This is a genomic window from Clostridium beijerinckii, from assembly GCA_003129525.1.
GTDB lineage: Bacteria > Bacillota > Clostridia > Clostridiales > Clostridiaceae > Clostridium > Clostridium beijerinckii_D.
On record CP029329.1, the window covers coordinates 3,989,044 to 4,219,729 of the forward strand.

Below are 230,686 nucleotides of genomic sequence, written 5' to 3' on the forward strand. Positions count from 1 at the left end.
TATAACATCATGTGGAATCCCCTCTCTTTTCTATCATGCTTTTAAAGAATCGTTCTGTATCCTTGTCCACAAAATACACATCCTATTTGGTCTATTCCTTTAGGATCTATAACACATGTAAATAATTTGTATAACTGCAAATACTTAAAACACTACTTTCATTATATTACACATAATGTCTCTAAACAACAAAATAGCTATAAAATGTAATTAACTTTACATTTTATAGCTATTTTGTTGTTTATTCAAAAGATTCTATTTTACTTCTTCAATAATTAATTACTGTTTCTAACCTTCAATTTCAGCAATTTCTTTTATTTCTTTTAAAACCCCAAAAATTTCTTTTATATCTTTAGAATACAATTCTTTTGCAATATTTTCTATATTATCCGGAAGTATACATTCTTTAAATTTAGGGAACAAAACAAACTCTAGGTTATCTTTATTACTAATATATTCGATATGTCTGCCAGCAAAAAAGATTGATTCTGCTATATCATAATCAAAAAGTTCACAAATTTTATCCCAGTTATTGCATTTTTCAAAATACTCTTTTTTCCTATATTGTATTACTTCTTTACAAAGTTCAACTTCTATATATTGTGCTTTTCCATTTTCTACTGCCACTATTATGTTTGAAACATTTTTTTCCTTACCATGTAAAAATGCATCTTCTAAATAGGATGATATATTATTTAACTTTCTAAATTTATCTTCCTTATTATTAAATTTTATAATTTTTTCAAAATAATTCTCCTCGTTATTTGTAGTTTTCCAGAAGTATTCATTATCTAGTTTTATCATTCTTATAACTTCATCAAAAGTATCATCTAACTCAATATTTTTTATTAAATCTTTTCTATATTTATGTACTTTTTCTTTGATTTTTTCATTATTTGTCTTTTTAAATTCTCTATATTGATCTTCTAAATTATTTTCTTCATTTTCATTAGATTTTTCATCATTTTTATAATAATCAATAGCTAAACTTAGGCTATCATACTCAAAATATTCGTCATCATAAAATATTGAAAAAATTTCACCATTTTCATTTACTACTGGAACAGCATTTCCAACTTTCGTTCCTTGTTTTTCAGCTTCTTCCATAAAAAAATCCTTTAAATATAAATCTAAACATATTGTTATTTGATTTAATAGCGGATTATCATATCGTGAATCAAATTCATCTCTATCATATTTATATAAATTTATATATGTATTTATCTTTTTCAAATAATTATATGCTTCATTATATATTTTTCTGCATTCGTTGTAATTTTTTAATAAATTATAGTTTATATCCTGTAAAAACTTCAATTTATCTGACGATAAGAAATTTATAAACTTTAATTTATTTTGTTCGTTTTGAATATTTAATGATGTTATAATCTTAACTCTTTCTGTATTAGATAAGAGTTCTTGAAATGATTCATTGTTTATATCTTTGAAAATACTATCTAAATCCTTATATAATTGGTCTTCTATACTGATGTTGTTTTTTTCTATATTATTCATCCAATATCTACATGTAATTTTCCTAAATAAAACTTGTAAATCATAATATAACAAAATTGCTTTTTCTTTTTTCTCGTCTTCTTTTTCTCTTCGTTCTGCTTCCTTTTCTTCTTTTTTTTGGTACATTCCTAATAACAAAGTACCTGTCATAGTTAGTACTACGCCAGCAATAGCACCTAATAATGATGAAACATATCCACCAATAGAGCTATCAACATCTTGAATTGTTAATCCATATAAACTCAAAATCGATTTCCCACATATGAAGATAAATACTGTTCCTGCCAATATTCCTATAAATACTATCCTTAGTATAAGAAAATTATTTTGTTTTTTATTTATATTATTCATTCTTTTTCCCTCAATTCTATTAAATAGAAAATATTTAATCCTTTTTATTTATAAGTTATGATCTTTAATCTTCAATCCTACTCTTAAAAAATCTTTCAGTATCCTTGTCCATAAAATATACATAACAACCTTTAATTCCTCTACTTAAAAGAACCCTATAAATATTTTTAAGTGACTTCATAAACTCTTCATCAGAAGATTTCTTAAGCATAGGATCATATGAATTATCTTTATTTACTTGCCATCCTTCATCATATAAAAGGTCATTGCCAAAAATGACACCAACATAATCAAATTCAAATCCCTGAACTGTATAAACACAACCTATTTGGTCTATTCCTTTAGAATCCGTAGCCCATAATTCTGGTTTAGGAATATCAAAATTCTGTTTTACTTTATAGTTGCCTTTATCGCTAGGATTCCAAGGTCTTTCATAGTCATCAATCTTAACATCGTTAGCTAACGTACCATCTTTATTTCCTTCTTCATTCCATGGCCAACAGAATCCTGCCATCATTCTTGATTTATATCCCTCTTCAGCTTTTTTTCTAATTAAATTATCAATTTCTTCTGGAGATGAGCATATTTTAAAATCAAATCCTTCTTCATTGGATTTCCATAGTATATTAGCTGTCTTTTCAATATCTAAAGTATTATCAATCCAATTAATAAAGCCATCCATTCCACCACACCTAAACTGAGCTTCTAGGTTTGTTTCCCAAATAGTAAGATCACATTTATTATCATTCTTATATTTACTAGCAAAATGTCGTATATACTGTGAAGTTCCTATTTCATTTGCTCTTATATGCTGATTATTATCTATGAAAAATACACTTACTTTGGATGCTCTAATCAATTGTTCTATCTGATATAACCCACTTCTACCATCTCTATCCCCTCGTATTCTATGAGATTCATCACATATTAAAATATCCATTGAGTCTTCTTCCAAATCATTGTACTGATTGAAATATTTAAAATAATATTCTCCATTTGTGCCTTTTAACATTGCTCTTAAATTTTTAGTAAACCACTTAGAACCTGTTGCATAATTAACCTTACGTTTATTCCTTAAAAAATAAGCTAAAATATTAATTGCAATTACTGATTTTCCTGTACCTGGCCCACCATTTATTATTAACACTTTTTTTCCTGGCTTACTTGATTCAGCTGCAGCTATTATTGTATTAAATGCAAGTTTTTGTTCATCTAAAAGTACATACTCTGAGTTTCCTTTTATAATGCTTACTACAGAATCATTTAACCTCTTATTAGTCTCAAATTTAAGAGTAGCTATCTTTTCCAAAATTTCTTTACTAACTCCATATGATACTTTTTCTCTTATGAAATCTTTAATATTTTCCTTATCAGCTTGTACGAATATAGGATATTTAAATATAATTTTATTAAATTTTGAATCTACAAGTGAATCATTTTCTTCAATAATATAATTATGTAAATAAACACATGCACTCAAATTAAGCTTACTTTCATTTTCATTAAATGCATCAGTAGCATTCTTCAAATAATCAATATAATTTCCAACTTGAACAGACGGATGCAATAATAATTTTTTCTTTCCTTCAAGCATAGTTACAACAGCATCCTCTAAATTAGACTTATCACAGGTTTGCCATTGCTTTAATTCAATTACAACTGCTTCTGAAACATTTTCTTTATTGATTCCAATAACCATGCAATCAAGCCTTTTAGAACTTAAAGGTAATTGATACTCTAAAAATACTCCTTGCTTAACTAATCCAACCTCATCAAATACTTCTGAAATTTCTTTAAGAGAATTCTCCCAGGATCTTATCTCCGCATCCTCTGGCTCTCTTCTAAATTTATCAACGAATTCATTTATTAGCTTGTCTACTGCAATCTTTCTACCACTACTTATATCAATATTTTTATTGTCTTCACTAAAAGATTTAGCTGTTCCTTTATATAAAATCATATATTTTCCTCTTCTTCTCTAAAAATACTTAAAATACTATTTTTATTATACCAAATATAATGATTATATTACAAATTTATGCAAAGAAAAACTAGTGATCTTTCAATTAATCACTAGTCTTTATATCTTCAACTCATATTTTCATTTATGACACATAGTACTATCTTTATTAACTTAATTCTTTAATTTCCAAAACTCTTCATCCGTTAACAAATACCTATATAAAATTTTCTTCTCATCTTCAGTAGCAAATTGATTTTCTACTGCAAATTTTAATTTTTCTATATTCATATTATTTTTATTTTTTAATATTATATCTAAATATTTTTCATTTTTGAATATGTTTTCCCACCTATAATCATTTATATCTATTTGGGAATAATCAAAATTATTAGGTTCAAAAATAAATTTTAAATATATTGAGTATTCTTTATATTTTTCTAAAAACGACACATCTTCTACCTTTCCAATAATATGCAATATTATACAATTTTCTATTGCGCCTTCTAAATGATCTGGAAATGTTCTCATATTATGTCCATTTCCTCTTTTCTCTATTTCATTTTCAATTATATTAATATACTTTTGTATTATTCTTTCATCCAAACTTAATATATTATCATTGATTAACCAAAATAAATTATTATAATTTACATAATCAAAATCATATGATATAAGCATAGAATAGTATTTTTCTTTTTGCACATCACTTAAGTTTTTTCTAATCATAAATAACATTTCAAATTTTTCTTGAATAGCTATCTCGCTTAGAAAAATGTTATCTATTTTTTCATATACATTATCTTTTTTATATTTACACAATAAATTTATTATCTTTTCTAATTGATTTATTGCCCTTCTGCCTTTTGCTTCTTTAATCAAATCATAATCTAATAAATTTACAAGTATTTGATTGAATTCTAGTATATTATCATTAATAAATTCTTTGCATATTAACAATACTGAATCTAAAATATTTACAACTAAACCGTTAAATTCACCTAAACATTGCTCTATTAATCGAGATAATTCTTGTACAATTGTTCTCTTTTCTTCAATATTTAACAATAGTTTGCTTAACACTAAAACAAAGCAGTGTAGTTGATCATACATAAATCTATTTTTAAATGTTATCATACTACTACAGTAATTCTTAAATTTTATCAATATTTGTTTATTATTAATATCTTTTGATAATTTCAATTCTTTTACTTTATATATATTAAGCCAATTGTTTAACTCTTTGGATTGTACATATTTAATAAGCATATCTAAATCAAATTCATTTATTTCATATTCTTCTAATTTTGTTCCTGTCCCAAAGTACATGTTTGTTTTTTGGTTTTTGCTAGGTGTATAGGTACATAATATAGCTTTCAAATAGTATTTAAAATACTCTTTAGGATTAGAAAAATAATCTAACGTCAAATTATTAAGTTTAAAATAAAAATAATAATCATATGCAAAACCTTGTAATTCCAGTAGATTTACTAATGCGTTTCCCCAAAATGTACTACCATCTATATTTAAATATCTACTTTCATGCTTTTCGAATAAACTTTTTTGACTTAGTAAATTTTCTTCTATTCCTAAAATAATTTTTTTCATAAACTTATAAGCTTTTTGTTCCTTATCTGAAAGTTGATTAATAATCCCTTGAATCTTTTTCCAATCTTTATCTGTCTCTTCATATTTCTTTTTTTTATAAGCTATGTTATTAAAAGTATAAACTATTAAATCATGTATGCTTCTATTATGTAATAGTTTATTTTTCATTTGAATTAACATATCTTTATAATCATTTGTTCTTTCTATTTCATCTGGCTTTATTAAATAGTAGTAGTACATTTTCAATTTATCATCTCTGAGTATTGACATTTTCTTTAAAATATCATTATAATCATTATTTAAATATAGTAGAAATAATTCTTCATTTATATCGTATTCTTCATCGATTGTTATCTCAACTTGATCTAGCTTATCGCTTGTACTACAGTAAATATACCAAATACCCGTTCGTCTTAATATTTCTTTTATTTCAAGCGCTTTTGTTCCATTAGATTCTACTATTTTTTTTATTTCATTGTATTCACTTTCATCAAAAAATTCCATCATATATCCGTTTAATTTTGTTCCTTTAAATGAATGCACTGACGTTAATTCTTCATATGATATTCTTTTAAATTCATTAAATACACTAAATTGATCTAATAATATGTCAACTAGTGGCTCAACTAAAAAATCATTTGTTGAATCTAAAATATAATCTAAACAAGAATAAACTTCTTTCCCATAATAATCTAAGTTAATATCCTTATTTTTATCTTTTATCTCTTTGGGCAACTCATATGTATTAATAACATAAACATTATTTGCTTCCAAATAAGATTCAATATATTTTTCTGTTGGTTTATTATCTATTTGAATAATATAATTTTTAGGTCTTTCTTCAAATACATTATTTTCTTTAGCTAAATAATCAATCCATCCCAAAATCAATTTTAAATTATAGTCATTAAGAGAATATCCTACAAATAAAAATGTATGATCAATAAGCAATGACTTGATTTTTGTTTCTATAAGTACATGGGTATGAGAATATGAAATATAATCTTGTTCCTTCAATACTATACTATCTAAATCATTTATATCCCCATGCATTTTTATAATATAATGATTATTACTTTGCTTTAACAAGTCTTCATCTTTATATACACACTTATATAATCTAGTATTAGGATTATTGCAATTTTCTATCAACGTATCATAGTTTGTCGTTATTATATGATCTGGTAGTAATTCTAAAATTATATTGTTAATTTCATTTGATTCTGCATCTATTCCTAAAGTATCTTTGATAATACTTTTATATTTTGTGTGATTTTCGGATTTATCAATATCATAATAATATTGTGGAATTTTCAAAAACTCATCTTGAGAAAAATTGTACTTTTCAGAACATTCATTGCTACACTTTATCTCATTTTTAAAATTACACTTATCACATTTATAATATTTTAATTCATCTGCAAAAACATTAATTAATCCACCCCACGTTGGTATATTAGAATTTTTAGATACACCTGCTCCAACAAAAATTACCAATCGATTATTTTCTTTTGCTTGTCTTATATCTTTTATTTTTTTCTTTAATTCCATTTTATACTTTTCCTTTACTCGAAATCTTCAAATAACTTTATTATTACAAATTTTAATCTATAGCATTTTCCTCAAGTGATATTCCAAATATCATATCTATTAGTCATAAAACTTGTAATTCTACTGTTAAATTTTTTTTACAAACTCACATATATAAATGTTAATGACATATTGGATTCCAAGATATTCTGCAATATACTTCACTAGCTTTAAATTCACTAACAATATGCAAAGTTATATTTTCCTCCGAATATATTTCTTTAACCACTTCAATATGTGGGTGATGAAATTTATTTCTAAATCCTGCAGATATTATATATTCAATTTTTTTATACTCTAAAAATTCTTTATTAAAATTATGTTTAGATCCGTGATGTGGTAACTGTATTATCCCTAACTTGTCCCAATATTTTTCATATTTATATTTCAATCTTTCAAATTTTTTACCACTTGCATCATAATCTCCTAAATATAAACATCCCAAATTATTATTATACTTGTCATATTTAAAACATACACCCATAAGTCCACACTTTACATTGTTACATGCTTCTAATTTATATTTTGTTTCATAACTTTTGCTAATTAATCCAGAATATATTACCATAGAATTAGTATTTAAATCACCTTTAATAGAATTGTAAGCCTTCATGATTTTATCTTTATTATTTCTCCAAGTAATTTCAAAATCATTTATTGTTGTAATTTCTATCTTTTCTCTATTTATCTCATCTTGTAATTGCTTAGCTCTTACATTTTCTTGAAAATTATAAGGTATAAATACCCAACCACCTGCATTTTCAAATGTAATTTTAGTTCCTGATTCTATTTCGCCATATATTGTTTCTATATCAATACTTTGATCTCTATGACTACTATTAACTGAATCTTGTTTCACATATATAATCTCAGTTTTTCCAAGAACTACTTCTGGATTTTTAATTAAATTTCTATTGAAATCATATTGTCCTTCTTTTTTTTCCTCATCTTTTTCTTCTTTACAATATGAATCTAGTAACATTAAAACCTTTTGCTCTTCCGTTAGCAATGGTAAAAATATTCTTTCAATGTTACAGTAATCTAATAAATGTTCTATTGCATTTACATGATCATCATGAAAATGAGAGATAAATATTGCATTAATTTTCTCATTTTCATCAAATCTATCATTAATTTTTTGGCTTATAACCTCCATATTAGTATCTGATCCGCAATCAAATATCATGTTGAAATTATTAAATTTTTCTGTATAAAATCCACCTTGCCCTATAGAATTAAAAGTACGTTTCATATATTCCATATTTGCACCTCTTTCAATTTACAATATTATCCTTACAAGTTGTATACTATCACCTATTGGTTTGTTCTTCAACAAAAATAACCATAAATAATTATTTATGGTTAAAATATTTGTGTTTATATATTTTTTCTTTGTTATTCCACCCTGCTCTTAAAAAATCTCTCCGTATCCCTATCCTCAAAATAAACATAGCACCCCTTCATCCCTCTAGATAAAAGTACTCGATAAGTATTCTTAAGTAACTCAACAAGCTTTTCCTTAGATCTTTTTACAACAGTATCTTCACAATGTTCCTTATTTCCAATCCACTTCTGCAAATCTAAATCATAAGTCAAATCTTTACCTACAATTACTCCCACATAATCAAATTCAAATCCTTGTGCTGTATAAATACATCCAATTTGATTTATTCCATTTTCATCATGTGCCCACTTTGGCGCCTTTGGTATATTGGTATTTATATTTCTTATATCTGGATGAGCATTCCAAGGTCTTTTAAAATCACCTATTACCACATCATTTTTTAAAGTACCATCTTCATTAGGTTCTTTTGACCATGGCCAACAAAATCCTGCAACTATTCTTGCGGAATAGCCTTCTTTTGATTTTTCTTTTATCATGTTTTCAAGTTCTAATGGTGACTTTGCTATTTTAAAATCAAATTTATCTTCATTACAATTCCAAATAATATTTGCTGTAGGTCTAACACCCAAAGTATTATCAATCCAATTTACAAACCCATCTGAACCATCACATCTAAATTGTGCTTTTAGCTCATATTCATATATTTCGCAGCCTTTTTCCAAAGCTTTTTCTTTTATATACTCTGTAGATCCTATTTCATCAGGTCTTACTACTTGCCTGTCATCTATAAAAAATACACTTACTTTTGCTGTCCTAATTAACTCTTCTATCTGCTCTAAGTCAGATTTTATTTCCTTTTTAGTAAATCTACTATTACTTGTCTTACGAATTCTATGAGCTTCATCACATATTAAGACATCTAACATATTTTCACTTGCTACCATATAACTATTAAAATACTTAAATTCAGAAGATCCTTTGCTTCCTATTACTGTTCTTAAAGTTTCAGTAAATGCCCTAGATCCTGTAGCATATTGTGTAACATAACCTTCCTTTAATAAATCAGCCATTAAATTTATTGCAACTACTGACTTTCCTGTACCTGGACCACCTTTAATTATCAATACTTTCTTTTTATCATTCTTGCAAGATTCTTCAGCGGTTGCAAGTACTTTATCATATACTATTTGTTGTTCATCTAATAAAATATATTTAGGAGTACCTTTTATTATATTAGATACATGATTCATAAGCTTTTTCGTAGGTTTGTATTTACCATTCTCCACCTTTTTAAGTATTTCTACGCCTTTACCATTACCTACTTTATCAGCAATATATTTTCCTAATTTTTCTTTATCATCATTGCTAAACATTGGATAGTTATTAATTATAGAATTAAACTTTTCATTTAATATTGCATCTTCAGTCTGATATTTATAATTATGCAAATAGGAGCACGCACTTAAAATAATTTTATCCTCTTCACCACTATTAAAAGCAGTATGAGTATCTCCTAAATACCTCATATATTGACCTACTTGTGCTGATGGATGAAGTACATCTTTTTTAACTCCACCAATCCAAGTCACAACTTCATTCTTACCATTTGATTTATCACATTTACTCCATTGTTTTAATTCTATAATTACAGCTTCATCTATATTAACTTTGCTCTTACCAGTTACCATACAATCTAATCTTTTTGATGTTAATGGTAACTGATATTCAAGTAAAACTCCATTGTCCTTAAGTCCAATTTCACTAAATATATCAGATAATTCCTTCAAGGAATTCTTCCAAGATAAGACTTCATTTTCAGAAGGAACATGTCTAAACTTACTAAAAAAGCCTAACTTAAGTTTTTCGGCAATATGGTTTCTATTATTATCTAATATAAACTGCTCTGCAGTGCCTGAATATAATCTCATACTAATCCTCCGAATACTTTTTATTAGACCCTTTAAATTTTTCTACATTATACTTTTTATTATTCTTTTCAATTTTCTTCTTTAATACTTCTGATAAATCTATATTATTCATTTGAGCAAATCTTAGCAAGAAGAAAAATATATCTGCAGTTTCATCCTCTATATCTTCTCTTTTCTTAATATTATCAAATATTTCTTTCATATCCTCTTCATTCTTAAATCTAAACAATGATAATAATTCATTTGCCTCTGTAGATATTCCAATAGCTAAATCCTTTGGATTATGAAATTGCTCCCAATCTCTATCATCACAAAATTTCTTAACCAGTTCCATTGACTCACTAATATTGATTTTGTTGTCCATATATTACACCTTCTTTTTTCTTTAAATCTAAATATTAACATCATCATTATTTATTAAAATAATACCGCAACGTCTTAGTACTACTCATTCCACTACCTGTATCTTTTATTATTTCAAATGGATATTTATATATTTTTAACATTGCATTACACACTGATGGAACCCTATTCTTTAATCCCATTATTTTATGAATTTCACCTGAAGAAACATCTAGATACAATTTTTCATTTTCTTTTGATTCATCTAATATTTTCAATATACATTCTGTTATATCATTTTTTAAATTCATCGTTTTTTCAGTTTTGCTATTTTTGCTATTTTTGCAATATACATTCTTATGGTTAATACTGTATGATTCACAAAATTGTATAATTTTTTCTATTTGTTCTATTGAATACTGTTCTTTGTTCTCTAAAATATATCCTATCTGCCAGAAATACATATCAATAAGCTTCATAGCTGGATAGTATACTCTATCATTAATAAATAATTCTCTACATGAAGTAAATTCATCTACAAATTCATTATAAAATTTCACTAACGTTTTTAATGACTCCTCACATAAATTTGTATTTTTTAAACCATGTGCTTTAATTCCACTAACAAAATATCTGTCATATGCAGGCATTATTCCATACACACCTAATAATATTTTTGAGCATAATGTATCCGTTACAGATACTCTTTTTCTTTCACCATTAACCTCATAAATGTTATTTTCATAAGAACTTATCGTATCTTCAATCATTTCATCAATACCATCAAAATCATCAAGTTTAATTATTTTATTTTCTCCGTTGCAAAAATACTTTTTATATTTATTATTTTTCACCACATTATTTATAAAATATCTATGTATCCTATAATCCTTTTGAAGCAGAAATGAAGATCCTCTCATCATACCCCAACTTGCTAAATAAAAGCCTAGATGTAAACATGCATAATCAAAATTCTCATCATTTTCAATGTTTTCTTCATGGTTGCCAAAGAAATTATAACAATGTTCCCATGATTTATACCTATGATTATGATCATTTTTAGTAAATTTATGATATTCCTTTAACATTTCCGTTACCATTTTCATCACCCACATATCTTATTTCTTAATTCTATAAATTCTATCTTTCAAATAACTAGAAAGACCTTTATCTGTGCAATATACATAACAACCTTTCATTCCTCTAGTAATTAATGTTCTATATGTATTTCTAATTATTTCATCTGCAATTTCCGCAGCTATCTTTGGTTCTTTTTTATGCATCCCCTTAATTCCACTTAATGATTTATCTGTGGATGCTCTTCTAGTAAAATCAGTAATTAACCTTTCATCTTGGAATCTTAAATCATCACCAATTATTACTCCGACATAATCAAATTCTAACCCTTGACATGTATGTATACAACCACTTTCACTTACTGAACTTTCATCAATTGCCCATGTTGAACTATTACTAAAATTCCATTTCATTTTAAAATTATGTTCTGGAATATCTATATCATACTCTGCAGCATCTTTTCCACCTTTTTTAGTAATCCAATTCCAACAATATCCTGAAATTATTCTGGCTTTATTTCTTTCCTTATTTTTTTCTTCTATTAATTCTGCCATTTCATTCGGATCATCTACTATTCTAAAATCATAATCAAAGTCATATCCATCAAAATTTGCAGTACTCCTAATTTCAAGAACATCATCAATCCAAGCTAAATATCCATCAGATCCACTACACCTAAACTGAGATTCTAGTTTAAGTTCTGTTACTTTAGCACCCTTTTCTTCTGCAAATTTTATAATATCTGCTTTATTTCCTATATCACTAGTAGTAACCTTTTGATACTCATCAATAAAGAATACTGAAACTTTAGATGAATTAATAATTTCCTTCATTTGATTTTCACCTTTATTTTTAAACATTCCAGATTTCTCATTTAATCTATGAGCTTCATCAACAATTAACACATCAAACTCATCCACTTCAGATTCTGTATAAACACCAGAACCTTTAAATAAATTTTCTATATCTTTTTTCTTGTACTTTCCTTTAAGTTTCTGATGATAAACTTGTCTTGGTGCTGCATTTTTAGTTACATACTGACAAACATATTCATATCCGCTTAGCTTAACTAATAGATTTATAGCTAGTACAGATTTACCAGTACCAGGACCTCCTTCAACAATAAATACATGATGTTTTCCATTTTCTACATCTCTTTTACTGTTTTTAAGAATTGTTTCATAAACTACCTTTTGATCATCAATCATCTTAAATTCTTGATTTCCATCAAGCATCATAGCTAGAGCATCCTGAAGAGATTTTGATGGTCTTATCTTACCTTGTTCTATTTTATAAAGACCTTCTTTATTATCAGCTTTCTTTATGTACTTAGTTATAAATTTTCTAAGGTCTCCAATTTCCCCCTTACCAAAAACAGGTGCTTTTGAAGTATATTCATCGTATATTTCATCAATGATTGGATCATTTTTTTCAAGCTTACTGTAATTATGTAAATATGCACATGGATGCAGAAGTAAATTATTTTTTTCAACAGCATCATTATAATCTTCAATTAGGCTTGCATATGACCATGCTTGATAAGATGGATGTGTAGTTTCCCTAATAGATCCACCAAGAAAAGTCATAACTAATCCATCCTTATCCTTTACTGCCTCAGCTTCTTGCCATTGCTTTAATTCAAAAATAATAATATTATTTCTATCATCGGCATCAAGACCAGTTAACATAAAATCAACTCTTCTTGAAGTTGCAGGAATCTTATACTCAATAGCAACTCCACAATTATTAGGAATTGCATCTGTATTTAGAACTTTATACATATATTGCAAAGAATTATTCCATGAATCCATTTCATGCTGAGAAGTCCTTTTCCCCATCATTTTTATAAAATTATCATTAATGCATGTAACTATAGTGTCCTCAGTTACATGTTCCATAAATTCATCCTTAGTAGCTTCATAAATAATCATTTAGTTAACCCCTTAATACAAATTTATACTTACAATACTGTAAATACCTATTTCTATTATACTCTATATAAAATAAATATTTCTATAATAAAAACTCCTTATTTTAAAAGGAGGATTACTCATTATATTTAGTTCACTTATAATTTCCATACAAACAGCTCCTATATTACAGTTTAAACGGTAACTACATTATCTTTGAGTCTTTCCAGAAGCTTATAATAAGATAATATATGTTAAAGTAATACTCAAGGGGTTTAAACTAAGACCTTGACTATTACTTTAACATACATTGAATAGCCACTAGGCTTCTATATCTAATACTATGAATACAGTATTCCAATAAACTAAATATAATAGTTGGAATGTACTTTTATTTGCATATAACTTAGTAATTCCTATAGATTTTAATTTCTAATTGAAATACTGTACTATCTCATACTTAATAATCATTTAATGATATAATTAACTAATCCAAGCCCCACTTCCACCAACAGTAAACCCATCAGGAGTAACACAATCACAATACATCCACCCATGTTCATCAAAAGCATAACACCCACTATCAATCCAAACCCACAAAGGCTTGTCCTTACGCCCCCTCACCATCTTACAGCTTCCATCTAAGTAATACCAATATCCATCACTTTCATCATAATACCAAGCAGACTCTAAAGCATATCCTCTACTATCAAATATATACCACTCTCTATCAATCTCCTTCCACCCATTCTGTGAAGTATAATAATATCTATTAGTAGTATCAGTGCACCACCACCATCCGATTTCATTCCTGTTCCACCCCAATTTCCAAACACTATCACTAGAACTCTCAGCTCCAACTAACCCATTAACAATAGCCCTTGCAATTACCTCAGCATTATAAACAGATGCATCAGAGCTATCTGCAAATAAACATTCAACCAAAATTGCTGACATAACAGTTCTATTAAGAACAATAAGATTTCGTGTCTTTACCCCTCTATTAGTCAAATTCAGAGCATTAGCTATAGACATACTTACCTTAGTAGCATATTGATTAGCCACCTCAGATTTTCCAGTAACACAAACTTCTGGCCCATTACCTCCCCCTGCATTAATATGAATCTCCACATATAATTCAACCTCTGTTGTCTTTGCAATTTCATTAGCTTGATTAGCTCTAATATAGCAATCTTCAAACTCATAACTATTGCTCTCATCCACCCTCAACAAATTAACAACATGCCCTTTTCCCTTTAAATATTCTGCAACCAAAGCTGTAATTTCACTTGTACAATTACTTTCATCAAGCCTTGCAACAACACCACAACCAATATTTCCACTAGCAGTATGACCTACTGCTATAACAAAATTACTCATTTATACACCTCCCTTTAAAATTTCTTATTTTCTCATATGAGATATATGTAATTCGAACATATATACTATATATAGAGATAATTTTTATTTCCCACTAAACTATTAATTGTTAATTGTTAATTGAAAAAAAGGGGGTTTGTATGAATTTTGAATATATTGAATACTTAGTTACTAATTGCAAAAATGGTGATAAATTATCAAAAGAAAAACTAGCAGAGGAATTTAGACCTTTAATATTTAACATATCTAAAAGAACTTTTATTGATAGATATGAAATAAATGATATTCAACATGAATGTTATCAAACTCTTTTTAAATGTGTTTCCTTATACAACTTAGAAAAACATAGATTTGTTGCTTATGCTACTAATGCTATTAAAAATAATATCAATGATCTTATGAAAAGAATTAAAACTAGAAGCTCTACTGAAGGAAACAATGCATTAAGTCTACATGCTGATGTTGAAAAAGATTTGCCCTCTCAGGATATTGGCCTTGAAGATTTATTTTGTGATCAGTGTGATTATGAGGATTTAAGAGCTGCTCTTAATAATTTAAATAAAGAGGAAAAAGAGCTTATTGATTTTATATTTTATAAAAATAATACAGTTCAAAATTATGCTTACTATAAAAATATGTGCTACTCTACTGCTAATCTTAAAAAGAAAGTTACTTTGAAGAAGATCTTAAATTATATAAATATACATTATAATGAAATCGAATACTCAAAAAAAATCCAAGGCTGATGCATTGGATTTTTTTATGTTGTATCTACTTTTATGTCTTCATAAAAAATAATATACTACATACTTAATCTATTACTTTCAAAATATTATAGAAACCTTGTATATTATAATTACTTATTGACAATAATTTTAATGAAAACATGATAACTCATATTAAAAAGAGATAGCTTTGATTATCCCCCCATGCTATCTCTTTTTGTTATGTCAAATATAATTCTTTTTCCATACCCAAGAAAGGCACTACTATCTTTGAGTATCCTCTTAATCTAAAATGGTCATCTAATCAACTCTAAAAGTACTAATAACATTTGTAGTCTCTTCTATATATACCTCCCGAACTTCATCAATCAAATCACAAATACATTTAAGACTACATCCCTCACAATATTTTATAATTCCCTCTGATAATAAAGAGCATCCCATCTTATCATCTAAAGTAGAATTTCTAATTGCCAGAGCTATCTGTTTCTTATCAAACCATTCACGCTTTTCTGAAGTCATCTGAATTTCATTTTTAACCATTTACAACACTCTCCAAAATTTATTTACAGCTCAAAAATTTTTCACTGCTACTATGGATATATGTTTTAATCTCAAAAATCACATTAAAATAACTAAACTTTTTATCGCTATAACCTCTTAACCCGCATTTTTGGCGCATATTCTTCACCATATATATGGTAAACCATATTTATGGTAGTATTCTTCTCCATATATATTGTACAGAATATATATTCTTCTCCATATTTATTGTTCACCATATTAGAATATATCCTTTTTAATCATATATCCTAAGTAATAATACTAAATAAGGAGATATATTTATGTCTAAGAAAAAAACACCACCAGAACCCAAAAATGATTTTGCACCTAAAGAAGACCTTGATATATGTGGCTTCAGTGATAATCCAATTATATCTGGAGAATGTGTTGCATATTTCTCATTTAATGATAATTCAGCAAATGAAATTGATGAATCAACTACTACTTCACAACTAAATCCCATTACTACATCTAAATCAGATTCTAATAAAACTATAGATTTTAATAATTCTAATAATAATAGTATTTTTGATATTAATAATTCAACTGATAAGATTTTAGATAACATTAACTCCAATACTCTGACCAAATCAATTCCTCAAATAAAAGCTCCCTCTAATAATGAACCCACCTTACCAGATAATAGAAAAGCAGCAATCGTCAACGGATGTGCACCTCCTATTGCTGGAGAATATTTAGATGTTAAAAGAACCTATATGCTCCGAAGTTCTACTGTTAGAAAACTAAATGAGCTTAAGAGCATTAACCATGATTTAAATACTTATGTAAGCACAATAGTTGATTTAGCTATAGCTCATTACTATGATCACATAGTTAATGATGGTGGTACTAAATAATTAATCTTTTAATAATTATTTATCCTTTAACATGAAATAATTTGCTCCTTCACATATATCCAATGTAGGAGGTGATGAATTATGGAGGTAAATGCATTAATTAATCTGATAATAGATAATGGATTTCCAATAGCTGTTGCTGCATATTTGCTTATTCGCTTAGAGAAACAAATTAATACGCTATCTGGTTCAATTAACAAACTAAATACCATAATATCAACAAAGCTTGGAGTTGTTATAGATAATGACGTATCTGGTGATAATTCTCATAAAGTGGCATGAAGAAAGGCAATAAACATTTCGATTAATAAAATGTTTATTGCCTTTAACATTAGTTATAGGTAGTCACTAAAATTCGCTAATTTTAATATAGCTTTTCAATTAATATTTATGTTAAATTTATAACGTTTTTGTTTTTAACTTTTCTATTAATTCTGTGAAATTGCTAGGATAATATGAAGTACAAAAACGCTTAAAATCTGTATATTCAGTGTCATTATTGCTATTTATGGCCCAAGTAACTCTTTCAAAATAACCTTGTTCCCTATCTTCTTCATTATTTCGAATTTCAGCAAATTGAAAAAGTAAAATCACATCCTCATCATCAGAATCATAATTAATAAATGTTTTACTTGCATACTTCCAAATATATTTGCCTCCATTATCTTTTCTATTATCCCATTCAGCATAATTTTCTATTTTGTTGCTTTTATATGCTTCTATCATATTAAATATCCAAACAACCCTCTTACCAAAATGGTTATAAAAGCGGTTTCGTTCATAAAATTCATCACTTGAGATTGGACTATTTTGAAATTCAATTGCATAACCATAGCATAAAACATCGGTTCTACGAATTGTCTTTTTACTGTGTTCAGCAAAAATGTAATCATTATCGGTATCTAGTTTCAAGACAACTTCTCTATTTCTTAATGGAAATTTCTTTTGCCAGTTTCTATGCCATTCAGACATATCATTATCATAATCATCACAGTCACATTTGCTTTTGTGTGCAAAATGTTGAATCCTAACATTACCCCTTTTGACAATAAGTTCTTCATGGCATGAGGGACAAAAATATTTGTTAGATTTATGTTGTACTGCAATATCAATATCTATTAAATCATTGTTACTATCAAATGCAGAAAACATTTATTTCATCACTTCCTTTGTTAAATTTCTAAATATTACAACTCTTACAAAACGCCATCTCACTTCCTTATATATACATATTATTATATTATAACTATATTTATTTACAAGTTTTTATATACCAATATACATATTATTATTTAGCAAATTGGAATCTTAAATGGAAAATATTAATATACTTCAATATTTATAATCTACGTATATATAACATCATAAAATAAGGTTCTATTCTTCGCAGATATTGTATTCACTTGAAGCAATTAATATCTTTAGATTAAATTCGCTACACTCATGATTAATGTTTTATCATTCTGTTTTTTTAGATACTCAAAATTATCTTCTAAACTCCAAGTTTGGAAAGAGTCAATCCGTAATACTAATTCCGCTGTTGCTCCATCAGCATTACATTGACACTTTCCTTGTGGATGTTCCTGGTGTAGTTAGATCCTTAAAGCAAGCTTAAAGGATAAGATTAATGTTTTGTTATACCTAAGGATAGGAATTACAAGCTATCCCCAAATATTGTTCTAATTATAAAAATTGAGGTTTAGATAGCTTGTACTTCCCTTTGTTCTGTGTTTGCCTGCGGCAGCAAGGAAAAGGTCTATTAATAAATTTCCAGTAATTACAACATTTATTCTTTAAAAATATATATACTAAATTATAACTCGCTTCGCTCAGACAAATGAAATAACAGGCTGGCGCCTGTTATAATTTTATATAAGGGCACGAAGCGTGCCATTTTGTGGCTTCGCCACATATTATCCTTGGTCTTCATATTTCTTACGTATGTAAATTTCAAATATCTTACGTAATGTATTATCTATATAACTAGAAACCTACTCTATAACTTTCTAACAATTTCAATAATGCTTTTAACTATATTACTATATATCTAGGTTTACTACTGTTATAGTAGTTACTATTCTTATAGCTGTATACGCATTTTTTAAAGGACAAACTCTTTTTAATAAGGATTTGGGCACCTGGATCCATCACCCAAAAAAGGGGACAGGTTATTACCTGTGACTCCTAAACCTCTAAAAGTCTCCTCCAGAGTCGGAGCCATTTACAGGCTAAGGATTCACTAGGATTAAACTAGTCCTTTGTTTGGGTCCCGATGGGGTGTGGTCGGGTGGGACAGGTTTACTAGTCTATTTTAAAGTGCTGAATGATGGTGACTTTAAAAATAAGACAGGTTAACTCGTCCCACCCTCCCCATAACCGATAATTTATAGAAGCTAAAGCTTATTTAAGTGCATCATTAGTAGTTAGTACATCCAATGTGCAATACAAAATTTTATAGAAGCACAAGGCTTATTAAAGGACTTCATTAACAGTTAATATATCAAGGGCTGGCTTATCAGCGGTCGGTAAGGGGGTGGGGGGCTTGGACTTGCAATCAAGATTGCAGGTCCATCTTGGACAAGTTTGCCTGCTAGATCCACTTTTCCAATGGCGTGTTCTCCGACCAAAAAATCCAATAACTAAAAATAATTAAATTGAATTTTAAAAGGAAATTATTTTTAGCCATACGATTTTCCCTGCTCCGCCCACACTCATCTCCAAAGTAGACAGGCAGAAAAACTAGTCCAAGAACGCCCCCTACGCCCCCTTTTTCCTATACATCACTAACGATTATATAATGTACATTCGATGAAGCTAATCCACCTTAGACCTATAAATTGCATGATATCATATTGACAATCTCAGAAAGCGAAGAAAAATTTTATTTCATAAATTTTTTCTAACACTTTCTGAGGCCAATATGATGTGTAATTTAAAAAAGGTCTAAGGTGGACAGGCTTCTAGTTTATCATTGCAGTTAGGGATTAAAAAATCAAAAAAAAAATTATCCTGACGATAATCTTAATGTAGTAGCTATATTGTAGTTTTGGTAGTAGTGCTGGGTTTCGGCTTGGGGCTTGTCCCATTTACAATTGCATATGATCTTATGCATATTGCATCTGTTGGTAGCTTGTCCACCTTTTCTTCTAAGGGATCTCTCCCCATAATTTAATTATTACTAATTGCAATATTTAAGTTATCATCAATAAAATAATCAAAACTTAAATCTCTTCCAAAGCTCTTAAAATCAAAATATCTTTCTAATGTTTCTCTGCTCAAATCACTTACATCACCGTAAATTTCATTAATATATGAATATGCTAAATTACTACATTCATCAACTGTTGTATCTTTTTCTAAATTGATTATTATTCGCTCTTCTTTTTTCTCTATAGCTTCCTCCAGTGAACAATTTTCATTTTTCATTAAACACTGGCAAATTTTTAAATCCCCTTCACTTAAACTTTCTAAAGTTTCAGCAATTTCGTTAAGCTCTTTTAATGATGAATATTCATTGATTTCAATTCCCTCTATACTTTCCCAATCAGTAAAGAAATATTCTTCATATATTACCCCATCAATACCTATTTCCTTTAGTACCTTTTCAATTTCTTCATCACTTGCAGGTAATTCAAGCCACTTTCCTATTATATAGCCTTCGTTATATTTCCCTAAATTAGTTATGTATAAATTAATCATGTTTCCTGCTCCTTATTCTTTATTTTTGGGGACTTTCGCCCCCTATGTATTTAAAATGGCAATTCATTTTCTCCAACGCACTTTAACACGTTTTCATGTTCATCCTGAAATTGTTCATTCATTTCTTCTTCCCAATCTACAAAAGAACTATCACTTCTCATTTTTGCTACAGCTTTCCATGATTTATAATCATAATTTGAAATACTGAAAATTCCTTTTCTTCCTACATTCTTAGTAAAACTTAATCTTAAACCATATAAACTATGTGGTTCTCCATTATATTCAATAACTATTGAACCATCTTTGAGCCTATAAGCTGTTTCTGAAAATCTAAAGTCCTCAAGCTCTGTTAAATATTGATATTCTGCAATTAATGTTTTTGATTGATACTTTCCTTTATTCATTTTGTACAACCTCCCGTTTTATACCCTCCCCGCCTATTTATATTATGCCCATTACTTGAAATTTCATACATTTTTATGTACAAAAAAAGTACCTTTTTCAGATACTTTAAACATGATTTTTATTCTCCAACACATATTTTCATATATGCTCTTATTGCTTTACTTACATCCTTTCCATTTCTATGACAATATGCTTCGAACTTCTCATATAATGCTACTTCACAGTCTAAATGAACTTGCTTAGTTGGTGGTTTTATAATTTTAGTTTTGTGTTTATCTGACATATTTTACTCACTCCTATCAATCAAATATTCTGCCCAACAATAGAAATTCTATACATTCTAACATATAAAAAATTATACATTTTAGTACAAGCACTTTAGAATATTCGTTCTCATTTTAGGGAATAATAATAGTATAAAAATATTAAGAAAGGACTTAAAAACATGAGATATTTTTCATTTTCAACATGGCTAAAAACTAAAGAAACCTTTAATTCATTTACCGCTTATAAAAACTGGTTGTCCATATTATCCAAAGAAGAGGCTGAAAAAACTAACATATATTATCATGAAAAATACGAATATTTTTTAAAATACTTACAAACTGAATGGGATTAAGGGCTTCCCCTTTTCCCCTTCTTCTTAATGTCCAATTGAAAAAATAATATATTCATTAAAATTAAGAAAGGATTTGAATTCTATGACCTTTACAACATGGCTTAAAAGAAATGAAGGTTTCATTTCAAGAGCACAATATGATTCCCTTTTAAATAACTTACCTTATGAAGCACAAAGAAAAGTTACTATTTATTATAAAGAGAAATATAGATATTTTCTTGATACAGAGCCCAAACAAACTGAGATTGAATTTGAATAACCAGAGGCAATTTACTCTCCAGTTTTTATATAAAAACATAACAAAAAGAATGACTTACTAGGGGAAATAAGTCATTCTAAATATGGGTAAATAATATTTAATTAATTCTATACTCCATATATTACACTATATATATGTCATTATTATGACAATTAAATACTTTATCTGAACTTAAAATTAGAACTATTTATTAAACATAAACGAAATTTAATTTTACAATTTCTAACAATCCAAACTATGATTATCCACATCATATGAATTTAACTACTAAAATTATGGGACAAGCCCCTGGTATGTTTTGGGCAAAAAATTTCACCTCACAATTTTATTTATTAGTCAAGGCCGCGAATGCGAGCGCAGCGTGCCTTTACTCATAAATAAAATTATGATACACTTGTGCCCCCAAAACATCCCCTATAAATCAAAACATTAACTTCTATTCATAGATGCTAATCCTTTTTTATAAGTAAATCAACGATATTTTTTGACCCTTATTCTAATTTTGTCTGAGCAAAGCGAGTTATATTTATTCCTTGCTGCCAGTCCGGCAACAACAATCGTGATGATTAATATATTACGATGATATTATTTATACAGAGATATAAATTTTTTACGATGAAACTAACATTTCAAAAGGTGCCGGTCTTGTACTGGCTTCGTCTGCCTGTCACATTATGGAGCTCAGCAGGATTGGAGCGACTGGCTGTCTTTTAGTAAAAAATAATTTCCCTAAATATCTTTTTTATTATTTTTTGCTATATGACAGACAGAGCGGAAAGACTGCGAGCGGAATAATGGGACTAGCAGGCAAGCCTGTACAAGATGGAATTGCCCTCATCTTTCCAATAAAATTTATTAACAGATTGATGAGGGCATGTCCAAGGCACCCCTCCCTTGTCAGTTCATCTGACTAATATATCTAATACAGTAAGAGAGCCTGTACATTTAGAGAAATAACGTTTAACGAAGTGTCCTAGCTGAAATATAAAAACAAAATATTATTTATTCATAAACTTTATGAACATAAAAAAAACAAATATCAGAATAAAATCTAATTATTTTAGCCTGGACATTCTCGTTAGAACGAGTTATTTCTCGAAGTGTACTAGCTGTCTAGGGGCGTTCTTGTGTAAGCTTCTCCGCCTGTCCCAATCGCAGATGGGACTAGCAGGCAAGTTTATACAAGATGTACCTGCAATCTTGATTGCAAGTACAAGCCCCAGACCACAACCGACCGCGGAAACGCCAGCACACATTACAATTTAAGCAGCCATTAAAGATTTATCACCAAACTAAACCGAAGTGAATACAATGCACTCCATCGGGACCCAAAAAAGGACTAGTCTAATGCATAGAGATTCTTAGTGAATAAAAGGCTCCGACTCTGGAGGAGACTTTTAGGCGCTTAGAAGCTCTAGCTGTATGACCTGTCCCCTTTTTTGGGTGATGGATCAAGTGCCCAAATATCCATCTACAATAAAAGCCTGTCCTTTAAAAAATGCGTATACAGGAATAATAATATATTAACCATTTATATAGATATAACATTAGTATTAATTTTAGTTTTAGTTTTAGTTTTATAAAAGTATAATTATGATCCCCAAATATATATTATTGATAATAAAGCATAGTTTTTTTGTGCCCATTATACTAAGTGTTGGTCACAAACATAAAAGTGGCGCAGCCACAAAAGAGCACGCAGTGCTCTTAAATAAATTAATTCCTTTCTGCCGAAGGCAACAACAATAAAAGATATTAATTAGTTCAAGGCTGATATAATTCATGCGTAGAATAAAACTTGTTTAAAGATAATATATATAACGTACTATATATATTTCCTTGAAGTATATTAATATCTTCCTTATTGATGAGAGAAACATTAATCTTGGGCTTTAAGGCGCAGACTTTAAGCCTATCACCACAGTTGGAAATTTTATAGAAGAAAGTATCAATGTAATGCCAAGGAGCAAAGCGGATTGGTATTACATTGACTCTTTCTGGACTTGGAGTTTAGAAGATAAGTGTGCATATCCACTATGAAGAGGGAAATATTAATCCTGAGCGTAGCGAATTTAATTGTAATATGAAAACTAAATAAAGATAATAAAACTTTTTTATATAGAGATAATTAACAGGATAAATTTTATATCACTAGGTATTTAATTTTAGTTTTCCTATTACTTCCTTTTGGATGAGAGAAACATTAATCATGGGCTTTAAGACGCAGACTTTAAGCCTATCACCACATTTGGAAACTTTATAGAAGAAAGTATCAATGTAATACCGAGGAGCAAAGCGGATTGGTATTGCACATTGATTCTTTCTGGAGTTTGAATTTAGGAGTAAATTCAGGATATCCACTAATTGATGATAGAATCATTAACTTTTTAAAAATATATCTTTATATACACTTTCAAATAGATTACGCAATAAAAGATCACAGTATTTAATCATGGTATGAATAATGTGATTTTCTAATTCATCACTAATTAGTAGACTGTTTAAGATAAATATAACACCTATATTTAATTAACAAATTGGAATTTGTTGGTTTATTCAAGTTATTATGCTATATCTCACTGAAGATGTGCTTTTTATTTTTTCTTTGGTTTAAATAAAGCACTGTAAGCTTTAGCATCTAGGTCATTAATCAGCCATCCATATTTCTTTATAAAATCTAGCTTTTCTGCTATTGTTTCAAGTAGTTGCACCGACTCTTTTCCTGGAATTTGTATATTTTCCTTGTTATCAAAAAATTTACTATCTGCCCCGAATCGGAGAATTTGTGGTATCCCATCCTTTATGATTTTACGTAAAGTTACTTTTGCATAGTCTCCTGTTACAAAATCATCTCCTACTATACCGTCCAACAAACCTTTGTTTAATTTTTCAAGGACAATTTTCTTTAATTCATCTTCCATATCAACATCTACCTTTCTCAAATTATAATTTATCTTTTAGTGTGTGAGCATAAGCGAGTTTAAAATTAAGGTAATGGGCAATCTGAATAAGGATATAATATCAGTTTGTGATATACCTAGATAACATACATTTATATAAATTAGCTAGGTCCTTTAATTTTAGCTTATCTATTACTTCCTTAACTTACAATATCATCTATATTCATTTAAACACTAATATTTTCACTTTAAACTTTCAATACAATTTGCTTTTATATTCCCACTGTGGCATTGCTCATTTATTTTTTAATAATGTTTCATTGGTTTTACTAATGGAACTTTTAAATTTCTCTAATTCTTGGCATTTTATAGAACTACAAATCTTATCCAATGGAGTTCCTATCTCACGATATATAGTTTCACTATTAATATTTAATGCTAAAAGGTATTTTTTTATCTCTTCAATTGCTGCAACATTAATTTTAATTTCATCTACAAGTTTTTCACCTTCTATTGTTGTATTATTCCATCTATAATTTAATGGACCAACTGCTCCATGCAACGTAAACCTACCAGATTGTCTACATATTCTATGTGAAAAATCTTTTTTACTATATATAGCTATAGGTACATGATTTGCTGCAGAGTTATTCAAATCATTAGTCAACTTATCAAATAAATTGCTTGAATCATTATCAATACATAGTGGGTCTGTAATACGACTACCATCATTATAACCAATACATGACCACTCATTACAAAAACCTGGTTTCATAATATATATAACAGGAAATTCACCATCATTGTGAGTATCACCATCTAATGCAAAAAATAAAGCTACTAATGGATCTGTTGTCCAATCTAAAATAGGTGTCAATAAACCATAATGTTGTGCAATAAACATTAGCTGAAAATCATTTAATCCTGAAATATCAAATAACTTATTTTTTATAATTTCATTTTTTAATTTTAGAAATTCGCTTTTAAAATCAACAAATTTATATTTCAATATTGTCATCTGATCTTTACCATTAGTAATCATTTTTGCAGTTCTATATAAATTAGGTTTTAATTCCCACTCATCTGACCAATGTCCCCTATACCAAATTTCTCCACCACTTTTTTCATAAAAATCCTTTATAAATTTTAAATATTCTTCAATACTATTTATTTCTATCATACAGCCCCCCCTCCATAAATTATAATTTATCGTAGTACATCATGGTATTGTCAATTTACAATGACATTTATTATTATTTAAATTTATCTATAAAAGCAACTTATTGTTATGAATATCCATTAAGTTTTTAGATCAACCGATATCAGAATAGTTTTGAATTAAAGCAACTCGCCAAACATTATTCTTAAATAAAACTTGTTTCATTAATCAAATGATTACCACAACTTTTACCTCATTACAAAATCATGAAAGCGTCTCAAAGCATTAATCACTGCATTATGCGATATTTTCCCTAGATTCTCTTTTTCACCACCAATATCATATTGATATAAAACTTTTTGTATCTTATCAGGCAACTGTTCCCAAGTCATGTTTTCCCATTCACAAACCCTATCAATTCTTTTGATATAATCATAAACGGTGCTAGGTTTACCACTTGGAGTTGTTTGCTTATACCCTTTACTTACTAAATATTCTTCAAATTGTTTCTTCATATCAATCATCTTTATCCTTTCTAATGCTCTAATTAAATTTTATTAAACTAGTTATATCATACATCACACTCTTCACCAGCATTTATTTAGACCAAATTTCGTCAGAGTTAATAATACATCTATAGTCATATTATTATCTATAATACTCAACTTTAAATTGGAATTTGTCGCTTTCTTAATCATTCAAATTCTTTTATTTTTCCTCATGTTCTTTTGCAACAGCATATAATTTAGCTGCGGTCAGTTTACTTAATTCCGGATTATTGACTAATACCCTTACGGCATGTTTATTGATAAACAAATCAGATGTCTTATAGTCATAACCTTTCTCAAGAAGTAAATATTGTTCCAATTCTCTACATGGAGCATTTATGAATTTCTCATTCTTAAATATATTTAATCCTTCTTCTTCGTTAATGTTACAATACTTTTTTAGTAAACGAATAATTTCTTTTCCGTCTATTTTTGCTTCATATAACGCAGCTACTATTGTTTTTTTCTCCCTAAGTTCTATCTGCCGTTCTTCTAATAAGCTATGATACATTTTCTTCTCCTCCAGTCTACAAATTACTATTTATCTTTCAGTTAATAATAACATATTATGTAAATATAACACTATTGAATTTTCATAGAACATCTTTTTTATTAATTACTTCATCAAATCTACATCGGTTGCAGATCTACATCCGAATTTAGAATTGCGCAGAAAAAATACCGTAAATTCAATTCAACTTCTGAATAGTACGATACTTACATCTGTTATTTATTTGATTGTACATAATATTAAAAATTATAAAGCAAGGTTTCTTTGCATTACTTCGTCTACTTTTAATTTAAATTCTTCATCTATCGTAAGTTCAAAATTTTTATTAGTTTTTAATAATGTATTCACTTTAAATTGAAGTGTATTTGGTAATACCCAACTATAACTCTTAATTTTAGACCATTTATAAAAATCACCAGATTTATATATTCCATTTTCTCTTATTTCTGAACTTCTCAATGACCTTATGATATTAGTGATTGAAAATTCTATCCAAAATATATTTCCTGAAATATTATTAATAGCACTATCTTTATCATAGTGAGTGTAATGTCTTATATTAAACCAGAGTATCATACACCATATTATTAATAACACCATATATAAAATAGTTAGACCTCTTTTTTCTTTTACTTTTATAATAAATTTCCCATGATGGTATACTGTATATAAATCATTTAGCAGCAAACATGTTCCAATAATAATTAGTATTGTATAAAAAATTGTAAATAAAGAAAACTGATTCAAGCAATTCGCCTCCTTTTAAATTAAGACATATTAGTCTGTTATCATGTGCCAATTATACCACAAACTTCAAGTATTACATTGTTAAATTTTCAAAGAACAATTTTTAATTTACTGCATCAAATCTACAGATTGTAAACCTGAGCGAGAAAGCACAAAACTCATGCCATACTCAAACTTTTAGCATAAGTTTTTTAATTGTTATTATTTTTTAATGCCTCAGCTTCGTAATCAATACTACTCTATTATGTAACAATAAAAATTCATAAATCTTATTTTACTAAATAATCAACTATAAGTTTGTCTAATTCTTCACTAACTTTCTGAATTTCTTTCGGGTCTAAATTTTCTTCTATTTTATTGTGTAGTAATTCTCTTGCTATCTCAATTTTTATCTCAAGTTCTTTTCCATGATCTAATTTGTTTCTCATAATTTCATCCCCATAATAATAATTTTTAAATAAAAAGACCAATTAAAACTAATAATTAACAAATTAATTAGCTTAAATTGGTCGGTTGCACTGCTAGCTCTAGATTCCTAAAGTGCCCACGTAAAAGAATCTTTCATAGCTTCCAAAGTTTATTTGTTTAATAGTATAAGAAGACTGTTATTCATTAACTCTTGCAAAACATTCTTTGCATTTCATCTTTTTAATTAGCCTCCTTAAAATTCACCACTATTTGTTAATGTATTTGATAATAAATTATCCCATAACAATTAAACCATATGGCACATTACAAGTAATTCATTATTCAAATGGTTATTTCTTATATTAATTTTCTTACTTTACTTTTTAAACATAATTATGAAATAAATACTCAATATTCTAAATAGTGTATATATATTGTATCGAATATTTGTTCGGTGGTCAACCATTATTTGGGTAACATTTTAATTCATAAAATATACACATTGGGTTCCTTCTTAAAAATTATCAAAATCTTTTTGACTTGCTATCCTCACTTTTTTATTGCTTGGCTTATTCATTTCTATGTATTCTTCAATGAAATCAAGGCACATTCCAATGGTCATGTCCTCTAAATCTTCCCTATATAAATCACATTTTCTGCATAACAAAATGAATGATTCAGTAGTTATTACCTTATCATTCACTTCATCAGTACTTTCTATTTTTTTTTACTTTTAATACTTGCAGCAATAAGGTCTTGAACTTGTGGGATGATTTCGAACAAAGGGAACTCATCAAATCCATCCAACCAAGTAATTGGCTCTGGAATATCCTTATTAGCTGTTTTAGCCAAAGTCCAAATGATATTATAAAATATTTCAAAATCTGCATTTTCTAATACTTCATAATTAGACTTTTCCTCTTTGAAAGCACTTAATTTATTTAATTTAATTATTTCTACGAAGTAATCTTTCCCAAATTGAGCCTTAAATCTTAGTGGTGTTGCAGCTGTTGATTTAAATCTAATTTCTTTTTCATCTATAATAATTGTCTTTTCCATCTACATCACCCCTTAAACTGCTTTTTCATAGACTTTTGAATACCATGCATCGTAAATTGCTAAAGGAGTTCCTGTAGTAGTTTTTGTTTTAACTGCTAAATCAGTAGCTCTTGGTGAAGCTATGAATGCTAATTCATTCTCATTTGGTTCAGTTTTATCTGATTTTGTACTTGAACCAACTTTAGATCTTGATGCAGTACAGTTATATAAAACAAATCTTGTTGCTTTTATATCTCCTTCAAATTGAAACATAATTGCAAATGGCTTACCCACTAGATTTGCTTTTTCAGTTAACACTAAATCTATTGAGTCTTTTTCTTCACCTAATGCACTAATTGCAAATTCTTCTGGAATGTTTGCAATAGATAGTGTTCCATCGTAACCTTGATTATTGCTCGCTGAATAATAAAGTATATTATCAGCATAAAATTCAGTCATGTCTCCCCTAGGATCAAGCGACAAAGTAATCGCCCCTTGAATTGGTTTTGGTGTACCATATGTAATTACCCCATCAACAACTGTAAAAGGAGCATAATGTACATTCGTTAATCCAAAATTAACTTTATTTTCTGACATATTAAATCACCCTCATTTCATATACTTTTTGAAATATGTTCTCTGATTCAATGAAAGTTTCACTTGTTTGATAAGTTATTTCATGTGAATCCAATATATCTTCAAGCTTTGCTTCTGCTTGTAAATCTTTTTTATTTGTATACAATTCAATTTGAATATTATTTATTTTCTTATATACCTTATTATCTGCATACATATTTGATGAATAAGTAAATATGTAAGTTATATATGGTGGCTCTGGCATTGGGTTATTCTCTCTTACATTGAAATGAGAATACACAACTGGATACCCTGTTGTTTTTAAAATAGTAACTAATTCAGATAATGTCATCCTTTGACCACCTTCTCAACCCCATTTATAAAATCTTCAATTGCCTTTTCTTCGGCTGGTCGAATGTGGACTTTTGCTCCAACCCTACCTCCGCCAACTTTTAAATGTCCATGCTCCAATAAATGAGTTAATTGATAATCTGTTTTATTATGGATTACTTGAGCGGTTCCAACTTTACTAACCCGCCATCCTTTAGCATATCCGCCTGTATCTTTAGGACTAGAGTCTTTTAAAATCTTAACAACATTCTTTGCAGTTTCTAATTTTGTAGCTTCCAATCCTTCAGTTATTTCATTAGTGTAAGTTGATATTGCTGCAGCTATTTCTTTATATAAATCTTTCACTTCAGCCAATTTAAATCACCTTCTCACAAGTCAATTCTATTTTTTCAAAATCATTTGAATAAGTGCAGATTATTTTATACTTTTTACCCTCAAACTCAATAAGTTGTTCCCCACTATATTCAAATTTATTAATGTTAAAAATTACTTCTGGTTTTAATTCATGAGCAACCGCATTATAAAATTCAGTTCTTCCTATAGATTTTAAACCACAATAAATTACAGTTTTTATTTCAGTTGGAGTCTGATTTCCTATTTCATCTTCAGTATAAGTTTGCTGGATTAATGTTAATTCATAATCATAGGTCATATGGTGCTACCTCCAACATGAATAATTAAATTATGTAATCTAAATTGTAAATGCCTCGGCATACCAGCATTGTCTTTGTTTTGATAGCACCATGCAACATAGTCTACAACAAAAAGAAGATGATAATCGTTAACCCCATTAAGGATTAATCCTTTCTCATCTTCTAATTCTTTGATTACACCTTTTATAATTGCTGTTAGATATCCATCCCTTATGGTGGACTTGATACCCAATACTTCTTTTACCAATTGGAGGACTGTTGCTATATCCACTCTATACCTCCCTTATTATTTTTTTAAGCTAAATTGTTGATATGTGCATACTAAAAACAGGTAGTCCAACTTTAATTGAATTAGACTACCTGTTAATACACCAATTACGAACATCATGCATCATCTAGTTACATTAAATATCAACCTCATCAAAAAAATGTAACAACAATCATCTATGCTGCTACATTTTAAATCACTTAAATATTTTCTTTATAATTCATATTGTTAATCTCTATTTGCGCTAGCTCTTTAATAAGTATTCTCTGCTTTTTTGCATATCTTATTATTCCTATAATATAAAATACAATTACCACCAAAGTTATAATAGATCCACCCAATAAAATTAAAGCTAAATTATATAAATTATTTGATATACCCATTTCTCTATTCCTCCTATAATCTTTTATTCTAATGCTTGCCTTATTTATAGATATTTAATCATAGTTTTAATAAATAATTTTATTCTGTTCCAACTCTAATCACAATTTTTTTTGAAATATTTATGTGATAATTCACGACCACACATATATCCTCTATGAAAACAAAATGAAAGGATGTGAAACAAATGGCTGTAACTAAAGTTATAAATTCAACTACTCTTAGTATTGAAGTTCAAAAAGGGATTGATAAAGCGGGCGATCCAATTTTTTCCAAGAAAAATTTCTCAAATGTCAGAAATGATATTGTTGAACAAAATGCCTATGATGTAGCAGAAGCTATCAAAGCTGTCTTAGCTGCAAGCACTAGAGATACTTCACTTATTGTAACTTCAAACTTAGAAAATGCTTAATCAATTGATCATTGATCATTGAAAATTGTATAGAAAGGTGGTGAATTAAATGGAATATGTATTATCAATGACCTTTTTAACTGAATATGGTGAGAAGTCAACTTTAAGCATAAATGGTGTTAAATCTACTATTACACAAGTAGAAGCCAATGCTTTAATGGATACTATAATAGCAAAAAATATTTTCTTACCAGCTGCAGGTGCTCTTGTTTCAAAAAGTACTGCTCAATTGACTGAAAGAAAAGTCACTAAGTATGAAGTAGCTTAGTACTAAATTTGGAAGATAGAAGCTTGTCCTACAAAGGATGAGCTTCTATTTTTATGGATTTATCCTCAAAATCTGTTAATTTATTACTCTCTAATTTTTCTGCCTATGAAATCTATACCTTTTTGAAACACCATTGTTTTTATATTTATCTTTGTTTGTCCATTAGATACTGTATACTTTTGCTCTAATACTCGAAAATAACCACTGTCTACATACTGTTGATAAGGAATATTATTTCTATCAAATACTTTTTTATCTCTTAACAATGAAAATAATTTATTTCTTCCAACACCTTTAATTCCAAGAACTTTTGCTACATGTCCCATTTCGATACTATCTTTTGAACCTGCAACATCATCGTAAAACTGCGCTTTTGGTTCTAGTAATTTCACTTTTTTTTCAGCTTCTAACCTTGCTTTTCTCTCTTCTTTTAACTTTGTAGCTGCAGCAATAAGTAAATCAGGATTATCTAATAATTCATCTGTTGCATACATTCCTGTTTTTCGTATACAAGGTAATACCTCATCAAAAATCCATGCTTCAAACTTTTCTGCCCCTGGTAATTCAGATTTTGCCGCTAATCTATAAATATCACCTTCTGGAATGACACTCATTTCTATATTTTGAATAGCATCAGTTCCATCTTTCCTCTTTCCAGTAACTACCCCCACGTCGTGTTTCACGACACCCTTGCAATGTCTTAAAATTGCATCTCTTGGATTAACATAACCTAAGCATTTTGCAACATCTTTCCCAATGGCATAATCTTTATTATTAATTTTTACCCATCTTATTTCTCCAAATCTGTCATCTTTAAAAATTCGTAAACCATCCATTTGTTTATTTCTTTTTTACAAATTTTATATATTTTTTTGGTAATGAATTATCAGTGCTCAATTATTCACTATTTATCATTTATAATTCAAATTCCATGAATATGCCTTATCTATTTTTTATTGTCGTTGTGCAAAATATATACACATTCGCTACTATTGTTTATCATCTAAAATGTGATATTTCCTATCTTTGTATATACTCAGTCTTGAAATAAATTCTTCTTTATCAGTTGTTATTACAATAGTATCTGTATTTATTTGTTCTTCAAATATATCTTCTGATCCATTTATAACTACACTGAAATCTCCTTTTAGCATATCTATAACTCTTTTGGTAATTTCTTTTTTCTCTTTATATCTAATGTCTTCAATATTTTTATTTTTAGGGAATTCAATAACTCTCATAAGTTCCAGTTGTTCTCCCTTCACTTATCTACCTCCTCTTGTTTTATAAGTTTTTTTCTAAGCTGTCCTGATTCTAAACTCATTTTCACTATACCCCTAACATTCAAATTTTTATTAATTATATACTCGCCCTCTTATTCTTCTATCAAACCTTTTTTACATTTAGTGCAAACAATCATCTCTTTAAATTCAATAATGCTCTCATCACTACCACAAAATATGCATCCTCTAGTATATTTTCTTAATAATATTCCATTATTATCTTTGACTATTTCTAAAGCATCGCCTTCATTAATAGACATTACCTTTCTTATTTCTTTTGGTATTACAATTCTCCCAAGTGGATCAACTTTTCTTACTATCCCTGATTCTTTCATATTCTCAAACTCCTTCTAAATTATTTCTAAATGAACTTGTTTTAGTCTAAATTTATTGTGTAGCGAATTCATTTTAATCTATAATTATTGTTCATATCTTTCTCAATCTCAACCACATAATCCTTGCACATCTCATATATTCTGGACCCTACCCCTTCATCAAAAGCTAACAATCTATCAATAGAAAATTCACTGCTAACTATTATTGGCAGAAAGTTTAAGTACCTGTAATTAATGATCTCAAACATAATATTTATGTCGCTCTCGTTAATTTTACCTTTGAAGAGGTCATCAATAAGCAGGACCTCGCATAATTGATAATTTGAAATCATCTTGGAGTAATATTCAGTATCTAGCATATTTTGCTTTATCTTTGTAATTACATCCCTATAAGGCATATAGACAACTCTAGTTTTCTTTTGCAAAAAGTTTATTGCAAGAGCAACTGACAAATGGGTTTTCCCACTGCCAACTTGTCCGCAAAATAAAATACTGTTTCGTCTACCGCCTCTAACATCATCAAAATCCTGATAATAAGCTATAGCAGTATCTTTAGATCTTTCTGCTGCTGCATTCCATACTTCAAAATTAGAAAACTTATGTTTACACATTTCTGTATTAATTCCACATGACTTCCAATCATTTTTAATCTTTTCAATTTTCCTACATTCACAAGTTATAGCCAGAGGTTGCATATGCTCTTGCCGTTTTAAAATCCACCCTGTATCGTCGCATTTATCACACTTATATGAGGTTTTGTTCTGCCCCTTTTCGTTCATCTTCTGTAAGGTTTCGTGGTTTCTTTGGCTTGAATCCTGTAAATTCATTTTTATCTGCTGAGTTATTCTTTCCAGTGCTTCTAACCCCATTTTTATTCTCATCCCTTTCACTTGGATATCCTTCTCTTCTCCAGTTTTTAAGTATGCCATTAATGTATCTCATATCAGTTTGGTTTACTTCTAAAGCCTTATTTATAGCCATCTTAACTGAATCTGCACCATGCATATCAATAGCTAATCTCAATGCACCATAATTAATTCCACCAATTGCACCTGTAATTTTTTCATAATAAGTCATAATTTCTATAGCTTTGGAACTTATATCATCATCTGCTATAGCTATTGGCTTTTCTTTAATGTTTTTATTCTTAGCAAGACTTGATTCTTTTACCCCTTGAGAGAGACCTGACTCTTTTACCTCAACATCATGAGTTGATCCCTTATTATTTATATCACCAGTTTTATTATTACTCTCTATCTCTCTCTTATTCTTCTTCTTATTCTCTATCTCTTTCTTATTCTGTTCCGTTACTGTAACGTTACTTTGATTTTGTGTAACGCTAAAATAATCTTCTGTAACATTACAAGAATTTTTTGCAATTCCACTATTACTACTATTACTATTAGTGTTACTTATAAAATCTTCCATAGTATTTTCAGTATCATTTCCATCCTCTTCAATATTAGTTTTTGAATTTACTTCAGAATTGTCTAAAGGAACTATATTTTCACTATCTTTAGCTTTAACATTTGAATTTTCACCTTGATCTTCTTGAACTTTAACATCATAATTATTTTGTTTTTCCTCTTGGTGATTATCTCCAGTAGTTTTCTCAATTTGTTTTTTCTTCTCTCTATGATTTTCAGCTCTTTTCCTATTTTGAGCCCTAACCCTCTCCATGCCTTCAATGTTTTGATGCTTGTCCCAATTTATAATTTTAATTATATTGTTAGGAGCTATTTCAATCATTTCAAAATCAGATAAAGTTTTTAGTGCAAGTTTAATAGACTCTACAGGTCTATTAAATATTGTAGCTAGCATTTCATCAGTATATGGAATATTTTCACTTAAAAATATAAATCCATCAGAATTAGTTTTACCAGCTTGTACAAGTAATCTTATCCAAATGTAATGATTAGTATCTCTTTCTGGCATAGCATCCATTAATTTCATCTTTTCATCATCAGGCATACCAGTAGCTAATTTAATCCATTTAATATATGCCACTATTTTTTACCCTCCCCTAAACAAAATAATCTAAATCTTTCTAAACCCTTCCATGATGGTATTATCATCATGGAATTACAAACATCTATATAGCATTTGAAGACTATGAAATTCATTTATAAGTCCTCTCTTTCAAAAGGTTTAGAACGTTAATCTAATTCATCTAAACTTAATGGTTTCTTTGGCTCAACATTCTTTTCAATATAGTTATTCCAAAATTCCTCTTCCACTTTAACTATTTTTGAAATCAAGTTTTCATCCCTCATAACTTCTCTAATAATAAAATTTTCACCATTAATAAGAATTGCTATATAGCACTTATCTGCTTTTTTTACCTTCATATCATGTTGAGCTTGCATCACAAACTTTTTAGAAAATTCTACACTAAATATATCATTCTCATCAATTCCATTGATTAATTTACAGTCCAAAATCGAATTTTCACCAATAATCTTACGATTAACATTGGAAGCCATAAATTCATAATCCTTATCAATTGAATTTATATTATTCTTTCTTATTTTCTTTCTAGTCCTAATCATAAATTCTCTTGAAACAACTTCTTCTAAAGTATTTATCCAATATCTAGCTTCAACAGCTCTTTGAGAATTTTCTACAACCTTTGTCTTTTCTTCAAAAACATTTGTAATGCTCCTATACTTATCAAGCCCAAGAATTGCTCCAATATCTATACCTTCAATTTTATCTTTTCTTTTAAAAAGAGATTCCAATTTACCCAATCTATCAATTCCTCCCTATAAAAATATCTATTAAAATAAAGTTTACTTTAAACAAAAAACATTTTTAACTTTTTTACGTCATACTTGTTCCATGCATTTATCTTATATCAAGTTCTTAGTTAATTAATCATTTTATGAAGAGAAACATTAACTTTAATAGATCCGATTAAAACACGTTAACTGATTTTTAATTGTAACTTTAGATTAATTATCTTCTTAACTCATGATGAGTTTTTGAAATATTCTCAAGCCATTGATGAAATAATCCTCTATCCACCATTACCTTTTTTCCTATTTTAAAAAATGGAAAATTACCATTTTGCTTTGATATTTCTTCTTGTAATGTATTAAGTCCTATTCCAGACAAATAAGAACATTCCTTAAGAGAATAAGTAAGTTTCACTTCTGTAATTTCCTTTTCTTCTATATCTTTTTTTCTTAACTCAACTAAAATCTCTTTTAATATTTCTTCCATAGCTTGTCCCTCCGTATGCAAATATATTTTAATTATTAATATAAAAAATAATTAAATCTTATAAATTATTTTTTACTTTATAAGTAACCTACTTAACAAAAAAAATTTCTATTGGATTCTCAATTTCTAAAATTCTTATCATTTTATCTATTTCATCAGACCCGAATACACCTTTACTAAGTTTATTACTTAATGTTTTTGGAGATATCCCCAATTCTTTTGCCAATTTATCTTGAGTGTACCCCTTTGCTCTTATCTTCCCTTTTAATTCATTAACTAATATCACCTGATCACATCCTTATTGCTTATTAAGTAATATAATAACTTTAATGTATATTACTGTCAATACTCTTCAAGTAACTTTATTCCATTTTTTAGGAATAATTTGTTGCATATATGGAAACAAATGTTATAATATAATTAATTTCTAATATAAAAATAAGAGGATGATAAATATGGATTTTAAAGAAAATCTTAAAAATAGGCGTTTAGAATTAAATCTCACATTAGATGATGTTTCAAAAAAATTATCAATTAGTAAACCAACACTTCAAAGATATGAAAGTGGTGTGATTTCAAATGTACCTTCTGATAAAATTGAAAGACTTGCAGAAATATTAGAAACAACTCCTGCGATTTTAATGGGATGGCAAGAAAAAAAACTAGAGATAACACAATCATTAACAAAGGCACAACAATCTTTATTGGATAAATATAACACCTTAGATTATGTAGGTAAACACACAGTCGATACAGTATTACAAATGGAATTTAATAGATGCAATTAATGTATTTATTGTTTACGATTACTAATAAACATTCAAAAAATTGAAGATACTATATATAAATTTAAATTTGCTTATCTCTTATAAAAATATTTAAATTAGTATTCTTTACTAATTTAGATTTTTATATATTCTTTTAAGGATTCAACAATCTTTAAGTTTTAAAAGAATATGCGATTATCAAATATAAAATTGTAAACTAAAGATTTGGAAGTGATTTTATGGCTGTAAAAACCAATTGTAATAAAAATGGAACATCTTACTTTAGATCTACTGCGTCAGTAGGTAGAGATAGTAATGGTAAATTAATAAGAAAAGAATTCTACGGAAAGAGTAAATCAGAAGCTGAGTCTATGAGAGATGAGTATTTGTTAGGAATTAAAAGTGGTTTAAATATAGATACTAGAAATATTCTACTTGGAAAGTTAATGCATACCTGGCTCTTTGAAACTGTTAGAGTTTCTGATAGAATTAAGCCTACCACTTTTGAAAAATATGAATGTATATATAGGTTATATGTAAAAGATAGTGATATATATTCAATAAAAATAGTTGAACTAAAAGCACTTCAAATACAAAGATACTACAATAAATTATCTGAAAAAGGTAAAAGTAAAAATCAAATTGAAAATCTAAATAAACTACTAAAACAATTTTTAAACTATGCTGTTGATGAAGGTTACCTTACTAAAAATCCTTGTATTGGTAAGAAAATAGTTATACCTGGAGAGAAAAAATCTAAAGAAGAGGTTCAACATTTTAGTGATGAAGAACTACATATTTTAATATCCAATTTAGATAATAATGTCTATAGAGAATTAATTTTAATAGCTATAGGTACTGGTCTTAGACGTGGAGAATTATTGGCATTAACCTGGGAAGATATAGACTTAAAAAATTACAGTATAAGAGTCAACAAATCTTTATCAAAAGTTTATATAATTGCAGCTGATGGCTCTAAAGAAAGAAAACAAATAATACAAGTTCCAAAAACAAAAGGTTCCATAAGAGAAGTATCTTTTCCACTCAACTTAACATCAGCATTCAATGATTTAAAATTAAAACAAAAGAGATACAAATTAAAATGTGGATTATCTTATGAAAATTCAGATTATATATTCACAACATCAAGTGGTTCCCTAATTGATGTAACAAACCTCTCCCACGCTTGGGAAAACATACTCAAGCAAGCTGGACTACCACATAAAAAATTCCATTCATTAAGACATACATTTGCAACTAAATTATTTGAAAATGAAGTTCCGTTAAAAACAGTATCTGAACTTCTTGGCCATAGCTCTATAGATATAACTGCTAATACTTATACTCATGTTATTCCTAAGGAGAAGAGTAATGCTGTTGAAAAATTGAATTATATTTTTAATTGAAATTTATGTCTTTCGACTGTGCATTAAATTTTTCGAAGACCTACCCATGAAATTTATAGTATATGAGACAACCTACCAATAAAAAATAAACTGTCCAAAATAGAAATTAAAATTCTATTTTGAGACAGTTTATTTTGCTTTCAAGTATTCATTTTGCAATATATAAAATTTCCAATATTAAAATGGTTCTAATGATTCTTCAACCGAAGCAACTTTTTTAAAAGGAGTAAACTCTCGCTACACTTTGAAGATTTGTACTTCCTATCATTCCTAATTGCAAATCACATTTTCTATTAACTCTGAATATGAATATTTTATAAATTGATCATATAAGTTAATATTATCTTTTTTTAATTCCATATAAATTCACCTCGTTTATAATTCTATCTTTAATGAAATCATAACCTAAAACCATTGTGTTTTAAACTAAACAAATAAATTTTAATAAACTTTGAATTTAATGTGTTCTTACTTGTATATAACTACTTTATGATATGAAAGCTTATATAACGTGCTTAGTATCTCCATTAAATTTTCCCACACTTTTCCCACACAAGTTCTAAATAAAAATAAATCACCATAATTAACCATATTGCTAAACCGTCTATTTATCTAGCCTAATGGGTACTTATAATGATTTATAACTGATTATAATTTCTATTTTACCCAATCAGGAGTTCGATTCTCCTAGGGGTCACCATTTAAGTAAACATCAGCATTTAGGTATCTAAATGGTTGGTGTTTTTCTTGTTTTCCTGACTAAGTTTTTTATTAGTATTTTTTATACATAACTAAATCTACCAATTCTAATACAATCCTTGATTCCATAATATAACAATCCATTTCTTAATTGTATTTTATTTTTTATTACTTTCCAACTTCCATTTTCTAGAAAATTGAATAGCCTTCTCTTTCATCTCATTAAATAAAATGGACACTAATTGTTCCCCATCAACAATGCTTCGACCTTCATCTATAATAAATAAGTCTTAATTCTTAATATGTAATTACCTTATATATATTCATCAAATAGTTCTAAACGCTAGATTAAAACTCTATCTAAAATGGCATTTGCAATAACTGCATCTTTCAAATGTACAATCATATTATTTATATAATAATCATACTATCTATTAAGTGTTACTATTTGCAGATAGGAGGTATAACCTTGACATTTTTAGATAATCTATCCCCTGAAGACTTGCTAGTCTTAACAAATGCAATCACTATCTCACTTTCAAAAGACAAAACTGCTGATGAATTAAACGTTCTTGGAAACTTTATTGTAGGTATAGGCTGTTTAATGTTAACCGTTGCCTCCCAGCAACAATATTTATCTTCAATACAACAGCAGCAACAAGCTAATAAATCTAACTCCACACCAACAACTGAAGACGATCCTATAATGGGGTAATAAATTTTATACTCTATTTTAGATTATGCTAATTAGGTACTATACATATTTTCTGCAGTTTGGCTAAAATTAGAATTACGTAGAAGAAAATACCGAAAATTCGTTTTTATGAATAATACGGTATCTCAATTTTTACATATTAATTTTTCAATTTCATATATTTTAAATCCTTCATCATGTAGTTTTTTTTAATGTTGATATTTTATTTTCCAATCGTACCTTTTATTGAATCAATTTCAGATATTAAATCATTTATTTGTAATTCTAACTTTCTAATCTTCTTATTTTGATTTTTAATAATTTTATCATTATAATCAGAATTTGAAGTTTTTTCGTAATCTTCGTTAGAATCCTTATTATTACTTGTAGTACTATTTTGAGACGTATTAGAATTAGTTGAACAAAATGGATTATTTACATTATAATACATAGGATTATAATAACGTCCTGGTCCGCCTTGAAAATACTGTTGTTGTGTATTATATGTCAAAATCACTTGTCCGACTAGTTCAAGCCAATTTCCCAATGCATTTTGGACATTAAAAGGTATATTTCCAGCAATTATGTTTCCAAGTATTTCTCCTACTGTAACAAATAATTCAGGACTTAAAGATTGAAATCCATTTGGTATATCATTACATCCCATATTATTAAAGTTATTCGTTGAATAGCTGTTTGATTCTCCTGAGCTATCATTGTTTTCATTAGTATATCCACACGCTCTTGCCATGTCTTCAAAACTATTCCATCCACTAAATTTCAATATTCCCTCACAATTATATAATTATTTCTATTTATTTTATTATTTTCTTTAAACAAATATTACTTTTAAAATTATTAATTTGCTCCCTTTCTGTCATTATTAAATGCTAAATTATTGCATAAAAAAGAACCCTATTTCTAGAGTTCTGAAATTTACTGAGTAACATCTGCATATATTTTTATTATATATATTTTTTTGCGTTCTACTTTTAATATTCTAACTAAACTATTTTCCCATATATATTCAACAGCTTTATTAAAATCTTCTGCACTCAAATTTACATCATTACTAGATAATATTACTATTGATTTTCTACAAGATTGTATTATTGGTGATACCTTTATTTTTTCTAATATCACATTTACGTTATTATCCATATTTTTCACTCCTCTTATCTAATTAATTATATAAAAATTGACTTATTTTATTCCTTTAATAGTATTATTTAGAAAAATATTCTCATTTAAATCTCTCTACAATCGTATTTCAGGATATTAGGAAAAATTTCTTAGTATATATACCTTAATATTGTCATGAATAAAAAATATCAAATGTTTAATCCCAAGTATGAATATACTATATAAAGCTATTCATATACTTAAGTAAAATCATTATATTTAAGGAGTTAAATGGATACTAGACAATTAACATTCTATCATTTGTTATATGGAAAGATAAAAGCAAGTCATAAGTTCTATGCCAAGAAAATTTTATATGTACTCTACCCAGATAAGTCATTAAATCAACTCGATATACTTTCAAAGTTTTCTAATAAACATTCGAAGATAGTAAAATCATCTATAAAGGATCTTGAAGAGTGCAATTTGATTATGAATGCTAGCACATCAAAATCACCACGAAGCGAAAAACAATATATACTTACTAAACATGGCAAGCAAATCATTGAAGAAGATAGCAATCTATAATAATACTGAATATTTCCCCATGAAAAATGCACCTCCAAATATTAAATATGATTATCTCATATGTCTAACATTTGGGGTGCACTTCATTTTGGATTATTCCGCAAATAGAATACAATAAAAGCTAGGAAATTTAATCCTAGCTTTTAAATATTTATACCTTAATCATATATTTTTTGTATGTTTTATCAAATATATGAAGTGTTTAAATTTATACTTTCTCTTAATATTTCTTTTTTAAATATGCAACTAAACTTTACTAATGTTTATTTTAATTATTCAATTTCTGTATTCCTGTTATAGTTAAAATACTTTCTTCCCCAATACAATGCTACATTTACTAATCCTATCATTACAGGTACCTCAATTAATGGTCCTATTACTGCTGCAAAGGCTACCTTTGACTCAATTCCAAATACTGCTACTGCAACAGCTATTGCTAGTTCAAAGTTATTACTAGCAGCTGTAAATGATAATGTGGTAGTTTTGTGGTAGTCTATACCAGATTTATAACTGATATAAAACGATATAGAAAACATTACTATAAAGTAAATTATAAGAGGTATTGCTACCTTAACAACATCTAAAGGGAGTTCTACAATATACTTCCCCTTAAACATAAACATTACTATGATTGTAAATAACAATGCTATTAAAGCTAATGGACTGATTTTAGGAATAAACTTTTTTGTATACCATTCTGTTCCCATTTTAGGTTCTAATATAAGTCTAGTAAGCATTCCAAGTAAAAAAGGAATACCTAAGTAAATTGCAACCGACGTTGCTACTTCCCCCATGGAAATATGAACTTCAAACCCTGTAAGTCCAAATACAGGTGGCAATACTGTAATAAAAATATAAGCAAATACAGAATAGAAGACTACTTGAAATATAGAATTAAATGCTACGAGTGCCGCTGCATATTCGCTATCTCCATCTGCTAAGCTGTTCCAAAGAATTACCATAGCGATACATCTAGCAAGTCCTATAAGAATAAGTCCAGTCATTAATTCCGAGTCAGATTTTAAAAATACAAATGCTAATATAAACATTAGAACTGGTCCAATAATCCAGTTTTGTACTAATGATAATCCTAGAACTTTAGGATTTTTAAATACTTTTCCAAGTTCCTTATAATTTACTTTAGCTAATGGTGGATACATCATTACTATAAGACCAATTGCTATTGGTATTGATGTTGTACCTACAGATAGTGTTGATAATGTTACTGAGAGTGATGGCACCCCCCATCCAAGTAATATTCCTAGTGCCATTGCAACAAATATCCAAAGAGTTAAATATCTATCTAAGAATGATAGTCTTGATGATTTATTACTCAATATAATCCCCTCTTTCCATTTTTATCTTTTACATATAACAATTAATAATATAACTTCTACTTAATAAAATTCATAATTTGTAAAGTTAATTGTTTGCAATTCCCAATAATTTATTTGCTTCCCTTATAAAACTTGTGTCCACCTGAAAGGTTATACACCTTTTTGTATCCATGATTTATAAATATATTTTGAGCTGCATTGCCTGTAACACCTTTATTACAATAAGTTATTACTACTGCATCTTTATCTAAAGTTTCCATAACATCTCTTAGGTTTTTATGAGGTATATTTACTGCATTATCTATATGCGCTTCATCATATTGTTTAGTAACTCTTGCATCTACTATTTGAACTTTTTCATCGTTTTCTACAAGTTTCTTAAGTTCTTTTGCTGTTATTATAGGTCTATTATTATTTAATGCATTATTTAATATCATTCCTGTATAATGAACGGGATCTTTAGTAGTTGAAAATGGTGGTGCATATGCAAGATCTAAATGAAATAATTCATCTACCTTAGCTCCATAAGTTATTAAAGTAGCAAACACATCTATTCTTTTATCTACGCCTTCATAACCTATGATTTGGACTCCTAATATTTTTTCTGTATTTTTATCTGCAATGGCCTTTATAACCATTTCTTTACCATGAAAATATGATGGTTTATCTGGTTTTATATTGTGACATATTTGAATGTCATAGCCTTCTTCTATTGCTTCTTTTTCTGAAAGTCCAGTACTTGCAATAGTCATATCAAATAACTTAAATATTCCTGTGCTTAGATTTCCTCTATATTCAATATTTCCACCTGATATATTATCACCAGCAATTCTACCAGTTTTATTAGCAGTAGAACCAAGTGGTCTGTACACTGGTTTTCCTGTTATAGTTGAAAAAGTTTCTATACAATCACCACAAGCATAAATATCAGTTATGTTAGTTTGCATTTTATTAGTAACTTTAATAGCTTTAGTTACACCAATTTCTATTCCTGCTTCTCTTGCTAGCTCTATATTGGGTCTAACTCCTGTTGCCATAATTACCATATCGCTTTTAAGCACAGTCTTATCATTTAAAATAACATTTTTATCATCTATTTTTGTAATGGTTGAATTCTTAAATATATTTATTTTCTTTTTTATAAGTGCATTTTCTAAAAACTTAGCCATATCCTCATCAAGATTAGGTGTTATTTTATTTTGCATTTCAACTATAGTTACATTTACTCCATCACCCATTAAATTTTCTAACATTTCAAATCCAATAAATCCTGTACCAACAATTACTGCATTTTTAGGTTTTTTATTATCTATGAAATTTCTTATATTTCTTGCACTTTGAACATTTCTTAAGAAGAATACATTTTTGTTATCTATACCTTCTATTGGTGGTATAAATGGTGAAGCTCCAGTAGCTATAACTAACTTATCATATTTATCTTTAAAAACTTCATTTGTATTAAGATTTTTCACTTCTAATTCTTTTGAATCTGGATTTATATTTAATACTTCATATCCTGCATATACATCGATATTATATTTTTTCTTGAAAAATGCAGGATTTCTAGGAGTTAGTTCACCAATGTCTTCTATCTCTTTACCTATATAATAAGGTAATCCACAGCCTGAATAAGATATATCTCTGTCTTTTTCATAAATTATAATTTCTGCATTATCATCATTTCTTCTTGCCTTTGCAGCTGCTGAAGTCCCTGCTGCCACTGCTCCTATAACTATTAATCTCATTTTTTACCTCCAGATGTATATTTAACATTTGTATAATTAATATCACTACTAATAAATTTAGCGTTAATAATTAGTAGTGATATTAAGTTTTTAACTAATCTATTAATTCTGTAAGTTTGTCTCCTGTAACTTCATCAGCTTTCCATTCAACAACTGCAAAGTTTCCATTTGAAATTTCATTGACCTTATTAATCCATTGAATTTCATTTCTTGCTTTTGCCTTTAAAATGTCATTAGTTGTATTAGTTGCATAAAGGCTCGAATTTATAACCCACCATTTACTATGAATCTTTGCTCTGTCTAAATCCTTTTGAAGTCTCATAGCTTCATAAACTGGAGTTGTTTCAGCTAAAGTTACTATAATAACCTCTGTTTCTTTTTCATTTCTTAATGTAGGTAATAACTTTATAACTGATTCAGGTATATCTCCTTGTGATCTAGAAATTTCTTTATTATAGCTTTCAGTTGAATCTAAAAGTAATAAAGTATGACCTGTAGGAGCTGTATCTATTACTACCACTTCATTTTCTGATTTTTCAACGATTTCTGCAAAAGCTCTAAACACAGCTATTTCTTGAGTACAAGGTGATCTTAAATCTTCTTCAATATATTCAATATCTTCATCAGTCATATTATTTTCTCTTGCCTTACCTAATACTTCTTGCCTATATTTTTCAAGTTCTTCTTTTTCATCAATATTACTTAATGAAATTCCATAGCTTTCGTCCAATACAAATTTTAAGTGACCAGCTGGATCAGTAGTTGTTAAATGAACCTTCTTACCTTTTTTAGATAAACCTAATGCTATTGCCGCCGCTATAGTTGTTTTACCAACTCCACCTTTACCCATAGTAAATATAACTTTTTTATTACTATTATAAAGATCTTCTATAACATTTTTTAGCTTTGGTACTGAAGTCATGTTTAAAGTATCGTTACTAACTTTAATATGGTTTTCTTTTAGTAAAGCTCTTACATTCTCAAGTCCTGTTATATTATAAGGTCTTAAAGGAATTTCAAAGGTTTCAATATTTTTAAGTTCAGCTGGAATATTTTCTAAAGCTTTTTGTTGCTTTTCATAAATAGCAGTTGATAGCTCATCATCATGATTTTGAAGTACACCATTTACAACTAGTATTTGATTTTTTACTCCTATTTCTTGGAGTTCACTTGAAGCTCTTTCTGCTTCTTTTAGTGGAGAAATCTCAGGGCGTGATACAAGTACAAGTATAGTCTTATCTTTATCCGCTAAAGTATTTACTGCATTTTTATAGATTTCTTTTTTATCTTCAAGACCGGCAAGTTGACCAAGACATGATGCTCCATGAGTACTTTCATCAATAAAATTACTCCAAGCAGAAGGTAGCTGTAACATTCTTAAAGTATGACCTGTTGGTGCTGTATCAAAGATGATGTGATCATATTCATGAAACACCTTTTCATCAGTTATCATTGATGAAAATTCATTAAATGCTGCAATTTCTACAGTACATGACCCTGACAATTGTTCTTCCATATTCTTTAATACTGCGTCTGGCAATTTTCCTCTATATGGCCCAATAACACTTTCTCTATATTCAGCTGCTGCAGCTTCTGGTTCAAAATTTGCAACTACTAAATTTGGAACTTCCTTTATTTGAACTCCCTTGTTATTTAATTCAGTACCAAATACATCTTGAAGATTTGAAGCTGGATCTGTACTTACAAGCATAATCTTCTTTCCTTCATCAGCTAGACTCAGCGCAACTGCACATGCTGTTGAAGTCTTACCAACTCCACCTTTTCCAGTAAAAAATAAATACTTAGTTAAGTTCAGTTCTTGTATATCAAATGCTTTAAACATAATTTGCCTTCCCTTCTACTTAAAAATAATTACTTTCTCCTATAAATCAAAATTATCTTCTAACAACATCCACCTTTACATCCACAGCCATTATTAGATTTCTTTATATTCGATTTATTTATATTAGTCTTTTTTATATTAACTGCTAAATAGCTTGCTGGTATTTCTAACAAACTACAAAACTCTTCATTAGTTGGATATTTACCTTCTTTAACTACAATTCCATCTACCATAGTTACAGGTAATGTATTTACTCCTTTAGTATTTAATATTGCATTTATTTCTTTATTATCTATAAACGCTTGAGGATTACTTGTAAGATTATATCTTTCAACTAATATACCCTTATTCTTTAATGTGTTTAGAACAGTTGAAACTCTTAATAATTCCTTATTTACAGATGGACCACAAACACCAGTTGAACAGCACATAGCTGGATCAAATATTATCATTTTTTTCATTTTAAATTCACTCCTTCTGATATCTCGTTTAGCATAGATTAAATACACACTACTCACATACGTTCGTATGTGTAAGCGATTCACACAAAATACAAGATTTTGGTTCTCTGCTTAAACGGATTGTTTTTATTTACAAATACATTTTGTTTTATCCTTGCAAATACATTCTTCAGTTTCTGTTACAATATTCATTAAAAATAAACTTAACTTATTACAATTGTTAACATTCAAATAATAATAACTCCAAAGTCCTTCCTTTCTAGCCTCTACAAGTCCAGACTCAATTAATACTTTCATATGATGTGAAAGTGTTGGTTGCGTAAAATCAAAATGATTTAAAATATCACATGCACACTTTTCGCCACAAGATAATATATCAATTATTTTTAGTCTACTTGCATCAGATAATGCTTTAAATATTTTTGCATTTTCTTCATAATTCATCTTCATTCAGAACCTCTCTATATAGATATTCATCTATTTATAATATAGAACAATACCTATATATTGTCAATATTATTGTTGTTTTAAAAGAGTTTTTATCATCACTATATACATATATATCTATTTATATACTCATTTTATGCAAAAATTTAATTATTGCCACAAAATAGTATTATGAAAATATTCTAATGACTATACATCGTTTCAAAATTTTCCAAACAAAAAACAAACCCCAAATAACTAAGTCGTTTGCTTTTATATTATTTGTATGTTAAATCTTTAGATAGCTCTTTTTTACGATAAATACTTTTTTAATTTCTTCTGCAATAATTGTTAATTTAGCCATCCAAATATTATTTGCATTGAATTTGTCAACTTATAAAGTTATGGCACTGACCTCTTTATGAGGTAAATACTACCGATTTACTATGAAATGATTGAAATTAGTCGTAAAAAGTGTTATGCTATCAACATTGAAAGAAAACAGAATATCATTACTATATAGTCTTCCCAATTGCAAAATTGCGATTGGGAAGATTATATATTGAAGAGCTTATTTTTATAGGCTCTTTTCAAATGATTAAAAGAGAGGTAATAATATGATAAAAATTGATAACTTATCCTACTCATTTCCGCAAAAAGACCTATATAATAATATTTCTTTTACTTTAGAAAATGATCAACATTGTGCTTTTATAGGAACAAGTGGTAGTGGAAAAAGTACACTTATAGATATAATTATGGATCCAGAAAAATATATGTTCGATGGTAAATTAGAGATGGATCCAAGTTGTAGAATTGGATATGTAAGTCAGTTCTCACAACTAGACAAAACAAAGGAAACTACAGTTTTCGAATATATAGGGGAAGAATTTATTAAGCTGCAAAATGAAATAACATCTATTTGTGCTGAAATGGAAACTTCTTCAGATATTGATACTTTACTAGAAAAGTACCAACAAGCTTTAGATTCACTTGATGCAATTGGTGGTGATGATTTCGAAAGCATCCTTAACAAGAAACTAAATCTTGCAAACTTAGATAACCTTAAAGATCTTATGGTATCTGAACTTAGTGGTGGACAATTCAAGCTTATTCAAGTAATTAAGGAAATGCTTAATAGTCCAGACTTAATGATTATGGATGAACCAGATGTATTTTTAGACTTTGAAAATCTTAATTCTCTTAAAAATCTAATTAATTCTCACAAGGGAATATTGTTAGTTATTACCCACAACAGATATCTGTTGAATCATTGTTTTAATAAAATTATTCATCTTGAGAACATGGAGCTTCAAGAATTTGATGGAAGATATATTGATTATAACTTCACATTACTTCAAACTAAAATTGAGTTGCAAGAACTTGCTATTGCTGATGATGATGAAATTGAGAGAAACGAACGCATAATCAAGAGACTAAGAGATAGAGCAGAAGTTTCAGGTGAAACTGCTGCTGGAAGATATCTAAAAGGTAAAATGAAATTTCTAGAAAGGTTAGAAGCTCGTAGAATAAAAACACCTTTTGTTGAAATTAAGCAGCCTTATATCCGTTTAACTACTATTAATGCTATAGAAGAAAAAATAGCATTAAAAGTTAATGATTACAGTGCTGGGTTTGATGAGATACTTTTAGAAAATGTTAACTTTGAGATTAAATCTAATGATAAAGTAGCTATTATTGGGTTAAACGGTACTGGAAAAACAACCTTGCTCAAAGATATCTTTAAAAATAATCATCCTGCTATTGAAATAGATCCTGACATTGAAGTAGCTTATTTATCACAAATTCAAGGCGAGATATTAAATGAGTCTAATACAATACTTGAAGAATTCCTAGATGCAGGATTTAAAACTTATGAAGAGGTTGAATCCTACATTTCAAACTATGATTTTGATGAAGAATTAATTAACCAAAAGATTGAATCTCTATCTGGTGGAGAGAAAAATATACTTCAATTAATCAAAATTTCTGCAAGCAAAGCAAATATGCTGCTTCTTGATGAACCAACAAGTCATTTAGATACATATTCACAAATGGCCCTTGAAAAAGCCATAGAAAAATATAACGGTGCAATTTTAATGGTATCACATGATTACTATTCTATAATAAATTGTGTAGATTATGTTTTACTTATTGAAGATAAAACAATCAGAAAAATGAACATGAAAAAATTTAAAAAGATGATTTATGCCAAATACTTTGATAAAGACTATTTACAAATTGAACAAAAGAAAATGGAATTGGAAATGAAAATAGCCATATGTCTCAGAAATACTGATTTTGAACGTGCAAAAACTTTATCTGAAGAGTTAGAATCGCTGATTAAGTTATTTTAAATCTTAGCAAGCACCACAGAGGTCCAGTGATTGCTAGCTAAAAGTACTAATTTATAGTTATTTGTTATTTTAATATCCTTTTTAGGTATGGTTAACAGGTAGAATTATAATAATCCTCACACAAAAACAGTGTGAATTTCAATTAAACGAAATTCACACTGTTTTTTTAAAGCTTGTCTTTATTTTGGTGGCATTATAGTTGCTACACCTTTAAGTACTTCAATACCATTTTGATTTTTGCATATGGTATTTAGTTTTATTCTATTCTTTTCATCAAACTTCTCAATTACCTCTACCTCAGCTTTAATTGTATCTCCTATCCTTACTGGAGCCATAAATTTGAGCTCTTGTCCAAGATAAATAGAATCTGCTCCTGGCAATTGCATACCTATTACTGCAGAAACTAAACCAGCTGTTAACATACCGTGAGCAATTCTGCCCTGAAACATTGTTTTTTCTGCTTCAACTTGATTTATATGCGCTGGATTCAGATCTCCTGTTATACCAGCATATAAATACACATCTGTTTCTGTAATAGTTTTTTGAAAGGATGCTTTATCACCAATATTTATTTCCTTTATAGTTAAGCCCTTCATTAGTAATTCCTCCTTATTTACGCTATATCTAATTTTACTAACAATATTTACATTTTGTTTTATATTTTAATTAAACGAAGTGTAAAATACTTTGTAATGCTATGAGTATAAAAACTGTTCCTGTTTTAATACAAGTAATCACGAAAATATCCTTATATGATTGTTTATGAGTTAATCCTGCAATTCCGAGTAATGTAATAACCGCACCATTGTGAGGTAATGTGTCCATTCCACCTGATGCCATTGCAGCAACACGATGAAGCAATTGTGTATCTACACCAGCACTATTTGCCCAAGCTAAATACTGCTTACCAAATGTGTCGAGTGCTATACTCATTCCACCGGATGCAGAACCTGTAACTCCAGAAAGAACGTTCACTGAAACTGCTTCCGAAAGTAGTGGACTACCATTTGGATTAATATTTGTTAAAGCGTGAGCTATAGATTGAAATCCTGGTAGAGTTTTTATAACATTACCAAAACCTACTTCTGATGCTGTATTCATAACAGCTAAGAGTGATCCAATAGCACCAGCATTAATTGCTGTTGCCATGTTACCTTTCATACGCCTTGGATTAATAGCAACGGCAAGAACAATACCAAATACAAGTGCAATCATAAGCGCCCAGTTATTCATTGAACCAACAACACCTGCTTCAGGAATGTTGTAAGGCGCTTTAGTAACCCATGATGTAATATCCCATTTAGGGAATATTACTTTTTGTAAAACTAAAGTTACTGCAAGTACAGATGCTAGTGGTAATACTGATATAAATGGATTTGGTAAACTATTGTCTTCAACAATTACAGGTTCTTGAGTATGATTTGTTCCATACCCTTCTCCCTTTGCTTGAGCTTTACGTTTACACCATTCTAAGTACGATACACCACAAACTAAAACAATAATAGCGCCTAGTGTTCCAAATACTGGAGCAGCATAAAGGTCTGTGTTAAAAAATTTCATTGGTATAGAATTTTGAATCTGAGGTGTTCCTGGAAGTGCATCCATAGTAAATGTAAAAGCACCTACAGCGATAGTCGCTGGAACAAGTCTTTTTGGTATATCTGCTTCTTTAAATATTGAAGCTGCAAATGGGTAAACAGCAAATGCTACAACAAAAAGGCTAACTCCACCATAAGTTAAGATAGAAGCTGCTAAAATTACAGATAACATAGCACGTTTTTTACCTAACTTTTCTACTATGTATTTTGCAATAGATTTTGCTGCACCAGATTGCTCCATAACCTTACCAAATACAGCACCTAGCAAGAAGAATGGAAAGTAAACTTTTACATAGTTGCCTAAGTTAGGTAGAAATATTTCTGTATACGTTGGCATAATTGCCATTCCAGAAAATATTGCTGCGGCTATTGCAAATATAGGTGCGAAAATAATAACTGAGAACCCCTTATAAGCCATAAACATTAAAAGTGCTAAACTTATTAAAATTCCTACAACTGCCATATATAAAACCTCCGTTATTTTATTATTTTTATTTTAAACTATTTATCCGTCTCTTCTTTTTATTTATATTTGTATATTACTTTAAGTTCATAGGCTTATCCTCAAAAATTCTTTCGTCCATTATCTTCAAATTACCTGAGATTATTGGTTTGAAATTCATTTGATCAAGAATATCCTCTTGTAAATCTACTCCTGGCGCGATTTCTTCCAAGATTATTCCATCACTTAACAGTCTAAAAACTGCTCTTTCAGTTATATAAAGTACTGGTTGATTAACGTCTCTCGCGTAATCTCCACTGAATGTAATCTGTTCAACAGTCTTAATAAATTTCTTTGATTCCCCCTCATTTTCTATTACTAACTTACCATCAGTGACACTAATTTTAAGTCCTCCTGCTGTAAAGGTTCCGCAGAATACTACCTTCTTTGCATTTTGAGTAATATTTATAAAACCTCCGCAACCTGCTATTTTAGGACCAAATTTACTTACGTTTATATTACCTGTTTCGTCGCATTGAGCAAGTCCTAAAAATGCTATATCTAATCCACCTCCATCATAAAAATCAAATTGGGAAGATTGATCTATAATGCTCTCTGGATTTATGGCAGCTCCAAAACTTAAGCCTCCTGCCGGAATTCCACCAATCGGACCAGACTCAATAGTTAACATAATGGTATCTCCTATGCCTTCTTCATTTGCTACCATTGAAATTCCTTCTGGCATACCTATGCCTAGATTGGTTACTGCATTTGGTATAAGCTCCATTGCACAGCGCCTTGCTATTATTTTTCGTTCATCCATAGGTAAACATTTAATAGAATTTATTGGCATTCTAATTTGTCCGCTAAAAGCCGGGTTAAATTGTTCAGAGTATGTCTGCATGTGATCTTCATTATTTGCTACAACTATTGCATCTACAAGTATTCCAGGAATTTTTACTAGCCTTGGATCTAACGTTCCTTTTGATACTATCTTTTCAACCTGAAGAATAACTTTTCCACCGGAGTTTTTTGCCGCCTGTGCCATAGCAAGTCCATCAAGAGTTGCAGCCTCCTTCTGAAGAGTTGCATTTCCATCTTCATCTGCATAGGTAGCTCTAAGTATAGATACATTTATAGGAAAAGCTTTGTAGTAAAGATACTCCATACCGTCAATTTCAATTACTTTTACAATATCTTCAGTAGTACATTTATTTAATCTTCCTCCTTCAACTCTTGGGTCTACAAAGGTTTTTAAACCAACACGAGTAATAGTCCCTGGTTTACCAGCTGCAATATCCCTATAAAGGCTTGATATTACTCCTTGTGGAAGATTATAAGCTCTTATCTTATTTTCAATTGCTAGCTTTTGAATCTTAGGTGCTAATCCCCAATGTCCTCCTATTACATTTGAAATAAGACCTTCCTGACCTAAATGGTTTAACCCTTTTTCTTTTCCATCTCCTTGCCCAGCTGCATAAACAAGATTTAAGTTGTTAGGTCTACCCTGCTTAAGGTAAGTTTCTTTAAGTTTCTTAGATATTCCCTCAGGATGTCCAACTCCTACAAATCCACCAAATGCTACAGTGTCTCCGTTTTCGATTAACGAGATTGCTTGTTCAACGGACATTATCTTGTTCATATTTTGTCCTCCTTTTTATATTTTTACATACTCCATTAAGCAAGAGCGTAATATTTATTTATGAGTTCGTTTACACTTATTTATATAAGCAATAACCATGCCAAAGTTTTGACCAGAAAATTAACGTAAAACCACGTTTTTTTCTCTCTTCATTTATGAAAAAATTCTTAATCGCAAGAACTTCTGTACGTTTTAGCGCACACTTTTTAAGTAAACATTTACATATTGTATGTATTTCCGTACAGTAAACTAAGTAAAAAAAAATAGTTGTTCGCAATTGCGAACAACTATATATGTATTTTATACTTTTCTATTTTTTCATATAAACTAGTACGTCCTATATCAAGAATTTTTGCTGCTTTTGTTTTGTTTCCACCTGAAGCTCTGATAGCAAGAATAATAGCATTTTTTTCACTCTCTTCAAGAATATCTTTAAGCCTTTTAGGAATAATTGAAGCTTTTTTACCAGTGATTTCTTTTGGTAAATCATCAGCATCAATGATTTCACTATCTTCCATAATATTAATGGCCCGTTCTAAAATATTCTCTAGTTCCCTTACGTTACCTTTCCATTCATAGGTTTTAAGATAATATTCAGCCTCCTTTGAGATTCCTGTAACTTTCTTCTCCAAATCAACTGAAAGCTTTTTAATTAAATGATTAGAAATAAGTATTATATCATTCCCCCTTTCTCTTAAAGGAGGAATTTCAATTGTTACAACATTAAGCCTATAATATAAATCTTCACGGAATTTACCTTCCGAGACCATTTTTTCAAGATTCCTGTTAGTTGCAGCAATTATTCTTATATTAATCTTTTTGCTGGCTACACTACCGACCTTTTCAACTTCCCTTTCTTGAATAACTCTTAAGAGTTTCACCTGCATATGAAGAGGCATGTCTCCAATTTCATCTAAAAATATTGTGCCCTCATTTGCGATTTCAAATTTTCCCATCTTCCCCTCTTTTTTCGCACCTGTAAAAGCTCCTGCTTCATAACCAAACAATTCTGACTCGAGTAAATCGCTTGGAATTGCTGCACAATTAATTTTAACAAAAGGTCCTTCATGGCGGTTACTTTCAGAATGTATAGCATGAGCAAATATTTCCTTACCCGTACCACTTTCCCCTAAAATAAGTACATTAGAGCTGGTATGAGCAGCCTTTTCAACTATAGCTTTAGCCAAAACAATCGAATCACTTTCACCTATAATATTTTTAAGAGAATACTTAGCTGTATTGAATTCTCTAAGCTTTGATTTGTAAGTTGCCAATTCCTTTTCTATAATACTTATTCTTTTGTAAAGACTGTTTAGTTCTTTTAAATTCCTAAATAGTACCTTTCCTACTACCCCAATAATCTCACCATTTTTAATTATTGGTATTCTTGATGCTATCATATAGCTTCCCTTAATCTTATGAAGCTCCGCCACTTCTTCTCTACCTGTTTCAAGTACTATTGGCATTCTGGTATTCTCGATGACTTCAGTTACGTGCTTGCCAATGGCATCCTTCCTGGCTATTCCCAAAAATTCCGTATACGCCTTGCTAATCATGGTAATTATTCCTTGCTTATCAATTATAACCATTCCATCATAAGCAGTTTCAATTACAGTGTTTAATATTTCACTGCTATTTCTCTCTTTATCAAGTTTATGAATCAACTCACCATGGTTTGTTACATTGCTGAAAATTAAAATTGATCCTGCTACACCTTTATCATCGTGAAAAGGTATGATACTTAATATTAAATTTAAATTATTAATTATTATAGGCTTTTTAAGCTCTTCTTTTTTAGTGGATAAAAAGCAAGATAATTTAGAATTATGTATTAATTCATTAACATCCTTGCCCAAGCTATCTTTGCTATCTATTCTAAAAAGAATACTTGCAGCTTTATTAACAAAAGATATCTTATTATTACAATCAACTGTGATTATTTCATTAAATACATTATTTAATATTATTTTGAATTCATTAAAATAGCTTGAAAATAATGCTCCCTTGTCCATGTAGTAGTACCTTCTTTCTCTTAAGTTTTATGCTTTTAAAAAGTTTGCTAAAAATATAAAATAATTATATACCAGTATTATTAACTTGGTAACTTTGTTACACATACTTTTCTATAAAGCAGCGCTGAAATACCTATCACTACAAAAGTAATTATTCCTGTAATTAAATTTCTATCTATTCCTGACAGGAATATTAAAATTCCAATAGGTATAATACCAAATAGCATTCCACCTAAAATTCCAATCATAGATGACATGCTTTGCTTGATTACAGTTACTTCAGATTCCCATGTGAAATTCGGTATTTTAAGGTTAATAAACATTCCCCATACAGAAGTAAAACACACATAAGCAAGTGGTGTGACAAATATCCATACAGTTGACATAATGTCTGTTTTCAAACAAATACTTATAAATAGAGAACTTAGTAGAGATACAGGAAATAGAATACTTACGTTGACTGCCATTTTACTTATATATATATATGCAGCATCTAGTGGCACAGATTGTAGTATCCATAAGTTCTTCCCTTCTAGAGAAAGTGACACCGAAGTTGTACATGTCATTGCTAACATTCCAGAAATCACAAAAGGCATAAAGTTAATAATCATAGATTTCATATTTGATATTCCCATAAGCTGTTCTATTTTATCTATTCCTAGAATAAAGCATGCAATGGAACCTACTAGCAAAAGCACTGCTCCCATCCCTACATTGAGTACATATAGATAAGATGAGAAGAATCTTTTCATTTCTTTTCGATACAATGCCTTAAATGGAGATGATGCTTTTAAACTTTGTAATTTATAATCAGACTTAGTTTGATGTGTTATAAGCCCAGTATTTATAGCTTTATATTTGATAGACACAAGTTTTACAAATATATAGTACCACACAACTGAAATTACCAAAAAAGCATGAAATGCAACTATGTCATACTGGTAAACTGCTTTATCTATTATGCCTACCAATGGATATATCTGATTCATTTGTTTAGATAACATTGTACCTAACGATGTTAATTGATTAATATCTATTTGATTGGCGTTAATCGTTCCTGCATTCATGCCTATACCCATAATAACAATTACCAGGGAAAATGATAATACAATACTCACCATATTTGTATATTTAAATCTAGATGAAATTGCACTAATAACTGATCCAATAACTGCTGCTATTGTCATTGGCACGAGTGGTATTATAAATATAGCAATAATCCACATTCCATAAAATATAATTTGTGGATTGGTCCATAGACAATAGGCAATACCCATTGGAAGCATAATAACAATTGAAATAAGTGCATTCATTCCATACATCAATAAAAATCGGCTTGTGATAACTGTAGTTATTTTAACTGGAAGTGCCATAAGCATATCGTAATCTTTGAAGGCAAATAATATTCCACTAGCTTTAAATACAGTGAAGAATATGATGAGCAAACTTGTGATGGTAAAGGCATATGCTGGAATAATCCTAGCCAATCCTATTTTCCCAAACCCATATCCAATACCAAAGGAATATACAGCCAACATAATCATAATCATAGTCATTGCTCCAGTGACTATGACAACTCCATTTTTCTTCTTTTTATCCTTATCATATTTCAAGGTGTTTAGTCCTGATTGGTTCAACAACTGCGCCTTTAAAAGAATCCAAGTGCTATTTTTCATTTTCTGCTACCTCCATAAACAGTGATTCCAAAGACTGATTTTTTATCAAAGTTTCTGTGTCTCCTTTTTCAATAAGCTTACCCTCTTTAATAATAGCAATTTTACTACAAAGTTTCTCTGCAACATCGAGTACATGAGTAGAGAAGAAAATAGCACTTCCTTCTTTGCACATTTCATGCATAATATTCTTCAACGTTAAAGATGCTTTCGGATCCAATCCTACAAATGGTTCATCAAGCAAGAATAGTTTTGGTTTATGAATTAAAGCAGAAATCAGAGCTACTTTCTGTTTCATTCCGTGAGAATAAGAAGAAATCAAATCTCCTAGTGCACTAGTAATCTCAAATAATTCCCCATATTTTCCGATGCGTTCTTCTCTCTCTTCTTTTCCAACTTCAAAAATATCCCCGATAAAATTCAAGTATTGAATGCCTGTTAGATGCTCATACAAATCAGGATTATCTGGTATATATGCGATTACTTTTTTACAATCTATTGGAGATTTTTGAACAGAATGTCCATCAACAAAAATTTGCCCTTCTTCAAAATCGAGTATCCCTGCAATAGCTTTTATCATTGTACTCTTTCCAGCTCCATTGTGCCCGATAAATCCATAAATATCTCCAGATGAGACTGTAAGATTAAAATTATCTACAGCTTTTTTCCCACCTTTGTATACCTTTGAAAAGTTTTTAATTTCTAATATAGCCATTATCATTTCACCCCTAATTTAAAAATACTCTACGTATTGTAATCATTAACATCGAATTCATTGTTTTTATAATAATATTTACGATCTTCTTCTGTAATCTCACGAATAACCTTACATGGATTTCCTACTGCTACAACATTATCTGGAATATCTTTGGTAACTATACTTCCTGCTCCAACAACAACATTATTTCCAATATGAACTCCAGGATTTACAACAACATTTCCACCAAGCCAAACATTATCTCCTATTGTTATACCAATGCCATATTCATATCCAGAATTTCGTGAATCAGGATGTATTGGATGTCCTGCTGTATACAGAGAAACATTTGGTGCAAATTGCACATTTTCACCTATGATTACCTTTCCAACATCTAATATTGTACAATTATAATTAGCGAAAAAGTTATTGCCCGCCTCAATATTTTTACCATAATCACAGTGAAATGGCTGCTCTATAAAAACTTTATCACCAGTTTTTCCTAATATGTCTTTAATCAACTCTTCCATTTTATTTTTTTCATCTGGACGAAGTAAATTATAATTGTATATTTTTAATTTATTTTCTATTCTTTCTTCGTTGAGTCCATCTAACCAAGCTTTATATGGTAACCCTGATAACATTCTTTCTTTTTGATTCATCTCTCTAATCCCCTTTTCTTGAAAATATTAATACTTGACGTTAATATAAAACTGCTTAGCACCTTAACATCTAAAGTGTATTTGCTATTAGTTTCATCTTTCAAATTGCTTTCTTATATTATTATAATATTACATAATATCCGATAATAATATAAGAACAAGCTATATTTTTATACCAGAAATATATACCGAAGCAACTGTTGATTTATATTTTGAAGCATGTTTTATTCAACTGTAATTGATAATTAGTCATTTTATCATTATAATATTGTTCCATAATACTATTAATATACTTGGTAAGAAATAAAAGTATTATGAAACAAAAAAAATACCGTTATTCTTTTGAATAGTCGGTACTCTAACTAATTAGTATTTTAAATTATTTATTATACTTTCTTAATACTCTATAGATATCTTTTCATTCTCACTTCGTACAAATGTACTACACTTATTGCACTGATAACTATTTGTTATAATTTTAAATCTTTCACCATTATCATCTTTTTCTTCCTTTTCTGTCGTAGTTACTGTGCTACTTGTCAACTGATGACATTTAGGGCAATATTCATTAATAATATAATTCACATCCTCTTAATAATATATTTAATACTATTATAGCATGTTTTATAGATACAGTATTACAAATTGAATATAATAGATGTAATTAATCTATATATTATTTGAATTTGCTGATAAATAATCAAAAATTTCAATATACCCTAAAGTCATAGGTCACAGTTTAAATTCTACTTCTCTCCTAATATGTCCTCAATTATGTTTTTTAAATTTTTACTTTCTTCAAAATCTGGATCTAAGACTAGAGATTTTTCTGTATACTCAAGTGTTCTATCCCATTGTTGTAAATTGTAATAGCAAAGTGCAATTTCATAATTGGTTTCAGGGCACTCACCATAAAATTCTAATGAAGATTCAAAAAATCTTAGAGCATCATTATCGTGGCCAAGATAACCTAATATTGAACCAAAATGATATCCCAAATCTCCCTCTTCACCAATAGGAAAATAATATTCCCAAACTTTATTGATAACATCAATCAGTTCATCTTTGGGGAAGTTTTCTTCTGTTTCTATTCTTTCAAGTAATATGTTATAACATTCAAGAAGGGTTCTTGCATCCCAAACTGTAAACCTTATGAAGGTCAAAAGTTCTTTCGTAGTTAAAGACTTACTCAGTGGCATAATTGCTTTCTTTATAATATAGAAATCATCTGGTCCTATGGTTTCAATAACCTCATTATAAGCCATTGAAGTCTCTACAAAGTCATTATTATTTTTACTTAATAAAAACAGAGATACATTTACATTTTCGTGTTCATATATGCTATGTATGGCTTTTCCACCAAGCCCTTTAAAATATAACTCCATAGCATGGAAGTTGACTGTCATAGAAATACATCCATGTTTTGATAAAAATGGGTGATAGTTTTTAAACATAGATTCTTCATTTTTATAACCCTTATCAGCGGATATTAGGATTATGTCATCATTGAATAACTTTCTCAATCTGGAAATACACCTTAAGCCAATAATAGGCATGTAAAACGCTGTATCCTCTAAAGAATTTTTATAGTGTAGAAGAACATCATTAAAATTCTTATCTTCGTAATAATCATTTCCATCAATTTTTTTATCTGTATAATAATAATCCAAACCTGCTAAAATTGATTTATCCTCTGGATCAACCTCATCCTTTGGCTCAGTTACTGTAATAAGACCTTCAAAAAGTTCTCCGCCTTTAACATAAAAAGTATCTTGAGGAAGACTGTCAAAGGTATAATTGGCAAATAAAATCAAAGGATTTTTCAGTTTACCACTTGATAAAACTTCACCACTATGTCTTAACCTAACCTCATCATCTTTAGAAATGTCAAAGGTTGCACAGTCAAGCACTCCAGATTCAAAATAAGGCTTTAAAAAACTGTGGTTTTGCCAATATTCAATATTCCTTTCGGCAAAATCTGTTACTATGTATTTAAATTTTAGACCTTTTAGTGAAGAATTTTCAATTAGATGTAAAAATCTTTTTAGAAAAGTATAGGTAAATCGCCCTACTCCTGCTGCAAGCTCCATTATGTAGATGACTGTATCTTTATCTATATCCTCCCTTGCAACATAATCTCGTAGGTATCCAAAGACAGTTTTAGCATATTGGTTTGCAATATAAGGATTTGTTGTTATATATTGAGGTACAATTCCTTTAATCCACGCCTCTGGCCCCTGATTTGAAAAGAACTCTGTTTGTAATTCCCATAACATCGACTGTGATAATGGCTTTTCAGCCTCAACTATAACTCCAGGATTCTCCTTTTCTTTTGACTTAGTAACCCTAGTAATATTATATTTCTTATTCTTTTCCGACAAAATAATTCCTCCCTAAATATAAAGTGAAACTTTTCAGTTGGAGTTTTATACTCCAACTGAATTTAGTTGAACTGATCCAGGAGCGTGCAGCCGTTACCTCTGACTTGAATAAGAAGGAGTCTTACGGATGCTAGCTATCGGATAAAAATCAATTTCAGCAAAAATATTCTCAATAAAATGATTATACTATTGTCATTGAATTATGTATAGGTAGTTAAAATGCTAGAGTAGAACTTTAATCAACTACAGTCATCAAGTTTTTCTTAATTACTTTTTTCTATTTCCAACTCTCTACTTAAATAATATCCGAAAATTTATCTTGGTCAAAACCTAGAAGAAAGTCTGTAGTAACATTATAATATTACAAATCAATGTGAATTCCTCGGTTTTATAGAAAATGAGCTGTCACAAAACTAACTATGTTAGTTTTGCAACAGCCCTTTCATTTTATAATTCTTTAATTCGTATTTTACTTCATATTCCTAGTTTGAAAATTCTTGTGTTCCCATAATTTTACCATTTCCTTGAACAACTCCTATACCAACCTTAGTATATGAAGAGTTCATCATGTTTGCTCTATGACCTGATGAATTCCACCATTGGGTAAATAATTCATTTGCATCATAAGTATTATATGCTATATTTTCCCCAGCTGTAGTATATTTGTACCCTACTGCTTGTAACCAATCTGTATATTTAGTTCCTTGTGGAGTTGCATGATCAAAGTAGTTATATTGAATCATATGGTCACTCTTATATCTTGCTACTTGTACCAAAGTGTTATCCATAGTTAACGGCTTTAAACCTGATTCTACTCTTTTTGCGTTCATTAATTCAAGAATTTTATTTTCAGCGGTAGCTTGTACATTAATAGAATATGTTGTTGGTAATTTAGGTAATCCCTGTACATCCACTGTAGTTACATTTGAAGAAGTAGTAGTGTTTCCTGCACTTGTACTAGTAGTTGTTCCTGTATTAGTTGTGCTTCCTGTGCTTGTACTAGTAGTAGTTCCTATATTAGTTGTACTTCCCGTGCTTGTACTAGTAGTCGTTCCTGTATTGGTTGTTCCTTTATTAATATTTGAATTACTTACTGTAGAATTTTTATTATTATCTTTTACTACTTTATTGTTTGAATCAAATACTTTATCAACTACTGGAACTTTAGTTCCTACTACTTGTCCATTTGAAGAGCATGTATATGTTTTATTATTTACACTAACCTTTCCTGTCTCCATTACACCAGCTGTGTTTAGACAATAAGTTTTACCATTAACTTTAATAACCCCTGTTTGTATTGCTCCTGTGTTATCGCAGTAATACCATTTGCCATTGTCTTGAATCCAACCTGCCTTTAATGTTCCATTTGTGATTAAATTGTAATAATTGTTATCTATTGACTTAGTAGTTGCTGCAGATACTCCTAACGGTGTTAAACTAGTCATTGTTGTTGCTACAACAACCGCCATCACTATCTTTTTTAAAAAAGCCTTCTTCATTAGTTTTTCTCCTTTGTTTGTTTTATTTGGTTCCTTGATATCTTATATATTAATTTTTCGAAATCGTTTTTAGTGTTATTGTTTTCAAGGAAGTCCATGTATATATACTAACACGTTTTCGACATTATTCAACATCATAATCAGTGCCGTAATTCCCTCAAAAGATATTAACTGCAATAAGCTTAACTATGCTCTCGTTTCTTCCCTTATACTCTCTAATATCCTTCTAGCCCTTGCAACGCAAAGGGTATACCCCTCTTTTTTATTTTTTATTTTTATATATTTATATTTAAAATATATAAAAAGTAATAGCTTATTTTTACAAAAATACAACTTCGAAGATATGTTTTTGTAATAATATTCTTCAAAAATAATTTTGTCACTACTTACGCCTATATAAAAAGACATTCCTTGTTATACTGTTTTTTCTTTCTATTTGCTTCTATCGACTCTTTCAAAAGCGATGCATTTATAGGTATTTATTATGTTATAATACATGTATTACTATTTTACATTGGAGGACAGACATGATAGGGACATTACTTTTAAACAGATATGAATTATTAGAAAAAATTGGTGAAGGTGGCATGGGAATTGTTTATAAAGCAAGATGCACTTTATTAAATAGATTTGTAGCTGTAAAAATATTAAAATCAGAGTTAAATGATTGTGAAGATTTTATTACTAGATTTAAAAGAGAAGCTAATTCTATTGCAAGCTTGTCACATCCAAACATAGTTAATGTTTATGATGTTGGTTCCGAGAACAGTATTAATTTTATAGTTATGGAATACATTAATGGAAAAACATTAAAGCAAATTATACAAAAAAATGTTAGACTTAGCCCTTTCAAGGCTTTAGATATAGCTTTTCAAATAGCTAAAGCACTTGAGTGTGCTCATAAAAATAATATAATTCATCGAGATATAAAACCAGATAATATTTTGATTACAGAAGATAATATAGTTAAATTAACAGATTTCGGAATCGCTAAAGTAACAGATTCAATAACCATAACCAATCCTAATAACATTGTAGGTTCTGTACATTATTTTTCTCCAGAGCAAGCTAAAGGAAAGTTTGTGGATTGTAGAACAGACATATACTCCTTAGGCATTGTTATGTATCAAATGGTGACTGGACAAGTCCCTTATAATGCAGAAATTCCTATTTCTGTAGCTGTAATGCATATTCAAGAACCTGTTATTCCACCCAAAGAAGTTATTGAAGGTATACCTGAAAATATTAATACAGTAATTTTAAAGGCATTAGAGAAAGAACCTATTAATAGATTTCAAACTGCTAAGGAACTTGCTGATATATTAAATGCAATCAAAGAGAATTCTGATTTAGAAGTGAACTTTAATAATGGGTCAATGGATGCTACAGTTCTAATGGACCTAGATACAACAATTCTAACGGATCCAACTACTGTATTGTCTGATGCAAAAATTGATTCCACAGTTCTTATGACTCAAGTCATGAGTCCAGAAACGTCAATAATAGAAAAAGATAAAAAAAGACTATCAAGAAATAATGGTACTAGTAAAAATAAAAAGATAATACTAACTGCTGGATTAATTATTTTAACTATAATTATTTGTATTTTAGGAAAATATCTTTCTAAAGAACCTTCTACAGATACAAAAGCAGCAACTACAGAAACTGTTGTTCCAGAAATGAGTGTAAACTTACCAGAAGATGAAAAAAAACTTGTGCCTTCACTTATTGGAAACTCCCAAGATATTGCTGAGAGCAGTATAATTAATAATGGATTTTTGCTTGGCAATATCACAAAGGAATATAGTGAGGTTGTCCCTAAGGGCTTAATTATTAGTCAATCGCCTGCAAGTAATACCTACTATGAAAAAAATAAGAAAATCGACTTAGTTATAAGTGAAGGACAAAAGATAACTCAAGTTGTACCACAAATAAGCGAAAACAAAAAAATTAATGAAAAGGCTAATGATAAAGCTAATGAAAAGGCTAATGAAAAATCTAATAATAAAGAAAAAAAGGTGAAAAACAATAAATAATCCAATAGGAAAAAGTTGTGACATTTATAATAGATTGTTTATGAGTGTTACCGCATCACCTTTTTCAATGGTATAAACTAATTTGTTATTGCTTCTAAGGTTTAATTAGTATGTTCCCATCTATACAATTAATATTGTTAATATATATGTTGCAAAAAATAATCTACATCAATTAGGTAACAGTATCTTAATTTGCTTAAAAATAAAAACTACAACTTATATATAATTATTTTCTAACAAAAATAAAGGATACAGGATTAACTCCTATATCCTAAAAATCACCTTTTAAAAAAACAATTTCTAAGCTTTTTTAACATTTCCTATCTTCTGGAACATTTGAAGGCGCTTGAATTAGAGTAGTGAAAAAATAATCGTGATCATGATTATTTTCATCTGCAACATCTGTTGTGCCTTTTAGTAAATGAATGTGTTTTCCATCGGGAAGATAAAGAGCTGGACCAGTAGTATCACAAATCTTATGAAAATGATCATCAAAAGTATCTGTAAACACGGCTATATTATGAACATGAGATTTACCCCGAACAATTGGAGGACCAGTCACACCGGCAATACGATGATTGTGTTCTACGCCTTCACAATCTTCTTCATAGTCTGTACTTGATAAAAATTCATGATTATGATTTATTACTCTATAAGAATTTTCTCTACATTGATTATTTTCATTAGAATGACGACAATGGTTATTATTATTGTATCCCATTGAAATTTCCTCCTCAGTTATTTAAGATACTATATAATATGTTAATTTACATTTTTGTGTTAATGAGAAAAAAATATACAAACATATACCGACTAACTAACTAAAATACACATTTCATAGACATAAAAATATTAAATATTTCTTAATCCAATCATATTTCAAAATGCCTTGGATAAACCTTTTATTTAGCTATCTAATTCATTAATATGAAATAATAGATTCAATATAAGGCACAATGAAAAAAATCTAGCAACTTTATTAGAGCTGCTAGATTTAATTCCTATATCATTAAATAAATTTGCTTAACCTGTCTTTTAGATTTACTTCCTTTTCAATTAGCCAGCCTTCTTCTTCACAGGTATTTCCCCACTGAACTATATCACTTATTTCATCCTTAGTTAACTGAACAGATATTTTATCAATAACTTCTAAATCTTCCTCGTAAAATCCATTATGCATTTTTAAAGCACTGGTTTCTCCTTTTAACCCCAAAGAATATACAGGTGTTCCTTTTCCATCTTTATGATGTGCCACAACATACAATCTTACTCCATCATTCTTTTTATCAGCTTTTACATCATTATGTTTTATTTCAACTAAAGTTCCCATTGGTATATTATACTTTTCCAAAAATCCCACTTCCTCTCTATATATGAATTCTACATAAAAATTCAATTCCCTTTATTTTCAGAAGATTCTTAACATTAGTATTGCTTTAGACTAGAAACTCTATACATTTTTACTAAAAATTTTACTTCAAAACATAAGATAGCCATCACCTTTACATAAAAGTGATGGCTATTTCATGTTAAATTATATTTGATTTACATTAAAAATTGCTTGAGTAGATCCATTAGGATTAAATATATGTTCTACTCTAGGTAATGAAATTCCTAAAGTTTCACGAAGTACGTCTTCTACTGTTTCTACTGCTATAATAGTTAATTGACTCTTAACCTCTTCTGGTACATCTTTTAAGTCAATTACATTATCCTTTGGAATTAATATCTTTGTTATTCCAGCTCTTTGAGCTCCGATTAACTTTTCTTTAAGACCTCCTATTGGAAGTACTGCTCCTCTTAAAGTAATTTCCCCTGTCATTGCAAGCTTTGAATCTACTTTTATACCAGTAACTAAAGATGCAAGGGCTGTGAATAATGTAATTCCAGCTGAAGGACCATCTTTAGGAACAGATCCTGATGGAACGTGAATATGAAGATCTCTTTCTTTAAAGTTTACAGCATTCATTGGTAGTCTTGACTTCAATAAGCTTAAAGAAATCTTTGCAGATTCTTTCATAACATCTCCCAATTGACCAGTTAAGGTAACTTGTCCATTTCCTAACATGTCTGTAGCTTCAATGAAAAGTATCTCTCCGCCTACTGCTGTCCACGCTAGTCCTGTTACTACTCCTGGTGGATTGTCACTTTGTGCCTTATCATGACTTGAAACTTTTCTTCCAAGCAAATCATCTAATTCACTAGCAGTAACTTTAAATGGTAATTCTACCTTATTAGATACAATCTTTTCTGAAGTAATTCTTGCAAGAGTAGCTAATTGCTTTTTAAGTCCTCTTACACCAGCTTCTAGAGTATATTCACTAATAACTTTTTCTAAAGCTTCATCTTCTATAACTAATTGTTCCTTATTAAGTCCATGTTCCTCAAGAGTTCCTGGTATTAAGTGATTTTTACCAATATGGAATTTTTCATTCATAGTGTAACTAGATATTTGAATTATTTCCATTCTATCTAATAGAGGTCTTGGAATACTATCTAATGAGTTAGCTGTCGCTATAAAGAATACTTCTGATAAATCATAAGGTAAACCTAAATAGTGATCAGTAAAAGTATTATTTTGTTCAGGATCTAGTACCTCGAGTAATGCACTAGCTGGATCTCCATTATAGCCTGTCATTAGTTTATCTACTTCATCTAAAACCATAACTGGATTTATTTCTCCTGCCTTCTTAATGCTTTGAATAATTCTTCCTGGCATTGCACCCACATAAGTTCTTCTATGTCCTCTAATTTCAGCTTCATCACGTACACCACCTAAACTTAAGCGTATATACTTTCTATCAAGGGCTTCAGCAATACTCTTACCTAAGCTTGTCTTTCCTGTTCCTGGAGGTCCAACTAATAATAAAATAGAACCCTTTTTATCCTTTTTAAGCTGCATAACTGCTAAATGTTGTATTATTCTATCTTTCACTTTTTCAAGTCCATAATGTTGTTCATCTAATACACGTCTTGCTTCCCCTAAATTAATCATTTTAGGTTCAGCCTTTTTCCAAGGAAGCTTCACTAATAGGTCTAGATAGTTACGTATAACATTATAGTCTGAACTATTTGGACTTTGACTTTCTAATTTTTCTAATTCTTCTAAAGCAGCCTCTTTTATTTCATCTGGCATTTGAGCCTCTTCAATCTTATTCAAATAATCCTTGTCTTTTTTAGAGCCTTCACTTTTTCCTTCATTTAATTCACTTTGAATTGCCTTTAATTGTTCTCTAAGTACCGACTCTCTATAACTTTTACTAGCTTTTTCAGTTAGTTTTTCTGTCATCTCAAATTGTAACTTTAGAGTTTCCTTTTGCCTTAATAGGTAATCCATAAACTTAAGGCTTCTCTCTTTTAAAGATTGAGTTTCTATTAAATCATACTTTTCTTGGTTTGAAAGTGGCATAAATTGAGTAAGATAACCAATGAGTTTATTTAAATCCTTTTGTTCTTCTATAATCTTCATGAATTGATCTGATCCTGTGAAATTTTCACTAACATCGCGAGTAACTTTCTTCACATACTCTAGCATTTCTTCTTGGCTCTTTTCTGTAAGATCAATAATATCTGATGCAATCTCAAATTCTGCACTAATATAATTATTTTCAATACTAAGTGATTTAATTTCTACCCTATCAATCGCTTTAATTTTTATTTGATATCCTTTTTCTGTTTTTTCAATTCCATCTACATGAAATGAAACTCCAATTTTATAAAAATCATCTTCCCTTAATAGACTTTGGTTAAAATTTTGCTTTAAAGGTAATGCAATATTAATTTCATGCTCCTCAGCTAAATTTTTAAGCTCTTCCTCACTAATCCTATTTAGCTTTAGGGTGTAAATCATTCCCGGTAATAAAGCTAGATCTGATACTGGAATTACCATACCTTCGTTGTTTTTCTTATCTATATTCATCATTATAATCATCCTTTCTTCAACTGTATTCATAAGTGAACGTTCATTTAACCATTTGTTAAATATTAGCGAGATACTTTCGTGATTATTTCTTCACAAAATACTCTCGCTTTAATACTCTCGCTTTAATACTCTCGCTTTAACTTTCTATCAAAGCGTCCTGTATAATCCTAATCATTTCTTTAAGTAATTCAACTTGCTCTACTTCTCCAATACACTGATTAATAGCAATGTATTTTACTGGAGAAAAAATTATTGCTATCAAATTATCATTTCGAAAATCCTTAAACACTTTCTTTTCTTTCATTTCATCTAACAAATTATTTAAGTTTTTTATACCCTTACGTTCTGAGCATCCACTAGCTAGAGCTGGGCAACTTGAAAACTGCTCTACAAAATGGAAAATTTCACCATTCTTTTTAATGTATGTATAATATTCTCTAACGATTATTTCAATAAGTTGCTTACCATCAATCACATTATTAACTTTATTAAGTAAATAATCAAAGACTTCTTCAGAATACTCAATATATATATCATGAAGCATTGCTTCTTTATTATCATAATAAATATAAACAGTAGCTGGGGAAACCCCTGCCTCTTTAGCTATTTTGGAAATAGAAGTACCCTGAAAACCTTCTTTAAGTATTAACTTAATAACTGCATCTTTTATACTTTTTTCTTTTTCATCATCTTTTCTTCTCATTTGAACACCTCTATTATATTTCTATAATAAACGAACATTCTTTTATTGTCAAGAGTATTAGACACATGAAAGAAAATAACAAGTCCAAAATGCCATAAAAAGTTTTTATATGCAGCACAGCTGCTCTTTTCTAAGTGTATATTTTTCATCAGGCAAGGAAGCGGATTGTGCTCATAGCGAGCCTATTAGTGCAATCTGCTGACGAAGGATGATGGAAAATAGACTAGCAGATGGACTTGTTATTTTTTTGATTGTGCCTTAACTTATGAAATTTTCACGAACCTCTTCTAAGTTAACAGTATTCAATGAATCCGTAACTTGAATTCCAACTACAGCCACATTGTCTTTAACAATTACATATGTTCCACTTTCATTTATCTTAAATTCTACATCTACAATACCCTTTTTACCTGTAAAGGTATTTACTATTTCCTCAGTTTCTGCATTGAAGATAGTAAAACTTCCATCAGCATTATCAAATGAATTAAGATCTATTGAAAGTTTTGTTTTTATTCCTTTTTCCAGTACTACTACAAGTGGGTCAAACTCATAACCAATTCCTTTTAAATTTTGACTTTGAGTATCGCCAATAATATTAGCTTTTTTAACTAATCTATCAGTAGAAACTTTGCTTAAATCATCACCATATATACTTGGCGTTTGTGGCACACTACTTGCAGCTCCACCTGTACAGCAACTCATTCCACTGCTTGGCGTTGGAATTGATGGATCTGCTTTAGATGTATCTACAGAATCAAGATTATCTGTAACTTTGATTACGCCTCTTATCATTCCCATCCAACAACTAAAGTTTATGTCTTTATCTCCAGGTGTAAATTCTATTACATTTTCACCAGACTTTAGAGTTTTTTGTATATTCAAAGATGGTACTACCACTGCATTATTGCAGGAATTAATCTGACTTCCTGTAATTATCCACTTTACAGGTATACCTTTTTGAACATAAAAAGCATTCGGAGTATAACCATTATTATCTGCAGTCATTCTTATTACTTGAACTCCATTTTCCATGGTTGGTTTAGCTGCATTAGATGTCGCAGCTTGAGCTTCACTACCTGAAAGACTTTGTGTTAACGTACTAACACTTGGCACTCCAACTCCAGCAAGGGCAAGCCCCCTATTTCCCATTATTATTCCAAGTATTATTACTAAAAATCCACTAAATTTCAAAAGTTGTTTTGTATAACCTTTGCTTAAAAAACCTGATATTGCTCCAAATACTAGCATTAAAGGAACTGTTCCTAAAGAAAATATAAACATTGATAAAGCTCCAGCTGCTGCACTACCAGTACCTAGTGCATAAAGTTGCATTGTTTGCAAAGGACCACAAGGCATTAATCCATTTAACATTCCAACCAAAAATGGTGCCTTAGGTTTGTTTTTTACTTTGCATGAAGACCATGGCAATTTAATGTTAAATTTTCTAAACGCAGAAAATCCAGCCATATTTAGTCCCATTATTACCATAAATAATCCTGCAAATATTTGAAGCCCTGCTTTCACATTAAGTGATAGTGATAGTACAGAACCTAAAGCACCTACTATACCACCAATAATTGTATAAGAAGTTACTCTTCCAGCATTATATAAAATTGCAGGCATTAAAGTCTTAAATTTGTTCTGATTTTCAATCACAATACTGTCTTTAGATAAACTTTGTGTAAGCATTATTCCACCACACATACCAACACAATGAATAGATGTAAGCATACCAACAATAAATAACACCATATAAGATGCATTATTTAGCTTAGCACTCATATCAAAACCTGATGTAGAGTTACCAATAAGCAGAATAGCTGCAACTACAATAAAAAAACCTGCAAATTTAATATTACTTGAATTCTTTGTACTGTAACCAGCTTTATTAATAGCTTCATTTAACTGTTCCTTAGTGCAAATCTCATTATTATATTCAACAGTTACTTGTTGATTGCTATAGCTAGCCATAGCATTTATAACTCCATCAACTTTCTTTAATGCTCTCTCTACTCTGTTTTCACAAGAAATACAGGTCATGTCATAAACTTTAATAATCTCTCTTTTAATGCTCATATTTACCTCCATTAAATTACTTCATTTTATTTCATTAATATATTTTAATTAAAATTCATATTTTCATATTTTTATTATAATAAAAAGTTATGAAGATTTTATGAGGATACAAAAGAATTTTTAAAAATAGTAAAACTGCCTCAAAAGAATTTAAAATTCTTTATGAGACAGTTAATTAATTTACTTATTATTTGGGTTTCTTACAGGTTTATATGACCCTGTTTTATCTTCTGGGTTTATATAAGTGTAATCACCACTTTCAGTTTTTTTCAATCCAAGTGAAGCCATTTGCTTTTTTGTAGTTTTTCGTTTATTAGCCATAAAATCACTCCTTGTATCATGTAATATAGACTAATGATTTAAAATATTACAACTAATTATCTATATACATACTAATTTTTAATTTATTATATATATTGAATCAATTAATATTTATTAGCTTCACCATTTTTTGTTTTATTATGTATACTTAATGAATTATTATCTTAAAAATTACTTTATACAGCTTCGTCTGACTCCTCTGGGTTTTCCTCATGTTGAAGAATACTGTGTTTTCTTCCATAAAAGAAATATACTAAAAGTCCTATAATAAGCCAAACTGCAAAACCTATCCAAGTTTTTATATGTAATCTACTTAATAAAGCTAAGCAACATATTATAGATATTATTGGAGTAAATGGAACTCCAGGAGTTTTGAATATTCTTTTAAAATCAGGCATAGTTTTTCTAAGTACTATAACTGCAGCAGATACTGCTATGAAACTTAATAATGTTCCTATGCTTAAAAATTGTGTAATAAAATCTAGTGGTAAAAATCCAGCTATTACTGATGCTATAGTTCCAGTTATTATAGTTGAAATATATGGTGTTTTATGTGTAGGATGTACCTTTGAAAATACCTTTGGTAAAAGTCCATCTCTTGACATAACCATAAATATTCTAACTTGACCATAAAGCATTACCATTAGGGTAGACATCATTCCAAGTATTGCTCCTGTTCCAACTAACGCGGCTCCCCAGTTTATACCTACTCTTGCTAATGCCCCTGGCACTGCATTTTCTGAAATTATTTCTTTATAAGGAACCATTCCTGTAAGCACAACTGCAACAGAAACATAAAGTATTGTAACTACTATTAAACAAGCTATAAGCCCTAGTGGAATATCTCTCTTAGGATTTTCTGCCTCTTCTGCGGCTGTTGATATGGCATCAAAACCTATATAGGAGAAGAATATAGTCGCTGCTCCTGCAAAAATACCATTAAATCCAAGTGGAGCAAAAGGATGATAGTTAGCTGTATCTATATGTGATACTCCGAGAACTACAAATATAACAATTATAGCTATTTTTATTCCTACAATTATATTATTGACTTTTGCACTTTCCTGCATGCCATAACATAAGAGAGCAGTTATTAATACTATTATTAGTATGGCTGGTAAATCTACTATTCCACCTTTGCTTGGTGATGCAGTAAATGCTGTAGGAACTGTTATTCCTATTGACTTTAATATACCAACAAATGTACCTGACCATCCTGATGCAACAGCACTACAGGCAACTACGTATTCTGCAGTAAGGCACCATCCAATTATCATTGCAATTATTTCGCCAAATACTATGTATGAATATGAATATGTACTTCCTGCAACAGGAAACATAGTTGAAAGTTCACAGTAACATAACCCACAAATACAAGCTATTATCCCTGCTATAATGAATGAAATAATTACTGCTGGTCCTGCTAAATGCGCCCCTTCTCCTGTGGCAACAAATATACCTACTCCTACTACTGCTCCAATACCAAATGCAGCTATATCTTTAGCTTTAAGATTTTTCTTTAAAGCCGTCTTTTGTATACCTTCCAATATCTGGTCTACTGATTTCTTCTTAAAAATGTTCATTATTTCCTCCTATTTAGTTAATCTATTCGTCAAAAATCGTATTTTTAATATGTTATTTTTTAGAATATTAATATATTTTACTAGAAATCTTAAAATCGTAACAAACCAATTGATATTTTATCATATGTCACTAATATATTGCAAGACATTAACATTCTAATAATTCTAGCTTTTTGCAAATATAAGTTTTTTTCGCCCAATAATTGTCATAAATAATCATATATTTAGTTATTATTATTAACAGTGTATGAAAAAAAGACAATAAACATTCATGTTTATTGCCTTTTTAATTATAAATATTTAATTGTTCTTAAATATTATAGAATCTATGATTAAAGTTTACTATATATAAAATTAAAATATCACTGACTTTATTTTTATTATATATATATATGTTTTATTGCTTATAAGTCTATCAACTATTTTTTCTAAAATATATAGCTTATATCTTATTTAACGTGGTAATTAAAGATATAAGCTAATTTAATTATATTATAAATAACTCGTTTATAATATTATTTCATATTTATAGAATTTCACAAAGCTAGTTCATTATTTCTAGTATAAAAATATTTATTTATTAGCTTGTCCAATTTTACGCTAATTTCTAATAATTCCTTATCTTCTGTAATTCTCTCTTTAGTTGCTATTAGCATATTCAATTTATCTCTAGTTTCTTCAATTTGTTCTTTTATATCGATTAGTTACACCACCCTTAATCATATGATATATTTCACTTCCATTTTCAAAACATTTATTATTATAATCTTATAAATAATCTAAGTCAATATATTGAATTTAAGTAATTTCTTAAAAATATTGCTATATTTATTGTTATATTCAATATAACACCAATATAAATAATAAATATGTAACAAATAATACCAAACTTTAACTTTCTTTAATTAAACCTTTTATTTAGATGGTTAATTACTAATTCTTTTAATTCCATATTCATTTACCCTACTATTTGTTTTCTTGTGTATTAATATATTTTTGTTCATCGATCATAAAAAACAGCAATTCTAGTGTAAATTTGTTTTTGCACATCAATTTCATACTAGAATTGTTGGTTTTTATTACTTTAATTTAATCTCTCCAAATATGCCACAAAGCATTATTTGTGCCTTTAACAAATACGTCAGTTCTATTAGGTCCCCAAGATACTGCAGTAGGATCAGATGTAAGTGTTCCTCCTATAGTCTGCCAGTTACCCCAACGTGAGCCATTCCAAGACTTAGTGATTAACTGATTATTGAGATTTCTTGCAAATACTTCGAGTCTATTATCAGCTCTTGATGATACTGCGGGGGCTGATGTTATATTACCCCCAAGATCTTCAAAATCACTCCAACTAGCGCCATCCCACCATTTATGATATAGACGATTTCCCTGACCGCGAGCAAATACATCAATTCTATTATTTCCCCATGAAACAGCAGCCGGAGAAGATGTTAGATTCCCACCGAGATTTTCCCACTCACTCCATGCAGTACCGTTCCAATATTTATGATAAAGAGCATTATCACTTCCACGAACAAATGTATCAAGTCTGTTTTGTGCCCAAGAAGAAACTGCTGGAGCAGAAGTTAATGTACCACCAAGATCTTCCCAGTCACTCCAACGAGATCCATCCCAATATTTATGATACATAGCATTAGTTGTGCCTCTACCAAAAACATCAATTCTATTATTTCCCCATGAAACAGCAGCTGGAGCTGAAGTTAAAGTACCTCCAAGGTTTTCGAACTCACTCCACCGAGAGCCATTCCAGTATTTATGATATAATGCGCCATCAGTACCTGTTACAAAGGTATCAAGCCTGTTTGGTGCCCAAGAAGAAACTGCTGGGGAAAAAGTCAAAACTCCACCAAGGTCCTCCCATTGACTCCATTTACTACCAGGACCTGGCTCAGGTACTGGAGTAGGTAATGGTTTAGGTGGAACATTTCTATTTCTAAGAGTAAATTCTATTATATCCCTAAAGGTACGGTTAACAACATTGTTAGGTACTCCGGAAGTACTAAGAAAAGAAAAAATTGTGTAATATTTTCTTCTAAAATTATTGTAAATAGTATTTATTTGTTGATTAATATTTCCTTTATATTTTGGTGCCTCATCTAAAGTAAAGGAAATAGCTTCTCTAAAGTAATTCTCTATTACTCTTTGAACTTCCCTCAAGATTTGTGGTTGCTGGTTATTAATCATTCTAAATATTCTAGTTACTTCCTGTTCAGGAGCTCTAGTGTCATTTAAGTAGCTTTCTTGAGAAAATAAGTCAAAATGTTCGAGTTCAGTGTCATCCTCATCTTCATAGTTACTTAATTTTCTCATTTGTTCATAAAAAAATGGGCAAACATTTTCTTGTATGCAATAAGGACAATAAGTATTTTCATTATTATGCATAAGAGATCTCCTTATATTTTACTTGCTATGGATCTATACCCTATTAATTTTATTTTATGTTTAAAGCTAATTAATGTTCCACCAATTCGAAGATGGTATTTATTTATCAAGAATTACAAACTCTCCAATCTTCGGAATAGTTTCGTTTACATTAAATAATTTGTTCTCATTGTTTTGGCTCTAAATGTGGAGAAACGATTATACTCTACTCTCCGTTAGGTTAGTATCTTACAATATACGTGCATACTATTATTTTAGGTATATTATATATATAATATTTATAAATCAACTTTTCAATTATGTTTCTTAAATAGTAAAATAGAAGAGTTTTTAATATGCCTGAATGAAAAATCCTCCGCAACACTTATATTAAGTATTGTGGAGGATTTAAATGTTTGTGATGAACTACAACTATCTCTTATCTCTTATCTCTTATTCAATTTTAGTAAATTCCGCACTTACTTATGATATCTAATAATCTTTTTATAGAGATCCTTATAAATTCCATCAATCACTTTAAAGTCTGTAGCCTCAATATAGAACTTCTCCAATTCGTCATGATAATCTTTAGCCATAGCAAGGTGAGCTGTCCCTTTATTGATACAAAGTTTGTATCGAGCTGCAATATCTGAGATCTCCGTTTCATAAGTCTCATCTGTATTGGCGTTAATTAATTCCGCATACATATCAATAACAGAATCACCATCACGACTTGGGAAATATTCATGTGGAGCAGTGCTATCAAATATACAGATATTTAATTCTGGGAAAAGCAGCATATCTAAACTGTCTGGATCAAAACCACAATGATAAACCTCTACATCTATCCCCAGGGATTTAGCCCTCTCCAGTATCTTCTTTAACATTGTTGATTTACCTGAACCTGGTCGACCTTTTATAAAATAATTTTGGGCAATATTTTCTGTAATATTTTCTACAAAATTAATCGAACCATAAGGTGTAGAACCACCAAAAAAACGATCTTTTATGCAACTAGTTTTATTTAAGTGTGTGGTTCCAAATAATTTATTAATAACCTCTTCTGTTAGTTCATCGGCCTTTGAAAAATTCATATTTTCAATATAGATTTTTTCCCATTCATCATGAACCTTTAGACCTTTTGCAAACTCATCATAAGCCTTTTCATAACATTGCTTAATCTTGTTTTGAATATCTAGAATTTCCTTTGCATGAGTTTCTAGTTTATCTGTGTCCCAACTCACTCCCAAATTTACATACTCTTCAATAGCTCCTGGTGCTGTTGGTTCAATAACATGTGGTGCAGTCCCATCAACTATGCCCACACCTAGTTTTGGAACAATAACCCCATCTAGAGAATCAGGATCTGAAGAACAATGTACATACTCAACATCATATTTAAGCGTCTCTAACTCTTTACCAATTTTTTTCATTATAGTAGACTTTCCTGTTCCTGGTCCTCCCTTAAGGATAAAGAGTTTAGTTAATGATTGTATATTACTTCTAAACAAATTACGGAATCCTTTGGCTGTGTTTCCGCAAGTAAAAAAATGCTTTGTACTCATAGATTTCCTTCCCTACTTTATTATCTCTCATTAATTATTGTATGGAAGGATGTACTATTAAGTGAATTTATTCTTACATGTGTTTTTTAAGAAAAGCCTAATTCCTATACTAAAAGTATTGGAATTAAGCTTTTAAACTTTAAACTTATTTACTTCCTCAATCATTTCATTAGTCATACTAGTAAGTGTTTGTGAAGCTGATGCTACTTCTTCTGTTGAAGCACTCATCTCCTCTGATGACGCAGAGATTTCTTGTGAAGATGCTGAGATTTCAACTGATATTGAAGATAACCCATCCACTCTAGTCAATATATTATTCTTATCAATATCTATATTTTCAGCAGAACTTTTAACTATTTGAATTTTAGGACTTACTTGATTCACTGCTTCTATAATTTTATCAAAAGTACAGAATTTTCGGAAACCAATGTTTTTTAAATCCTCTTTCACTTGCCTTATGTTATCTCCTAAATCACTTTCCTTATGGCTGTCAGATCCTATGGTTATAATTTTGCCACCTAGTTCATAATACCAAGTAAGTATTGTTTTGGAAGGAGTAAGATCAGGTAATCCGTATCGATAGGATGAAGTATTTACTTCGATACCTTTTCCATCAGCAATGACTATTTTTAATAATCTCTTCATTCACAGTATCATCTAATATTCCTATCTGATCATAACATTTAATCATGTCTAAATGTCCCAATACACTGTAGTCCTTATAATTAGTCACTATGTTTAAAATTGCGATATAATAATTATGGTTATACTGTAATTGATTTTTTCCTTTTTGATATTCATAATTCCAGAATTCTTTATCATCTATCTGGTGATTTGATAAAATAACAAAGTCAAAATCATTCTTAGCAAAATCATCTTCAAATTCTGGTATTTTATGCATCTGCACTCCAAATTCAATCCCACACTTCAAGATAATCTTATCTTTATATTTATTCATAAGACGCTTATATTCTTTAAAATACACCTCATAATCAATTAAATGAGTATCATCATCCATAAAATAATCCACATGGTCAGTAAAACATATCTCATTTAAACCAATATCAATTGCATGCTTCACCACTTCTTCCATTGGATAATCTGAATCACTCGAAAAACTTGTATGTACATGGTAATCTGCTAACATTTTTAAATACCTCCCAATTTTAAATTTTATTATTTAATGTATATTTTTCATTTAAATCTTTATATATAATAATCTACAAGAATGTATTTATATTATATATAAAATATAACCACATTAGTAAATTTATTGTGTAAAGTTAATTGATTATAAAAAAATAAAGCTAGGGTTTATTTTTAAACCCTAACTTTATTTTTTTGAAAGATAAGTGTACTTATGGGGACTTTAAAATCATTTTCGGAGTAATCCCCAAATATTATTGTTAAAATCATTTTCCATGAGAATCACCTCTTTCAAATATTATTGTGTGCAGTATTAAATTAAATATACATGAAAATAAAACTTCTTGAATAATTCTATAACTTCAACTCAAACTAATTCATATTAGTTAAAGGAGCGTTGATATTATGTTCGTAGATAGAAAAGATGCAGGAGAAAAACTTTCTATAGCACTTGCGAAATTTAAAGATGAAAATCCTATTATTCTTGCTATCCCAAGAGGAGGAATAGTAACAGCTTATGATACCATTAAAAATTTTGGATTTGAGTGGGAGATGAAACCTGTTCCAAATAAACAATCTGGTGCAGATCATCTTCAATCCATGCTTGTTAATATACTAGAAAATAATACTTTTAAAGCTATAATAATCCACTTAGAATTCACTTCATTTTATGGAGTACATATAGCTAACTTTTTATCTGCAAGCGAAAAACTTATGCCCTACAAACCCTATGTTTACTGCTTGAATCCTAAGGAAGTTGCTAACTATAAGAACTCCTTTAATGCTCTTGATAAAAATGACGGTATTGACTCTTTTGTCATAGCTGACTTTGCAAGAGTTGGCAGAATTCATACTGAGTCTTGACGTGATTCTCAATACCTTGCCTTGCAAAGGCTTACCAGACATAGGCTTCACATAGTAGAATGCTTTACTAGAGAAAAAACTTACATATTATCTAATGTGTTTCTCAAGTTTGTGAATTTGCTTTGTTACAAGGTAATGAACATCCTTTTTCTGACAAATATGGCGCTACCGCTTCTTCGATATTAACTCAGTTTTTATTTTCCGAAGTCATTGCAAATGCTTCAATAGAAGAACTTGTTGATTTCGTCAGTACAAAAAACCGAAAGAGAATTTCAAATCCACAGATAACCTCTGAAATTCTTCATCAGGCGGCCCGTAATTATACCGCCTTGATAAATGCTTGTATGAACCGTTCACAACACCAATTGCTTGCTCTTTTAATTGTATTCGGGGTTTTGAAAAAGAACTGAAAACTATTAATAAAGCCATTGAAAAAGCAGTTATAATCATGAATGCCGTGAAATATCAAATTTTGATGTCCATTCCCAGATTCGCTCCGGTGTATTCTAGTGGTATTCTTGCTGAATTAGGTAGCGTTCAAGCATTTCCTAGTAATGATGCTGTTGCTAAATATGCAAGCATAGTGTGGAAAGAAAATCAATCTGCAGTTTCAAGGCTGAAAACACACCAATCCGCAAAGCAGGTAACCTTATTTGCGCTATTACCTGCTAAGAGCTGCTGGAAGTGCCCTAAGACACATTCCGGAATATAATGAGTTCTATCAAAAGAAATATGCTGAATTTACTACTCATCAGCATAAACGCGCACTCGCATTAACTTCTCGTAAATTAATTCGTTTGATTTTCGGATTGCTAGCTAAAAATCTACTCTACTCTGCAAATGGGGTAGCTAAATAATTTTATAAATTTTTGCGAACGTACATTTATTTTAAGCTGTATGTTTATTAAAGTTTTATTAAAGTTACCCTTTTTTATCAAAATTATTTAATTTTCTTTTCATTTTATTATTGATATATTACCAAATTGTTTAAATATTCTAAAGTATATTACTCCAAAACTACCAACTTATTATGTAAAAAACAGTAGATAGTTTTGTTTTTACACAAAACTATCTACTGTCCCTAAAATTTTAGTTTCGCCATTTTTCAGAATGGCTTTTTCTTCTTCATTAAATTCATAATCGGTAACAATATAAGTATAATCTGTTAATGAATTCACATATGCCAGAGCTCTCCTGTTAAATTTGGATTTGTCTGACACAATAAATGACTGCTGACATTGACCAACAATTTGTTTCTTTAGAAATGCTTTGTCAGCTGTAGGCGTCATCACATTAAGTTTTTCATCAATAGCAGCTGTTCCGAAAAATCCAATGTCAAACTTCATATTTTCCAACATATGCATTGCATAATAACCATGGATACTACCTGTACTTTTTTGCACAGTCCCACCACAAATTATCAGCTCTACATTGCTGTTTCTCAGAAGGCGAACAATCTCCAAGTCGTTTGATAGTACTGTAATATTATCAATATTCATAATTCCTTTGGCTATTTCAAAGGTTGTGGTACCTGCATCTAAGTAGACTGCATCTCCCTCTTTTACAAAGCTTGCACATATAGCGGCTAAAGCTTCTTTTTCCTGCCTGTTAGTAGTCAACTTATCTTCATAAGTAATCTCCTGCTTATAAACCGCACCGCCATGGCATCTTTCAATAACCCCGTCTTCATCTAACTTTTCAAGGTCTCTCCGGATTGTCATGGTACTTACATTCAATTCTTTTGCAAGCGTATCAACCTGGACGCTACCTTTTTTTTTAATAATGTTTATTATCTTTAACTGTCGTTCAGCGATTAACATGTTTATACCTCCCATTTCTCACATTAATAATATATGAAATTAAGAGATTTTTCAATTAAATCCGTAAAGATTACCTAGCCAAAGATAGCATTTAATACTAATAATGTAGCTAATGATGTAAAACAGCATAAAGTTGATGTAACAGTCCATACCCTCATTTGCTCTTTTGTGTTTTCAATTCCTATTGATTCATTAATTACCCAAAAATAAGAATCATTGAAATAAGAAAAGAATATTGCGCCTATACATGCAGCTAGTCCAGCAAATACTGGATCAAGTCCTAATTGTGTAATCATAGGTGCAGTTACTGAAGCTGCAGTAAGCATTGCAACAGAACCTGAACCTTGAATAACTCTTAATAATAATGAGATAATGAAAGGTAAAAGGATTGCTGGAATAGGTGTACTTGCAATTGCGCTTGCAATGTAATCTCCAAGACCACTATTTTGGATAATAGCGCCTAGAGCTCCGCCACCACCAACTAACAGCATTAATTTACCGCTTGCTTTCAGTCCTTCTTCCATTGAGCCTAAAGTCTTTTCTTTGCTCATACCGTTTGTTAAAAAAATAATAGCGAGCAGTAGACCAATAGCTAAAGCAATGATTGGTGTGCCAATAAATGCTAAGATAATTCCTATGATGTTATTATTCAGACCAACTGTACTTAAAATATTATTTACCAATATTAAAAGAATTGGTACTAAAATTGGTGCAAAAGCCTTTAGTGCAGATGGTAATTTTTCATCTGAATCAATTGCATTTGTTGAATCTGCACTGGCAACAAGTCTTTTTTCTGGACGAATCCAAGCTTGGTCACCTTCACCTGGTAGCTGATATATCTTGTTATCCATATATTTTGCATAAATTACAACAACAATAGCTGAAGGAATTGATATCAAAGTACCAAATAACATCATCTTTCCGATGTTTGCCCCTAAAATTCCGGCAACGCCAATAGGTCCAGCTGCTGGTGGTACTAAACTGTGGCTTAGCACTAAACCGCCTGCTAAAGCTATGCCAAGAGCAACTACAGATTTTTTAGATTTTTTTGAAAGTCCTTTTACTAATGGGGCTAAAATAATAAATCCAGAAGTACAAAAAATTGATAATGAGGTCACAAAACCTGCTGCCGTTAATGCCTCTTCTTCTTTGTTTTTTCCAAGTAACTTGATAAATGTATTGGCCATAACATTTGTTGCTTTTGAATCTTCCAACAGTTTCCCAAGCATAACACCAAACCCAATAATAATACCAATACTACTTAATGTCTTTCCGAATCCAGCCGGAATAGCCTGAGTGATGGCAGTTAAGTTCATGCCTCCAATAACACCAATTATCACTGCACATACTATTAAAGCTAAAAATACATGTATTTTTGTTTTTGTAACAAGATAAATTAATAAAACCATTCCAATTATAAGACCTAATACCATTTGCATCTGTGCACTCATAATAAAACCTCTTCTCTCATATTTATTTTTAACTACATTTTGTTTCTTAAATAGTCTACACAAGTAACAAGTGTCATCTCATCACCAACTAATCCACCCTTAGTAATCATAGGTGTTTTATCAAACTCTCCACCAATTACTATGTTGTAAATAGCTAGTGGAACAACTTCATCTCTAACATCAAATCCTACTGATTTTATCTTTTCGCAGAATGCAGCTGATATATCGCCACCAGATGTATAGATTCCTCCTATTTTACTTCCAAGTTCTTTTCTAATTCTATAAACTATGTCTGCAACTGAATTTGTAACATAACCAGCACTTTCACTCTTACTGTAGCCATAAGTTTTATTCAATTCTCCAAAGGCAAGTACATCACTGTCATCAATTGTCGTAACAACTGCTAAAATCTCATATTCACTTTCATTTGCAATAATTTCATCTACCACACGGTTAATCTCTTCTTCCCTTGTTTCAGCATCTAGGAATTTGATAGTATCCGTTTTTACTATTAAAGGATTATATTTTTCTCTTAGTGTTTTAATCTGCTTTCTTGTTAAATTGCTGGCACTTCCGATTCCACATAATATCTTTTTCTCATTTTTAACTTGTAAACTCTTTGCAAAAAGTTCTTTCGCAACAGCTGCGGTGAAGCTGCCTGGATCAATAGCAACAAATTTTAATTGGGTTGCAATACAACCTTTTGCAATCTCTATAATATCTTCATTTGTTCTAGCATCAACTACTACAATTCTATTGTCTTTTGCTGATTTTAAAACTGATTCTTTGATAACATCTGCACCTTTTAATACTTCCTCTAAAGCTACATAACCAACACTATATTTACTTTGTCTTTTTACAATTTCTGTTACTTTTGAACTTGTAACAGGAGAAGTTGGATCCTTAGCAACTTCTGTTCTTTCAAGTGGTACATTATTGACTAATAGATAATTACCTATGCAAGTACGACCTGAACCTGGAAAAGATGCAACCACAACTGCGATAGTGTCATCACCTAGTGTTTCAATAATACTGTCAATTTCACTTCCTACATTTCCACGTAGAGTTGAATCAATACGTTTACTAAATAACAAATCTTTCTTTCCTTCAAATAACAAAGCTGATTTTTTGACTCTGTCATAAGCTTCTTCTTTAGAAATACCTCTACTGTTTGTACTAATACATAGCACATCAAAAGCTGAAAACTGATTCATATCTTCAGTTTTTAAAATTGTTCCTACTGTAAACCCATCCTGTGCCAAAATAGCACCCGTATCATTAGCTCCCGTTAAATCATCTGCAATAATTACTGTTTTTAACATTTTACTTCCTCCTAAACATTTATTATTAATCGTTTGCAAACTTCTGCAAACTTTTGCTTTTTCTAATTTTTAATGTTAGATTTTTATACATTCTTCTACTGTGTTATAATAATATTATTAATATTAATGACAAAATTGGGATAAACATAATATTTTTTTATTAGAAAATATAAATAATTATATCTATCGTTTACATTTAGCATATTTTTAAACTGTGTAAATTCTATAATAATTATTAAACACCCCGTACAAATAGCCAATCTCTTTATATCACTATTTGTACTCTAATAAAGATTTTAAACTTTATTTAGGTGTTTAATGATATTCAACAACTAAGTATATTTTAATTTATCATTACTTTTTAAAATTTTGTGAATATTTTACTGCTAATAAGATAGCTTCAATCATACTGATAGAACTTACTTTTCCTGTACCAGCAATATCAAATGCTGTTCCATGATCTACAGATGTACGAAGTATTGGCATTCCACCTGTAATCGCAATTGTTCTATTGAAATCAAGTGTCTTTGTCGCAATATGCCCCTGATCATGATATAAAGACAATACACTGTTAAATCTTCCCTGTAATGCCTGATGGAACACTGAATCTGCTCCAATTGGTCCAACTACCTTGTAACCTTCCTTTTGAAGTTCCTCTATTGCTGGCATAACTTCGTTAACTTCTTCATCTCCGAATAATCCATGTTCTCCACAGTGTGGGTTAAGTCCGGCAATAGCCATTGTACCTTCTGTTACTCCTAATTTTTTAAGAGCTTCCATACATCTCTTAACATAATCAATAATACGATCTTTTTTAACCATGTCACATGCTTGTCTTAATGATACGTGTCTGCTTAGAAAGAATACTCTCATTCCACTTACTTCAAACATTGTTAATGGATCTGATGTATCTGTTAAAGCACCAAAGATTTCAGTATGGCCGATATAAGGGACTTTTCCAGCTTTTAAAGATTCTTTATTGATTGGTGTAGTTGCTACTGCATCTACTTTACCTGAATTTGCTAACTGAATACTTCTTTCTATATACTCATAAGCAGCTTTTCCACACATACCAGATACTTTACCAAATTCAAATTTATCCATGTCAATATTATCAAGATCAATTAGGTTAAGTATATTTTCTTCAAATATCCCCTCTTCTGGATTATTGATTACATTTATTTTTAAATTAGTACCTGCTATTTTAATTGCATTCTCCATGATTTTTTTATCTCCAACTACAATAACTCTAGCTTGTTCAAATACTTTCATTGTTGCAATTGATTTTGCAACTATTTCTGGACCAACGCCTGCTGGATCTCCAATTGGTACTGCTATTAATGCTTTATTCATAATAATTACTCCTTCTTAAATATTTTATTCGTTCGTTTATGTTCTTTTATTTGTTTGTTTATGTTTTAATTTTATTGCATTTGTTCGTATATGTCAATTATTATTTCATTTTTTCCCAAAAATATTTATAAATAGTGGTAATAATCATAGATCATTTATAATATGTTATTGTTTTTATTATATTATTTATTAATAATAGGTTGTTTAATAACTAATTTTTACAATTAATTGTTTAAGAAAATATTCTTAGAAATTATAGATTCCAAGGATATTTTCTAGTATTTATTCGTTGCTGTTTTTATATAATTTGAATCCTATAGGAGATTGAAGAAACAAAGCATTTTCATATCGTTTATCAATAAATGACTCAATACTTTTAGCCTTACGCATATTTATATCAGTTAACAAATTAAATTCTAATCCGGAAGCGATTTCAAGCGACTCTACTGAATCATATGCTGCATCTGCAAGTATTAAAAATGGGTTATAAATTTTAGCTTCATATAGTAAATTTGAGACTTGATTGTCATAAACATTAACTGTTGTTAAATCAAAAACTAAAGGAATTATAATATCACTAACTGCTGCAATACAGTGTAATTTATAACCTTGATAGTATCAAATGCGGGTACCCTTACCGGATTTAGCTTCGCTATCATACTTGGAACTTCTTAAAGCATTTCCATCTATTGCACACAATCTAGTTTCAGGATTAATAAGTTCAACAAACATAGCATAAATACTATAATATATATGCTTCTCTAAAATTTTAGTTCTTAATGAGAATGTAGAATAATCTGGTACTTGATTAAGTTGAATTATAGATTGAAACACATGGTCTTGCTTTATACGATATTCAAGTTCCCTTAAACTGAAAATACTACTTTTAACGCCACATAATAATATGTATGCAACTATTTATTCATCTGAATACTTGCGAGGTCGGCCTTTAGTACTTTGAATATTTGAATTTAATTTAGCAAATACAACTTTAACAGCTTCAAAAATTTTATAATGGTCATTTTCGCTTTTAATATTTAATGGTATAATCATATTTGAGTCATTCCTTATGTGATATTTTTAGGTTTTTTGCGAAATTATTATATCACAAAGGAATGACTTATTTATTTTTTACAAATTTTGTTTATTCAACAACCTATTAAAAATATGATTACTCATTTATGTGAAATATCAGGAGTTTCACGTTAGGGATATTATAATTATTTTACCGATAAATCGAAGATCAACAGAGACACTCTTGACAGGGTCGATGAGTTGGTTAGAGATAATATTCTGAAGGCCTACAATTTTAAGGGTCGTAAAAAGGTGCTAGGCAAATTAAAATGACATTAGAAGGTCAATTTGACATTGTATACAACTTAAAGCGTATTAGACGAGTAATAGAAAATATAACATTATTGTTCAAATTAGAAAGGCTAATCCATTTAGAAGAATGATGAAAGCAACAAGGGAACATTCCGTTTTATCAAATTCTCTAAAGAGAAATTTCAAACAAGATATACCTGGTAAAGTACTACTAACAGATATAACTTATTTATTCTATGGTAAGGGCCAAAAGGCATATTTATCAACAATTAAGGATGCATCTACAAACGAAATCTTAGCATACAATGTATCTGATAGTTTAAAACTAGATATAGCCACAGAGACTATACATAAACTAAAAAAGAATAGATTAATGAAACTGCATAATTATGCATTTATTCATTCTGATCAAGGGGTACATTATACGAGTCCAATTTTTCAACAATTAATTAAAAAATATGGATTAGGACAATCAATGTCTAACGCGAAGACTTTAATCCTGCCATCACATTCAGAGGATTAATAGAAGAAAGTGTCAATGTAATACAAAGGAGTATAGCGCATTAGTATTACATTGACACTTTCTGGAGTTGGAGTTTTAGAAGTTAACATTGAATATCCAGTATGAATTAGAGAAACATTAACTTACGAACGAAGGTGAGCCTAACTTCAAGCTGAATAAACAGGTGAACCAAGTACAATACAATATTATTAATTTTGTAATTTATTATAATTAAGTTTTCTGTGAAAAGTAAAAAGATAGAAGGTATACTAAGCATTTCTAGGCAATTTTTTTAATTATATATACATTAATTAAAATACAACTTCTTCGATTATGTAATCATTCCAGTTGCATGCATTTGCACGATTTGTACAATCACCCATTACTTTACCATCTTCATTTATAAACATTTTACGTTCTGCATCTTTACCATATTGTTTCCATATTATAAAATATACCTTTCCCTCTTTATCAACTGCATATGATCTATATATAGTACCTTCAATTTGTCTCTCTGGAAATGCATCTTCAATTTGATATATTGCTTTATCTTCATATGTAAACTTTCCATATTTTTTTTCTAGATTTGTTATGTTGTATTTTTTTTCTAATCCCTCGCAATAAACTACTAACTCTTCTACATAATTTATATGTAACACATTATTTTTAATTTCGAAGTAATAATGATCATCCCAATTCATAGCTTCAAATTCTTTTTGTTCATCTTCCGTGAGTACTAAAGATACATGAACGCTATCAGTTCCCTTAAACCCAAATCTTGTTGCTTTTGCTTCTAGTTTATCTGTAATTGTTTTTAATAATTCACTCATCGTATTCTCCACTTGCCTTTTAAGGTTTAGACATAACCTTTTATTCACTATAACTAACTAATGTATTGTATAACTAATATATAATATATAAGTTATACAATACATATGCAATTACTTTATTTCATTTCCAAGAAAAAAATACATTAAGTGAATTACCTTGATTGTGACTTTTAGACCTAAAAATCACATAATATAGATATCCAATTTCTAATATATACTTCTCCTATAAAAATATCCCAAACTAGAAATGCATGACCTTCCTTTCGGCAGGATATCCCCATAAGTATAGTTTTCATCGACCTAGTTTTCATCTTGAATATCTATAAGTTATCCTCCAATCTTTATTTTGACCTCTTTACTATTTCCAATATCCAAATACTTATTTAATTCATTCTTATCTAACATTTTCATATTAGCAAATTCATATTTTCTATCTATTTGATCATATTTATTTTTTCCCAAATTATGAAATGGCAACAAATGGACCTCTTTTATTTTATATTTACATGCTAAATCAATAATCTCATTTATTGTTTTATCGTCATAATTAAAAGTTGGTATAATAGGTACTCTAATAATTATCTTGTCTGGATTTATTGAGGAAATATACTCAAGATTTTTTAGGATTTTATCAAGATTTCCTCCAGTAACTTAATTTAACTTTTTATTATTAATATGCTTAATATCAAATAAAAATAAATCTATATATGGTTCAGCTTCAGAAATCTTTTCTATATCAACATTTCCTGTAGTCTCTACTGCTATATTAAGACCTTGTTTTTTGCCTTCTTTTGATAATTTTAGGTATTCCTCATAATGAAGAAAAGTCTCCCCGCCTGAGATTGTGAGGCCTCCATTAGAATCATCATAATATTCTTTGTCTTTCATAACTTCAAATATAATTTCATCTATACTTTTATTTATTCCTGCAAAATGTATTGCATGGTTTGGACATACTTCTCCACATAACTCACATTCACCGCAAGTTTTACGATTAAATACCATTCTGCCATCTATAAAATCAATTGATTTCTTAGGACAATTTACTAAGCATGTTTTACACTTTACACATTTGCTTTCAATATACATTAATATACTTATCACAGTCTATTAAATCTTTTCTTATCTTTTCATATCCTTCAAAGTTAGCTTCAGCTGCTTTTTGCAATTCTTCTAATGTATATTTCTTTTCTTCAAATACTAAATGCTTAATTGCATATATGGAATGTTTCTGGTTTATCATTTTTGATCTTTTCTAAACTTTCAAAAATAACTTCTAATTCTTTCTTCCTTGTATCATTTGCTGTTTCCATATGTCTTTGCACCATTTCTTGTAGATAACTTGCAGATTCTACAAATAAGTCTAATGCTAGTAATGAAGCAATATAGAAATTATTATCCTTATCCTTTTCTAAATGTCCATTAATTAATTTTCGGAGTCCACCTATTCCGAGGTTTAATAATTTAGGATAATCTAACATCATACCGCTAATTCTAACCGTTGCAATTAAGGGATATTTACAATCAATAAATGCACCAACTGTTGAATCATTAACAATATCTTTACAATTAATTAAAATATATTTTCTTCATTCTCAACCAAATACTTTCACCTATATATTTTATAATCAATCTACAATTTAGTCCTTAACAATTATGAATTTGGAAAAAAACATATATAGTTGATTAAAATATTATCTTATGCTAAAATTCATTTATTAGTTGCAACTTATAAATAACTAAATAATTTATATAGTTTTCTAGGGTTCCGCAGTTTAAGCTGGCAGGTCCGAGAGAAAACGCACAGTTAAATGTGTACACGGAAGGATAAAAGCCTGGGAGATATTTTAATAATATTTTTATTGGCTTTTTTATTTTTTGCTTTTTTAGAATTATGCCAAGAAATATTATTATTCTTATATTAATTATGATATAAAAGATATATTAATTTAAGGAGTGAATAATTATGAAATGGATTTATCTAGTGATAGCTGGAGTTTTTGAAGTAGGCTGGGCTATTGGATTAAAATATTCACAAGGATTTACAAAAACAATGCCTAGTATATTAACTTTAATAGGAATGATTGCAAGTTTCTATTTTTTATCATTATCTATAAAAACCCTTCCAATAGGTACTGCATATGCAATTTGGACAGGTATAGGAACTGTTGGTACTGTAATTTTAGGTATTATCTTGTTTAAAGAACCATTTGATACTATTCGTATGATTTGTATTGTATTAATAGTTAGTGGAATCATTGGGTTGAAATTAACATCACCACATTAATAATTGTATATTATTAAAACTAATTCAGTAAAACATAATTCACATGGGATTTTTTTAAACCTGTGAGTTTCACCGTTAAAAGAAAGGATGGAAATAAAATATGTCAGAAAAGATACTAACAATGAAATTATTAAAAGAAAAATATGGGGTTTGTAGGTTAGATAAAACAGAATTAATCCCTGAATGGGCACAGAATAGTGATTTTTTTTCTATAACAAGAACATCAGATGAATTATCAATTGTATGCTCTCAAGATGATATTCCTAATGATATAAATTGTGAAAAAGATTGGAGAATTCTAAAGATTGAAGGACCATTAGATTTTTCTTTAATTGGAATTCTTGCTTCAATCAGTACAATACTAGCACAAAAAGGAATAAGCATATTTGCTATTTCTACATATGATACGGATTATATTCTTGTTAAAAATAATGATATAGATAATGCTATATCAGCACTTATCAAAGAAAGATATGATGTTATAGAATAATTGCAATTTTAATCACTTTAAACTATAAAAAAAGGGATACTTTCACTATTGAAAATATCCCTTTTTTTATAAATCACTTAAATTCGTCTACAAACTAAGTTTATTGCTATGCTAATATAAAATTTTCCGGAATATTGTCTGCAGTTGAAAAGTTATCACATATAATATAATCAAAAGAATTCAAAGTCTTAAATTTATAGAATCCTCTTGCTTCAAATTTAGTGGAATCTATTAATAAATTAAAACTTTCATTATATACATTCTTCGTTCTGAGGCTATCATATAGACACTCCCTTCGATAAAATTATAGTTTATAAATTTATCAAATACAAACTTCTTCTTGCATTATTAATCATCATATGTACATATTTAAGATAAAACCTGTGCTGATCCATATATCCAGAAGAAATCAACTATGCCCTGTTGTAACTATTACTGAGAATTAGACTGTAGATTTCACTTTGTTCTTCACAAATTTCTATACCTCTTAGGTATTTCCAAACTTCAATCGTATTTACTAATAATTTGTTGTTTAATCAATAATCTTAGTTTATTATTAAAATTAAGACTATTAAATATAAAATTATTTTAGCCTTTGTAAAAATATTGTATGTATAATAAAAATGGAGAATGTAAATATGGAGAATATAATTAATCTACTTATAAATTATGGATTAATGGGAATTATAATAGCTGCACTTTCTGAAGCTATTTTTTTACCAATACCTATGGAACTCATTTCTGTTCCTGTTTATTTATCAAACCCAACTAAGGCATTTTTATATTCCATTATAATAATATTTTTTTCTTGTTTATGCTCAATTGCAGGATATTATTTAGGCAAATTATTCGGCAAACCTATAACAGAGAGATTTATTTCAGAAAAATACCTTAACAAGCTTAAACATTTATATGATAAAAATTCATTTGGAACAATTTTCACCTCTTTATTTACCCCAATACCTTATGAAGTATATGTACTATCTGCTGGGATGTTTAATATAGGTTTTAAAAGATTCATTTTTGCAGCAATTATTAGCAGAATTCTAAGACATTTACCTCAAGGTATTATAATATTCTTATACGGAGATACCCTTTTATCACATCTTCAAAACTATACGTTGTCTATTTCACTATTTATATTTGCTATAATAATATTAAAATACTTACTTAATAATAAAAAGTTAGGTAAAAATTAATTTATCTGACTAAAATATTTATTTTATAATAACGAAAGAAATCAGGTGCTTAAACATGGAAAATTTTATTTTGTCAATTAATGTTGTACTTCCTTTATTCATTACAATAACACTAGGATATTTTTTTAAGTCAATAAAACTGTTTGATAATCATACAGTAAAGCAAATGAATAATTTAGTATTTAAATCATTTCTACCAATATTATTATTTTATAATATATATAAGACTGATTTAAGTATGGGATTCAGACCTAAATTAATAATCTTTGCTGTACTCAGTATAATATCTATATTTTTAGTATTATGTGTAATAATCCCTATGATTGAAAAGGATAATAAAAGAAAAGGTGTCTTAATGCAGGCTATTTTTCGCAGTAATTTTGTTCTTTTTGGATTACCAGTTACAATATCATTACTGGGTGAACAAAATTCAGGGGTTCCCTCATTAATTATTTCAGTAATAATTCCAACTTTCAATTTTTTAGCTGTGATTTCATTGGAAATGTATAAAGATGGAAAAATAAATTATAAAAAAATTATTAAAGGCATAATAACAAATCCACTTATTATAGCCTCATTAATTGGAATATTTTTTCTTATTACAGGAATTAAATTGCCACATTTTTTAGATAAAACCTTGTTAGATTTCTCAAAAGTAGCAACACCATTAGCTCTTGTAATATTAGGAGCATCTTTTGAATTTACTGCAGTTAGTAGCTGCTTAAAACAAGTTATAATAGGTGTAATTGGGAAATTAATAATAGTACCATGCATATTTATTCCTATTAGTATATTAATAGGATTTAGAGATATAGAGCTGGCAACACTGCTTATTATGTTCTCAGCACCCGTAGCTATAAACTCATTCACTATGGCTGAACAAATGGGCGCAGATAGTGAACTCGCAGGACAAATTGTTGTGTTTAGTTCAATATTGGCTATTTTTACAATATTTTTGTGGATCTATATTGTGAAAACTTTAGGATATATGTAAATAAATGTTCGTCTAAATTGTTGATTTATACACTAAAATAGGCAGTCCAATCTTATCTTGAATTGAGACCCCCTATTAAATTTATTTTGGGTAATAAAAAAGAAGTACCTTATTTTTTTAATAGATACTTCTTAAATTCCTACATTATTGTAAATATAAATTACCTTAAAACATCACTTTCAATATAATTTAAATTTTTTCTAAGTTCAGATGCTATATTCCAAGTAATATCCCCATTTTCAAATAATGATTGTATAATATTTCTTTCTAATTGCATTGCCTTAATCTCGACTTTCTTCTTTTCATATTTATTGATTTTTTCGAGCATTGGCTTGCTAGATATCAAATATACGCCTTGATAATATAAAATTATTTCCTTAAGTGTTTCTTCATTCTCAGGTGTAATATTAGATTTAACATATTCGATTATGTATTCTGAATTAATGGCATGAAGTTCTTTCATTGCTATAGCCTTTAAATGTTGCTTACTTCTCTTCTGATTTTCCATTCCTCTTAATATATATTTAAATTTCTTTATATTAAGAATTAATATAGAAATCCTTACTAAAGCTTCTTTAACCGTAAATGAAAAATTTTCTACAGATGAAATTAATTTAATTTTCTTTTTAGTTATTTCTTCATAAGCATATGCAGTTGATTCATCTATCTTTTCTTCTTGTAATAATTTTTTAGTATTTTCAATTTCCTTTTTATAACATAAAATCATCCATTTCTTTTCTTCCTTATTACTTCTATTCCAGTTTTTATAATAGGAATTTCCACTTTTCAATTGATTAATACGATATCTATATTCATTTATGGTCATATGAATATATTTTTTATTGTCAGTTTCTAATTTTAGTTTATTTATAGTATTAATCCAGACCTTTATTTGTGCCTTATTCAAAGCCTCTAAATGGTTTACTTCTTCAGAAGCATCCTTTTTAGCAAATAGAGGTAATATAAAAGTTGCAATAAGAAGAGTAGTTAAAATTACTCCAACAGCTAAAAATAAGATAAGTGTTCTTTCCGGAAATTCTTGCCCATTTTCTAATGTTAAAGGAATTGAAAGAACTGTAGCTAATGTAACTGCCCCTCTTACACCTGAAAGCGAAGTTAAAAATGCAGTATGAAACTTGCGCTTATCTTCTCCATCAGAATCTTCCCCTCCAAATTTATACATAAAGAGAACCCATAAAAACCTAATTACAAGTAAGGCTACTGTTATTAATAAAACATCTATAATTGCTCCCATTGTATTTATTGAAGTTTCATAAAAAGCAGTTTTAATTATATTAGGTAATTGCAATCCAACTATTATAAATATAAATCCATTTAGAACGTATGTTATAATTGACCATGTATTTGCTGATACCACGTTTAATTTTGCATTTTTAGATTTTAATCTTTTCAATGATAATGAATATACCATTCCAGCTACAACCACAGCTAGTATGCCTGAAACCTTAAAAACTTCTTCCGATATAATATATATTATAAATGGAGTCAAAATTTGAAGTAACATTTCCACTGTAGTGTCTTCCATTCCAAGATTTATTATCCAAAGCTCAAAGTTAATTAGAATGTGCTCTAACACTAATCCAGCAATAATTCCTCCAATAGAAACCATTACAAAATTTGTAGTTACATTAAACAATGAAAATGTTCCAGTTAATGCTGCTGCCAAGGCAAATTTAAAAGATACAAGACCTGATGCATCATTCATAAGACCTTCACCTTCTATAAGGTGCATTATCTTCTTAGGAAGAGAAACTTTTTTTGAAAGTGCACTAACTGCTACATAGTCAGTTGGTGATAAAGCTGCTGCAAGTGCAAACGCTGCTGGTAATGAAATAGATGGTATTAACTTATTTATAAGCAATCCAACCAATAGTACTGTTACGGCAACTAAAGCTAATGCCATTAGAAGTATATCTTTTCTCTGCTTCCACAATGATCTTTTATCTGCTTTTTTTCCATCACAGAAAAGAAGCGGAGCAATAAACATCACTAAAAATGTATGTGGATCAAGATCAATTTTAAATTCCGAATATATTATTGCAATTAATGCTCCCATTACAATTTGAACAATTGGTATCGATAAGGACGGTATAAACCTACTTATTATATTTGAAACTAAAATACATATTAATAGTATTATAATATACGTAAACATATCTATACCTCCTTTCTTATAAGTCTTATTATTAGATTTAAACACTATGCTTCTATTATAACATACTGTTTAGATATGATATTAAAATAATATTTTATTAACTAAAAAGATTAGGTAGATTAACCCTTTAAGGCTAATCTACCTCTAAAAATCATTATTCCCAACCGCTATTATAATATACCTTATCCACTCCTCTAGTTTAATGCAATAAACTAACTAAATTTGTTAATTAGGAAGATCATCTAAACTTTTAAATTCATACCCTTGATTCTTCCATTCCTTAATCAAGCTGTTCAAAATAGTAGCATTAGTTTTAGACACAGCATGAAGTAAGCAAATGGTACCATTATTAGTATTTTTCAAAAGTTTCATTTTAGATGATTCAGGATCAGGTTGGTTATCAACATTATAATCTTGATAAGCAAGACTGAAAAATATAGATTTGTAACCAAGTTTCTGAGTATAGTAAAGTGATAATTCACTAAAAGTCCCCTCTGGGGGTCTAAAATATTTTGACATTTTACAACCTGAAATGCTATTTATTGCATCTTCTACTCCCGTAATTTCAGCATTAAAAGCAGCTTCATCTGTAAATGTAGGCATAGATTTATGTTGTACAGAATGGTTACCTATTATATGCCCCTCATTACTCATTCTCTTTAATAACTCAGTATTTGGAACGCCATTAAAACTACCTGTTACGAAAGGTTTAGTTACAAAAAATGTTGCCTGTACTTTATTTGCCTTTAGAGTATCTAAAATACTAGCAGTGTAGCCATTTTCATAACCTTCATCAAAAGTAAGATAAATAATTTTTCTAGAAGTATCTCCAAAACCATACCCTTTGTATTTTGATAAAAGATCAGCACTATCTCTTGATGAATATAACCATGACCATGCTATAGATTTAGTGCTAAGTGATGAAGTATTAGTAAAAAGTTCCGGTGGTTCAGTAGTATATTTTGTTATGGTTCCAGACTCTTTTGAAGAATTAGAATTTAGCGTAGAATCAGACTCTGGTTTGGTAGCGGATTCTGATACATAAGTATCATCTGGTTTAGATTCAACCTTTGTTTTAGAATCATATTTTTTCTTGTCTTCGCTACTTTCATTAGTTTGAGAATTAATTATATCTTTATTTTGTGAATCAATTGCATTCATATTATTTTCATTTTGTTTTGCTCCTCCACAACCTGACAAAAGTAAAGCCAGCGCTATAAATAAAGCTAAATTCTTTTTAAACATTTTTATCCCTCCAAACGCGTAAGGCATATTAATTCGTATTTTTTATCTAAAATGATTTTTGCTATAGCTAGCACACTTAGGTATATGAATCAAAATTACAGGCTAAAGATACGCAAATATACAGTCTTAATGTTATATTATCTTTTAATGTACCTTAGCTTGTCCTTCATAATATAATTACATAATAATGGCTGGAGTAGTTATTAAATGCCTTATATTTCAATACTTATTAACACTAATATACTTATATTATACAACATTTTGTTACTATTTTTTTATAATTTCTTACGTTTTTATGTTTATTCTACATGATTTTAATTTAAAAACTCTTAACTTAAGATTTAATAAAAAAGCCATAAATTATTATTTTTATTTGTCTTCTTTAATAAAAAATGAGGTAAATTAAACATTAACGTCTAACTTACCTCTAAAAATAATTATTGAGCTTGCAAAAATCTTTCATAGCTTTCTATTTTATCCTCTCTATTATTATTTTTTAACCATATATTATAATCCGAAATATTTTCTTCTAACTTTTTTATATTTATTATCCTACCATTTACTCTATTTCTTTCTACATACATATTAATCTTAATTAAATTACCCATTCTCATTACCTCCTGTATAGAATTATAACTCTATTAAATTTCGATTTCTTATCTTAAATATATATTATCATATTATTACCAAATAATCCATACTATTTGATAATAATTATTGAATATTTTCAAAAAGATAAGCTACATATTTGCTGTACTGACTTTTAATCATGTTAATACTATTAAAAGGGGCTACCTCAATATATTTTGAGATAACCCCTAATTTTTTATAGGTGTAAATTTTAATAATATACTTATTATTTATAGATAAACATATGCTAAGTTTTACTTCTTAATCTTAACAATGCTATATATGACCTAAGAATTTTTAATGTATAAGTGTAATTTATACGTTGTTTATCTGTATCTTTTTAAATTAAAACTAGAACATTTAGTTTGAGTATAAGTTTGAGATCTTAATCCTGAAACATTTATAGATTGTAGATTACAAAGTCTATTAGAATTATAAGTACAGATTTCAACTTCACAAGTAAGAGAATTACATTGGCTATCAGAATTTGCATTATTAAATAGACCTCGATATAAAGCTCTATTAGAAAATGAATTACAGCAAGTTTCACTTTCACGTGACACATTTAGAATACCAACCTCAACTGTACTAGAATAACAAATCCCACTTTTATTGTGCGCACAATTATTTGCATCACAATTAATTTGTTGCATAAAAAACACTCCTTTAAATTATTTATAAATTGCTTATAAATTACTTTTCCTAAAATTATTTTTGTATTTACAGGTATAATAACCTAACAATATTATTACCTTTTTAATCCGCAATTATTATTAATATTATTATATGCTAAACAAATTCTTGAACATTTTGAAATATATAATCCTTTATGTAATATATATTAGAAATTTCAATATATTGACGACAGTAATATATTTAGGTAATTGAAGTATACGTGTAATGAATTGAAATTAATAAAAAAATATCGCAAATTCATCTCTAAATAATGCGATATTTTAATCTATTATTATTTTTACTAATTCATAATCCTATAAACATTATGAATTGACATAAGTTATTATTCTCTCTATATTCTTCTTCATTGTAAAATCCACTGGTTTGTCATATATAGCAAGCATGCCTATTTCATCGTTTGTTAATTCTTCTTTCTTTTTGTTTTTTATTTTCCATTTTAATAATAACATAAGAATTTTATCAAAAGGATTCAACTTATTATAATTAAAGCCACCCCGTAAATAAAAGAACTTAATATGCTCTTGCTGCTCCTTAGTAAAATTTTTATTTCTAATTTCATTTACTACATCTTCTCTTGATGGTGACGCTCCTGTTGCAAAAACCACTACCTTTTTATCTTTTAGTTTATTAATGTTTTGTGTTATTAACTTTACTCCATTGATGCCTACCGCATACAAACTACCACCATAAATTATGGTATCATATTCAATCAACTTATTGATAGTTACTTTTGATACCTCAAAAATATCTGCTGGCAAATCTTCTGCAATCCATTTGGCATATTTCTTTGTAAAACCTGTCTTTGACTTGTAAATTACTATGGTTTTCATTATTTACACCACCTAATAACTCAATGCACAAAAATACTTATACAATTATGATATTGAATATATATCAGAAAATTCAACATTTATCCTTTCAATTTTACTGTTTATAGCCTTGCTTTCCGGAATAACCTTCGGATTTTCTATAGTAATTGCAGGAAGTTCTATTTTAAATATACTTCCTTCATCTGGTTTACTTTCTGCACTTATTTTTCCACCATGAAGTTCAACTATTGATTTTACTAAGGATAATCCAATACCACTTCCTTCAGCATTACGTGAAAGAGACTTATCTATTTGATGAAATCTTTTAAAAATATTATCCAAGTACTTCTTTTCCATTCCTATACCAGTATCCTTTATTAATATTTCAACAGTATCCCCTTTATCAAGTATATTTATAAATATGCTTCCATTTCTATTTGTAAACTTAACTGCATTAGAAATAATATTTAGAATAATCCGTTCTATCTTATCAGGATCACAGGCTATAATTTTTTCCTCTGTATTTGTATCAAAAACAATATTCAATCCTTTTTCCTCAATGTAATCTGATACTGATTCAACAATATCTTCAGTAATATTAACTATATTTTCATTTGATAAATTTAATTTTAGAAATCCAGATTCTATTTTTGATATATCTATTATATTGTTAATAATCTTTGTGAACCTGTAACAATTTTGTTTAATGATATTAATACCTTTAGAAACCTTTTTGCTATTAGCTTCGAAGGAATCATTTTTTAAATAAAACTCCATTAATTGGTTTGTGCTGAAAATTACATTTAAAGGAGTTTTAAGTTCATGTGATATATTTGAAAACATTTGGTCCTGTATTTTAAGAGTTTCTTCCATTCTATTTTGTGCTTTTATCTCTTCAGTTATATCTATTTCAATAAAAATCACTTCAATAACCTTATTGTTTAATCCAAACATAGGTTGGCACATTATTTTTAAAAATTTTTCTTCACCTGCATCAATGTATTTTTTATAATAGAAGCACGACTTTGATTTTTTTTCTATTGATTCTTGAAGATTAATTTCTAATTTAGTCCTTTGGTGCTTATTGTATTTAAATATATCGAATACATTTTTTCCCATAATAGATGACGACTCTATCTCTGGATTAATTTTCTTTAATCTGTTGCAATATTTATTGTTGATATATTTGATATTTAAATCGGGATAGGAAGCAATTGCACATCCCAACTCTAAATTTTCTATTAATGTATCTAATGCTTTATATTGAGTTTTTAAGAATTCATCTTCCTGATTTTTTATCTTTTCAGTCATATCACGATAAATCATTACTCCTCCAATAAAATTCCCTGCTGTATCATATGTTGGAGTACCTGTTACAGCTGTATAAGTAGTGGTATTTTTAATCTTTGCAATTAATATATATCTAGAAATTTTTTCACCTCTTATTACCCTTTGCACAGGTAGATTTTCATAAGAAATTAAATCTCCATTCATATCAAAATATTCTGCTTGTTTTAAAGCAGTGTGATCATTTTTTATTGTTATAATATCGTATAAAAGGTTAGGTTTAGCTATTTTATTTATCAAAGTATAGTCACCATTTTTATCAATAAACACCAGTTGGTCAGAGATATTTTCAGCGATGGCTTCCAACTGCTGTTTCTGCTTTTTAATAATTTCAACTCGCTCATTTAAAAGCTTTCTATTTATAACTTTTTCTGTTACATCCAATATCCTATTAATTATATATTTTAAATTTCCTTCTACAAACATTGGTACAATAGATATATTCCAATAAGTAGTTCCACTCTCACAACAATCTTGTTCAAATTCTTCTACATAATACGGTTTACCTGTAGTTATGACAGAATTTAATTTTTTTTCTGCCTCACTACCTCTATATTTAGATGTTATTATGTCATGTTTTTTACCAATACAATTGTCAATTCTATTATAAGGCTCATCAAAAAAATTGATATAGTTATCGTTTACATCAAGTATAATTAAATCAGGAACACTAATGATTGAAATCCCTGTTTTGCGGTCTGTATACAGTTGCTTAACGAAATCGAATCTTTCTTTAATACTCGAGTTTTTATTCTTTTCAATAAAGTAAATATTTTCATTATTGTGTTTTAAACGTTCACAAGATATAGTAACTTCTATTGGTTCATATTCCTTAGTAAACATAAAACAAGTATATTCATATTCAATATTTTCAAGGTATATTTGAGACTCAATTTTCAACATGCAACTTATTTCTGTAAGTGATTTTCCAATTAATTCACTATTAGAATAGCCAATAAGATTTATAAAATGGTTATCAATTTCAGTAACGATATTATTTTTACTACATAAAAATGATTTTTCATCAGACTTTTTTAAAATGCATTCCATATCACTACCCCCCCTATTTTTCACCAATATATATTATAACTAGATAATTCATAATCTAATTTTACAATAAAATAGATTATATGTTAACCGCTTACATATAATCTATTCTATCAATCGTATTTCATTTTTTTACAATTTATTCTAAAAATATCATTATAGCGACAATATCATTGACAAAATATTTTTATCACAGTAGAATATACCCATACCCCCATGGGTATATTCAAAATTATTTAGGAGGACAAAAATATGCGTCAATGTATGGACATTCCAAAGGTTCAAACAAGAATAAAAAAAATTGAAGGTCAACTTAGAGCAATTTCAGAAATGGTAGATAAAGATATTCCTTGTGAAGATATTTTAATACAAATTAATGCAGCGAAAAGTGCATTACATAAAGTTGGGCAAGTCGTGTTAGAAGGTCATTTACAACACTGCGTTCGAGACGGTATAGAACATGGTGATGCTGACAAAACAATTGCCGAATTTAGTAAAGCTGTAGAACATTTTTCAAGAATGAGTTAGGTGGTGGAATGAAAAGATTAATTAATTTTTTTAAAAATGAAGAAACCCGTACAATAGCCTTTCTAATAATATCTGCTATATCATTGGTAGTGAGCTTTTTCCATATTGGAGATCTCAAAATTGATGCAGCGTGGATAGCAATTATTCTCTGCGGTATTCCTATTATTAAAGGTGCAGTAGAAGCACTTATAGAAGAATTTGATATTAAGGCAGATGTTTTAGTTGCAATAGCACTTGTTGCTTCGATTTTGATTAATGAAATATTTGCTGCAGGCGAAGTTGCCTTTATTATGACACTAGGTGCTTTATTAGAGGAACGTACTGTTGCGAAAGCACGTGCTGGAATTGAGAAACTGGTACATCTTACCCCAAGTACTGCAAGAGTTGTTCGTGATGGTATAGAAAGTATTATACCAGCTGAGCAAGTTAAAGTTTCTGATACCCTCCGTGTACTTGCAGGTGAAACTATTGCTGTTGATGGTGTTATAATATTTGGACAAACCTCAATAAATCAATCCGTTATGACAGGAGAATCTCTACCTGTAGATAAAGGTGCTTTGGATGAGGTTTCTAGCGGAACTGTAAACCAATTTGGCACCTTTGATATGAAAGCCACCAAAGTAGGTGAAAATAGTTCATTACAAAGAATGATTAAACTAGTAGAATCTGCTGATGCAAGTAAGGCTAAAATTGTTGGCATGGCTGACAGATGGGCTACTTGGATTGTTGTGATTGCTCTTGTATCTGCAATTGGTACATGGTTTATTACAGGAGAAATCATTCGTGCTGTTACCATTCTTGTTGTATTCTGCCCATGTTCTTTGGTACTTGCAACTCCAACTGCCATTATGGCTAGTATTGGTAATGCTTCCAAGTTCGGTATTCTTGTTCGTGAAGGAGATGCTCTAGAAAGACTATCTAAAGTAACTATACTTGCATTTGATAAAACTGGAACTCTCACTTATGGTAAACCTGATGTTGTAGCAGTTGAAAGCTATACTTCTGATATAAGTTCAGAAAAATTACTAATACTTACAGCTTCAGCTGAATTACGTTCAGAGCATCCATTAGGTAAAGCTATCGTTTCCCATTTTAGAAATACATCAACTATAACTTTAGAAGATCCACAAGAATTTACAATGATTGCAGGCCGTGGCGTTAAGGCAATTGTTGCAGATGATATCATTTTTGCTGGAAATACTCATTTGTTAATTGAAAATTCCGTAATAATATCTCAAGATATGTTGGACAAGGCATCTAACTATATAAATGAGGGTTGCACAATTATATATGTTGCCATAAATGGTTGTGAGGCTGGTTTTATTGCTTTATCTGATACATTACGTAAAGATTCTGCTGATATGATTAAAAAACTTAAAGCACTTAATGTAGAAAGTTTATTACTAACTGGCGATAACCCGTTAGCAGCTTCACATATTGCAAAGAGTATTGGCATTGTAAATATTCGTTCTCAATGCTTACCAGAAGATAAAATGTTTGCAATTGAAGAATATCAGAATAAAAATCAAATGGTTTGCATGGTTGGTGATGGCATTAATGATGCACCTGCATTAAAAAAAGCATATGTAGGTGTTGCAATGGGTGGCATAGGTAGCGATATTGCTGTTGATGCAGCAGATATTGCCCTTGTCAATGATGACATTAAATGTATTACTCATCTATTAAGCCTATCACAAAAAACTATGAAAACAATTAAGCTGAATTTAACTCTTTCTATGATGCTAAATTTTGTGGCTATTATACTAGCAATGACAGGTATTTTAGACCCAATACTTGGTGCCTTAGTACATAATATTGGCTCTGTTATAGTTATTATAAATTCTGCAGTATTATTAAATTTCAAGAGTAAATAATAAGCTGAATTATAAAAAAAGTTAAAAGACAAGGTGAATTTTTTTCTCACCTTGTCTTTTACTAATTTCAATAGATCCCTTATTATAATAAATTTTTTATGTATATAAGTTGTAATTAAAGTTCTACATTCAGATAATTTCTACATAATTATCTTCACAGAACTTCAGTTGTAAATTTATTACTACAACATATATATTTAATTATTCATGAAATTAAAATAACTAAAATTTAAAATATCTATTTCTTAAGTCTTGTATAACTTCTAAATTAGTGCTATAAGTAGCGCCTTCACCTCTTGTATCTTTTGAGTTTTCATCGTATTCTCCAGCAAAGGATAATAAATTAAAACTTGTTTCAAGATAATAGCTTTCATCACAGATTAATAGTTTGTTGTGTGAATTAACTTTTTTAATTTTAAATTTATCGCCATAAACATCAAACTTTTCTTTTAATCTTTGTGCTATTCTATCGCTATTTAAATTTTTATTATCACTTTTAAAATTATAACTATTCTCCTCTATTCCATAAACTATTTTTATAGAAGCTCCTTTTATAAGTAAACTTTCCATTTTATTTATCAAATCATTATTTACTACATAGTTATTCATCCATGGGCTCGCTATGTTTAATTCATATTTAACATCTGAAAATGCTTCTATAAATTTATCTCGTATTTCTTTATCTTGCAGATGATGTTCCTTATATTTATTAGAAATTTCACTTAAAGTACCAGATATCTCTTTATTATAAGGGGTTATATCTTTTACTTCATATTTATTCTCTTCATAACTTATATGTAAATTACATATTTTTTTAATATTTAATTCATTTACTTTATATGTTTTTTCTATAAATATTTCATTGCTATCTAATTTGCTTATAACATCTTCTATTTTTATGATACTTTCTCTATCCATAAACATTAAGGTGTTAATTGCATTAATACTTAAATTAACATTCATATATTTCAAAAACCTTTGTGATAAACTACTTTTCTTACAGTTTATTGCAGAAGTTAAATCACTTGATTTTATTAAACAATAATCCATATCTTTTATTTCATCTTCATATTTTAATAAATCGTCCTCATACTTTTCAAATTCCTCTTTTTTAGACTTCAATTCTTCATATTGTTTTTTTACTGATTCCAATGTTAAACTTTCTTTTTCATCAGCATATATTCTTTTATTTTTATTTATCAATCTATAATAAAACAAATCTTTAATATGTTTTATTTTATTTTCAAACAAATCTTTTAAAGACTTTGTATCTATTTTCTCATCTTCTGAGTACAGAATATCATTTTTCACTAAAAAGTCACCTCATTTCTTAACTAGATAAGATTTTACTTACCATATATTCTTTCATTATATACCAATTTGTAAAGTCTTAAAATATTTATTATCTTTTAATTAATAAATTTCTAAGTTAACTACTTCTTCTTTTTACATTTTCTAATTTTTTATAACTTATTTTATTTACATATAGTATATATTGTTTTTTATTAAAATATAAAAACTTTTAATAAAAGTATTTTGTAATAAATTATTGCACTTTTATCTTTTACTTTGATATTTAAAAGATAACTTTAGATATTTCCCTTTATACCATATTTTAAGTATTTTCATTAATACTTAAATTGTTGTAAATAAAAATATCACATTATTCATTTCAATATATACAAAATGAATAATGTGATATTTAAAAAACTTTGTTAATATATTATATTTCAATTCGCGGTTTTGTTGGGTCACATTCAGGATTTTTAATATCAGAAACCATGTAAAGCTTTGTAAGATAATAACATTCTTCTCTAATCATATGATCAATCATTAAAGGGTAAATAGTACCGAGAACCTTTTTTTCTAAGATAGCTTCTTCTAACTCATTTAAGAATTTTCTAAAAGAAGTCATTGTGTCATCAGCATTAGTGTTAAGGTTTCTGAGTGCTGGAAAGTCATGAATATGAGTTCTTGTATATCCATTATACTCTATTGCCTTTAAGTATAAGTCAGTAAATATCTTTGAATACATATGCCCTTTCTTAATTAATTCTTTTTCTGTCATATCTAAACTGCTAGATATGATAGATGCATGACCTGCACCATCAGGAATCCAAAGCAAATGAAGCTCGATATCATTTGTATTAGGTATGTTCCCATTTATCAAATCATTTAAAATACGAATATATTCTTCTAATTCATTAACCATATGATTTATAAATGTAGGTGACATATTAATGGAAACTTTATCTTCTATTTGTTTAGCTATGATTGATAATTTGAATTCTCTAATTCTAATTGCAGCGGAATACGCTTTATAATTAAGTTCATTAAGATTTTCAGCCGAAATTGATTTATGAGATTTTTCTAATAAATCATCAAATAAATTAATAAACTTATTTGCTTTATCAATAAAATCTGTTTCCTTTGGTGAAAGTGCATTTAGTATAAATCGTGAATGATCTCCTAAAATTTGTAACCAAAAATCATGTTCAAAAAATGCTATTTGGTTAATTTTATTAGTTGCCAATTCAATCCTCCAAAACAATTCTTATTTAAATATTTTATGATAATCATATGAAATTTGATACTCTAATACTTCGTATTTGAATTATTAGCATACCTATAAAACATATTTTTTCTTCAAAATTCATTAATACTTTATAATATTAAAATACCCTGTAAAGCTGAAATCCTAAGTTTATATTTAAGAAATACTTCAGCTTTATAGGGTATTAGTGTTTTTAACACAATTATATATGCACTAAGAATCAACTTAGTGCATGTATAATTAATTAGTTTTTAAAGTCCTTTTTCGTAACTTTCTACCATTCTCTTTACCATTTCCCCACCAACACTTCCATTTTGTCTTGAAGAAAGGTTTCCTTTATCTGTGCTTTCATAGTTTTGTAATCCGATTTCTGATGCAACCTCAGTTTTTAATCTGTTTAACCCTTGTCTTGCTTCTGGTACTAGAGTTCTGTTACTTCCACTGTTATTTGAGCTCATATATATCTACCTCCTTTAATTATAATAAATTTGTTGGCAGTAATATCTTAACCACTATGATAAATAATACCCTATGTAAATATTAGAATGATTATAATTTATAACCATGTTTCCATAACTTTATATACTTTTACTTTATAAAACAGATTGCCATTATTTTTTAATCAAAATTCAAGTAATTATTCAATCAACTTTATATGTAAATTTTCTATTTTTCAAGTGTGTGAATTATTTTTATCATTTAACATTACAATGAAATAACCTTTAACTAAATAAATAATTTTTCCACATAGCAATGTATTCTTTATTAATATTGATTTATAAGTACGTTAAAATACCCTGTATTGTATATATTTCTCAAGTATAAACTTAAGACTTCAACTTTACAGGGTATTAGGGACAACTAGTAATTTAAACATAATTATACATGCACCAAGAACTTACTTAGTGCATATATAATTAGTTACTTTTTAAAGTCCTTTTTCGTAACTTTCTACCATTCTCTTTACCATTTCCCCACCAACGCTTCCATTTTGTCTTGAAGAAAGGTTTCCTTTATCTGTGCCTTCATAGTCTTGTAATCCAATTGATGAAGCAACCTCAGTTTTAAATTTGTTTAACCCTTGTCTTGCTTCTGGTACTAAAGTTCTGTTACTTGAATTGTTGTTTGAGCCCATATATATCTACCTCCTTTAATTATAATAAATTTGTTGGCAGTAATATCTTAACCACTATGATAAATAATAACCTATGTAAATATTAGAATAATTATAATTCATAACCTTTATTAGTTAATTTCATATGCACTTCCTTTAAAAGTATACTTATAGAAAGTATTATTTATATTAGAAGTTATATAAGTGAGATTTATTAGTTTAATTACTCATTCGTTCTGTTAATGTATATGTATATAATAAGCGTAATTTTCTTATTACTTTATGTAAGATTCAAGGCTGTGTCTGTTGTTTCCAAATCTAACTTAAATTGTTCTTGTAAATCATAGGCTTGATAATAACCATTTGCCATCATATAGTTTGAAATTGTTTCATGAGTAAAAATGGCTTCTTTTAGTTGTCTTTTTAAAACTTCCCTAATTTCTGGAGAAGTTGTTTCTGTTATTGCAACTGCATAATTTTGTACCGCACTCTTAGCTGATATTAAAAAATCAGTAGCAATTACTTGATCTGTCATTTTATTCATTCCTGTAAGAGTTTCTATTAATCCATTCACAAATTTACCCCCTTTTTTAGCTAAGGCTTTTATTGCATTTTTCCATAAGTTCTCTTAGTTCCTCAATATGCTGCTTTGATACAGTAACGTCTTGTTGTAATATTGTTTTTAGTTCATTATCAGAAACTAGCGGTGACATAGTAATTGATTTTGTTAAGCACAAATTTTTTAATGTTAATATTTCATGTAACTGAATACTTTCATTTAATGTAATGCCTTGTTCATCCATGTTTTTAGCCTCCTTAATAGAATTCAAAAAATTTTATTATGGCTTAAGAATAACCTTAATGCAATCTTCCGTTTTTGTGTCAAAAACTTTATATCCATGTTCTGCTTCATTAAGTGGTAGCCTATGTGTAACAATATCACTAGGATCTACTTTTCCTTCAACTAATAACTTATAAAGAGTTGGCATATAAGGAATTACAGGTGCTTGCCCTGTTCTTATATTAATATTCCGATTTATTATATCTCCAAAAGGAAATGCATTATACCTGCCTCCATAAACGCCTGTAACTTGTATCATTCCACCTTTTCTTACTGCTTGCGTAGCAATAACAAACCCGCTTAATGATCCACTTTGAAGTTTTAAACCACTACCCACAAATTCCATAGGCGTCATCTTTCCATCCATACCCACACAGTCTATTACTACGTCTGCACCACCATGAGTAATTTCTCTTAAATATTCTCCAGTATTTTTATGTTGCTCAAAATTAACTGTTTCCACCTTATTATATTTCTTCGCATGTTCTAATCTATAATCTATGTAATCAACTGCTATTACTCTTTCTGCACCATGAAGCCAACAAAACTTTTGTGCTAATAACCCAACCGGACCACATCCTAGTACAATAACAGTATTACCCTTTTTAACACCAGCATTTTCTACGCTCCAGTAAGCAGTGCCCATAGCATCTGACATTAACAATAACTTTTCATCCTCTACTTCGCAGTCTTCTGGAATCTTAAAAGGAGTAAAATTGGCATAAGGAACCCTCATATACTCAGCTTGACCTCCAGGGTATCCACCAAATGTATCTGAATATCCAAAGAAGCCTCCATTTTCGCCATTTGGATTTGAATTATCACACATACATGTTAAGTCGTGTTTACAATAAAAACATTCTCCACAACTCACATTAAAAGGTACAATAACTCGGTCACCCTTCTTTAATTTTGTAACTTCTGGACCTACTTCTTCAACAATACCCATGGGTTCATGTCCTATAATATAATTCTGTGGTAAATTAGGAACCATATCATGAATTAAATGCAAGTCTGAGCCACAGATTGCTGAACTTGTGATTTTAACAATAATATCATCAGCTTTTTGAATTTTAGGTGCTGGAACTTCTTTTACCTTTACACTTTTTATGCCTTGAAATGTTACAGCCTTCATTAAAGTAATACCTCCTTAATTATTTTTCTGGTGTTGCAAAAGTGCCAATTCTGCTAGTATCACCAGGGAATAAATCTAAACTGGCAATCTGAACTGCTGTTTCAGATGATTCTATATCCATTTGAAATTGTTTATCTAGATTAATAGGATGGAACCACCCTTTATTTATCATAAGATTAGATATCTCCTCATGCATATTAATTGCATCATCTAATTGCTTTTGCATAAAAGTTCTCACTTCTGGTGTTGCTACTTCTGTTAATGCAATTGCACAATTTCTTACTGCACTTTTGGCATTCAATAAGAAACCAAGTGACATAGTTGCATCAACAAGTTTAGGCATTCCTTCTGCATTTCTTATTTCTAAATAATCTTTAATCATACAATTTGCCTCCTTTGTATTCTTTATACTACCTTTAATAATTATCTAGCTTTTAAATGTTTCATTCATCTTAGGAGCTTTTTTTAGTAGCTGTTGTAAGCCACTTATATCTATAATAGATTGTTGTACATCCTTTTCTAATAATGCTTTAAGATCTTGATCAAAAACCACGCCCTCCATCATTTTAGATGTAGTCATACAAACAGTTTTTAGATTTAACATTTCGTGTACTTGCATTGTTTCATTTGGTGATAGATATTTTTGTTCCATAGTTTCACCTCCTGTCTTTTCAATAAAATGTATTCTTCCAATTATGATTTTTAATTATGCAATAATATTTACATGTATATTTTTTAATATAATCTTTTTCCACTTTACTTTTTCTCTTATTGTAATCAATTGCAAATTTAATTTCTTTTAAATACTATTTCACCATTTATTATTGTAAGCTCAACTTTAGATTTTATTTCAAGTGGATTACCATCATATACTACAATATCTGCATCGTAGCCAACTTCTAATTTACCTATTCTCTCTTGGCAATTTAGTATTTCTGAAGGGTTTATTGTAATAGATTTTATTGCATCTTTAAATGACAGCCCTTGAGCCATAGCAATAGCCGCAACTGTCCTTAAACAATCTATTGAATTATAAGGATGATCTGTTATAAGTGCAGTTTTAACACCAGCTTCAAATAATTCCACAATAGATGCATAATTTCTAGCCTTTAATTCCATTTTTATTCTAGGAGTAAGAAGTGGCCCATATGCTACAGGAATATTTTTTTCTCTTAAATAAGATTTTACTAAATGTGCCTCAGTACCATGTTCAATAACCATTTTACTAATATTAAATTCTTCGGCAATTCGTACAGCTGTAACTATATCATCTGCTCTATGAGCATGAACTCGTAATGGAATTTCACCTTTTAACAAAGGGATAACTGCTTCTAATCTTATATCTCTTTCTTCAATCTTTTTATTTTCTTTACGAACTATGTAGTCCTCTGTTCTCATGAATAACTCTCTTATTAGTGCTGCACTTCCCATTCTTGTTACTGGACATTTATCATTAATCCCATAAGTAGCTAAGGGATTTTCTCCAAGAGAAATTTTGAAACCTGCTGGATTCTTTACTATCATTTTATCAATAATTGTTCCACAAGTTTTTATGGCAACATTTCTTCCTCCAACTACATTATTACTTCCGGGTCCACTCATAACGCAAGTGATACCAGATCTTATAGCATCCTTAAATGATATATCAAATGGATTAATGCCATCTATACCATTTAAATGAGGAGTAACTGGATCTGAAGTTTCATTATTATCAGAACCAATCTTTCCAGTACATTCTTCAATAATACCAAGATGTGTGTGACAATCAATAAATCCAGGAAATACAAGTTTCTCGTTTAAATCGATAATTTCTGCATCTTCATACTGTTCTGATATACACTCAGATATTTCTGTTATTTTACCATCCCTTATTGCTATGTCTTTCTTATTATATATATCATTTTTTAGATCATATAAAATTCCATTTTTTATTAAAATCATTCTCAATGCAATCTCCCTCCTGTATACTTCTAATTTCTAAAATATCAGACAATATATTTAATATAAACAAATCTATGTAAAACATACATTTATATGATAAAAACAGTCGTATTATAAAAATCCACGGATTATATCACATATAATCCGTGGATTTCCCATTTTATCAAGAGTAATTTTAAACAAGCACTTATGAAATTTGATACTTTGCCATGCTTATATGTTGGCAATATTCAGCACTAAAGTCTGGTATATCCCAATCTATTTCAGATGAATGAAATACTCCCTCATTATGATTATCCTTTTCTGCGTAATTATCTCCATCTTGTGTTATTGTGACAGGTGTCAAACTACCATACTTTACAGCTACTGGTCCTTTTATAGTTTCGCCATTTCTTTGTATAAAAGTTCTATCTTTTGGTATAAATAACCCATCGCATTGCCAATTTTTAGGGATAACTTCACCTTTATGAAGAACATACCATGAATTGTCATAGTTTCCTCCATCCGTTTCTCTCCTAGGACCATATACAATGAAGGTTTCAGATGTGGAATTTGTTATTAATGCATTATTACCTTTATGTTCTAACTTTTGCTTTGCTGAATTAGTCATAGTTGCACTTCTCATATTTATCCTCCTTTGTTTGTTTCTTATACGGCATTATTAATATGCCCAGAATTTAATAAATATTATATGCAATGCTTAAGTTTATTAATTATTTCTATTAATACACTCTGATAAGAAAGTGAATAAATTAGTTTTTCTAACTTCACATCTTAAGTACTACCATCTGCACCCGCCTAAACTCATACTTGAATTCTTTCTTCTCTTGATATTTCTTTCTGTTTTATATCCATAAAAATCATTTTCAGCTTTTAATCTTCGTATAATTATATCTTCTATAGTTATATCTGCTAGTTCTCTTGGAGTCATAGCTTTTCACCATCCCTTTATATTTTCATACTCAAACTTTTTCAAACCTCTAATAGATTTAATTGAATAGTACCTTTCAGTAAAACAAAAAAACACCCACATCATGAATGTTCTTTTACAATAAAACACACCTAGACTCATAAAAAAATATATAATTTCTGTATATTATATAATAAATTTATGGTAAATTGATTTTTCTAATAAATAAGATTTTTATATTAATTATTTTTAATATTAGATTTCAACTACTAACATTCCTCTAAACATGAATCTTAAATGCACTAAGACTATGCTTAGTGCATTTATTATTATTTATGTATTTATTATTTAAGTCCTTGTTCGTAGCTTTCAATCATATGTTTAACCATATTACCACCAACACTTCCATTTTGTCTTGAAGAAAGGTTTCCTTTATCTTGATTTTCATAATCGCTTAATCCAACTTCAGATGCAACTTCAGTTTTTAATCTGTTTAAACCTTGTCTTGCCTCTGGTACTAAAGTTCTGTTACTTCCACTATTATTTGATGACATATAAATCGACCTCCTCAAAATATTTATTATTTATTATTGCCGGCAGTAGTATATTAACCATTATTTAAAATTATAATCTATTAAATTGTTAACAAAAGTAGCATTGATAGCTTGTATTAGATAACTTTAGATATTTTCCCTTTGTATCGTATTTTTAGTACTTTATTTATTTATTATATTATTGTACATAAAAATATTGTTACATTCATTTCTCATATAATTGAAATAAAAAATAATTCTCTCCCTATACCTTACCTATTATGTTAACTCACTCTATAGTATTTTTAAATTTTAATATAACAACATTGTTATATTTATACTACTAAATTATGAAAAATGTAATATATAAAATAATATTAATTATTGTGAATATTTAATTTAATTATGGTAAAAGTTAGTGTTGAAGAAATTAAAGGAGTGAAAATTTTATGAGTGAAACTAAATTAAAAATACCAGAAGGAAGAGTGAGCTATCATGATTCTGTTGAGGAAATGCTAAAAAGAATAAGAGAAGATGGAATGTCTAATGTATTTGATAGATATGCTCAACAAGAAAAAATAAGATGTGGCTTTTGTCTCCAAGGATTAAGTTGCCAACTATGTTCAAATGGACCTTGTAGAATAAATGAAAAAACTGGTCAAGACAAAGGTGTATGCGGAATAGATGCAGATGCTATGGCAATGAGAAACTTTCTTCAAAAGAATATAATGGGGGCTGGTACATACAGTCATCATGCTTATGAAGCTTTCAGAACATTAAAAGCTACTGGTGAAGGAAAGACTCCATTTAAAATTACTGATGTAAATAAACTTAAGTGGATGTGTGAAAAAGTAGGTATAAACAACACTCAAGAAACTAATCAAATGGCAATCCAATTAGCAACATTTCTTGAATCACAACAACATATTGGTGTAGAAAGCGAAAATATTATGGTTGAAGCCTTTGCTCCAAGAAAAAGAAAGGAGTTATGGAAAAAGTTAAATATATATCCTGCTGGAACTATCCATGAGGAACAAAATTGTGTAGCTAGTTGTCTTACTAATGTAGATGGAAGCCATGTTTCCATGGCTATGAAAGCACTTAGACTTGGTATAGCTACAATTTACAATACTCAAATAGGGCTTGAAATGGTTCAAGATATATTATTTGGAACTCCAACTCCACATGAGGTTAATATGGATTTAGGAATTATGGACCCAGATTACGTGAATCTAGTCTTTAATGGACATCAACCTTGGCCTGGAGTTGCAACATTATTAAGAGCACGAACACCAGAAGTTCAAGCAATGGCAAGAGCTGCAGGTGCAAAAGGTCTTAGAATAGTTGGTTCCATTGAAACAGGTCAAGAATTACTTCAAAGATTTGAAATGGATGAAGTTTTCGTAGGTCATATGGGAAACTGGATTACTATAGAACCTCTATTAGCTACTGGAACTGTTGATGTCTTTGCAATGGAAGAAAACTGCTCTCCTCCTGCTATAGATATGTATGCTGAGAAATATCAAATAACTTTGGTATCTGTAAGTACCATAATTGATTTACCAGGTCTTAAATATAAAATTCCTTATGAGCCTTCAGAAGTTGATAAAATGGCTGATAAATTAATTGAGCTTGGAATAGAAAACTTTAAGAAGAGAAAAGAAAGAAAAATTGTACCTTTAGTTCCAAAGAAAATACAAAAAGCTATGGCTGGATTTTCCACAGAGGCTGTTTTAGGTGCTCTTGGAAATAAACTTGAACCACTAGTAGATGTACTATCTGCTGGAAAAATCAAAGGTATTGTAGCACTTGCAAACTGTTCAACACTCAGAAATGGTCCTCAAGATTGGGTTACAATAAACCTTACAAAAGAACTAATAAAAAAAGATATATTAGTTGTAAGTGGTGGCTGCGGAAATCATGCCCTTGAAGTTGCAGGATTATGTACAGTTGAAGCTGCTAATGAAATGGCTGGAGAAGGTCTTAAAGAAGTATGTAATATGCTAAAAATCCCTCCAGTATTAAGCTTTGGAACTTGTACAGATACAGGAAGAATATCTATGCTTGTTACTGCCCTTGCAGATCATTTAGATGTTGATGTATCTGATCTTCCAATAGCTGTTACTGCCCCAGAATGGATGGAACAAAAGGCAACTATAGATGGAATTTTTGCATTAGCTTATGGTACATATACTCATTTATCTCCTACACCTTTTATGACAGGAGCACCAAAACTAGTAGAACTTTTAACTGAAAAGGCTAAAGATGTAACCGGTGGTAATATAGCATTAGGTGATGATCCTATTGAAGTAGCTAATAATATTGAAGCTCATATACTTGGAAAGAGAAAGGCATTAGGATTAAGTTAGCATTAAATTCACATATATTTATTAACCACTTTTTCATTTCACTCTGTCAACTTATATGAAATATTTCCTTATATTAATTAAACTACCTTATTATGAATATGTTAAATGATTACAAAAACATTAATGGCTTAACCTTTACAGTTAAGCCATTATATTCGTTGCATTGATACTCCCACTCCCAGCGATAATTACAGGCATAAATAAAACCAGGGCTTATTCTTAAACCCTGGTTTCATGTGAAAATAAGTGTAATTATGGGGATTTAAAAGTTATTTTTGGAGTAATCCCCAATAATCATCTTCAAAATCGTTTCCCATGACAATCACCTCTTTCAGGTATTATTATGTGCAGTATTAAATTAAATATACATCAAGTTTAAACCTGTGCAAAATTTTCTTCAATATTTTCTTCATTTTTCTTTTTTGACTTAATTATTTTATAAATACCCCCAAGCATTATAAACCATACTGGTGTTACAAATAGGGCTACACGAGTTTCATTATTAAGTGCCAATGTAACTATAACAAAACCCAGAAATGCTAGAATTATATAATTAATGATTGGGTAAAATGGCATTTTAAATTTGCTCGAAGCTGCAAGTTCAGGATTAGTTTTGCGATATTTCAAATGGCAAATAACTATAATTGCCCAAATGAAGATAAAGCAAAATGTTGAGATACTTGTAATAAGTACAAATACCCCTTCTGGCATAATAAAGTTTAAAATAACTGAAATCAAAATAACTGTTGCCGATAGCATTGTAGCATTAGCAGGTACTTGATTTGAAGTTAATTTTTTCATTGATTCAGGTGCATTATTTTCTTTAGCAAGAGAATAAACCATACGGCTTGTGCTAAAGATACCGCTGTTACAAGCAGATGCAGCTGATGTTAATACAACGAAATTTACAATACTTGCTGCTGCTGCAATTCCCACTGTAGCAAATACCTGCACAAATGGGCTTTTTTCTGGATTAATTGAATTCCATGGATATATACTCATAATAACAAGTAGTGCTCCAATATAGAAAATAATAATTCTAATTGGAATATTGTTAATAGCCTTTGGAATAACACGTTCTGGATCTTCAGTTTCACCAGCTGTTAAACCGACTAATTCAATTCCTGTAAAAGCAAATACAACCATTTGGAATGAAAGAATAAAACCGCTTGCCCCATTTGGGAACCAGCCACCATGACTCCAAAGGTTTGTAAAACTAGATGCACCAGCATCTGTAGAAAATCCTTTAATAATCATAAATGTACCAATTATAATTAGTGCCATAATTGCAACAACTTTAATTAAAGCAAACCAAAATTCCATTTCACCAAATAACTTTACTGTGGTAAGATTCATGATTAATAAAATTACAAGAGCTATAAGGCTCGGAACCCATTGAGCTATATTGGGAAACCAGTATTGTACATAAAGCCCAGCTGCCGTTAAGTCAGCCATAGCAAGTGAAATCCAGCAGAACCAATAGGTCCATCCAGTAATAAATGCTGCTCTTTCTCCAAAATAATCATATACAAAGTCTACAAATGAATGATAATTTAAATTAGAAAGTAATAATTCCCCAAGGGCACGCATAATAAAAAAGCAAATTATCCCTGTTATCATATAGGCAAATAAAATAGATGGACCAGCCAAATGAATAGACCTGCCCGAACCAAGGAATAATCCAGTGCCAATTGCACCTCCAATTGCGAGTAATTGGACATGCCGATTTTTTAGTCCTCTTGATAAGTTTTGATTTTTTGATGTTGATTGTTCCATTTTATCCCTCCATCTTAGTTAAAAGGCATGTACTTAAAAAGCGCCTTTTACTATATAAGTATTTTGTGATCGGAGATACAAATGGGAATAGATAAGATCTAAATGAAGTAATTAATGATATATTACTTTTGTAAGATATGTTATCTTTCCCTGTCCTTTTACCTGAGAGTTTCACTTTGCAGCTTTCTCCTTCGGTGCTCTATATAAGAGTCTCTCCAAGGTTTCATCCAATAGCGGTCATCTCTAATTAATTAGGTACCTGAAAGATTTACTTCTTCGGTGAATAGCCATAGCCATTACTCTCCCACTATCTTCATCTGAACTTTTAAATTTTATCTTTAAAATATTAAGTTTTACCTTCATATTTTAATATATTTTTAATAAAGTTGCAATATTTTTCTCATTTTAATAAAAACCCGAAAATGTTTTATCATAATCACTCAAACCTTTTATAGTTGATCCAATTTAATAAATCTTCTATTTTAATCATTTATCCAATTTAAATATTAAAACGCCCATACCTTGATAGATATGATCGCTTATATTATTTTTCATAAATTTTTACCAAGTCAGCAATATTAAACTTTTCCATTGACTATAGAAAAGATTTTAATTCTGATATAATATTCTCTTCGTTCCCTTCGCAATCTGTTCCTGCTATAGATATGCTAGGCTTAGTTTTCCCATGAAAATCACTTCCGCATGTTAAAAGCAGTTTATGCTTTAAAGCAAATTTCTTATAATATGACACTTGTTCTTTGCTATGATAACTGCTATAAACTTCTATGCCCTTAATTCCTTTAGAAATAACAGATTCTAATAATTGTGCATTTTCTTTAATATTATTTCCCGGATGTGCTAGAACAGGTATTCCACCACTTTCTTCAATAATTTTAATTGCTTCTTGCAAACTTATAAATTTCACTTCCACATAAGCAAGCTTACCTTGGGCACAATAATCCCAATAAAAATTAACATATGGATTATCACTTCTTGAGCCATTCTCATAATATGGAATAAGTAATGGATTTTTATGATTTTTATCAAATTCTATTGCAGCTTCAGCAATCATTTCACCATTAACTACCCCATTCCTAGATAATGAAGCAATTAATTCATCAGAAAAGTCTATACCTAATTCGCGAATAAATTTCATACGTTTTTTTGATGCATCTTGTTCTTGTAATATAATATTTTCTTCAATTTCATGAAAAATTGGATTATGATAGTCTATACCATATCCCAAAACATGCAAATTAACTTTATCAATAGTGCAGTCTAACTCAATTGCTGGAATAATCTCAATACTTTTACCAGTACAATACTCTTTTGCTTCTTCTATTCCATTTATACAATTATGGTCTGCAATAGAAAAATATTTTATGTTGTTTTCTAAACATAAATCAACTAATTTTTGAGGCTTAAATTCCCCATCATCACTACAAATAGAGTGCATATGCAAATCTATATAACTCATTTTAAATTTCTCCTTCCAAGTCAAAATCATCTTTTAATTATTTTCTTTCATTATGTATATTATAATGATATTCCATAATATCTGACAATGATATAAGGATAATCTATATTTTTATAATAATCGTACATTCATAGAAATTATAGATTTTGCATGGTAAAATACCGCAAATCCTTTTGAATAATGCGGTATTTAAATTAATTATTTAATTTTATACTTTTATTAAAACACTCTACATTTCAAAAGCTTTATTTTTCAATAAATTTCACTAATTCTTCGTTAAATTTCTCACGTTGATCATAGAAAGATGCATGACCGCTGTATTCGAATGGTAAAAGCTTTGAATTTTTAATATTTTGTTCTTGTAATTGTCCTAGCTCAAATGGTACAACTTTATCATGAATTCCATGAATAATCAAAGTTGGAACATTTATTGCTCCAAGATCAGAAGACAATGTTTCATTTAGCCAAGTATTTGCAATAGCCGCAGTTGACCATCCTGCTGCCTGTAATCCCAATTGGAAGAACCACTCTTTGAAAGCTTCAGTTATATGTTGATAGAAAAATATATCGCCAAAACCCTGAAGCATTTTAGGACGATCAGTATTTGTTCCTTCAATAATTTGCAGAACAATTTCTTTATCTACACCATAAGGGAAATTAGGACGCTTGATAAGACTTGGTGCCGCTGCAGCAAAAAGAGCGAGCTTTGATACTCCATATCCTTTATGGCGTGCCATGTATCTAATGGCTATTGATCCTCCAGTTGAATGTCCAGCTAGTGTAATATCATGTAATTCCAATGTACCAATAACAGATCTAACATCATCTGCCAATGTATCATAATCGTATCCACTATAAGGCTTATCTGAATTGCCGAATCCTCTTGTATCTATTCCGATGCATCTGTATCCCATCTTCGAAAGCTGGTCAAATTGATATTCAAACAGTTTATGGCTTCCAGGCCAACCGTGTAAAAACAAAATTGTTTTTTTACCTTCATCGTTAAGATCTTCTACATAAATTTTTACATTAGGCTCTACTTTAACATAGTAGCTCATTTATAACCTCCAATAATAAATAACTATATTATTAGGTTATTCCTTTGTACATAAATTTGTGAATAACAAACAAAAAGACATTGAGCACATTTCAAACATATAGTTGTGATTTTTGATTTTTGTATATTTTTGTAAAATTCGAAACTTATCCTAATAAAATTTCTAATACTTTGAGCAGCTCTGTAGTATTGCAACATCTCACAATATTTTTCAATCTACTGTCATAAAAAAATATATGCTTAAGTACAATATAATGATTTTCACTTCATAAATATGAATATTAAGTAACATTTTAGGTCATAATAATTATTATAAATAAATATGTTAATTCTATTTCTTTGTGAATATTTTACATATATATTGTAATTTATTGATAAAATGTATTACGGCATTAAATAGCATTAACGAAGGGACGTTTATAAATGCTAAAAGTAAAGAGACTAATATGCTTATTAAGTCTTACATTTTTATTTAATACTTATACTCTAAACATATCAAAACCATTAAATACTTTAGCAACAGACGTTGTAAAAGATAAAGATATGAAAATTATACATAAAGATGAAATTGAATTAGATGAAAATTCCATTAAACTGCAATATGAAAAAATGAAGCAAAAAGAATTATTAAAGGAAATGAATGAGAAAATGGATAAACCTGAATGGAAAGAGTTTATACTAACTTTTTATACATCTCTTGAATCTGAAAATAGTAGCTCTGGTGCAGTTACTTGTCAAAATAAACCCCTATCGCCTGGTGGTGTAGCTAATAACGTAATACCTCTAAACACTAAATTATATTTAGAAAATTATGGACAAGTTATTGTTAATGATAAAGGCTCTGATAAATATTTTGGTGTAGACAATAGATTAGATGTCTTTATAAAAAGAGAACCTGGCGAAAGTGACCGGCAATATTCACGAAGAGTAAATGGTTATGGAGTACAAAAGGTTCAGGGTTATATAGTTAAATAATATATAAGTATAAATTCTGTGCTTTTTCCATTGAGGGAATAGTATCAAGTCTAATATAATCGTATAACTTATACACATAAGATTTTAGACCTTGGAAGTTATTCCGAGGTCTAAAAATAGTGAGATTATTAATAAGAACCAACAATACTGTTGGAGGGCACTGAAAAGCACTTTTTCAACAAAATCACAACGTAATAATGTAAGTTTAAGTAGTGTGATTTTTAACTAAATGGTACTTTTTCAATAACATCTACTGTTGTACCTCTCTTTAGGTATTCCTTAATAAAAAGGATAGTAAGGATATGGTGGTGGAGCAATGTACGTTAATAAAGCTAATTCAGCTAACTCATTAAGTGGAAAAAATCTACGTCTAAAGCGTCTGAATCTTCTTCTAGGACGGTCATAATTATGATATTGTCTTTGTTCATCAGATTGATTTTCACTTTCTTTCTCCATTACATCCTCACCAACTAACATGGTAATTTTATCTTCATCTACATTTTCAATAATTCCATCAAGTTTATTTCCATCTGTCATTGTTAAAATAATATGATAGTACATATAATTTTTGCATTCATCTTGTACATCTCTTAAGTCCCTGTAATAATTATCTCTTCCTAAATTCATTTTTTTTTACCATCTCCTTTCCAATACCATCATATTCATGATAAAAAAAACTGTACCATTTTTAATTTACAAATATTCATAAAATAAAATTCAACAAATAAATTTATGAATAATATCAAATTATGTTTTTATTCTATTGTTTTATGAATATATGAAAAATATTGCCATTTCTGCCGAATACAACACTAATTTATTTACTACTTGCACTTGTGCATGAATATTAAGAATAATAAAACAAATACTATGAAAGTAAATAACGCATTTAGACAAGCATACATAATTTAGGGTATATTAGGAATCAATTTTTATAAGATGTATGTATATAAAATAAACGTGCAAGTGTAATCATCATACTTAGGAGGTAAATAATATGAAAAGGAAGATTAACATTATAGTAGTTTTTATATTCACACTTTTTGTAGCAGGATTTTTCATTATAAAAAGCTTAACTGAAACAAGTAATGGTAAAATTAATACATATGTTGCATTAAACTTACAATTAGATAAAATTCTTAATCCTCAATCAATAAATGATGAACAAATAGAACAAATTAGACCACACTTAAATAGAGAGTCTACTAAGTTATCTAAGGAACCAATACCATTTTCAAACATTAAAAATATTACTGTAGAAGCGAACTCCGGAAAAATACCAGTGAGAATATATACACCTGAAAACGGAGAAATATTTCCTATAATTATTTATTCACATGGTGGTACCTGGATCGCAGGAAATCTTGATACTCATGACAGTGTTTGTAGAAAGCTTTCTCAAAATACAAATGCGATAGTTATATCTGTAGACTATCGCCTTGCTCCAGAAAATCCTTTTCCTGCTGGTCTTAATGATGTATACAATATACTCCAATGGACTTATAAAAATTCAGAAAGTATAAATGGAGATAAAAAACATATAGCACTTGTAGGAGATAGTGCAGGTGGAAATCTTTCAGCAGCAGTTTCATTAATGGCACGAGATAAAAATGGTCCTCAAATTGCTTGTCAGGTATTAATATATCCTTCCACAAACATATATGAATTAAATACTCAATCTTGGTCTTATTTTTCTAATGACTTCAATATTTCAAAAGAAAATATGGAAAAATACATTTCATTTTACGTACCACGAAAAGAAGATAGAAAAAATCCATATGCATCTCCGCTTTTAGCTAATGATTTCAACAACTTACCTAGTACTCTTATAATTACAGCGGAAATTGATCCCCTTCGAGATGAAGGAGAAGCTTATGGAAATAAATTAAAGGAGAATGGAATTCAAGTAGATGTTATAAGAATTAATGGTGTTACTCATGGATTTATTACAATGGATAAGATTACGGATAAGGCAGATGAATCATTGAATCAAATTTCTTTATATCTCAAAAATAAATTTTAATTTTAATCTTTGGATATTAATTAGATAACATATATATGTTAAAAAAATAGTCTATATTAATTAGATAACAATATCTTAATTTACTGAAGAATTAAAACTACAACTTATATTATCTTTTATATAATGCGTAAAAAATTAATACTATGCTTATGACATTTTACAAAAATCTATATTTTTGTGCATAATATTCCAGCATATATAAATTAAATTGACACATAATATAAGAGAAGAAATAAAAAAGGAGTGATTAAAATGGATGCAAATTCATCTATAAAATGTTCAGTTGACAAATGCCAATATCATGCACAAGAAAAAAATTATTGTACATTACAATCAATTAAAGTAGGTACACATGAAGCAAATCCAACAAAAATTGAATGTACAGATTGTGAGTCATTTGAAGTAAAATAGTAAATTTGATATATTAATTTACTATTTTATAAAAAGTGATTTAATATGAGATTTTTTAAATCACTTTTTTTATTTTACTACTACACAATATAATAAGATTTCTAACATATTACAAAAAATAAATCACGTAAGTAATAACCACATTACTTACGTGATTTATTTTTTTCTTATTTCATAAAACCATCAACATAATTATTTTTCAGCAAAGCCAAAATAAACATGATTTACATATAAATTTCTTCTTTAATATGACTTCAAATGCATATTTTTATCAAAGCTAAACAAACTATAAAAAAGTGAGGTGTACATAAATGAGAATGAGGAAATTTATAATAGTTTTTTTAATGTCCATAATTGCTTTTACAGAAATGCCACAAGCAATTTTCACGTCAGATTCTTATAAACAAGGTACTTATAATATTTCTGAAGCCAAGGACTTTAGTGCTACTGCTAAGCTTATAACACCAAACAATGTTACAAGTTTAATAATAATTGATTCTAATAGTAATCAAAAATTCTATAAGAGATTTGATACAGTAGATGAAGTTATAAACTTAGGCGTTATTAAAAATGGCGATGTTATTGCAATAGTTGGTAAAGGAGAAATAGCTATTACTCTTTCTAAATAAATACAAAGTGGATATTATACATTTTATTATTATGGATTAATTCCATGCATTAGATTATAGTAATATTCACGACTACTTAAGTTTTGATTTTAAATGAAATATTCATCATAACATTTTTGTGTTTATTTTATAATGTTACTATGCAATAAAACAGGATATAATAAATTAAAATATAATATCCTGCTTTATATATAAAAATTAATAATATATTTCGCTCACTTCTCTTGTAAAACCATAATCAACAATGACGGGTCTTCCATTAATAATTCCCCAGCTACTATTCCTCTTTAAATCAGCCAATAATAAATTATAGTTCCTTGCAATATTCTGTAGTTCTTTTGAATTAAACAGTTCCCTTTCATTTTTAACATTGAAATATTTCAATATATATGAAATATTATATATTTTTTCTGCCTTTTGCATTATTAGTAATTTGAAGTTTTCTGAAGCCTGTATAACTTTTGCAAATAAATCGGAATGATCATTAGATGAAATTATATACTCACACTTATTTTGCGCAATTCCTGCTTTATTTTTTGCCATTTTGATTACATATCCATTTCCCATATCAAATACTTTTCTACCAGAACCTGAACCAATATATCTATAATATCCCCGTGTTATATTCATTTTAATTTGATTAAATGAAATAGCCATTTCGAGCACCTTCTTCATTAGCGATCTCTTTAAAATTATTAATAAACCTGTACATATTATATTATTCGCTCAACATTCTATTCGTTCATAATTCTCTACTATTATGGCCTAATTATCACATGTTTTTAAATACCCTATTATCCATTTTTAGAATTATGATTGTGTTTTTTCTCCTGTAATTGCTATAATTTCTGTTTTATTTAGAAATGCAATGTTTTTATTAGCGTTTTCAAAGCAATATCCTGATACTTCACCTGTTGTTCCGCTTTTTGATATTTCATATTGTTCACATTTAAAATCAATTATTACCCCATTTGTAAGATATATTTTTATTAAATACATTGTTTTACTTCCCTTATCAAATTTTAGTATTGAACTTTCCTAATTTTGATTTTATAGGCTTTTACTCCTCTTCTAATATTCTATTTGTTGTATAATATAATTGTGTATTTTTACTTCCATAACATCTCATCTTTTTTGATTATACTTAAAAACTTAGAATTGTGTAGCAAAAAAAATATCACACTTTCATTTCTGAATAATGTGATATTTAAATCTGCTACTTATTTTTGCTTATACATACTAAGTTTGTGAATTAAAAGACTCTTATTTATTCATATCTTCAGATAATTTCAAGAGACTACTTGATACTTCGCTTAATCTCTGACTACTAGATGCAATTTGTTCTGCTTGTGCAGCCTGTGCTTCACTTGTGACAGAAAAATTACTTAATACATCTACTATGGAGTTTGTATTTATTTTAATCTGTGCTAGTGTTTCACTAATTTGTCCTGTTGGATCTTTACTATTAGTAGCAAGTTTTCTTATTTCACCAGCTACAACATTGAAACCTCTCCCATGTTCACCAGCTCTTGCTGCTTCAATTGCTGCATTAAGACCTAATAAATTTGTGGTATCTGCTATACTTTTTATATATGAAATTATACCATCCATATTTGCAATACTACTTTGAGTTTCTGTTACTAAATGGTTAACATTTTGACTATTTGTAGATAATTCCTGCGTAGAAGCAGCCAACTCCTCCGAAGATGCCGCCAACTCTTCTGAAAATGCCTGTAATTCATTTGCCATTTCATTTATTTCATTTTCTTTTTGTAAAGAAATTGCATATGTTATTGTTCCAACTACATTCTTGGTACTTGGATTAATTACTGGTATTGCATAAGCAGTAATTGGAAAACCAAAAGTTTCTTTTGGGTAACGTAACGATTGCCTTTGTCCTGTTCTCATAGCAATTTCAGAAGCCCCTCCCTTTACTATTGCCATATCCTCGTTAATACTTAATTTAAAAGTTTCTGCCTGCTTAATCAATACATATTTTTCTTTATCTGTTATTCCTATACCTACATCAGATACGAATAGCGTTGGTAAAACGCTATATACTGTTTTTAGTGCCTCAAAAAATTCTTCATCATTTGTGTTCATTGTTTACTTCCCCCTCGTAACTTTATTATCGTAACATTATACAATCCTTATTCTAAAGTAAATCTCTTCTTTCGCTTACTAATTTATTCTTCTAATGGTTTTTTAGGCCCAGCTAAATCCAATTGGTAAAAAGCAAGGTCTAGCCATTTTCCAAATTTAAATCCTGCTTTTGTTACTGTACCGGAATATTTAAATCCAAATTTTTCATGAATTTTTATACTATTTTCATTCAAACTGTCAATACATGCTACCATAGTTGCATATTCATTTTTATTAGCAATGTCTATTAATTCTTTTAATAAAGTCTTTCCTAATCCCAAGTTCCTATAATCCTTATGAACATATACAGAATGTTCTATTGTATATTTAAAAGCTGGATAAGCTCTAAATGGCCCATATGTGGCAAATGCAATAACTTTGCCATTTTTCTCAAATACTAATAATGGGTGTCCATCTTGCTTCCCTTTTTCATACCATTGTATCCTATCATCAAGAGTATGAGGCTTATAAGCATATATAGCCGTTGTATTCAATATCGCGTCATTATAAATTTCTAGAATATCCATTAAATCTTTTTCGTTTGCTTCTCTTATCATTTTTTTGTTCCTTTCACAATAAATTAGCTTTTCTATATTTTAACATCTTCCTTATAATACGTAAAATTGTTTAATTATTATTCTAATAACTTATAGTATTTTTTCAAAAGCCACTCTTTTACTTTTATCTTCTAAATAAATTATTCCACAGAACTGAAACTTGTTTTTCTTAAGCAACTTTTGCATAGATATGTTTTCTTCGTGTGTATCTATTTTGATACTATGTACACCTTTATTCAAACAAAGTTGCTCTACATTTTTGATGATTTGAGATGATAAGCCTAATCCTTTATATTTGTTGTCAACAGCTATTCTATGAATAACTGCATATTCATTATTACTAATCCATTCACCTTCATAAATGGAGTCATATGTTTTTTCTTTATCAAAAGAAACTGCTACTGTCGCAGCAATATTATTATCTTTTAATAATACATACCCATTTTTATTAGCAATATCATTACCTATTGTTTCAACGTTAGGATAATTATCCTGCCATTGATTAATTCCTTGTTCTTTAAAGTAAGCTTGAGCCTGCTTAATAATGTTTATTATATTATCAACATCTGTTTCAACTGCTTTTCTAAATTCCATTTCAATTCTCCTTTATATTACTTGAGTAATTTATACTTTTAAATATATGACTTCCGTATTCGCTAACATATTTCTACTTTATTAATCTATTACTTTAAAAATTATATGTTAAATTATCCTTTCCTGATTATAATGCATGCGTTCATTGATGAGAAGAACCTATTCTCATCCTTTTCTATACTCTTTTAAAAATTTAAATTCTCCCCATTTGATGCGGCACATAAAATTAACCAAACAGGATTACTTGAATAGTAGACTGTTTGGTTATTCTATATTTTCTAACTTATTCTTAAATTCGTGTAAAAAGAGTTGGTGTAACTCTCTTTAATCATTAATTGCGATTATTCCCATTAATTTTATAAAGAAGGGCTCTTCGTGAAATCTGAAGGAGTTTTGCAGCATGTGTGTGGTTTCCACTTGTTCGTTCTATAGCTTCGGAGATGTGACGTTTTTCTGCTTCTAACAATACTTCTCGCAAAGGTTTGAAATAACCATCTATCATAACAATGTCACCCCCCTCTTCCACATCTTCTACTTTTATATTAAGTGGAAGATGTTCCGGCAAAATAACACGAGTGTTACTCATAATAATAGCGTGTTCCACTGCATTTTCTAATTCTCTGATATTTCCTGGCCAAGAATAGTTACGAAAAATATCCAAAACCTCCGGTGCAAAAAACATATCATTTCGTCCTACTTCTCCCGAAAAACGTTTTAAAAAGTAATCAGCTAGCAAAACAATATCCTCTCCCCTTTCGCAAAGTGGAGGTAAACATATTGAAACAACATTAAGTCGATAATATAGATCCTTTCGAAATCGCTTTTCAGATATCTCTTTATCCAGGTCACGGTTTGTTGCTGCAATAATACGCACATTCGTATGAAATGTTTTCGTACCTCCAACACGTTCAAATTCCTTATCTTGCAACACCCTAAGAAGTTTTACCTGAAGATTTGGACTCATCTCCCCAATCTCATCTAGAAAAAGTGTCCCACCTTCCGCCAATTCAAATTTCCCTGGTTTTTGAAAAAAGGCACTTGTAAATGCTCCCTTCTCATGCCCAAATATTTCACTCTCTAATAAACCTTCTGGAATTGAACCACAATTCACTTGAATGAATGGTTTTTCTCGCCTGTCACTGGCATAATGAATAGCCTTAGCGGCCATTCCTTTACCGGTGCCACTTTCTCCTGTTAACAATACCGTAGCTTTTGAATTGGCTACTCGACCAATGATTTTATATACTTCTTGGATTTTAGAGCTTTCCCCAACGATTTTACATTGCTCCGTTGTTGTCATACTCATCTCTTGTACTTCCTGCGTAAGGTATACAACTTCTTTAGTCAATTGTTGCATGCGAATAGCTCTATTGACAATAATCTTGACTTCATCAAGGTTAAAAGGTTTCAATATATAGTCATAAGCACCGTGTTTCATAGCATCAACTGCAGTTTCCGAACTTCCAAATGCGGTCATAAGAATAATTGGTAAATTAGGCTTGATTTTGTGAATTTCATAAAATGCCTGCAACCCATCCATATCTGGCATACGGATATCAAAGATAGCAACATCATAGTAATTTTCCTGTGCCATACCAAGTGCCTCTTTCCCATTTTTAACGGTATCCACTTCATATCCTACCTTATTTAGTGCTGTTTGAAGCACCATCCTCAAACTTAGCTCATCATCAGCTACTAAAACACGAACATTTTCTGTCATATTGTAATCAGCCTTTCTTTTTATAAACATATTATTAATCTAATTTAGTTATACAACATTTTACAATATATATCAATATTCAACTAAATTCCATATTTTAAATAATTTAAATTATAGTTATATATACTAATAAATATTAAAGTAAAATTTATAATAACTAAATAATAAATTTCGCATAAGAAAGCTTATCATCTTGAGATGAAACACATCTATAGTTTAAAAAAAGTTAAAATAACTTGAATGTTTTTCTTCCAAAATAAACAGCCGAAAACAAAAAAATATTACTGAAAAATAAAATTTCCAGTAATATTTTAATTATTATTATAATTTAAATTTACTTATAGCTTCATGCAAATCTTCAGATAACTTTAGTAAATTCTGGCTTGATCCGGCAATCTCATGCATTGATGCACATTGTTCTTCTGTTGTTGCAGTTACTGTCTGTGTTTTTTCTGCAGTGTCACTACTAATTTTTTCTATTTCATAGGTTGAAGTAACAATCTTATTACTGTTTGATGATATTTGATTTACTGTCTCAGATACACTTTTTACTTGCACTGCTACACGCTCAAATGCCTGTGATATTTGACTAAATGCCTTACCTGCTGAATTTACAACATCAGTTCCATTTCTAACTTCTTGGGTACCTTCTTTCATTACAACTATAACATTATCAGTTTCTTTTTGAATATCACCAATAAGTTTTGCTATCTGCATTGATGCTACATTAGACTGCTCAGAAAGCTTTCGTATTTCTTCAGCCACTACTGCAAATCCTTTACCTGATTCACCTGCACGTGCTGCTTCTATTGCTGCATTTAGTGCTAAAAGATTAGTTTGTTCAGCTATAGTCGATATTGTATCTACTATCTGTCCTATTTCCTTTGAACTTTCACCCAATATTCCAACTACAGTTGCAGAACTGTTGACAGCTTTTTCAATCTTGCTCATCTGAACAATTACTTCATCAACAGCTTTACTTCCTAATTGTGCAGCATTTGCAGTTTCTCCTACTGTTTCAATCATACTCTCTGTATTATCTGCCATATTCTTTATTTTTTTATCCATCTCTTCAACGGCACATGATGTTTGATTTACAGCTTCCATTTGTTTATTAGCCCCTTCTGATACATCCATAATAGTTGTTGCTATATGATTTGCTGCATCCGAAGTTTGCTCAGAACTTTCAGTTAATTGCTTTGAAGCAGTTGATACATTATCTGCTGAACTTGAAACTTGTTCAATAAATCCCCTCAAATTTATTATCATATTTTCAAAGGTCTTAGCGAGCCTTCCAAATTCATTCTTTGAATTAACCTCCACCTTTGTAACACTAAAGTCGCCATCTGAGATGTGAAATGCCATATCTTCTATGGTTTTTAATGGTTTTAGCATTTTATTTAACATAAATAGAAATAAAAATATTACTATTATTAAAGTGATAATTAAAGCTAAAGCTGATTTAAAAATTTGTTGTACGAGTGGTCCAGTAAATTCACTTTCAGATGCCATCAGACTGATTGTCCAATTAATTCCTGGAACAGTTGTATATGAAATATATTGCTTATTAGAAGCATAGTATTCAACATTTGTTTCACCTCTGAATATATTTTCATATATTTCTTTTAATTTTGGTTCAATTTGCTCATCTTTCAATGGATTATATTTTAAAATTAAATCATTATCAGGATTAGCAATTACTGTTCCATCTAATAAATTTAGTGAGGCATAACCATTTTCTTTTACTTTTATAGAAGATATGTATTGTACTAATTCATCAAGTTTTACATTACCACCCCAGATAGCTTTAATAGTACCATTGACCTTTATTGGAACAGCAACAACTACAGCCATTTTCCCATCGGCCTTCCCAAGCAAAGGATCTGATATTACAGTTTTTCCTGTAGCTAGTAATTCTTTATAATAAGGTCTTTCACTTATACTTCCTGTTGTCCCCGTAGCAGAATACCAATCTCCATTAGCATCTGAAATCCAAAATGCACTATATATAGGAAGACGACTTGTTTCAGAAGACATATAATCCATTATATCCTCCTTAGTTCCTTTTAAGAAAATAGGGGAATTTGCAATACTTTCCATTTCTGCCTTTCTAATATCAAGCCATAATCCAATTTCTTTAGCTGTTGATTGAGTGGTAGAAGTCATAGTTGTCTGTACTTCTTTATCAACCATCTGTTTTGTTCCGATATAACTTGTAACTTCGAGTACAGTCATAGATAAGCAAATAATAGGAATAATAACAACTGTGAGCAAAGTCTTAATACTTTTCATCAAATCATCCAATCTTTTTATAATTTGTGTAACGTTATAAATTACTTTTCTTTGTTTTTCTATATCTCACTTTACACGATACTTACTTAATTACACTTTCATATGGTAAATATATTATAAATGTACTTCCAATACCAACTATACTTTCAACTCGAATGTATCCTTGGTGAATTTCTATAATTTTATTACTAACAGCAAGTCCTAGACCCGTACCTGTATCTTTTGTAGTAAAAAAAGGATCAAAAATCTTTGGTAAACTATCCTGATAAATTCCTTTTCCATTATCTTCAATAATAATCTCAATCCCTTTACTCATTCCTTGTGTTGCAACTGTGATTTTTCCGTTTTCTTTAGGAATAGCTTGCATCGCATTTAGTAATAAGTTAACTAAAACTTGTTTAATGAGTTGGGCATCAACAGAAATAGCTCCAATTGATGGATCAAAGTGCTTTTCTAAAATAACAATCTCCTTTTTTATACTCGGTAAAAGTAAAAGGAGTGTATTTTCCACAAGTTCGTTGATATTGGTTGATGTCACATAATGTTTTGAAGGCTTAGCAAAATACAAGAGATCTTCAATTACGACGTTAAGACGATCAACCTCTTTCAATACAATGTCTCCAAAAACTCGAGTAGAATTATCCTTTGGCAATTCATCCACCAAAATTTGCACACTCCCAGAAATAGCTGATAAAGGATTACGTATTTCATGAGCTACACCGGCAGCAAGTTCCCCAACTGCAGCAAGACGATCTACTCTCCTTACACAATCCTCAAAAGCCTTATGTTCTGATAAATCTTTGAAAACTACAACTACACCTAATATATCCTGATTATTATGTAGCATAGAAGTGCTAACACTAATGGGAACAATTGTACCGTCAGAACGAGTAAATTCCAATTCATATCCAATAAAGTTTTTACTTGAATGCAAAGTTTCTTGCAATATATCAGGGACTTTAACATACCTAGAGAAAAGGTTTTTATAATTAATGCCAATCACATCTTTACTTAATCCCATAATACACAAGGCAGCAGTATTTATATCAGTTACCTTTTCATCATTATCAATTGTAATAATTCCATCTACCATGCTTTCCATGATAATTTCTGTATGGGAACGAGTATTCATTAAACTTTGAGCCATTCCATTGATAGCAGAAGCGATCTCTCCAAATTCTCCATTAATCTCTGGAAATCGGTAATTAAAATCCCTACGTAAACCCGATAGTCCCTGAATAATGTCCCGAACCGAATTAGAAACTCTGTTTGCCAAAGTCATACTTATACTTAATCCTGCCACTAGTGCAATAGCCAATACCTTGTACATTGAAACTTCCATATCATTTATCTGATTCTCTATATTTTCCGTCATTTCGTTAGCCCATACGTATCCGATTACATGATTATCTCGAATAATCGGAACCATAGCATTTAAAATATTACCTCTCACCATCTTGCCACTTGCAGTCAAAGGTATCATTTTTTCCATTACTTCACGCCCTAAATGTTCTTCACTTATTGATTGTCCAACAGTTGAGTCATATTCAGAACTTGGTCCATATGTAATAATACAATCGAGATCTTTAGAATAATAACCAGCTCCTACTCCTGGATTTCCTGAAACAATTTTCTCTGTAACCCCTGATAATTTTTGGTTTAGTAATCGTACCTTCTCGTCATGGGAAGCATTCTCAGCTTCTATAGATAATAATGATTCAAAATCACTTTCCATACTAGCATCCAAAGTTCTTGCTATTCCATAGAGCTTACTTTCCTTCTCTGAATTCATAGCTTTTTCCGCACTATGAATTAATATATAGCCACTCCCCATAAGGGGTACTATCGCTGCTAGTGCAAGAATAATCATAAGCTTATAACGCATACTAAAAAGCCTCATCAGAATACCTCCCCATAAACATTAATATTTTAGACATATAATATATCTTATTTTTAATTATTATATGTATCCATTCTCGTGTCAATCAAAAGCAAAGCCTTGCAGCATAATAATTAGATCACCCCACTAAGTAGGTATTTGTATTAAAATCTACTTAGCGGGGTATTTATGAACAAGGTATATTCTTTCAATTGCAATTAAGAACTTCTTAAATCAACTATTTAAACATATTTTCATCCATAAGCTTTAATTCAGGAGATATTATTGGCTTAAACTCCATATGAGCTAGAACATCGTTTTCTAAATTTACTCCTGGAGCTATTTCTTCTAAAACTAAGCCGTCTGTAGTTAACTTAAATACAGCTCTTTCTGTAACATAAAGCACAGTTTGTCCGATGCTTGATGCATATTCGCCACTAAAAGTAATTTGCTCAACAGCATTTACAAATTTCTTAGCCTTACCTTCATTTTCTATTGTTAATTTGCCATCTCCAACTTTTACTTTTAACCCACCTGCTGTAAATGTACCGCAATATATTACTTTCTTAGCATTTTGAGTTATATTAATAAATCCACCACAACCAGCAACCTTAGTTCCAAATTTACTAACATTTATATTACCTGATTTATCACATTGTGCTAGTCCTAAGAAAGCTGAATCAAGGCCACCTCCGTCATAAAAATCAAATTGGCTAGATTGGTCTAGTATACACACTGGATTTGTTGAAGCTCCAAAACTTAATCCACCGGCAGGTACTCCACCTATTCCACCAGGTTCTACAGTTAAAGTCATTTGATCTCCAATTCCTTCTTCATTAGCTACAATAGCTATTCCTTCTGGAATTCCAATGCCTAAATTAGTAACAGCATTTGGTACAAGTTCCTTAGCACATCTTCTTGCTATCACCTTTCTTTCATTAAGTGGTAATGGTTCTATTGAATCTACTGGCACTTTAGTATCTCCGCAATATGCTGGATTAAAGCTTTCACCAAAAGTTTGCATATGATTTTCTGAAGATGAAACAACTATAGCATCAACATATATTCCTGGTATTTTAACTTTTCTAGGATCAAGTGAACTTTTAGCTACTACCTTTTCAACTTGAAGTATTACTATTCCCCCGGAATTTTTAGCAGCTTGAGCCATTGCTGTCGCATCAACTGTTATAGCTTCTTTTTCCATTGTTGCATTTCCATCTTCATCTGCATAAGTAGCTCTTAAAAGCACAACATCTATAGGAAAAGCTTTATATAACAAATATTCCTTATCTTCAATGTTAATTAATTTTACAATATCTTCTTTTGTAACTTCATTAAGCTTACCGCCTTCAATTCTAGGATCTATAAATGTTTTTAATCCAACATGAGTAATTGTTCCCGGTTTTCCAGCTGCAATGTCTCTATATAAGTGAGATATAACGCCTTGAGGTAAATTATATGCTTCTACTTTATTTTCCAAAGCTAGTTTTTGAAGCTTCGGTGTCAACGCCCAATGTCCACCTATTATTTTATGAACCAAGCCTTCATGACCAAGATGATTTAATCCTCTGTCCTTACCATCACCCTGACCAGCAGCAAAAACTAATGTTAAATTATTAGGGACTTGCTTTTCTAAATAATGTTTTTCTATTTGTAACGTAATCTCTTCTGGATGAGCAGATCCAACAAATCCACCCACTGCAACAGTAGCTCCATTTTTTATTAAACCAACTGCTTTTTCTATGGAAATTACCTTTGACTTCATATTAATCCCCTCCATTTCATTTCTTTAGTTAATAGCATTTTGTTTATTTCTTAGCATCTCTTTCTAAGAAATATAGAAGTACTTCTGTTCGTTCCTTTTGTCTTTCATTTAAAAATTCTTGTGACCAATTATAGAAACCTTTTTCACTTTTTGATCCTACATTTCCTGCTTCAACCATACCTTCCATTAACTTAGATGGTTGAGTATAATTACATAAATCTTCAAATAAGTATGAAGATATATTATGGAATATATCTAATCCACCTAAATCTGCACTGCATAATGGTCCAGTAGCTGGAAGTCTTCTCCCATGACCATACTCCATAGCCTTATCTACTTCCTCAGGCTTTGCCCAGCCTTTTTCTACTATATATAAAGCTTCTCTAAGAAGTGCCAATTGTAGCCGATTTCCTATGAATCCTAAGCATTCCTTTTCCATACGAACAGATTTTTTTCCTATATAATCAACCCATTCCATAACTTTTACTATTGTATCCTCTGATGTTTTTTCTCCTGGAACTACCTCAACTAAAGGAATTAATTGTGGTGGATTCCAAAAGTGAGCAACTGCTATTCTCTCAGGATATTTTGTATATTTAGCTATCTCAGTTGGACTAAGTCCTGAAGTGTTTGTTGCTAAAATTATACTCGGTGGACAAATCTCATCTAATTGCTTAAATATTTCTTGTTTAAGCTCTAAATTTTCTGCCAGCGATTCTATTATAAAATCAACATTCTTTGCAGCTTCTTCAATGCTTTTAACTCCTTTTATTTTATCTAAAATTTCTTCACATCGGCTATCATCTAATTTTCCTTCAGCTTTCAAAAGATTTAAACTAGACTTTATACTATTAAACCCTCTTTCTAAACTTTCATCTGTTCTACCATACATAACTACATTTAACCCTGCCTTAGCAGAAAATAATGCTATACCATGTCCCATAGTTCCAGTACCTAATACTGCTATATTTTTTATATTCATTCTTATCATCCTTTCCATATATTTTTTGAATGATTGTATAATTTCATAAACTAAAAAGATTTATAATATTACTTTAATACATGTAGATTTCACATATTTTTACAGATTATAGTTCTAGGCTATTAACTGATAAAAATATGTGTAAATCTGCAATCACTAGATGATTTATAAGTTCTAGATTTAAATTTTACTTTTTAAATTATTAAAATAAAGCTAAACCAACACCAAAGATTAAAGCACCTACAATTAAGGTTGTTACGCAATATCCCATAATATCACGAACTTTTAATCCTGCTATAGCTAAAGCAGGTAGTGCCCAAAATGGTTGTGCCATATTCATCCAAGCTTCACCGTATGCTATTGCCATAGCTGCTTTCCCCATATCTGCACCAAGTGCTTGTGCAGCTGGCATTATAAACGGTGCCTGTACAACCCAGTGTCCGCCACCAGATGGAACAAAGAAATTAATTAATCCTGAACTTAAGAATGCAAATATTGGGAATGTATGAATATTCGATATGCTAACAAAACCGCTAGTAATCATGCCTCCTAATCCTGACAAATCCATCATACCTTGTATTCCAGCATAGAACGGAAATTGTACCATTATGCCAGCTGTTCCTTTTGCTCCATTGACTATAGCTTGCATATAAGATAAAGGACTTCCATGAAGAATAATACCAGCAAAGAACATAATCATATTTACAGCGTTTACATCCATAGTACCATTATGCATGAAGTAATAAACCATATATGAAATTCCAAGAATACCAATTAACCATGCAATAATTTTGCTGTTTTCAACTCGTACAGCAAATGTCTTTTCAGTTGCAATGTCAGTATTAGTAGCCGCAAGTTCATCTGCTGCTAGTAAAGCTGGGTCAATCTCTATAACGTCTTCGTCTTTGGGCATCATCATCCTTGTCATTAAAGGTAATACAATTATTAAAGCAATAGTTATAAAGATATTAAACGGTGAAAAAATAGTTTCACTAAGAGGAATCAATCCTATAGCCTTTTCCATTGGATTCCCTTTAGTTGCTGCTAAAAGAGGAATTGAACCAGATAAACCTCCATGCCAAGTCATAAAACCAATGTAGGCACTTGCAATTAACAAACGATAATCTGTACGTGGTACCTTTTTTGCAACTTCTTTTGCAAGTAAAGCACCAACAATTAGACCAAATCCCCAGTTAATAATATTAGCAACCGCTGCAACAAATGTAACAAGCATAATACCTTGAGCTGGTGTTTTAGGTACACCTGCAATCTTTTCCAAAATACGTTTAATAGGCGGTGAACTAGCTAATGCATTACCAGTAACTAAAATTAGCGCCATTTGCATACCAAATGCTAGAAGATTCCAGAAACTCTTACCCCAAAATCCAATCATATCAATAGGAGTATGGCCAGTAAATATAATACCTGAAACAAACATAATTAACGTCAAAATCATTGCAAAAACAAGTGGGTCTGGAAGAAATCTTTGAACAATAGTTGTAAAAAATTTAGATAAAGATTTTATCATCTTTTTTGCCTCCTTTAAATTTAGTAATGAACAACAAGCTTGTTTAATTCCTACACTTTACTTAAATAGCAATATATGTGCCAAATTTGCCTTTATAGGATTTTAAAAAGAAATTTTAAAATTAATGTCATAAAAAATGGATTTTCACTTGCCTAGAGACACTTAAGCGATTTAAAATTAACCAAAGTTATTGGATTTAAACACAAAAAAAGTTCACACTTATTTTTCTTTTAAAAAACAAGTGCGAACTTTTTGTATGTTGTATGTGCAAAACCATTCACACTTTCGTAATTGGTATAACTACTTTTGCAAGCTAAATACTATCAATAGCGTAAATGATGAAATACATTCCAGTTTCCATTAATAAGACTAAAATAACCCACCACAACACATTTTGTGTTGTCATGGGTTTCATTGTAGAGGTGAAATACGATTTTCGCATCCTCAGCTTACCATATTTCCAATGATTTTTAACGTTTGGACATTATCTGTTTCGATTTTAGTTATCAATATTTTTAGTGGAATTTTTTATCATCTGATATTTTTATCATCATGTATACATTTGTTTTTTATATAAATTCACTCGGATTTTTGCAATTCATTAATCCTGACATAATGCAAATACCATCTGCACCAGCATTAATAACTTCTTGAGCATTTTTAGGTGAAATACCACCAATAGCAAAAACCGGTATATTTACTGAGCTGCATACTGATGATAAAAAACTTAACCCTCTTGGCTCAAGATCTTTTTTACAATCAGTCTCAAATATATGGCCTGCTGTAATATAAGTTGCACCTAACTTTACAGCTTCTATTGCTTCACTTACTGAATGAATAGACACTCCAACTTCATCAAATTCTTCGTAAATATCAAGCTTAGATTTTAAAACATGCAGCGGCAGATGAATCTTTTTACAATTAAGTTCTTTTGCTACATTATAATAAGTATGCAATATACACTCTGTATTATTATTTTTACATATCTTTAATACCTTAGTTGCTAAATCTCTATATTCATTTTCTGATAAATCTTTTTCTCTAAGTACTATACTTACAGACTTAATCACTGTGTTTTTCTCATTCAATAAACATATGTCTTGTATCTGTGTTAAAAAGTCATTATTGCACAGATGACGATTGGTAATTGCTAAGATTTTATACATATATATAATCACTCATAACTGATTGAAGACCTTGATTAACAATTGCATCAGCTATTTCTTCTACTGTACGTGGGTCCGAAATCTCAAATTGTTCGTCACCTCTAGCCTCTTCGTTGTCACTATGGCCACCTATTCCAACTGAAACTCCAGCTGAAATTTTAGTTGCTGCAAGTCCAATTACATTATCACGAAAATTAGCACGTTCACGAGTTGATATAGTAATGTTTGCAAAAGGCAAAAATATTCTATATGCAGTAATTATCTGTAGAAGCTGCTTCTCATGTACATCTTTTGGATTAATTTTATCATTATTGATTATTGGACGTAACCTTGGACATGAAAGAGCAATTTCAGCATGAGGATACTTACGTTGAAGAAGGTGTGCATGAAGTCCTGTTGCAAAAGCATCCTTACGAAAATCATCTAATCCGAGCAGTGCTGCAAATCCAACACCTCTCATCCCACCTTGAATAGCTCTCTCCTGTGCATTAAAACGATAAGGAAAAATACGTTTGTGTCCCTCTAAATGTAATGTTTCATATTTATCTGAATTATAAGTTTCTTGGAATACAGTAACAAAATCTGCACCACATTCATGTAAATATGTGTATTCATCTGAGTTCATTGGATATACTTCAAGGCCCACCACCTTAAAATATTTTCTAGCTATTTTGCAGGCTTCACCAATATAAGTAACATCAGACATACTGCGGCTTTCGCCAGTAAGAAGTAATATTTCTTGTAGCCCAGTACTCGCAATACATTGCATTTCTTTTTCTATTTCTTCTGCATTAAGTCTCGCACGCTTAATTTTATTATAACAATTAAAACCACAATAAATACAATAGTTTTCACAATAATTGGCAATATAAAGTGGCGTAAACATATAAATTGAATTCCCAAAATGCTTACGTGTTTCTAATTTAGCACGCTCAGCCATTTCCTCAATAAGAGGAATACCTGCTGGCGATAATAAAGCTGCAAAATCCTCAATATCTAATACGTCTTTCTTAAGAGCCATAATCACATCTTGAGCTGTATATCTTTCAGAATCATAAGCTTCCATTTTTGAGATAACTTGATCCATAACATTAGATTCAATTACCTCCATACCCTCCATATATTTCATATGGTCAACACGTTGTTCCATTTTTATTTTTCCTCCTTAATCTTCAAGAAATCCAGTTAATGGTGATGAAGCTGAAGCACCCTTATCAAGTACACTACCAAGCCCTGAAAGATACGCGCCTCTTCCAGCTTCTATTGCCTTCTTAAAAGCATTGGCCATAGCTGGAATATTACCTGCTGTAGCAATTGCAGTATTAGCCATAATAGCAGCAACTCCCATTTCCATTGCCTCACAAGCCTGAGAAGGTCGTCCAATTCCTGCATCTACAATAATCGGAAGTTCAATTTCATCAACTAAAATTTTAATAAAATCACGAGTACTTAGCCCTTTGTTTGATCCAATAGGTGCAGCAAGTGGCATAATAGCTGAAGCTCCTGCATTTACCATATCTCTTGCAACATTTAAATCTGGATACATATAAGGCATTACTATAAATCCTTCTTTTGCAAGAATTTCAGTAGCTTTTAATGTTTCATAATTATCTGGCAGCAGATATTTTGAATCACGAATAACTTCAATTTTAACAAAATCTCCACATCCAATTTCGCGAGCTAAACGTGCAATACGAACTGCTTCTTCAGCATTACGAGCCCCTGATGTATTTGGAAGTAATGTAACGTTTTTAGGTATATAGTCTAAAATATTAGCAGTGCCACCTAAATTAGCACGACGTAATGCTAAAGTAATTATCTCAGCACCAGCATTTTCAACTGCTGCATTTATTAAATCAAGTGAATATTTCCCAGATCCTAATATAAATCGTGAATTAAATTCATGTCCACCTATAATAAGCTTATCATTATTATTTTCCATGTTTTCTTCTCCTTTATCTTCTTATTGTTTTACTTTATCTGATGTCTAGCCACTGTAATACTCGCATCTTCTATTAAAGTGCGAGCTAACAGTGGCACGACCCTAGACTAGGTACCCCTTGAGGGTATTAGTTCAACTAACCTTCAGTGGAGATTAAAACTCCCTCTGAAGCTAAGTTTCACTTTATATTTCTTCTATTCCAAGTATTAATCTTAGAACCATATTTGCTTGATGGCCTGCGCAAATAGATACACGTGGAGCCATCAGACCTCTCCCCACCATAGCCCCATTTTCTCTATCACCACACAAATAAAAATTATCTGTTATTTTTTTTGTAATTATTGTATTGCTACTTTCATACCCAGCCATCCCTGAAGCTGACACAATTTTCTTATTTGGAAAACATTCAATAACAGTATTTACAAGCATAGCTTTAGCTGTTGGATTATCAAAAGCTTCACAAATAATCTCATCATCTTCAAATAAACCTTTAACATTTTCTTCTGTAATTTTAACAGTATCAATAGTTACTTTAATAAATGGATTTATTTCTTCAATTTCATTTTTTAATGCATCTGTTTTATATAAGCCAAGATGTTTAATTTTATATTGCTGACGATTTAAGTTGCTTGGTTCTACAATATCAAAATCAATTAAATGTAAGTTGCCTACTCCTGTTCTTGCTAAACTTACAGCTATATTAGAACCAAGACCTCCAAGTCCAGCAATTGCTACCTTGGAAGCTTTAACTTTTTCAAATACATGTGGAGTATGTCTTGCACACATCAAGCTTTCGAATTCATCTTGCGGGGGCATTTTACCTTTTTCAATAAAGCTCACTTCATCATTTTCACTAAGCTTATAGTCGTCAAAAGTTTGAAATCCGTTTAAAATAGATATTATATTTTTTTCATCATCGTAATGCTCTCTGCGTAAATCATGAAGAGTTAAACTATTACTTGTTACTGTCTTACCATTAATTTTTATATTCAAATCAGCCGCCTCCTACAAAACTTACAACTTCTATAACATCACCATCAGTTAATATTTTTTCTTCATATTGAGTTTTAGGAACAATAGAACCGTTACATTCAACTGCAACTAAAGAAATAGTATAACCTTCTTTTACTAAATAATCAGATAATCTCAAATTATCTGCATTGCTTATTTTATTGCCATTTACAGTTATCATAATTCACCTCCCCAAAGTTTTGACGCACAAAAAAGGCCACAAAAAGAACTACACCCGTGGTGGTGTACCCCTTCATGTGACCTTTGTATTAGTCATCAATCTGTAACATATTGTACCAACATAATCATATAATGTCAATATAGTTTTTTGTTTCCTCTACAATACCAAGTTTATGTTTTCTAATCCTTTTATCTCCAATAAGTATCGCTTAATCCATAATTTTTATCTAAATAAAGCACAGAGCCATGAACTATTCCTTTTCCATTTACTATAGCCATTTTTCTTGAATTAATATCTTTAGCATTATTAGTTGAAGTATTTGCTACAGCATTTGCAATAACCTTAAGTAAATCTTTTTCAATCATATTAGGATCTTTCTCAAAAGCAGTCTCAATAACTTTTGATGCATCTGAACTTATGCTTCCATTCTGTACAACTATATCAAAAGCAAGAGCAAAGCCCCTTACTGTCTTTAAATTGTACTTATCACAAATAATCATTGCTTGTCCAATTTTATATGCTTCAGCATCTGATTCAATATCTATAAAGTGTTGATTTTTTGTCAAACTAACCAACTGTGAATACCAAGGCTCAGAAATTGTATTTCTTGAATTATTAATACTCTTTGCCCATTCAAGTTGATTTTCCTTCGTATCAAGTATCATATTATGAATGCTATCATAGTTTGTTCCAAAAATGATTTTCATTTCTTCATTATATTCTCTATCCATTCTATTAAGCAACGGCTGCAAAGTACCTTGTCCAATACACCATTGAAGGTATCCTAAAGATAAACCTTGTCCATCAAAATTACCTGCTATTTGATTAGAATTTGCAACTTCAAATTGCTTACTTATATTTCTTGCAACATTAACTACATCCTCTGTTGGAGAAGTATAATGTTGTATATATGCATCACTTATGTAGGCTATGTTATTGTTGTATAAAATTTTATCCCATACTGTACCATTAGTATCTATGGTGGTACCTAAAATTTCAATATTGTCATAATTATATAAATATCCTTCTACTTCCCCATTTAGGTTAGGAGATGATCTTACTTTTAGATCAATTTGAAGTTCTGGATTATACACATATCCTTTATTATTCAAGGTATATTTTTCAGTTCCACTTTTATCTACTGTTGCTGCACTTACACTAACTCCACCAAATGAAATGCTACTTGCAACAATTAATATACTAAGTGAACTTAAGAGTGTTTTTTTCTTAATTTTCATCTAAATCCTCCATTATAAATATCTTCTATATTTCACAACATAATTATATAAGTGCCATATACTTTCCTCACCTTAAAGCTAGTCATGAGGAAATTAATGCTCACTTAATAATCAAATAATCATTTTATTTTACATCTTTAATAATTTCTTTATTAATTATGCTTGTACTATTTATTTTACAATATAAATATGTCATTATTGTGCCAAGTAAAAAAAACTGTATCAATAAGACTCACTACTAAATAAACCTGCACCTTCTATGATTTCTTGCTCCATAAATAAACTAGAAACTGCTTCTTTATACTCACTCAACTTTTGTGACTTCTTTATTTTTTTAGCATATTTCTTATTATCTGAGAATATGTAAATCATATACCCCAATAGTTCTTTCATTTTAAATATTGCATTTCTATCTTCATTAAATAATTCTATATATTTATTTAAAATTTCATCATGAAAATCTTTCAACACTACTTTATCTATATTAGTATTATTTTTAATCTCATTCATTAATCCTGGATTGGCCAATATTCCTCTTCCTATCATTATTGTTTTTACTTCTGGGAAAGTTTTTATGAATTTATTATTATCGTGAGCAGTGAAAATATCGCCATTATAACATACTGGATTAGTACTTAATGCTAATGCATCTTTAAATACCTCTAAATTAGGTTTATTCCCATAAAAATCCTTTTGTGTTCTAGGATGAATAATTAATTCTTCCATAGGATATTTATTATAAATTTTTATTAACTCATAAAATTCTTCTGGATTATCTTTTCCTATTCTAGTTTTTATAGAAATTTTCATATTATCCATTTTAAATATTTCATCTAAAAACATATCAAGTTCTTCTCTTAGAGCCAGAAATCCTGAACCCCTATTTTTTGAAACAACCGTTCCAGCAGGACAGCCTAAATTTAAATTAACCTCGTTATAACCTAATTGTTGTAATTTACTAGAAAGTGTAATGAAACCTTCTGAATCATTAGTAAGTATTTGAGGCACTATATTCATACCTTTATTATTTTCAGGCAAAGCATCCCTTAATTCTTTTGTTTTAAGACTTCTGCTTTTATTGGTGACAATAAAAGGTGTAAAGTATTTATCAATATTACCAAAAAACTTTTCATAAGTATTTCTATATATATATCCTGTAATTCCTTCCATTGGTGCTAAATAATATTTCATTTAATAACTCCTTTATAAAAACTTTCTAAAAAGTATTATATCAGCTTAATCTTTTCTTATCTACTTCATTAATGAAATTGGATTGTTGCAAAACGGTTGTTTATTAAAAACATTTGTATAAAAGATCTGCTATTTCATATGAATTTTGCAAAAGGGACTGTGCATAACGAATTTTTATTCATTGTGCAACAGCCCCTTCTTTGTTTTTTTAATGATTTTCATTAGTAGAATATTTCTTTTTAGAACAAAATCCTTAAGCTTTAAGTATCTCATGTCTAAAACCTAGATATAATTTCATTTGTACATCTCTAATACAAATTTCACTATTAAAAAGCACTATGAACAAGTAATTAGACTAAAACTAAAAATAGAACCTTTTTCAAGTTCACTTTCTACCCAAGCCTTCCCGCCCAATAGTTCGATTATCTCCTTTACTAATGAGAGTCCCAAACCAGCACCTTCTTTTGATAATTGTCTTGTTTCATCAATTTTATAGAATCTTCCCCACACTTTAGTACAATTTACAGATGAAATCCCTATACCAGTATCAATAATATGTACATAAACATCATCTACATTTTGCTCTGCTTTTACTGTTATACTTCCCCCTGCTGAAGTAAACCGTACTGCATTTGTAATGTAATTAATAATTACCTGCTCTATTAAATCCTCGTCTCCCCAAACCATTGGAAGCTTTTCTGGAATATCTAATATTAATTGAAGCTCCTGATCCTCTATTATTGGTTTAAGCTTCATAACTGTCCTGTTAATAACTTCAGAAATATTTAAATCTTTTCTATTAATTTTAATTTGTCCAGATTCAATTCGTGACAAATCTAAGAGACTATTTACCAATCTGTGCATCCTAAGTGTTTCTTTTAATATAATCCTAAGATATTTTCTTTCTTCTTCCTTGTTTTTTACTACACCATCGAGAATAGCTTCAACATAACCTCGTACTGAAGTTAATGGTGTACGAAGTTCATGAGAAGCATTTGCAACAAATTGCCTTTGTAATTTTTCCAGCGTAACCATTTTATTTTTTTCATCTTTTAAATCATTCATTGTCTTATCTAGTGTTGCCATCATATAGTTAAATGCCTCTGTAAGTTTGCCAATTTCATCAGAAGAATATACTTTGGCTTTCTTAGAAAAATTGCCTTTGGAAATTTCTAAAGAAATTTCAGTTATTTCTTTGATTGGTTTTGATATTGCCATTGAAATAAAATAGCTTACAAAAACTGAAATAAAAATAGCTATAATACCAGCAATAATAACAATCTTAAAAGTTTGCATAATACTATTAATAATATCCGACAGTGGATTACAAACGAAAATAGCTGCTTCAACCTTATCCTCTACATATATAGGCAAGGCCACTGAAAGCACAGGTTCATTTACAAATTTTATTATTCCTTTATTGTAAACTACTTCGCCTTTGAGAGCTCTTTCCACCTGATTACTATTTGGACATAACTCGTCAGCATGAGTTAATTCATCAGTATGGCTTAACTCATGAGATTCACTGGTACTTCCACTAATAATTGCATTGCTTTTATCTACTATCCACATATGGCTAATATTGATTTTATTAAAGTTGTCTACTAGTTCATTAACTTTTTCTATTTCTTTATTTTTAATATAAGGACTTAATATATTAGATATTTCTTTACCTTGGGTAAGAAGCTGTTGTTCTTTTACATTAAAATAATATTGACTAAAAAATATATAAAAAAACAAGCTTACTATTACAATACTAAGAAGCGTAACTAAAGCATATGTTCCTAAAAGTTTGCTAAAAAGATTCTTCTTAATTTTCATTTTTTATTACCTCAAACTTATAACCTACTCCCCAAACTGTATGAAGATATGTGTATAATTGTCCTTTTTCTATCTTTCTGCGCAAGCGCTTAATATGAGTATCAACAGTACGTGAATCGCCTAGATAGTCATAGCCCCATATCTTATCTAGTAACCTTTCCCTAGTAAAAACTATTCCTGGATTATTAGCTAAAAGCCACATCAATTCTACTTCCTTAGGCGTACTTACTATTTTAACTCCACTCACAATGATTTCATATTTAGAAAAATCAATAACAAGCTCAGGAAATTTGAGAGCCTCGCTCTCCAAAGCCTCAGATTTAGTTCTTCTTAAGATTGCTTTCACTCTTGCTGTTATTTCTCCTGGCGAAAATGGTTTAGTAACATAATCATCTCCACCTAGATTTAACCCAAGTATTTTATCAGATTCTTCACCTTTAGCTGATAGCATAATTATTGGTGTATCCATATCTTTTCTTAATTCTTGTGCAACTTGCCAACCATCTTTGAATGGCAACATAATATCCAAAATAATTAAATCCGGATTAATTTTTCTAGCAAGTTCCAATGCTTTTAATCCATCTTCAGCTATCTGTACTATAAATCCCTCCGCTTCTAAATACAATTTTAAAAGTCCTGAAACATTTTCTTCATCATCTACAACTAAAATTGTTTTTTTTACAAAATTACCATTCATTATCCATATCCTCTCTAAATCATATATATATATATCAATTAATAATTTACAAATTTTATATTCATTGTTTATAGTATCATAGAGTTATTCTAATAGCTGTGATTATAATCACCAAAATATATTAACTGCTCAATATCATAATTTCAATATAACTTGTAATTATGCATATAAAATAACCATATCTAATATTCTCATAACTTGAGCAGTTAATGCATTTATTCAAGTTTTGATACTCTATCAAATGGAAATAGAATGAAAAGTGATCTTCCTTTAATATTTTCTAATGAAATAAAAGGATCTTTCCAAGAACGACTATCTAAAGAATGTGCTCGGTTATCTCCTAAAAACAAATATTCTTTATTTGGCACTTTAAATTTTCCTGTTCTACTATCCGGATAAATTACATAGGATTCATCTATTTTCTGACCATTTATAAAAACTGAACCATCTTCTATGATTTCAACTGAATCATTTGGAAGCCCAATAACTCTTTTAACCATTGTTTCTTGAAATTCTTCAGAGTAAAAGACCAATATATCACCTTTTTTAATTTTATTGACATTATGTATTCTTGTTGTAATAATTTTATCTTTTGGTTTTATAGTTGGGTACATAGATCCACTTGGTACTGAAATTACAAAGAAAATGAACTTATTAATCACTACCGCAATAATCACCGCAAAAGCTATTACAAACATCCAATCCTTCATAAAATTTCTAATCTTATTCACAGTTTCTCCCTTCAATTCTCTATTAATTTTTGTTAAAGAATATAAAAAATTACCCTCCTCGGATAAAAAACCGAGAGAGGGAATATAGTATTTCTTATTTAGGTTATCTTTATTTTGAAGCCTTTTTATGATAAGCAATACCCAATACTACAGTTGTAAGACCAAATACACCTGCTAAACTCCATGGAATCACTGGTAAAGTTTCTGCTTCATCATGACTTTTTTCAAGACTCGCAGCTTCAGTAGAGTGACTTACTTCAGCACCGTGAGCTTCGTGACCTTCTTCTTCTCCTTCAGCAAATTTGAAGTAACTTACATATGCTTCGATATATTCCCTACCTGCTTCAACATCATTTATATCATAGTCCTTTAGATCCATTACTTTTTCAAATCTTTCTTTAAGTTCAGGCACTTTATCCTTTTCTACCAAGTTTTCTATAGGAGATAAGTTGCCAACTTCAATACTCTTATCTGCTGCCAATACTTTTTCATCAATAGCAGTTCCTGAAGGTTTCAAACCTGTAAAAGGTGCGCCTTCTGCTGTTCTGTGAAGTCTAATTAAATTTTCAAAGAAATAATTTTCAGAAATCTCCTTAGCTTCTGGGCTCAGATCTTTGGTTTTCATACTAAGGTCAAAGATTTCTGATATTTCCTTTTCATTTTCTGGGGTAACCCATTTTAACACATAGTTAACATTATTGCTCTCAATTGCTTTTTTCCCATCTGCTACAGTAGGACCATCCATTGTATCACAGTGAGCACTAGCCATTGTAGGCACAGCCACAAGAATAGTTAAAGCCATTAAAATTGATGCCATGGTTTTTGATTTTTTAAATTTTATCATTAAATTTGCCTCCTAAAATATAATTTACTATTTAATTTAAGATATTTATCTAATATCTAGCTCTGAGCATATTTATATTTTAAGAGGTATCCTTGAACTACATAGGGACTATTTGTGAACTTTTTTGTTCATTTTTCTTTAATTAACTATAACAATTGATATACATAGTATTTTTAAACAATAAAATAAAACTCACCGAAATCCAAATTTTGGATTGTAGTGAGTTTTATGGTAATGCCTTATTCTTTTCTCAAAATATCTAATGTATGTCCACTTGCTCCTAGCAGTTCTGGTCTTTCACACGTTGAAAAATGATAATTCATAAAAAGTTTAAATGTATCTTCATCCATAGCATTCAAAACAGGTCGCATATAATTAGCTGGTCCATCTGCTGCAATTAATTTTATTCTTTGCATTCTTACTTCATCATTTAACTTATTAATATCTTCAATCCTTACATAATCATATAAGTCTTCTGGTTCCGATATAACATGAAAATCATCACTAAGTTTCCCATTATCAATACATGCACGAATATTATTTTCCTTAAAACCATATGTTAATACACTAAATTCATTCATACAATATGCGATTAAGATAACACCGCCATGCTTAGTTACTCTTTTTGCCTCTTGTAGCACTTTTACTTTATCCTCAAATGTATATAAGTGATACATTGGTCCAAACACCAACGTCATGTCAAAAGTATTTTCTGAAAATCTTGATAAATCTAATGCGGTTCCTTGCATTGCTTTTACTGTACTTCCTTTTGACTTTAAAACACCTAGATTATGCTTCACAAGTTCAATGGCAGTAACATCATATCCTTCATTTGCTAATTGTACAGAATATCTGCCTGTCCCTGCACCAACATCTAAGATTTTTTCATGATTATCTCCTAGATAATCATGAATATACTTCATAGAAGTTAAAAACTCAACCTGTGCATATTTTCTCGTTAATCTCTTGTCCTCACAAAATTTATTGTAGTATTTTTCCAACTCCATTGTCATCTTCTTATGTACCTCATCTATTATATATTTGAAATTATTAAATACAAAAATTGTTCTTTTTGTAAACTTAAATTCCGATAGTCTTCACTCTTTAGAGCAAATCAACACTTTTTCTGCACCAAGTATTGATTTTTTCTTTTCAATATTAATTACTTTAAACTATAAATCCATATAAAGCAAGATTATTTATTCTTTTGGTAGCTTCATATTCTTCCCATTACGTTCTCTTTACATTCTAACAAATATTATACTATATTTCAGTTAAAATATGAATAATTTTGGTTCCACCATAATAATCATTAGAACTTTTCATTTCTGTATTTTATTAATTTCTCTACATTCTTTAAAAATTCGTTAATTTCAGCCTCATTCATATTTGAATAACAAACATATGGATTTTTCATTATCCTATTTCTTTAGAAGGCGACTCAACTAATTCCACAAAACTCCAGGTTTTTCCTCTATCCTCTGATTTGTACTTTGCCATAACAGTACCTCCCTTGAAATCACCTTGTTCCCCCTGTCCTACTAAAAGAAACAATTGGTCATCTTTAACATAAGGAGTTTCTGGTTGGATAAAAGGCTCAAAGATGACGCCCATCCATTCTTCCTTATGAACAGGCAGTATTACTGGCTCAAAGGTTTTACCTCCATCTTGTGTTATATAAAAATTAGTATCCGCTCCTTCCACCTTTGGATAACTCATAAAGCCCAAATTTTCATCTACAAAACTTGCTGACTGTAAAAGCCAGGTGCTAGGTCCAGCCCCCATCTCTTTCCATGTGTCACCACCATTTGTTGTTTTATAGATTATTTGTCCTTCTTGAGACATAGTTCTTCCACCTGTTGCAATGACATAACCTACTGTAGCTGTTGGAAAACTGCAAAACTTCACTCTTGTACTATCTAATGTTTTACTTATTTCAGATGTTTTCCAAGTAATTCCCCCATCCTCTGAGTGGATCATCATAAGAGGATTTTCCCTAGTGCCTCCATAGGCAAAGGCAGTTTTTTCTGGTGTTATCACATAGCTTTTTTCCTGCAACTTATTATAATAAGGCTTTCCGTCTCCAACTGCTACCAAGGTCTCCAGTGGAATTGGCACTTCTTTCCATGCACTTCCATTATCATAGCTTACATAGACGATTCTATTTTCTATCTTATAGGTATATTGCTGATTTTCATAAGGAATTTCAGCTTCATATTCATGTTTATACTCGTCTCTTTCTTTCTCACCGCTAATTTGATATCTTTCTAAATCATATCCAGCAGGTCTTTGTAATTTGGTTGCAGTGTAAGTGAAAGTTCCTTCTGGGTTTGTTTCTTCTTTAAACCATAAAACCCATTGACTTTTAACTTTGTTTTCATCCACAACTCCATCCCAATTATAAGCACTTCCTTCATCTAACTTCTTTGTAACAATGGAAAAGTCAATTTGAATTACATTAGTTTCTTTAACTTCAATACCATCAATAGAATACTCAATTAACCTTTGATTCCTAGGCACGAATTTCCCACGATATTGCTCAGTATATGCTTCAAGCCACTTTGTTCCAACTATAGTAAGATCTTTGGTATTAACTTCGACAGAGAAGCCTTCTGGTGATTGAAACTTAACCTTACTTTGCTGGTATTTATAATAACCTAAATAACAAGCAGCTAGAATCAAAATAGCTGCACAAAACATTGTCCCTACCCTGTATATTTTCTTTCTCGGTTCTTTATTACTATCTACAAACATATATTTATTCTCCTTAAGAACAGTTTAAATCATCATTATCCTTTAGCCTAATAAAATGCAGAAATTTATTTCTTCTTTCTCTTTCTATCTCTAGACTTCATAAAACTCCTTAATAATATAATTAATCCAGTTAGAGCAGCTCCGATTACCAATATTGGAAACACTATATAAATACATATAATGAATATCTCAGCCTCTTTATTCCACTCCAATTTTACCACTCTCCTGCCTTAATTTTAGAAATTTTGGTGTCTCTTGGAACCTATGTGAATAATAAAAAATCAGTGTTTTGTGCATATGTGTTATTTCCTTTCGTAAGATTCAGATTTATCGGTTGTTTATACTTTTTACTCATTCTTGAAACGTTGTAGTTTTCATTAGTCAATACTCAACTTTTCAATTCCCTGCTTTTCATCAGACACGAAAAATATATGTTTACCCTTATTGCTCTCATAAATAAAATCTTTTAAACTTTTGCTTGAATAAACAGAGAAATCTCCTACAATTGCAATTTTAACGTTGTAATTAACGAACTTCTGCAAAATTTCTCCGGCGAGTCTAGTACTTAAATCAAAGAATTCCTCAACTATTGCTGATTTATTTAAAAGTATTCTGTAACAGCCTTTCTCGTACCATATAGTAGCCATTAAATCTAAAGCAGACTGAACATCCGTAATCAATACTTCTTCACTGTTAACAACAGCAATTTCGAATTTAGGTTTTTGTATAATAGTTATATTCATAATTTCCTCCTTGATTATCAATAAGACAGGCTATAAAGTAGAGTTACCAAAACCTTTGTGTGAAACTTCCTGAGCTACAACATGAGCAGTAAAAATTGATTTTTTATAAATTATCAGTTTCCGTAAGTATAGAAACTGTACTCAGTATTTCTTCAGTAAACTTTATTTTTCCCCACAGCATAATTTTTAGTCTGTCTTCTTTTTCATTATATTTCATATTTATTGTTGAACTGCCTAGGCTTGGATCTTTACTGTTCATAACTGCAATGAGAGTATTGGATATTCGCATATACTGTTCTTTACCTATTCCATTCACTTCTATCACTGTTGAGATATTTATTTTAGGTCTCACAACACTAGAATTTATTTCACTTGCTGAAATTTTTATTTCCTCATCTATTTCTGTTTGTTTATTATCAGCATTAACCTTTTGTTCCATGAAGGCATTCAAATCCTGACTAGAAATTCTCCACTGCCTTCCAACCTTGTTTGCACCAAGTTTTCCTTCTGTGATAAATTTTCTAATTGTCTTATGATGCATACCTAGTATCTCTGCAACTTGATCAATATTATAAAACTTGCCTTCCATAGTAAACTACCCTTTCAACACTATAATTTATTTTTATTATATGCAATTTTATTACTAAAGTCAATTTTTTTATTGGATTTTAATATACTTTAATGTATTTTGTTGTACTTTATTGATATTAGCATACATTGATATCATATTTTCAGGTCAATAGATTTCTTTCGATCTGTCATCTCAACAAGTATGCTGGACGTATGAAAAAGCAGCCCTTATTGAGCTGCTTTTCTAGTCTTCATCTTTTAGCAATCCTTCAAACCATTCTACATTTACTAAATGATGAGAACGTGAATTTTCCAACATTTTTCTAAAATAAGTAGGGATAGTTTCATTATGCTCAAGAGATTGTTCTAATAAAGATATTTTCTTTTTAGTTTGTTCGATTTGTATTTCTATTAGTTTTGTTAGCTCTTCGCTTTTATATTCATTGGCAAATAGCAATGCTGCATAAAAAGATAAATTTATATAATCTGTTTTAGATCCATACTTGTACATCAGATTTTCAAATTCTTTATCCCCTAGTTCAGTGATTATGTAATTATTGGTCTCTCTATTATTATCTGATTGGTTAACTTTTTTAATATATTGTTTTTCTTCTAATTGTTGAAGATTGTAGTAGAATGACCCTTTAGTGAAATTTACTATATATTTATAGTGTCTCTCTTCCATTAAGGCTAATAATTCGTACCCATAAGAACCTGGGTTTTGTTTTAATAAACCTAAAATTAGTAATGGTATCAAAAAAACACATCCTTTATATTCTTTATTAAAATTATATTAATAGTTATTTCATAATTATAAGATTTAATCATTGTTAATTTGCATTAGTCAGTTGCATTAACTATCACTTTTTTTCTATCTATAAGGTTTAATCATTGTTAGTTTGCATAACTTGAGATACGAATTCCTCATATGATATTTTTCCTAATGCAAAATCCATACTTTTTATATATATCTTTTCTGCTTTGGTATGTGATCTATCATTATTTAGATTTAGCAACTCATTTTCATTAATTAATGGCTTTAATACATGTTGCTTTTTAGAAAATGCTTCAAAATACCGTAAACCAAATTTTCTTTGAGACATTGCATCAATATGAATACCATCAGGATTAGAAGTTAAACCTGAGGCTGTGACAAAGTAACAATTATCTTGTTCAAAAGCAAATTTTTGTAACTCTTGATTAATAAAGTTATATTCAGTACAGCTTTTCCCAAATCCTTCTTTGCCTAAAAAGTCTCCTAAACCTCCAATAATAATTGGAATATCTGGAGCATTAAGCTCCTTTCTAAGAGTCTCAATAATTAAAAGTAACTTTTTATAATATACTTTGTAGTTACCATTAACACTATCGCTTTCTCCTTGATGCCATAGAATTCCTGTAAGCTTGCTACTTTGCATAGCAAATTTAGCTTCAGATATTGCATGCCTAAAAAGTACTTCGTCTACAGCCCACTCATCCAGTGTGCTTCCACCTTCAGCACAAGGAATTAAACCAATAGTATCTTCTTGGTTTTGACGACTCAATGTATCTGCAAATGAACCGGCGAGACTTATTCCTGAAACAGGACGGTCATAATTGATGGGCTCTGTCATCATTTGCCATCTACCATTACGCAACATTTGTATTCTTTCATTATAAATTGGGGCTACCTCATGAATAAACCCACGCCCAGCCATATTTGATTGTCCTATCATTAAAAACGACTTAATCATTTTTTTCATCCTTCCTCTTTATTTAACACTTACAAAGAAATGTCTTCAGTTCTCAATAAATGTTAAGTAATTACTTATTTGTTTATTTAATTTTTTAGCCATTACAGGCAATATATTTGTATTCATCTTCTGACCACCTCTTTAATAGTGAGTTATTATTAATTCACTACTTCAGTAGATTTTCCAGATATCAAAAACTACTAAGTTTATCATTAGTCCAATTAGACTAGTGATACTTAAATATTATAGTCTAATTAGACTAATTGTCAACTGTATTTTTTTAGAAGTAAAGCCAAGATATATTTTAGACCATGCAGAAAATACTCATTAATTAACTCACAAAAATATTTTCCCTTATTTATTATAAAAAAAGGGCTAAGTCTCTCTAGCCCTTTGATATCACGCTATTTTCTATCTATTGTGACAACACACTCCATGTGTGTTATTAGAAAGATGATACTAATACACAATTTTATTAATCTTGTTGAAGGTGTCTTTTTAGGTGGAACGGGGGGTTGTGAGTTTATACATTTTCGTAAATTTTTATTCAGTTTTACCGACAGTGTTCTACAGACTGTACATAATATACTCTCCTAACTGTAACTATAACCCCAATTAAGAAAACTACAGATAAGAATAACATAGCAGCTGGCCAAATACCAAAAGCATCTTTAATTGTAGAACTATTATTTTGTAGATTTGGAACAATAAAAAACAACCATCCTATAAACAAGACTGGAATTACTTGTGGCATTAGACGAAGATAATATCTCCAAGTAGGATGTTGTTTTCGTTTATTCGACCACTCCTTACTCCTCAAAATACCCTTGATACCTAATATCAAGTATATTAGTGTAATGAAACCAAGTGATAAATCAATTATCTTAGGCCTAGGAGCTTTAGTATCGGGTATTTGTCCTTCAGTCAATTGAATAATTCCTGAACTAATTTCATATGAGTGTTCTAATGTAGTTGAAAAGCTATTAAGCATCACAGCTACAGCATATCCACTAGAAGGTACAATATCTTGTTGTGCTTGAATAGTAGATAACGCCCCACTATGAGAAATACGTGTTGGTTTAATATTTTGTGAACTTAAAGACCAGCCAAGGCCATATTTTAGGCTTCCAGGTTGAGGAGAATAGGATTCTTCTAGCAATGATTTTGAAAGCAACCTTTCTCCATTCATATTTTTTCCCTCATTGGTGTGCATGGAAAGCCATTTTCCCATGTCAGCTGCTGTTGAAATTACACCACCAGAACCAGCAAACATTTGTTCAAGCTCTGACCAAGGAAGTGCAGTACCATATGCAGTTATATATCCTTGAGATAACCCTTTTACAGGATCACCTGAGTTTATGGCTGATAGCGTATCATCCATTCCTAATGGAGAAAATATCCTTTGCTTAAGATATTGTGGAAATTCCATACCGCTTATTACTTCTACTAATCGAGCAAGTATCCAATAATTAGCATTACTATACAAATATTTATCTCCAGGTTGCCAGTTAAGTTTCCAGTCATGTAGACGGTCCACACCTGCTTTTAAGGTATTGGCTGGTGGCACAATCGTCGGGCTTGGAATCCCTGATGTATGACTTAACAAATGCCTTATTGTAACTTTTTGCAATCTAGTATCATCCATTATAAGTTCTGGCAAATACTTAACAACTGGATCATCCAGATTAATTTTCCCTTCATCAACCAATTGCAAAACTGAAAATGCAGTGAAGGATTTGGATACAGAACCTATTCTCATTAATGACTTTTCTGTTAAGGGTTTACCTTCAGAATCATGACCATATCCTTTTTCGTATACTAATTTGCCATCTTTTACGATTGCAACGGATGCCCCAGGCAGTCCGTTACGTTTTATATAGTTAGTGACAAACTCATCAATAGCTTCATTTTCTATAATTGTATCAGCATTAACTGATAAAGGATAAAACGCTAATGGAATTAAAAATGTTATTAGTATAAAAATAATATATAGTCTTTTTCTCATTTCAAAATCTCCTATCTATTGTAATTATAAATCTGAAAGTGACCAGCAGCATTCTTATAACATATCTTTTCAAACCTATCTTATTAAGTCCAACTGCGAAACTTATAGCATCATCGGGGAAAATGGAAGAAATAATAGCAATATAATTAGTAGTTCCCCTTTCTTGGATGAAAAATACTGTTCGTACTTATCTAAGATTTTAGAACTTACAAATATCTCTATAAAAGTTCTCCAAATCTTTTTCACCATACCACTCAATATATTTCTTAAATTCTTCAGCTGAAGACATATAATTTAAAATACCGCTTGATTTCATATAAATAAATATTCCTATGAGTCCAACAATAACTGCTAGTAGGTAAAAGCAAAGTTTTAATTTATCCTATGCTCATTTTTTATAGAAATAAAAAAATGTGAATTCCGAAGAATTCACATTGATTGTATAATTAAATTATGCTACTAAATAAATCATACATTAAAAATTATAATGAGTTTAATAGTTAAGATCGAGTTACTGACTGATACGGGCCACCTAATTGTCAACCAAGCGGATCACATACTTAAATTCCTGAAAAATAATGACTAATTATACAAAGACATAATAAACAAATACATTAGCGTATCGGCTTTCAGCGTATTTGTTTATCTCTTCGTAAAAATAATCTCATTAAATAAATAAATTCCCCCAAACTATTGGAATTCATTATGATTCATATCCAATTGTCTCAAGCCATTTTGTAACCTCTTCCGATTGAGCAGTTCCATTTACAGCAATACCAGGTAGAATATTGGACTTTGGGCACTCCCTAGCTATATGATTTTCAATTTGGCCAAATCCACCGCCTCCATGAGTACAAAATGGAATTACTGTTTTCCCTGTGAAATCGTGTGCTCTAAGGAAACTCAGAACTGGGGGGGCTAATGTTTTAAGCCAGTTCGGTGAACCTATAAATATTGTTTCATAATCTGCTATGGGCTCACCTCCAGATATTAACTTGGGGCAAAATCCTCGAGAAATTTGATTTCTTACTTCTTTACAAGCAGTATTATAATCAAAAGAATAATTCTTATCAGGAATTAATTCTCTTATATCACCACCAGTCTGGATTGCTATTTCTAACGCTAAATTCGCTGTGTTTTGAAAAAGAGAATAATAAACAATCAGTGTTTTGCGCATATATGTTATTTCCTTTCGTAAAATTCCGACTTATCTGGTCGTTTATAAATGATTCATGCCATATTTAAATATGAGGAATATAATTAAATCTGCTATGGATACTAAACTATTAGCTTTTAATTATAAATATATAATACACTATGACCTTACGTCATAGTCAAGTATAAATTTCAGCAAAATCCAAACCTTAGCGCAAAAATCATCTCAATATTCACTAGGGGGTCTTGGAATTCAGCTAATTTATACTATTACGCTAACATGCAGAGTTTATAGTTTATTTATACTCTTTCATTAACTGATCTAAACCAGCTTCTGATGTTAACTTTTCAAGATTATTAAATATCTTCTCTTCATCCCAGTTCCACCAATGAAGCTTTAGCAAAAATTCAACCGTTTCATCGCTAAACCGTTTCTTAATAAATTTAGCTGGATTCCCACCATATATTGTATAAGGTTCAACATTTTTTACTACAGTTGAGTTAGTAGCAATAATCACGCCATCACCAACCTTAACCCCTGGCATAATAGTTACATTTTCACCTATCCATACATCATTGCCAATCACTGTATCTCCCTTAAAAGGCAACTGTTCTACTGTTGGAGTGACTTTTTCCCAGCCACCTCCAAAGATATTAAAAGGATAAGTTGTAATCCCATCCATTCTGTGGTTTGCTCCATTCATGATAAACTTAACACCCTCTGCAATTGCACAGAACTTGCCTATTATAAGTTTATCCCCCAAGAATTCATAATGATGCTCTATATTATCGTAAAATTTCTCAGGAGATTTTTTATTATCACTATAATAAGTATATTCTCCAATCTCAACATTAGGTTTTTTAGGCAGGTTATTTATATAACAAACCGTCTTTATATTTTCATTTGGATATAGCTTTTTCTTGTCTGGTCCTATCATAGAGTACTCATTCCTTTCAGCTTTTTATTTTTTCATAATTAATTCATATTTTTATATGAGAACTACAGGATTTTTAGTAGACTAACTGCCCTATTTTGTTTGACTCTTCAGCAAACCATATTGCTCCATCTGGTCCAAGAACAAGGCCATGTGGTTCTGAACCTGGTGTAGGAATTTCATACTCTACAATCTTTCCACAGGATGTAATCCTTCCAATTTGATTACTTCCCCACTCTGTAAACCACAATTCTCCACCTACACCAGATACTATTGCATGTGGTTTAGCATTTTCTGTTGGTATCTTATATTCAACAATTTCACCTGATGTAGTAATTCTCCCTATTTTGTTACCCATTATTTCAACAAACCAAAGTGCATCATCATTATCTGAACAGATTCCTACTGGTCCAGAGGCCTTAGTTGGAATATTGAATTCAGTTATATCTCCATCTAAGGTAATTCTAACTATCCTGTTACCTTGATTCTCTGTAAACCAAAGTGCATTATCAGGTCCTTCTATAATCATTGAAGGAAATGAGCCTTGAACAGGTAAATTATATTCAGTAATTTCTCCATTATCTGTAATCCTTCCAATTTTATTACCAGTAATCTCTGTAAACCACATTGCGCCATCAGTTCCTAATGCTATTCCATATGGTCCTGATTTCTCCATTGGAAGTTTATACTCATTTATCTTTATATTCATCTATTCATCATCCTTTAATTTTTTATCAAAACAAAAAACCTTTCCTAACTATAAAGTTTCGGAAAGGTTATAAGTATCACCATGTATATAATTAGCACGAAACAACTATTCTAAAACAAGAACAGTTTATGCGTACTCTATATATACAAGTTAAATATGACACAATTATAATTCTATCCAAAACTTATAGTAGTTTAGATTAACACAAACTAACATGTCCTTATAACTATGGACATGCCAAATTCTATCTATACTACTGCAATTTCTATAACCTGGATAAAATTATATAATCATTTTAACTAATCACCTCATAATATTTCATTTTTATGCACATAGATTATAAGCCTTTTGAATAGCATAAGTCAAGAAGTTACCCAGCCCAAACCTGTTGTGTTTAAACCCTAGCTAATTATTCATATATTTTTTAAATACCCTTCAAAATCTGTAGAAAGACAAACTGGATTAGTTGTTTCATTTTTAGTTTTCCCATCAATAACTGCTTTTGTCATAAGCATAAGATTTTTTGCCCCATCTTTTGAAAATCCTACTTGCAACAATGTATTTTCCCACTCTTCAGGCAGCACTTGCTGCAAATCAACATTTCTGTTTAATACATCTTCAAATACTTTGGCTATATCCAAAGAACTATAAGATCTAGGCCCAGTTATCTCATATATTCTCTGTTGTGGATTTTTGTGCACAATTATATCTGATAAAAATTCAGCAACGTCTGCTGGTGCAATCATAGGCACCTTCATATCTGGTGGGAAAAAGGTTGGCAGTATTCCATATTCCTTAACTGATTCTAAATATCCAAGCCAATTGCTAAAATAATAAGAAGGTCGGACATAAATTTGTTCAACATCATCAAGATCAGAGAATATATGCTCTAACATATATGACGCCATTAGATTTCCTGTTCCAGATTCATGCTGTGCTCCATTAGATGATAATCCCACTATTTTAGTAATCTTGGATGATAAAATTGCTTGTCTATAATTATTTAAAACTATTTGAGTTTCATTTAAAAAATTCTCGCATTGAGGATTTTCAGGTGTTAGTAGAAAAACCGTATTTCCTCCATGAAAGGCTTTTTTTAAGGCCTGTAAATCAAAATAATTTGCTATAGCAACCTCAACATCCTTATCTTTCAATTCTTGTTCTTTAAAATTATTCCTAACAATAGCTCTTACCGGCTGACCTTTCTTTAAAAGATTGTCAATAAGCATTGAACCTATCTGTCCTGTTGCACCTAATATTATATTCATGTTACTCCTCCTAATTATATAATATAAATAATTGTATAGTTTTGCTTATACGATTCATCATATCAGCTAAACCGTACTTTGCTTGACTTTCCGTTAAGGCTAGTATAAATTATAAACATGTCAATAGTTGTCATGTTATATTTAAAATCATTTTTGGTATTTAATAATTCTCATGGAGGAATTTTATGACAAAAACAAAGTTGCTATTCGAACTGATCATGTACGTAAATACTAAAAGGAGCTTCACTGCTCAAGATATTGCATATGAATTCAATATATCTGTCAGAACTGCACATAGATATTTGATGGAGCTCAGCGATTTGGGTGTTCCTTTGTACACTGAGCAAGGAAGAAATGGCGGCTATCGCATATTAAAAAATAGACTTCTTCCTCCAATAATATTTGATGAGAGCGAAGCATTCGCTATTTTTTTTGCTTTTCAGTCGCTTAAGTATTATAAGTCATTACCATTTGATGTAAATATTGATTCAGCTTCTAGAAAGTTATACATTAGTCTTCCTGATGATACGAAAGGTAAAGTGGATCGTCTAGAATTAGTTTTATCTTTTTGGAATCAGAAAAGAAGCGTTTCTTCTCCATTTTTGACTGATATTATTGAAGCTTCTATAGAGAACCATGTACTAATCATCGAGTATCTATCAAAATCAGAAAATAAAGTCAAAAAGGTCAAACCAATTGGCGTGTACGCATATAATGGACTTTGGTACATGCCAGCTTTAGATATGGAAAATAATTCAGTTCGTTTATTTCGAGTTGATCGAATCCTATCATTAGAGAACTCTAAAATAATTCATAATGTTCCAATAAACTTAGCAGATTGGCTTAATAATCATAAAGTCAACATACCAGTTCGATTATATGTTAAGTTAACAAGAGAAGGGGTGCGGCAATGTCGAAGTGAACCTTGGTTAGAACCTCATATCACTATAATCAATCCCAATCATGGCTATATTAATACAGAAATTGATAAAGATGAGATTGAATTTATTTCTAATTATTTTTTTCAATTAGGTGTAGATGCAAAAGTAATTGAACCACAGGAAATTATAGATAATATTAAACAACGAGCACATAATATAATTAATCATTATCAGTAAACTATTTTCCCCGCAAACGCGGGGATTTTTTATAGGTAGCTAGCATTAGTGGTTCCATTTCATTCATTATTGTCTAGTTTCCATTTTCTTACGATTATGCATTAATTGTAACATATTTGAAGCACTGCCACCACGCCATGATTTATGGTGGCAGTGGAATGACAACTTTGTCATGTGACATACTTGTCATATAAAATAGTTTATGCTATGATGTCCTCAAGAGGAGATGATATTGTGCCAAAAAATACTTTTAAAAATTTAAATAAAGATAAAAAGCAAAGAATTTTCGATGCTGCTATAAAAGAATTTTCTACTAGTTCTTTCAGCGATGCATCTATTAACCAGATTATTAAAGTTGCTGGAATACCCCGTGGAAGCTTTTATCAATACTTTAATGATAAAGAAGACCTCTATATCTATATGATAGAAGAAATTTCAAATCAAAAGAAAAAGATTATTCCTGAAAAAGTTTTAAATCCAGATGTTGATTTTTTTGAAACTTTTCTGCAAAAAACTAAAGATTCACTTGAACTTGGCAGAACTAAACCTGAGTACACCAAGATAGGTATGCTTATGCAAATGGATAATTGTGAATTTATCGCAAAATTCCGTACTGCTTCCATTGAAAAGTATAGAAAACAACTAGAATATGATAAAGAGCGTGGGCTTATAAGGCAAGAAGTTAATACTGATGTAGTTTTAAATATGCTTTTCTCATATACATTGGAAGAATATTTCAAAAGTGGCTTTAATGAAAATGAATATTTAAATAAGGTTAAGGATGCTATAAGCATAATAAAAAAAGGAATCAAAGATAATTAAGGGTTAATAATAAAATTAGTGAAAGAAATGCTTATGCTGTACGTTCTAGTGCTACAGCAGAGGATTTACCAACGGCCTCATTTGCAGGACAGCAAGATACGTATTTAAATATTATGAGAAAGCCTTCTATTCTTAAGCATATAAGTAAGTGCTGGGCATCACTGTTTACAGATAGAGCCGTAATCTACCGTATGCAAAATAACTTTGACCATAGCAAGGTTCAGCTATCTGTAGTTATTCAAAAAATGGTGTTTCCTCAGGCTGCAGGAATTATGTTTACAGCTGACCCTATTACATCTAATAGAAGAATAGTATCTATTGATGCCAGCTTTGGACTTGGCGAGGCATTGGTTTCAGGCCTTGTGAATTCTGATATTTACAAAGTGCGAGAAAATGAAATTATTGATAAAAAAATTTCTACTAAGAAACTTGCTATTTACCCATTAAAAGAAGGTGGAACTGAGGAAAAAGAAATTGAAGGCGAACTTCAAAATATGCAGACCCTAACAGACAATCAAATTTTGCAGCTTGCCCAAATGGGTCGAAAGATTGAGTCTTATTTTGGTCGTCCACAGGATATTGAATGGTGCATTTATGATGATAAATTCTATGTTGTTCAAAGTCGTCCAATCACCACTCTATATCCTGCACCACAAGTTAATGATAATAAAAACCATGTTTATTTATCCTTTGCTCATAGACAAATGATGACAGAAGCCATGAGGCCCCTAGGTTTAACCTTCTTTCAAATGTTATTTGAACAGTTTGGAATAACAGGAAATATGCCTGTAATAGGTGGAAGATTGTATATGGATATATCCCATGATCTTGCTTCACCAATAGCAAGAAAGATTTTTATTGGCAGCGTAGATAGAGTGGATGTTTTAATGAAAAGTGCGCTTATAAATCTTCAAAAACGAAAAGAATATATTAAAACACTACCTAAAGGAAAAACATCTTTAAGTATGGGAGAAGGTGCACTCTCTTTTGGACTTCAAATGCTAAAAGAATATCACAGAAATGACCCAGATGTTGTTGAAAAACTCATAGATGAAAATGAAACATTGCTTAAGAGTAAGGAGAATGAGCTCTCTTTTGTTTCTGGAGAAGAACTCTTTGATTTCATTTTAAAGGACATGAAGAATCTAAAGGATGCTGTTTTTAAAGGCTATGGAGTGTATTTTGCAGGAGCTTATGCTTCTGACTGGATAAACAGAAATATGAAAAAGTGGATTGGAGAAAAAAATGTGGCAGACGCCCTCGCCCAATCCGTATCAAATAACGTTACTTCTGAAATGGGATTAGAGCTCCTTGATGTAGCAGATGTAATAAGACAATATCCAGCTGTAATTGAATATCTTGAACATGCAAAAAGAGAAAGTTTCTTTGAATATTTAAGTAAAATAGATGGAGGTAATGTTGCTAGCGATTCAATTCGTGGTTACCTAAAAAAATATGGTATGCGTTGTTCTGGAGAGATTGATATTACTAGAACAAGGTGGAGTGAAAACCCAATGCTGCTTGTTCCAATTCTACTTAGCAATATTAAGAACTTTGGACCTAATGCACACAGTGCTAAATTTAAACAAGGACTCCTTGAAGCCAAACAAAAAGAAGAAGAAATATTAATCCGCTTGAAACAGTTGCCTGGTGGTAATAAAAAAGTTAAAAAGACAAAGAAAGCCATAAGTATTTTACGTAACTTTGCTGGATATAGAGAGTACAATAAATATCTCATAATTTGGTATATGTGGATTATAAAACAAGTATTACTCAAAGAAGCGGAAACCTTAAGACAAAATAATATTATCAAAGATATAAATGATATATATTATCTGACATTTGATGAGCTTAGAGAATTGGTTAAAACAAGACAAGTTGACTACAGTCTAATAACTAAGAGAAAAGAAGAATACGAAATTTATAAGAAATTGACACCACCTCGTATAATGACTTCTGATGGAGAAATAATTTCAGGCGAATACGATACAGGTAATATGCCAAAAGGTGCAATAGCGGGGACACCTGTTTCTTCTGGTATTATTGAAGGACGAGCTAGAGTTATTTTAAATATGGGTGAAGCAAAAATAGAAGAAGGCGATATTTTGGTGACAAAATTTACTGATCCAAGCTGGACACCAATTTTTGTGCTTGTTAAAGGTTTAGTAACAGAAGTAGGTGGAATGATGACCCATGGTGCTGTTGTTGCAAGAGAATATGGGCTTCCAGCAGTGGCAGGTGTAGATGACGCTACTAAACTTATTAAAGATGGTCAAAGAATTAGAATAAATGGAACAGAAGGTTATATAGAAATCTTATAGCTTACCTAATTAGATTTTCGTGGATTTCATGGCCGAGGCTAAGCACGGTCTTTGAAATCCACTATATCTTTTAAATATTTATTATTGTTTATATTTCTTCAATAAGTTAACTATACTAATCTTTTCTATATCATTGAGTCTTTCATTTTTTAATTATAAAAAATTTATAATTTGAAACACTCCTTTAATTTTCTTCAGGCGAGATACTGTGAATATAAAAATCTTGTTTACGGTTTTTACCAGTAAATGCACGAAGAGTAGATTCAATTTCTTCGAGTGAACGATTACGTGTTTCAAACACTTTATACTTAACAAACCAAATTGCCATGAAACAGATGATACCATAACCGATAAATAAGCTACCAGTACCAAAGTAGTTCAATAATGGCGGAAATGTTAATGATACTATCATGTTTGCACTCCAATTAATTACACTGCTGAATGAGTTTCCTAAACCACGAATATTTAATGGAAATACCTCACCAATCATGACCCACATTACTGGTCCCCAAGTAGCTGAAAAGAAAGCAATATAAATTGTTAGAGCAATTACACAGATAATTGAAGCAGTAAATGAACCATTAGAAAATTTCATTGAAAAACTCATAACTATTAATGAAACACCCATTCCAATAGCACCATAAATCAACATCTTTTTACGATCAATTTTGTCCATAATTATGACAGCTATAGCAGTAATGATTATATTAAAAACTCCAATTCCGATATGAGCAATCAAAGCCGCTTCAACACCAAATCCAACTTCAGTAAATATAGTTGGCGCATAGTAAAGAACCGTATTACAGCCCATAATTTGTTGAAAAGTAGCTAGACCAAAACCGATAACTAATGCTGGGCGGACAAATACACCGAATAATTCTTTAATTCCACCACTTTTAATTTTAGCTTGTTTGCTGATCTGAACAAGTTCATCATTAACAGCACTTATATTCTGTTTATTCATTTGTTGTAATACTTCTCTAGCTTCATCAACTCGTCCATCTTTAACTAAAAATCTAGGACTTTCTGGTAATACAAGTGAACCTAATAAAAGGATTACAGATGGAATAGCTGCAAATCCAAGCATGAAACGCCAACCAATATATATACCAGAAAAGCTGTAGTTAGTAATATAAGCTAACAAAATTCCACTCATAACCATTAACTGGAATAAACTTGACACAGATCCACGTTTTTCAGCAGGTGATAATTCAGCTAAGTATGTAGGAATTAAGGCTGAAGAAGCACCAACTGCGACACCAAGAACAATACGTGATATAATTAATGTCAAAAATTTTGGAGAAAATGCTGAACCAAGTGCACCCACAAAGAAAATAATTGATGATAACACAACCAACTTCCTACGACCATACTTATCAGACATAGGTCCAATTATGGCAGACCCAAGAATAGCCCCTAATAACACCGAGCTAACAACCCATCCTTGTTGCCATGAATTAAGGTGCATTTGTTCTTGAATAAACAGAATAGCTCCTGAAATAACCCCAGTATCATAACCAAATAAAAGACCACTAAGTGCAGCAAAAACAAATATTACAGAACTACTAATTTTTCTCTTCATTGTTACCATCTCCCATTTTTTTATTTTTAATTAAACTTATATATTGCAGTGTAATTATTAAATTTATATATTGTAGTGTATTTATAATGTTCTGAAAATTTTTCCTGAATATAGATAACCAGCCCAAAAGTTTTACTTATTAATTGGTACAAAGCTTGATTTTACCTACGTATTTTCTGAGAAATAAGCAACGTTTACTTCGTGGTTATCTATACTACTTTTATTATAACAATACAAATTTATTGTATTTATTCAGCACTTTCTTCTTTTATTATCTTGTTTCTATTCCAAAGCATCATTGCTAGTGTGAATAAGCTTGCTATGCCTATTCCGATCCATTTTAATTGTACTAATCTAACAGTTATCCAAGGGAATATACTTGAACCATAGTCTATACTTGACACTAATGATGTTCCACTTGGTATAGCAAAATTAGCTGCTGTTGCTGCTTTTGTAAATAATGGCGCTAAATTTGTTCCTATTATTAATCCTATAGCTATTGTTACAACACCTATAATAAAAGTTCTAAAGAAATCTCCTCTTGCAATAGGAACTATAAGAACAAACATAAAAGGTAATCCTGCTAAACTTGCAAATGGTAAAAATTGATTTCCAGGTATGATAAATGCTAATAATAACGTTACTGGTATTAAAATCAACGAAATTGCTAATGTTACGGGATGTCCAACACCAACTGCTGAATCTAATCCTATGTATAACTTTCCTCTTCCTGCAAATTTATTTTGAAGCAATTCTTGTACAGCTTCTGAAACAACCATTAATCCTTCCATAAGTACAGCTGCCATCTTTGGAGTTAATACTAATACTGCTCCTAGAACAACTGCTAAATTTAATGTTTCTTTTAAATTATATCCTGCTAATATTCCTAAAAATATTCCTATAATTGTACCTAATATAGCTGGTTCTCCAAAAGCACCAAATTTCTTTTGTACTGTAGCAGCATCCAATTTTATTTTATTAATTCCAGGTATTCTATCTAAAATCCAATTTACACCTATAGCAATAGGTACAAAAGAAGCAGTAAATCCATGTGGAATTGAAATTCCTGGTAATCCTAAAGATTCTTCAATCATAGGTGCTGTTCTATCAGCAATAACCATAGTTATAATCATATTTAAAGCTGATACAAATAAACTTATCCATAACGTTCCTGTTAACATGTATACTATAGAACCAGTAAATGCAAAATGCCAGTAGTTCCATATATCAACATTAATTGTTCTTGTAGTTTTTGTTAAAATCATAATTATATTAACAATTAAACATACAGGAATTATTAAAACTCCAACTGTTGACCCAAACGCAATTGCTGATGCTGCTGGCCAACCAACATCTAATACGGTTAAATTTAATCCAAAATTTTCAACCATTTTTTGTGCTGCTGGTCCTAAATTTTCAGTTAGCAATGCTATAATAGCATTTAACCCTATAAATCCAATACCAATTAATAATCCCGACTTAATTGCTTTGCCTATTTTAACCTTTAAACATAATGCAAAAATAGTAAATATGATTGGCATCATAACCGATGCCCCTAAATCAACTAAATATTGTAATGCAGCCATTATAATTTCCTCCTTAGTAATTTTATAAATATATTTATTAATTCTATAATCCTAATTTTTCGACAATCTCATCCATAACTTTTTCTGTTCCAATACCTGTTATAAAAGGTAATCCATGAATTACTGGAATTCCATAATCTTCTTTTGTCATAGCTGTTGTCACTATTAAATCCTTGTTCTTTGCTTCATTAGACAATTCAAGAACTGTAGATTGTGTTATTTGAACTTTATCAAGTAATCCTCTTTTTTCTAATCCTGTTTTTATTTTTTGAATTGCTATTGTTGATGTTGCTACTCCAGCTCCACATGCTACTATAATTTTTTTCATTATAATCCAACTCCTTCTAGTATTTTAATCAATTCTTGCTTGTTCTTTTCATTGTATAGATTTAAAAGAATATCGTTATTAGTTACTACTTGCATTAATTTTTGTAATATGCCTACCTGTTTTTCTTTTTCCTTAACAATTAAAACAAATGCTATTTTTGCATCTACTTCACCTTCACCATCCATATTAGTGAATTTTACATCATCTTTAAATCTAACAAATGCTATCCCTGGTTTATTTACATGTTCACTATCACAATGAGGAATTGCTACACCTATAGGTTCCACTGGTAAACCTGTAGGAAAAACTTTTTCTCTTTCTATTATTGCATCTTTGAAACTATTCTTTACATATCCCAAATTCAACAACTCTTCAGCTATATTTTCCAAAAATTCAAAGCAATTATTATAACTCACATCAACAAATATTAAATTTTGATTCAATAGTTATCACATCCTTATCTAATTTCCATATATTTTTTTAAAATCTTCTAACTTTTTACATTCAATCAACTTATTAACTTTAACAATATCATCTATTCCATTATAAATTTCTAAGAATGACTTTTCTGAATCTTCACCTAATTTTATTGCCAACATCATAACAAGTTGTACTTTTGTTTTGCTCCAAGTTATAGGATTTTTTAAGATTCCAATAGCAATAGCCTCTTCATTAATTTTTCCTTTAATAAAATGTGGAATGGCAACCTTGTTGTCTATTTCTGTAGGAGCCATCTCTTCTCTTTCCTTAAATGAATTTGCTGCTTCTGCATCTATATAACCATTTTCTAGTAAAGATTTTGATAGATATTCTATTATTTTATCTTTATCATTAATGTCTAAATCTACAAAAAACAGATTTTTTTTAAATAAATTTGTAAACTCCTTGTTCTTCTTTTTTGTAATAAATCTAATTATTTTATTACAATCCTCTTCTAACATAATAGGAGATACATTTAATACAGGTATATCAATATCTTCTAAAGCAATAGTACTTATTACTAAATCATACTGTGATAAATCCATATATTTTAATTTAAATGCCGGATAAAATCCATCAATTTCTATAATATCTTTGAATTTCCTTTCCAGCTTAGCTTTTAAGAGAATAGCAGTTCCTCCACCTGTTGCACAAACTACTATTGTTCTATATTTATCTATTTTATTTTCTAACTTTAATCCTTCAACTGCACCAGCAAAATGTAGTGCTATAAAACCTACTTCATCTTCAGACACTTCTATGTTCTCTTTTGTTTTTAATCCTTGGCAGAAAACAACAGCTATATCATAAGAAAATGGATAATTAGATTTTATTTCCTCAAGCATTGCATTTTCTATCTTCATCCCAAAATTCATTCTATTTATTGCACTTTTAAGGTGAATTAACAGTCCATTTTTAAAAATAACATTATTTAAAAAGTTAATTCCACTATATTCATAAACTAATTTACAGCAACTTTTTAATAAAATATAAATATTTTTATCTTTGTAATTATTATCTATCTCCATATCTAGCAATAGCATTTTTTGAGATATTAAGTGTTGATATAAATATGTAACTTCGTCATCTGGTAATTCTACAACAAAATCCATCTCTATTAACTTCTTTAATTCTAAGGCTGCTTTATATTCTTTGCAGACCTTATCACAAACTAAATCATTATAGCTTATAAACTTGTTTTTCTTTACTCTATAAATAGCTATTATTATATGTGTGCATAGATTTTTGAACCCTAAATCACTTAATTGAATTTTATATTTTTTTACTATATCTAATACCATGTTAGATATTATTACATATGTACTGTTTTCATTAGATATTAACAAGTTAAAATCATTTATATTTAAATATTTAAATTCTTTACTATTTCTAAATAAATAATTTGAAATAAATCCTCTTATATCAGTTTCATTTCCACTTATATCTATACCATAATTAGAAATTCTAGTTATTCCCAACTTGTATTTTTTCAATATCTTCTTTACTTCTTTTATATCTTGCTTTATAGTTGATAAACTTACATATAGTTCTTGAGAGAGCTCTTCTAACTTAACTGCTTTATTGGAGCTTGACAATAATATTTCTAATATATTATTTACTCTCTTAGAACTATCTCTGTCGTCATAATTTTCTGTGTTTAAATATTCAGTAACTAGATTCCTTTCATACTCGCTTTTAGAAATGAATCTATATCCTAGACCTCTCTTCAAAATTAAATCCGAATTAATTTCTTTACAAAATAATCGTAATTCTGAAATTTCATTAGCTAATGTTCTTTTTGATATATTAAATTTTTCTTCTAATTTTTGACTATTTACATAGTCTTCCGATTCTAAAATGCATTTAAGAATCTCTTTTTCCCTTACTGTTATATTGCGGTAAACCATTTCATCCCCCAATTTGATTATATCTTATCTATAATTTTAAGAATAGACATATAAACTGCATATTAAGTTGCAGTTTTATGTACTACTTTTTAATCATTCATATATAATTAATATTCTGTAAATTTTAGTTTTTTTCTTTTTTAATGAAAATATATAAGTAGCAATATATATTATCAGTGTTTATAATTCTATTCCTCCATTATTCATGAACTATAAAAAGCCATGCTTTACATGGCTAAAATACTGAATCTTCTAAATATTAAACCTTTACCTAAAAGTGATAAAACCATATAGTAACTGAGACTCTCCTTTGTTATATTTAATCTGCAAAAAATAATTAACAAAGGAGAGTCTCATATTGGCAATATAATCATCATTATAATTCCAACTACTATTTTTCTAAATAATTTACTCCTCATGCATGTTATTTAACATACAATTTAAATATCTATCCAAAACTTGGCAATATGTACAAATATTTTTTAGCTTTTTATATCATTTATATTACTATTCATAATAATAATACCATAATATGATTAATAACTCAATTATTTGTAAATCTAAATAAGTCGTTTTTAGAGTTAATCATGTTTACTTTGTTTTATCCGTAACCTTTTTTATAGCCTTGTTAACTTCTTGGTCAACAGATTCTTGATAGATGTCAGCATAAGTTTTTGAATCTTTGATTAGATCGTCGCAGAAAGCTGCTACGTCACTGCCTGTCACTTCGAGCACGCCTTTCCCCAAGGCCGCGCCCTCTTCAAAAAGATCGATAATTCCCGAGAGTAAACCTATCCCATCTGTTAGCTCAACAGGGCCGACCTTAAAGAGATATTTTTGAATCTCTTTATAAACAATTTGATAATCTTTCGGAAGCGCTTTGACACGTGCCACGTGTGCTCTCCATTCTTTTTTACCTTCGATGATATCTTGTATGCTCATTTTATCCTCCTATTTACCTAATTTTTTAGCGATATTATTGTTGAGTTGCTTGCGCCACTTGTCGCGATAAGACTTTGCCCCTTCTTCACCAACCAGCGCTGAACAGAAGCCTTTGATGTCGTCACCCAAAACCTCTTGTACACTCTGACCGTCCGCAGCCGTTTCTTCGAGCAGGCCAAGCACACCGTCAAGAATTGGCATGAGATTGCGACCTGTGAAATCTGAGTGCGGCCAAAGATTAGCATTAATTTTTTTCCATGCCTCTTGATAATCAGCCGGTAGCTTTTTTGTTCGCGATTCAAAAATTTTCAATTCTTTAGTCATGTCACTTCCCGTGATTTTTTCCCAAAAATTCATTATTTCGTCTCCTTTAACTCGTTAATTTTTGATGATACGAATTCCCATCTTTCCCAGAACCTTCTCAGCTCCTCACGCCCCGTGTCGTTGAGCTTAAAAAACTTTCGTGGTGGTCCCATATCTGATGGTTTTTTTTCTATGTCTACTAGTTTATTCTTCTCAAGCCGCACCAAAATGGTGTAAACTGTCCCATCCACAACGTCCGAAAATCCGAGAGCATTCAGCCTCCGCGTGATCTCATAACCGTAGGTTTCCTCGTGGTTTATTATTTCAAGGACGCAGCCTTCCAGCACACCCTTTAACATTTCCGTAATATTTTCCAAAAGATCACCTCTTTACTATCTAGTAATACTGGTATTTAGTATTACTTACTACAGCTATATAGTAACACGTAGTAGCGGTGACGTCAATATGATATTTTTATTTTAACTCTCCAAATAGAAACTTATACTAAGTATTAAAGCAATTACCTTATAAAATTTTATGATACATTCCCAATGTTTCTGCAATCTAATATATTGTATAAGATTTCTCACTCATCTAATTAAATCTTCTCTTACTTGCTCATATTTGATATTGCAATTTTATCCTTAGTTAATGTACTTTATTTCATTCAACTATATTTCTTTTATTTAATTTTAATGCACTAACTTCTAGTCATTGTATCCAAAATTAAAAAGATACTCATATACAAAATAAAGTAACCCACGAAAACTTTTAGATTTTCGTGGGTTTCATGATGGAGGCAAGGCTCCACCACCTCCATATATATATTACAATTGATTTTCTTCCCCTTAGTTTTAAACTACTTCATGTATCCACCTTTCATAGGAGATACTGCATGTTCCGAGAAAATCTTTAAAACACCAGATTCATATTTTTCCTTCCTTGGTTTCCAATTTTTCTTACGTTCTTCAAATATTTTTTCTACTTCCTCTTTGCTACATGTCTTACCTTTTATTCCTATAACCTGTAAGATTCTTTCTGAAATATTAATCTCAATCAAATCATCTTCTTCAATTAATGCAATAGGCCCACCTACAGCTGCTTCTGGTGATACATGTCCAATTGCAGGTCCTTTAGAGGCTCCTGAGAATCTACCATCTGTTATTAATGCAATACTTGATGCTAATTCTTCATCTGAAGAAATAGCTTCTGTTGTATAGAACATTTCAGGCATTCCACTTCCCTTTGGTCCTTCGTACCTTATAATAACTGCATCCCCTGGACGAATTACTTTCTTTAATACAGCATCAATTGCTTCTTCTTCACTATCAAAAGGTTTTGCCTTCAGTATCGCTGTGTGCATTTCTTTTGGCACTGCAGTGTGTTTTACTACTGCACCTTCTGGAGCAATATTTCCTTTTAATATTGAGATTGATCCATTAGTTCCAATAGGATTATTAAATGGACGGATAACGTCTTCTTTCTTTAAACCTACTTTTTCAAGATGGCTATTGCATCTTTCATAATAACCATTCGTCTTCAATTCCTCTAAGTTTTCTCCTAATGTCTTCCCTGTTACAGTCATTTCATCTAAGTGAAGCATGTGCTTTATTTCTTCCATGATTCCAGGTACTCCACCAGCGTAATAGAAATATTGTGCTGGCCATTTTCCTGAAGGACGTATATTTAGTAAATAATGTGCATCTCTGTGTATTCTATCAAAGGTTTCTTCATCAATATATAATCCAAATTCATGAGCTATAGCTGGTAAATGTAATAGTGAATTACTAGACCCTGATATTGCTGCATGAACTAGTATCGCGTTTTCAAAAGATTTAAGTGTTACAATATCTTTTGGACGAAGATTCATTTTTGCCAATTCAACAGCTTGTCTACCAGCTTTCATTGAAACTTCTTCTAATTCTTCACAAGTTGCTGGCATTAGTGCACTACCTGGAAGCATTAATCCAAGGGCTTCTGCCATTACTTGCATTGTAGCTGCAGTTCCCATAAATGAACATGCTCCACAAGATGGACAAGCATTTTCCTTATAATATGTTAACTTTTCTTCTGTAATTTCCCCACGCTGACACATTGCACTATAAGCGCCTATTTGTTCTAAAGTTAATAAGTCTGGACCAGCTTCCATTACTCCACCCGTAACCACAATAGATGGAATGTTCAATCGTCCAATTGCCATAAGATGTGATGGAACTGCTTTATCGCAACTTGAAATAAATACGCCTGCATCAAATGGTGTAGCATTTGCATGAATTTCTATTAACGAAGTAATTGTATCTCTTGAAACTAAAGAATAATTTATACCATCATGCCCTTGTGCCATACCATCACAAATATCTGTTGCAAAATATCTTGCTGCTTTTCCTCCAGACTTGTTAACGCCCTCTACTGCCTTGTTTACAAAGTTAAAAAGATGTGCACTTCCTGGATGACTATCTCCAAAAGTACTTTCTATTATAATTTGTGGCTTTGCTAAATCCTCACTTGTCCATCCCATTCCCCTACGAAGAGGATCCATTTCTGGAGCAATTTTTCTTATTTCTTGACTAATCATTATTACGTTCCCCCTTATTTTTTTGATACCGTTTAAATACATCTGATGTATTTATTGTAACACATCCGACGTATTTGTCAAATATTTTATAAATTTTAGTTATAAATTCTTTTATTTAGTGTTTTTTGTTATTATACTGTTATTTTACTAATTATTCATCTGATGTATTTTGAGTGTTTACAAAAAAATACATCTACTTTTATAAATAAAGCAGATGTATTTTCATTTTAAAAAACTAATTATTCTTTTCTTTCTGTATAACACTTCTGATGTTTCTACGATTATATACTAGATGTAACAACATCGCATCACGTGCGCCATTAGAGTCATGCTCTTTAATTGCATTTAAAATTTCTCTATGTGTTTCTATGGTTTCACTACGTAACTTTTGATTTGTAATATCAATAAATATTGCAATAGAATTATTTATAATTGGAATCAAATTTACCATAACTAGATTTTTACTACTTTTAGCTATAGCCGTATGGAATTCTATATCCTTTTCCATATATGGCTCACCCTTTAAAATCAACGCTTCTATTTCATCACACAAAGTAGACATTTGCTGTATTTCTTCCTCTGTAGCTTTTGTTGCAGCTATAGATGCAATTGATGGTTCAATCATAAATCTAACTTCTAACAAATCAAGAGCTAATTTAAATTTATCTTTTACAAACGTCAACCCTAGTGGATCATCTGCAACTCCACATTTTTTAGATATAAAAGTTCCCGACCCTCTTCTAATTTCTAATATATTACGGGAAACTAAAGCTTTTATAGCTTCTCTAATCGTACTTCTTCCTACCTCAAGCATCTCAGCAAGATCATATTCATTAGGTAGTTTATCTCCACTGCTCCACTGATTATTCATAATTAATTGAATAATTTTTTCTGATGTCTGCTCTCCTAGTGATTTTGTTGAATTATTTATATTATCAAACTCTTTATTACCTAACATATTTCCTCCTAGATGCTTATCTTGTTTTGAAAAGTACTCTCTCATTCTACCTATTGTGCTTTTATTATAGTTACATATTTATTGATAAAACTATTATATTTTTGTACAATAAATCCCAAAACATAAAAATACAAAGGTAATTACTTAGTTATGATTATATCATCAAGCCACCAAAACATACATACCTATTATAACTATCTTTAATATATATTTTACTAGAAATTTAATCTTTTTATATTGCTATATTTAACACATATTTTCTTTTTAAATCTGCCATTCAATAAATAATTTATCATATTACTTACTATTGACTAATAATTTTTATAGTAGTAATATAGTAATTAGTTAGGTAACCTATCCAACTATTATCAATTTTAAAATATATGTGTTAATAAATAAAGGAGATGTTGAGATTTATGAATAATACTATTGACTTATTAGTTATTGGTGCAGGACCAGCAGGACTTATGACTGCAAAAACTGCAGCAGAATTAGGATTGAAGGTTACAGTTATTGAAAAAAATAACAATTTCACGCAATTACGTCGAGCATGTTCCGCTCAGTTTATTTTGGATGATGGTTATGAAAACGAATTCGTTAAACTAGAAGATGGTAAAATATTATTTACAAAGAATAATTTTGAAGTTAATTACACTGGAAATTTAGTTGAAGTTAAGAATAAATACTATAAATCTCCAAATGGTCACAGAATTCATTTTGCTCTTCCAGGCCAAAAAGCATTTGCTGTGAAATTTGATAAACGAAAACTTCTTGATGATTTATATAAGGAATGTTTAGATTTAGGCGTTGACGTTAGAATGTCAACTGTGGCATCTGGAGGCTCTGATAATGTTGACTACGTAAGCATAAATCTAAAAGAAAATAATAATGACTATACTTTAAGTGCAAAAAAAGTTGTCATTGCTGAGGGTGCAAATGCACATTTAACAGGCTTATTTGGTTTCAATAAGGGTAGAACTAACTTTGCTACAGCTCTCGTAGTAAAATATATACTTGAAGGCGTATCAGGAATTGAACCTAATAGCTGGAATCTTTTTTATGGAAAAGCATTTTTCTCTAATGCACCAATAATTATTGGGTCTAGCTTATATGGAGATAACACTTTTGAACTAACAATTTCAGGTTCTGCAAATGCAAGACCAGATTCAATTTATGAAAATGTTATTAATAACAGCCCACTTAAAAAGAATTTTGAAAATGCTAAGTTAATAGATAAACAAGGCTGTGCTGTAAAAGCTTTCTCATCAATTAAAAAACCTTATAGTGGTAATGTTCTTGTAATTGGTGATAGTGCTGCCTTTGTTGAAGTTGAAGTTCAAGGTGGATTTATGTGTGGATATCATGCAGCAAAAGCAATAAATGATGAGCTTCAAGGAAAGAATGGTTTTGAAAATTATACTAATTGGTGGAAAGATGCTTTTGAATTTAACAGTGACGAATATCTTCTAGTATCTCAAGGTTATGCACTTGTACCAACATATACTGATGGTGAACTTGATTATCTTTTTGGTCTTATTGAAGATGAAGTATTAGAAGGTACTTATAGTCAATATAAAACTCCAAAACTTATTTGGGATGCAATTTTATTCTATAAGGACAAAATTGAAAGTGAAAGACCTGAAATATATGAAAAAATCAAAAAAATGAACACTATGACTTTAACAGATACGTTTAATAGTTAATTTGAGAGGAGCTATAATATAACATGGAAAATATGGTTGATTTAATCGTAGTTGGTGCAGGACCAGCAGGACTAATGACTGCAAAAAGAGCAGCAGAATTGGGTTTAAAAGTAACAGTCATTGAACTAAAGAAAGATATTGCAAATGTAAAACGTGCATGCTCGGCTCAATTTGTTACAGATGAAGGATATGAAAATGAAACTGTTAAAATAGAGGATAACAAAATAATATTTACTAAGAATGGTTTTCATGTAAATTATACTGGACAATTATTAAATATTATTGACCACTACCATCACTCTCCAAGCGGTCATAAAATACATTTTGCCCATCCAGATCATAGACCAGTTGCTATAAAGTTCGATAAAGGACATCTTCTTTCGGATTTATGGAAAGATTGCGAAAAATTAGGTGTGGAATTAATGTTAGAAACTATTGCATATGGAGGAAAAGACTTAGGTGACCATGTAAGAGTAGACATTAAAAAGAATAAAGAAACTTCTTCTATTTTAGGAAAGAAATTAGTTATTGCTGAGGGTGTCAATGCAAAATTGACTGGGGTATTTGGTCTTAATAAAGGAAGAACTCACTATGGCACACCTTTGGTATTTAGCTGTATTATGGAAGGTACCACTGGGTTTGAACCACAAAGCTGGAATCAATTCTATGGAAGTAAATATCATCCTTTTGCAGAAGTAATGATTGAATCTACTATTGAAGGTAATGATGCTATTGAACTTACCATTATGGGGACTAAAGATTTAAGACCTGATGTTCTTTTTGAAAAACTCATTAATGAAAGCCCAATGAGCCATCATTTTGCTAATGCCCATGTCATAGAAAGAAGAGGATGTGCCGTTAAGTCTTATGATTCACAAAAAACACCATACAGTGGTAATGTACTTGTAATTGGTGATAGTGCAGCTCATATTGAGACTATTGTTCAGGGAGCATTAATGTGTGGCTACAATGCAGCAAATGCCATAAATGATGAACTTAAGGGCATAAATGGTTTTGAGAAATATACAAGCTGGTGGGTTGAGGCATTTGATTTTAATCGTACTGGTCCTCTTGAATTTGTTAAGCTATATGGTAGTTTAGGCATGAGGCCAAAATACTCAGATGAAGAACTTGACTATATGTTTTCTTTAGTTGAAGGCGAATTAGTTAATGGAAACTTCAGTCAGTTTGAAGTCCCTAAAAACGTATGGAAGGCAATTTTATCTCATAAGGCTCAAATTCAAAGTGAAAACCCAACTTTATTTGATAAGATAAAGAATATTGATGAATTGAATGATGAAGGAAAACTTAATTAATAGCATGACATACACTTTTAAAGTATGATTTAGTATGAATTCTGAATATTTACCAGGAAATATTTTCATAATGGTTACAGGTATTATTTTTATGACAACTTTATTTGGTTTTATAAAAGATACACTGGCTAAATCTAAATCAGAAATAGCATAATATTTTTTTAAAATTCTATGATAAAAGGATCGTTGCAAAACTAACTAGTTAATTTTGCAACGATCCTTTCTTAAAAACAAAAATACTATAACAGATATAGGGTGGATTTTATGGTAGAGACGATGCACTACCTTTAAAATCCACCAATAAATTTCATATGATTTTAGTCTGCAATATATTATATATTAGCAACTTTACTTATAAAATTAACCTCATTACTTATCAATGTATATGGTTGATCAACTCTTCTTAAACATTGACTTCACCGCTCGTTTAACCACATCAAAAAAACTCAACGAAGAAACCATATGATCTGCATCTACGTAATTTCGAATAGTACGAAGTACTTTTTTTGATTCTTTAGAAGAAAAAGTATAGGTACCATTTCTCTTTGTTCGGATTGCATATCGTGGAATCCACTTTCCTTTAAACAATATGGATGCAATAACATAGTCAACCTCTTCCCAAGGAATTTGAATAAATTTGCGAGAATCACGAGAATTATAGAACTCAAAACCTTTGTCACCGATCATAACTTTACCATAATCTGCAACGCCAGTAAAAGCTGTTGCATCAATTGCTAGATCTACCTTTGTATTTAGTGATTGAACCATCTAATCTACCTCTTTTCTAATTATACACACATTCATCTTTATTATATATTTTATATATATTTCTATCAATTATTCGAAAGCGGATTAATAATAACACATATTTCACTAATTTATCCCATAACTAGCATCCGTAACATTCCCACAATATATGAAATTCCTCTTCCTAAAATCAGATGAATGTTCACATAATAAGCAATCGTCATCAAATCATGGATTCTCACAGAGAAAGTTCTGCTAGCCAAATGTAATTTTTTTCTCTCACTTTACTTTAACTGCTTAATATGTTAACAAAAGCCCAGGCTAAAAAGCCTAGGCTAAGTAAAAAATATTACATTAAACCGATTAAGTGAGCAGCAATACCAATTATAAATAATCCAAGAATAATGATAATTGGAGATACTTTTCTCTTAAGTAACCACATACAAATAATTGTAATTAATAATCCTGCAAGTCCAGGAATTAATGAATCTAAGTTATTTTGTAGTGTTGTAATCTTAGTATCAGTTAATGACATACCAGATGATTGTTGTAATAGCGCTTGTTGAATACCTTGCGCTCCATCAGGAAGTTTGCTCCAATCAATGAATGCACCTTCACTTAACTTAACAGATGATACTACTGGCGCAAATTGAACAGATACCCATCTGTTAACTAATGATCCTAAAATGAACATACCAAGGATGGATGCTCCTTTTGTAATATCTTGTAATACATTACCTGATAAATCTTCACTAATACGAGATCCTGCTTTGTAACCAAATTCTTGTGTATACCACATGAATGCCATACGGATAATATTCCAAGCGAAGAAAAAGATAATTGGTCCAAGTATGCTACCACTTAGAGCAAGTGAAGCAGCTAATGCTCCTAAAATTGGTCTTACAGTAAACCAGAAGACTGGATCTCCGATACCAGCTAAAGGTCCCATCATACCAATTTTAACACCTTGAATAGTTACATCATCTATTGGCATCCCATTTGCACGTTCTTCCTCCAAAGCTAATGTTACACCAATAACTGGTGAAGCTACATATGGGTGAGTGTTAAAGAACTCTAGATGACGTTCTAATGCAGCAGCCCTATCTTCTTTAGTAGTATATAATTTTTTGATTGCTGGAATCATTGCAAATGCCCAACCACCATTTTGCATTCTTTCATAGTTCCAAGAACCTTGAAGGAAAAATGAACGGAACCAAACAGAAATACGATCTCTTTTTGTTAATTTTAATTCTTTTGACATTTTCGTTTCCTCCCCCTTCTTAGTATCTATCAATTAGATCCCCTAAAGGATCACCAGTATTTGAACTTCCACCATTACCTGAACCACCTTGTTTACTAAGTGCTAAGTAAATAAGAGCTATAGCTACGCCTATTGCACCTAATCCGATAAGTGTGATTTGTGAAACAGTTGCTAATACAAAACCAATTGCAAAGAATGGCCATACTTCTTTTGTAGCCATCATATTGATTACCATTGCATAACCAACAGCTACGACCATTCCACCACCAATTGCTAAACCACCTGTTAACCAAGAAGGCATAGCAGCAAGTAATGCACTAATAGGACCAGCACCAATTGCTAAAACCAAACCTGCTGGAATCGCAATACGTACACCTTGTAAACAAATGGCAGCGATTTGCCACATTTCAATAGCTCTTATATTTCCTTCTTTAGCAGCAGCATCCATAAAGTGTACAAACGCTGTAGCAATTGTACGACAAATAATTGTTAATAATAATCCTGCAACTGCTAAAGGAACAGCAATAGCAATTGCTGAAGCAACTCCTGCTTCACCTTGACCGCCAAGAACTAAAATAATTGCAGATGCAACAGCAGCTAACGCTGCATCAGGTGCTACGGCAGCACCGATATTTGCCCAACCTAAGGCAATCATTTGAAGAGTTCCACCTAAGATTAAGCATGGTAGTAAATTACCTGTAACTAAGCCGATTAATGTACAAGCAATTATCGGTTGATGAAATTGGAATTCATCTAAGATACCTTCTACACCAGCTAAAAATGCTATTAAAATGACTAATATAATTTGAACTATATTTAAAGTCATGGTTATTAATCCTCCTTTTTCTCTAAATAATTAGATTATTTTAATTTCTTTAATTCATCTTGTGCTTTTTTAAGTATTTCGTCCATATTTGCTTTTGAATCATTTGGCACTTTACGAACGTCAAAATTAAGTCCAGCTTGTTTAAGCTTATTGAATATATCAATATCTTCTTGACTGAAAGCAAGCACTTTGCTTGGTTGAACCTTACCTAGAGAGTGAGCCATTGAACCAACATTAATTGTCTTTAGTGGTATTCCACCTTCTACAGCTCTAAGTACATCTTTTGGATTTTCAAAAAGAAGCATTGCACGTTGTCCTCCAAAATGTTGGTCATCTTTTGCAAGTTTAATCATATGATCAACTGGAACAACATGAGCCTTAACCCCCGGAGGAGAAGCTTGCGTGATTAAATTCTTACGAAGTTTATCTCTAGCTACATCATCTGACACGACAATAATTCGTGTAGGATTCACAGTTTTTGTCCAAGCAGTTGCTACTTGACCATGAAGTAGACGAGAATCAATACGAGCTAAAACATATTCGAATGCTCCAGGTGTACCTGCATTAGATTGCCCTGTTCCCGCTTCTGAAGTTTTACCAGTATCTGCTGGTTCTAATTCTTCCGGCTTAACTTTAACTCCTTCTTTACCTGCATTTAAGATATAAGCTGCAATTTCATGAGCAGATTCCATTGAAAGACGTGCACCATAAGCTTCAATTAGCATTGGTAAATTCAAACCAGCTACGATTGCCCACTTATCTTTGTGTTCTTCAAATAGCATATTTGATTGATTGAATGGTGTTCCGCCCCAAAGATCAACTAAGAATAAAACCTCATCTTGGTTGTCAAAGGATGCAATTGCATCTTTCATTTTTGCTCTAAGATCATCAGGTCCTTCGCTAGGCATCAACGTAACAGCTTTTACGTTTTCTTGTTCTCCAAAAATCATCGCACCGGATTGCAAGATGCCTTCAGCGAATTCTCCGTGACTAGCAAGAATAATTCCTACCATTTTTATACCTCCTATTTTTTTATTTGTTACAAAAACAAAAGGCATAAGCATTTGGAAATAAAACAAAATAATAACATTAGTATTTAGTCACACTATCTGTACGGTAAATTAAATCATAAAAGAATATGAAAATACCCGATAAAATTGTACAAAACGTGTGATATAACCAACAAATATTAAATCACTTTACTTCTCTATGCTTATGCCTGATCGAATCAGTAACATGCTAGATATTATTATAGTCTACTTAGGAACCTCATTATATACCCGTTTCCTGACTACGTTTTCATAATATCACTTTTTTTTTAATAATGCAACATATTTTTCAAAATTTTTTTATTTTTTTCCACTATTTTAATAAAATAATTTTTATACTAGAATTTCGCCTTTTTTTCAAAAATAACTATAGATATGAATCATATTTACTTATAATAGTCATATAAAGACTGTTTTTCAAGCATTATTTTTAATTAATTTTTCTTGTATGTGTACATTTAATCCACTTTCAGCTAATTTCTTTTAATTTATTACCTAAAACATATAAAACAGTATAATAAATGAACTTCAGCTATTTTACTGCCCCTTCTAATCCACCTTTTTGCTCGTATTCTTTAGCTCAAATAATCTTGCTGTGCTATTATGAGTATTTTTAATAGTTAATATCCCTTTAATTTTATTCCAATTCCATTTAGTATCTGTATTTTTAGGATATCCAATTTTAATATATACATCTTCACCTAAAAGTCTTGTAATCTTTAGTTCTACAGTATCACTTCCACTTTTCATTCTCCATACCGAAATATAAGTTTTATCTCCACAATATAATCCATATGCTATCCATTCATCATCTAGAGATGGCATCTTTATTGGCCAAAACGGTATTCCATTTGGTATATCATGTCTGATGCTTTTATAATAGTTAATTCCTTCTTGAATATATTTAAATGATTCATTATTTATTTCTGCTAAATGTCCACTCTGATGGATTCTACATAACATAGAATTTATCATGTTACATATTACTTCTTCCTTATCTCCATTTCTCAATGGATAAGACCAAACCCCACATTGCTCTGGAGTAACTAAAGATGGTGCAGCTGCTGCAATCACTGCATTTTTTCTATAATCTGTTTGGTCACTACTTGATTGTATACTATGTCTTTGCAATAAAGCATAATCCATTCTAAGTCCACCACTGCCGCAATTTTCAATAACTAAATCAGGATACTTTTCAAATATTTCGTCTAACCAAGCTAAATATGCTCTATTATGCCCTAATAGTCCTTCACCTGCGCTATCAGCATTGTTATCAGTACCAATTCCCATATTAATGTTATAATCCATCTTTATATATCCAACACCATAGTCTTCTACAACTCTTTTTATAATTCCAGTAGCAAACTCTCTTACCTCAGTATTTCTATAGTCTAATTGATATCTTGAATGATCCTTTATTCTTACTCCATGTCTCATAAAGAACCAATCATCAGGTAACTTATCCGCTAATGTACAATTTATCCCCATTACTTCAATCTCAAGCCAAAGTCCAGGAATCATTCCTTTTTCCCTAATATAATCAAGAGGTTCCTTGATACCATTCTTAAATCTCTCTTTAGATGGTACCCATTCTCCGACACCGTCCCACCAAGGTCCATCGCTATACCATCCAGAATCTATACAAAAATATTCACATCCAGCTAATGATGCTGCATTAATAAGAGGAATTAGCTTTTCTGTAGTAGGATCCCCTGATAAACAGTTCATATAATCATTAAAAATAACCGGTAATTTTTTATTATCTTCATTTTTTCTTCTTATTCTGCGTCTATATTTAGTCATAACTTCTATTCCAGCTTGTAATCCACCACCTATGCTTGTAACTGCAACTTGTACTGTTTCAAATCTTTCATTGGGTCGTAATTCTTTCCAGCAATGGTTTTCTGCTTCTGAAGGTCCGCTCAATTTTAAATACAACATATGCATTATGTCACTGATTTCCCAATTCCATGAACCATTATGTTCTATTTGCCACATGTAACCATTACTTATTTCCGTATTTTCTACAAATCCTAGAGGTGCATACTGACATGTTGACCAATTTCCTGTATTAGAAACCAATAGTCTATTCGTCGATTCATCTTCCACATGGAATATTCCAACATCCTTTAATGAATATTTCTCCCACATACCTTCGCCACACCACTCATTATGAGGAATATATATATCCATTTTATCCTCTCTGCATGATACACCGCCCCTGTCAATACCAACTAAAGCAAATGAAGTTATATACTCTATTCCAACACTTTTTTCACCTTTATTTTCTAAAGTGCTCCACATTCTAACTATCTGTAAGTCGTTATAAAATTGAAATATTACCTTTGCTTCAACTTTTGTAATTTCATCAACTAAATTTATAGTAATTCTTCTTCCTTCTTTTAGAATTTCATCATTATGACTATCATAAATCATTCTATGTCCTGGCAGAGTTCCTGTATGTTTTACTCCTCTATGATTTAATTGATTTTCTCCTGTAAATTGCAATTCTAATAATCTACATTTTTCTTTTTCATCTTCACTTAATTCATCAAACTGTTCAAAAGGAAGATACGAAAAATGTAGTAGTCTTATATCTCTATCTTTAGTTACTTCTAATACAATATTTAAATTATTCTCATTAATTTTTATATATTTACTCATTTATCTTTCCCCATCTCATAAACATCTCTCACAAAATGCACAATACAATAATTACTCAGAGATACTTATTTCCTTACTTAATTTTACATCATTAATATTCCTTAATTTAAATCTTTTTAACATATTATCCAAAACATCTGCTTGAGTTGTAAGTTCCTCGCTAGATTCTGTATTTTCTTCTGCTATAATCAATATTAGTTTTTATAAGACACATTATTATGAATTACTATATAAATAAGCAGTAGATATAAACTAATGACTAACTTATATATCTACTGCTTCTAAATTACTTATCTATTTCTTTCAAATGATATATTACTGAAGTAAAGTCTCCACCCTCTTCACAGAAATCTTCTGATTTCACCGGAATTCCAGCAAACATTAATTCGTTTCCAAAAAACGATTCCTTTTTATTGTTATTTATATAATATTTTTTATTTTCATCTAATCCTTGTAGCTTTATCCTCTTAAAACCTTCATTAGCTGTGTTAAGTATTTTATAATAACCAACTATTGCTTCAGATTTATCTTCTGATGCAACCATCCAAGAATTTAATTTATTCTCAAAAGGGCTTATAAGCCTATAAAAAGTTCCCTTTTGTATTAATTCTCTGTTTTCTTTCATAAATTTAACTTGTTTCTTCACAATAGCTCTTTCTTCTTCGGATAAATGATTTAAATCTAACTCATATCCAAAAGCTCCAAAATAAGCTACATTGGCTCTAGTTTCTAGTGGCGTTGTTCTAAAAGCTTGTTGGTTTGGCACTTCAGATACATGAGCTCCCATACAACTTATTGGGTAAACATATGAAGTTCCATATTGTATTTTCATACGTTCAACTGCATCTGTATTATCACTTGTCCATCCTTGTGGTGCATAATAAAGTATTCCTGGATCAAATCTTGCGCCACCGCTTGAACACGATTCAAATAAAATGTGTGGAAATTCAGATGTTAGTCTTTCATATAACGAATACACGCCTAAAATGTATTCATGCATTACTTTTCCTTGATTTTCTGCAATTGTAGATACGCTATAACATTCAGTAATGTATCTATTCATATCCCATTTTACATATGATATTGATGCCTCTCTGAACACTTTTGACATTGCATTATAAATATAATCTACAATTTCTTTTCTAGAAAAATCTAATGTATACTGATTTCTACAATGAGACGCTGTCCTGTTTGGTGTATGAATAATCCAATCTGGATGAGCTCTGTATAAATCACTATCTTTATTTACCATTTCTGGTTCAAACCAAAGCCCAAATTTCATGCCCATATTTTCTATTTTCTTTGAGAGTCCAACTATCCCATCTGGAAGCTTTTTAATATTTACATACCAATCTCCGAGCCCTGCTTTGTCATTATTTCTACTTCCAAACCATCCATCATCTAATACAAATAATTCTATACCTAAGTCACTTGCAGTTTTTGCAATGTTTAATATTATATCTTCATCAAAATCAAATGTTGTAGCTTCCCAATTATTTATTAGAATTGGTCTTGCCTTATCTCTCCAATATCCTCTAGCAAGTCTGGTTCTATATAATTTATGGTAAGCCTGACTCATTCCGTTTATTCCTTTATCAGAATAAGCCATTACAACTTCTGGAGTTTGAAAACTTTCATTTTTATTTAGTATCCATTCAAACATACTTGGATGAATTCCTAACATAATTCTAGATGTATCATGAGTATCCACAATAACTTCGCCTAAAAAATTCCCACTATAAACTAAGCTAAATCCATACACTTCACCTTCGAACTCAGTTGTGCTTGGTCTCTTCAATGCTATAAATGGATTATGCTCTGCACTACTTGTCCCTCTCAAACTATAAATTGATTGAACTCCATGGTCTAATTTTTTATTTCTTATATGTCTTTCTCTACCCCAAGCTCCAGAAAGATGCACCATTTCATAATCATAGTCTGGCAAATCTATACTACAACTCATGGCCTTTGTTAATGTAACTTTATCCTTTCCTTCATATATAAATTTTGCAGTCCTTGTTATTATTGGGAAGTCTTCATATATAGTGTAACTTAATAATAACCTTGTACTAATCAAATCATCATATAATATTATTTCTAAAGTTTGTGCTTCTTTCTCATTTTCTACATAGGTAGCTGGAAGTTGTTCTAATTTCTTTTTACCATGAAAAATATTATAGGATTGGAATTGAAAATTAGTGATTTTACTCCCATTTTCCTGCTTTATTTCAAATGCAGGATACCGAAAATCTGTTGTCCCATAAGAAGGATATTCTTGCCTAGTATGTTGCAGCGAGAAAAAATTATCCCCTTCAAATACATATGCTGCTAGTGGGCGCACACCCCCTTCAAAAAGATATGAAAATGATTCTTTATGATGTATCCTTTTTCCATAATATAAATTTCCCAACTGATTATTATCTAATATTTTTATGATATAACTTATCTCTTTATTGTATAGATGAAATTCCTTTGATTTTGTGTTGAATTTAATTGCCATGTTACTCCTCCTTATGTATTTCTACAAATTATCATAGTTCGTTAGAATTATTGAATTAAAGTTTTCCACCTGAAGTTGCTATACCTTCTATAAATTGTTTTTGGAATACAATATAAATTGCAAGCATTGGCCAAATTGCAAGTACAGAAGCAGCCATCAATTGAGGATAGTTAACAGAATATGCACTTTGAATTTTAGCAAGTGCCGATGATAAAGTTGCCGAATCAGCGCTAGAATTAATAATTAGAGGCCACATTAAATCCTTAAATGCAAATAGTGCTGTAAATATCCCAAGTGCAACTAGACCAGACTTAGTTAAAGGTAACATAACTTTTAAAAAGGTTTGTCCTATATTGCAGCCATCAAGTCTTGCTGATTCTTCTAATTCTTTCGGTAATCCCATAAAGAATTGTCTTAATAAAAACGTACCAAATGCACTAACAAGCCCTGGAAATAGAAGTGCAAATATTGAATTTCTCATTCCCATTTTATCCACCATCAAATATTGTGGAATTATAAAAAGTTGAACTGGAACCATCATTTGAAATAGTACAATTCCAAATAAAAAATCTCTTCCTGGAAATTTTAATCTTGCAAAGGCATAAGCTGCCATAGCGCTAAAAGCCAATGAGCAAAATATTCTTAAAGCCATCATTGCAAAAGTATTAAAATATAATATAATAAAATTGTTTTGTCTTATTGCTTCAAAGTAATTCTCAAGCTTCCAATCTGATGGAAAAATCACATATGGATTCATTGAAGTAGACTCTGATACAGTTTTAAATGATGTAAGTATCATCCAAATAAATGGTAATATCATAATTACTACTCCAAGCAATAGAAGTAAATGTATTAATAATTTTGAAGCATCTCTTTTCATTTTCATAATATAGTCCCCTTTCTACATGTAATTAACCCATTTCTTCTGTGCTTTCATTTGGAATACTGTAATTATCATAATAATAGCAAGAAGTAACATTACTATAGCTGAACCATATCCTTTATCTGCATACTTAAATGAGCTGTTATAAAATAAATAAACTAACGATACTGTTTTATCATATGCCGGACTAGCTACATCAATCATCATGTAAATAACATCAAATACCTGCATTGCCTGAATTATACTAGTAACAACAACAAAAAATAGAGTTGGAGATACAAGTGGTAAAGTAATATCGAAAAATTGTCGTACTGGTTTTGCACCATCAATACTTGAAGCCTCATAATAGTCTTTTGGTATTTCTTGAAGCCCAGCTATAAGTAAAACCATGCTATATCCAACCGTACTCCATATTCCAATAATAGCTATAGAATAAAGAGCAACATTAGGGTTATCAATCCAATCTACAGGTCCAACTCCAATTTTAGATAGGATATGATTGATAAGACCAAATTGATTGTTGTATAACCATTTCCAAACCATTGTTATTGCTGCTGGTGCAGCAATCATTGGAATGAAATATATTGTTCTATAAATACCTTTTCCCTTAATTTTAGAATTTAATAATACAGCTAAAATCATTGCTATTATTACTGTTACTGGTACAACTATAATTGTATATTTTAAAGTATTTCCTACTGCATGCCATACTTGGACATCTCCAAACATCTTTTTATAGTTATTTAAACCAACAAATATATTCCCTTTTCCAAAATCCCCACTCTTGAAAAAACTTAAATATAGAGTTTCAATAATAGGAATAATATTCAATATTATAAGTCCAATAATAGTAGGAGCGACTAAAAAATATGCCCATTTCCACTCATTAATTGTTCGTTTTGATGGTTTTCCTGTATTTACTGTTATATCTTTTGCCATGTATTCATCTCCTATCATGGTTATTTTAAAGATTACGGCAACCTTTTGCTGCCGTAATCTTTAATAATTGTATTATTTTTCCTCTTTCAATGCATCATTCATCATTTTAGCCGTTTCTTTACAAGCATCTTCTACTGTCTTTTCTCCAGTAAATGAACCTTTTAATACTTCATATGCCTTATCTTCCCACTTTGCAGTTGTATTAGAATATGGTCTTATTTGTGCATCTTTAACCATATCAATAAAGCATTTTATATCAAATGTTTTGTTTGAATTTACCCATGCATCTGCTGTACCATTATACGCAGAAATTGCAACTCCAAGTTCAGCTTGTTTTGTTTGTCCTTCTTTTGAACTTAAATATTGAACCCATTTCCAAGATTCTTCCGGGTGTTTTGTATTAGTTGAAATTGCATTTCCAAGTCCATTAAAGATACTAGCTCTCTTACCATCATTTGCTGATGGTAACACTGTAACATTTAAATTTTTAGTCATATAATCATTTGTTGCAAATCCGCTTAAATTCCAAGATCCAAATAATCCCATTGCGCATAGTCCATTTTGCATTGTCTCTGCACGTGCAGCATCGTCAAAAATCTTAGGTGACAATCCTTCACTAGTAAATTTCACGTAATATTTCATTGCTTCTATTGTCTTAGGATTATCATATCCTGATACTTTATCGTCAGTTATGATTGTCCCACCGTTTTGATATACAAAATTATAATATCCTTCTTGATTGTGTAAAGGTGCTAGGAATCCATATTGCTTTCCATCACCTGTTGTTAATTTTTTTGCTGCTTCATATAGTTTGTCCCAATTCCATGTTTCATCTGGATATGGAACACCTGCTTTATCAAACATTGTTTTGTTATACCAAAGACCTATAGTATCATAATCTTTTGGAATGGCGTATTGTTTATTATTTAAATTATATATCTTTACCAAACCTTCTGGATAATTTGATAATTTCACATCATCACTTTTACCAATTTTATCTGTTAAATCCATAAGCATGCCATTCGATGCATATCTATAAATTTCATTTGAATGCATCCAAAAAGTATCTGGAAGAGATCCCCCTGTAGCTGCTGCTTCTAACATTGTCCAATAATCATTCCAACCTGTTACTTGTATATCAATTTTTATACCTGGATTTTTCCCTTCAAATTCATCTGCCATTTTTCTAAGACCTTTTTCTTGATTAGAGTCCCAAATTCCGTAAGTAATGTGTACATCTTCACCACTAGATTTCTTAGATGAGTCTTGTCCTCCAGTTGTTACAGAATTTGAACTTCCACACCCAACAAGTCCTGTAACAGCTAACATGCTAGCTAAGATTAAAGAAACGATTTTCTTTTTCATAAATTTTCCCTCCTAATTTTTATACATCTTTAATTTTGTAAGCAAATATACTTTTAATATGTACTTTGCCACACTAATATTAAAGTCATGTTTCATATAATTTAATTTGTATAAATTATAAGCAAATATATATAATTATGATTAATGAGATTTGGGTAAAGCTTTTCAGAAGTAAGTAAAAAAACAAATTATATAGAATTTCTATATAATTTTAATCTTTATTTTTATATGTCAAATACTATTACCCATGTATGTCTTATTTTCAAGATTTACTCATTTTCTATGATTAAATCATATCATTAAAAAAAAATAAAATACATATATTAACAAAACTAATAATATATACTTTTGCTACTTTATCTAATTATTGCACAACTATAGACGCAAATGTATATATTTTATGTTATAATATAAAAAACTTTCTTTTTAAACGTTATCAAAAAGGAGGCATAAAATTTTGGCTGATTTTAAAAGTTATATTTTTAATAATATAAATTATGTGGATATTATACTTTATCAATTTGGCTCAGAACGTTGTGATCCACTGCATTCATTTGGTCCTACAGTTAAAAATCATTTTCTATTCCATTACGTTTTATCTGGAAAAGGAAGACTCTACTCATTTAATAATGGAATACAAAATGACGCTTCTATTTATACTATAAAAGCTGGAGAAGGCTTCTTATTAACTCCAAACATAATTAACACTTATGAGGCTGATAAAGATGATCCCTGGAATTATGTTTGGGTAGAATTTGAAGGTTTAAAAGCCCAACGATATTTAGAAGAAATAGGTCTATCAAGCAAACATCCGATTTTTACGCCTAAAGAATATAATGATGATAATTCTATAAAGGATAATTTGATGTTTTTATTAAATAACCCAAATGCGCCTGATTCAGCAATTTTAGGTCATCTTTATTTATTCTTTTATGCTCTGCTTGAAAACTCAAGTTTTAATAACATCAAGAGTACTAGTAACCTTCAAGAATTTTATGTAAGAGAAGCTATCAATTACATTGAAAAGAATTATAATAATAATATTTCAGTTGAAGATATAGCAAAATGGTGCAACTTAGATAGAAGTTATTTTGGTAAAATATTTAAAAATTCTATGAAAACTACTCCTCAAGAATTTTTAATTAAGTACAGATTATCTAAAGCATGTGAAATGTTGAAGGATGATACTATATCTATTAAGAAAATCTCAGAACTCACTGGATACCCAAATCAGTTTCACTTTTCTAGAGCTTTCAAGGAAGTCTATAATGTGTCACCTAGACAATGGAGAAATCAAAATAAAATCAATATATAATGACTCTGTAAAAATTCTCCATAACCTTAACACCATGAACTCCAGGAGCATCAGAATTTTAAAATATAATAATTATATTTTTTGTTAACTTGTTGCATTATTATCTAATTAAAATTCATGATTGGTAAAGCTACCCGTGACAATCAAAAAACACGACCACCTGTAAGTAGCTATTCAAGCCACATACAAATGGTCGTGGATTCCATGGTGGATTCGATATATAACCTTTAAAATCCACCAAATTTAATTAAATAGTTCCTCTAAATTCTGGTAAATGACTAATTATAAATTCAGCTCCCCCCATGCCCATGGCAAAGAATACCAAGATAATAACTAATATTATTGCACCAAAATCATATTGAATTTTTTCTTCTTTATTTATTATGTAGGCTACAATAATTTCTATTCCTACACTCACCAATATAAGAGGCCATAGGGATGTGATTAAAAGAATATTAATATTATTAGTAACTAACCTAAGTAAAAATAGTACTCCAAACACAACTAAAACAATTCCTGCTGTTAATGTACCTACTCTACGTCCCTTAATCATCAATCCTCATTCTCCATTTTCTTTCCCTTGATAAGCCTCATACCAAAGGCAATTATTGCCACGCCTATAATTACTTGAGGTGCCTGTCTTACTAAATGATAAATGATATTATAAATTTCGTTTGGAATTAGTGGTTGTAAAAAGTGCATTAAATTATTGAATAGCAAATAAACACCAAAAAATAATAATAACATACCTATTGCAAGTCTACGTTCTGCAAATACATTTTTATCTAATTTTACTAACTTATCAAGAGAAAACAAATACTTATCTTCTAAAATTGAAAACTTATCCTCATCTAAATTCATTCTATTTGTACAGTCGAAAAATGAATAGAACCAAATAAGTGGCGATATATATAATAATGGTCCTGTATCAAGCCAAGAAGAAAGAAATATTAAAAAGAAAAACACTGACATAAAAGATACACCTATCTTCATAAATCCCATATACATATGCCCTGCACCAGGAAGCATTGAAAAAACAAAAGTTAAAAATCTACTTTTTTTCTTTATCATTATAAAAACCCTCCAAATTTATTATTTTTTCAGAAAAACTATTAAGATTTGTGCTAATTGAGTTCACAAAACTTAAATCTATTGGCTTCACATAGTCCGTTTTTTCATTAGCCAGATAATTTAGTCCATTTGAAAAAACCATCATTAATGCTATACCAGCTGCAATTGCAACTTTAGCACAGTAAAAACCAAACTGAATATTATTTTCTTTCTTGCCTTTTATTTTAATTTGTACTTTTTCTTGAAAACCTGAAGGAGCTTCTGCAAGTTCATCATCATTAAAACTTTCTGCAAATGTACCAGCACACTTTTCACAATCACCAATATGCCCTACTACTGAAATTAATTCCTCATCCTTTAAAGTACCAACTTTAAGTGACTTTAATGTCTCTTCGGTTAAATGACCATTTTTATTAAATAATATACTATTCACATAAACTCCTCCTTCCATAAATCCTTTAATAGCTTTTTTGCTCTATAAAGTTGCGTTTCCAAAGTTTTAATGTTCTGTCCCGTTTCCTTTGCTAAATGTGAAAGTTTAATATCCCTGCAAAAATAGCTTATGGCTACAGTTCTATAAGGCTCTTTTAACTTATTACATACACTTTCTATCCTTTCCATGGTATTCTTTTTTACCAATGTTTCCTCTGGTGAATCCTCTTTATCTTCTAAACGTTCATATTCTTCCTCTGATAAACTTACTGTTATTCTTGCTTTATTCTTAATATAATCCTTGCACTTATTTGCAGCAATTGTAGTAAGCCAAGCTTTAAGATTATTACCATCAAATTTTTCACAGTTTTCATATGCAGATAAAAAAGTTTGCTGCGCCAAATCTTCAGCATCAAAGTAATTTTTCGTAAAGGATAGACAAATAGTGATAATTAAACGTTCATATTGTTTTATGCAACTTACAAATTGTTCTTTTTCAATATCTACCACCACCTTCTTTTATCCTTACATTTAATATAACGATTGAAAAATAAAAAACACTTCAATATTTATAAAATAATTTTTAATTCATATGATTATCTATTATAAAGAAAACTATACAAATATCAAAATAATTGATATTATAATACCAAGGAAAAATATAATTTTATATTTGCGCAAAACCGTGTAGAGTTAACCACTTTGAAATTACTCATTTCAAAGTGGTTTTTTATTTTAAGGAGGATTTTATGATGAAGAAATTACTTTTAAAGAACATTAGACATGCCATAACATTCAATGACAGAGAAGAGGTATTTGAAAATGTAGACATATTAATTGAAGGGCCTAAAATTACTTCAATAGCTACTTGCCTTGAAGTACCTGTTGAAACAGAAATTATTGATTGTACTGGACTTGTGGCCTTGCCAGGGTTTGTAAATACTCACCACCATTTGTATCAAACGCTATTTAGGGGAATAAAAGAAGTTCAAGAAAAACCACTTTTCCCATGGCTTATTGGTCTTTATGAATTTTGGAAAAACATAACTCCAGAGGCCGTCTATTATGGAGGTCTAGTAGGTTTTAGTGAACTTTTAAGAACTGGATGTACCTTAACTTCAGACCATCACTACGTATTTCCAAAGGACCAGCCTGACACATTAATTGATGAACAAATAAGAGCAGCACAAGAAATTGGAATTCGCTTTACTGCTACAAGAGGTTCTATGTCTTTAGGTAGAGATCAAGGTGGACTTCCTCCAATGTCAGTTGTTCAAGCTGAAAGTAAAATATTAGAGGATAGCGATAGACTTATAAGCAAATACCATGATACAAATGATTTTGCAATGACAAGAATAGCTCTTGCACCATGCTCACCATTTTCAGTTACCAAAGAATTAATGCTCGAAACTAAGAACTTAGCCAGAAAAAGAGGAGTTATGCTTCATACTCATCTTGCAGAAACTATTGATGAAGAGAGATTTTGCATTGAAAAATATGGTAGAAGACCATTTGAGCTTATGGAAGAACTTGAATGGGTTGGCCCTGATGTTTGGTATGCACATGGAATACACTTTAGCGATGCAGAAATAGATAGATTGAATGGATCTGGTATTGCCCACTGCCCTTCATCAAACATGAAACTTAATAGCGGTATCTGTAGAACTTCTGAAATTTTTAGAAAAGGTGGACATATAAGTATAGCGGTTGACGGAAGTGCAAGTAACGATGGTTCGAACATGTGGGAAGAAGTTAGACGTGCGTATCTTTTAAATCATTTAAAGTATGGAACTGATGGACTCAATGCATATGAAATACTAAAGATTGCAACCAGAGGTGGTGCAGATGTTTTAGGAAGGCCTGATACTGGGAGACTTGATGTTGGAAAGGCTGCTGATATAATACTATTTGATCTTAACAAGGTTGAGTATGCAGGATGCCATGATCCACTTGTTTCCTTAGTATGCCTTGGAAATTCGAGCTTTACCAAAATGACTATTGTTAACGGAAAGTTAGTATCAAGAGATGGACAGCTTATTACTATGAATACAGATGAAATTGGAAAGACAGCTCATAAAATTGCTGAAAATATAGTTAGCAATGAAAGATTACACAAAGGGTAATAATGAAACTATTCATCCTTTTTCATTCAAATTAAAATAACCCATGAAATTCAAATTTATGTATTTTGTGGGTTTAATTGTAGCGCTACCCCGTGACAATAAAAAACACGACCACCTGTAAGCAGCTATTTAAGCCACATTCAAATGATCGTGAGTTTCATGGTGGAGGCGAAGCGTAACCTTTGAAATCCACCAAAAAAATCTTATCTTATTTTAATCCAAAATATATTACATATTAACAACTTTACTTATAAAATTTTGATAAGCTTTTCTGATTTTTTTCTATGACCTTGTGCAAGTACTTCTATATCTCTATATTCATCGGAGTTTGTTACAATTATTGCTGTAGTAGTTGCATATCCTGCCTTTTGAATATCAGATATAGAAAATGTCATCAGTGATTGTCCACATTTTACTTTGTCTCCAGCTTTCACTAATGGATTAAAGCCTTTTCCATTCATTTTAACTGTATCCATTCCTATATGAATTAGTAGTTCTATTCCATCACAGCTTTTCAATGCAATTGCATGTTTTGTTTCTGTAATCAAAATAATTTCTCCATCAAAAGGTGCATATAATTTTCCATCGGTCGGCTTCATTGCACATCCTTTTCCAAGCATTTCTTCTGAAAATACACCATCATTAATTTCTTTCAAAGGAATTACTTCGCCTTCCATTGGTGCATAAATAAAGCCATTTTCCGTTTTTTCTATAATTGTTTCTTCTTGCTTTTTATTTATAAATTTTTGAAATATATTCATTTTATCACTCCTGGTATTTTACTCTTATTTTTTAATCAGATGATTATCTTTCTTTTATATACCACTCTGATAATTTATACATGGCTCATTTTTATTTTTTTCTACGTTCTTCAAACTCTTTTTCAACTTCTTCTAATTTATAAGTTACTATACTTTTTTATCTGATGTCTAGCCACTGTAACACTCCCACCTTCTATCAAAGTGAGAGATAACAGTGGCACGACCCTAGACGAGGTACCCCTTGAGGGTATAAGTTCAACTAACCTTCAGTGGGAGATTTACCCTCAAGGGGCACCTAGAAAACTCCCTCTGAAGCTAAGTTTCACTTTATATTAAACATTCACCGTTTGTTTCTATTACTTTTTTATACCAAGAAAAAGATTTTTTTCTTTTTCTCTCTAAAGTTCCAGTTCCATCATCTTGTTTATCTACATATACAAATCCATATCTTTTACTCATCTCTCCAGTGGATGCTGAAACTAAATCGATACATCCCCAAGATGTATATCCTAATAGTTCAACTCCATCTTCCATGGCTTCTTTCATTTCCATGATATGCTGTCTAAGATAATCAATTCTATAATCATCATTTATTGAGCCATCTTCTTCTATTGTATCTTTAGCACCTAGTCCATTTTCTACTATAAATAAAGGTTTTTCATATCTATCATATAGAGTATTCATAGTTATTCTAAGTCCTAACGGATCAATAGCCCATCCCCATTCACTAACTTCTAAATGAGGATTTTTTATAGATTTAACAACATTAGCTTCGGTTTGATTTTCCATATCCTTAGATGCACATCTAGAAGCATAATAACTAAAAGATATAAAATCTACTGTATTTTTTAATATATCCAAATCATTTTCTTCCATTACAATACTAACTTCTTTTTCTGCAAATACCCTCTTTGAATATGATGGATACTTACCTCTAGCCTGTACATCTATGAAAAATAAATTTTCTCTATCCTTTGCATGAGCCATCCATACATCTCTTGGATCACATGAATACGGATAAAAATCTCCTCCTGCAAGCATACATCCAACTTTATTTTCTGGATTTTGTTCATGAGCTATTTTAGTTACTAAGGCACTTGCTACTAACATATGATGCGCTGCCTGATACTTAACCTGATCTTTGTTTTCACCTTCCTTGAAATATAAACCGGCTCCCGAAAAAGGACTATGTATCAATATATTTATTTCATTAAATGTTAGCCAGTATTTAACCAAACCATCAAATTCTTTAAAGCAGCATCTTGCATACTTTTCAAAAAATCCTATCATTTTTCTGCTCTTCCATGATCCATATTTATTAACCAGTTCCATTGGAACATCAAAGTGACATAGTGTTACTAATGGCTCTATATTATATTTTTTACATTCTAAAAATAAATCTTTATAAAATTTAATTCCCGCTTCATTAGGTCTGCTATCATCTCCATTAGGGAAGATCCTTGTCCATGCGATTGAAGTTCTAAAAACTTTGAATCCCATTTCAGCCATCAGAGCAATATCTTCTTTATAATGATGATAAAAATCAATTGACTCATGACTTGGATAAAATTCATTATCTTTCAAAGTCAAATCTTCTTCTAACCCTAATTTTACTTTCATTCTGTTTTTTCCATGTGGTATAACATCTACAGTACTTAACCCTTTTCCATCTTCTCTATAAGCACCTTCAGCCTGATTTGCTGCAATAGCTCCACCCCATAGAAATTCTTCTGGAAAACTGTATTTACTCATTATCTGCCCCCATTATTTCAATATTATCTTCTGCTGGAATATCTTCAAATCCAAGTATTAGAGTTAATACGAAAGATAATACGACTGCCAGTATCATTATTCCAATTATCCAAATAAGGCTTGATGGATTTTGTGGATCAAAAAACTGAACACTTGTGAATAAACCTGGTGCAGCCATAGATCTACTTGCGAGTCCTGCTATCCCTGCTACGGCACCACATACACCACCTGAAATTAATGATGCTATTAAAGGCTTTTTAAATCTTAATGCTACTCCATACAGTGCTGGTTCTGTGATTCCCGCAATGATTGCAGAAGAAGCAGCTGCAATTGCAGTTTGTCTTAACTCTTTATTTTTAGTTTTGAAAGCAACAGCTAAAGCTGCTCCTCCTAATGAAAGGTTCGCACCTATTTCTGAAGGCATTACCATTCCTTCCATTCCTGTTTCTGCTATAGTTGTTAATATAGTTGGAGTAAATACTCTATGCATACCAGTCATAACAAGTAGTGGCCATAAAGCTCCCATTATTGCTACTGATACCCATCCTAATTTGCTGTGAACAAAATAAACTAAACCTGATATTGCTGTACCAATCCATATACCGAAAGGTCCTATTAATCCAATTGCTATTGGTGCTGCAATCAATACTATAATCGCTGGTTTTAAGAAATTTTTAGTTACTTCTGGTGTTATCTTATCTACAAATCTTTCAATATATGATAATATCCAAGTCATACAAAGTGCTGGTATTACAGTATACGTATACTTAACTGATGCAATAGGAATAAACGCTAAAGTTACATCCTTACCTTCTGATGCGCTTACCATTAGTTTCATAAACTCTGGATGTACCATAAGTCCTGCTATGGCAACAGCTAAATAAGTATTAGTTTTAAATTTCTTAGATGCTGATACTGCCACCATAATTGGAAGGAAATAAAATGCTGCATCTCCCATAGCATTCAGTAAGATATATGTAGTACTATCTGATGGTAGTACTTTTAACATAGATAAAATCATTACTACTAACTTTACCATTGAACCACCAATAATTGCTGGTATCAATGGTGACATTGTACTTACTAATGCATCCAATATATTAGTTCCAACTTTTTTGATAGTTAGCTTTTCTTTTTTTATTCCTTTTGCAACGTCACTTTGCTCTCCAAAGTTTCCTAATTTTAAAACTTCCTTATAAACATAAGATACATTATTTCCAATAATAACTTGATGCTGTCCACCTTGGTTCACATATCCCATTACTCCATTAATTTTTTTAATCTCATCCACATTTACTTTTGCGTCATCCTTTAAACAAACTCTTAAACGAGTCATACAATGAGTTACACTTTCAATATTTGAGATATCGCCTAAATTTTTCGCAATCGTTTTCGCAATTAATGCATAATCCTTTGCCATTTTATTACCTCACTTATATTTATTATTTTCGAATAGCTATTGAATTTATACTAATCTTAATTGAAAACGCGAATTTTGTCACTATGTAAACCATTATAAGAAACCTGTTTGTTTTTAAATAACTTGTTATTGCAAAAAAACAAAATGTTTTTTTACAATCAAAATCGAAATGTGTTCTTGACATTTCATATATTTAAAGAATTGTGATTAACAAACAAAAAATTATATATTTTCTATGTCAATCATACTTTTTAATTTTGAGGCGGAACTTTTTGCATAGATTATCAAACTGTATCAAAATAATTTGTCACTAGCCAATAAGGCCCAATCAAAAAAATAATAGACCAGTATGCTTGTCTATTTCGCGTCATACTGCGTCAGTAAATTTAGCTAATAGGCTCGGCTATGAGCTGAATTTACTTCCTTGTCTGACACGAAATATACGCAGCATCTTTGGTCTATTATTTTCTTTCATGCGCCTAAAAAGAAAATAAGCTTTATCAACTTGAGTTAAAAACTTCAAATTAATAAAGCTCTATGTAAAATACTTTTATTTTTCATGCATAGCTATTTACTCATCTTGTATACATTCTTCTCGACGATTTTGTAACTTTCTTCCAATCCTTTCTATTATACTGATGATTGGAATTTGAGTGGTAATATCATATATTTCTACTTTAACATATGGTACATAATAGGAGATATTATAATCAGACATTTTCGCTATAGTGGAATTTTCAGTGTTAGTAATACTAACAATACAGCAATTATCTTTTTTAAATCTATTTATATGGCCTATAATATCTTTTGATTCTCCAGACACAGAACATACTATCACAACTGAATTTTCATAAAATTTACCTGTAGTCGGGTAGTACGGGTCATCAATGCATAAACTAAATTGTCCAACACTTGATAGATATCGTGCTCCATATCTTGCTATAATTCCTGACATGCTACTTCCTATAAAAATTGTTCTCTTTGTTTTTAATATAGCTTTTACTATTTCCTCTATCTTTTTATCATACTCTTCAGTATTCGTTTTCTTAAAGAAATCAATTATCTCTGTATTATCTTCACTTACTTTTTTAATTTCTTTTTCTTCTATAAATAATTTAAACTTTAGTTTAAATTCTGAATAACCAATACAACCCATTTTTTTGCAGAAATTTAATATGGTTGTAGTTGATACATGAGATTCAACTGCTAATTCCCTTATTTTCATATATCGGACCTTATCTTTATTATCCATAATATAATTATAAACAGAAATTTCTAAATCATTAAGACTTTTGATTTGACTATAACTGAACATATAACACTTCCTTCCATTGGACTATTGCCTCTACATAATATCAACTATGAGCTTTTTGAATTCTTAAGTTCAACCATTTTAACTTTGAATTCTTCTTGAACAAATCTATTTGCTATAAGCATTTACTATATTATTAATTCGATCTTCAACTTGATCCATTTACTTCATAACACACCACATATTCTCTATTAATTTATATCATCTTTATATACTTATATAATATCACATTAATATTTTAATAAACCACAAAAATCTAAATTACAACTTTTAGATTTTTATGGATTTGATTGTAGCACTACTCCGTGACAATAAAAAACCACGACCACCTGCAAGTAGCTATTTAAGCCAAATACAGATGGTCGTGGGTTTCATGGTGGATGCGAAGCATGACCTTTAAAATCCACAACCAATATCATATTATCATTGATAAATAGTTGAACTTAATTCTTTCTCAATAACTATTATATTCATGATTATTTTTCCTCTTTATACTTATAAGAACAAGCTTACTCTACGATTTCAGTAACAGTAAGTTCACTTTTTTTATGTAATGGAGTTTTTTTATTTATTATAAAATTTAATAAAATAATGGAACATACAAACAATAAAAGAGATGGAAGTGCATACAACATTTTTAATTTAAAATTACTAAATATATAGTCTATATCAGCTTTAAACAAATACTTAACAAGAAGTAAATTAATAAATTCACATATAAATTCTATAATATAAACACAGATACTCACCTGTATTGATTTTATAATGTTGATTTTATTAATAATTACTAATGCAATTATTAATGTTCCTATTTGTAGCAAAAAATTTACTCCAGGATGTATAGGTAAAAAATTAATTCCATAGGTAATAATAGTATCAAATATAACTGATAAAAAGTATCTATTTAATTTGATTTTTGTTTGCGATAAAGCATAACATGCCCAAATAAAAAGCAATGATTCAGGAAGTATTCTTACAAATACTTCTATAAATTGTATTTCAAACATATTTTATCTCCTTTTAGTATTAATTATTTTTAAAATTAGCTGAATATATATCAGATAATTCCATGTTAACGCGTTCAATTATATTATCTTTTATTTCTGTTTCAACATTTGTTTCTTCAACTTGTTTTGAAGGTAAGGTAATAATAAATTCACTTCCATGACCAAGTTCACTTTTAAGTTGAATATGACCACTATGTAATTCTACAAATGATTTAACAAGTGAAAGTCCTATACCAGTTCCTTCATGGTTTCTTTTTAAGGTCTTGTCCACTTGCATAAATCTCCCAAATATGAATTCTTTCTTATCTGCTGATATTCCTACTCCTGTATCTCTAACTGATATTTCAACATTAGCCCCTTTATCTGTTATAGTTACATATATTCGACCTTCTCTATCTGTAAATTTTAAAGAATTTGAAAGTAAATTTAAAATTACTCTTTCGATTTTATTTTCATCGAAAGCAATAACTTTTTCCTCAATATTGGTATCAAATATCAATTCTACGCCCTTATTTTCAGCATAAGGCACTATAGACATAGAAATAGATTCAATTATATAAACAATATCACTATTTTGCAAATTCAAAGTAATAAAGCCAGCATTATATTTCGTTATATCTAGTAAATTATTAACTAATCTAATTAATCTATAACAATTTTGCTTCATTACATGTAAATATTTTTCTCGGTTTTTTAGAAATTCTTCATCACTATATGTATTTAATAACTGCAATGAAGAAAATATTACATTTACAGGCGTCTTTAAGTCGTGCGATACATTTGTAAAAAACTCAGTTCTTGATTTATTCTGTTCTTCTGTTTCATTCAATAATTTTATGTTTTCTTTTACCTCTTTTTTTAGTGTCCTTACTTGTTTTTCTGAGGTAATATCCCTCATAATAGTCAGGATTGCAGGAGATTTTCCATAAATACAATATGTAGAGATGTTATGTATATTAATATAATTTCCATCTTTATTTATGATTTCATCCTCAAAGGATATATTTGATTTTTGATTATTAATTATATCTAAATATATTTCTTCTAATTTTGTCTTATCCTCTGTATGAAAGAGATCAAGCATAGAACTTTCACTTACTTCTTCTAATGATTCAATTCCAATTAATTGTAAAGCATTTTCATTAAGATATAGTATTTTATCATTATGATGAACCATTATTGAATAGTAAGAATGTTTAATTAATAAATTATAACAATCTTCATTTTTCAAGAGCATTTCTTCTATATAATCGTGTTGTTTTAACTGTTCTTTTAATTCTGCTTCCAATACTTCTCTTTGGTCACTTTCAAATTTTTTATATTCTCCTAAAACCCATGCAACCATAATGAATCCCAAGCATAACATTAAATCATTTTCAAAATATATATTTACTGTTAAATTTGAAGCAAAAAATAAATCTATAAATAATACAATTAATGATGATACCGAAGCAACTATTACACCATATTTTTTACCTAAGGATATAGTAGATGAAATGATATTAAATAAAAATAAATATTTATATTGACTTTGGTATGTGTTTGATAAGAGGATTAAAATACAAAGTAGAAAAGTAAAAGTACTATCTTCAATTATTTGGACAATTTTAATATCTCTAAATTTAAACATATATATATAAGAAAATGACCATAATAAAATAATAACCATCAATAATATAGGAATAAGTAGCATAACATAATTACTTAGCGATGGACTATTTAAAATATGCGTATCTTTCAATAATTCATTGATACTAATCGTTGAAATAAAAAATAATATACCAAACTTTACAATAGAAATAGTTCCAAGTATATTTCTATATCTATTAGTGTTTATGTTACTCATTTAATTCGCCTCTCATTTATCCATTTATCCATTTACACATTTATACATTATCAATTTAACTTCATAATTAATACCATTATATAATATAAAACACAAAAAATCCATATTTGTGTTTTAAGTGTCTAAATTCCTCAGATTTTGTAGATATATATATACAAATAAAGGTTTCTAGAACAACTTATCAATACCATAAATTATACTTATTGAAAAAGATATATCAACACATCTTTGTGCTAATATACCTTTCGTGGGTTTCATGGTGGAGGCGAATCATGACATTTGAAATCCACTATAAGTTAACATCTATTAACATTTACCACTGCCATCAATAGAGCAACTATTTACAACCTTCTTAGGCTTTTCTATATCCAAATAATCAAATATGTCTAATGTTTTTGTTCCATCTTCTAAAATAAAAAATGGGATACCTATTTTCCCCTCTTTAACAACATTAGTAAACATTTTATCATTATCACGATAAGATAAAAATTCCTTTAATATTTTAGTACTTTCAGTAATATTTTTATAATCTAATTCTAAATTTTTATGTTTTTCTAAAATAACTTTTGCTTCAACACAATCTGGGCAAATTGCTGCCCCATACATTGTTATTTTCATTTTATTATCCTCCCTTTTTTAAAGTATTTAATATACTTAGTTTTATAATTATACTTTTTGTATTAATCTAACGAACAAATATTAAACCTATGTTAAGTTATAGAAATACATTTCTGTTAGTTTCTTTTTTCTGAATACTCATAAAGTTCTTGGTTGCACTTCGTGCTTTTTTTATGTGCATGAACTCTTGAAACTTTATAAGAATGCATATTATGGAGAATTATAATTAAATCCCATCTCCAAAATCTCTCGCTATCCTATGGCAATATTTTATCATATACTATATATTCTTCAATAAAAAATTTAATATGTAGAATTGAGAATTATGGTTGAAATCGTAAAGAAAAAGTTCTTATAACTAAACATAAAATTTGAACTATATACATATATTTTTATCGTTTGTTTCAGCAGCATCAACTACACAATTAATTTTTCAATTCCTGTTGCAGTCATTGTTGTTTTAGTGTCCATCGTAAGCAAAAAAATTACTGATGAGAATTCCCCATCAGTAATTTTATTATTTCATCATATATCATTTAGTAAAACTCTCTATCGAAAGTAATAATACTTCTATAAGAAGGATTAATACTATATATGATATCTTGTATTTGAGCTTGCAGCACTTTTTCTTCATTATCTTTAAAACTAGTCTTGTCCAATACCACATCAAATAATATCGTTTTTTCTTCACTTCCTCCAACAACTCTAAAATCATGCATAGATACCATACCCTTTATTACTTTAATCTTTTTATAAACTTCTTCTTTTAAGGCTATGATCTCAGGGCTGTCTGTATTAATTGGGTCCATATGAATGGTAAGATACACATTCATTCGTTTACCAATTTCCTTCTCAGCCTGATCTATAACGTCATGCAGTTCCATAATTGCTACATTACTTGGAACCTCAGCATGCAAAGAAGCCATGTATCTACCTGGACCATAATTATGAATTACAAGATCATGCACTCCGCATATATGTTTATAACTTATTACGCTGCTTTTTAGTTCTTCTACAAATTCCTTTTCTGGTGCTTTCCCAATTAAAGTACCAAGCATTTCTCTTCCAAGTCCTATACCTGAATGGAAAATAAAAATAGATACAATGACTCCTATATATCCATCAATAGGAAAGGTTGTAAATCTTGTAATAAGCAAAGAAAATGTAACCATAGACAGCACTAAGATATCAGTAAAGGATTCTAACGCTGATGCTTTAAGTGCAGATGAATCAATAACATCACCTATATAATTTGTGAATCTGTTAAGAAAAACTTGCAATGGTATTGCACACAGCATGCAAATAAAACTCACTTTATTAAAAGGTATGCTTACAGGATTTAAAACACGTAAAAATGAGCTTCTTAGAAATTCAAATCCTACTACAAGTATGGCACCAGAAAATAAGAGCGCAGTTATATACTCTATTCTTCCATAACCAAAAGGATGTTTATCATCTGCCGGACGATTTGCAAGTTTAAAACTAAATATTGTAACTAGCGAAGATAATGCATCAGTCAGATTATGAAAAGCATCTGCTGTAATGGCTATACTGTTTAGAAATAAACCAATAGTAATTTCTAGAACAAGAATAGAAGAATTTATTATTATCCCAACATTTCCTCCAAGAGTGCCGTAAGATTGTCTGACTGATTGGGAATTTACATTTTTGTTGTCTTTCACAAATTTTCTTATTAAAAAGTCAAAAATAGATTTCATATATTTCGCCTTCCACCATTTTATCTTATTTATCCTACATATGTTTATATATGCGTTTAATCAATAAATTAACACTAGAAACCAACTCAGTAATCCAGCGTATTATTAAATATTATACCATAAATTCCCTTATATAGAATTTTGATATCGATAATAGTTATCAGCTTACTATCATTAATGAAAGATAAAGATATTATTATTTATTTATTTATTTATTTAGTTTTATCAATTTCGTCGTCAAAGTGGCGGCAAAAAACCTCATTTATTAATGATGCGGTTCACCGTATCATTAGTAAATGAGGTTTAATATAATTCTCAAATCTATCATTTAACCGTATTCTCCATAATTGACCTTAGAGCAAAGGTTACCAATTTAGGCTTTTTCTCTTTTACTATATGATAGATTTGTTTTTCAGATATACTTAGTATATGCTGCCTACATATTATTTTTCGTATTGCTTATTAACAAGTTCAGTCATTCTTCCTTCACAAAACCCCCGTGGGTATTAATGAGCGAAGCGAATTTGTTACTATTTGAAAATCATTACTTCTTGGATATATTTTATTTAAATCTGGAATAGCCATATTTTTATCTCTCCTCTAATTTTAATACATTAATGCCTATTCCATTAATACAATGCATATCTTCATATAACCACCTACTTTATTTAATATAAAAACATACTATATTTAAATTTTACTCATTATAAAACATTAACCCTACAGTTAATTTTTCACGTGATAATTTAACTGTAGGGTAATTTTTAGTATATTATTTACATAAATCAATTATTGCTTGAGTAAATATTTTAGCACTTAATACTAATTCATCTATATTTGCAAACTCATCATTTCCATGCATATTATTATCAGTTCCTGGCATTGTGCAACCAAATGCTACGCCATTTTTAAGATGATGAACGTATGTACCTCCACCAATTGCAAGACATTCTCCCTTTTTGCCACTATATTCTTCGTAACATTTTAGTAGTGTACGTACAAAATCAGAATCTTCACTTACATGATGTCCTTCAATCATATCGTCAGAAGAAAGAATAATATTTTCTTTTTTCATATTATCTCTTAAAACATCACGTAAATTTTCATTTGTAGTACAAATTGGAGCTCTACAATCAAATACCCCACTCAAGCCCTTAGTAGTATATTCTAAAATATTTAATCCAATAGTTAATTTTCCTGATATTTCATCACTCATTTTAATACCACTGGCTTCACCATTAAAATCACCATGAGGAAATAATTTTTGTACTGCACATAATCTATTAAAACCTTCACTCTTTGCAAATGGCATATCTTTAAGTAATTCTAAAATTCCACTTAATGCATTATTACCATTTTGCGGAGTAGATCCATGTGCTCCAGTTCCTTTTGCAGCAATAATTAATTGTCCATTAGCTTCTTCATGTACTGTGAATTTTATCTTAGTTTTCTTTTGTGCAGATTCTAAGTATTTTATAATTTCTTCTTTATTAATACCTTCAACTGTAGCGTTAGCTCTATCTGGAACAACATTTGCCTTAACTCCACTTTGCACACATAATATTCTAGGAAGAGTATCATCTTCTTCAAACTGTGATTCAAAGGTGCTAGCTAAACGACCTTTTTCAATATTTATAAGTGGAAAATCTGCATCTGGTGAAAAAGTCATAGGTGCTTCTTTTTCAATTTTATAATAATAATCAATGTCTTCACTACCACACTCTTCATCTGTTCCTAAAATAAGTCTAACATTTTTGCTAAGTGGTATATTTAAGTCTTTAACTGCTTTTAATGCATATAATGCTACAATTGCTGGCCCCTTATCATCAGCACTTCCTCTACCATATAATTTCCCATCTTTTATAAGAGGTTCAAAAGGCTTTGTAACCTTCCAGTCATCACTAACTGGAACTACATCTAAATGAGCAAGAATATCTAATCCTTTTTCATTTTCATTCAAATCAATAGTTCCAACATAATTATCATAATTCTTAGTTTTAAATCCCATTCCATTTGCTAAATTTAATGCTAATTCTAGCGCTTTAGCTGGTCCTTCTCCAAAAGGCATTCCAGGGATTGCCTCTTCTCTATCACTTTTTATTTTGATAATGCTGCATATATCATTTAGCATTTCATCTTTGTTAATAGTAAAATAATCGTCAATTTGTTTTCTGTACATTATAGTTCTCCTTCCATTTACCCCTTCTTTGCAATTTACTGTGGTATAATTACTATTATATTATATATCACAAATGCATCTATTTTTAATATTCTTGTAAAAATATTATATTTTTTATAAGTTGATCACATGATTTGAACATCTCCTAATAAAAGTGGTATTTTCCTTTATTATTTTTTCATTTTGCTATAATCTAATCATTGGAATTACAATCAATTTTATAGAACATACAAAATATACATGTACATCAATAAATAGTGTAATAAACTTAAACTTGAATGTAACATCCTAAAAGAATCATAGCAACAAGTTCAGTCATTCTTCCTTCACAAAACCCCCGGGGGCAATGTCATCAACCTATGATTCAATATTTTTACAAAATGTAATAATGAAAGAAATTCTATAGAAATATGGACTTTTTTTTATCATTACTGTTATTGATAATATCAAATTTCTAATTTAGGGTAGAAGAAATAAACCTTCACCATATTAAATGAAAGTTTTTCCACAAAAACATATAACTGTATTTTACAAAGCTCTCTTTTTATTCATTCTATTTACCATTTGAGTAGCTTTATTATTTTTTCTTTCAAATTTCCTATCAGGTCTAACAGGAATTACATTCCTTTCGATTTCTTCTTTAATATATTTTAACATCCTTGAGCGTTTCCAAGGACTATTTGTAGATATCATAGTAATCAACGTATCTTTAAGTTTACCAATTAAGACATTAGTAACAAGTTCAGTCATTCTTCCTTCACAAAACCCTCGAGGGTATTAATGAGCGAAGCGAATTTGATAACGTTTGCAAACTTTCACTTAATTTAACCTTTATTCTTTGTCAAATTTCATTTCCTCAGTGTCTGTTATAATTTCTAAAGTAGGATTAGCTTTTACGTCCTCTAATTGTGTATCAGTGACCATTATTTCTCTAATTTCCATTGTATTTTTAATCCAAACTATTTTATGACTTCCAGTTATTATACCATTACACATCTTAACAGCAATTCTAATATTCATAGTAATATGAAGAAGATCCGGCTTCAATAAATGATGCCGGTCTTACCTGTATAATTAAGACATAGATGGATATTTAATTTTAAGTAAAAATTTATGCTTAAGAAATCTTTCTAAATAGCTCAATTAACTTTTCTTTATCGAAGAATATAGGGTTAGCACCTGCACAAGCATCATTCATAGCAAACTCAGCAAGCTTGTCAAAGTCAGGGTTATCTACGCCAACTTCTTTCAAAGATTTAGGGATACGTACCTCTTCGGAAAGAGCCTTAATCTTGCTGATTACAAAATCTACACACTCTTCATCGGATTTTCCTGCTACATCCATGCCAATAACCTCTGCGATTGGACGGAATTTAGCTGGAACACCCTTAGCATTTTCCTCTTGTACATAAGGAAGAAGCATAGCATTACATACACCATGTGGCAAGTCATATAGACCTCCTAGTTGATGAGCCATAGCATGAACGTTACCCAAACCAGCATTACTGAAAGCAATACCATTTAAAAAACAGGCATAACACATCTGCTCTCTGGCTTCGATGTCACTACCGTCTTTAACAGCTCTTGGCAGAAAGTTAAAAATCTGCTTAATTGCATATAAAGCAGTGGCGTCGGTGACATCATAAGCACCTTTTGCAACCACAGCCTCGATAGCATGTGTCAAAGCGTCCATACCTGTAGCAGCTGTTAGACCAGCTGGTTTACCAATCATTAGCTCAGGGTCATTTACAGTCATGGTAGCAAGAGAATTGGTATCAACCATAATCATCTTTACGTGACGCTCTTCATCTGTAATAACATAGTTAATGGTAACTTCTGCAGAAGTACCAGCTGTAGTGGTTATAGCAATAATAGGAAGACATTTTTTAGTTGTCTTATTTACGCCTTCATAGTCCTTTGTAGTACCACCGTTTGTGGCAAGGATAGAAATAGCCTTACCACAGTCTTGAGGCGAACCACCACCAATAGTAATAACGATATCGCAGTCTTCTTTTTTAAGAATCTCCAAACCACTATTTACATTATTTACAGTTGGGTTAGGCTTTACATCGTTATAAAGAACATATGTAACGCCGATTTCATCTAACATGTCAGTTATTTTTTTAACGGTTCCGTTGGAAGTAAGGAACTTATCACTAACAATAAATGCTTTTTTTGCTCCCAGTGCTTTTATAGGTTCTTTTGCTTCCGCAAGACATCCTCTTCCCATAATATTAATTGGTGGGATATAATAAATACTCATAATAAATACTCTCCTTTAAATTATAATCGTTAATTTTAGAATTTTTTATTTTTTATTTAGTGTTTGTTAATTATGTAATTTTAACTAATATTGAATTACTAATTGTAACTATAGATAACCAGCCCAAAAGTTTTACTTATTCATTGGTATAAAGCTTGATTTTACCTACGTATTTTCCGAGGAATAAGTAAAGTTTATTTCATGGTTATCTATAGTCAAAAACCTCAATATCATTTTTGTACTTTGATAGATTGTTTATTCCCGTCAACATTGCATTAAAGACTTTATTTACATCAAGTTCTACCCAATCTTGATTAAATGCATGGTACTGATAATCTACTTTAGTAGATTCTACAATATTAGTATTTTCATCTAATACTGACATTTTCATTGCTGATGTACCAAAATCAACAGATGAAATATACATTTTACCTTAATTTCCTCTATATTTTATATAACTGAACCCACACTTCCTTTAAACAAATATATTCAATATCAAAATACATACTAATCCTGTTACTGACACAATGGTTGCTAGTATAGTCCAGGTTGAGAATGTTTCTTTCATGCTTAAACCAAAGTATTCTTTAACCATCCAGAATCCAGCATCGTTTACATGAGATGCTATTGCACTTCCGGCTCCAGTTGCAAGTGTTACTAAGGCTAGATTGACATCGGGATGACCAGCAAGCATTGGAATAACTAGACCTGCTGTTGATAGAGCTGCTACTGTTGCAGAACCTAAACAAACACGTAAAATGGCTGCAACTATCCATGCAAGTAGTATAGGTGATATGGAACTTCCTTGAAATAGTAAAGCGATATAATTGCCAACGCCTCCATCAATAAGCACTTGTTTAAAAGCACCCCCGCCACCAATAATTAAAAGCATCATTCCAATTGACGAAATGGCAGAAGAACAAGAAGTCATCACTTGTTTAATTGGAACCTTCCTTCCTATTCCCATAGTATAGATTGCAAGTATTAAAGATATAGTCATTGCTGTCGATGGATTACCAATAAAGCTAATAACATCAAACAAATAATTTCCTGGAATTCCTGCTGTTTTTTGTATCATTGAAATTATTGTTGAAACCATCATTAAAATAACAGGAAACATCGCTGTTAACAAACTAATTCCAAAACTAGGTGTTTCTTCGAGTTTAAACGTTTTTTGTTCACCTAAAGATTCAATATTACCATTTTTATTAAAAGCGGTAGGTATAATTTTTTTAGCAATCTTAGTATATATTGGCCCTGCTAAAATAACAGATGGTATTGCTACAATAATACCGTACATTAAAACGGTTCCAAGGTCTGCTCCATATTCTCCAGCTATTGCTGTTGGTCCTGGATGTGGAGGCAGAAATCCATGTGTTGCTAATAAAGCAGCAAGCATTGGAATACCTAAGTGCATTGGAGAAATTTTTAATTCTCTTGAAATAGAAAATATAATTGGAATTAATAAAACTAATCCTACTTCAAAAAACATTGCTATACCAACAATAAATGAAGCAACTACAACAGCCCATTGAACTCGTTTTTCTCCAAATTTGTCAATCAAAGTCATGGCAATACGCTGTGCTCCACCTGAATCAGCAACTAATTTACCGAGCATGGCACCAAGACCAAATATTAAAGCTATATGGCCAAGTGTTCCGCCCATCCCTGATTCAATCGTTGCAACAATCTTTCCAAGAGGTTCCCCCAACACCACAGCTGCAAGAAATGAAACAATAAGCAATGAAATAAATGTATTTAATTTGAAGACAGAAATTAATATAAGTAAACACACTACTGCTAGTGCTATAATTAATAATGGCATAATATCACTCCCAATCTAATTATTACTATTTTTTTATCTTTCACAGAACTCCAAAGCCATAGGCTTTATGCCGTTTCGTAAGTATATTTTTGAAGGATTTCCCTCACATAAAATCAAAATTTATATGTGCAAAAGTTAATTTAAGAGAGGGTTATCCTTGCTAGCAAATTCAAATAAATTATTATTCTTTAGCCATAGCTTTCTTTCCAGCTTCAATAACTTCAATAATTTTATCTACATCATATACACTTCCACCCCAAGTTCCGCCACTAACGGCTTGAAGTGCTGCCCATAATCTTGTATCATCTGGAAGATCTGGATCAGGTTGAAGATTTGGATCAGTTTCACGTGCTTCTAAAACTTTAGCTGCTTCTTCATAAGAAAGCTGTTTATCCTCAGTTCCAATGAAATTAATTGATCCCTCAAGCTGATTAGTATCAATTATGATTTCAATAACGTCTCCGTCCTTCAATTTTCCGAGAGGACCTCCTGCCAATGCCTCAGGCCCTACATGTCCAAAACAAGCACCTGTAGAAACACCAGAAAAACGTGCATCTGTAATTAGAGAAACATGCTTACCAAAAGGCAATTTTTTTAAAGCAGAAGTTAATTGGTACGTTTCTTCCATTCCTGTTCCCATTGGTCCTACACCACTTACAATCATTACATCACCAGCTTTAATCTTTCCACCATCCTTAATCGCTTTAATAGCTGACTTTTCAGAGTTGAAAACTTTAGCTTTCCCAGTGTGTCTAAATACCCCGTCGTCATCTATAACAGATGGATCAATAGCCGTTGATTTTACTACTGAACCTTCAGGGGCAATATTTCCTAACGGGAAAGTTACTGTTGATGTTAGTCCTCTTTCTTTTGCCTGGCTTGGGTTCATAATAACTTCATCAGGATCAACTCCATCCACTTCAACTAGACGGTTTCTGCATTGTATACGTCTTTCAGATTTTTCCCACCAATCAAGGTTAGCTCCAAGTGTTTCTCCTGTAACAGTAAGAACATCCTCATGCAACAGCCCAAGTTTTCTTAAATGAAGCATAACCTCAGGAACTCCTCCTGCTAAGAATACGTTGACTGTAGGGTAATTAACTGGTCCAATAGGCATAACACTCACTAAACGAGGTACTTTTTTATTAATTTTTGCCCAGTCTTCCACAGTTGGCATTTTACAATTGGCAGCATGTGCAATTGCTGGGAGATGAAGAAGCAAGTTTGTTGATCCTCCAAAAGCAGCGTGAATCATCATGGCATTCTCAATTGCTTTATCTGTAATAATATCCTTCGTAGTTATTCCATTGTTGGCCATTTCAAAAGCTGCCTTGGCTGACTGCTTAGCGATTTCTTCCCATATTGGTTGGCCGGAAGGTGCTAACGCAGAGTGAGTCAATGCCATTCCTAATGCTTCAGCAATGACCTGAGAAGTACCGGCTGTCCCAAAGAACTGACATCCTCCACCAGCAGAAGCACAAGCTTTACATCCTAGACTTGAAGCATCTTCTAATGAAATTTCATTATTGGCAAATCTAGCTCCAATCGTTTGAATTATTCCTGCGTCTTCCCCCTTTGTAGGTTGAAGTGTTGCACCTCCAGGAACAACAATAGTTGGCAAATCATGCATAGATGCCAGTGCCATCATCATTGCAGGTAGACCTTTGTCACATGCAGCCACTCCGACTACTGCACGCCTTGTTGGCAATGAGCGAATTAATCTACGAAATACTATTGATGCATCATTACGATAAGGTAGAGAGTCAAACATTCCGGTTGTACCCTGGCTACGTCCGTCACATGGATCCGTTACGTATGCAGCATGAGGGACACCTCCAAGTTTCTTGATTTCTTCAGCTGCTGCTCTCATTTGCAATCCTAATTCAAAGTGGCCTGTGTGTAATCCTACAGCAATTGGAGTACCATCATTATCACGGATTCCGCCTTGAGTACTAAGTATTAGCACATTATCTCCCAAGAGTTTCGATGGCTCCCATCCCATACCAGCATTTAAAGTCATTCCGAATATATTGCCACTAGGTGAATCTTTCAACAATTCTGGTGTAAGTGGAAGTGAACCCTTCGGACCTTCTGCGTGAGTGTGAATTTCATATAAAGATACATTTTCATCACCATAAATAGATTTTAATGACATAATTATCCCTCCATATTTCCATAGTTTAATTAACAAAGTATAGTGCCTTATAAGATTATAGCGATATATAGTAATTTTTAAGAAATTGCAATGGATTGCTCCTAAACCATATGATGAATATCTTCCATAATTTTTTTAATTGAATCCGTTTGTTTTTCATCAGCCTGCAAAATAGGAGTTTTACAGTAGTCCTTAATATCCACACCTTTTAACATCATAGTTTTTTTGATAATCGGAATAAAAGATTTACCTACATCATACAATTTAGATAATTTATCAACAGTACTCTGAATTTCAGCTATTCTATCGATATTTTTCTCATTAACTGCTTTTACCCAATCCACAAAAATCTCTGGATAAGGATTGGAAAGCGCGCTAATACATCCGCTACCACCAGAAACAACATTATGTACAAAATTTTCGTCAAACCCCGAAAACACCTTAAACTCAGGGAACTCACTCTGTATGGTTTGGATTAGTTTTCTAGTATGTCCCATTTCTGATACTGTATCTTTATAACCAACAATATTACTATGCTTTCTCAATAAATTAAGTGTAAATTCCGGTGATAAATCATAGCCAGTTCTGTCAGGAAAATTATATAAATAAATATCACCTTTTACAGATTCCGCCACTTTTCCATAGTAAGATTCCAAATTTTCATCCGATAGTGGAAAATAATATGGGCTGATAATGATAACACCATCCGCTCCAGCATCAATAGCATAATTGGAAAGTTCAATTGTTTCGGCTGTTGTCATACAACCTGTCCCAATAATAACCTGTGTCCTTTTATTTACATAGTGAACAACAAGATCAATTAATTCCTTCTTTTGTTCAGTAGACATGGCATAGAATTCACCTGTGCTACCCATAATAACTAGACCGTCTATACCTGAGTTAATGAGATAGTCGTAAACATTTTGATTTGCCTTGATGTCTAAGTTTCCCTCAGCATCAAATGCAGTAATAACAGGTGTTAAAAATTCAATTTTTTTCATGTATGATTTCTCCTTTATTAAAAATTAGTCTAAATTCAAATCCTATTTTATATTTTTTATATAATTTATACATATATGGTTAGTTTAACTATTTAATAATTTTGATAAAATGCTCAAAGATTTCATCTTTAATTGAATTATGAGTTAGAATTTTCGTGCTAATTTAATAACTTATGAATATGCGCCCTCCCCTCTCTATTGTTCGTATATACGTTTATCATTTGTTTATACGAATCCTATAACTAAATATTACCACATTTTTTTATCATGTCAAGATAATATTTAACCGTTTTCAAAAAAATATTATTCAAATTCACTCACTGTTTGTGATTTATTCTTGTATGTATAACCCGACATTGAATAGTTCTAACAAAATATATATAATTATAATTATTAATTATTAATTTTTACTATATAAGTTGTGATAATACTGATACAATACAGTAACTTCCATAAATATAGATCACCAAGTTCCACAGCAAATAATATACAAGCTCTGTATTAGATTGTATAATCTTTATTGCAACTTATACATATTTGATTTTTATAAAAATTTGAATGGCGGGTGTAAATATGACACATAAACCAACGGAAAGAGTGCTGAATATATTAAATCTTTTATCAATTAATCCTAAAGGTCTAACTTTAACAGAGATTTCTGAATCAATTGATATACCAAAAAGCACTCTTTATCCTATTATGCAAACGATGTTAGAACGTAATTTTGTTTCTATCGAAAAAAACTCTTTAAAATATGCAATTGGAATTTCCGCATTTTGTATTGGGGCATCCTATACACGAGATAAGTATATGTTAGACTTTATTAAAAAAATAATGAATAATATTGTCATCAATATCGATGAAACCTGTCAAATGGGGGTTATGGATGGAAATAATGTACTGTATGTATTGAAAGAAGATCCTGGAAAAGATATAGATTTTCGCATTATTTCTAATATAGGAAAACGACTCCCCGCTTACTGCACAGCTTTAGGAAAAGCCTTATTAAGCGAATATGAAATTGAAGAAATAAAAACACTTTATCCTGACGGCTTAAAAGCCATTACAGAAAATACTATAACAGATTTTACTATTTTAGAAGATCAATTAAAGAAGATTAGAAAAACTCATGTGGCAATAGAAGTTGAAGAAGTAACAAAATTTTTACGCTGCTACGCAGTTCCATTGACCTCAAAAGGAAAAATAATCGCAGCCATTAGTATTAGTATTCCAACATTCCGAGCTACTGATGAAAAAAACAACCTAGCAATTGAATTATTATTAAAAGCAAAACAGCAAATTGATGCTGTTAGTTTGGACTAAATATTATCAGCATTAATAACGTTATCTAAAATAATTAAATTTATAATGGTATGGGAAAAGATTAATAATGAGTGTTCTAGAACGCATTCAGAAAGTGCCTGGTGGTATGGGGTTATACTTTTATTTTTCGGTGCTCTCATACAAGTATTCCTGTAATAAAGAGTTTTAGACTTTGTGAAAAATAAAAAAACTGATATAAATATATTGTGTCGATTGCAAAGACAACAAAGTATTTATATCAGGAGGTTAACTTAAATGAATAATATAATAATGGTTCCAAATACTTTAATCTTAGGAATAGACATTGCAAAAGAAAACCACTATGGTCAATTTGTAGGAGCAAGTTCAGTCATTCTTCCTTCACAAATACCCCCGGGGGTTTTTGTGAAGGAGATACGACTGAACTTGCTACTTCATTTGGGAGTACATTAATATTTTTAATTACTTCACGACTGCCTTCTTTAAAGCTCATATTTCCAATGGTTACAGTTTCTATGTTCCCTCCCGCATCCAAGTAACGTTTCACGTCTGTTGGATTTTTGAATAGCAAGAAAATGCGTTGTTTGCCATATTTCCCAGCTTGAATATTTTTTGCTGCTTCTTCAACAGGGAGGATAGATAAACGGATGGTTGAATTTGCTGCCATTCTTAACGAACTTCTTTGTAAGTCATCGGATGCAGCCTCGTCATTAGCAACAATAATGCGTTGAGCATTAAGATTAGTCGTCCAAAAGCCAGCCACTTGTCCGTGAATCAATCGTTCATCAATACGTGTGTTTACTATGTTAGCTTTATTTGCATAGTCTTGGTAAATGGATAAATCACTATTTGTCTTTACTTTAGATTTAGAGGCGGTTTGGTTCATTGTTTCTTTGACATCTACTATAGAATTTTGGGCAAGCTTTGCTAACTCACTCGCATTTGCACCATTGGTGTAAGCTTCAAGGGTGAGAGGTAAATTCAGACCTGCCATAATTTCTACATCTTCTGCCTTGCTGTATAATTTCAAAGCTACATTGCAAGGTGTGCCCCCAAGCAAATCAGCGATGATCAATTTGTTACCCGATAATGTTTCTATTTTTGCTCTCAAATCATTTTCAAATTGGATATTATCACCTTCTGGTCGAAGTGAAACCACATAAACGTTTTCTGTTTGCCCAACAATCATTTCCAAACTCATTTTTACTCCCTGCGCCATGTCGCCATGACTGATCAAAACTATCTCTTTCACTCTCATTCCTCCTAATGAACTTATATACTTAACATGTTAACCTGTTAAGTATAGTATAAAGCAATCCTAATTAAGTTACAAGTATTTTATGAAATATATTAAAAAAACTTAATAAATTCTTATTATAAATTCCCATTAAATTTTAATTTAATCATTTTCCTCCTGCATTTGATAATTTTTATCCCCATAATGAAAATGTTTATGTTAATATATTTGTATATTAATCCGAAATTTAAATGAAGGAGGATGCTAATATGGCAATTCCAAAATATGAAATGATCAAACAAGACCTTCTACAAGAGATTAAAGATCATAAATTTATTCCAGGGGAAAAGTTTTACTCTGAAGCAGAGTTGAAAAATCGTTACTCAGTAAGTTCAATTACGGTTGTTAAAGCGTTGAATGAACTTACTCTTGAAGGATATCTTTTCCGTATTCAAGGAAAAGGAACATTTGTTTCTAAAGCTAAAGTAAGCACAAATGTTAAATTTTCGGATATAGAAAATCATTCTGTGGATTCTGAACATGTTGAAGTACTTTCTGTAATCGAAGAAAATGACCCTACTATTTTGAAAGAATTGAATTTAACAGCAAAGGATAGTTACGTGACCGTCACACGTGTTCGTTATGCGAATGATGTTCCTTTTTTAATTCACCATTCTCATTTACCGAGAAAACTCATTCAAACCAATTTGGAAAATTTAGAGGCGTTCTCAAGTGTGTCCGAACGTGTGCACTTAGATTCTGGCGTTAATTTGTTCAATCAGTCCTCTGTTGAAACGAATGACATCATATTCCCAGATGATCCTTCAATTCTAAACCAACTGCGCTTAAGTTTCAGAGAACCTGTTGTCGAACAAATTAAGACGACCTACTTGGATTCTAACGAAGTCGCAGAATACACCGTTTCTTATAAGCATTGGAAGTTTTATAAGATTAAAATTGAAGTAGAGCATAAAAAACAAAGGTTGGGACAATAATGGCTCAACCTTTGTTTTTATATAAAGAGTAGTCAGATAGATGGAATTTACATTTTTTACTTAATACAAATAGATATATATACTGGTTGATTTGTTAGTTCAATTGACTCAATCAATACGCCTTCTGTTTCAAAGACAACAATTTCGTTAACGCCTTCTTTTAAGAATTCTTTTGGACAGTATAGACTTCCAACTGGTCCGATATTCCAATAACGGCCTAAGTTTACACCGTCAACTGCCACAAACCCTTTACCAAATTTCGAACAGTCGATATAGGTGTCTGCAACAGTAGACACTTCAATTTCAAACTTATAAAAGGTGGGGTGCCCTGCTACAAATTTTTTTGAATAGTCCACTTTTTCCAATTGCTCTTTACTCATATCAAGCGCAAATTGTTTATAGCCAAGTTGATAATTCATGTTGTGCATAATGCCCTCACGAATCCCTTTTCGCTGAGTGTGCATCATCAGCTTGTAGCCATAATTCGCTCGTCCGGTGTTTTCGATTAACACCTTCACATCAAGTGTTTCTTTATTGGAGCAACCTTTTACCATGCCAAAGTCTGCTACTTCTTCTTGGTTGACTGTCGCATAAGGCACATTATCCAAGAAGACTTGAGCACGATCACTTGCTCCTATAAGCTTGAACTTATTTTCACGATGATAGTTTTTAATTTCAACCTCATATAAACTGTAACCTAAACCACTTCCCATTTCTTCCATAGTAAGTGGATAAACAGATTCTTGAACCTCTGCTATATCAGCTAGAGTCTCAAATAAAGAAACAGCTGCTTTTACTTGAGCTTTGCCATAGTGACCGAACGTCTTGCTACGTGGTTCAGCCTGCCAAACATCTGGACAAACTTCTTTGATGACTTTTTGAACAGCAAAATACTTCGGTGTTGGATTTCCTGCTTCATCTAACAAGGCATCGTAATCATAGCTCGTGATTTGTGGTAAATCTTTCACTCCACGCACAGAACACCCATTATAAAAGCCAAAATTGGTTCCACCATGAAACATGTAAAAGTTAATAGACCCTAATTCAAGCATTTCTTTAACGTCTTTAGCTAAGTCTTCTGCATCGCGACGGATAATTTCTTCACCCCAACGATTAAACCAACCGTCCCAAAACTCCATACACATAATCGGCCATTTTTTACCGTGCTGATCAAAAAAGTTTTGCAAGTGTCGAACATTTTCTTTTGAACGTGAGCCAAAATTACCAGTAACAAATACATCTTCATCAATCAAAGTGCCTGCGTCTAAGAATTCAGGGTCTGCTCCATCCGCTGTGAATAAAGGCACATCCACGCCTAACTCTTCCATTATGATTTTAGTTTGATATAGATAATTTTTTTCCATTCCATAAGACCCATACTCATTTTCAATTTGCATCATAATAATAGGTCCATCATTTGTCGCTTGATAAGGAACTAACTTAGGAATCAAATGACAAAGGTAGTTTCTCACTTTTTCCATAAATAAAGGACAAGTCGATCTTACACGCATACCTGGCGAATTTAACAACCAAGCTGGCAATCCTCCAAATTCCCATTCTGCACAAATATAAACAGATGGACGCAAGATAACCATTAACCCAAATTCAGCGGCTTTTTGGATAAAACCTTCTACATTTTTCATCCCAGAAAAATCAAATTCACCTTCAAAAGGTTCATGAATATTCCAAGGGATGTAAGTTTCAACCGCATTAGCACCTAAAGCTTTTAGATTGTAAAGACTGTCTTCCCATTGCTTTTCTGTTAAGCGGAAGTAATGGATCGCTCCGCTGATAAGTTTTGTTTTTTTGCCATTCACTAAAAAATCTTCTTTTATTTCAAATGTATTCATTCTAATTTTCCTTCTGTGTTTCACCTTTTTCGGAAAGCAAAACTCGTCTTTAAATTTTACAAGTTAACATATTAAGTTATACCCATTATAGCTGATTTATTAAATATATCAAGACTTTTATAAAAATTCTCAAAATTGAGTGTCTTCTCATTCCTAATCTGGGCATAATTCCCGCTAAAGTTGAAAATGATTTAATCAAGACCCGAAACAGATGTTCATCCAAATCAATTCAGAAAGTAAGCAAGTTCAGTCATTCTTCCTTCACAAATACCACCTGGGGTTTTTGTGAAGGAGATACGACTGAACTTGCTACTTTCCATTTATAATTTTTGCTATACGAATACCATAAGATAAAGTTTCGACTAAACTTTCAATTGCATCCTCAGAGAGTGGATCACCAGAGAGCATAAGTCCATCAGTGGTTAACAGATATTTTTTTAGATCATCAAATATTTTAACAACCTCTTTTTCATCTCTTACTGATAAAATGTAATTTTCTGCTTCTGCTCTAGCTTTTACATTTTCATTTAAAGCTATATATCCTGCTGCTTTCATAAGTTCATCATATGTAACTCCATTACGCGCACAAGCTACAATTTTTTGTAATGTACTTGGTGATGGTGCACAAAAATTCATCATATTAATAATTCTTGATAAAGTGCTGGAGCTTATTTTACATTCTCTTGCAAAATTATTTAATGAAATATCTCCTTGTGCTTGTTTTATTAAATCGCTAAGTAATTCAGCATTAAACAATTAAATCAGCCCCTTCAAATGATTGTTTATCTTAATGTAGTGTTATTACATATTTCCATATCGTCAACCTATATCTTTTAACTAGTGTATAAAACTAATCATTTCTTATGATTTTTCTTAATGTCATTATATCATCTCAGTAAAAATGAACATAGCATTTGGAATTTAATGGCTTAATCATTATTAAATTGAATAATATGAACTGATTAATTTGATGGTTAATAATAGTTTTGCCGTTGCTGTATCTGCCTATTTGCTGATTAGGTTAGAAAAACAAATTAATGGACTATCAAATTCAGCTAATATTTTGTATTTCCGTCATCACTATACCATAAATAAACCCTGTGCTAAAAATCTTTCTTTAGGAATACGTTACAACTAAATTTACTCAATATTTATTTATATTTTCTAAATGTCTGCAAGCAAGTTACTCCACTCCTTAAGCTCCATACACTTTAACAACAGAGCTTGTTAGCAAATATTTTTGTTTTCATTATATACTCCTTCTAATTCCAATATGTTTAATTTTCTCTATAACAATGCTTTCCTTTTCTGTGCTATACACTAGTTGACCATTTTTGCATTTTGTAAATTCCTTCATAGCTTCTCTGCCATCTTTTATTGCTTTTATCACTGCAACTTCATCAACATATTTAGTTTTGTCATCTTCATGGTATTCTACGATTTCAAATTTAATAAATTGATTTGGATACATTTCTCTAACTTCCTGCCATTTCATTTGAATCAGCTCCTTTATATTAAATACTAGAATCTTATTCTTTATTTACATTTCTATTTTATACTACAAATTCTTATCACTTTTTATTTTAATTATAACTTACTATATAACTTCTTAAAATAAAAATTTCAATTTGAGCAACTACAAATAATACGTTTACAACTCTATTTTTCATAAATCGAATCCCTGTCCGAAAACATCTTGCGGTGTCATACACTACTGTTGTGCACAATTATAGAATATTATATTTTAGTTGTTAACGTCTATTTATTTAATAATCTTCCCATTACAACTGTATTACAATAGTTTCCATCGTTATTAAACTACACTCAATTTTTCAATAGCCTATTTTTCATTTGGTAAGAAAAGCATATCTTTTCCTTCTTACATTTTCTTATATTGGAGAATATATTCTTTCATTCTTCACATAATAATTAATATTAGGACATTAATTTATATTCAATAAAACTATGAAGGGTGGTTATACTAATGAAAAAATTTGCTTATATATTTTTTATTTTTTTATTTCTATCATTTACTATAAATACAGTGACTACGGTAGCCACTCATAAATCCTTTTCCGAAGGATTTTATTACGCAAAGGATTTAAATATAATGGAAAATGTTAAGTATTGTGTTGAAAATATTTCTCCTAGTTATGATGGTTATATAATTATTTTCGACGATAAACAACGTACACAACAAGCTGTTCGTTTAGAACCTAATTCACAAGAACACATTCTTCTACCTATTAAATATAACTACAAAATTGTAATCGTTGGTCGAGGTGAGCTAGTTTTTTCTCCTTAAAACTTAAAAGTTCTTATACTAATAAAGTTCGAATACTTCGAGCAACTCTGCAGTATTCGAACACCTCACAATATTCTTTAATCTAATATCATAAAAAATATATACTTAAGTACAACATACAACAAGTTCAGTCATTCTTCCTTCACAAAACTCCCTGGGGTATTAATGAGCGAAGCGAATTTGTTAAATGACAAGTGTTTAAAAATCAGATTTAGATTTATCAAGTTTAAGTTGTTCTTCGCCCCATATAGACAATTCATTCAATGCAGGAAGTAGTGCTTTGCCTCTTTCTGTTAGAGAATATTCAACTTTAGGGGGAATCGTTTCATATTGGATTCTAACAATAAGATTATGTTCTTCTAATTCTTTTAATGACTTTGTAAGCATCATATTTGTTATGCCTTTAACTTTTCGTTTTAATTCATTATATCTAGTGAATTTATTTTCAAATAAATACCACATAATAGGTATCTTCCACTTTTTCCCGATGAGATCTAACGCGTATATAAGGGGGCATTGTGTCTCATATTTATCATCACTAGGAAATTCTACATTGGAATGCGTATCATTATCCATAATTACAACTCCTTTAAATTCAATAGTATACTTTTTCATACTAACACAGAAAAAACTGCGTACTTATGTATTTCTAACTTTATGATATATAATTATAACATAAGATCATAAATGCAAAATATAAAGAAATACAAGGAGTATTACTATGAAAGTTTATGCTATTAATGGAAGTCCAAGAAAAAATAAAAATACAGCTACATTGCTTCAAAAAGCTTTAGATGGAGTAAAAGAAGCTGCAAAAGATAAAGAAATCGAAACAGAAATCATTAATTTATATGATTTAAACTATACTGGCTGTAAAAGCTGCTTTGCCTGCAAAAGACTTGGAAGTAAAAGTTATGGAAAATGCGCTGTAAAAGACGATATTCAAGAAGTTTTAGAAAAGTTATCTCAAGCTGATGGGCTTATTTTTGGTTCTCCAATATATTTTGGTACTATAACAGGTCAATTACAATCATTTTTAGAAAGACTATTATTCCCTTATTTGGTGTATGATGAGACCTACTCTACAATTGCTCCAAAGAAGATGCCAACAGCATTCATTTATACAATGAATGCTCCAGAAGAGTTTATGGATAAAATCGGATATCTTTCAACATTTAATAAATTTGAATCTACTCTTGGCCGTATACTTACAAAACCATTAGTTATGTATTCAAATAACACTTACCAATTTGATGATTACTCAAAATATAAATCTACTGCCTTTTCTGAAGAAGCAAAAGCAGCACATAGAAAAATTCAATTTCCTTTAGATTGTCAAAAAGCATTTGAACTAGGTGCAAATTTAATAAACTAGTATATTAACTAAAGTTAATAACTCCATTGAAATATTCTGATTAATTTAATATTTCAATGGAGTTATATATTTAGATAAAGTAGGTATTGATATTATCTATAAGACGTAATATTTTACTATTACGTTTTTAAATAGTATGACGCAAAAAATATCACATTCAACAATGTGATATTTCAATTTATTATTCACTTTTATAATTTTATTTCCGATGTCTTTATTCAAATTTCAAATTTTAATTTATAGATTTAACTTAGTAATATTCAAAATCTTAGTATTTAATAACTACATTTAATGCGTGATCTACATCTCCAGCGGCTTCAATAGCACGTGAAAGTTGTTCCCAAGGGAATTCATGAGTTATGATAGATTCTATATCCCATTTGCCACTTTCCATAATAGCCATAACATCATTCACATCTTCTGGCTTATATCCACCACTACCAATCAATGCATGTTGAGCAAAAGTCATAGCTAGAATATCTACTAGTCTCTTGCCAGCCAGAACTGCAACAACCACCATTCTACATTCAAACTTACCAATCTCTTGATACAGTTCTAGGATAGAAGCTGCGCCAGCTGCGTCAATATATATGTCTACATCTGCTGTTGCTCCATTTAAGGAAGGAGCTTCACCAAAGTATTGTATTGCTTTAGATTTTAGATCTTCCCTGCTATTATTACAAACTTCCATACCAAGCCCCTTTGCTTTTTCTAATCTTAAATCAGAGAAGTCACATATCATAACCTTGTTACACCCAAAATATTTTAATGCAATCGCAGTGGCAATACCTATAGTTCCTGCTCCAAATACAATCGCATTTTCTCCCTGTTTCGGATTTGCTCTACGTGCTGCACGACAACCTACTGTAAATGGCTCAATTAAACTGGCTTCTTTTGAAGAAATTTTATTACTTACCGCATACACTTGTTTATTTAACTCAGCATTTGGAATTAACATATATTCTGAAAATCCGCCTATAGTACCAGCACGCTTAGGATCACCTTTAGCAAGAAGAGGATATGGATATACTCTATCGCCCACTTTGATATTTTTCACATTTTTACCTACTTGCACTACTTCTGAAACCATTTCGTGACCAAACTCGCCACCGACAGTAATTTTATGTCCAGTGCCTGGACCATGGAAATAAACAGCCACATCTGTACCACAAATACTTGAATATATATTCTTAACAATAATATCATTATCACCAGCTAATGGCATTTCCATCTCTATCAATCCAATATTTTTCTGACCATTATAAATAGCTGCTCTCATAATTAACATCTCCTTTACTTCAACACTTGTTTCGTTAATGTAAATATAGTATATTATGATTAACATTGAGAAACAACCATCATTATTACTACATATGTTGTAATAATAAATAGGAGAACGAAAATGAATATAAAAAATAATGAGAGATTTCAAAATACCGAATTAAAAATACAGCGAACTTTATTAGAATTGTTAGAAAATAAAGATTTCAATAAAATTACCGTTCAAGAAATATGTACCTCAGCTAAGATAAACCGTTCAACATTTTATTCACATTATTTAGATGTTTATGATTTAATAGACAAAACAGAACTAAATATGCATAATAAACTTATCACTCTATATGAAAATACAGGAATTTCAAAAGCAAGTTTTCTTAGTACTAAATATATTACTATATTTTTAAAATTTATATATCAGTATAAAAACTTTTATCGTGTACGTCTGCAAACTCGTAAAAGTTTTCCTATCGAACAAGGCTTTGAGACATTGTTAAACGAAATTATTAAACCATATTGTCAAAAGAAAGGCTTTAAATCTGAAAGTGAAATGATGTACTTCTTTGTCTATATTCAAGCGGGCTTCACAATGATGCTAAAGCGCTGGGTAGATAATGATTTCAATGAATCACCAGAAGAACTTTCTGAAATCATTTTAAAGTGTATTTCTTACGGATTTGACTTTTAATAATTTAGCGAATTTAAGATGAATAAACTTCACTTGCAAATTATTCGTCTTATTTAAGTTATATAAGAAAGTTGATTTATATAGGCTAATATGAAGTTAGCTCTTGATTATAACATTTTTGTAAATATCACATAATTGAATTTTCAAAGAACATTTTACTTCGTCAAATCTACATATTCTAAATTAGGCTCATTCCTTAAATATATGCAAACTAAAAACATTTACCAATTTTCCAATTGTACACGAAGCCAGTTTAACTTTGACTTTATTGCATCTATTTCTACTCTTAAATTATCTATTGCACTTATACAATTATGGTAAGCACTTTCTGCTATGTCTCTTTGTAATCTTAATTCTGCAACATCTTCATTTCCTTTTACAATTTCCATTATTAAAGTTGCTGGATGCTTTTCTGTTTTAAGTTTTAATATTTCCTCTGCTTGTTTTACCCTATAAGCCTTTTCTGCTTGTGCTTTCTTTAATCCTAATATCTTAAGCTCAGCATTTCCTTTATTTAATGCATGGATACAAGAATTTAAGCTTCCCATAACTCCTTGTGAATTCATAATTTCTCTTCCTTCCTCTCTACTCTTTAAAATTTTCTTTATAACGTTAATATAAAATTTTAGTTCGCTTGATCCTTTAGTTTTTCTATAACATTGCAAGTTCATATGACCAGCATTAAATTCTTGCTTCTCATTCACAACTTCCTCACCTCTTCATATTAATTGATATTCAAAATCCCCTAATGCCTTCATATAATTACTTTCACCTGAATCCAAAATCCCCCCATCCATATTTTCGCATATATAGATTAGTCGAACTTCTATAGATCCCCACTTCAAAATAGCACTACACTTTGCGTCTATATCCAAATCAGAAATAAGGGGCATGCTTTTGAGTAGTGTTACCTCAGAGGATTTAGCTGTAGACATTTCTTCAGTAGAAGTTGTTCCATTTGAAGTGAGAGTCCAAATCTTGTATTTGGTTTCTCGAACTTCCTCAGCGAACGTATGTGAGTCGAGTTTCCTTGTATTGGGAGCATGCATAAATGGTGCAACTTTTGCTGCTAGAAATTCACAGCTAAATCCTCAGTAACCGGAGCAAATGCATGCCCCTTATTTCGGCTGATATACACCAAATTTCAGTTTTCATCTAAGTCTATAGTTGTTTTCTGTACCTTCAATTTGAACTATGAAATTTTTAGACATTTCATATATTCTGCTTCCTATTGCTTCATCAAAGCTCAATAATTTTTCAACGGTAAACTCTGTTGAAACTATTATTGGTAAGTGATTTAAATATCTGTAATTTACGAGTTATCATGATAGGTAAGAATTTGATGTTATCTCCAACTTTTCCCCCACTTCACACCGGACGTGAAACTTTCGCTTCATACGGCGTTCCAACATTTTGTTATTTTATTAAATTAAATTACTGAATTTCCTACTTGCAATCTTAAAGAATTAAGCTTTCTAAATTGCTTCCTGTTCAATGATATTTTCCCTAAATATTTATTTATTGTGTCTTGTTTTGTTGAATGGATTAACTTATGGATTTCATATGAAACCCATATTAAATTATCATATTTGTCTACACCACCTAAGGCTTTAGACTGTTTATGATGGCATTCCATACTATATATTTCTAGTGGTAAACCTGTTACTCCACATCGTCCTAGTTGACCTACTATAAGTGAAATTCTATTATCAAAGTATTCAGCATTTTCACTAGAATCACAGGTTTTTAAGAGATGTTCAATTAAATGATTGTACCCCTTAAGCTTTGTGTGCACTAAAGTTCTTCCATTTTCAGTATAATTGCATATTCCTTGAATAAAATTCATCGGCGGGGATGTAGTACACCCATATATAGGATATATAGTTATACTTGCAATTGTTCTGACTTTGCCTTTGTATTTACCATATAATTCCATATACGTATCTGTATATTTAGGTTTATCTTTTATCATCGTTCTGCATCTAATATCTAGGCTCTTTAAAACTAAGAAATTAATCTTGCTCATATCCAAACTTATATTAGTAGCTGTTTTATAATAGTTATGAACTCCCAATATAATAGAATTAAGTTTATTTACGGTCGCACCATTTGGACACTTTTGAATTATTTTTATTTGTTCTTTAATTTTCCTAGTTACTTTAGCAATTGCTTTGTCACTCATGTGACTTTGACATACATATTTATTCTTCTTGGGCTTGGCCATAAGTTTAAATCCTAAAAATTCTGTATAATTTTTTCTTAAATTAGTTACTTTAGATTTTTCAGGACTTACATCTAAATCTAATCGTTCCTTTAGCCATAACCTTGTTGCATTATATATTTTCTGAGCAGTTTTATAATTCTTACATAAAATTTTAAAATCATCTGCGTATCTTACTAAAAATACTTCTTTTAGTTTAGATTTCTTGATAGCTCGATATTTATTTGTATCACTATATTGGTGTTTTGTTTCAAATGTTTCCCATTGATTACTTATCCACCAGTCGAGCTCATTTAGAACTATATTAGAAAATAAAGGACTAATTATACCACCTTGTGGAGTTCCTTTCGTTGGTATTCCTTCTCCCTGTATCTCCGACTTTAATATCTTACCAATTATGCTAATTAGATTTTTATCTTGTATTCCTAAATTCCATATTTGTTTCTTCAATTTACTATGATTAACATTATCAAAGAAGCCTTTAATATCAATGTCAACTGCATAATGAAAGTTGCTTTTATTCATTAAAAACATACATCTTGCTATAGCATGTTTCGTTGACCTGTTAGGTCTAAATCCATAACTATGCTTGTGAAATTTAGCTTCGCAAATCGGTTCTAATACTTGTTTAATACATTGCTGCATTAGCCTATCAGCTATACAAGGTATTCCAAGTGGTCTTGTTTTATAGTTATCTTTCGAAATGTATACTCTTCTTACACTTTTGGGAGTATAGGAATTAAATCTTCTTTGAATATACTTAACCATTTCAGAACTATTCATTTTCTCGAAGAATTCTATATTAAGATTATCAGTCCCTACGGTTCTTGAACCATGGTTTCTTTTAATGTTTCTATATGCCAGTAAGATATTCATTTCGGATATTATTATTTCCATAAGATTTATAAATCTGCAATTATTTTTACTTTCCTTATATAATGCGTCTAAAATATTTTGCATACTGTAATATTCATTATGCCTTATTGCTCTTTTCTTTAGTGTTTTGCTTTCCTTCAAGTCTATTACTTCCTTCTCTATTTAAATAGTCTCAGTTTCATATCTCTTAGTCTTACAAGAACCTTGAATTATTCAGTATTTAATTATCAAATAACAAATTGTCTAGTGGCTATTGCTAGAATATCATTACAATATTCATCTCGGCTTCATGCCACCACTTTCACTTGGATTAAATTAAGTTATAGCTAAGTAACTTTTCCTTAATACTATTTCACAGGCAGTAAAGCCTCCATATTCCAAGCTTCCCTTGTTCCGTTACTACTATCTTTACATATATCCTTAGGTCGCTGATATAAGCCTGTGTGCTTGATAATGCCTTTAACACTATATGGATTTTCATATGTTCGAATCTTACTAGTCCACACACACTTCACTTCTTAGGTGACATATTCATTTCTGAATACTCATCATTTAGACCCGTACATTCTCAGCTTTGTCAGTTTTTTAATAACATTCTAACCATAGATATTTTATAGACACCCGACCTATCATACACTCGACTACCTCTAGTTCGCTATTCCTCAACTTTACTTGTTAGGATGTACTCTCAGCCGACTTCACCGAGCTTATAACCCTTAATAATTTACTTTATTAAACGCTATTCGGAGTATTAGTGTAGACGTTTCAAGACGTTACTCTATCATTCCATCTATCGCAGTAACAGTTCTAACTTCCTAAATTTAATTAGCTAAATTAGGCTATTCTTTTCAAATAGCAACAAGTCACACCAAACATTATGTTGACATCAGTTTCATTAACTTTCCCTTTGTACAAATCATCAAGTAATAAAATTTCACAGGTTTGGTACTTGCTTAGTGTTTTTTTGTAATATTCTTCATCAATCATGTTTTGTTTAAGGCTTGTAACCACATCTCTATAAGACATATAAACAACTCTTATATCTTTCTTTAAAAAATTATTTGCAAGGGCTAAAGCAATATGAGTTTTGCCTGAACCTGGATTACCACAAAGTAAAATTGAATTTCTTCTCTCACCTCTTATATTGCTGAAACTTTTATAATAATCTATAGCTTTAAATTTCATTTCTTTAGATTTATTTGACCATTCCTCAAAATTACTAAATGCCTTATCTAAATTATCTGTATTTATCCCACTATTTCTCCATAATCTTTTTACCTTCTCATTTTCTAAACATTTACATGGTGTCATTAATGGTTGTGCATTAACTTGTTGTTTAATAATATATCCTGTATCTTTGCATAATTCACATTTAAAAAGGCTCATCTTTTGCAGTTGCATTGCCATATCCACTTGAATTTGTTGATTGCCCATAGTCAAACTTTCTTTCAGCAGCCTGTCCACCTGTATCGATTGATTTCCAATCTCTACTTGTATCTGCTGATTCCCCATCTCGACCTGCGTTTGTTGCTTGTCCATCTGACCCACTTGTTTTACTTCTCCCATCCACCCCATTTCCTTTACCATTTCCACATGTACCACTTGATTCACTTGCCCACTCTGCATTTGGCTCCCACTTTGGTATTTTGACATTGAATTTCTTTTGACCTTTTCCAGTATTCTCTCCAAAGCTTCCATTTGTGCCCTCCTTCCATGAGAATATCTCCTTATTATCTTCCCTTAATGGAAATATTCCTTGCCAACAATTTTCTATGCTATTTTCTAAAATCTTAATTTGTGTTTTTTCCTCATAAGATAGATTTTTCAATTTATTAAGCATTAATTGCACTGCTCTATCTGTCATTGGTTTTTTAATTTCAGCTCTCATTTTTATAAAGTCTATTATGGTTTCCACT

208 protein-coding genes, 10 pseudogenes and 2 riboswitches (2 of these 220 running past the window's edge) are annotated in these 230,686 nt (G+C 30.1%); of the genes and pseudogenes, 38 read left to right on the forward strand and 180 right to left on the reverse strand.

All coding sequences use genetic code 11. From position 1 onward, the window contains the following. The 10 genes from DIC82_17960 to DIC82_18005 form a co-directional block, all read right to left on the reverse strand. Positions 1-11, reverse strand: the beginning of a protein-coding gene (locus DIC82_17960; GenBank protein AWK52762.1) for a hypothetical protein. 952 nt of this gene lie to the left of the window's left edge; the window shows 11 of its 963 coding nt (coding positions 1-11); the start codon lies at positions 9-11; its stop codon lies beyond the left edge, outside the window. Positions 12-288: 277 nt separating this feature from the next. After that, complete coding sequence (locus DIC82_17965) at positions 289-1,866, reverse strand: hypothetical protein (GenBank protein ID AWK52763.1); 1,578 nt, start codon at positions 1,864-1,866, stop codon at positions 289-291. A gap of 64 nt (positions 1,867-1,930) precedes the next feature. After that, a complete protein-coding gene (locus DIC82_17970; GenBank protein AWK52764.1) occupies positions 1,931-3,826 on the reverse strand; it encodes a peptidase S24 in 1,896 nt (631 codons plus the stop codon). Positions 3,827-4,000: 174 nt separating this feature from the next. Continuing rightward, positions 4,001-6,985: a hypothetical protein gene (locus tag DIC82_17975; GenBank protein AWK52765.1), complete on the reverse strand. Its 2,985-nt coding sequence runs from the start codon at positions 6,983-6,985 to the stop codon at positions 4,001-4,003. 160 nt (positions 6,986-7,145) lie between these two features. Next, positions 7,146-8,285: a hypothetical protein gene (locus DIC82_17980; GenBank protein ID AWK52766.1), complete on the reverse strand. Its 1,140-nt coding sequence runs from the start codon at positions 8,283-8,285 to the stop codon at positions 7,146-7,148. 134 nt (positions 8,286-8,419) lie between these two features. Further along, positions 8,420-10,297 carry a peptidase S24 gene (locus DIC82_17985; protein AWK52767.1) on the reverse strand — a complete coding sequence of 626 codons (1,878 nt, stop codon included), beginning with the start codon at positions 10,295-10,297 and terminating at the stop codon, positions 8,420-8,422. A gap of 1 nt (position 10,298) precedes the next feature. After that, positions 10,299-10,661, reverse strand: a complete 363-nt coding sequence (locus DIC82_17990; protein AWK52768.1) for a nucleotide pyrophosphohydrolase — start codon at positions 10,659-10,661, stop codon at positions 10,299-10,301. Between the two features lie 46 nt (positions 10,662-10,707). Then, positions 10,708-11,739 carry a hypothetical protein gene (locus tag DIC82_17995; GenBank protein AWK52769.1) on the reverse strand — a complete coding sequence of 344 codons (1,032 nt, stop codon included), beginning with the start codon at positions 11,737-11,739 and terminating at the stop codon, positions 10,708-10,710. 18 nt (positions 11,740-11,757) lie between these two features. After that, complete coding sequence (locus DIC82_18000) at positions 11,758-13,647, reverse strand: ATP-binding protein (GenBank protein AWK52770.1); 1,890 nt, start codon at positions 13,645-13,647, stop codon at positions 11,758-11,760. Between the two features lie 462 nt (positions 13,648-14,109). Next, entirely contained in the window at positions 14,110-15,006 is an 897-nt protein-coding gene (locus DIC82_18005) for an N-acetylmuramoyl-L-alanine amidase (GenBank protein AWK52771.1), read from the reverse strand. A gap of 140 nt (positions 15,007-15,146) precedes the next feature. On the opposite strand from DIC82_18005, the gene DIC82_18010 reads away from it, so the two are divergent. Next, on the forward strand, positions 15,147-15,752 hold the full coding sequence (locus DIC82_18010) for a sigma-70 family RNA polymerase sigma factor (GenBank protein ID AWK52772.1): 606 nt from the start codon (positions 15,147-15,149) through the stop codon (positions 15,750-15,752). 279 nt (positions 15,753-16,031) lie between these two features. On the opposite strand, the gene DIC82_18015 is transcribed toward DIC82_18010, so the two are convergent. Beyond that, positions 16,032-16,274 carry a hypothetical protein gene (locus DIC82_18015; protein AWK52773.1) on the reverse strand — a complete coding sequence of 81 codons (243 nt, stop codon included), beginning with the start codon at positions 16,272-16,274 and terminating at the stop codon, positions 16,032-16,034. A 302-nt stretch (positions 16,275-16,576) separates the two neighbouring features. Between DIC82_18015 and DIC82_18020 the strand changes: the two genes are divergently transcribed. Further along, complete coding sequence (locus DIC82_18020; GenBank protein ID AWK52774.1) at positions 16,577-17,152, forward strand: hypothetical protein; 576 nt, start codon at positions 16,577-16,579, stop codon at positions 17,150-17,152. Between the two features lie 81 nt (positions 17,153-17,233). Then, a complete protein-coding gene (locus tag DIC82_18025) occupies positions 17,234-17,434 on the forward strand; it encodes a hypothetical protein (protein ID AWK52775.1) in 201 nt (66 codons plus the stop codon). Positions 17,435-17,551: 117 nt separating this feature from the next. Here the strand turns inward: DIC82_18025 and DIC82_18030 are convergent, their stop codons facing one another. From DIC82_18030 to DIC82_18040, 3 genes are all read right to left on the reverse strand, one after another. Beyond that, a complete protein-coding gene (locus DIC82_18030; GenBank protein ID AWK52776.1) occupies positions 17,552-18,304 on the reverse strand; it encodes a hypothetical protein in 753 nt (250 codons plus the stop codon). Between the two features lie 2,016 nt (positions 18,305-20,320). Beyond that, a complete protein-coding gene (locus DIC82_18035) occupies positions 20,321-20,851 on the reverse strand; it encodes an antirestriction protein ArdA (protein ID AWK52777.1) in 531 nt (176 codons plus the stop codon). Between the two features lie 50 nt (positions 20,852-20,901). Then, positions 20,902-21,255, reverse strand: a complete 354-nt coding sequence (locus DIC82_18040) for a hypothetical protein (protein ID AWK52778.1) — start codon at positions 21,253-21,255, stop codon at positions 20,902-20,904. Between the two features lie 654 nt (positions 21,256-21,909). Here DIC82_18040 and DIC82_18045 point away from each other — a divergent pair. Next, entirely contained in the window at positions 21,910-22,134 is a 225-nt protein-coding gene (locus tag DIC82_18045) for a hypothetical protein (protein ID AWK52779.1), read from the forward strand. A gap of 2,594 nt (positions 22,135-24,728) precedes the next feature. Here the strand turns inward: DIC82_18045 and DIC82_18050 are convergent. The 14 genes from DIC82_18050 to DIC82_18115 form a co-directional block, all read right to left on the reverse strand. Further along, positions 24,729-25,055 (reverse strand): hypothetical protein, encoded by a 327-nt coding sequence (locus tag DIC82_18050; protein ID AWK52780.1) that lies wholly within the window; start codon positions 25,053-25,055, stop codon positions 24,729-24,731. 274 nt (positions 25,056-25,329) lie between these two features. Further along, on the reverse strand, positions 25,330-26,214 hold the full coding sequence (locus DIC82_18055; protein ID AWK52781.1) for an FRG domain-containing protein: 885 nt from the start codon (positions 26,212-26,214) through the stop codon (positions 25,330-25,332). 227 nt (positions 26,215-26,441) lie between these two features. Next, on the reverse strand, positions 26,442-26,717 hold the full coding sequence (locus DIC82_18060) for a hypothetical protein (GenBank protein ID AWK52782.1): 276 nt from the start codon (positions 26,715-26,717) through the stop codon (positions 26,442-26,444). Between the two features lie 184 nt (positions 26,718-26,901). Further along, positions 26,902-27,252 carry a hypothetical protein gene (locus DIC82_18065; GenBank protein AWK52783.1) on the reverse strand — a complete coding sequence of 117 codons (351 nt, stop codon included), beginning with the start codon at positions 27,250-27,252 and terminating at the stop codon, positions 26,902-26,904. 246 nt (positions 27,253-27,498) lie between these two features. Further along, positions 27,499-27,999 (reverse strand): hypothetical protein, encoded by a 501-nt coding sequence (locus DIC82_18070; protein ID AWK52784.1) that lies wholly within the window; start codon positions 27,997-27,999, stop codon positions 27,499-27,501. 269 nt (positions 28,000-28,268) lie between these two features. Further along, positions 28,269-28,427 (reverse strand): hypothetical protein, encoded by a 159-nt coding sequence (locus DIC82_18075; protein AWK52785.1) that lies wholly within the window; start codon positions 28,425-28,427, stop codon positions 28,269-28,271. A 72-nt stretch (positions 28,428-28,499) separates the two neighbouring features. Further along, positions 28,500-28,580: riboswitch (cyclic di-GMP riboswitch) on the reverse strand. 341 nt (positions 28,581-28,921) lie between these two features. Continuing rightward, positions 28,922-29,110, reverse strand: a complete 189-nt coding sequence (locus DIC82_18080) for a hypothetical protein (GenBank protein AWK52786.1) — start codon at positions 29,108-29,110, stop codon at positions 28,922-28,924. Between the two features lie 14 nt (positions 29,111-29,124). After that, positions 29,125-29,466: a hypothetical protein gene (locus DIC82_18085; GenBank protein AWK52787.1), complete on the reverse strand. Its 342-nt coding sequence runs from the start codon at positions 29,464-29,466 to the stop codon at positions 29,125-29,127. A 12-nt stretch (positions 29,467-29,478) separates the two neighbouring features. Next, positions 29,479-30,042, reverse strand: a complete 564-nt coding sequence (locus DIC82_18090) for a phage tail protein (GenBank protein AWK52788.1) — start codon at positions 30,040-30,042, stop codon at positions 29,479-29,481. Between the two features lies 1 nt (position 30,043). Further along, entirely contained in the window at positions 30,044-30,373 is a 330-nt protein-coding gene (locus tag DIC82_18095) for a hypothetical protein (protein AWK52789.1), read from the reverse strand. After that, positions 30,370-30,726: a hypothetical protein gene (locus tag DIC82_18100; protein ID AWK52790.1), complete on the reverse strand. Its 357-nt coding sequence runs from the start codon at positions 30,724-30,726 to the stop codon at positions 30,370-30,372. Before DIC82_18100 ends, DIC82_18095 begins: the two co-directional genes overlap by 4 nt. A 1-nt stretch (position 30,727) precedes the next feature. Beyond that, positions 30,728-31,024 carry a phage head-tail adapter protein gene (locus tag DIC82_18105; protein AWK52791.1) on the reverse strand — a complete coding sequence of 99 codons (297 nt, stop codon included), beginning with the start codon at positions 31,022-31,024 and terminating at the stop codon, positions 30,728-30,730. After that, entirely contained in the window at positions 31,021-31,296 is a 276-nt protein-coding gene (locus DIC82_18110; protein AWK52792.1) for a hypothetical protein, read from the reverse strand. Before DIC82_18110 ends, DIC82_18105 begins: the two co-directional genes overlap by 4 nt. A gap of 197 nt (positions 31,297-31,493) precedes the next feature. Continuing rightward, the gene (locus DIC82_18115; protein ID AWK52793.1) at positions 31,494-31,676 is read right to left on the reverse strand and encodes a hypothetical protein; all 183 of its coding nucleotides are present in this window, start codon (positions 31,674-31,676) and stop codon (positions 31,494-31,496) included. Between the two features lie 185 nt (positions 31,677-31,861). Between DIC82_18115 and DIC82_18120 the strand changes: the two genes are divergently transcribed. Together DIC82_18120 and DIC82_18125 are read left to right on the forward strand one after the other, a co-directional pair. Next, on the forward strand, positions 31,862-32,086 hold the full coding sequence (locus tag DIC82_18120; GenBank protein AWK52794.1) for a hypothetical protein: 225 nt from the start codon (positions 31,862-31,864) through the stop codon (positions 32,084-32,086). Between the two features lie 49 nt (positions 32,087-32,135). Beyond that, the gene (locus DIC82_18125) at positions 32,136-32,354 is read left to right on the forward strand and encodes a DUF2922 domain-containing protein (protein AWK52795.1); all 219 of its coding nucleotides are present in this window, start codon (positions 32,136-32,138) and stop codon (positions 32,352-32,354) included. A gap of 83 nt (positions 32,355-32,437) precedes the next feature. Here the strand turns inward: DIC82_18125 and DIC82_18130 are convergent. From DIC82_18130 to DIC82_18165, 8 genes and pseudogenes are all read right to left on the reverse strand, one after another. Continuing rightward, positions 32,438-33,190, reverse strand: a pseudogene (locus DIC82_18130) (phage antirepressor Ant). Positions 33,191-33,343: 153 nt separating this feature from the next. Beyond that, the gene (locus DIC82_18135; GenBank protein ID AWK52796.1) at positions 33,344-33,619 is read right to left on the reverse strand and encodes a hypothetical protein; all 276 of its coding nucleotides are present in this window, start codon (positions 33,617-33,619) and stop codon (positions 33,344-33,346) included. Between the two features lie 110 nt (positions 33,620-33,729). Continuing rightward, positions 33,730-33,972 (reverse strand): AbrB family transcriptional regulator, encoded by a 243-nt coding sequence (locus DIC82_18140; protein AWK52797.1) that lies wholly within the window; start codon positions 33,970-33,972, stop codon positions 33,730-33,732. Positions 33,973-34,040: 68 nt separating this feature from the next. Further along, positions 34,041-34,667 carry an AAA family ATPase gene (locus tag DIC82_18145; protein ID AWK53129.1) on the reverse strand — a complete coding sequence of 209 codons (627 nt, stop codon included), beginning with the start codon at positions 34,665-34,667 and terminating at the stop codon, positions 34,041-34,043. A gap of 49 nt (positions 34,668-34,716) precedes the next feature. After that, positions 34,717-35,979: a phage replisome organizer gene (locus DIC82_18150; protein ID AWK52798.1), complete on the reverse strand. Its 1,263-nt coding sequence runs from the start codon at positions 35,977-35,979 to the stop codon at positions 34,717-34,719. A gap of 149 nt (positions 35,980-36,128) precedes the next feature. After that, positions 36,129-36,728 (reverse strand): hypothetical protein, encoded by a 600-nt coding sequence (locus tag DIC82_18155; protein ID AWK52799.1) that lies wholly within the window; start codon positions 36,726-36,728, stop codon positions 36,129-36,131. Between the two features lie 199 nt (positions 36,729-36,927). Further along, complete coding sequence (locus DIC82_18160; protein ID AWK52800.1) at positions 36,928-37,194, reverse strand: excisionase; 267 nt, start codon at positions 37,192-37,194, stop codon at positions 36,928-36,930. An 88-nt stretch (positions 37,195-37,282) separates the two neighbouring features. Continuing rightward, positions 37,283-37,480 carry a DUF739 domain-containing protein gene (locus tag DIC82_18165; protein AWK52801.1) on the reverse strand — a complete coding sequence of 66 codons (198 nt, stop codon included), beginning with the start codon at positions 37,478-37,480 and terminating at the stop codon, positions 37,283-37,285. 169 nt (positions 37,481-37,649) lie between these two features. Here DIC82_18165 and DIC82_18170 point away from each other — a divergent pair, with 169 nt between their 5' ends. The 3 genes from DIC82_18170 (at position 37,650) to DIC82_18180 (ending at position 40,781) form a co-directional block, all read left to right on the forward strand. Then, positions 37,650-37,982, forward strand: a complete 333-nt coding sequence (locus DIC82_18170) for an XRE family transcriptional regulator (GenBank protein AWK52802.1) — start codon at positions 37,650-37,652, stop codon at positions 37,980-37,982. A gap of 218 nt (positions 37,983-38,200) precedes the next feature. Beyond that, positions 38,201-39,367, forward strand: a complete 1,167-nt coding sequence (locus tag DIC82_18175) for a recombinase XerC (protein ID AWK52803.1) — start codon at positions 38,201-38,203, stop codon at positions 39,365-39,367. A gap of 1,168 nt (positions 39,368-40,535) precedes the next feature. Further along, a complete protein-coding gene (locus DIC82_18180) occupies positions 40,536-40,781 on the forward strand; it encodes a hypothetical protein (GenBank protein ID AWK52804.1) in 246 nt (81 codons plus the stop codon). A gap of 202 nt (positions 40,782-40,983) precedes the next feature. Here DIC82_18180 and DIC82_18185 read toward each other — a convergent pair whose 3' ends face one another. Both DIC82_18185 and DIC82_18190 read right to left on the reverse strand, forming a co-directional pair. Then, entirely contained in the window at positions 40,984-41,544 is a 561-nt protein-coding gene (locus DIC82_18185) for a hypothetical protein (protein AWK52805.1), read from the reverse strand. A gap of 152 nt (positions 41,545-41,696) precedes the next feature. Continuing rightward, positions 41,697-41,921 (reverse strand): hypothetical protein, encoded by a 225-nt coding sequence (locus DIC82_18190; protein ID AWK52806.1) that lies wholly within the window; start codon positions 41,919-41,921, stop codon positions 41,697-41,699. A 252-nt stretch (positions 41,922-42,173) separates the two neighbouring features. On the opposite strand from DIC82_18190, the gene DIC82_18195 reads away from it, so the two are divergent. Continuing rightward, complete coding sequence (locus DIC82_18195) at positions 42,174-42,470, forward strand: hypothetical protein (GenBank protein AWK52807.1); 297 nt, start codon at positions 42,174-42,176, stop codon at positions 42,468-42,470. A gap of 272 nt (positions 42,471-42,742) precedes the next feature. Here the strand turns inward: DIC82_18195 and arsB are convergent, their stop codons facing one another. The 5 genes from arsB to DIC82_18220 form a co-directional block, all read right to left on the reverse strand. After that, complete coding sequence (gene arsB / locus DIC82_18200; GenBank protein ID AWK52808.1) at positions 42,743-43,807, reverse strand: arsenical-resistance protein; 1,065 nt, start codon at positions 43,805-43,807, stop codon at positions 42,743-42,745. A gap of 110 nt (positions 43,808-43,917) precedes the next feature. Next, on the reverse strand, positions 43,918-45,552 hold the full coding sequence (locus tag DIC82_18205; GenBank protein AWK52809.1) for a dehydrogenase: 1,635 nt from the start codon (positions 45,550-45,552) through the stop codon (positions 43,918-43,920). A gap of 94 nt (positions 45,553-45,646) precedes the next feature. Then, positions 45,647-47,395: an arsenical pump-driving ATPase gene (arsA, locus tag DIC82_18210; protein AWK52810.1), complete on the reverse strand. Its 1,749-nt coding sequence runs from the start codon at positions 47,393-47,395 to the stop codon at positions 45,647-45,649. A gap of 59 nt (positions 47,396-47,454) precedes the next feature. Continuing rightward, positions 47,455-47,856, reverse strand: a complete 402-nt coding sequence (locus DIC82_18215) for an arsenical resistance operon transcriptional repressor ArsD (protein AWK52811.1) — start codon at positions 47,854-47,856, stop codon at positions 47,455-47,457. A gap of 126 nt (positions 47,857-47,982) precedes the next feature. After that, positions 47,983-48,306 carry a transcriptional regulator gene (locus DIC82_18220; GenBank protein AWK52812.1) on the reverse strand — a complete coding sequence of 108 codons (324 nt, stop codon included), beginning with the start codon at positions 48,304-48,306 and terminating at the stop codon, positions 47,983-47,985. A 593-nt stretch (positions 48,307-48,899) separates the two neighbouring features. On the opposite strand from DIC82_18220, the gene DIC82_18225 reads away from it, so the two are divergent. Continuing rightward, complete coding sequence (locus DIC82_18225; protein AWK52813.1) at positions 48,900-50,639, forward strand: ABC transporter ATP-binding protein; 1,740 nt, start codon at positions 48,900-48,902, stop codon at positions 50,637-50,639. 179 nt (positions 50,640-50,818) lie between these two features. Here DIC82_18225 and DIC82_18230 read toward each other — a convergent pair whose 3' ends face one another. The 10 genes from DIC82_18230 to DIC82_18275 all read right to left on the reverse strand — a co-directional run bounded on the left by DIC82_18230 (position 50,819) and on the right by DIC82_18275 (position 63,245). Then, the gene (locus tag DIC82_18230; GenBank protein ID AWK52814.1) at positions 50,819-51,235 is read right to left on the reverse strand and encodes an enoyl-CoA hydratase; all 417 of its coding nucleotides are present in this window, start codon (positions 51,233-51,235) and stop codon (positions 50,819-50,821) included. A gap of 70 nt (positions 51,236-51,305) precedes the next feature. Further along, positions 51,306-52,700: a transporter gene (locus DIC82_18235; protein ID AWK52815.1), complete on the reverse strand. Its 1,395-nt coding sequence runs from the start codon at positions 52,698-52,700 to the stop codon at positions 51,306-51,308. 76 nt (positions 52,701-52,776) lie between these two features. After that, positions 52,777-54,321 (reverse strand): acyl CoA:acetate/3-ketoacid CoA transferase, encoded by a 1,545-nt coding sequence (locus DIC82_18240; GenBank protein ID AWK52816.1) that lies wholly within the window; start codon positions 54,319-54,321, stop codon positions 52,777-52,779. 287 nt (positions 54,322-54,608) lie between these two features. Further along, a complete protein-coding gene (locus tag DIC82_18245) occupies positions 54,609-56,333 on the reverse strand; it encodes a sigma-54-dependent Fis family transcriptional regulator (GenBank protein AWK52817.1) in 1,725 nt (574 codons plus the stop codon). An 80-nt stretch (positions 56,334-56,413) separates the two neighbouring features. Then, complete coding sequence (locus tag DIC82_18250) at positions 56,414-58,009, reverse strand: permease (protein ID AWK52818.1); 1,596 nt, start codon at positions 58,007-58,009, stop codon at positions 56,414-56,416. Then, positions 57,999-58,715 carry an ABC transporter ATP-binding protein gene (locus tag DIC82_18255; GenBank protein ID AWK53130.1) on the reverse strand — a complete coding sequence of 239 codons (717 nt, stop codon included), beginning with the start codon at positions 58,713-58,715 and terminating at the stop codon, positions 57,999-58,001. Before DIC82_18255 ends, DIC82_18250 begins: the two co-directional genes overlap by 11 nt. Before the next feature lie 35 nt (positions 58,716-58,750). Continuing rightward, the gene (locus DIC82_18260; GenBank protein AWK52819.1) at positions 58,751-59,365 is read right to left on the reverse strand and encodes a galactoside O-acetyltransferase; all 615 of its coding nucleotides are present in this window, start codon (positions 59,363-59,365) and stop codon (positions 58,751-58,753) included. A gap of 396 nt (positions 59,366-59,761) precedes the next feature. Then, a complete protein-coding gene (locus tag DIC82_18265; protein ID AWK52820.1) occupies positions 59,762-59,950 on the reverse strand; it encodes a hypothetical protein in 189 nt (62 codons plus the stop codon). A gap of 161 nt (positions 59,951-60,111) precedes the next feature. Beyond that, complete coding sequence (locus DIC82_18270; GenBank protein AWK52821.1) at positions 60,112-61,746, reverse strand: hypothetical protein; 1,635 nt, start codon at positions 61,744-61,746, stop codon at positions 60,112-60,114. A gap of 482 nt (positions 61,747-62,228) precedes the next feature. Beyond that, positions 62,229-63,245 (reverse strand): serine protease, encoded by a 1,017-nt coding sequence (locus DIC82_18275; protein ID AWK52822.1) that lies wholly within the window; start codon positions 63,243-63,245, stop codon positions 62,229-62,231. Between the two features lie 527 nt (positions 63,246-63,772). Here DIC82_18275 and pknB point away from each other — a divergent pair. Further along, positions 63,773-65,281 (forward strand): Stk1 family PASTA domain-containing Ser/Thr kinase, encoded by a 1,509-nt coding sequence (gene pknB, locus DIC82_18280; protein AWK52823.1) that lies wholly within the window; start codon positions 63,773-63,775, stop codon positions 65,279-65,281. Between the two features lie 310 nt (positions 65,282-65,591). Here the strand turns inward: pknB and DIC82_18285 are convergent, their stop codons facing one another. The 11 genes and pseudogenes from DIC82_18285 to DIC82_18335 form a co-directional block, all read right to left on the reverse strand. Next, positions 65,592-66,002 carry a hypothetical protein gene (locus DIC82_18285; GenBank protein ID AWK52824.1) on the reverse strand — a complete coding sequence of 137 codons (411 nt, stop codon included), beginning with the start codon at positions 66,000-66,002 and terminating at the stop codon, positions 65,592-65,594. Positions 66,003-66,290: 288 nt separating this feature from the next. Further along, complete coding sequence (locus DIC82_18290) at positions 66,291-66,632, reverse strand: hypothetical protein (GenBank protein AWK52825.1); 342 nt, start codon at positions 66,630-66,632, stop codon at positions 66,291-66,293. A gap of 183 nt (positions 66,633-66,815) precedes the next feature. Then, positions 66,816-69,203, reverse strand: coding sequence for an endopeptidase La (gene lon, locus DIC82_18295; protein AWK52826.1), 2,388 nt, complete (start codon positions 69,201-69,203; stop codon positions 66,816-66,818). A 136-nt stretch (positions 69,204-69,339) separates the two neighbouring features. Continuing rightward, a complete protein-coding gene (locus tag DIC82_18300) occupies positions 69,340-69,906 on the reverse strand; it encodes a TetR/AcrR family transcriptional regulator (GenBank protein AWK52827.1) in 567 nt (188 codons plus the stop codon). Between the two features lie 258 nt (positions 69,907-70,164). Continuing rightward, positions 70,165-71,982 carry a heavy metal transport/detoxification protein gene (locus tag DIC82_18305; GenBank protein ID AWK52828.1) on the reverse strand — a complete coding sequence of 606 codons (1,818 nt, stop codon included), beginning with the start codon at positions 71,980-71,982 and terminating at the stop codon, positions 70,165-70,167. A 497-nt stretch (positions 71,983-72,479) separates the two neighbouring features. Then, positions 72,480-73,886: an amino acid permease gene (locus tag DIC82_18310; protein ID AWK52829.1), complete on the reverse strand. Its 1,407-nt coding sequence runs from the start codon at positions 73,884-73,886 to the stop codon at positions 72,480-72,482. Positions 73,887-74,422: 536 nt separating this feature from the next. Then, positions 74,423-74,587 (reverse strand): aspartyl-phosphate phosphatase Spo0E family protein, encoded by a 165-nt coding sequence (locus DIC82_18315; protein AWK52830.1) that lies wholly within the window; start codon positions 74,585-74,587, stop codon positions 74,423-74,425. Positions 74,588-74,975: 388 nt separating this feature from the next. After that, positions 74,976-76,292 carry a sialidase gene (locus DIC82_18320; protein ID AWK52831.1) on the reverse strand — a complete coding sequence of 439 codons (1,317 nt, stop codon included), beginning with the start codon at positions 76,290-76,292 and terminating at the stop codon, positions 74,976-74,978. A gap of 458 nt (positions 76,293-76,750) precedes the next feature. Continuing rightward, complete coding sequence (locus DIC82_18325) at positions 76,751-77,836, reverse strand: hypothetical protein (protein ID AWK52832.1); 1,086 nt, start codon at positions 77,834-77,836, stop codon at positions 76,751-76,753. Positions 77,837-77,968: 132 nt separating this feature from the next. Next, a pseudogene (locus DIC82_18330) lies at positions 77,969-78,244 on the reverse strand (methyl-accepting chemotaxis protein). Between the two features lie 205 nt (positions 78,245-78,449). Further along, on the reverse strand, positions 78,450-78,983 hold the full coding sequence (locus tag DIC82_18335; GenBank protein AWK52833.1) for a hypothetical protein: 534 nt from the start codon (positions 78,981-78,983) through the stop codon (positions 78,450-78,452). A 524-nt stretch (positions 78,984-79,507) separates the two neighbouring features. On the opposite strand from DIC82_18335, the pseudogene DIC82_18340 reads away from it, so the two are divergent. Beyond that, a pseudogene (locus DIC82_18340) lies at positions 79,508-80,703 on the forward strand (IS110 family transposase). Between the two features lie 201 nt (positions 80,704-80,904). On the opposite strand, the gene DIC82_18345 reads toward DIC82_18340, so the two are convergent. From DIC82_18345 to DIC82_18365, 5 genes and pseudogenes are all read right to left on the reverse strand, one after another. Beyond that, complete coding sequence (locus tag DIC82_18345) at positions 80,905-81,666, reverse strand: DeoR/GlpR transcriptional regulator (protein ID AWK52834.1); 762 nt, start codon at positions 81,664-81,666, stop codon at positions 80,905-80,907. Positions 81,667-81,740: 74 nt separating this feature from the next. Further along, positions 81,741-83,117 (reverse strand): gluconate permease, encoded by a 1,377-nt coding sequence (locus tag DIC82_18350; protein AWK52835.1) that lies wholly within the window; start codon positions 83,115-83,117, stop codon positions 81,741-81,743. 32 nt (positions 83,118-83,149) lie between these two features. Then, positions 83,150-84,439 carry an Hrp-dependent type III effector protein gene (locus DIC82_18355; GenBank protein AWK52836.1) on the reverse strand — a complete coding sequence of 430 codons (1,290 nt, stop codon included), beginning with the start codon at positions 84,437-84,439 and terminating at the stop codon, positions 83,150-83,152. A 354-nt stretch (positions 84,440-84,793) separates the two neighbouring features. Further along, positions 84,794-85,798 carry a 4-hydroxythreonine-4-phosphate dehydrogenase PdxA gene (locus tag DIC82_18360; protein ID AWK52837.1) on the reverse strand — a complete coding sequence of 335 codons (1,005 nt, stop codon included), beginning with the start codon at positions 85,796-85,798 and terminating at the stop codon, positions 84,794-84,796. A gap of 288 nt (positions 85,799-86,086) precedes the next feature. Beyond that, positions 86,087-86,845 (reverse strand): annotated as a pseudogene (locus tag DIC82_18365) (transposase). A gap of 400 nt (positions 86,846-87,245) precedes the next feature. Here DIC82_18365 and DIC82_18370 point away from each other — a divergent pair. Continuing rightward, entirely contained in the window at positions 87,246-87,641 is a 396-nt protein-coding gene (locus DIC82_18370) for a hypothetical protein (GenBank protein AWK52838.1), read from the forward strand. A gap of 290 nt (positions 87,642-87,931) precedes the next feature. Here the strand turns inward: DIC82_18370 and DIC82_18375 are convergent, their stop codons facing one another. The 4 genes from DIC82_18375 to DIC82_18390 form a co-directional block, all read right to left on the reverse strand. Further along, positions 87,932-88,450, reverse strand: coding sequence for a hypothetical protein (locus DIC82_18375; GenBank protein AWK52839.1), 519 nt, complete (start codon positions 88,448-88,450; stop codon positions 87,932-87,934). Between the two features lie 651 nt (positions 88,451-89,101). Then, positions 89,102-89,539 carry a hypothetical protein gene (locus tag DIC82_18380; GenBank protein AWK52840.1) on the reverse strand — a complete coding sequence of 146 codons (438 nt, stop codon included), beginning with the start codon at positions 89,537-89,539 and terminating at the stop codon, positions 89,102-89,104. Continuing rightward, on the reverse strand, positions 89,529-89,693 hold the full coding sequence (locus DIC82_18385; protein AWK52841.1) for a hypothetical protein: 165 nt from the start codon (positions 89,691-89,693) through the stop codon (positions 89,529-89,531). The genes DIC82_18380 and DIC82_18385 overlap by 11 nt, the downstream gene beginning before the upstream one ends. Further along, on the reverse strand, positions 89,659-89,934 hold the full coding sequence (locus DIC82_18390) for a hypothetical protein (GenBank protein ID AWK52842.1): 276 nt from the start codon (positions 89,932-89,934) through the stop codon (positions 89,659-89,661). The genes DIC82_18385 and DIC82_18390 overlap by 35 nt, the downstream gene beginning before the upstream one ends. 482 nt (positions 89,935-90,416) lie before the next feature. On the opposite strand from DIC82_18390, the gene DIC82_18395 reads away from it, so the two are divergent. The 4 genes from DIC82_18395 to DIC82_18410 all read left to right on the forward strand — a co-directional run bounded on the left by DIC82_18395 (position 90,417) and on the right by DIC82_18410 (position 93,420). Next, positions 90,417-90,737, forward strand: a complete 321-nt coding sequence (locus DIC82_18395; GenBank protein AWK52843.1) for a quaternary ammonium compound-resistance protein SugE — start codon at positions 90,417-90,419, stop codon at positions 90,735-90,737. A gap of 100 nt (positions 90,738-90,837) precedes the next feature. After that, positions 90,838-91,227, forward strand: coding sequence for an ACT domain-containing protein (locus DIC82_18400; GenBank protein AWK52844.1), 390 nt, complete (start codon positions 90,838-90,840; stop codon positions 91,225-91,227). A gap of 623 nt (positions 91,228-91,850) precedes the next feature. Continuing rightward, positions 91,851-92,426 carry a hypothetical protein gene (locus DIC82_18405; protein AWK52845.1) on the forward strand — a complete coding sequence of 192 codons (576 nt, stop codon included), beginning with the start codon at positions 91,851-91,853 and terminating at the stop codon, positions 92,424-92,426. Between the two features lie 55 nt (positions 92,427-92,481). After that, the gene (locus DIC82_18410) at positions 92,482-93,420 is read left to right on the forward strand and encodes an AEC family transporter (protein ID AWK52846.1); all 939 of its coding nucleotides are present in this window, start codon (positions 92,482-92,484) and stop codon (positions 93,418-93,420) included. A 160-nt stretch (positions 93,421-93,580) separates the two neighbouring features. Here the strand turns inward: DIC82_18410 and DIC82_18415 are convergent, their stop codons facing one another. From DIC82_18415 to DIC82_18435, 5 genes are all read right to left on the reverse strand, one after another. Next, positions 93,581-95,596, reverse strand: coding sequence for a Na+/H+ antiporter (locus DIC82_18415; GenBank protein AWK52847.1), 2,016 nt, complete (start codon positions 95,594-95,596; stop codon positions 93,581-93,583). A 225-nt stretch (positions 95,597-95,821) separates the two neighbouring features. Further along, positions 95,822-96,841: a polysaccharide deacetylase gene (locus DIC82_18420; GenBank protein ID AWK52848.1), complete on the reverse strand. Its 1,020-nt coding sequence runs from the start codon at positions 96,839-96,841 to the stop codon at positions 95,822-95,824. 956 nt (positions 96,842-97,797) lie between these two features. Beyond that, the gene (locus DIC82_18425; GenBank protein AWK52849.1) at positions 97,798-98,124 is read right to left on the reverse strand and encodes a hypothetical protein; all 327 of its coding nucleotides are present in this window, start codon (positions 98,122-98,124) and stop codon (positions 97,798-97,800) included. A gap of 345 nt (positions 98,125-98,469) precedes the next feature. After that, positions 98,470-98,997 carry a flavodoxin gene (locus DIC82_18430; GenBank protein AWK52850.1) on the reverse strand — a complete coding sequence of 176 codons (528 nt, stop codon included), beginning with the start codon at positions 98,995-98,997 and terminating at the stop codon, positions 98,470-98,472. A gap of 45 nt (positions 98,998-99,042) precedes the next feature. Continuing rightward, entirely contained in the window at positions 99,043-101,166 is a 2,124-nt protein-coding gene (locus DIC82_18435) for a histidine kinase (protein ID AWK53131.1), read from the reverse strand. Between the two features lie 456 nt (positions 101,167-101,622). Between DIC82_18435 and DIC82_18440 the strand changes: the two genes are divergently transcribed. Next, positions 101,623-101,898 (forward strand): metal-sensitive transcriptional repressor, encoded by a 276-nt coding sequence (locus tag DIC82_18440; protein AWK52851.1) that lies wholly within the window; start codon positions 101,623-101,625, stop codon positions 101,896-101,898. Positions 101,899-101,906: 8 nt separating this feature from the next. After that, entirely contained in the window at positions 101,907-103,772 is a 1,866-nt protein-coding gene (locus DIC82_18445; protein AWK52852.1) for a heavy metal translocating P-type ATPase, read from the forward strand. A 222-nt stretch (positions 103,773-103,994) separates the two neighbouring features. Here DIC82_18445 and DIC82_18450 read toward each other — a convergent pair whose 3' ends face one another. From DIC82_18450 to DIC82_18505, 12 genes are all read right to left on the reverse strand, one after another. After that, positions 103,995-105,083, reverse strand: coding sequence for a hypothetical protein (locus DIC82_18450; GenBank protein ID AWK52853.1), 1,089 nt, complete (start codon positions 105,081-105,083; stop codon positions 103,995-103,997). A gap of 412 nt (positions 105,084-105,495) precedes the next feature. Next, positions 105,496-106,305: a hypothetical protein gene (locus DIC82_18455; GenBank protein ID AWK52854.1), complete on the reverse strand. Its 810-nt coding sequence runs from the start codon at positions 106,303-106,305 to the stop codon at positions 105,496-105,498. A gap of 272 nt (positions 106,306-106,577) precedes the next feature. Beyond that, on the reverse strand, positions 106,578-106,784 hold the full coding sequence (locus tag DIC82_18460; GenBank protein ID AWK52855.1) for an acid-soluble spore protein: 207 nt from the start codon (positions 106,782-106,784) through the stop codon (positions 106,578-106,580). A gap of 470 nt (positions 106,785-107,254) precedes the next feature. Continuing rightward, complete coding sequence (locus DIC82_18465; protein AWK52856.1) at positions 107,255-107,461, reverse strand: acid-soluble spore protein; 207 nt, start codon at positions 107,459-107,461, stop codon at positions 107,255-107,257. A gap of 259 nt (positions 107,462-107,720) precedes the next feature. Then, a complete protein-coding gene (locus DIC82_18470; GenBank protein ID AWK52857.1) occupies positions 107,721-108,014 on the reverse strand; it encodes a spore coat protein in 294 nt (97 codons plus the stop codon). Between the two features lie 16 nt (positions 108,015-108,030). Next, the gene (locus DIC82_18475) at positions 108,031-108,243 is read right to left on the reverse strand and encodes a spore coat protein (GenBank protein AWK52858.1); all 213 of its coding nucleotides are present in this window, start codon (positions 108,241-108,243) and stop codon (positions 108,031-108,033) included. Positions 108,244-108,279: 36 nt separating this feature from the next. Beyond that, the gene (locus DIC82_18480; protein AWK52859.1) at positions 108,280-109,416 is read right to left on the reverse strand and encodes a glutathione-dependent formaldehyde dehydrogenase; all 1,137 of its coding nucleotides are present in this window, start codon (positions 109,414-109,416) and stop codon (positions 108,280-108,282) included. A gap of 19 nt (positions 109,417-109,435) precedes the next feature. Further along, positions 109,436-109,798 carry a spore coat protein gene (locus DIC82_18485; GenBank protein ID AWK52860.1) on the reverse strand — a complete coding sequence of 121 codons (363 nt, stop codon included), beginning with the start codon at positions 109,796-109,798 and terminating at the stop codon, positions 109,436-109,438. Positions 109,799-109,843: 45 nt separating this feature from the next. Next, positions 109,844-110,068: a spore coat protein gene (locus DIC82_18490; protein ID AWK52861.1), complete on the reverse strand. Its 225-nt coding sequence runs from the start codon at positions 110,066-110,068 to the stop codon at positions 109,844-109,846. 137 nt (positions 110,069-110,205) lie between these two features. Beyond that, on the reverse strand, positions 110,206-111,357 hold the full coding sequence (locus DIC82_18495; GenBank protein AWK53132.1) for an amidohydrolase: 1,152 nt from the start codon (positions 111,355-111,357) through the stop codon (positions 110,206-110,208). Between the two features lie 187 nt (positions 111,358-111,544). Beyond that, positions 111,545-111,982 (reverse strand): hypothetical protein, encoded by a 438-nt coding sequence (locus DIC82_18500; protein AWK52862.1) that lies wholly within the window; start codon positions 111,980-111,982, stop codon positions 111,545-111,547. Between the two features lie 629 nt (positions 111,983-112,611). Then, positions 112,612-112,821 carry an acid-soluble spore protein gene (locus DIC82_18505; GenBank protein ID AWK52863.1) on the reverse strand — a complete coding sequence of 70 codons (210 nt, stop codon included), beginning with the start codon at positions 112,819-112,821 and terminating at the stop codon, positions 112,612-112,614. A 428-nt stretch (positions 112,822-113,249) separates the two neighbouring features. Between DIC82_18505 and cooS the strand changes: the two genes are divergently transcribed. Further along, positions 113,250-115,169 (forward strand): carbon-monoxide dehydrogenase catalytic subunit, encoded by a 1,920-nt coding sequence (gene cooS, locus DIC82_18510; protein AWK52864.1) that lies wholly within the window; start codon positions 113,250-113,252, stop codon positions 115,167-115,169. Positions 115,170-115,544: 375 nt separating this feature from the next. On the opposite strand, the gene DIC82_18515 is transcribed toward cooS, so the two are convergent. From DIC82_18515 to DIC82_18525, 3 genes are all read right to left on the reverse strand, one after another. Then, positions 115,545-116,945 (reverse strand): amino acid permease, encoded by a 1,401-nt coding sequence (locus DIC82_18515; protein ID AWK52865.1) that lies wholly within the window; start codon positions 116,943-116,945, stop codon positions 115,545-115,547. Between the two features lie 140 nt (positions 116,946-117,085). Beyond that, positions 117,086-117,174: riboswitch (glycine riboswitch) on the reverse strand. Between the two features lie 366 nt (positions 117,175-117,540). Then, a complete protein-coding gene (locus tag DIC82_18520) occupies positions 117,541-118,422 on the reverse strand; it encodes a phosphatase (protein ID AWK52866.1) in 882 nt (293 codons plus the stop codon). Between the two features lie 245 nt (positions 118,423-118,667). Beyond that, positions 118,668-119,480, reverse strand: a complete 813-nt coding sequence (locus DIC82_18525; GenBank protein AWK52867.1) for an alpha/beta hydrolase — start codon at positions 119,478-119,480, stop codon at positions 118,668-118,670. A gap of 422 nt (positions 119,481-119,902) precedes the next feature. Here DIC82_18525 and DIC82_18530 point away from each other — a divergent pair, with 422 nt between their 5' ends. Then, positions 119,903-120,454 (forward strand): hypothetical protein, encoded by a 552-nt coding sequence (locus DIC82_18530; protein AWK52868.1) that lies wholly within the window; start codon positions 119,903-119,905, stop codon positions 120,452-120,454. A 279-nt stretch (positions 120,455-120,733) separates the two neighbouring features. Here the strand turns inward: DIC82_18530 and DIC82_18535 are convergent, their stop codons facing one another. Beyond that, the gene (locus DIC82_18535) at positions 120,734-121,081 is read right to left on the reverse strand and encodes a hypothetical protein (GenBank protein AWK52869.1); all 348 of its coding nucleotides are present in this window, start codon (positions 121,079-121,081) and stop codon (positions 120,734-120,736) included. Positions 121,082-121,451: 370 nt separating this feature from the next. On the opposite strand from DIC82_18535, the gene DIC82_18540 reads away from it, so the two are divergent. The 3 genes from DIC82_18540 (at position 121,452) to DIC82_18550 (ending at position 123,517) form a co-directional block, all read left to right on the forward strand. After that, complete coding sequence (locus tag DIC82_18540; protein AWK52870.1) at positions 121,452-122,477, forward strand: alpha/beta hydrolase; 1,026 nt, start codon at positions 121,452-121,454, stop codon at positions 122,475-122,477. A 252-nt stretch (positions 122,478-122,729) separates the two neighbouring features. Then, a complete protein-coding gene (locus DIC82_18545) occupies positions 122,730-122,888 on the forward strand; it encodes a DUF1540 domain-containing protein (protein ID AWK52871.1) in 159 nt (52 codons plus the stop codon). A gap of 311 nt (positions 122,889-123,199) precedes the next feature. Continuing rightward, positions 123,200-123,517 (forward strand): hypothetical protein, encoded by a 318-nt coding sequence (locus DIC82_18550; protein ID AWK52872.1) that lies wholly within the window; start codon positions 123,200-123,202, stop codon positions 123,515-123,517. Between the two features lie 198 nt (positions 123,518-123,715). Here DIC82_18550 and DIC82_18555 read toward each other — a convergent pair whose 3' ends face one another. The 34 genes and pseudogenes from DIC82_18555 to DIC82_18720 all read right to left on the reverse strand — a co-directional run bounded on the left by DIC82_18555 (position 123,716) and on the right by DIC82_18720 (position 159,670). After that, positions 123,716-124,174 carry a hypothetical protein gene (locus DIC82_18555; GenBank protein AWK52873.1) on the reverse strand — a complete coding sequence of 153 codons (459 nt, stop codon included), beginning with the start codon at positions 124,172-124,174 and terminating at the stop codon, positions 123,716-123,718. Between the two features lie 153 nt (positions 124,175-124,327). Next, entirely contained in the window at positions 124,328-124,516 is a 189-nt protein-coding gene (locus tag DIC82_18560; GenBank protein AWK52874.1) for a hypothetical protein, read from the reverse strand. 264 nt (positions 124,517-124,780) lie between these two features. Next, complete coding sequence (locus DIC82_18565; protein AWK52875.1) at positions 124,781-125,620, reverse strand: chemotaxis protein; 840 nt, start codon at positions 125,618-125,620, stop codon at positions 124,781-124,783. Between the two features lie 83 nt (positions 125,621-125,703). Further along, on the reverse strand, positions 125,704-126,216 hold the full coding sequence (locus tag DIC82_18570) for an N-acetyltransferase (protein AWK52876.1): 513 nt from the start codon (positions 126,214-126,216) through the stop codon (positions 125,704-125,706). Positions 126,217-126,306: 90 nt separating this feature from the next. Beyond that, on the reverse strand, positions 126,307-126,810 hold the full coding sequence (locus DIC82_18575; protein AWK52877.1) for a GNAT family N-acetyltransferase: 504 nt from the start codon (positions 126,808-126,810) through the stop codon (positions 126,307-126,309). A gap of 331 nt (positions 126,811-127,141) precedes the next feature. Continuing rightward, entirely contained in the window at positions 127,142-128,560 is a 1,419-nt protein-coding gene (locus DIC82_18580; GenBank protein AWK52878.1) for a two-component system response regulator, read from the reverse strand. Between the two features lie 291 nt (positions 128,561-128,851). Next, the gene (locus DIC82_18585) at positions 128,852-130,822 is read right to left on the reverse strand and encodes a hypothetical protein (GenBank protein AWK52879.1); all 1,971 of its coding nucleotides are present in this window, start codon (positions 130,820-130,822) and stop codon (positions 128,852-128,854) included. 82 nt (positions 130,823-130,904) lie between these two features. Continuing rightward, positions 130,905-132,722 carry a two-component system sensor histidine kinase AtoS gene (locus DIC82_18590; protein ID AWK52880.1) on the reverse strand — a complete coding sequence of 606 codons (1,818 nt, stop codon included), beginning with the start codon at positions 132,720-132,722 and terminating at the stop codon, positions 130,905-130,907. Between the two features lie 217 nt (positions 132,723-132,939). Beyond that, positions 132,940-134,466 carry an acyl CoA:acetate/3-ketoacid CoA transferase gene (locus DIC82_18595; GenBank protein AWK52881.1) on the reverse strand — a complete coding sequence of 509 codons (1,527 nt, stop codon included), beginning with the start codon at positions 134,464-134,466 and terminating at the stop codon, positions 132,940-132,942. A gap of 43 nt (positions 134,467-134,509) precedes the next feature. Continuing rightward, positions 134,510-135,448, reverse strand: coding sequence for a 3-hydroxybutyryl-CoA dehydrogenase (locus DIC82_18600; GenBank protein AWK52882.1), 939 nt, complete (start codon positions 135,446-135,448; stop codon positions 134,510-134,512). A 202-nt stretch (positions 135,449-135,650) separates the two neighbouring features. Next, a complete protein-coding gene (locus DIC82_18605; GenBank protein ID AWK52883.1) occupies positions 135,651-136,976 on the reverse strand; it encodes a TIGR00366 family protein in 1,326 nt (441 codons plus the stop codon). Between the two features lie 569 nt (positions 136,977-137,545). After that, complete coding sequence (locus DIC82_18610) at positions 137,546-138,142, reverse strand: thiamine phosphate synthase (GenBank protein AWK52884.1); 597 nt, start codon at positions 138,140-138,142, stop codon at positions 137,546-137,548. After that, a complete protein-coding gene (locus DIC82_18615; protein AWK52885.1) occupies positions 138,135-139,292 on the reverse strand; it encodes a 2-iminoacetate synthase ThiH in 1,158 nt (385 codons plus the stop codon). Before DIC82_18615 ends, DIC82_18610 begins: the two co-directional genes overlap by 8 nt. A 15-nt stretch (positions 139,293-139,307) precedes the next feature. After that, on the reverse strand, positions 139,308-140,084 hold the full coding sequence (locus DIC82_18620; protein AWK52886.1) for a thiazole synthase: 777 nt from the start codon (positions 140,082-140,084) through the stop codon (positions 139,308-139,310). A 183-nt stretch (positions 140,085-140,267) separates the two neighbouring features. Next, positions 140,268-141,077, reverse strand: a complete 810-nt coding sequence (locus tag DIC82_18625) for a sulfur carrier protein ThiS adenylyltransferase ThiF (protein ID AWK52887.1) — start codon at positions 141,075-141,077, stop codon at positions 140,268-140,270. 1 nt (position 141,078) lies between these two features. Then, positions 141,079-141,276 (reverse strand): thiamine biosynthesis protein ThiS, encoded by a 198-nt coding sequence (thiS, locus tag DIC82_18630; protein AWK52888.1) that lies wholly within the window; start codon positions 141,274-141,276, stop codon positions 141,079-141,081. 188 nt (positions 141,277-141,464) lie between these two features. After that, positions 141,465-142,514, reverse strand: a complete 1,050-nt coding sequence (locus DIC82_18635; GenBank protein ID AWK52889.1) for an SH3 domain-containing protein — start codon at positions 142,512-142,514, stop codon at positions 141,465-141,467. 222 nt (positions 142,515-142,736) lie between these two features. Further along, positions 142,737-143,705 carry a diguanylate cyclase gene (locus tag DIC82_18640; GenBank protein ID AWK52890.1) on the reverse strand — a complete coding sequence of 323 codons (969 nt, stop codon included), beginning with the start codon at positions 143,703-143,705 and terminating at the stop codon, positions 142,737-142,739. Between the two features lie 336 nt (positions 143,706-144,041). Beyond that, complete coding sequence (locus tag DIC82_18645; GenBank protein ID AWK52891.1) at positions 144,042-145,526, reverse strand: hypothetical protein; 1,485 nt, start codon at positions 145,524-145,526, stop codon at positions 144,042-144,044. After that, a complete protein-coding gene (locus DIC82_18650; GenBank protein AWK52892.1) occupies positions 145,516-146,223 on the reverse strand; it encodes a DNA-binding response regulator in 708 nt (235 codons plus the stop codon). Before DIC82_18650 ends, DIC82_18645 begins: the two co-directional genes overlap by 11 nt. A 215-nt stretch (positions 146,224-146,438) precedes the next feature. Further along, complete coding sequence (lepB, locus tag DIC82_18655) at positions 146,439-146,933, reverse strand: signal peptidase I (GenBank protein ID AWK53133.1); 495 nt, start codon at positions 146,931-146,933, stop codon at positions 146,439-146,441. A 130-nt stretch (positions 146,934-147,063) separates the two neighbouring features. Continuing rightward, positions 147,064-147,798: a peptidoglycan-binding protein gene (locus tag DIC82_18660; protein ID AWK52893.1), complete on the reverse strand. Its 735-nt coding sequence runs from the start codon at positions 147,796-147,798 to the stop codon at positions 147,064-147,066. 239 nt (positions 147,799-148,037) lie between these two features. Continuing rightward, on the reverse strand, positions 148,038-148,811 hold the full coding sequence (locus DIC82_18665) for an SAM-dependent methyltransferase (GenBank protein ID AWK52894.1): 774 nt from the start codon (positions 148,809-148,811) through the stop codon (positions 148,038-148,040). Positions 148,812-149,214: 403 nt separating this feature from the next. Next, entirely contained in the window at positions 149,215-150,552 is a 1,338-nt protein-coding gene (locus tag DIC82_18670) for a hypothetical protein (protein AWK52895.1), read from the reverse strand. Between the two features lie 377 nt (positions 150,553-150,929). Continuing rightward, positions 150,930-151,295 (reverse strand): DUF4180 domain-containing protein, encoded by a 366-nt coding sequence (locus DIC82_18675; GenBank protein ID AWK52896.1) that lies wholly within the window; start codon positions 151,293-151,295, stop codon positions 150,930-150,932. 103 nt (positions 151,296-151,398) lie between these two features. Beyond that, positions 151,399-151,884, reverse strand: a complete 486-nt coding sequence (locus DIC82_18680; GenBank protein AWK52897.1) for a hydroxyacid dehydrogenase — start codon at positions 151,882-151,884, stop codon at positions 151,399-151,401. A gap of 225 nt (positions 151,885-152,109) precedes the next feature. Further along, a complete protein-coding gene (locus tag DIC82_18685) occupies positions 152,110-152,622 on the reverse strand; it encodes a PadR family transcriptional regulator (protein ID AWK52898.1) in 513 nt (170 codons plus the stop codon). A 127-nt stretch (positions 152,623-152,749) separates the two neighbouring features. Next, entirely contained in the window at positions 152,750-153,598 is an 849-nt protein-coding gene (locus DIC82_18690) for an acetylxylan esterase (GenBank protein ID AWK53134.1), read from the reverse strand. 553 nt (positions 153,599-154,151) lie between these two features. Beyond that, on the reverse strand, positions 154,152-155,603 hold the full coding sequence (locus DIC82_18695; protein ID AWK52899.1) for a serine hydrolase: 1,452 nt from the start codon (positions 155,601-155,603) through the stop codon (positions 154,152-154,154). 43 nt (positions 155,604-155,646) lie between these two features. Further along, positions 155,647-155,949 (reverse strand): annotated as a pseudogene (locus DIC82_18700) (hypothetical protein). 357 nt (positions 155,950-156,306) lie between these two features. After that, complete coding sequence (locus DIC82_18705) at positions 156,307-156,780, reverse strand: flavodoxin (GenBank protein ID AWK52900.1); 474 nt, start codon at positions 156,778-156,780, stop codon at positions 156,307-156,309. Positions 156,781-157,054: 274 nt separating this feature from the next. Then, on the reverse strand, positions 157,055-157,696 hold the full coding sequence (vat, locus tag DIC82_18710) for a Vat family streptogramin A O-acetyltransferase (protein ID AWK52901.1): 642 nt from the start codon (positions 157,694-157,696) through the stop codon (positions 157,055-157,057). A gap of 73 nt (positions 157,697-157,769) precedes the next feature. Beyond that, entirely contained in the window at positions 157,770-158,402 is a 633-nt protein-coding gene (locus DIC82_18715; protein AWK52902.1) for a Virginiamycin B lyase, read from the reverse strand. 413 nt (positions 158,403-158,815) lie between these two features. Next, positions 158,816-159,670 carry a nucleoside-diphosphate sugar epimerase gene (locus DIC82_18720; protein ID AWK52903.1) on the reverse strand — a complete coding sequence of 285 codons (855 nt, stop codon included), beginning with the start codon at positions 159,668-159,670 and terminating at the stop codon, positions 158,816-158,818. 185 nt (positions 159,671-159,855) lie between these two features. Between DIC82_18720 and DIC82_18725 the strand changes: the two genes are divergently transcribed. The 3 genes and pseudogenes from DIC82_18725 to DIC82_18735 all read left to right on the forward strand — a co-directional run bounded on the left by DIC82_18725 (position 159,856) and on the right by DIC82_18735 (position 163,931). Beyond that, positions 159,856-160,788: a DNA-binding transcriptional regulator gene (locus DIC82_18725; protein ID AWK52904.1), complete on the forward strand. Its 933-nt coding sequence runs from the start codon at positions 159,856-159,858 to the stop codon at positions 160,786-160,788. A 174-nt stretch (positions 160,789-160,962) separates the two neighbouring features. Next, on the forward strand, positions 160,963-161,610 hold the full coding sequence (locus tag DIC82_18730) for a TetR/AcrR family transcriptional regulator (GenBank protein AWK52905.1): 648 nt from the start codon (positions 160,963-160,965) through the stop codon (positions 161,608-161,610). Positions 161,611-161,618: 8 nt separating this feature from the next. Beyond that, a pseudogene (locus DIC82_18735) lies at positions 161,619-163,931 on the forward strand (phosphoenolpyruvate synthase). Positions 163,932-164,115: 184 nt separating this feature from the next. Here DIC82_18735 and DIC82_18740 read toward each other — a convergent pair. From DIC82_18740 to DIC82_18785, 10 genes are all read right to left on the reverse strand, one after another. After that, positions 164,116-165,513 (reverse strand): MFS transporter, encoded by a 1,398-nt coding sequence (locus tag DIC82_18740; GenBank protein AWK52906.1) that lies wholly within the window; start codon positions 165,511-165,513, stop codon positions 164,116-164,118. A gap of 248 nt (positions 165,514-165,761) precedes the next feature. After that, positions 165,762-167,099 carry a PTS sugar transporter subunit IIC gene (locus DIC82_18745; protein ID AWK52907.1) on the reverse strand — a complete coding sequence of 446 codons (1,338 nt, stop codon included), beginning with the start codon at positions 167,097-167,099 and terminating at the stop codon, positions 165,762-165,764. A 43-nt stretch (positions 167,100-167,142) separates the two neighbouring features. Beyond that, entirely contained in the window at positions 167,143-167,427 is a 285-nt protein-coding gene (locus tag DIC82_18750; GenBank protein ID AWK52908.1) for a PTS galactitol transporter subunit IIB, read from the reverse strand. Next, positions 167,427-167,870, reverse strand: a complete 444-nt coding sequence (locus tag DIC82_18755; GenBank protein AWK52909.1) for a hypothetical protein — start codon at positions 167,868-167,870, stop codon at positions 167,427-167,429. The genes DIC82_18750 and DIC82_18755 overlap by 1 nt, the downstream gene beginning before the upstream one ends. 18 nt (positions 167,871-167,888) lie before the next feature. After that, a complete protein-coding gene (locus DIC82_18760; protein ID AWK52910.1) occupies positions 167,889-169,814 on the reverse strand; it encodes a hypothetical protein in 1,926 nt (641 codons plus the stop codon). Positions 169,815-170,405: 591 nt separating this feature from the next. Continuing rightward, positions 170,406-170,756 carry a hypothetical protein gene (locus tag DIC82_18765; GenBank protein AWK52911.1) on the reverse strand — a complete coding sequence of 117 codons (351 nt, stop codon included), beginning with the start codon at positions 170,754-170,756 and terminating at the stop codon, positions 170,406-170,408. Positions 170,757-170,765: 9 nt separating this feature from the next. After that, entirely contained in the window at positions 170,766-171,113 is a 348-nt protein-coding gene (locus DIC82_18770; GenBank protein AWK52912.1) for a hypothetical protein, read from the reverse strand. Beyond that, on the reverse strand, positions 171,113-171,436 hold the full coding sequence (locus tag DIC82_18775; GenBank protein ID AWK52913.1) for a PadR family transcriptional regulator: 324 nt from the start codon (positions 171,434-171,436) through the stop codon (positions 171,113-171,115). The genes DIC82_18770 and DIC82_18775 overlap by 1 nt, the downstream gene beginning before the upstream one ends. 482 nt (positions 171,437-171,918) lie before the next feature. Continuing rightward, complete coding sequence (locus DIC82_18780; GenBank protein AWK52914.1) at positions 171,919-173,634, reverse strand: dihydroxy-acid dehydratase; 1,716 nt, start codon at positions 173,632-173,634, stop codon at positions 171,919-171,921. Between the two features lie 235 nt (positions 173,635-173,869). After that, complete coding sequence (locus DIC82_18785; GenBank protein ID AWK52915.1) at positions 173,870-174,592, reverse strand: FadR family transcriptional regulator; 723 nt, start codon at positions 174,590-174,592, stop codon at positions 173,870-173,872. A gap of 416 nt (positions 174,593-175,008) precedes the next feature. Here DIC82_18785 and DIC82_18790 point away from each other — a divergent pair, with 416 nt between their 5' ends. Then, positions 175,009-176,295: an NAD(P)/FAD-dependent oxidoreductase gene (locus DIC82_18790; GenBank protein ID AWK52916.1), complete on the forward strand. Its 1,287-nt coding sequence runs from the start codon at positions 175,009-175,011 to the stop codon at positions 176,293-176,295. A gap of 23 nt (positions 176,296-176,318) precedes the next feature. Continuing rightward, entirely contained in the window at positions 176,319-177,611 is a 1,293-nt protein-coding gene (locus DIC82_18795; protein AWK52917.1) for an NAD(P)/FAD-dependent oxidoreductase, read from the forward strand. Positions 177,612-178,004: 393 nt separating this feature from the next. Here the strand turns inward: DIC82_18795 and DIC82_18800 are convergent, their stop codons facing one another. From DIC82_18800 to DIC82_18840, 9 genes are all read right to left on the reverse strand, one after another. Further along, positions 178,005-178,379 carry a DUF956 domain-containing protein gene (locus DIC82_18800; GenBank protein AWK52918.1) on the reverse strand — a complete coding sequence of 125 codons (375 nt, stop codon included), beginning with the start codon at positions 178,377-178,379 and terminating at the stop codon, positions 178,005-178,007. 328 nt (positions 178,380-178,707) lie between these two features. Beyond that, positions 178,708-179,619, reverse strand: a complete 912-nt coding sequence (locus DIC82_18805) for a PTS mannose family transporter subunit IID (GenBank protein AWK53135.1) — start codon at positions 179,617-179,619, stop codon at positions 178,708-178,710. 19 nt (positions 179,620-179,638) lie between these two features. Beyond that, complete coding sequence (locus DIC82_18810; protein AWK52919.1) at positions 179,639-180,445, reverse strand: PTS mannose/fructose/sorbose transporter subunit IIC; 807 nt, start codon at positions 180,443-180,445, stop codon at positions 179,639-179,641. Positions 180,446-180,480: 35 nt separating this feature from the next. After that, positions 180,481-181,458: a PTS mannose transporter subunit IIAB gene (locus DIC82_18815; GenBank protein ID AWK52920.1), complete on the reverse strand. Its 978-nt coding sequence runs from the start codon at positions 181,456-181,458 to the stop codon at positions 180,481-180,483. 585 nt (positions 181,459-182,043) lie between these two features. After that, positions 182,044-184,158, reverse strand: a complete 2,115-nt coding sequence (locus DIC82_18820) for an alpha-galactosidase (GenBank protein ID AWK52921.1) — start codon at positions 184,156-184,158, stop codon at positions 182,044-182,046. Positions 184,159-184,444: 286 nt separating this feature from the next. Continuing rightward, positions 184,445-186,658, reverse strand: a complete 2,214-nt coding sequence (locus DIC82_18825) for an alpha-galactosidase (protein AWK52922.1) — start codon at positions 186,656-186,658, stop codon at positions 184,445-184,447. A 55-nt stretch (positions 186,659-186,713) separates the two neighbouring features. Next, positions 186,714-187,544 (reverse strand): sugar ABC transporter permease, encoded by an 831-nt coding sequence (locus DIC82_18830; protein ID AWK52923.1) that lies wholly within the window; start codon positions 187,542-187,544, stop codon positions 186,714-186,716. Between the two features lie 15 nt (positions 187,545-187,559). After that, positions 187,560-188,498 (reverse strand): sugar ABC transporter permease, encoded by a 939-nt coding sequence (locus DIC82_18835; GenBank protein ID AWK52924.1) that lies wholly within the window; start codon positions 188,496-188,498, stop codon positions 187,560-187,562. Positions 188,499-188,552: 54 nt separating this feature from the next. After that, the gene (locus tag DIC82_18840; GenBank protein ID AWK52925.1) at positions 188,553-189,845 is read right to left on the reverse strand and encodes a sugar ABC transporter substrate-binding protein; all 1,293 of its coding nucleotides are present in this window, start codon (positions 189,843-189,845) and stop codon (positions 188,553-188,555) included. Positions 189,846-190,302: 457 nt separating this feature from the next. On the opposite strand from DIC82_18840, the gene DIC82_18845 reads away from it, so the two are divergent. Beyond that, on the forward strand, positions 190,303-191,160 hold the full coding sequence (locus DIC82_18845) for an AraC family transcriptional regulator (GenBank protein ID AWK52926.1): 858 nt from the start codon (positions 190,303-190,305) through the stop codon (positions 191,158-191,160). Positions 191,161-191,407: 247 nt separating this feature from the next. Here DIC82_18845 and DIC82_18850 read toward each other — a convergent pair whose 3' ends face one another. The 4 genes from DIC82_18850 to DIC82_18865 are packed head-to-tail and all read right to left on the reverse strand — an operon-like array spanning position 191,408 to position 193,173. Beyond that, positions 191,408-191,713, reverse strand: coding sequence for a hypothetical protein (locus DIC82_18850; GenBank protein ID AWK52927.1), 306 nt, complete (start codon positions 191,711-191,713; stop codon positions 191,408-191,410). Beyond that, positions 191,713-192,231: a hypothetical protein gene (locus tag DIC82_18855; protein AWK52928.1), complete on the reverse strand. Its 519-nt coding sequence runs from the start codon at positions 192,229-192,231 to the stop codon at positions 191,713-191,715. The genes DIC82_18850 and DIC82_18855 overlap by 1 nt, the downstream gene beginning before the upstream one ends. Next, complete coding sequence (locus tag DIC82_18860) at positions 192,212-192,664, reverse strand: hypothetical protein (protein AWK52929.1); 453 nt, start codon at positions 192,662-192,664, stop codon at positions 192,212-192,214. The genes DIC82_18855 and DIC82_18860 overlap by 20 nt, the downstream gene beginning before the upstream one ends. Then, positions 192,661-193,173, reverse strand: coding sequence for a sigma-70 family RNA polymerase sigma factor (locus DIC82_18865; protein ID AWK53136.1), 513 nt, complete (start codon positions 193,171-193,173; stop codon positions 192,661-192,663). Before DIC82_18865 ends, DIC82_18860 begins: the two co-directional genes overlap by 4 nt. A gap of 242 nt (positions 193,174-193,415) precedes the next feature. On the opposite strand from DIC82_18865, the gene DIC82_18870 reads away from it, so the two are divergent. After that, positions 193,416-194,786, forward strand: coding sequence for an 8-oxoguanine deaminase (locus DIC82_18870; GenBank protein ID AWK52930.1), 1,371 nt, complete (start codon positions 193,416-193,418; stop codon positions 194,784-194,786). A 248-nt stretch (positions 194,787-195,034) separates the two neighbouring features. On the opposite strand, the gene DIC82_18875 is transcribed toward DIC82_18870, so the two are convergent. From DIC82_18875 to DIC82_18950, 16 genes are all read right to left on the reverse strand, one after another. Then, positions 195,035-195,547, reverse strand: coding sequence for a PTS glucose transporter subunit IIA (locus tag DIC82_18875; GenBank protein ID AWK52931.1), 513 nt, complete (start codon positions 195,545-195,547; stop codon positions 195,035-195,037). Positions 195,548-195,874: 327 nt separating this feature from the next. Continuing rightward, positions 195,875-197,299 carry a 6-phospho-beta-glucosidase gene (locus DIC82_18880; protein ID AWK52932.1) on the reverse strand — a complete coding sequence of 475 codons (1,425 nt, stop codon included), beginning with the start codon at positions 197,297-197,299 and terminating at the stop codon, positions 195,875-195,877. Further along, positions 197,292-198,719 (reverse strand): PTS cellobiose/arbutin/salicin transporter subunit IIBC, encoded by a 1,428-nt coding sequence (locus DIC82_18885; GenBank protein ID AWK52933.1) that lies wholly within the window; start codon positions 198,717-198,719, stop codon positions 197,292-197,294. The genes DIC82_18880 and DIC82_18885 overlap by 8 nt, the downstream gene beginning before the upstream one ends. A 571-nt stretch (positions 198,720-199,290) precedes the next feature. Next, on the reverse strand, positions 199,291-200,034 hold the full coding sequence (locus tag DIC82_18890; GenBank protein ID AWK52934.1) for a transcriptional regulator: 744 nt from the start codon (positions 200,032-200,034) through the stop codon (positions 199,291-199,293). A gap of 506 nt (positions 200,035-200,540) precedes the next feature. Beyond that, entirely contained in the window at positions 200,541-201,038 is a 498-nt protein-coding gene (locus tag DIC82_18895; GenBank protein AWK52935.1) for a hypothetical protein, read from the reverse strand. A 19-nt stretch (positions 201,039-201,057) separates the two neighbouring features. Beyond that, entirely contained in the window at positions 201,058-202,884 is a 1,827-nt protein-coding gene (locus tag DIC82_18900) for a PAS domain-containing sensor histidine kinase (protein AWK52936.1), read from the reverse strand. Positions 202,885-203,190: 306 nt separating this feature from the next. Beyond that, a complete protein-coding gene (locus tag DIC82_18905; protein AWK52937.1) occupies positions 203,191-203,502 on the reverse strand; it encodes a glutaredoxin in 312 nt (103 codons plus the stop codon). A 536-nt stretch (positions 203,503-204,038) separates the two neighbouring features. Next, positions 204,039-205,220, reverse strand: a complete 1,182-nt coding sequence (locus tag DIC82_18910; protein AWK52938.1) for a cation transporter — start codon at positions 205,218-205,220, stop codon at positions 204,039-204,041. Between the two features lie 772 nt (positions 205,221-205,992). Then, positions 205,993-207,399, reverse strand: a complete 1,407-nt coding sequence (locus tag DIC82_18915) for a dipeptidase PepV (GenBank protein AWK52939.1) — start codon at positions 207,397-207,399, stop codon at positions 205,993-205,995. 528 nt (positions 207,400-207,927) lie between these two features. Further along, entirely contained in the window at positions 207,928-208,149 is a 222-nt protein-coding gene (locus DIC82_18920) for a hypothetical protein (GenBank protein ID AWK52940.1), read from the reverse strand. An 81-nt stretch (positions 208,150-208,230) separates the two neighbouring features. Further along, positions 208,231-208,446, reverse strand: a complete 216-nt coding sequence (locus DIC82_18925) for a hypothetical protein (protein ID AWK52941.1) — start codon at positions 208,444-208,446, stop codon at positions 208,231-208,233. Positions 208,447-208,516: 70 nt separating this feature from the next. Then, positions 208,517-209,662: a lactaldehyde reductase gene (locus DIC82_18930; GenBank protein AWK52942.1), complete on the reverse strand. Its 1,146-nt coding sequence runs from the start codon at positions 209,660-209,662 to the stop codon at positions 208,517-208,519. Positions 209,663-209,867: 205 nt separating this feature from the next. Continuing rightward, on the reverse strand, positions 209,868-210,089 hold the full coding sequence (locus tag DIC82_18935) for a hypothetical protein (GenBank protein ID AWK52943.1): 222 nt from the start codon (positions 210,087-210,089) through the stop codon (positions 209,868-209,870). 48 nt (positions 210,090-210,137) lie between these two features. Beyond that, positions 210,138-211,487, reverse strand: a complete 1,350-nt coding sequence (locus DIC82_18940; protein AWK52944.1) for a gluconate permease — start codon at positions 211,485-211,487, stop codon at positions 210,138-210,140. Between the two features lie 181 nt (positions 211,488-211,668). After that, positions 211,669-213,642: a YjhG/YagF family D-xylonate dehydratase gene (locus tag DIC82_18945; GenBank protein AWK52945.1), complete on the reverse strand. Its 1,974-nt coding sequence runs from the start codon at positions 213,640-213,642 to the stop codon at positions 211,669-211,671. 101 nt (positions 213,643-213,743) lie between these two features. Continuing rightward, entirely contained in the window at positions 213,744-214,643 is a 900-nt protein-coding gene (locus DIC82_18950) for a dihydrodipicolinate synthase family protein (protein ID AWK52946.1), read from the reverse strand. A gap of 573 nt (positions 214,644-215,216) precedes the next feature. Between DIC82_18950 and DIC82_18955 the strand changes: the two genes are divergently transcribed. Further along, on the forward strand, positions 215,217-215,966 hold the full coding sequence (locus DIC82_18955; GenBank protein AWK52947.1) for an IclR family transcriptional regulator: 750 nt from the start codon (positions 215,217-215,219) through the stop codon (positions 215,964-215,966). A 349-nt stretch (positions 215,967-216,315) separates the two neighbouring features. On the opposite strand, the gene DIC82_18960 is transcribed toward DIC82_18955, so the two are convergent. After that, positions 216,316-217,197 (reverse strand): PTS mannose/fructose/sorbose transporter subunit EIIAB, encoded by an 882-nt coding sequence (locus DIC82_18960; protein AWK52948.1) that lies wholly within the window; start codon positions 217,195-217,197, stop codon positions 216,316-216,318. A 254-nt stretch (positions 217,198-217,451) separates the two neighbouring features. Between DIC82_18960 and DIC82_18965 the strand changes: the two genes are divergently transcribed. After that, on the forward strand, positions 217,452-218,177 hold the full coding sequence (locus DIC82_18965) for a GntR family transcriptional regulator (protein ID AWK52949.1): 726 nt from the start codon (positions 217,452-217,454) through the stop codon (positions 218,175-218,177). A gap of 56 nt (positions 218,178-218,233) precedes the next feature. Here DIC82_18965 and DIC82_18970 read toward each other — a convergent pair whose 3' ends face one another. Continuing rightward, complete coding sequence (locus DIC82_18970) at positions 218,234-220,027, reverse strand: beta-galactosidase (protein ID AWK52950.1); 1,794 nt, start codon at positions 220,025-220,027, stop codon at positions 218,234-218,236. Positions 220,028-220,336: 309 nt separating this feature from the next. Then, the gene (locus DIC82_18975) at positions 220,337-220,783 is read right to left on the reverse strand and encodes a hypothetical protein (GenBank protein AWK52951.1); all 447 of its coding nucleotides are present in this window, start codon (positions 220,781-220,783) and stop codon (positions 220,337-220,339) included. A gap of 187 nt (positions 220,784-220,970) precedes the next feature. Here DIC82_18975 and DIC82_18980 point away from each other — a divergent pair. After that, positions 220,971-221,165, forward strand: a pseudogene (locus DIC82_18980) (hypothetical protein). Between the two features lie 111 nt (positions 221,166-221,276). On the opposite strand, the gene DIC82_18985 reads toward DIC82_18980, so the two are convergent. Further along, complete coding sequence (locus tag DIC82_18985; GenBank protein AWK52952.1) at positions 221,277-221,522, reverse strand: hypothetical protein; 246 nt, start codon at positions 221,520-221,522, stop codon at positions 221,277-221,279. 489 nt (positions 221,523-222,011) lie between these two features. On the opposite strand from DIC82_18985, the gene DIC82_18990 reads away from it, so the two are divergent. Beyond that, entirely contained in the window at positions 222,012-222,332 is a 321-nt protein-coding gene (locus DIC82_18990; GenBank protein AWK52953.1) for a hypothetical protein, read from the forward strand. A 198-nt stretch (positions 222,333-222,530) separates the two neighbouring features. On the opposite strand, the gene DIC82_18995 is transcribed toward DIC82_18990, so the two are convergent. After that, the gene (locus DIC82_18995) at positions 222,531-222,908 is read right to left on the reverse strand and encodes a transcriptional regulator (protein ID AWK52954.1); all 378 of its coding nucleotides are present in this window, start codon (positions 222,906-222,908) and stop codon (positions 222,531-222,533) included. A gap of 145 nt (positions 222,909-223,053) precedes the next feature. On the opposite strand from DIC82_18995, the gene DIC82_19000 reads away from it, so the two are divergent. Further along, positions 223,054-223,707 carry a flavodoxin gene (locus tag DIC82_19000; GenBank protein AWK52955.1) on the forward strand — a complete coding sequence of 218 codons (654 nt, stop codon included), beginning with the start codon at positions 223,054-223,056 and terminating at the stop codon, positions 223,705-223,707. 268 nt (positions 223,708-223,975) lie between these two features. Here DIC82_19000 and DIC82_19005 read toward each other — a convergent pair whose 3' ends face one another. After that, entirely contained in the window at positions 223,976-224,986 is a 1,011-nt protein-coding gene (locus tag DIC82_19005) for a theronine dehydrogenase (GenBank protein AWK52956.1), read from the reverse strand. Positions 224,987-225,109: 123 nt separating this feature from the next. On the opposite strand from DIC82_19005, the gene DIC82_19010 reads away from it, so the two are divergent. After that, positions 225,110-225,673, forward strand: a complete 564-nt coding sequence (locus DIC82_19010; GenBank protein ID AWK52957.1) for a hypothetical protein — start codon at positions 225,110-225,112, stop codon at positions 225,671-225,673. Positions 225,674-225,894: 221 nt separating this feature from the next. Here DIC82_19010 and DIC82_19015 read toward each other — a convergent pair whose 3' ends face one another. The 7 genes and pseudogenes from DIC82_19015 to DIC82_19045 all read right to left on the reverse strand — a co-directional run. Further along, positions 225,895-226,239: a hypothetical protein gene (locus DIC82_19015; GenBank protein AWK53137.1), complete on the reverse strand. Its 345-nt coding sequence runs from the start codon at positions 226,237-226,239 to the stop codon at positions 225,895-225,897. Between the two features lie 153 nt (positions 226,240-226,392). Then, positions 226,393-226,722: a hypothetical protein gene (locus DIC82_19020; protein ID AWK52958.1), complete on the reverse strand. Its 330-nt coding sequence runs from the start codon at positions 226,720-226,722 to the stop codon at positions 226,393-226,395. Positions 226,723-226,824: 102 nt separating this feature from the next. Then, a pseudogene (locus DIC82_19025) lies at positions 226,825-226,992 on the reverse strand (AAA family ATPase). Between the two features lie 6 nt (positions 226,993-226,998). Next, positions 226,999-227,085 (reverse strand): annotated as a pseudogene (locus DIC82_19030) (peptidase P60). A gap of 17 nt (positions 227,086-227,102) precedes the next feature. After that, on the reverse strand, positions 227,103-228,854 hold the full coding sequence (ltrA, locus tag DIC82_19035; protein AWK53138.1) for a group II intron reverse transcriptase/maturase: 1,752 nt from the start codon (positions 228,852-228,854) through the stop codon (positions 227,103-227,105). 750 nt (positions 228,855-229,604) lie between these two features. After that, positions 229,605-230,156 (reverse strand): AAA family ATPase, encoded by a 552-nt coding sequence (locus tag DIC82_19040; protein ID AWK53139.1) that lies wholly within the window; start codon positions 230,154-230,156, stop codon positions 229,605-229,607. Positions 230,157-230,397: 241 nt separating this feature from the next. Next, positions 230,398-230,686: pseudogene (locus tag DIC82_19045) on the reverse strand (hypothetical protein); it runs 485 nt beyond the window's last position.

Bases quoted from the DNA above. Each gene is read 5' to 3' on its own strand.
- DIC82_18895 (AWK52935.1), bottom strand. From the start codon at position 201,038: ATGTTTGAAATACAATTTATAGAAGTATTTGTAAGAATACTTCCTGAA.
- DIC82_18445 (AWK52852.1), top strand. From the start codon at position 101,907: ATGAAAAGATTAATTAATTTTTTTAAAAATGAAGAAACCCGTACAATA.
- DIC82_18010 (AWK52772.1), top strand. From the start codon at position 15,147: ATGAATTTTGAATATATTGAATACTTAGTTACTAATTGCAAAAATGGT.
- DIC82_18190 (AWK52806.1), bottom strand. From the start codon at position 41,921: ATGGATAATAACGTAAATGTGATATTAGAAAAAATAAAGGTATCACCA.
- DIC82_18005 (AWK52771.1), bottom strand. From the start codon at position 15,006: ATGAGTAATTTTGTTATAGCAGTAGGTCATACTGCTAGTGGAAATATT.
- DIC82_18985 (AWK52952.1), bottom strand. From the start codon at position 221,522: ATGAAATGGCAGGAAGTTAGAGAAATGTATCCAAATCAATTTATTAAA.
- DIC82_18660 (AWK52893.1), bottom strand. From the start codon at position 147,798: ATGATAAAATTTAAAAAATCAAAAACCATGGCATCAATTTTAATGGCT.
- DIC82_18815 (AWK52920.1), bottom strand. From the start codon at position 181,458: ATGGTAGGAATTATTCTTGCTAGTCACGGAGAATTCGCTGAAGGCATC.
- DIC82_18325 (AWK52832.1), bottom strand. From the start codon at position 77,836: ATGAGTACAAAGCATTTTTTTACTTGCGGAAACACAGCCAAAGGATTC.
- DIC82_18750 (AWK52908.1), bottom strand. From the start codon at position 167,427: ATGAAAAAAATTATAGTAGCATGTGGAGCTGGAGTAGCAACATCAACA.
- DIC82_18195 (AWK52807.1), top strand. From the start codon at position 42,174: ATGGATACTAGACAATTAACATTCTATCATTTGTTATATGGAAAGATA.
- DIC82_18810 (AWK52919.1), bottom strand. From the start codon at position 180,445: ATGACTTTAAATATAGTTCAAATTATATTAGTCATTTTAATAGCATTT.
- DIC82_18800 (AWK52918.1), bottom strand. From the start codon at position 178,379: ATGGTTCAATCACTAAATACAAAGGTAGATCTAGCAATTGATGCAACA.
- DIC82_18170 (AWK52802.1), top strand. From the start codon at position 37,650: ATGGATTTTAAAGAAAATCTTAAAAATAGGCGTTTAGAATTAAATCTC.
- DIC82_18125 (AWK52795.1), top strand. From the start codon at position 32,136: ATGGAATATGTATTATCAATGACCTTTTTAACTGAATATGGTGAGAAG.
- cooS (AWK52864.1), top strand. From the start codon at position 113,250: ATGAGTGAAACTAAATTAAAAATACCAGAAGGAAGAGTGAGCTATCAT.
- DIC82_18390 (AWK52842.1), bottom strand. From the start codon at position 89,934: ATGATGTTAGATTATCCTAAATTATTAAACCTCGGAATAGGTGGACTC.
- DIC82_18400 (AWK52844.1), top strand. From the start codon at position 90,838: ATGTCAGAAAAGATACTAACAATGAAATTATTAAAAGAAAAATATGGG.
- DIC82_18140 (AWK52797.1), bottom strand. From the start codon at position 33,972: ATGAAAGAATCAGGGATAGTAAGAAAAGTTGATCCACTTGGGAGAATT.
- DIC82_18405 (AWK52845.1), top strand. From the start codon at position 91,851: ATGGAGAATGTAAATATGGAGAATATAATTAATCTACTTATAAATTAT.
- DIC82_17995 (AWK52769.1), bottom strand. From the start codon at position 11,739: ATGGTAACGGAAATGTTAAAGGAATATCATAAATTTACTAAAAATGAT.
- DIC82_18245 (AWK52817.1), bottom strand. From the start codon at position 56,333: ATGGACAAGGGAGCATTATTTTCAAGCTATTTTAATGAATTCAAAATA.
- DIC82_18670 (AWK52895.1), bottom strand. From the start codon at position 150,552: ATGTTTGTAGATAGTAATAAAGAACCGAGAAAGAAAATATACAGGGTA.
- DIC82_18175 (AWK52803.1), top strand. From the start codon at position 38,201: ATGGCTGTAAAAACCAATTGTAATAAAAATGGAACATCTTACTTTAGA.
- DIC82_18970 (AWK52950.1), bottom strand. From the start codon at position 220,027: ATGAATACATTTGAAATAAAAGAAGATTTTTTAGTGAATGGCAAAAAA.
- pknB (AWK52823.1), top strand. From the start codon at position 63,773: ATGATAGGGACATTACTTTTAAACAGATATGAATTATTAGAAAAAATT.
- DIC82_18050 (AWK52780.1), bottom strand. From the start codon at position 25,055: ATGGAAGATGAATTAAAGAAAATTGTCCTTGAAAAATTAAACAAAGGT.
- DIC82_18485 (AWK52860.1), bottom strand. From the start codon at position 109,798: ATGATTAAAGATTATTTAGAAATAAGAAATGCAGAAGGAATGCCTAAA.
- DIC82_18370 (AWK52838.1), top strand. From the start codon at position 87,246: ATGATGAAAGCAACAAGGGAACATTCCGTTTTATCAAATTCTCTAAAG.
- DIC82_18025 (AWK52775.1), top strand. From the start codon at position 17,234: ATGGAGGTAAATGCATTAATTAATCTGATAATAGATAATGGATTTCCA.
- DIC82_18425 (AWK52849.1), bottom strand. From the start codon at position 98,124: ATGCAACAAATTAATTGTGATGCAAATAATTGTGCGCACAATAAAAGT.
- DIC82_18095 (AWK52789.1), bottom strand. From the start codon at position 30,373: ATGACATTATCTGAATTAGTTACTATTTTAAAAACAACAGGGTATCCA.
- DIC82_18720 (AWK52903.1), bottom strand. From the start codon at position 159,670: ATGAATATAATATTAGGTGCAACAGGACAGATAGGTTCAATGCTTATT.
- DIC82_18680 (AWK52897.1), bottom strand. From the start codon at position 151,884: ATGGAAGGCAAGTTTTATAATATTGATCAAGTTGCAGAGATACTAGGT.
- DIC82_18605 (AWK52883.1), bottom strand. From the start codon at position 136,976: ATGATAAAATCTTTATCTAAATTTTTTACAACTATTGTTCAAAGATTT.
- DIC82_17965 (AWK52763.1), bottom strand. From the start codon at position 1,866: ATGAATAATATAAATAAAAAACAAAATAATTTTCTTATACTAAGGATA.
- DIC82_18915 (AWK52939.1), bottom strand. From the start codon at position 207,399: ATGTACAGAAAACAAATTGACGATTATTTTACTATTAACAAAGATGAA.
- DIC82_18500 (AWK52862.1), bottom strand. From the start codon at position 111,982: ATGAGAAGTGCAACTATGACTAATTCAGCAAAGCAAAAGTTAGAACAT.
- DIC82_18585 (AWK52879.1), bottom strand. From the start codon at position 130,822: ATGAAAAGTATTAAGACTTTGCTCACAGTTGTTATTATTCCTATTATT.
- DIC82_19020 (AWK52958.1), bottom strand. From the start codon at position 226,722: ATGCATGCTCCCAATACAAGGAAACTCGACTCACATACGTTCGCTGAG.
- DIC82_18930 (AWK52942.1), bottom strand. From the start codon at position 209,662: ATGAGTATTTATTATATCCCACCAATTAATATTATGGGAAGAGGATGT.
- DIC82_18525 (AWK52867.1), bottom strand. From the start codon at position 119,480: ATGAGCTACTATGTTAAAGTAGAGCCTAATGTAAAAATTTATGTAGAA.
- DIC82_18995 (AWK52954.1), bottom strand. From the start codon at position 222,908: ATGGATAATGATACGCATTCCAATGTAGAATTTCCTAGTGATGATAAA.
- vat (AWK52901.1), bottom strand. From the start codon at position 157,696: ATGATAGGACCAGACAAGAAAAAGCTATATCCAAATGAAAATATAAAG.
- DIC82_17980 (AWK52766.1), bottom strand. From the start codon at position 8,285: ATGGAATATATGAAACGTACTTTTAATTCTATAGGGCAAGGTGGATTT.
- arsA (AWK52810.1), bottom strand. From the start codon at position 47,395: ATGTTTAAAGCATTTGATATACAAGAACTGAACTTAACTAAGTATTTA.
- DIC82_18320 (AWK52831.1), bottom strand. From the start codon at position 76,292: ATGCATAATAATGAAAATACTTATTGTCCTTATTGCATACAAGAAAAT.
- ltrA (AWK53138.1), bottom strand. From the start codon at position 228,854: ATGCAAAATATTTTAGACGCATTATATAAGGAAAGTAAAAATAATTGC.
- DIC82_18385 (AWK52841.1), bottom strand. From the start codon at position 89,693: ATGATAAACCAGAAACATTCCATATATGCAATTAAGCATTTAGTATTT.
- DIC82_18830 (AWK52923.1), bottom strand. From the start codon at position 187,544: ATGAAAATGAAAAGAGATGCTTCAAAATTATTAATACATTTACTTCTA.
- DIC82_18725 (AWK52904.1), top strand. From the start codon at position 159,856: ATGACAAAAACAAAGTTGCTATTCGAACTGATCATGTACGTAAATACT.
- DIC82_18055 (AWK52781.1), bottom strand. From the start codon at position 26,214: ATGATAGAAATAAATAGTATTGAAGAATATTTAAAATTTATAAAGGAT.
- DIC82_18310 (AWK52829.1), bottom strand. From the start codon at position 73,886: ATGAACATTTTTAAGAAGAAATCAGTAGACCAGATATTGGAAGGTATA.
- DIC82_18760 (AWK52910.1), bottom strand. From the start codon at position 169,814: ATGGTTTACCGCAATATAACAGTAAGGGAAAAAGAGATTCTTAAATGC.
- DIC82_18420 (AWK52848.1), bottom strand. From the start codon at position 96,841: ATGTTTAAAAAGAATTTAGCTTTATTTATAGCGCTGGCTTTACTTTTG.
- DIC82_18560 (AWK52874.1), bottom strand. From the start codon at position 124,516: ATGTATTTAATAAAAATATATCTTACAAATGGGGTAATAATTGATTTT.
- DIC82_18380 (AWK52840.1), bottom strand. From the start codon at position 89,539: ATGTATATTGAAAGCAAATGTGTAAAGTGTAAAACATGCTTAGTAAAT.
- DIC82_18535 (AWK52869.1), bottom strand. From the start codon at position 121,081: ATGAATTTAGGAAGAGATAATTATTACAGGGACTTAAGAGATGTACAA.
- DIC82_18115 (AWK52793.1), bottom strand. From the start codon at position 31,676: ATGGGTATATCAAATAATTTATATAATTTAGCTTTAATTTTATTGGGT.
- DIC82_18490 (AWK52861.1), bottom strand. From the start codon at position 110,068: ATGGAACAAAAATATCTATCACCAAATGAAACAATGCAAGTACACGAA.
- DIC82_18030 (AWK52776.1), bottom strand. From the start codon at position 18,304: ATGTTTTCTGCATTTGATAGTAACAATGATTTAATAGATATTGATATT.
- DIC82_18840 (AWK52925.1), bottom strand. From the start codon at position 189,845: ATGAAAAAGAAAATCGTTTCTTTAATCTTAGCTAGCATGTTAGCTGTT.
- DIC82_18480 (AWK52859.1), bottom strand. From the start codon at position 109,416: ATGAAGGCTGTAACATTTCAAGGCATAAAAAGTGTAAAGGTAAAAGAA.
- DIC82_18520 (AWK52866.1), bottom strand. From the start codon at position 118,422: ATGAGTTATATAGATTTGCATATGCACTCTATTTGTAGTGATGATGGG.
- DIC82_18040 (AWK52778.1), bottom strand. From the start codon at position 21,255: ATGAATAAAGGAAAGTATCAATCAAAAACATTAATTGCAGAATATCAA.
- DIC82_18635 (AWK52889.1), bottom strand. From the start codon at position 142,514: ATGAAAATTAAGAAAAAAACACTCTTAAGTTCACTTAGTATATTAATT.
- DIC82_18690 (AWK53134.1), bottom strand. From the start codon at position 153,598: ATGATTAAGTCGTTTTTAATGATAGGACAATCAAATATGGCTGGGCGT.
- DIC82_18435 (AWK53131.1), bottom strand. From the start codon at position 101,166: ATGTTTACTAAGGAATATGAACCAATAGAAGTTACTATATCTTGTGAA.
- DIC82_18540 (AWK52870.1), top strand. From the start codon at position 121,452: ATGAAAAGGAAGATTAACATTATAGTAGTTTTTATATTCACACTTTTT.
- DIC82_18035 (AWK52777.1), bottom strand. From the start codon at position 20,851: ATGATTAATTTATACATAACTAATTTAGGGAAATATAACGAAGGCTAT.
- DIC82_18225 (AWK52813.1), top strand. From the start codon at position 48,900: ATGATAAAAATTGATAACTTATCCTACTCATTTCCGCAAAAAGACCTA.
- DIC82_18440 (AWK52851.1), top strand. From the start codon at position 101,623: ATGCGTCAATGTATGGACATTCCAAAGGTTCAAACAAGAATAAAAAAA.
- DIC82_18990 (AWK52953.1), top strand. From the start codon at position 222,012: ATGAAAAAATTTGCTTATATATTTTTTATTTTTTTATTTCTATCATTT.
- DIC82_18105 (AWK52791.1), bottom strand. From the start codon at position 31,024: ATGACCTATGATTATGAATTAACATTAATCCAGCAAACTTATACTGAA.
- DIC82_18530 (AWK52868.1), top strand. From the start codon at position 119,903: ATGCTAAAAGTAAAGAGACTAATATGCTTATTAAGTCTTACATTTTTA.
- DIC82_18465 (AWK52856.1), bottom strand. From the start codon at position 107,461: ATGGGCTCAAACAACAATTCAAGTAACAGAACTTTAGTACCAGAAGCA.
- DIC82_18075 (AWK52785.1), bottom strand. From the start codon at position 28,427: ATGAGAAACAAATTAGATCATGGAAAAGAACTTGAGATAAAAATTGAG.
- DIC82_18305 (AWK52828.1), bottom strand. From the start codon at position 71,982: ATGAGCATTAAAAGAGAGATTATTAAAGTTTATGACATGACCTGTATT.
- DIC82_18160 (AWK52800.1), bottom strand. From the start codon at position 37,194: ATGGAAGAAATATTAAAAGAGATTTTAGTTGAGTTAAGAAAAAAAGAT.
- DIC82_18215 (AWK52811.1), bottom strand. From the start codon at position 47,856: ATGAAAAAAATGATAATATTTGATCCAGCTATGTGCTGTTCAACTGGT.
- DIC82_18475 (AWK52858.1), bottom strand. From the start codon at position 108,243: ATGGATGAACAAGGCATTACATTAAATGAAAGTATTCAGTTACATGAA.
- DIC82_18780 (AWK52914.1), bottom strand. From the start codon at position 173,634: ATGATTAGTCAAGAAATAAGAAAAATTGCTCCAGAAATGGATCCTCTT.
- DIC82_18395 (AWK52843.1), top strand. From the start codon at position 90,417: ATGAAATGGATTTATCTAGTGATAGCTGGAGTTTTTGAAGTAGGCTGG.
- DIC82_18770 (AWK52912.1), bottom strand. From the start codon at position 171,113: ATGAATTTTTGGGAAAAAATCACGGGAAGTGACATGACTAAAGAATTG.
- DIC82_18695 (AWK52899.1), bottom strand. From the start codon at position 155,603: ATGAGAAAAAGACTATATATTATTTTTATACTAATAACATTTTTAATT.
- DIC82_18885 (AWK52933.1), bottom strand. From the start codon at position 198,719: ATGGCAAAGGATTATGCATTAATTGCGAAAACGATTGCGAAAAATTTA.
- DIC82_18565 (AWK52875.1), bottom strand. From the start codon at position 125,620: ATGAACACAAATGATGAAGAATTTTTTGAGGCACTAAAAACAGTATAT.
- DIC82_18955 (AWK52947.1), top strand. From the start codon at position 215,217: ATGACACATAAACCAACGGAAAGAGTGCTGAATATATTAAATCTTTTA.
- DIC82_18900 (AWK52936.1), bottom strand. From the start codon at position 202,884: ATGAGTAACATAAACACTAATAGATATAGAAATATACTTGGAACTATT.
- DIC82_18950 (AWK52946.1), bottom strand. From the start codon at position 214,643: ATGAAAAAAATTGAATTTTTAACACCTGTTATTACTGCATTTGATGCT.
- DIC82_18945 (AWK52945.1), bottom strand. From the start codon at position 213,642: ATGTCATTAAAATCTATTTATGGTGATGAAAATGTATCTTTATATGAA.
- DIC82_18515 (AWK52865.1), bottom strand. From the start codon at position 116,945: ATGGAACAATCAACATCAAAAAATCAAAACTTATCAAGAGGACTAAAA.
- DIC82_18620 (AWK52886.1), bottom strand. From the start codon at position 140,084: ATGGAAAATAATAATGATAAGCTTATTATAGGTGGACATGAATTTAAT.
- DIC82_18015 (AWK52773.1), bottom strand. From the start codon at position 16,274: ATGGTTAAAAATGAAATTCAGATGACTTCAGAAAAGCGTGAATGGTTT.
- DIC82_18650 (AWK52892.1), bottom strand. From the start codon at position 146,223: ATGAATGGTAATTTTGTAAAAAAAACAATTTTAGTTGTAGATGATGAA.
- DIC82_18905 (AWK52937.1), bottom strand. From the start codon at position 203,502: ATGAAAATAACAATGTATGGGGCAGCAATTTGCCCAGATTGTGTTGAA.
- DIC82_18575 (AWK52877.1), bottom strand. From the start codon at position 126,810: ATGGAATTTAGAAAAGCAGTTGAAACAGATGTTGATAATATAATAAAC.
- DIC82_18220 (AWK52812.1), bottom strand. From the start codon at position 48,306: ATGAAGATGAATTATGAAGAAAATGCAAAAATATTTAAAGCATTATCT.
- DIC82_18795 (AWK52917.1), top strand. From the start codon at position 176,319: ATGGAAAATATGGTTGATTTAATCGTAGTTGGTGCAGGACCAGCAGGA.
- DIC82_18600 (AWK52882.1), bottom strand. From the start codon at position 135,448: ATGAATATAAAAAATATAGCAGTATTAGGTACTGGAACTATGGGACAT.
- DIC82_18345 (AWK52834.1), bottom strand. From the start codon at position 81,666: ATGTTAATCGCTGAACGACAGTTAAAGATAATAAACATTATTAAAAAA.
- DIC82_18805 (AWK53135.1), bottom strand. From the start codon at position 179,619: ATGTCAAAAGAATTAAAATTAACAAAAAGAGATCGTATTTCTGTTTGG.
- DIC82_18745 (AWK52907.1), bottom strand. From the start codon at position 167,099: ATGGCTGCATTACAATATTTAGTTGATTTAGGGGCATCGGTTATGATG.
- DIC82_17990 (AWK52768.1), bottom strand. From the start codon at position 10,661: ATGGACAACAAAATCAATATTAGTGAGTCAATGGAACTGGTTAAGAAA.
- DIC82_18415 (AWK52847.1), bottom strand. From the start codon at position 95,596: ATGTTTACGTATATTATAATACTATTAATATGTATTTTAGTTTCAAAT.
- DIC82_18375 (AWK52839.1), bottom strand. From the start codon at position 88,450: ATGAGTGAATTATTAAAAACAATTACAGATAAACTAGAAGCAAAAGCA.
- DIC82_18275 (AWK52822.1), bottom strand. From the start codon at position 63,245: ATGAAGAAGGCTTTTTTAAAAAAGATAGTGATGGCGGTTGTTGTAGCA.
- DIC82_19010 (AWK52957.1), top strand. From the start codon at position 225,110: ATGAATATAAAAAATAATGAGAGATTTCAAAATACCGAATTAAAAATA.
- DIC82_19000 (AWK52955.1), top strand. From the start codon at position 223,054: ATGAAAGTTTATGCTATTAATGGAAGTCCAAGAAAAAATAAAAATACA.
- DIC82_19040 (AWK53139.1), bottom strand. From the start codon at position 230,156: ATGAGCCTTTTTAAATGTGAATTATGCAAAGATACAGGATATATTATT.
- DIC82_18410 (AWK52846.1), top strand. From the start codon at position 92,482: ATGGAAAATTTTATTTTGTCAATTAATGTTGTACTTCCTTTATTCATT.
- DIC82_18300 (AWK52827.1), bottom strand. From the start codon at position 69,906: ATGAGAAGAAAAGATGATGAAAAAGAAAAAAGTATAAAAGATGCAGTT.
- DIC82_18240 (AWK52816.1), bottom strand. From the start codon at position 54,321: ATGAACAAGATAATGTCCGTTGAACAAGCAATCTCGTTAATCGAAAAC.
- DIC82_18825 (AWK52922.1), bottom strand. From the start codon at position 186,658: ATGGCAATTAAATTCAACACAAAATCAAAGGAATTTCATCTATACAAT.
- DIC82_18545 (AWK52871.1), top strand. From the start codon at position 122,730: ATGGATGCAAATTCATCTATAAAATGTTCAGTTGACAAATGCCAATAT.
- DIC82_18495 (AWK53132.1), bottom strand. From the start codon at position 111,357: ATGATTTTAATAAAAAATGGAATTTTATATGATCTAAAAAATGATATA.
- DIC82_18580 (AWK52878.1), bottom strand. From the start codon at position 128,560: ATGTTTATAAAAAGAAAGGCTGATTACAATATGACAGAAAATGTTCGT.
- DIC82_18460 (AWK52855.1), bottom strand. From the start codon at position 106,784: ATGAGCTCAAATAACAGTGGAAGTAACAGAACTCTAGTACCAGAAGCA.
- DIC82_18935 (AWK52943.1), bottom strand. From the start codon at position 210,089: ATGTATATTTCATCTGTTGATTTTGGTACATCAGCAATGAAAATGTCA.
- DIC82_18000 (AWK52770.1), bottom strand. From the start codon at position 13,647: ATGATTATTTATGAAGCTACTAAGGATGAATTTATGGAACATGTAACT.
- DIC82_18875 (AWK52931.1), bottom strand. From the start codon at position 195,547: ATGAATATATTTCAAAAATTTATAAATAAAAAGCAAGAAGAAACAATT.
- DIC82_17975 (AWK52765.1), bottom strand. From the start codon at position 6,985: ATGGAATTAAAGAAAAAAATAAAAGATATAAGACAAGCAAAAGAAAAT.
- DIC82_18855 (AWK52928.1), bottom strand. From the start codon at position 192,231: ATGATAAAGAAAAAAAGTAGATTTTTAACTTTTGTTTTTTCAATGCTT.
- DIC82_18230 (AWK52814.1), bottom strand. From the start codon at position 51,235: ATGAAGGGCTTAACTATAAAGGAAATAAATATTGGTGATAAAGCATCC.
- DIC82_18020 (AWK52774.1), top strand. From the start codon at position 16,577: ATGTCTAAGAAAAAAACACCACCAGAACCCAAAAATGATTTTGCACCT.
- DIC82_18880 (AWK52932.1), bottom strand. From the start codon at position 197,299: ATGAGTAAATACAGTTTTCCAGAAGAATTTCTATGGGGTGGAGCTATT.
- DIC82_19005 (AWK52956.1), bottom strand. From the start codon at position 224,986: ATGAGAGCAGCTATTTATAATGGTCAGAAAAATATTGGATTGATAGAG.
- DIC82_18085 (AWK52787.1), bottom strand. From the start codon at position 29,466: ATGGAAAAGACAATTATTATAGATGAAAAAGAAATTAGATTTAAATCA.
- DIC82_18570 (AWK52876.1), bottom strand. From the start codon at position 126,216: ATGATAAGAGAAGCAAACGAAAAAGATTTAATGGATATTCTAGAAATT.
- DIC82_18350 (AWK52835.1), bottom strand. From the start codon at position 83,117: ATGAGTGCACAGATGCAAATGGTATTAGGTCTTATAATTGGAATGGTT.
- DIC82_19015 (AWK53137.1), bottom strand. From the start codon at position 226,239: ATGAATTCACAAGGAGTTATGGGAAGCTTAAATTCTTGTATCCATGCA.
- DIC82_18430 (AWK52850.1), bottom strand. From the start codon at position 98,997: ATGAAAACCATAGTAATTTACAAGTCAAAGACAGGTTTTACAAAGAAA.
- DIC82_18790 (AWK52916.1), top strand. From the start codon at position 175,009: ATGAATAATACTATTGACTTATTAGTTATTGGTGCAGGACCAGCAGGA.
- DIC82_18260 (AWK52819.1), bottom strand. From the start codon at position 59,365: ATGAATCAAAAAGAAAGAATGTTATCAGGGTTACCATATAAAGCTTGG.
- DIC82_18820 (AWK52921.1), bottom strand. From the start codon at position 184,158: ATGAGTAAATATATAAAAATTAATGAGAATAATTTAAATATTGTATTA.
- DIC82_18090 (AWK52788.1), bottom strand. From the start codon at position 30,042: ATGTCAGAAAATAAAGTTAATTTTGGATTAACGAATGTACATTATGCT.
- DIC82_18785 (AWK52915.1), bottom strand. From the start codon at position 174,592: ATGTTAGGTAATAAAGAGTTTGATAATATAAATAATTCAACAAAATCA.
- DIC82_18920 (AWK52940.1), bottom strand. From the start codon at position 208,149: ATGACTGAACTTGTTACTAATGTCTTAATTGGTAAACTTAAAGATACG.
- DIC82_18675 (AWK52896.1), bottom strand. From the start codon at position 151,295: ATGAATATAACTATTATACAAAAACCTAAATTCGAAATTGCTGTTGTT.
- DIC82_18715 (AWK52902.1), bottom strand. From the start codon at position 158,402: ATGAATATAAAGATAAATGAGTATAAACTTCCAATGGAGAAATCAGGA.
- DIC82_18205 (AWK52809.1), bottom strand. From the start codon at position 45,552: ATGAGATTAATAGTTATAGGAGCAGTGGCAGCAGGGACTTCAGCAGCT.
- DIC82_18145 (AWK53129.1), bottom strand. From the start codon at position 34,667: ATGCAACCTCTGGCTATAACTTGTGAATGTAGGAAAATTGAAAAGATT.
- lon (AWK52826.1), bottom strand. From the start codon at position 69,203: ATGATGAATATAGATAAGAAAAACAACGAAGGTATGGTAATTCCAGTA.
- DIC82_18645 (AWK52891.1), bottom strand. From the start codon at position 145,526: ATGAAAATTAAGAAGAATCTTTTTAGCAAACTTTTAGGAACATATGCT.
- DIC82_18640 (AWK52890.1), bottom strand. From the start codon at position 143,705: ATGAAATATTATTTAGCACCAATGGAAGGAATTACAGGATATATATAT.
- DIC82_18235 (AWK52815.1), bottom strand. From the start codon at position 52,700: ATGGCAGTTGTAGGAATTTTAATAAGTTTAGCACTTTTAATGTTTATG.
- DIC82_18335 (AWK52833.1), bottom strand. From the start codon at position 78,983: ATGTTAGCAGATTACCATGTACATACAAGTTTTTCGAGTGATTCAGAT.
- DIC82_18550 (AWK52872.1), top strand. From the start codon at position 123,200: ATGAGAATGAGGAAATTTATAATAGTTTTTTTAATGTCCATAATTGCT.
- DIC82_18285 (AWK52824.1), bottom strand. From the start codon at position 66,002: ATGGGATACAATAATAATAACCATTGTCGTCATTCTAATGAAAATAAT.
- DIC82_18850 (AWK52927.1), bottom strand. From the start codon at position 191,713: ATGATTAAGGGACGTAGAGTAGGTACATTAACAGCAGGAATTGTTTTA.
- DIC82_18060 (AWK52782.1), bottom strand. From the start codon at position 26,717: ATGATTGATATGAAGAAACAATTTGAAGAATATTTAGTAAGTAAAGGG.
- DIC82_17970 (AWK52764.1), bottom strand. From the start codon at position 3,826: ATGATTTTATATAAAGGAACAGCTAAATCTTTTAGTGAAGACAATAAA.
- DIC82_18890 (AWK52934.1), bottom strand. From the start codon at position 200,034: ATGTTCAGTTATAGTCAAATCAAAAGTCTTAATGATTTAGAAATTTCT.
- DIC82_18590 (AWK52880.1), bottom strand. From the start codon at position 132,722: ATGAGGCTTTTTAGTATGCGTTATAAGCTTATGATTATTCTTGCACTA.
- DIC82_18615 (AWK52885.1), bottom strand. From the start codon at position 139,292: ATGGAACAACGTGTTGACCATATGAAATATATGGAGGGTATGGAGGTA.
- thiS (AWK52888.1), bottom strand. From the start codon at position 141,276: ATGATAACTGTAAATGGCAATAAAATAAGCAATGCAGATAATTTGAGA.
- DIC82_18740 (AWK52906.1), bottom strand. From the start codon at position 165,513: ATGAAGAGAAAAATTAGTAGTTCTGTAATATTTGTTTTTGCTGCACTT.
- DIC82_18355 (AWK52836.1), bottom strand. From the start codon at position 84,439: ATGTTAAAAACAGTAATTATTGCAGATGATTTAACGGGAGCTAATGAT.
- DIC82_18940 (AWK52944.1), bottom strand. From the start codon at position 211,487: ATGCCATTATTAATTATAGCACTAGCAGTAGTGTGTTTACTTATATTA.
- DIC82_18705 (AWK52900.1), bottom strand. From the start codon at position 156,780: ATGCGCAAAACACTGATTGTTTATTATTCTCTTTTTCAAAACACAGCG.
- DIC82_18610 (AWK52884.1), bottom strand. From the start codon at position 138,142: ATGTATAAAATCTTAGCAATTACCAATCGTCATCTGTGCAATAATGAC.
- DIC82_18250 (AWK52818.1), bottom strand. From the start codon at position 58,009: ATGAAAAATAGCACTTGGATTCTTTTAAAGGCGCAGTTGTTGAACCAA.
- DIC82_18555 (AWK52873.1), bottom strand. From the start codon at position 124,174: ATGGCTATTTCATTTAATCAAATTAAAATGAATATAACACGGGGATAT.
- DIC82_17985 (AWK52767.1), bottom strand. From the start codon at position 10,297: ATGAGATTATATTCAGGCACTGCAGAGCAGTTTATATTAGATAATAAT.
- DIC82_18595 (AWK52881.1), bottom strand. From the start codon at position 134,466: ATGAAGTCAAAGGTAATTTCCATAGAAAAAGCAGTTGGTTTAATAAAA.
- DIC82_18765 (AWK52911.1), bottom strand. From the start codon at position 170,756: ATGAGCATACAAGATATCATCGAAGGTAAAAAAGAATGGAGAGCACAC.
- lepB (AWK53133.1), bottom strand. From the start codon at position 146,933: ATGAAGGATTGGATGTTTGTAATAGCTTTTGCGGTGATTATTGCGGTA.
- DIC82_18065 (AWK52783.1), bottom strand. From the start codon at position 27,252: ATGTATCATAGCTTATTAGAAGAACGGCAGATAGAACTTAGGGAGAAA.
- DIC82_18120 (AWK52794.1), top strand. From the start codon at position 31,862: ATGGCTGTAACTAAAGTTATAAATTCAACTACTCTTAGTATTGAAGTT.
- DIC82_18505 (AWK52863.1), bottom strand. From the start codon at position 112,821: ATGTCATCAAATAATAGTGGAAGTAACAGAACTTTAGTACCAGAGGCA.
- DIC82_18835 (AWK52924.1), bottom strand. From the start codon at position 188,498: ATGATAGGAGATGAATACATGGCAAAAGATATAACAGTAAATACAGGA.
- DIC82_18910 (AWK52938.1), bottom strand. From the start codon at position 205,220: ATGAAATCTATTTTTGACTTTTTAATAAGAAAATTTGTGAAAGACAAC.
- DIC82_18965 (AWK52949.1), top strand. From the start codon at position 217,452: ATGGCAATTCCAAAATATGAAATGATCAAACAAGACCTTCTACAAGAG.
- DIC82_18870 (AWK52930.1), top strand. From the start codon at position 193,416: ATGAAGAAATTACTTTTAAAGAACATTAGACATGCCATAACATTCAAT.
- DIC82_18665 (AWK52894.1), bottom strand. From the start codon at position 148,811: ATGACAATGGAGTTGGAAAAATACTACAATAAATTTTGTGAGGACAAG.